At 62.3% G+C, this 169,035-nt stretch carries 170 protein-coding genes, 2 tRNA genes, 1 rRNA gene, 4 pseudogenes and 1 riboswitch; of the genes and pseudogenes, 67 read left to right on the forward strand and 110 right to left on the reverse strand.

Going from position 1 to position 169,035, the window contains the following annotated elements; translation table 11 throughout:
- From L6D80_RS13505 to L6D80_RS13620, 24 genes are all read right to left on the reverse strand, one after another.
- On the reverse strand, positions 1 to 3,840 hold a 3,840-nt coding region (locus L6D80_RS13505), incomplete at its 3' end, for a phage tail tip protein J-related protein (RefSeq protein WP_236183048.1).
- The gene (locus tag L6D80_RS13510; RefSeq protein ID WP_054902584.1) at positions 3,841 to 4,239 is read right to left on the reverse strand and encodes a DUF6950 family protein; all 399 of its coding nucleotides are present in this window, start codon (positions 4,237 to 4,239) and stop codon (positions 3,841 to 3,843) included. It abuts the gene before it with no gap.
- Positions 4,240 to 4,241: 2 nt separating this feature from the next.
- Positions 4,242 to 4,844 carry a hypothetical protein gene (locus tag L6D80_RS13515; protein ID WP_176516362.1) on the reverse strand — a complete coding sequence of 201 codons (603 nt, stop codon included), beginning with the start codon at positions 4,842 to 4,844 and terminating at the stop codon, positions 4,242 to 4,244.
- Positions 4,844 to 5,428, reverse strand: coding sequence for a hypothetical protein (locus L6D80_RS13520; RefSeq protein ID WP_176516364.1), 585 nt, complete (start codon positions 5,426 to 5,428; stop codon positions 4,844 to 4,846). Before L6D80_RS13520 ends, L6D80_RS13515 begins: the two co-directional genes overlap by 1 nt.
- A 55-nt stretch (positions 5,429 to 5,483) precedes the next feature.
- Positions 5,484 to 8,708: a phage tail tape measure protein gene (locus L6D80_RS13525; protein WP_176516366.1), complete on the reverse strand. Its 3,225-nt coding sequence runs from the start codon at positions 8,706 to 8,708 to the stop codon at positions 5,484 to 5,486.
- A 54-nt stretch (positions 8,709 to 8,762) separates the two neighbouring features.
- The gene (locus L6D80_RS13530) at positions 8,763 to 9,398 is read right to left on the reverse strand and encodes a hypothetical protein (RefSeq protein WP_176516368.1); all 636 of its coding nucleotides are present in this window, start codon (positions 9,396 to 9,398) and stop codon (positions 8,763 to 8,765) included.
- 49 nt (positions 9,399 to 9,447) lie between these two features.
- Positions 9,448 to 9,666 (reverse strand): hypothetical protein, encoded by a 219-nt coding sequence (locus tag L6D80_RS13535; protein WP_176516370.1) that lies wholly within the window; start codon positions 9,664 to 9,666, stop codon positions 9,448 to 9,450.
- A 23-nt stretch (positions 9,667 to 9,689) separates the two neighbouring features.
- Positions 9,690 to 10,028, reverse strand: a complete 339-nt coding sequence (locus L6D80_RS13540; RefSeq protein WP_176516372.1) for a hypothetical protein — start codon at positions 10,026 to 10,028, stop codon at positions 9,690 to 9,692.
- A 12-nt stretch (positions 10,029 to 10,040) separates the two neighbouring features.
- Positions 10,041 to 10,538, reverse strand: coding sequence for a hypothetical protein (locus L6D80_RS13545; RefSeq protein WP_176516374.1), 498 nt, complete (start codon positions 10,536 to 10,538; stop codon positions 10,041 to 10,043).
- Positions 10,539 to 10,592: 54 nt separating this feature from the next.
- Positions 10,593 to 10,979: a DUF3168 domain-containing protein gene (locus L6D80_RS13550; RefSeq protein ID WP_176516376.1), complete on the reverse strand. Its 387-nt coding sequence runs from the start codon at positions 10,977 to 10,979 to the stop codon at positions 10,593 to 10,595.
- Entirely contained in the window at positions 10,972 to 11,472 is a 501-nt protein-coding gene (locus L6D80_RS13555) for an HK97 gp10 family phage protein (RefSeq protein ID WP_029885587.1), read from the reverse strand. Before L6D80_RS13555 ends, L6D80_RS13550 begins: the two co-directional genes overlap by 8 nt.
- Before the next feature lie 3 nt (positions 11,473 to 11,475).
- Positions 11,476 to 11,646, reverse strand: coding sequence for a DUF7210 family protein (locus tag L6D80_RS13560; protein ID WP_009681825.1), 171 nt, complete (start codon positions 11,644 to 11,646; stop codon positions 11,476 to 11,478).
- 8 nt (positions 11,647 to 11,654) lie between these two features.
- The gene (locus tag L6D80_RS13565; RefSeq protein WP_029885586.1) at positions 11,655 to 11,981 is read right to left on the reverse strand and encodes a phage head closure protein; all 327 of its coding nucleotides are present in this window, start codon (positions 11,979 to 11,981) and stop codon (positions 11,655 to 11,657) included.
- Positions 11,981 to 12,277 (reverse strand): head-tail connector protein, encoded by a 297-nt coding sequence (locus L6D80_RS13570; RefSeq protein WP_029885585.1) that lies wholly within the window; start codon positions 12,275 to 12,277, stop codon positions 11,981 to 11,983. Before L6D80_RS13570 ends, L6D80_RS13565 begins: the two co-directional genes overlap by 1 nt.
- A complete protein-coding gene (locus L6D80_RS13575) occupies positions 12,278 to 12,529 on the reverse strand; it encodes a DUF7302 family protein (RefSeq protein WP_033744421.1) in 252 nt (83 codons plus the stop codon).
- A gap of 51 nt (positions 12,530 to 12,580) precedes the next feature.
- Positions 12,581 to 13,783 carry a phage major capsid protein gene (locus L6D80_RS13580; protein WP_029885583.1) on the reverse strand — a complete coding sequence of 401 codons (1,203 nt, stop codon included), beginning with the start codon at positions 13,781 to 13,783 and terminating at the stop codon, positions 12,581 to 12,583.
- Positions 13,780 to 14,421 carry an HK97 family phage prohead protease gene (locus tag L6D80_RS13585; protein WP_029885582.1) on the reverse strand — a complete coding sequence of 214 codons (642 nt, stop codon included), beginning with the start codon at positions 14,419 to 14,421 and terminating at the stop codon, positions 13,780 to 13,782. The genes L6D80_RS13580 and L6D80_RS13585 overlap by 4 nt, the downstream gene beginning before the upstream one ends.
- Positions 14,408 to 15,622 carry a phage portal protein gene (locus tag L6D80_RS13590; RefSeq protein WP_029885581.1) on the reverse strand — a complete coding sequence of 405 codons (1,215 nt, stop codon included), beginning with the start codon at positions 15,620 to 15,622 and terminating at the stop codon, positions 14,408 to 14,410. The genes L6D80_RS13585 and L6D80_RS13590 overlap by 14 nt, the downstream gene beginning before the upstream one ends.
- Before the next feature lie 2 nt (positions 15,623 to 15,624).
- The gene (locus L6D80_RS13595) at positions 15,625 to 17,310 is read right to left on the reverse strand and encodes a terminase large subunit (RefSeq protein WP_029885580.1); all 1,686 of its coding nucleotides are present in this window, start codon (positions 17,308 to 17,310) and stop codon (positions 15,625 to 15,627) included.
- Positions 17,310 to 17,855 carry a terminase small subunit gene (locus L6D80_RS13600; RefSeq protein ID WP_029885579.1) on the reverse strand — a complete coding sequence of 182 codons (546 nt, stop codon included), beginning with the start codon at positions 17,853 to 17,855 and terminating at the stop codon, positions 17,310 to 17,312. Before L6D80_RS13600 ends, L6D80_RS13595 begins: the two co-directional genes overlap by 1 nt.
- 147 nt (positions 17,856 to 18,002) lie before the next feature.
- Complete coding sequence (locus L6D80_RS13605; RefSeq protein WP_054913360.1) at positions 18,003 to 18,338, reverse strand: HNH endonuclease; 336 nt, start codon at positions 18,336 to 18,338, stop codon at positions 18,003 to 18,005.
- Positions 18,338 to 18,496 (reverse strand): hypothetical protein, encoded by a 159-nt coding sequence (locus L6D80_RS13610; RefSeq protein ID WP_176516378.1) that lies wholly within the window; start codon positions 18,494 to 18,496, stop codon positions 18,338 to 18,340. The genes L6D80_RS13605 and L6D80_RS13610 overlap by 1 nt, the downstream gene beginning before the upstream one ends.
- Before the next feature lie 49 nt (positions 18,497 to 18,545).
- Entirely contained in the window at positions 18,546 to 18,827 is a 282-nt protein-coding gene (locus L6D80_RS13615) for a phage holin family protein (RefSeq protein ID WP_176516380.1), read from the reverse strand.
- Positions 18,828 to 19,202 (reverse strand): putative holin, encoded by a 375-nt coding sequence (locus tag L6D80_RS13620; RefSeq protein ID WP_176516382.1) that lies wholly within the window; start codon positions 19,200 to 19,202, stop codon positions 18,828 to 18,830. It abuts the gene before it with no gap.
- Between the two features lie 101 nt (positions 19,203 to 19,303).
- On the opposite strand from L6D80_RS13620, the gene L6D80_RS13625 reads away from it, so the two are divergent.
- The gene (locus tag L6D80_RS13625; protein ID WP_176516384.1) at positions 19,304 to 19,501 is read left to right on the forward strand and encodes a hypothetical protein; all 198 of its coding nucleotides are present in this window, start codon (positions 19,304 to 19,306) and stop codon (positions 19,499 to 19,501) included.
- Here the strand turns inward: L6D80_RS13625 and L6D80_RS13630 are convergent.
- Positions 19,472 to 20,368 carry a hypothetical protein gene (locus tag L6D80_RS13630; RefSeq protein WP_176516386.1) on the reverse strand — a complete coding sequence of 299 codons (897 nt, stop codon included), beginning with the start codon at positions 20,366 to 20,368 and terminating at the stop codon, positions 19,472 to 19,474. The genes L6D80_RS13625 and L6D80_RS13630 overlap by 30 nt on opposite strands.
- Positions 20,369 to 20,654: 286 nt before the next feature.
- Here L6D80_RS13630 and L6D80_RS13635 point away from each other — a divergent pair, with 286 nt between their 5' ends.
- Positions 20,655 to 20,837, forward strand: coding sequence for a type II toxin-antitoxin system HicA family toxin (locus L6D80_RS13635; RefSeq protein WP_016715573.1), 183 nt, complete (start codon positions 20,655 to 20,657; stop codon positions 20,835 to 20,837).
- Positions 20,838 to 20,874: 37 nt separating this feature from the next.
- Complete coding sequence (locus L6D80_RS13640; protein ID WP_110676511.1) at positions 20,875 to 21,276, forward strand: type II toxin-antitoxin system HicB family antitoxin; 402 nt, start codon at positions 20,875 to 20,877, stop codon at positions 21,274 to 21,276.
- Positions 21,277 to 21,388: 112 nt separating this feature from the next.
- Here L6D80_RS13640 and L6D80_RS13645 read toward each other — a convergent pair whose 3' ends face one another.
- The 12 genes from L6D80_RS13645 to L6D80_RS13700 form a co-directional block, all read right to left on the reverse strand.
- Entirely contained in the window at positions 21,389 to 21,991 is a 603-nt protein-coding gene (locus L6D80_RS13645) for a hypothetical protein (protein ID WP_110676513.1), read from the reverse strand.
- The gene (locus L6D80_RS13650; RefSeq protein ID WP_110676515.1) at positions 21,988 to 22,494 is read right to left on the reverse strand and encodes a hypothetical protein; all 507 of its coding nucleotides are present in this window, start codon (positions 22,492 to 22,494) and stop codon (positions 21,988 to 21,990) included. The genes L6D80_RS13645 and L6D80_RS13650 overlap by 4 nt, the downstream gene beginning before the upstream one ends.
- Positions 22,481 to 23,893: a replicative DNA helicase gene (locus L6D80_RS13655; protein ID WP_176516388.1), complete on the reverse strand. Its 1,413-nt coding sequence runs from the start codon at positions 23,891 to 23,893 to the stop codon at positions 22,481 to 22,483. Before L6D80_RS13655 ends, L6D80_RS13650 begins: the two co-directional genes overlap by 14 nt.
- On the reverse strand, positions 23,890 to 24,663 hold the full coding sequence (locus tag L6D80_RS13660) for an ATP-binding protein (protein ID WP_176516390.1): 774 nt from the start codon (positions 24,661 to 24,663) through the stop codon (positions 23,890 to 23,892). The genes L6D80_RS13655 and L6D80_RS13660 overlap by 4 nt, the downstream gene beginning before the upstream one ends.
- On the reverse strand, positions 24,660 to 25,460 hold the full coding sequence (locus L6D80_RS13665) for a DNA-binding domain-containing protein (protein ID WP_176516392.1): 801 nt from the start codon (positions 25,458 to 25,460) through the stop codon (positions 24,660 to 24,662). Before L6D80_RS13665 ends, L6D80_RS13660 begins: the two co-directional genes overlap by 4 nt.
- Positions 25,457 to 25,687 carry a hypothetical protein gene (locus tag L6D80_RS13670; protein ID WP_176516394.1) on the reverse strand — a complete coding sequence of 77 codons (231 nt, stop codon included), beginning with the start codon at positions 25,685 to 25,687 and terminating at the stop codon, positions 25,457 to 25,459. The genes L6D80_RS13665 and L6D80_RS13670 overlap by 4 nt, the downstream gene beginning before the upstream one ends.
- Positions 25,684 to 26,247 (reverse strand): hypothetical protein, encoded by a 564-nt coding sequence (locus L6D80_RS13675; RefSeq protein WP_176516396.1) that lies wholly within the window; start codon positions 26,245 to 26,247, stop codon positions 25,684 to 25,686. The genes L6D80_RS13670 and L6D80_RS13675 overlap by 4 nt, the downstream gene beginning before the upstream one ends.
- The gene (locus tag L6D80_RS13680) at positions 26,244 to 27,065 is read right to left on the reverse strand and encodes a phage antirepressor KilAC domain-containing protein (protein ID WP_176516398.1); all 822 of its coding nucleotides are present in this window, start codon (positions 27,063 to 27,065) and stop codon (positions 26,244 to 26,246) included. Before L6D80_RS13680 ends, L6D80_RS13675 begins: the two co-directional genes overlap by 4 nt.
- Positions 27,062 to 27,505, reverse strand: a complete 444-nt coding sequence (locus tag L6D80_RS13685) for a hypothetical protein (protein WP_176516400.1) — start codon at positions 27,503 to 27,505, stop codon at positions 27,062 to 27,064. Before L6D80_RS13685 ends, L6D80_RS13680 begins: the two co-directional genes overlap by 4 nt.
- Positions 27,502 to 27,882, reverse strand: a complete 381-nt coding sequence (locus L6D80_RS13690) for a hypothetical protein (protein WP_176516402.1) — start codon at positions 27,880 to 27,882, stop codon at positions 27,502 to 27,504. Before L6D80_RS13690 ends, L6D80_RS13685 begins: the two co-directional genes overlap by 4 nt.
- Entirely contained in the window at positions 27,875 to 28,039 is a 165-nt protein-coding gene (locus tag L6D80_RS13695; RefSeq protein ID WP_236183049.1) for a hypothetical protein, read from the reverse strand. The genes L6D80_RS13690 and L6D80_RS13695 overlap by 8 nt, the downstream gene beginning before the upstream one ends.
- Before the next feature lie 304 nt (positions 28,040 to 28,343).
- Positions 28,344 to 28,640 carry a transcriptional regulator gene (locus L6D80_RS13700; RefSeq protein WP_176516404.1) on the reverse strand — a complete coding sequence of 99 codons (297 nt, stop codon included), beginning with the start codon at positions 28,638 to 28,640 and terminating at the stop codon, positions 28,344 to 28,346.
- Between the two features lie 104 nt (positions 28,641 to 28,744).
- Between L6D80_RS13700 and L6D80_RS13705 the strand changes: the two genes are divergently transcribed.
- From L6D80_RS13705 to L6D80_RS13765, 13 genes are all read left to right on the forward strand, one after another.
- Positions 28,745 to 29,512, forward strand: coding sequence for an XRE family transcriptional regulator (locus L6D80_RS13705; RefSeq protein ID WP_373876109.1), 768 nt, complete (start codon positions 28,745 to 28,747; stop codon positions 29,510 to 29,512).
- Positions 29,513 to 29,630: 118 nt separating this feature from the next.
- A complete protein-coding gene (locus L6D80_RS13710) occupies positions 29,631 to 30,020 on the forward strand; it encodes a response regulator transcription factor (RefSeq protein WP_176516406.1) in 390 nt (129 codons plus the stop codon).
- A gap of 91 nt (positions 30,021 to 30,111) precedes the next feature.
- Complete coding sequence (locus tag L6D80_RS13715; protein ID WP_236183051.1) at positions 30,112 to 30,696, forward strand: DUF1566 domain-containing protein; 585 nt, start codon at positions 30,112 to 30,114, stop codon at positions 30,694 to 30,696.
- 72 nt (positions 30,697 to 30,768) lie between these two features.
- A complete protein-coding gene (locus L6D80_RS13720) occupies positions 30,769 to 30,990 on the forward strand; it encodes an Arc family DNA-binding protein (RefSeq protein ID WP_176516408.1) in 222 nt (73 codons plus the stop codon).
- A complete protein-coding gene (locus L6D80_RS13725; protein WP_176516409.1) occupies positions 30,987 to 31,136 on the forward strand; it encodes a hypothetical protein in 150 nt (49 codons plus the stop codon). The genes L6D80_RS13720 and L6D80_RS13725 overlap by 4 nt, the downstream gene beginning before the upstream one ends.
- Positions 31,127 to 31,798, forward strand: a complete 672-nt coding sequence (locus L6D80_RS13730) for a hypothetical protein (RefSeq protein ID WP_176516411.1) — start codon at positions 31,127 to 31,129, stop codon at positions 31,796 to 31,798. Before L6D80_RS13725 ends, L6D80_RS13730 begins: the two co-directional genes overlap by 10 nt.
- A complete protein-coding gene (locus L6D80_RS13735; protein ID WP_176516413.1) occupies positions 31,795 to 32,538 on the forward strand; it encodes a hypothetical protein in 744 nt (247 codons plus the stop codon). The genes L6D80_RS13730 and L6D80_RS13735 overlap by 4 nt, the downstream gene beginning before the upstream one ends.
- Entirely contained in the window at positions 32,535 to 33,311 is a 777-nt protein-coding gene (locus L6D80_RS13740) for a metallophosphoesterase (RefSeq protein WP_176516416.1), read from the forward strand. Before L6D80_RS13735 ends, L6D80_RS13740 begins: the two co-directional genes overlap by 4 nt.
- Positions 33,312 to 33,498: 187 nt before the next feature.
- A complete protein-coding gene (locus L6D80_RS13745) occupies positions 33,499 to 34,689 on the forward strand; it encodes a site-specific integrase (protein ID WP_176516418.1) in 1,191 nt (396 codons plus the stop codon).
- A gap of 36 nt (positions 34,690 to 34,725) precedes the next feature.
- On the forward strand, positions 34,726 to 36,513 hold the full coding sequence (locus L6D80_RS13750) for an N-acetylglutaminylglutamine amidotransferase (RefSeq protein ID WP_176516420.1): 1,788 nt from the start codon (positions 34,726 to 34,728) through the stop codon (positions 36,511 to 36,513).
- 3 nt (positions 36,514 to 36,516) lie between these two features.
- Complete coding sequence (gene ngg, locus L6D80_RS13755; RefSeq protein ID WP_176516422.1) at positions 36,517 to 38,262, forward strand: N-acetylglutaminylglutamine synthetase; 1,746 nt, start codon at positions 36,517 to 36,519, stop codon at positions 38,260 to 38,262.
- Positions 38,263 to 38,394: 132 nt separating this feature from the next.
- Positions 38,395 to 39,579, forward strand: coding sequence for an osmoprotectant NAGGN system M42 family peptidase (locus L6D80_RS13760; RefSeq protein WP_054900488.1), 1,185 nt, complete (start codon positions 38,395 to 38,397; stop codon positions 39,577 to 39,579).
- A gap of 58 nt (positions 39,580 to 39,637) precedes the next feature.
- Positions 39,638 to 39,865: a YheU family protein gene (locus L6D80_RS13765; protein WP_054900489.1), complete on the forward strand. Its 228-nt coding sequence runs from the start codon at positions 39,638 to 39,640 to the stop codon at positions 39,863 to 39,865.
- A 99-nt stretch (positions 39,866 to 39,964) separates the two neighbouring features.
- On the opposite strand, the gene csrA is transcribed toward L6D80_RS13765, so the two are convergent.
- Together csrA and L6D80_RS13775 are read right to left on the reverse strand one after the other, a co-directional pair.
- Complete coding sequence (gene csrA, locus L6D80_RS13770) at positions 39,965 to 40,153, reverse strand: carbon storage regulator CsrA (RefSeq protein WP_054900490.1); 189 nt, start codon at positions 40,151 to 40,153, stop codon at positions 39,965 to 39,967.
- 127 nt (positions 40,154 to 40,280) lie between these two features.
- On the reverse strand, positions 40,281 to 41,090 hold the full coding sequence (locus L6D80_RS13775; RefSeq protein WP_054900491.1) for an SDR family oxidoreductase: 810 nt from the start codon (positions 41,088 to 41,090) through the stop codon (positions 40,281 to 40,283).
- Between the two features lie 206 nt (positions 41,091 to 41,296).
- Between L6D80_RS13775 and L6D80_RS13780 the strand changes: the two genes are divergently transcribed.
- Positions 41,297 to 41,449, forward strand: a complete 153-nt coding sequence (locus tag L6D80_RS13780) for a DUF3309 family protein (RefSeq protein WP_012271016.1) — start codon at positions 41,297 to 41,299, stop codon at positions 41,447 to 41,449.
- Positions 41,450 to 41,512: 63 nt separating this feature from the next.
- On the opposite strand, the gene L6D80_RS13785 is transcribed toward L6D80_RS13780, so the two are convergent.
- The 3 genes from L6D80_RS13785 to L6D80_RS13795 all read right to left on the reverse strand — a co-directional run bounded on the left by L6D80_RS13785 (position 41,513) and on the right by L6D80_RS13795 (position 44,529).
- Entirely contained in the window at positions 41,513 to 43,177 is a 1,665-nt protein-coding gene (locus L6D80_RS13785; RefSeq protein ID WP_054900492.1) for a cation acetate symporter, read from the reverse strand.
- Complete coding sequence (locus L6D80_RS13790; protein ID WP_054900493.1) at positions 43,174 to 43,485, reverse strand: DUF485 domain-containing protein; 312 nt, start codon at positions 43,483 to 43,485, stop codon at positions 43,174 to 43,176. The genes L6D80_RS13785 and L6D80_RS13790 overlap by 4 nt, the downstream gene beginning before the upstream one ends.
- A 183-nt stretch (positions 43,486 to 43,668) precedes the next feature.
- Entirely contained in the window at positions 43,669 to 44,529 is an 861-nt protein-coding gene (locus tag L6D80_RS13795; protein WP_176516424.1) for a glycine betaine ABC transporter substrate-binding protein, read from the reverse strand.
- Between the two features lie 197 nt (positions 44,530 to 44,726).
- Between L6D80_RS13795 and L6D80_RS13800 the strand changes: the two genes are divergently transcribed.
- Positions 44,727 to 46,289 (forward strand): glycoside hydrolase family 17 protein, encoded by a 1,563-nt coding sequence (locus tag L6D80_RS13800; protein WP_176516426.1) that lies wholly within the window; start codon positions 44,727 to 44,729, stop codon positions 46,287 to 46,289.
- On the opposite strand, the gene L6D80_RS13805 is transcribed toward L6D80_RS13800, so the two are convergent.
- Positions 46,286 to 46,657, reverse strand: coding sequence for a hypothetical protein (locus tag L6D80_RS13805; protein WP_054900495.1), 372 nt, complete (start codon positions 46,655 to 46,657; stop codon positions 46,286 to 46,288). The two genes, L6D80_RS13800 and L6D80_RS13805, sit on opposite strands and share 4 nt — an antisense overlap.
- 194 nt (positions 46,658 to 46,851) lie before the next feature.
- Here L6D80_RS13805 and L6D80_RS13810 point away from each other — a divergent pair, with 194 nt between their 5' ends.
- Entirely contained in the window at positions 46,852 to 48,150 is a 1,299-nt protein-coding gene (locus L6D80_RS13810; RefSeq protein ID WP_176516428.1) for a serine/threonine protein kinase, read from the forward strand.
- On the forward strand, positions 48,143 to 48,967 hold the full coding sequence (locus L6D80_RS13815) for an MlaA family lipoprotein (RefSeq protein WP_176516430.1): 825 nt from the start codon (positions 48,143 to 48,145) through the stop codon (positions 48,965 to 48,967). The genes L6D80_RS13810 and L6D80_RS13815 overlap by 8 nt, the downstream gene beginning before the upstream one ends.
- Before the next feature lie 45 nt (positions 48,968 to 49,012).
- Here L6D80_RS13815 and L6D80_RS13820 read toward each other — a convergent pair whose 3' ends face one another.
- Entirely contained in the window at positions 49,013 to 50,161 is a 1,149-nt protein-coding gene (locus tag L6D80_RS13820) for a patatin-like phospholipase family protein (RefSeq protein ID WP_054900497.1), read from the reverse strand.
- 63 nt (positions 50,162 to 50,224) lie between these two features.
- Positions 50,225 to 51,160: a lipid A biosynthesis lauroyl acyltransferase gene (locus tag L6D80_RS13825; RefSeq protein ID WP_054900498.1), complete on the reverse strand. Its 936-nt coding sequence runs from the start codon at positions 51,158 to 51,160 to the stop codon at positions 50,225 to 50,227.
- 111 nt (positions 51,161 to 51,271) lie between these two features.
- Between L6D80_RS13825 and minC the strand changes: the two genes are divergently transcribed.
- The 7 genes from minC (at position 51,272) to L6D80_RS13860 (ending at position 57,899) form a co-directional block, all read left to right on the forward strand.
- A complete protein-coding gene (gene minC, locus L6D80_RS13830; protein ID WP_054900499.1) occupies positions 51,272 to 52,036 on the forward strand; it encodes a septum site-determining protein MinC in 765 nt (254 codons plus the stop codon).
- 99 nt (positions 52,037 to 52,135) lie between these two features.
- Positions 52,136 to 52,948 carry a septum site-determining protein MinD gene (minD, locus tag L6D80_RS13835; protein ID WP_054893840.1) on the forward strand — a complete coding sequence of 271 codons (813 nt, stop codon included), beginning with the start codon at positions 52,136 to 52,138 and terminating at the stop codon, positions 52,946 to 52,948.
- A gap of 3 nt (positions 52,949 to 52,951) precedes the next feature.
- Positions 52,952 to 53,206: a cell division topological specificity factor MinE gene (gene minE / locus L6D80_RS13840; protein WP_003252572.1), complete on the forward strand. Its 255-nt coding sequence runs from the start codon at positions 52,952 to 52,954 to the stop codon at positions 53,204 to 53,206.
- A 151-nt stretch (positions 53,207 to 53,357) separates the two neighbouring features.
- On the forward strand, positions 53,358 to 53,993 hold the full coding sequence (locus L6D80_RS13845; protein ID WP_176512606.1) for an RluA family pseudouridine synthase: 636 nt from the start codon (positions 53,358 to 53,360) through the stop codon (positions 53,991 to 53,993).
- Between the two features lie 126 nt (positions 53,994 to 54,119).
- Positions 54,120 to 55,409: a M18 family aminopeptidase gene (locus L6D80_RS13850; RefSeq protein WP_054900501.1), complete on the forward strand. Its 1,290-nt coding sequence runs from the start codon at positions 54,120 to 54,122 to the stop codon at positions 55,407 to 55,409.
- Positions 55,410 to 55,530: 121 nt separating this feature from the next.
- A complete protein-coding gene (locus tag L6D80_RS13855; RefSeq protein WP_176512607.1) occupies positions 55,531 to 55,698 on the forward strand; it encodes a hypothetical protein in 168 nt (55 codons plus the stop codon).
- 44 nt (positions 55,699 to 55,742) lie between these two features.
- A complete protein-coding gene (locus tag L6D80_RS13860; protein ID WP_176512608.1) occupies positions 55,743 to 57,899 on the forward strand; it encodes a mechanosensitive ion channel family protein in 2,157 nt (718 codons plus the stop codon).
- Positions 57,900 to 57,959: 60 nt separating this feature from the next.
- On the opposite strand, the gene L6D80_RS13865 is transcribed toward L6D80_RS13860, so the two are convergent.
- On the reverse strand, positions 57,960 to 58,673 hold the full coding sequence (locus L6D80_RS13865; RefSeq protein WP_054900503.1) for a UTRA domain-containing protein: 714 nt from the start codon (positions 58,671 to 58,673) through the stop codon (positions 57,960 to 57,962).
- A gap of 340 nt (positions 58,674 to 59,013) precedes the next feature.
- On the opposite strand from L6D80_RS13865, the gene L6D80_RS13870 reads away from it, so the two are divergent.
- The 6 genes from L6D80_RS13870 (at position 59,014) to L6D80_RS13895 (ending at position 64,320) form a co-directional block, all read left to right on the forward strand.
- A complete protein-coding gene (locus tag L6D80_RS13870) occupies positions 59,014 to 60,078 on the forward strand; it encodes an ABC transporter substrate-binding protein (RefSeq protein ID WP_176512609.1) in 1,065 nt (354 codons plus the stop codon).
- A 145-nt stretch (positions 60,079 to 60,223) separates the two neighbouring features.
- Complete coding sequence (locus L6D80_RS13875) at positions 60,224 to 61,030, forward strand: alkaline phosphatase family protein (RefSeq protein WP_054900505.1); 807 nt, start codon at positions 60,224 to 60,226, stop codon at positions 61,028 to 61,030.
- Complete coding sequence (locus L6D80_RS13880; protein ID WP_054900506.1) at positions 61,027 to 61,866, forward strand: ABC transporter permease; 840 nt, start codon at positions 61,027 to 61,029, stop codon at positions 61,864 to 61,866. Before L6D80_RS13875 ends, L6D80_RS13880 begins: the two co-directional genes overlap by 4 nt.
- Positions 61,856 to 62,662: an ABC transporter permease gene (locus L6D80_RS13885; protein ID WP_054900507.1), complete on the forward strand. Its 807-nt coding sequence runs from the start codon at positions 61,856 to 61,858 to the stop codon at positions 62,660 to 62,662. The genes L6D80_RS13880 and L6D80_RS13885 overlap by 11 nt, the downstream gene beginning before the upstream one ends.
- A gap of 1 nt (position 62,663) precedes the next feature.
- Positions 62,664 to 63,653 (forward strand): ABC transporter ATP-binding protein, encoded by a 990-nt coding sequence (locus tag L6D80_RS13890; protein ID WP_176512610.1) that lies wholly within the window; start codon positions 62,664 to 62,666, stop codon positions 63,651 to 63,653.
- Between the two features lie 13 nt (positions 63,654 to 63,666).
- Positions 63,667 to 64,320 (forward strand): HAD family hydrolase, encoded by a 654-nt coding sequence (locus tag L6D80_RS13895; protein ID WP_054900509.1) that lies wholly within the window; start codon positions 63,667 to 63,669, stop codon positions 64,318 to 64,320.
- Between the two features lie 61 nt (positions 64,321 to 64,381).
- Here the strand turns inward: L6D80_RS13895 and L6D80_RS13900 are convergent, their stop codons facing one another.
- On the reverse strand, positions 64,382 to 65,344 hold the full coding sequence (locus L6D80_RS13900) for an NAD(P)H-quinone oxidoreductase (protein WP_054900510.1): 963 nt from the start codon (positions 65,342 to 65,344) through the stop codon (positions 64,382 to 64,384).
- Between the two features lie 140 nt (positions 65,345 to 65,484).
- Here L6D80_RS13900 and L6D80_RS13905 point away from each other — a divergent pair, with 140 nt between their 5' ends.
- Positions 65,485 to 67,566: a carboxy terminal-processing peptidase gene (locus L6D80_RS13905; RefSeq protein WP_176512611.1), complete on the forward strand. Its 2,082-nt coding sequence runs from the start codon at positions 65,485 to 65,487 to the stop codon at positions 67,564 to 67,566.
- Between the two features lie 78 nt (positions 67,567 to 67,644).
- On the opposite strand, the gene L6D80_RS13910 is transcribed toward L6D80_RS13905, so the two are convergent.
- The 5 genes from L6D80_RS13910 to pcaQ all read right to left on the reverse strand — a co-directional run bounded on the left by L6D80_RS13910 (position 67,645) and on the right by pcaQ (position 71,083).
- The gene (locus L6D80_RS13910; protein ID WP_054900512.1) at positions 67,645 to 68,013 is read right to left on the reverse strand and encodes a hypothetical protein; all 369 of its coding nucleotides are present in this window, start codon (positions 68,011 to 68,013) and stop codon (positions 67,645 to 67,647) included.
- Positions 68,010 to 68,348, reverse strand: a complete 339-nt coding sequence (locus L6D80_RS13915; protein WP_054900513.1) for a helix-turn-helix domain-containing protein — start codon at positions 68,346 to 68,348, stop codon at positions 68,010 to 68,012. Before L6D80_RS13915 ends, L6D80_RS13910 begins: the two co-directional genes overlap by 4 nt.
- A gap of 100 nt (positions 68,349 to 68,448) precedes the next feature.
- Positions 68,449 to 68,889: a YkvA family protein gene (locus tag L6D80_RS13920; protein ID WP_054900514.1), complete on the reverse strand. Its 441-nt coding sequence runs from the start codon at positions 68,887 to 68,889 to the stop codon at positions 68,449 to 68,451.
- A 279-nt stretch (positions 68,890 to 69,168) separates the two neighbouring features.
- Positions 69,169 to 69,921: a BamJ family beta-barrel-assembly machinery protein gene (locus L6D80_RS13925; protein ID WP_054900515.1), complete on the reverse strand. Its 753-nt coding sequence runs from the start codon at positions 69,919 to 69,921 to the stop codon at positions 69,169 to 69,171.
- 229 nt (positions 69,922 to 70,150) lie between these two features.
- Positions 70,151 to 71,083, reverse strand: a complete 933-nt coding sequence (gene pcaQ, locus L6D80_RS13930; protein ID WP_176512612.1) for a pca operon transcription factor PcaQ — start codon at positions 71,081 to 71,083, stop codon at positions 70,151 to 70,153.
- 174 nt (positions 71,084 to 71,257) lie between these two features.
- On the opposite strand from pcaQ, the gene L6D80_RS13935 reads away from it, so the two are divergent.
- A complete protein-coding gene (locus L6D80_RS13935; RefSeq protein ID WP_176512613.1) occupies positions 71,258 to 72,577 on the forward strand; it encodes a hypothetical protein in 1,320 nt (439 codons plus the stop codon).
- Between the two features lie 104 nt (positions 72,578 to 72,681).
- On the opposite strand, the gene nirD is transcribed toward L6D80_RS13935, so the two are convergent.
- The 3 genes from nirD to L6D80_RS13950 all read right to left on the reverse strand — a co-directional run bounded on the left by nirD (position 72,682) and on the right by L6D80_RS13950 (position 79,863).
- A complete protein-coding gene (gene nirD / locus L6D80_RS13940) occupies positions 72,682 to 73,044 on the reverse strand; it encodes a nitrite reductase small subunit NirD (RefSeq protein WP_176512614.1) in 363 nt (120 codons plus the stop codon).
- Entirely contained in the window at positions 73,044 to 75,596 is a 2,553-nt protein-coding gene (gene nirB / locus L6D80_RS13945; protein ID WP_176512615.1) for a nitrite reductase large subunit NirB, read from the reverse strand. Before nirB ends, nirD begins: the two co-directional genes overlap by 1 nt.
- Before the next feature lie 277 nt (positions 75,597 to 75,873).
- Positions 75,874 to 79,863: a bifunctional nitrate reductase/sulfite reductase flavoprotein subunit alpha gene (locus L6D80_RS13950; RefSeq protein WP_176512616.1), complete on the reverse strand. Its 3,990-nt coding sequence runs from the start codon at positions 79,861 to 79,863 to the stop codon at positions 75,874 to 75,876.
- A 309-nt stretch (positions 79,864 to 80,172) separates the two neighbouring features.
- Here L6D80_RS13950 and map point away from each other — a divergent pair, with 309 nt between their 5' ends.
- Positions 80,173 to 80,949 (forward strand): type I methionyl aminopeptidase, encoded by a 777-nt coding sequence (gene map, locus L6D80_RS13955; protein ID WP_054900521.1) that lies wholly within the window; start codon positions 80,173 to 80,175, stop codon positions 80,947 to 80,949.
- Between the two features lie 143 nt (positions 80,950 to 81,092).
- Here map and L6D80_RS13960 read toward each other — a convergent pair.
- Positions 81,093 to 81,169: transfer RNA gene (locus tag L6D80_RS13960), tRNA-Asp, on the reverse strand.
- Positions 81,170 to 81,182: 13 nt separating this feature from the next.
- Positions 81,183 to 81,258 (reverse strand) — tRNA-Val (locus tag L6D80_RS13965).
- Between the two features lie 216 nt (positions 81,259 to 81,474).
- Here L6D80_RS13965 and rdgC point away from each other — a divergent pair.
- The 3 genes from rdgC (at position 81,475) to sugE (ending at position 83,894) form a co-directional block, all read left to right on the forward strand.
- Positions 81,475 to 82,395, forward strand: coding sequence for a recombination-associated protein RdgC (rdgC, locus tag L6D80_RS13970; protein WP_054900522.1), 921 nt, complete (start codon positions 81,475 to 81,477; stop codon positions 82,393 to 82,395).
- Positions 82,396 to 82,490: 95 nt separating this feature from the next.
- The gene (locus L6D80_RS13975) at positions 82,491 to 83,456 is read left to right on the forward strand and encodes a bile acid:sodium symporter family protein (RefSeq protein ID WP_176512617.1); all 966 of its coding nucleotides are present in this window, start codon (positions 82,491 to 82,493) and stop codon (positions 83,454 to 83,456) included.
- A 120-nt stretch (positions 83,457 to 83,576) separates the two neighbouring features.
- Positions 83,577 to 83,894, forward strand: coding sequence for a quaternary ammonium compound efflux SMR transporter SugE (gene sugE, locus L6D80_RS13980; RefSeq protein WP_054900524.1), 318 nt, complete (start codon positions 83,577 to 83,579; stop codon positions 83,892 to 83,894).
- Between the two features lie 10 nt (positions 83,895 to 83,904).
- Here the strand turns inward: sugE and L6D80_RS13985 are convergent, their stop codons facing one another.
- Positions 83,905 to 85,779: a 1-acyl-sn-glycerol-3-phosphate acyltransferase gene (locus tag L6D80_RS13985; RefSeq protein WP_176512618.1), complete on the reverse strand. Its 1,875-nt coding sequence runs from the start codon at positions 85,777 to 85,779 to the stop codon at positions 83,905 to 83,907.
- Positions 85,780 to 86,038: 259 nt separating this feature from the next.
- On the opposite strand from L6D80_RS13985, the pseudogene L6D80_RS30320 reads away from it, so the two are divergent.
- Positions 86,039 to 87,103 (forward strand): annotated as a pseudogene (locus L6D80_RS30320) (methyl-accepting chemotaxis protein); the annotation flags it as partial.
- Positions 87,095 to 87,958 carry a methyl-accepting chemotaxis protein gene (locus L6D80_RS30325; RefSeq protein WP_371419532.1) on the forward strand — a complete coding sequence of 288 codons (864 nt, stop codon included), beginning with the start codon at positions 87,095 to 87,097 and terminating at the stop codon, positions 87,956 to 87,958. The pseudogene L6D80_RS30320 and the gene L6D80_RS30325, both read left to right, overlap by 9 nt.
- A gap of 86 nt (positions 87,959 to 88,044) precedes the next feature.
- Here the strand turns inward: L6D80_RS30325 and L6D80_RS13995 are convergent, their stop codons facing one another.
- The 3 genes from L6D80_RS13995 to L6D80_RS14005 all read right to left on the reverse strand — a co-directional run bounded on the left by L6D80_RS13995 (position 88,045) and on the right by L6D80_RS14005 (position 91,041).
- Entirely contained in the window at positions 88,045 to 88,878 is an 834-nt protein-coding gene (locus L6D80_RS13995; RefSeq protein ID WP_176512620.1) for an amidohydrolase family protein, read from the reverse strand.
- A gap of 24 nt (positions 88,879 to 88,902) precedes the next feature.
- Positions 88,903 to 90,177: an MFS transporter gene (locus L6D80_RS14000; RefSeq protein ID WP_176512621.1), complete on the reverse strand. Its 1,275-nt coding sequence runs from the start codon at positions 90,175 to 90,177 to the stop codon at positions 88,903 to 88,905.
- Positions 90,178 to 90,309: 132 nt separating this feature from the next.
- The gene (locus L6D80_RS14005; RefSeq protein WP_054900529.1) at positions 90,310 to 91,041 is read right to left on the reverse strand and encodes a GntR family transcriptional regulator; all 732 of its coding nucleotides are present in this window, start codon (positions 91,039 to 91,041) and stop codon (positions 90,310 to 90,312) included.
- 190 nt (positions 91,042 to 91,231) lie between these two features.
- Between L6D80_RS14005 and L6D80_RS14010 the strand changes: the two genes are divergently transcribed.
- On the forward strand, positions 91,232 to 92,410 hold the full coding sequence (locus L6D80_RS14010) for an MFS transporter (RefSeq protein WP_176512622.1): 1,179 nt from the start codon (positions 91,232 to 91,234) through the stop codon (positions 92,408 to 92,410).
- Positions 92,411 to 92,539: 129 nt separating this feature from the next.
- Positions 92,540 to 96,016, forward strand: a complete 3,477-nt coding sequence (locus tag L6D80_RS14015) for a hybrid sensor histidine kinase/response regulator (RefSeq protein ID WP_054900531.1) — start codon at positions 92,540 to 92,542, stop codon at positions 96,014 to 96,016.
- On the opposite strand, the gene L6D80_RS14020 is transcribed toward L6D80_RS14015, so the two are convergent.
- Both L6D80_RS14020 and L6D80_RS14025 read right to left on the reverse strand, forming a co-directional pair.
- The gene (locus tag L6D80_RS14020) at positions 95,988 to 97,361 is read right to left on the reverse strand and encodes a DNA recombination protein RmuC (protein WP_176512647.1); all 1,374 of its coding nucleotides are present in this window, start codon (positions 97,359 to 97,361) and stop codon (positions 95,988 to 95,990) included. The two genes, L6D80_RS14015 and L6D80_RS14020, sit on opposite strands and share 29 nt — an antisense overlap.
- 195 nt (positions 97,362 to 97,556) lie before the next feature.
- Positions 97,557 to 97,976 (reverse strand): tetratricopeptide repeat protein, encoded by a 420-nt coding sequence (locus tag L6D80_RS14025; RefSeq protein ID WP_054900533.1) that lies wholly within the window; start codon positions 97,974 to 97,976, stop codon positions 97,557 to 97,559.
- A 953-nt stretch (positions 97,977 to 98,929) separates the two neighbouring features.
- Between L6D80_RS14025 and L6D80_RS14030 the strand changes: the two genes are divergently transcribed.
- From L6D80_RS14030 to L6D80_RS14040, 3 genes are all read left to right on the forward strand, one after another.
- A complete protein-coding gene (locus L6D80_RS14030; protein WP_054900534.1) occupies positions 98,930 to 99,154 on the forward strand; it encodes a hypothetical protein in 225 nt (74 codons plus the stop codon).
- A gap of 248 nt (positions 99,155 to 99,402) precedes the next feature.
- A complete protein-coding gene (locus tag L6D80_RS14035) occupies positions 99,403 to 99,885 on the forward strand; it encodes a hypothetical protein (RefSeq protein ID WP_054900535.1) in 483 nt (160 codons plus the stop codon).
- Between the two features lie 146 nt (positions 99,886 to 100,031).
- Positions 100,032 to 101,297, forward strand: coding sequence for an OmpP1/FadL family transporter (locus tag L6D80_RS14040; protein WP_054900536.1), 1,266 nt, complete (start codon positions 100,032 to 100,034; stop codon positions 101,295 to 101,297).
- A 41-nt stretch (positions 101,298 to 101,338) separates the two neighbouring features.
- Here L6D80_RS14040 and L6D80_RS14045 read toward each other — a convergent pair whose 3' ends face one another.
- The gene (locus L6D80_RS14045) at positions 101,339 to 102,268 is read right to left on the reverse strand and encodes a LysR family transcriptional regulator (protein WP_176512623.1); all 930 of its coding nucleotides are present in this window, start codon (positions 102,266 to 102,268) and stop codon (positions 101,339 to 101,341) included.
- 114 nt (positions 102,269 to 102,382) lie between these two features.
- Between L6D80_RS14045 and L6D80_RS14050 the strand changes: the two genes are divergently transcribed.
- Positions 102,383 to 102,643 carry a DUF2798 domain-containing protein gene (locus tag L6D80_RS14050; RefSeq protein ID WP_054900538.1) on the forward strand — a complete coding sequence of 87 codons (261 nt, stop codon included), beginning with the start codon at positions 102,383 to 102,385 and terminating at the stop codon, positions 102,641 to 102,643.
- 177 nt (positions 102,644 to 102,820) lie between these two features.
- On the opposite strand, the gene L6D80_RS14055 is transcribed toward L6D80_RS14050, so the two are convergent.
- The 15 genes from L6D80_RS14055 to cobO all read right to left on the reverse strand — a co-directional run bounded on the left by L6D80_RS14055 (position 102,821) and on the right by cobO (position 115,293).
- Positions 102,821 to 103,372 (reverse strand): glutathione peroxidase, encoded by a 552-nt coding sequence (locus L6D80_RS14055; protein ID WP_054900539.1) that lies wholly within the window; start codon positions 103,370 to 103,372, stop codon positions 102,821 to 102,823.
- A gap of 46 nt (positions 103,373 to 103,418) precedes the next feature.
- A complete protein-coding gene (locus tag L6D80_RS30095) occupies positions 103,419 to 103,541 on the reverse strand; it encodes a hypothetical protein (RefSeq protein WP_259367988.1) in 123 nt (40 codons plus the stop codon).
- Positions 103,538 to 104,740 (reverse strand): MFS transporter, encoded by a 1,203-nt coding sequence (locus L6D80_RS14060; protein ID WP_220462565.1) that lies wholly within the window; start codon positions 104,738 to 104,740, stop codon positions 103,538 to 103,540. Before L6D80_RS14060 ends, L6D80_RS30095 begins: the two co-directional genes overlap by 4 nt.
- 63 nt (positions 104,741 to 104,803) lie before the next feature.
- Positions 104,804 to 105,208, reverse strand: a complete 405-nt coding sequence (locus L6D80_RS14065) for a MarR family winged helix-turn-helix transcriptional regulator (protein ID WP_054900541.1) — start codon at positions 105,206 to 105,208, stop codon at positions 104,804 to 104,806.
- Between the two features lie 42 nt (positions 105,209 to 105,250).
- Positions 105,251 to 106,429 carry a glycoside hydrolase family 5 protein gene (locus L6D80_RS14070; protein WP_176512624.1) on the reverse strand — a complete coding sequence of 393 codons (1,179 nt, stop codon included), beginning with the start codon at positions 106,427 to 106,429 and terminating at the stop codon, positions 105,251 to 105,253.
- 99 nt (positions 106,430 to 106,528) lie between these two features.
- Positions 106,529 to 107,263: an adenosylcobinamide-GDP ribazoletransferase gene (locus L6D80_RS14075; protein WP_176512625.1), complete on the reverse strand. Its 735-nt coding sequence runs from the start codon at positions 107,261 to 107,263 to the stop codon at positions 106,529 to 106,531.
- Positions 107,264 to 107,830 (reverse strand): histidine phosphatase family protein, encoded by a 567-nt coding sequence (locus L6D80_RS14080; protein WP_054900544.1) that lies wholly within the window; start codon positions 107,828 to 107,830, stop codon positions 107,264 to 107,266. It abuts the gene before it with no gap.
- On the reverse strand, positions 107,827 to 108,882 hold the full coding sequence (cobT, locus tag L6D80_RS14085; RefSeq protein ID WP_054900545.1) for a nicotinate-nucleotide--dimethylbenzimidazole phosphoribosyltransferase: 1,056 nt from the start codon (positions 108,880 to 108,882) through the stop codon (positions 107,827 to 107,829). The genes L6D80_RS14080 and cobT overlap by 4 nt, the downstream gene beginning before the upstream one ends.
- Complete coding sequence (gene cobU / locus L6D80_RS14090) at positions 108,879 to 109,400, reverse strand: bifunctional adenosylcobinamide kinase/adenosylcobinamide-phosphate guanylyltransferase (RefSeq protein WP_054900546.1); 522 nt, start codon at positions 109,398 to 109,400, stop codon at positions 108,879 to 108,881. The genes cobT and cobU overlap by 4 nt, the downstream gene beginning before the upstream one ends.
- A 1-nt stretch (position 109,401) precedes the next feature.
- Positions 109,402 to 110,856, reverse strand: a complete 1,455-nt coding sequence (locus L6D80_RS14095; RefSeq protein WP_054900547.1) for a cobyric acid synthase — start codon at positions 110,854 to 110,856, stop codon at positions 109,402 to 109,404.
- Complete coding sequence (gene cobD, locus L6D80_RS14100) at positions 110,853 to 111,845, reverse strand: threonine-phosphate decarboxylase CobD (protein ID WP_176512626.1); 993 nt, start codon at positions 111,843 to 111,845, stop codon at positions 110,853 to 110,855. Before cobD ends, L6D80_RS14095 begins: the two co-directional genes overlap by 4 nt.
- Positions 111,838 to 112,746 (reverse strand): adenosylcobinamide-phosphate synthase CbiB, encoded by a 909-nt coding sequence (cbiB, locus tag L6D80_RS14105; RefSeq protein ID WP_054900549.1) that lies wholly within the window; start codon positions 112,744 to 112,746, stop codon positions 111,838 to 111,840. The genes cobD and cbiB overlap by 8 nt, the downstream gene beginning before the upstream one ends.
- Positions 112,743 to 113,393, reverse strand: coding sequence for a 5,6-dimethylbenzimidazole synthase (gene bluB / locus L6D80_RS14110; protein ID WP_176512627.1), 651 nt, complete (start codon positions 113,391 to 113,393; stop codon positions 112,743 to 112,745). Before bluB ends, cbiB begins: the two co-directional genes overlap by 4 nt.
- Complete coding sequence (locus tag L6D80_RS14115) at positions 113,390 to 114,685, reverse strand: cobyrinic acid a,c-diamide synthase CobB (RefSeq protein ID WP_176512628.1); 1,296 nt, start codon at positions 114,683 to 114,685, stop codon at positions 113,390 to 113,392. Before L6D80_RS14115 ends, bluB begins: the two co-directional genes overlap by 4 nt.
- Positions 114,682 to 115,293 (reverse strand): cob(I)yrinic acid a,c-diamide adenosyltransferase, encoded by a 612-nt coding sequence (cobO, locus tag L6D80_RS14120; protein ID WP_054900552.1) that lies wholly within the window; start codon positions 115,291 to 115,293, stop codon positions 114,682 to 114,684. Before cobO ends, L6D80_RS14115 begins: the two co-directional genes overlap by 4 nt.
- Before the next feature lie 122 nt (positions 115,294 to 115,415).
- Positions 115,416 to 115,636: riboswitch (cobalamin riboswitch) on the reverse strand.
- A 154-nt stretch (positions 115,637 to 115,790) separates the two neighbouring features.
- Between cobO and L6D80_RS14125 the strand changes: the two genes are divergently transcribed.
- Positions 115,791 to 116,369: a hypothetical protein gene (locus tag L6D80_RS14125; protein ID WP_176512629.1), complete on the forward strand. Its 579-nt coding sequence runs from the start codon at positions 115,791 to 115,793 to the stop codon at positions 116,367 to 116,369.
- Positions 116,370 to 116,427: 58 nt separating this feature from the next.
- Entirely contained in the window at positions 116,428 to 117,744 is a 1,317-nt protein-coding gene (locus L6D80_RS14130; RefSeq protein ID WP_176512630.1) for a PQQ-dependent sugar dehydrogenase, read from the forward strand.
- A gap of 10 nt (positions 117,745 to 117,754) precedes the next feature.
- Here the strand turns inward: L6D80_RS14130 and L6D80_RS14135 are convergent, their stop codons facing one another.
- The 5 genes from L6D80_RS14135 to L6D80_RS14155 form a co-directional block, all read right to left on the reverse strand.
- The gene (locus L6D80_RS14135) at positions 117,755 to 118,288 is read right to left on the reverse strand and encodes a C40 family peptidase (protein ID WP_054900555.1); all 534 of its coding nucleotides are present in this window, start codon (positions 118,286 to 118,288) and stop codon (positions 117,755 to 117,757) included.
- A 139-nt stretch (positions 118,289 to 118,427) separates the two neighbouring features.
- Positions 118,428 to 119,069 carry a C40 family peptidase gene (locus tag L6D80_RS14140; protein ID WP_176512631.1) on the reverse strand — a complete coding sequence of 214 codons (642 nt, stop codon included), beginning with the start codon at positions 119,067 to 119,069 and terminating at the stop codon, positions 118,428 to 118,430.
- A gap of 126 nt (positions 119,070 to 119,195) precedes the next feature.
- Positions 119,196 to 119,903, reverse strand: a complete 708-nt coding sequence (gene hda / locus L6D80_RS14145; protein WP_008092169.1) for a DnaA regulatory inactivator Hda — start codon at positions 119,901 to 119,903, stop codon at positions 119,196 to 119,198.
- Between the two features lie 189 nt (positions 119,904 to 120,092).
- Positions 120,093 to 121,166 carry an AI-2E family transporter gene (locus L6D80_RS14150; RefSeq protein WP_054900557.1) on the reverse strand — a complete coding sequence of 358 codons (1,074 nt, stop codon included), beginning with the start codon at positions 121,164 to 121,166 and terminating at the stop codon, positions 120,093 to 120,095.
- A 12-nt stretch (positions 121,167 to 121,178) separates the two neighbouring features.
- On the reverse strand, positions 121,179 to 122,240 hold the full coding sequence (locus L6D80_RS14155; RefSeq protein WP_176512632.1) for a DUF2066 domain-containing protein: 1,062 nt from the start codon (positions 122,238 to 122,240) through the stop codon (positions 121,179 to 121,181).
- Between the two features lie 341 nt (positions 122,241 to 122,581).
- Here L6D80_RS14155 and purM point away from each other — a divergent pair, with 341 nt between their 5' ends.
- From purM to L6D80_RS14175, 4 genes are all read left to right on the forward strand, one after another.
- Entirely contained in the window at positions 122,582 to 123,640 is a 1,059-nt protein-coding gene (gene purM, locus L6D80_RS14160) for a phosphoribosylformylglycinamidine cyclo-ligase (protein WP_054900559.1), read from the forward strand.
- A complete protein-coding gene (gene purN, locus L6D80_RS14165) occupies positions 123,640 to 124,293 on the forward strand; it encodes a phosphoribosylglycinamide formyltransferase (RefSeq protein WP_054900560.1) in 654 nt (217 codons plus the stop codon). Before purM ends, purN begins: the two co-directional genes overlap by 1 nt.
- Before the next feature lie 8 nt (positions 124,294 to 124,301).
- On the forward strand, positions 124,302 to 125,012 hold the full coding sequence (locus L6D80_RS14170; protein ID WP_054900561.1) for a DUF3108 domain-containing protein: 711 nt from the start codon (positions 124,302 to 124,304) through the stop codon (positions 125,010 to 125,012).
- Between the two features lie 179 nt (positions 125,013 to 125,191).
- On the forward strand, positions 125,192 to 125,374 hold the full coding sequence (locus L6D80_RS14175; protein ID WP_054900562.1) for a hypothetical protein: 183 nt from the start codon (positions 125,192 to 125,194) through the stop codon (positions 125,372 to 125,374).
- Between the two features lie 46 nt (positions 125,375 to 125,420).
- Here L6D80_RS14175 and L6D80_RS14180 read toward each other — a convergent pair whose 3' ends face one another.
- From L6D80_RS14180 to L6D80_RS14210, 7 genes are all read right to left on the reverse strand, one after another.
- Positions 125,421 to 125,960: a DUF2058 domain-containing protein gene (locus L6D80_RS14180; protein ID WP_054900563.1), complete on the reverse strand. Its 540-nt coding sequence runs from the start codon at positions 125,958 to 125,960 to the stop codon at positions 125,421 to 125,423.
- Positions 125,961 to 125,986: 26 nt separating this feature from the next.
- Positions 125,987 to 126,820 (reverse strand): nucleoside triphosphate pyrophosphohydrolase, encoded by an 834-nt coding sequence (gene mazG / locus L6D80_RS14185; RefSeq protein ID WP_054900564.1) that lies wholly within the window; start codon positions 126,818 to 126,820, stop codon positions 125,987 to 125,989.
- Positions 126,821 to 126,936: 116 nt separating this feature from the next.
- Positions 126,937 to 129,177 (reverse strand): GTP diphosphokinase, encoded by a 2,241-nt coding sequence (relA, locus tag L6D80_RS14190; protein WP_054900565.1) that lies wholly within the window; start codon positions 129,175 to 129,177, stop codon positions 126,937 to 126,939.
- A gap of 96 nt (positions 129,178 to 129,273) precedes the next feature.
- A complete protein-coding gene (gene rlmD / locus L6D80_RS14195; protein ID WP_176512633.1) occupies positions 129,274 to 130,632 on the reverse strand; it encodes a 23S rRNA (uracil(1939)-C(5))-methyltransferase RlmD in 1,359 nt (452 codons plus the stop codon).
- A complete protein-coding gene (gene cysM / locus L6D80_RS14200; RefSeq protein WP_176512634.1) occupies positions 130,633 to 131,532 on the reverse strand; it encodes a cysteine synthase CysM in 900 nt (299 codons plus the stop codon).
- Positions 131,533 to 131,619: 87 nt separating this feature from the next.
- Positions 131,620 to 133,026, reverse strand: a complete 1,407-nt coding sequence (locus tag L6D80_RS14205) for a sensor histidine kinase (RefSeq protein WP_223849177.1) — start codon at positions 133,024 to 133,026, stop codon at positions 131,620 to 131,622.
- 3 nt (positions 133,027 to 133,029) lie between these two features.
- Positions 133,030 to 133,746 carry a response regulator transcription factor gene (locus L6D80_RS14210; RefSeq protein WP_054900569.1) on the reverse strand — a complete coding sequence of 239 codons (717 nt, stop codon included), beginning with the start codon at positions 133,744 to 133,746 and terminating at the stop codon, positions 133,030 to 133,032.
- A gap of 193 nt (positions 133,747 to 133,939) precedes the next feature.
- On the opposite strand from L6D80_RS14210, the pseudogene L6D80_RS14215 reads away from it, so the two are divergent.
- The 4 genes and pseudogenes from L6D80_RS14215 (at position 133,940) to L6D80_RS14230 (ending at position 138,667) form a co-directional block, all read left to right on the forward strand.
- Positions 133,940 to 136,700: pseudogene (locus tag L6D80_RS14215) on the forward strand (response regulator).
- Between the two features lie 107 nt (positions 136,701 to 136,807).
- Positions 136,808 to 137,797: a 2-hydroxyacid dehydrogenase gene (locus tag L6D80_RS14220; RefSeq protein WP_176512635.1), complete on the forward strand. Its 990-nt coding sequence runs from the start codon at positions 136,808 to 136,810 to the stop codon at positions 137,795 to 137,797.
- A gap of 31 nt (positions 137,798 to 137,828) precedes the next feature.
- Entirely contained in the window at positions 137,829 to 138,266 is a 438-nt protein-coding gene (locus L6D80_RS14225; RefSeq protein ID WP_054900572.1) for a hypothetical protein, read from the forward strand.
- Positions 138,263 to 138,667 (forward strand): META domain-containing protein, encoded by a 405-nt coding sequence (locus tag L6D80_RS14230; RefSeq protein WP_054900573.1) that lies wholly within the window; start codon positions 138,263 to 138,265, stop codon positions 138,665 to 138,667. The genes L6D80_RS14225 and L6D80_RS14230 overlap by 4 nt, the downstream gene beginning before the upstream one ends.
- Positions 138,668 to 138,748: 81 nt before the next feature.
- Here the strand turns inward: L6D80_RS14230 and L6D80_RS14235 are convergent, their stop codons facing one another.
- Complete coding sequence (locus L6D80_RS14235) at positions 138,749 to 139,213, reverse strand: TlpA disulfide reductase family protein (protein ID WP_054900574.1); 465 nt, start codon at positions 139,211 to 139,213, stop codon at positions 138,749 to 138,751.
- Between the two features lie 85 nt (positions 139,214 to 139,298).
- Between L6D80_RS14235 and arsC the strand changes: the two genes are divergently transcribed.
- Genes arsC through L6D80_RS14250 form a run of 3 tightly spaced genes read left to right on the forward strand, consistent with a single transcriptional unit; the run spans position 139,299 to position 140,660 of the window.
- Positions 139,299 to 139,652: an arsenate reductase (glutaredoxin) gene (gene arsC / locus L6D80_RS14240; protein ID WP_176512636.1), complete on the forward strand. Its 354-nt coding sequence runs from the start codon at positions 139,299 to 139,301 to the stop codon at positions 139,650 to 139,652.
- Positions 139,649 to 140,254 (forward strand): NAD(P)H:quinone oxidoreductase, encoded by a 606-nt coding sequence (gene wrbA, locus L6D80_RS14245; protein ID WP_054900576.1) that lies wholly within the window; start codon positions 139,649 to 139,651, stop codon positions 140,252 to 140,254. Before arsC ends, wrbA begins: the two co-directional genes overlap by 4 nt.
- Positions 140,247 to 140,660, forward strand: coding sequence for a DUF2069 domain-containing protein (locus tag L6D80_RS14250; RefSeq protein ID WP_176512637.1), 414 nt, complete (start codon positions 140,247 to 140,249; stop codon positions 140,658 to 140,660). Before wrbA ends, L6D80_RS14250 begins: the two co-directional genes overlap by 8 nt.
- A 36-nt stretch (positions 140,661 to 140,696) precedes the next feature.
- Here L6D80_RS14250 and L6D80_RS14255 read toward each other — a convergent pair whose 3' ends face one another.
- The gene (locus L6D80_RS14255; RefSeq protein ID WP_176512638.1) at positions 140,697 to 141,368 is read right to left on the reverse strand and encodes a DNA-3-methyladenine glycosylase I; all 672 of its coding nucleotides are present in this window, start codon (positions 141,366 to 141,368) and stop codon (positions 140,697 to 140,699) included.
- Between the two features lie 3 nt (positions 141,369 to 141,371).
- Complete coding sequence (gene ttcA, locus L6D80_RS14260) at positions 141,372 to 142,196, reverse strand: tRNA 2-thiocytidine(32) synthetase TtcA (protein ID WP_054900579.1); 825 nt, start codon at positions 142,194 to 142,196, stop codon at positions 141,372 to 141,374.
- Between the two features lie 283 nt (positions 142,197 to 142,479).
- On the opposite strand from ttcA, the gene L6D80_RS14265 reads away from it, so the two are divergent.
- The gene (locus L6D80_RS14265) at positions 142,480 to 143,079 is read left to right on the forward strand and encodes a Yip1 family protein (RefSeq protein ID WP_054900580.1); all 600 of its coding nucleotides are present in this window, start codon (positions 142,480 to 142,482) and stop codon (positions 143,077 to 143,079) included.
- 131 nt (positions 143,080 to 143,210) lie between these two features.
- Positions 143,211 to 143,705, forward strand: coding sequence for a SprT family zinc-dependent metalloprotease (locus L6D80_RS14270; RefSeq protein WP_054900581.1), 495 nt, complete (start codon positions 143,211 to 143,213; stop codon positions 143,703 to 143,705).
- 223 nt (positions 143,706 to 143,928) lie between these two features.
- Here the strand turns inward: L6D80_RS14270 and L6D80_RS14275 are convergent, their stop codons facing one another.
- The 4 genes from L6D80_RS14275 to L6D80_RS14290 all read right to left on the reverse strand — a co-directional run bounded on the left by L6D80_RS14275 (position 143,929) and on the right by L6D80_RS14290 (position 148,359).
- Positions 143,929 to 145,251 (reverse strand): dicarboxylate/amino acid:cation symporter, encoded by a 1,323-nt coding sequence (locus tag L6D80_RS14275; RefSeq protein WP_054900582.1) that lies wholly within the window; start codon positions 145,249 to 145,251, stop codon positions 143,929 to 143,931.
- Between the two features lie 365 nt (positions 145,252 to 145,616).
- Positions 145,617 to 146,963, reverse strand: a complete 1,347-nt coding sequence (locus tag L6D80_RS14280) for an ATP-binding protein (RefSeq protein WP_176512639.1) — start codon at positions 146,961 to 146,963, stop codon at positions 145,617 to 145,619.
- Positions 146,960 to 147,637, reverse strand: coding sequence for a response regulator (locus L6D80_RS14285; RefSeq protein WP_054900584.1), 678 nt, complete (start codon positions 147,635 to 147,637; stop codon positions 146,960 to 146,962). The genes L6D80_RS14280 and L6D80_RS14285 overlap by 4 nt, the downstream gene beginning before the upstream one ends.
- Positions 147,638 to 147,753: 116 nt before the next feature.
- Positions 147,754 to 148,359, reverse strand: a complete 606-nt coding sequence (locus L6D80_RS14290; protein WP_054900585.1) for an outer membrane beta-barrel protein — start codon at positions 148,357 to 148,359, stop codon at positions 147,754 to 147,756.
- A gap of 131 nt (positions 148,360 to 148,490) precedes the next feature.
- Between L6D80_RS14290 and L6D80_RS14295 the strand changes: the two genes are divergently transcribed.
- Positions 148,491 to 149,282 carry a dienelactone hydrolase family protein gene (locus L6D80_RS14295; RefSeq protein WP_054900586.1) on the forward strand — a complete coding sequence of 264 codons (792 nt, stop codon included), beginning with the start codon at positions 148,491 to 148,493 and terminating at the stop codon, positions 149,280 to 149,282.
- Between the two features lie 67 nt (positions 149,283 to 149,349).
- A complete protein-coding gene (locus L6D80_RS14300) occupies positions 149,350 to 150,051 on the forward strand; it encodes a 4'-phosphopantetheinyl transferase family protein (protein WP_054900587.1) in 702 nt (233 codons plus the stop codon).
- 3 nt (positions 150,052 to 150,054) lie between these two features.
- On the opposite strand, the gene L6D80_RS14305 is transcribed toward L6D80_RS14300, so the two are convergent.
- Together L6D80_RS14305 and L6D80_RS14310 are read right to left on the reverse strand one after the other, a co-directional pair.
- The gene (locus L6D80_RS14305; protein ID WP_054900588.1) at positions 150,055 to 151,662 is read right to left on the reverse strand and encodes an ATP-binding protein; all 1,608 of its coding nucleotides are present in this window, start codon (positions 151,660 to 151,662) and stop codon (positions 150,055 to 150,057) included.
- Positions 151,659 to 152,357: a response regulator gene (locus L6D80_RS14310; protein WP_054900589.1), complete on the reverse strand. Its 699-nt coding sequence runs from the start codon at positions 152,355 to 152,357 to the stop codon at positions 151,659 to 151,661. Before L6D80_RS14310 ends, L6D80_RS14305 begins: the two co-directional genes overlap by 4 nt.
- A 724-nt stretch (positions 152,358 to 153,081) precedes the next feature.
- Between L6D80_RS14310 and L6D80_RS14315 the strand changes: the two genes are divergently transcribed.
- A complete protein-coding gene (locus L6D80_RS14315) occupies positions 153,082 to 155,961 on the forward strand; it encodes a ribonucleoside-diphosphate reductase subunit alpha (protein WP_176512640.1) in 2,880 nt (959 codons plus the stop codon).
- Between the two features lie 779 nt (positions 155,962 to 156,740).
- Complete coding sequence (locus tag L6D80_RS14320) at positions 156,741 to 157,991, forward strand: ribonucleotide-diphosphate reductase subunit beta (protein WP_176512641.1); 1,251 nt, start codon at positions 156,741 to 156,743, stop codon at positions 157,989 to 157,991.
- Between the two features lie 95 nt (positions 157,992 to 158,086).
- On the opposite strand, the gene L6D80_RS14325 is transcribed toward L6D80_RS14320, so the two are convergent.
- The 8 genes and pseudogenes from L6D80_RS14325 to L6D80_RS14360 form a co-directional block, all read right to left on the reverse strand.
- A complete protein-coding gene (locus tag L6D80_RS14325; protein WP_054900592.1) occupies positions 158,087 to 158,986 on the reverse strand; it encodes a LysR family transcriptional regulator in 900 nt (299 codons plus the stop codon).
- 91 nt (positions 158,987 to 159,077) lie between these two features.
- Positions 159,078 to 161,108 carry a pyridoxamine 5'-phosphate oxidase family protein gene (locus L6D80_RS14330; RefSeq protein WP_176512642.1) on the reverse strand — a complete coding sequence of 677 codons (2,031 nt, stop codon included), beginning with the start codon at positions 161,106 to 161,108 and terminating at the stop codon, positions 159,078 to 159,080.
- Positions 161,109 to 161,135: 27 nt separating this feature from the next.
- The gene (locus L6D80_RS14335) at positions 161,136 to 161,759 is read right to left on the reverse strand and encodes a glutathione S-transferase family protein (protein WP_176512643.1); all 624 of its coding nucleotides are present in this window, start codon (positions 161,757 to 161,759) and stop codon (positions 161,136 to 161,138) included.
- 122 nt (positions 161,760 to 161,881) lie between these two features.
- Positions 161,882 to 162,433, reverse strand: a complete 552-nt coding sequence (locus tag L6D80_RS14340) for a UPF0149 family protein (RefSeq protein WP_054900595.1) — start codon at positions 162,431 to 162,433, stop codon at positions 161,882 to 161,884.
- A gap of 90 nt (positions 162,434 to 162,523) precedes the next feature.
- On the reverse strand, positions 162,524 to 163,513 hold the full coding sequence (locus tag L6D80_RS14345; RefSeq protein WP_176512644.1) for an asparaginase: 990 nt from the start codon (positions 163,511 to 163,513) through the stop codon (positions 162,524 to 162,526).
- Positions 163,510 to 164,655 carry a hypothetical protein gene (locus L6D80_RS14350; RefSeq protein WP_371419533.1) on the reverse strand — a complete coding sequence of 382 codons (1,146 nt, stop codon included), beginning with the start codon at positions 164,653 to 164,655 and terminating at the stop codon, positions 163,510 to 163,512. Before L6D80_RS14350 ends, L6D80_RS14345 begins: the two co-directional genes overlap by 4 nt.
- A gap of 19 nt (positions 164,656 to 164,674) precedes the next feature.
- A complete protein-coding gene (locus L6D80_RS14355) occupies positions 164,675 to 165,571 on the reverse strand; it encodes a nitrilase family protein (protein WP_176512646.1) in 897 nt (298 codons plus the stop codon).
- Positions 165,572 to 165,718: 147 nt separating this feature from the next.
- Positions 165,719 to 165,862 (reverse strand): annotated as a pseudogene (locus L6D80_RS14360) (FAD-dependent oxidoreductase); the annotation flags it as partial.
- Here L6D80_RS14360 and L6D80_RS14365 point away from each other — a divergent pair.
- Positions 165,862 to 166,817, forward strand: a pseudogene (locus L6D80_RS14365) (IS3 family transposase); the annotation flags it as partial. The pseudogenes L6D80_RS14360 and L6D80_RS14365 overlap by 1 nt on opposite strands.
- Before the next feature lie 113 nt (positions 166,818 to 166,930).
- Here L6D80_RS14365 and L6D80_RS14370 read toward each other — a convergent pair.
- Positions 166,931 to 168,574, reverse strand: coding sequence for an acetolactate synthase large subunit (locus L6D80_RS14370; RefSeq protein WP_054903782.1), 1,644 nt, complete (start codon positions 168,572 to 168,574; stop codon positions 166,931 to 166,933).
- Positions 168,575 to 168,850: 276 nt separating this feature from the next.
- Positions 168,851 to 168,966 (reverse strand): 5S ribosomal RNA (gene rrf / locus L6D80_RS14375).
- Between the last annotated feature and the right edge of the window lie 69 nt (positions 168,967 to 169,035).

Raw genomic sequence — 169,035 nt, forward strand, 5'->3', positions numbered from 1 at the left:
GCCGCCGATGTCGCCGATCGAGTTATCCAGTTGAGTCAGTTGACCACTGACAGACGTAAACCCTTCCTCTGTTCTAGATACCCTACCTGACACACTGGTGATCGCCGACGCGTTGGCCAGTGCTGCGCTCTCCGCGTTTTTGGCATTGTCTCGCCAGCCGGAAACTACCGGAGACAACTCAGCCTGGGCCCGGTCAACCTCGTAGTAGCCATCACTTACAACACCGCTCAGCGGCCCCCTAACTCGCAAAAGCAGATCTGCGCCGAGCGTCCCGGCAGGTGCAGGCGCACCGGTGAAGACTGTTCGCACCCAGGTATCGCTCAGAGTCGTACGCAGCGGGCCGTGGGTCCCGATAGTGGCGCCGCTACTGTTCTTGTACTGCAGGTACAACTCGCTCACCAGGTCTTGTGTGCCTCGAACATACGCCGATACGGTCAGCACTTGACCAGGCGCCATCGATACCAAACCGGGGTTAGGCAACGCGATATCCACGTAAGTCGAGCCAGACAAGCCCTTGGCGTCAACTCGCTGCGCCCGCCCCCGCGGATCGAGTGTCGACGGCACAAGTGATAGCAGCCGATTCGCTGTTGGAAGGGCAGAGCCCACACGCCAACCATCAGCAAGACCGGGAGTATTGCCCTCAATCTCGAAAGATGGGTTGGGCAGCAAGTTCTCCCCGCCCAGCTGGCTCAACGACGTGTTGATGCTGGTGATGGCCTGTCCGGCCGCCGTGATGTCCTGGCCATGCCGGGTAACCTCATTGGTCAGCGCCTGGACCGTCGATGCGTCCGCCTTCATTGCAACCTGGTTCAGAGCAGACTGAGCAGCTGCAGCGGCGTCCGTTGCCACCTTGTCCGTCACAGCCACCCAGGCGCTACCGTTCCAGCGCTTTGGCGTGTTGGCATTGCTGGTCGTGTCGATCCAAAGGTTCTGGTTCAACCGGTCAGCCACTGCCGGCGCGGTCGACTGGTACAGCACCTTGCCCTTGGCGCCGGCGGCGTCAGCAGCAGCCTGGGCCGCCTGCTGTGCTGCGGTGACGTTCTGATTGGTCGTGGTCAGGCTGCCCTGTAGGCCAGTGATGGACTGGCCCTGGCTGGTCAGTTTGCCCTCGGCATCCGTTACCCGGGTGGTCAGGCTCTGCACCGCAGTGGCATCTGCCTTACCCGCCAGTTGGGTCAGGGCCGACTGCGCAGCTGCCGCGGCATCGGTGGCCACCTTATCGGTCACCGCAACCCATGCCGAACCGTTCCAGCGCTTCGGTGTGTTCGCGTTGCCCGTGGTGTCGATCCAGAGGTTCTGCGCCAAGCGATCAGCGACCGCCGGCGCAGCCGACTGCACGATAACCTTACCCTTGCCGCCAGCCAGCGTTGCCGCGTCCTGGGCGGCCTGCTGCGCTGCAGCGACGTTGCCGTTGGTAGTAGTCAGGCTCGATTGCAGGCCCGTGATCTGCTGGGACTGCGCGCTGGTGGTGCCTTCCAAGGTCTGCACCTTGGTTTCCACGGTCTGCACGCGGGCGGCCATGCCATTTGCCGTTTGCACCGCCTGGCCGATGTCGGTCCAGTAGTTGTCGTTCGGCGGCGGATTGGCGGTGGGCACAGCGACCTTCGCCTGGTACAGCTTGCCGTTCTCGCCCAGCACGCTTTGACCAGCGGTGTAGGCCTGGTCTGGCTTGTAGGGCATCGAGTCGGCCAGGTCGGCGATGTTGTCGATCTGTTCCTGCAGATCGCTCTGCACCTGATTGACCGAGTTGTTGACCTCGACAATCTGCTCGTTCAGCTCGCTGCGCACCTCGCCCAGGCGCTCGTTCACCGAGCCAGGGCCGTTCATGTCGATCAGGTCGATACGGCTGGTCAGTTCCTTGCCCAACTCGCTCTCGGTGATCTTCCCCTTTATTCCTTCCAGGATAGCCCCTACGTCCATCGAGGTAGCCGCTACTACCTTGAGGAAGGCGCTCACGCCGTAGGCATTTTTCGATCGGATGAAATAGGCATAGCTCTTGGCGAACGACAGCCCGGTGTGGGTGATGGTCAGCCCACGCCCAAGGAACTCGCCCTGCGTAGCAGCTGGATCAGGCGACCAAAAATACTCGTAGGTACCGCCGTTGAGGCCGTGCAGCGTGTTCCCGGGAATCAACGTGATCGTGTCGATCGTAGCCTGTACAGCGCAAGTTTCCGGCATGGGCGGGCCATTGACATCAACGGTGATGGTTGCCTCGCCTGAACGGGCCAAAGGCCCCAGCGCAGCCACGCCCATGGTGTAGCTGCCAGAAGTCAGCCCGGAGACCGGAATACGAGTTGTCGTTTCTGGTACTTGCAGAGCCTGCACCGCAGTGCCTCCCTGCCTTACAGTCACAGCAAAGCCTGAGACGATGCCTGCGGGTCGGTCCCAGCTCAACACACCCTGACTGATCTCTGCCGTGTCCTCCACGTCCCAACGCAGGTTGGTCGGGCTCCCGAGCCCACCAGCGGGTAATTTGATGAAGCCGATGGGATTGTAGGGCTTGCCGACGGCGTCATCGAAGATGGCTGGCTCATAGGCCAGTAGTGACGCAGTGCAACCCTCACTGGTGCCCATGGACCAGTTGGTAACCATGAACTCCCCGAGGATATTCAACGATGGAAGGTTGACGCGCACAGCCCGACCTGGCCTGCAGTTATAGCCCAGCAAGTTGAGAGGAATGTTGAGCGCACCACCAGACCGGCGTCGGCGAAGCTCAATGTTCGCCAAGCGTTGAGCCTGGTATGGGTCGCTGACGTAGGGGAAGGTCAGTGTCTCTGCTGCCTCTCCTCCGTCTTCTGCAACCCATTCCGCAACCGAAACTTCCGGATAGTCGGTTTCGGTCCAAGACTGCAATGGATCAATGAAGGTGCCGCGAACGGTGTTGATCGCAGCGTCGTTGGTCGACTCGGTGTTGCCGGTGATGGTACCGATCACCATGTCTTCGGTGATTTCGAAGTCATAGGGCCCATAGTAGGCTCCGGCCTGAAACATCCAGCGACCGCCTACTCTGATCAACTTGCCGGCACACGCCGCCTCGAGCTTTTGCAGGACATTTGTGCGCTGCTCATCGGCGCCGATAACGCAGCCGCTCCGGTAACGAGGGCTGGAGGTTCCGTCGGGGTTGCGCACCGACTCGTTGCAGACGTTCGCCCCGCTGGCGAATGTCTCGAACACGATCTCATCATCAGGCACGCCGCACCGGACGCGAAGAAACCACAGCAAGTGCAGCGCAGTATTGTCAGTCCATCCGGATGTGCCAGTCCGAGGATCGTAGATGTCGTTGCGCCCACGCACGACGAAGCGGGCATCGGGTATGCCGGACGGGAATTTTTCCGCACTGTAACGCAGCGAAATCCGGACGTACGAAAGCCCCAACCCAATCTGTGTGTCTTTCCAGTCTGGGCAGTTTTCTTTAAGGAAGGCGTTTACCTGGGTCGGATTGACGACCAGTTCATACGAAGCATCTTCCCCATAGCTGCCAATGAGCTCCTCACCGAGAAAAATATACTCAAGCTCATCAATGGCGCCTTCGCAGAGTACATACACCAGGTGCAACCATTCGCCGGTCGTCTGTGAGCCTTGCTCTTCCTGCGCCCATACCAGCACGCCACCAGTGCTCACTCGACCCAAGATGAACCGTACCGGGGCCTTGGACGAACGAACGGTCTGTGCCGAGGGCTCATTGTCCCGCAGCGGCGACTTGGTATTGAGCTTTTCCTGCTGTTCAGCGGCATAGAATGCAAGGCCCGCACCGATCACAGCGCCTACCGGACCGCCCTGAACAAACCCAATTACGGCGCCGACGGCGACCTGGGCCAGTTTCTTTACGCCACCGCTCATCTATTCAACCCTCCAAACCGCTAGCGGCTCGCACACCACGCGGTGCACGCCGTCCTCAGTCGTTGCCCAGAACTCGTTTGCCCAGAAGACCGCCATGGACTTGCCACCCGGGGCTTGGTACATGGCAACATCGCCACGCTGTATAAATGCCGGGGTGACCCGTACAAAACAGGCGTCCCAGGCCGCCTCAAGGCTGCCGTGGATCTTCTTTAACGCTCGCTTAGCGCCTGCCTCAGTCTTGTAAGTGCCCCGATATGCTTGGGCTGGGTCTATGCCGCAAACCGCTACAGAGCAGTCAGCAGCGAACAGGCAGCAGTCAAATTCACCCCATGAAAAAGGCCGCTCTTTCGCGGCCTTGATCACTTCACTGAGACGTATCGTCCAATCTCTGTGGCGCATGGTTATTTCTCATAAGCAAAGGTCGGGGCGTCCTTGCTGGAGCCCCAGTAGATCGGCCACTCGGACAGTTGGGCGACCGCGTAGAAGAAGCGATCGCCCTGGTGCCGGGCTCGGTGGTTCTCGTCAGTGAAGCGCTCGGTGCCGGTGCGGCTCCACTCAGCCATACGATCGACGATCGGCACGGTGATCTTGTTGCCGTCTTCGCCATTGCCGGCGTAGGAAAAGGTGGCTGCGTCCATCCGGCCCGAAAAGAGGATGTCGACGGCATAGTTGCCGGCCTCGTCAAAGACTACGAAAAGCAGCTTGCCCGTGCGGCCGCGGCACCCCCGGATGTTGGTCTCGGTGATGATGTAAGCGTCGAGGCCGTTCAGGCTCAGCTCCACAGACATAGGCGAGTTGGAGTTGTCGCTCTCCTGCGACTGGCCGACCTCGCCGAACTGCCCGACACCCAGGTAGGTGATGCCGTCGATCACCAGGTCACCGGTGCCCGTATGGGCGTACACCGGACCATCCTCGAAGTCGAGCTGGCATGCGTACACCGTCATGAAGCGGCCTCGAGCGATGATATCCACCACGCTCTGGCTGAATGGGAAAGAACTGGGCATCAGAAGGCCTCCCGGAACTGGTAGCTGCCGCTGGAAACCACTGGTTGAACGCTCCACTCATTGGTGTCATCCACCCGGCGCATCTCGCAGTAGGGGTTTCGGTACTCGACGGCGGTACCGGCCGCAATGGCCTTGCGGACACGCTTATTGACCCGAATCGTCGCCACGCCTGCGCCATCAGAATCGACGTGCTCAACCACCTCGAACATCTCTCCGAGGATGGTGATGTGATCACCACGACTGAACACCCTGGCGCTCGGCGTCATGTTGCGGAGCTGAATCTGCGTGGACTGCGCAACTGCCGAGGCCACCACTGGAGTACCGATGTTGTCAGTCCTGATCCTGGTGATGGACGGAATGTTCACTGTCCCGAACATGCCCTGCAGACGACCCAGTAACGAAGTCAGCTCGCGCTCATCTTCCTCGTAGAGCACGCCGAAGTTGAGCGTGCAGGTCCAGTACGCGCCGGGGTGAGACATGATCTGCTGAGCGTTGCTAAGCGAGGAGGTGAAAGCCCGGTTGTTGTAGACCACACCCCAGGTCATGTCAGTGGGCTCCAAGTCTTCGGGCCATGCTTCCGCCATTTGGCAGCTCCAATAAAAAACCCGCCGTAGCGGGTTGTGTGCTGTGAGTACCGCCTTATCGCTTGCTCAGCAACTGCCGGCCGGCACCGTTCGTTTTGAAGTCTCGGAGCATCATGTCGTAACCGCGTTGGGCACCATCAAAGGCGGCTTTCTGAACATCCTCTTTGCTCGCCCCGCCAGCGCTGCCGTTGAAGTGGAAGTGCTGGGTGATGTTCCCCATGGTGATAGGGGCTTGATCACCGTCGCTGCTTCCGGTACCCATCGATACTACCCCAAGCGAGCCATCCGGTCCGCGCGCCAGCGGCATGATCGCCTCCGGCCCGGCCTCGGCGAAGATGCCCGCACCCTTGGCGAAAGCGAACATCTGCGGCGAGTCGTGCACCTGGTTCGAGAAGGAAGAAAGGCTCGGAGAGTCATAGACCCCGCCCTTGGCGTTGGCTACAAACGAGCCCTCGCTGAATCCGGTCATGGTGCCCCGCCCCAGCGCCGAGCCACCGCCACCCAGGAAACCGAAAGCCGTACTGAGGAACCCTGCAGCCGCCTGTCGCACCTGAATGCGGATCAAGTCCTCAATGATCGCGTCGGCGAAATCCTTGAACTGGAACTTGCCGGTCTTCACGAACTGGACAACCCCATCCTCCAGGTTGCCGAAAGCATTGGTGAACAACTCCTGCGTCTGGCCAGCCACATCAGAGGCGCTGTCGAGGTAGTTCTCGAAGGCAGCAGATGCGCCATTGCTCCAGTCAGATTGGGCAGCATCGATCTTGTTGAAAGTGTCCTCCTGGACCTGCACAAGCTTCGCGCCGTACTCCTGCCTCAGTGCGATCTGCTTTTCGAGCTCCTGGCGCTGCTTCTCGTTCGAAGCGGTGGCCAGCTCGTCGCGCAGGGCCAAGATCTTGTTGTTGTTCTCCTGCTCGAGCGCCAGGCGAGACTGAGCACGGCCTGCTCGTTTGTCGCCCATCCCGATCGCTGCCGCTGCGGCGTCTCCCTGCTGCTGGGCAATCGCCAACTGGCGCTCTAGGTCGGCCTGGTACTTCATGGCTCGAGTGAGCCCGGTGGAAGCCTGAACGGCCTGGTTGAATTGACCGGCCAGCGCTGCTATCGCACGACCGTACTCCTCGGTGGTGATCTTCTTCTGGGATAGCAGAAGATCCAGCCCTTTTACCTGTTTCTTGAACTCGTCTGCCGCTGCCCCAACAGGGTCGTAGACCTTCTTCAGCTGCTGGAAGGCAGTCTCGGCCTCTTTGAGCCGCTGGTTAAGCTTGGTCTGCTCCTTAGTGGCGTCCTTGGCTTCATCCTTGACCGCCTTGTTGGCTTTCTTGAGCACCTCAGCGGCATTGGCCGCAGACAGGATTGCAACGCGGTCTGTTTCAGTGAGCTCGGAGTGTTCGGCAATGTAGCGATTGGCGATCTTGATTTGGTCGCCATTATCTTGCAGCGTGGCCACCTGCTTCTGCAGCGTCTCAAGATAGGTTTTGCCGGCGGTGCTCATGCCCGACTTGACGGCGTTGTTTTGCCCGGTTGAGGCTGTATTCCGATCAGTTTCATCGGTCAGCTTGGCTATCTTGTCCGTCAGGTTTTGCAGCTCACCACTTAGGTCAGAGGCTTTGATCTGCCCCTTTTCGATAGCCTGGGCCATCGCTTCTGTGACGCCAGGAATGCCGCGCACCCGATCAGCGACAGATTTCCAATCAACAACCGCGCCGGTAGCAGCCTGATTCGCGGCCGACCGCACTAAGTCGAGCGCTTTCTGTGCTTCCTGGGGCATCGGCGCCAGCCCAGCGATGAAGCCGTCAACCCCTGCTGCACCCAGCCCGCGCAGGTCATTCTCGAACCTGTCGGCGATCGACCCTGATACCTGCTTCAGCTGGCCTTGCAGGTCCTCGACCTTACCCTGCAACTCCCTTAACGTCACCGCCTTAGTAGCGCTGTTCAGCTTGTTGAAGCGCTCCACGAGATTGTCGAGCGGGTCGTTGAGGTCGCCAAGCTTCTTCTCGAGTGAGTCGGAGTTGTCTCGCAACAGCAGGAAGCTGGCAGCCGCAGTGCCGGCCAGAATCGCCAACCCCATCGGGCCGCCCAGCGCCGTCAGGAGCCCGCCAGTTGCAGCGCGCGTAACGTTGGCCTGCGCCAGAGCGAGAGCCTCAGTCGAAGCTGTAAGCGCGGCCTGCTTGGGAATCAATTGGGTCTGGACCAGTGCCAGGCGCTGCAATCCCGTGGCGGAAGCAACCGAGGCCTCAGCTTGCTGAAGCTGGGCCTGGGCCAATAACCTTTGAGCATCCGCAGCGATCACTGCAGCTTCAGCACTTCTGACGGCGGCAGCCCGCTGGGCGAACAACGCCTTCACCGCGGCATATGCTTTCGCGGTGTAGATTGTGAGTGCGCCTGCGCCAGCAGCCCCCATCGCCGCAGCGACGAGATCGATGTGATCGGCCAGGACCAGCAACAACTTAGATAGCCCTGCTACAGCTCCAGTTTGTTCCTCTAGTCCCCCCAGGAAGGTGCCGACTGCATTACCGATGTTGTTCAGCGCGTCCTGGACGCTGGTGGACATATCGGCAGCAGCCTTGCGGTTGGCTTCAACCGTGCGCAGCAGGCCGGCGTTTAAGTCATCCAGAGAAAGCTTGCCCTGCACCCCAAGCTTGCGGATTTCATCAGCACTCTTTCCGGTACCGGAAGCGATGGCGTCCACGATGGTCGGCATTGCGCCTTGTATGGAGACCCACCCGTCAGCCTCGATTTTTCCTGTCTGCAGCGCCTTGGAGTAGGCGTCGAGCGCGGAGCCTGCCTTGTCGGCAGACGCAGCATTGGTAACAAGCAGAAAACTGAAGCTGTCGGTGATATCCAGGGTCTGCTGAGTGTTGAAGCCTAAGCTGCGCATCACGTCGGCCGTGCGGATGTACAGCTCCTGGGCTTCGGCCAAGGGGCGGTAGGTTTCCTGCGCAGTCTGAATAAGATGTTGCTGGACTTTCTGATATTCGTCCGCGCTACCAGCTGCCGCTTTAAGCCGGTCGGACATCTGCCCATAAGCATCAACTTGCTTGATTATGCTGCCGATCAATCCCGCACCAGCAACCGCAGCGAAAGCACCGCGAATCAAAGTTCCTGCCTGCTGGGCGGCCCCACCCGCTCTGTCGAAAGCCGAATCCACCGTCGCAAGATTGCGGTCAATCGCCTGCGAACTGCGCGCAACCATCTGATCTGCGCTCGCCAACTCGCGGCGCAGTTGGGAGGTGGTCGCCTCGATCTGAACAAGCATTCCCTGGATTTGTTGATCAGCCATAATCGCACCCAAAAAAAAGCCCGGCATCAAGCCGAGCTTAATAATCAATCTGTTTTAACTGGGGTTTATTGTCACATCCCCATTCCAGTCAGTGTCAAATGTACAAGCAGCGCGCCACCTAACACCTAGGCCATTTGGATTCTTTTCTTCGAACCCGAGAACCAGCCTAACATTACCATTCTGAGCCTTATGATAACTTGAGTCTGACAATGTATGGAAATCCAGACCACGTGAAGCCCCTAGTTTAGTGCTCACTAGATCCTTGCACTTTTCGATTGCGTCAGATCTTCCAATCGACCTGTCTGAGTTGGAGCGAATCGCCCCACTTCCAACTAGCTCTGAACTTTTTACCTCAAATCGCTCACCGTTCTGGCAATCCACCAAAAACTTCAAATTATCAAGAGAGCTTTCCCTGCGCATGAACAGAACACTCACCACGTGCTTACATTTCTTGGCCACCATGGTGGCTACTTCATTTTTTTCTCTATTAACGCGAGGAATATGATCTTTAAACTTGCCATAAGTCGGATCGGCCGGATCGCTGCCGATTACTATTGAATTGTCCTGATAGTCAGCAAGAATCCAGTCGTCGATGATCCCAGCGGCTTCGGCGGCACTCTTGGGCTCGGGATCTCCTGCTCCACAGCCCGCAAGTATCAACAGAGCCCCAGCACAAATCCATTCACGCATAACTTCCACCCCTTCAAAAATACGAAGGGTATCAAAATCAGCGCGCTAATCACTGCGCCTTTCTCCCAGTCAGCGCCGCCCTCAGCTTATCAGCAACGCTCGAAGCACCTGGCTTCTCCTTCGCCCCCTGCTTCTTCCCTGAGCCGAAGGGGTTGGTCATCCGCGCCCACTCCACCCGCGCATCCATGGCCAGGAACAGCTCAGGAAGCGGCGTGCTCCACGCCACATCCGGAGCCCAGCCAAGCCAGCCTACGGCGACCGAATACATCCGGTCGACGTAGCTGCCATCCTCTACGGCGCTGACTCCTTCGGCTCTTGCGGCTTTCCCGGCTCACCGCCCCGTGGGTTGTAGAGCGCTCCCAGGAACTTGGTGGCGGCAAGCGTGAGGTCAGAAACACCATGCTGCCAAACCTCTTCGGTCAGCAGATCGATATCCTCCCCCTCTATCCCCGCTCCCGCTGCGATCACGAGCGTCACTGCATCTACGCTGACCGCGTGCAGGCCATGCGAGGCCGCACGCAGGCCGCCGAAGCGGCTCTCGATGAAGCGTACGGCCTTGAGAGTTGGCTTCAGCACCAGGGTGCGCTCACCAACCTTGACCTCAACGGTACCGTGCAACGTCTTGCTCATGGCGATTCCCTATTAGGCTGCGGGCGCCGGCACCAGCTCCAGAATGTCGGAGTTGATGCCGATGGTGATGTTGCGGCGCACGACGTTGTCGGCAGCACCTGGTGCGACGGTGTTGTTCATCACCTTGCCGCGCATGTAGAAAGTGGTCGGATTGAGCGCAGGGGTAGCGCCAGGGTCACCATCGTTGAGGGTGATCTTGATGTTGTAGTCGCCCTTGCTACGGTCCTTGTGGGCAGTCTTCACCGCATTCTGGCCCGCATCGCCGTTGTCGAGACCCACGGTCAGGGTCAGGTCGCCAGCGTCGGCGGTGCCCTTGTACTTGCGCACGCGGCCATCCTTGAGCGACGTGAAGGTCACGCTGCTGAAGGTGTCGCCGAACTCGCCAAGGTCTTCGATCTCGCCGATCTCGACATAGGTGTCTGCCTTGTACTCGGTTTCGGTGTCGGCGCCAGTCTTGCCGCCAATGGAGAAGCGGCAGCCGGCGGCTGTGTTGAGGTTGTCTTCGGCCATGGGGGTTCCTCCAAAGGCACATTGGATAAAGCCGCAGCGCGGCCGGTGGTTGAATCAGTGGGTGGTGATGATGCGAACCGTGATCGAGCCCTGGTAGGTAACGCCGTCAGCATCCCGCTGGGAGTCCGACTGGATGACGCGTACCGATACAGCGCGGCCTACCTCCAGCGGCAGCGGGCGCTCGTCCAGGGCGGCGATCACCTCGCCGTTGATGCGCTTCACTTCGGCCTGGCCGACAGCATCAGACCATACGGACAGGTACAGCAGGCGCTGTTCGCGCTTGCGCCCGGAGATCGGGCTTTCGTTGACCGAGACCTCGCGGTCAATCGACACGTAGGGCATATCGGCGTTCATCGGCGCACCGTCGTAGATCGGGCAACTGACCTCGGCGAGGAGCCTGGCAAACAGCGCCTCTTGCAGGGCAACAGAGGGATCAGCCATTGCCTACCCCCTGGCTTGCCTTGCGGAGCGTTCGACGCACCGCCGTCTCGATATCAGCCATGACGTACTCGCGGTTTACGTCGATGGACGGGCGTAGCCAGGGATGCGCCGGCCTGGCCGGAATATCCGGGTATTTGCCGAAGAAGTGTTCGCCATCGCTCTTGTTGGTTGCGCGGCGGTTCCGGCTCCCTGCGCGCTTGCCGCCGATGTAGCCCTTGGTTCCGTACTCGATGAAGCGCAGGTAGAAGAACTTTCGATTGTCGCGCTTTCCTCGAATGCCGATCTGCGCATCCAGCCCGCTGGGCGCGACGTAGATCTTCAGCGCGGCGGCCGCTGCTCCCGTGTCCTTGGGCATCAGCTGTTGCTGGGTGGCCAGAACCCGCTCAGCGGCTTGGCGCATCGCCGGGGCCAACTCGTTGTCCATCGTCTTGTGGATGTTGCGCAGCGTCCGCCGGAGGCGGATGTCGCCGCGCATTTTCGAGCGGCGCGCCATGACCTACTCCTTGGCTGGTTCGGCCTTTGCTGGCTTGACGGCCTTGTCGACCACGGCCTCAGCGTAGCCTCGAGCAATCAGGCCTTCGCCCTGCTCCTTGGTCACCTCGAACTCTTCGCCCTTCTCGCGCTCACCAGATGCGCCCGTCAGCGGGCCCAGTGCACGAATTTTCATGGTTCACCTCATGGGTTGGGGACGCTGGAGCACAGCAGCCGCAGCATGTCCCGTTCGTTGTTGAGCAATGCGGCCTCGACCTTGTAGGTGATGCCGGTGCGCTTTTCGGTGACCCGCCAGCCGGCGGCGATATCCTTTCGCGGCCGGATGCGGATCTCGGCGGTGACAGTCGCCTGCAGCTGCTCCGCCACGGGCATGACCCGTCCGGTGGGCATCGTGACCTCGGCCCACACCTCAGCTGTCGCCGGCCAGGTCTCCTTGAAGCCGCCGGTGCTGTTCTGCTCACGCACGACCTGGGCCAGAATGCAGCGGTGCCTCATTGGTCCGGCTCTCATCAGAATCGCTTCCTGTACCAGAGCAGGCGGTCAACAGCGAGCGGCACGGAAGTGAGCCCGCCCGCGGCCACTGCCTCCCGGTTGGCGTACCAATGCCCCACCAGCAGCAAGATGGCCTGCTGCACGTCCCCGGTGAGCCCCATCTGCTCTGGCTCAATGGGTTCGCCCTCGACCAGCTTCCGGTCGCAGTGCTGCTCGACGTGCGCCTTGGCGGCTTCGATGTAGCCGCCAATCAACGGGTCTTCATCGTCACCGTCGACGCGCAGGTGCAGCTTCACGGTGGCTAGGTCGACCATTTACTTGGCCTCGTCAGCTGCTTTGTCAGCAGCGGCCTTGTCCTCCTTCGGCGCTGCGGGCTTGGTTTCTTTCGGCTTCGGCACGCGAGGCTTGCCATTGGCGTCGAGCTCCACCGCCAGGCCCTTGCCAATGAGGGTGTGTGCGTACTCGTCGTTCGCATCGTCGAACACCTGCCCCGCGACGACTTTGTTCGTGTCGGAGCCCAGCAGCGCGCCCTGGCCGACAAATCCCCACTCGATCTTGATTTTCATGATGCCTCCAAAAACAAAGAGGCCGGCGATCTGCCGGCCAGCGGGTGAGGATTACTTGGCAGCTGGGAAGCGGCCCTTGACCAGCGCTTCGCGGCGGCGAACACCGAGGCCCAGCCGCTCCTCGACCAGCAGCGCCCGCTCGTTGCGGATGAATTGATCGTTGATCAGGCCCATCTTGAACAGGAAGGTGAGGCGATCGAACAGGGTGACGGATCGGGCGAAGTTCGCGACCAGGAACTCACCGCCGGTGTCGGTGCCCCCTTCGTCCATGCTGTCGGAGGTGATCACTGGACGCCCCCACAGAACCGGGGTCACGAGACCCTGAAGGTTGGCGAACAGGTAGCGGTTCTCGCCGTCCTTCTGCAGCTCGATGTTCATCCAGTCCAGCTCGGTCATAACCGCGCCGTCTGCGGACATCTTCGACTGCTTGCGCACCTGATAGATGGCACGGCGCACCAGGTCGATCGACGTGTCGCCAGCCTTGTTCAAGGCTACGTCATAGCTGGTTGCCTGGGTCATCAGGCCGTTGAGGTTGTCGCCGGTGCCGTCGCCCTTGAGGATCTGCGTTTCTTCTTCCAGTTTCAGGTCGTAGCGCAGCAGCTGCTGGATGTAGGCGAGCATCTGCGGAACGTCATCGAGAGCTTCGTCGGTGACCGGCATCCATACCGCCAGTTTTTTCACGCGATCGGTGATGCGCTCGAAGGTCACGTTGCTGGTGGGCTTGAGACCGCCCTCCGCCACCGGCGCGGCGCCCTTGGTGTGCAACAGCTCACGGAAGTAGGTGTACTCCTGCGCCGACACAGGGATGACGGTCAGAAGGTCGCGGATGCGCAGTTCCTGACGAATACCTGGTTGGATCACAGGATCGTAGACAGGCGGCACGATGCCGGCGCTGGTAACCTTCATCTCCTTCATGCTGGCCATGTCGGACTTGGTCACTTCGAGCTGGGCCTGGGCGGCGTTCTTCTGGTTCAGGGCCTTGTAACCATCATCGCCCTTGATCATGTCGATGAAGCTTTTGCCCTCGCCGGGCTGGCCACGCAGCTTGACGCCCTTCTGCTCCAGGTCCACGACCTGGTCGATGACCTTCTGCAACTCGCCCTTCTGGTCTTCGATCTGCTTCTTCAGGTCGCCGGTAACCTTGTTGCCCTTCTCGACCTCCTCCATGGCCGCGTCGTACTTCTTCTGCAGGCCCTCGAAGCCGCTCTTCAGTTGCAGCTCGATGGTATCTTTCAGCTCTTTCACTTCGCTCATTGCGATGCTCCAAAATGGTGGGTGAACAGGGTGGAAATTTCTTTCAGCTCATCCACGATCGCCGTGGCCTCGCTTCCGCCATCACGGCGCAGCGCGGTGTAGCCGAGCGAAGCGACTGCCGCCGCTTCCTTCTGCGAGAGGCCCATGCGTTCGCGCAGCGCCTTCTCGAAAAGCCTGATGTCCGACTTGACGCTGAGCACCTGCGCCTCGGGGTTCATGCCGAACGGGACGAAGGAGGCCTCCCACAGTTCGGCCTCCTTGATGAGGCGTACACGCCGGCCGGCGCGCTCCTCGAAATCTGCCTTGATGGTGTTGAAGCCGATCGACATGCTGTCGAGGATGTCGGCCTTCATCAGCTCATAGGCATCGCGGGCATAGCTCACATTGAGATTGACCTGGCCCTTGAGCAGCAGCCCATGGTCGTCCTGGGCGTAATCGGCGGCGCCGACCAGGCGGGTCAGGTCGTGGTACAGGGCCAGCTTGAGCTTGCCTGCACGGGTCGCTTTCACACGGGTGAAGGCCCCAGGCAGGATCACGTCGTCGCCCAGATCCACGTTGTTGAACACGGCGGCGTAAGCTTCGAAGTTGCCCGCGTCGTCAACCGACTTGAGTTCGATTGGAACCTCAAGAGTCGCCATTTTTCTGAACCTCCCACCGGGTGACCCGGTTGTATTCGTCGCCTTCCAAGAGAGGCAGATTTTCCTTGGCGCGGGCTTCGTTGATGGTCATCCAGCCAGAGCCGCCTGAACCGCCGAGCGCTGCCCCCAGGTACGTGGCACGGCCTGCGCTATCAGCGCGCAGCAGCCCCTCGACCACGAACTCGACGAAGCGTGTGGTGCTGCCAAACAGCTTGCTGTTCAGCTCGTCTTCAATGGTGTCGATGTAGGGCTTGAGGCCGAAGGTGATGAACCCGATGAGCTGCTGCTCAAGGTTCGAGCCCATGATCGAGGTCTTGCCCGCACGGTTGGCCAGCCACAGCGGAACGCCGTAGATACCCGCCAGGGCTTCTTCCTGGAACTGCTGGGACTCGATGAACTGTGCGTCTTTCTGGCTGATCCCTGCCGGCACGATCTTCGGGCCGCCCTGCAGAATGGCCATCTTGCCGATGTCATCGGTGTCGGCCTTGCGTACGTCGGGGAATCGCTTGAGCACCTGCGCCTGCTGCTGGTCGGTCAGGAAGCCGTCGTAGATGACATAGCCGCCGGTGAAGCCGCCCTTCCTCATGAACCGCGCCGACCACTGCTGGCCGGCCTTGGCCAGGCCCATGGTTTCGGCCTGGTACTCCAAGGGCGAGAGGCCGACCACACCGTCAAGGCTGAACAGCTTGAAGTGCAGCATGTACTCCGGCGAGACGGGGAACGGGTCTCCTTCCGAAGGCGTCACGGTGTACAGCAGATCCTCCTCGGTATCGATCTGCACTGTCCGGCCATCGAGCGGAACCAGGCCGATGATGTCGCCCTTGCCGTTGCGCTCGATCAGGGCAAAGGCATTGCCGCGAAGGGCCATGTTCACGACCACGAACTTGAGGAAGTTCAGCATCGTCATGTACGGGTTGGGCTTGCGAAGCAGCTTGAGCATCCGGTCGCTGCCGCTGATCAACTCCCGCCCGCCACCCTTGTCGTCGTAGAGCTTGAGCGGCAGACCGCTCAGCGACTCGGAAAGGATCTTGACGCAGGACCAGACCATGCTGATCGAGAGCGCGTTCTTTGTCGTGATCCGAACGCCAGCCTTGGTCCGTTTGCCACCCACCTCGAGGTCGGCTTCCACGTAGTCCCCAGTAACGGGGTCGGTGTAACCGAAAAAGCCCCAGGTCGAGGGTTTGTACCATTTGAATCTCATGGTCAGCCTATGAGGTCGAAGAAGCCGTTGTTGAGGTAGTTGTCCATGCCGCCCTTCGCCTCAGGGTTGAGCGCCATCAGCGTCACAGCGTTGAACAGCGCCATCAGCGGGTCGATCTTTGCCGAGCCGCTGGCCTGCTTGGTGATCAGGATCGAGTTGCCCCGTGGCTCGACGCGGGCGTTGCCGCAGCACCAGGCCATGAGCGGCTGGCCACCGTGCAGCAGCGTCCCCTCGGCCAGCTTGCGCTCGGCAGTCTTGATCGCCCCGCCCAGGCGCCAGCCCTGTGAAACACCGTCGATCTTGTCGCGCGGTATGCCGACCGCCTCGAGTGCATCGAGAATGGCGCCGACGCCCGCCGGGTCTAGACCGACTTTGTCCAGCAGGCCGGCCTGCTCCACTCGCGCCACAAGCTGGGCCACGTCCTCGATGTCGTCACCGATACGCTGCACCAGGGTCAGGTGCCCGTCCTTGGCGAAGTCGCGGATCCGCGGCGCCTCGGACTTGCGCCGCTCCAGAACGGAGGGGTGAGCCCAGGCGTGGGTCCACGTCAGCCAGCGGCGCGTGCCAGTCTCCCGGCCGATGGCAGCCAGGCCCAGCAGGTCGTCAAGACCGCCGCCGTCGACGCCGATGTCGATCACCTCGCAGCGCTCGAGCAGATCGTCCAACGTACGGCAGAGCTCGGACGCTTGCTGCTCCCAGAAGTCCGCCCCGGCCCACCTGTCCGATAGCAGGGCCAGGCCGATCTCGACGTTGAGGTGCTTGGCCAGGAAGCCCCGGAACGACTCCTCTCCGTCGAGTTGAGCCTGCGCATAGCCGCGCTCGATGAACGGCTCGTCTACCGAAAGCCCCAGGTTCGGGTTGGTGATGTAGGCGTTGGAGAAATCCCGGTGGGCACCGGCATCGAGCATCGCCTTGGGGAACTCGTACAGCACGGGCAGAAACGACTTGTCGATGATCTCCCCATCCCGAACCTTCCGGGCGTACATCAGCTTCTGGCGGAACACGCCGGCCGGCGGCGCATCGGACTGGGTGGTGGCCCAGATGATGAATCCCTCTGGCCGAGAGGCCAGGCCACCAGTGGCCTCGCGTAGCATGGCCTCGGCGTTGGCCCGCTTGCCGAACACCCACAGCTCGTCAACGAACACGCCGATGGCTTTCTTGCCCGACACCGTCTCGCTGTCCGCCGCAACCACCTTGAGGGTGGCGTTAGTCTGACGGTGCGTCACGGTGCGCAGGTGATCCTGCACCTTGAGCAAGGCCTTGAGCTCTTCGTCAGCACCCACCATGTCCCGGATCGGGAGGTAGGAGTTATCCGCGATCTCCTTGGTCGGCGCCAAGATGATGAACTCACCCGACGCCCGCCAGTTAAGGATCAGTGCGGTGAGCATGATGCCGGCGGCGATGGTCGACTTGCCGTTCTTCTTGCTGATCAGCAGCATGAACTCGCTGACCAGGCGCCGGCCTGAATCCGGGTCATAGGCGCCGAAGATCGCAGCCACGAACTGGTTGACCCAGTCGCGCACGGTTTCGCACATCAACGGGCTGCCGGTGGCGTCCACCATGCGCAGCGCGCCGAACACGTCCAGGGCTTCCTCAGCCTCGGTCGGGAACAGCGGCTCGAACGGAATCAGGCTCCGGCGGGCAACTATGCGCTGCTCCCAGTCTGGGCAGGCGGTTGACCACTCCATCATTTCACCGACTGCAGCGGGCCGCGGCGGGTGCCGAACTTGCCGGTAGCTGCCTTATCGGCGTTGGCCTGGGCCTGATCCTTCTTGCCGCTCTCGCCTTTGCGCGGGTGAACGAAAGGCATCAGGGCCTTGGCGGCATCTACGCGAAGCTTCGCTTCCGTGCCCATGTCGTTCATCACCGAGAGGAGGAAGTCCTTCGGGTCACGGTGGAGCAGCGCCTGGGCCAGGTCGAAGCCGGCACGCTCCGGCTCTGCTTGCTCCTCGGATTCCGGTGCCCCTTCCGGGCCCGGCTCAGCCTCTTTGGCAGCCTTGGCGGCGGGCCTGGCTTTAACATCCGGTTTAACATCGCCTTTAACATCTGGAGGCATCAGCCCCAGGGCACGCAGCTTCATCAGTTCGGCAGCGACGTCCTTGTCCTTGACCAGCCGAGAGCCCGCCGCAGACGCTGTCTTCTCGGAATAGCCGGCCGCCACGGCAGCGTCTCGATTGGACGCACCTTCCCTCAGCGCAGCGATGAAAGCGCGCTTGCGGGATGTTAAAGCCATTTAACAAAAATCCTGTGGGGGAAAAAAATCTGTACGTGGGGTCGGTGGCGGTCTAGCTAAGTGAGAATAACTATATTTTGACCACCCCCGGGGTTTGTGGCACGTCACTGACGTGCATTTTGCAATGTCGCCCGCGCCGCCGCGGCCTCAGCCCAGCCCTGCAGCCTCCTCGGCCTGCTTGACCGAGTCGTGGCAGGGCTTGCACAGCGACTGCCAGTTGCTCTGGTCCCAGAACAGCGTCATGTCGCCGCGGTGCGGGGTGACGTGGTCCACCACGGTGGCTGCGGTGGTGCGACCGAGCCTGGCGCAGTAGACGCAAAGCGGGTGGTCGAGCAGGTGGCGCTCGCGGGCCTTCTGCCACTTGTAGTTGTACCCGCGCTGTGAGCTGGTCTTGCCGCAGCGCCAACTGCTGGGGTTCACGACCTTGACCCTGGAGCCTGTGCCATCCGCAAGTCGCGGCGTGATCGTCTTGAGCCTGGCCATCAGCGCACCTCGGTCACGATGCCGCGCTCGATCCAGCGCATGACGCGAGCCAAGTTCGGTTCGCGACCGGTGATGTGGGACATGGCCATGACGCCGGCCAGGTAGTACTTCAGCCACCAGCGATGGCGGCAGACGATCGTTGCTATCATGCGGGCCATTCAGCCTCCTCGCGCCACGAAATGGCGCATGTCGATTTCGTGGCGCGGATCATTCAACCCGCACAATCTTGGCGACGTTGCCCTTCGCCCGGCAGACCAGCATGGCGGCCAGCAGGTAGAACGCAGTGTTGAACCACGACACATCAGCGAACTCGTCATGGAGCACCATGCGGCCGATGAGGCTGACGCACTGCATGCCAGTGACCGCACATGCGGCCCAGGCCATCAGCGATACGCCCAGCTTGTACCGGGCATCGGGATATGGCCGGTAGCGCAGGCCGATCATCACGAAGATGACGGCGCACAGAGCGGCCTGGATAACGGCAACCATTCAACCCTCCTTCCTGGCTCGCAGGCGGAAGACCCATTGCAGCCAGCGAGGCATTTGGCCGGTCTGCATCCACTCCAACACGCCGGAGAACGTGACCACACAGAAGACACCGCAAACGAAGGCGCTGAGGCCTGCCGTTTGCGTCCAGGCCCGGGCCAGTAACTCAGCAGCACCAAGGTAGCCGCCAATCCAGCCAGTCAGCAGGTAGCCGATCCGGCGCAGCATGCCGATGTCTCGGGCGTAGACAACATAGAAGAAAGCCCCGCCGAACGCGCCCACCAGGGTGGCCAGGTCCAGCTGAGGAAAGAAGGCACCGAGGCCGACGCTGGCAAGTACGCCGGTCACTGCAAGGGTGCCGGTGCTTGGTTCGGCCATAGGGGTGCTCCAAAAATAAAAAAGCCCGCATAGAAGCAGGCGTGACTTAAAGCTACCATCGATGTTCCACCAACGAAGTAGCTCTAAAAAAGGAAGCTTTGATGAGCAGATACAAACTCAATAGCCTGAATCTCGCCAACCTTCATGCCGGCGAGCATTGGAACTTGATTGCAGATATTCAGCTGCCAGCAGGAAGCTCGACCACCTACTACCCGTCGACGCCAAAGAACGTCGATCAGATGACCATTGCCGAACTGAAGGCTTATGCACTAGCCGAGTTTGAGCGAGCCAACGACTGACTCAAGCGCCGCCAACCTCTGCTCAGTTGTGATCTTGGCGGCGTCTTCTCGGCCTTTCCGGGCCAATAGATCAAGCTCGATTTTTCCCAGCCTTTCGTTGATAGCCTTCTCGGCGCCGGCGCCAATCAGCTCTTCGCGAAACAGGCGGCGCACATCCTTTTCCAGGCTAGGGCCAAGCTTCAGCTCACTAGCCACATCGCTCAAACCAAGCCCGACGCCTGCCACGTAATACTGGCCTTGCTCGTTCACTGCCACCTTGACACTAATGCGAGCAGGGTCGATGGCGGAATCCTTGATCGTCGCGGCCGTGATGAATGCCTGTCCGTCAACGACAAAGAAGGGGCTGTCACCCTGGCTTTCGCGCTTCACCACCTCAAGCTGGCCCGCTCCAGCAGCGCGAAGGACTTCCTGCGCATCACGGATTGCACGGGCCGACTCACCGTAGAAGGTGACCGTGCCCATGCGCAGGGGCTCAATGGCCTTGCCTGGGTCAACCTCCAAAGTTGGCTCCTCAGCACTGGAGACTCGGGTAGCTAGAGCCGAGATCGCTCTTGCTGCGGCACGATTGTCCTGCAAGCCACAACTGAGCGCCCCGATATGAGTGCACAGAGCGTCGTCAGCATCTTCTCTGGCGCTGGCCTCGTGGGTGATCGTGTTGGTTAGGCCGGTGACGGTTTGGCCCTGCGCGGCGACCGGAGTGCCAAGCTCGGAAATCTTGCCTTCGCAGGCGGTGACACGGGAATCCAAGGCCGAGAAAGCTGTGGTATCAACCTTGGTACATACCTGAGCTTGTATCCCGGCCACTATGGCGCGAAGCACGTCGATGCTGGAGCGCAAAGAGGCGATGGCTTCGTTGGTTTCGGACATTTGCGATCTCCAGATACGAAAAAGCCCCGGCATGTACCGAGGCTCAGAATGGGTGCGGAGGGCCGGTGCTTCCCGGCTTCGTGGTCTGGATCGCTGGGTCACGTACCCCAGACTCTCATCGCGTAGCCGCCCATTGTCCGCACGGGATTAGACGACGCCACTACCGACTTAGCCCAGCTGCCTGGGCGTGTCATCCGCATAAAAATAACCCTAGGCGCATCTTTTCTCTTTACGAGTTATACGCCTAGAGGTACAATTTCAACATCAACCACACAAGGAGACGGAGGTGCAAAGCAGGCAGTTGATCAAGGAGCTTGAAGCAGCTGGATGGGTTCTAAAACGTGTCACTGGAAGCCACCACATCTTCAAACACCCCAACAACCCAAACTCGATACCAGTGCCACACCCCAAGAAGGATCTACCGATCGGCACGGTAAAGAGCATCAAGGAACGAGCCGGGTTGAAATAACCCGGCTTCACCCTTTGCACCTCTGTAGGAGACGAACATGCAATACCCAATCTGCATCGAGTGGGGCGACGAGAACACCGCCACCGGCATTCAGATCCCCGATATTCCAGGCGCTGTTACCGCGGGCGACACCTTCGAGGAGGCCTATACCTCTGCCGTCGAGGTCGCCCATATCATGCTGGAAGAGATCGCCAGTAACGGCCAGGCCATCCCGATGCCAACCAGCGCCGCGGCCCACCGGGACAATCCCGACTTCGCTGACATGGGCTGGGGCATGCTGGAGATCGACATTACGCCGTACCTGGGCAAGACCGAGAAGGTCAACGTTACCCTGCCGGGGTTCGTGATCCAGCAGATTGACCGATATGTGCGAGACCACAACGTGAAGAGTCGGTCGTCTTTCCTGGCTGACGCGGCCATGGAGAAACTGGGTCGCTGAAACGCAAAAGCCCCGGCTTAATGGCCAGGGCTTTGTGTCTCAATCCCGTTTATGCGCAGGGATCTGAGGATGGTGGGCAATTTCGCTCATTCGCTCACCATTGTCAAGAGACTCAATCAATTAGCTGCTCTCTCTCCAAGATCTCGGTTACATGGATGACAGCGCCCTCCTCCAGCTCCTCAAGGCATTTGTGAATACCCCGGCGCCATCGGGTGCGGGTTGAGTCTGGCCGCGCGTCCACATCCCAGGTGTTCATGTCGTAAAACTCATCAGGCAAAACCGCAACATCGGAGGAGCGCTTACCATGCTTGCCCTTCATCTTCGGGATGAACCACACGGTGGTGGCCTTGTAGATGAACAGGGCCGGTGCCGGCGAACTGATCCGGGGAATGCTGCGGGCGATCGCACTGACACGGTTGGCCTTGTGCGTCGAGAACTTGCCCACCAACACATCCCAGTGCTTAGGGCTGAGCTCTCGGTGCAGCAGGGCATGCAAGATGCAGTCATAGTCGAACTGATCGCGAGCCGACAGCAAGGCTCGAAACCCACCGGTTCGAGGACCAGAGTCAATCAACTTCTGCCAACTCTGCCGGGTCGCGTTGCTGGTGCTGTCTGCGGCCAGCACCCTGACGATCGCTGCCATTACACCCTGGTAAACCATCGGTTCGAAGTCAGCCAGCATTCGGCGCGGCAGCGCTGCAGTAACGTTGCTCATCGAGTGGCTCCTTGGGCCATGCGGGCCTCAGCAATTCGAACAAAGCCCAGGAATTGGTCAGCCGGCATTGCCTCCTTGATAACGTCGAGGATGACCCGATCCATGTGCTGCTGGGTGTGCGCCTTGGCCTCCTTGCGCAACTGGCCGCACCGGTACAGCAGGCGGGTGCGGTCATGGTTGATGTGCTTGAGCGCGGCCTTGGCCCGGTTGTACCAGCTGCGGTCGTATGGGCGCCCCTGAACAGCGCCCTCTTGTGCCTGGCTCAGCGCCAGCTCCAGGCGGATTGCGTCACTCACCAGCTGCTCGTGCAGGGCCTCGCAGGCCTCAAGGGTTTCCGGCAACTCGCGGGGCCCCACCAGGCGTGGGTGAGCTTCTGCGAGTTGCGGGGTATTGCCAGTGGCAACAGGCTGCTCAGCGCCAGCACGCTTGGTGACGGTTACCGAGAGGACCGGAGTTGCAGGTTTGCCAGCGCCAGCGCGCGGCCACAGATCAGAAAGTTTCACGATGCTTGCTCCCCTTGCGGTGTTTGGAGAAATTCAGAACGCGGGCCATCTCGACTTCATCGTCAGGTGGTAGTCGGTTGCCGGCAAAATTGACAAATCGGGCGTACTGCCCTTGGCGCTGTACCAGGCATGAGCCCTGCGGGGCCTGGCGCCCCTTGTCGAGGATCAGCTCGGTAACGCCCTGCTCGCCCGCTTCCGACTCCGGGTCGTGGTGGACCAGGATCACCGCATCGGCGTCCTGCTCGATCTGGCCGGAGTCGCGCAGGTCGCTGGCCTGGGGCTTCTTGCCTGGGCGACTCGCTGGGTTCCGGTTGAGCTGCGCCAGCACCAGCACCGGCACGCTCAACTCCTTGGCCAGGTTCTTCAGGGCAATCGAAATCTTGGCCACGGCATCGGTGCGGCTCTGGTTCTTGCCCTCCGCGCCCACCAGGCCCAGGTAGTCGATCATCAGGATGTCGAGGCCCTTTTCGCGCTGGAGTCTGCGAGCGTCCGAACGGATCGCGCTCATGGTCATGCCCGGGGTGTCGTTCAGGTACAGCTGGGCAGCCTCGATCTTGCTGCCGGCGGTCCCGATGCGCTGCCATTCGTCCTCGTCGAGGCTCTTGACCTCCTCCATGCGGCGCAGGTCTACGCCGCCCTGAGAGGCGATGGTGCGAACAGTGAGTTCCTTCTCGTCCATCTCCAGACTGAAGATCAGGCCCACTCCGGCGCCGCGGATGGCTACGTGGTTGACGATCTGGAGCCCCAGCATGGTCTTGCCGCTCCCTGGGCGCCCGGCAATCACCACCATGCTCTTGGGGCGCAGGAAGCCGATCAGCTTGTCCAGGTCAGTCAGGCCGGTCGACAGCTTCGGTGGTGCTCGGTCGTCCAGCACTTCCTGCATGCCGTCAAAGACCTTGGGCAGCACCTCGGCCATGCGCTTGTACCCGGCCTTCTCGGAGCCCTGAAGGTCGCGTAAGTCAGCGATGGACTGCTGGGCCTGGGCAATGATCTCGTCTGGCACCAGGCCACTTGCAACGGCAGCCTTCGCAGAATGGCCAAGGTCGACCACCTGGCGGATTACCGCCCACTGCTTGACCTGCTTTGCGTAGGCCATGACGTTCGCCACCGAGGGCACATTTCGGCACAAGTCCGCCGCGAAGCCCAGGGTGGCCTTGCCGCTTGGCAGGGCGCGCTGTGTATCCCCCACCGTTACAGGATCGACAGGTAGGCCACGCTCAAGGCAATCACGGATCACGTCGAACAGGGCCGCGTGGTCGTCGTAGAGGAAGTCGCCGCTGGTCATCTGCCCCATGATGTCATCCACCAGCGAGGCATTGCCGTCCAGCGACGCGAGCATGACTGCCCCCAGCACGCCGTGCTCGGCCTCTGGGTAGCCCATTACCAGTTCGTCAGTCATGCGTCACCTCGCGCCGAGGACCAGGTGAACAGGACGGCGCTCCCGCCAGCATCGGTCAGTCGATCAACAGCACGATCTCCCAGGCACTTGCGCAGGCCGGCCAGGGCCAGGTTGGAGATCACGATGGTCGGCATGAGATTCCGGTACCGCAAATCGATCACCTCAAACAGAACCTGCCGCTCGAAGTCGCTGCCGTGCTGAACGCCAACCTCGTCGATCACCAGCAAGTCTGGTTTCAGCAGTGCTGCGTAGACATCGCGCTCGGTCTGCTCAGACTTCTTGTCGAAGGTCATCTTGATGTCGCGGATGATATCGATCGCCATGGTGTATCGGGCTGTAGCCCCGAATTCTCGGATCACCTGCTGGGCGATGGAGCATCCCAGGTGTGTCTTCCCGGTGCCCACGTCCCCCAGCAGCATAATCGAACGGCCAACGTCCCAATTGGGCTCGAACTCGCGCACGTAATCACTGCACTCGGTCAGCGCCACGGCCTGCCCTGCGGTCTCGGTGCGGTAGGTGTCCAGGGTGGACGACCGGAAGCGAAGCGGGATGTCAGACGCCATCAGGGCGACGTTCAACGCCCGTTCATGCCGGGTAGCCTGTGCCGCCCTACGGACGGCCTCGTCAGCAGAATGCAGCGCGTCGAACTGGCAGCGCTTGCATCCCTGCCAGAAGTGTTCGCCCGAGAACGACTCAATCAGCTCATCAGTGAAGTCACCGTGCACACGGCACTGGCCAGGTTTGAATTCCAAAGTCTGTGGAGTGGTCATTTTCTTGCTACCCGGTAAGTCCCGTTGGGCTGGCGTACAAGCCCTTCGGTGTGGTCAATCTTGTCGAGGTCGGTGTGATGAGATTGGCGGCTGGCGCCGGCCCCTGGTAGAACCTTGTCCGGGAACAGGCCCCTCCAACCATTGCTGATGGACAGGTTGATCACCTTGTCGGGGTGTGGGTGCTTGGCTAGGTCTGCAGCCAGGCGCTTGCAACTGGTGGCCGTCAGCGGGTGCTTGATCTCGCGGCGGTGCTGACACCAGTCAGCCCACACCTGTTCGCTCACGTTGGCCGGCTTGGCAGTCATCGGGTCGAACTTCTGAGCCTTCGTCTTCGGTGCCGAGGGAGCGTTAGCTCCCATCATTGGTTCTTTCTCTATTGATTGAGTAATAGAATCCTTTATTAAGTAGCTGTCGGTTTGCCCACAGTTCGGTAAACCCACACTTCGGTTAACCGAATATTCGGAAACCTGTAGGTTCGGTTCGTAGTGGACGATCACACGACGGCCGAGCACCTTGCCGGTCCCCTCCTCGCGCACCACCTCATGGCTGACCAGGCCCAAATCCTTGAGGCACGCCATGGCCTTCGAATAGCGCTCACGACCGATTGCGAACCGGTCCTGCAGGTGCGAACCAATCACCTTCCAGTCGCTGGAACGGGTCTGCAGGTAGGTCCAGATCGCCAGGGCATCCGGGTTGATGATCATGGCCACCACGTCGTTGCTCAATGAGCTGTACGGCGCCTGCTTGGCGTGGAAGGTCGTGGGCGTTGCTTTCTCCACATTCACTGGCTTGCTCACAGCTGCAGCTCCTCTGTGACCCGGCGCACGAAGGCGTCGTAGGTTTCGGCCATCTGGAAGCCTTGAAGCTCCAGCGCCTCGCGATACGCCTTCGCGCTTCCGTAAAGCGTCAAGCGCTCGCGCTCTGGCAGATCTCGGAAGGCCGAATAGGTTGGCCAGGGGCCGGTGATGATCGCTGCGCCAGCGCGCTGCTGGAGCGCCTGGGCAGGGTTTGGGGTCGGGGTCATTGGAGAGTCTCCGATCCAGCGCCGGTGATCTTGGCGACGTGCTGCGCAAGATCGGTCAGCGAGCCACCAGAAAGCCGCAGAACGAGTGAGCGCAGCGCTGTCACCGCATCCAGCGAAGAAACCCGCGCCTCGGCCATTTCAAGCGCCTGGGGTGAGTGGTTGCTGATCGTCTCGAACACCTTGTCGGCATAGTTGAACGACGCGCTGGCGAGCTGCAGAGTGGTCAGATGGTCGAAAACCTCGGGCCGCAGTGGCTCGCGCAGAGTGTTGACGATCGGAATGCTGAAGGTTGGCGGCTCACCACCCTCCAGCAGATGCCGACGCTCCTGCGCGAGGTGCTCGCCCGACACGACCGAAGCATCACTGCCGGTCTGTCGTTCGAACAGCACACTCAGCGCCAGGCTGGCGCCAACCAGGCCGACATAGGTTTCGTCAAACTCGCGGATCTTGGCGCCATCGCTGACCACCTCGATTGCGTCCATGACGGCCTCGAAGGACAGCAACATCAGAGCCGAATTGGAGAAGCTCTCGAAATAGGCCTTGTTGATCACCTTGCTCATTGGGCATCCTCCAGCAGATCTGCATCACGGCTAGCCCACAATGCCTGGATTTTGGCGAATCCCTTGCCCGTTACGCGGCAGGTGAACTTCGTGCGCCGCTCGCCTGTGTCCGGGTCTTTGTAGGAGCTTGCAGAGGCAACCAAGTACCCCGCCTCGATCTTTGCTTGATAGGGCTGTCCATACCGATCGACCCAGCGCTTTTGTTTGAGGAAGTCGAACAGTCGGTTCTGACCAGTACCGATTGCTTGGGCCACTTCGCGCACGTACATGACGTTGTGCGAAACCACCACTTGATCGTGGAACTCCACCTTCGGGGAATCAGCCGCGACCTTCTGCTCCAGCAGCAGGTTTTCACTAGCCAGCTCCCTGTTATCGCCTTCCAGCGCCAGGCGTTTCTCGACGTTCTCCAGCAGCAACCCCTTGAGCACCGTCGGATCAGACAGCGCAGCCATTACGTCGGCTTGCGGCCTGGCCAACCGCTGTTCGAGCTCGGTCATGTAGTCGAACACTGCGGCCTGCAGCTCGTAGCTGTATGACATGGCGAGCAGGCACGACTCCCGCTTGGGAAGTGCGTAGCAGGGCCGCTCCTTGTTCTGAGTGTCTCGGTAGGTGCCCAGAAATTTCTGGGCACCTGTTTCACCCAGTACCTGCGGGACTTTCTCCAAAAAAGTGTAGTGCTCAAGCCTTGCGAAACCCTTGGATGGGAAAACCTGGCCAGCCAGGTCGGCCTGTCCCTTACGATGATTGTTGATGAAGTCGACCAACTCCAGGCTGGTCATGGTGACGGCATCGCCGCCTTGGAATTTGACGATGCTCATGCAGTTGCTCCTTCGAGTACCATCCAGCGCTCAAGAATGATTTGCTCACGGAATTCGCAGCCGGCGACCCAGGACAGCAGTCCCTGGACTTCACGCTGCGCTTCAGGGTTGGTGATATCGCCGCCCATTTCCTCTATGCGGATGGCGGACATGACACAGCGCCAGGCGGGATGGATGCTCAGGCCGGTGAGCGCCATCACCTGACGGTAAATCGCCAGCGAAATGTGCTCGAGGTCGATCAACTGCATCTGGTTAAGACGATGGCGGCGGGTGCGCGGCCCCTCCTCCGGCGCATCGATGATCCCGCTCACCTTCCAGTAGGCGCTGACCAGCGACGGCAGATCCCCGCCAGTCGCAGTGGGATCGGGAACGTCGATATGGCGGCGGACCATCGCTGCAAGGTCGAGGGAAAGCTTGGCGATAGCGGGTGAGTTCTTCATGCCGCACCTCCCGCGCCACGATTACGAGAGGAAGGTTTTTGTGGCGCGGAGCGTGGCAGGGTCTGGAGCTTGTAGTCTGCGCTCTCTTGTTCGTCGTGAAGGCGGCCGGCGGTGTCGGCAAGATGCTGAATCAACCAGCCAGTACTGGTTAGAGACTCAGCGCTCAGCTCGCCAGTAGTGCCAACCCAGGCCAAAAGCTCACCCATCGCGGCAATCCCGGAGGTCAGCAGCCCGGCAGTTTGCGAAGCTGCATCACTGATGCGCTTGAGTTGCTCGGCCTGCTCATCCGTGAGAAATGCGCCCTCCTCCCAGGCCGAAGGGAACTGCTGATCAACGCGCAGCAAAAGCTCGCTGAAGCAAGGTGGTGTCTTACTCATGGCCTGGCACCTCCACACTGGAAGCACCGCCCTTCTCCACCGACCAAACGAGCGTGCTTACCGTCTCGCTCAAGAACTTGAGGGTCGACATCGCATCGCAGTAGACGAGCTCGCCGTAGTTGAGCGAGTCGTGCATGTGCTGACAGATCTGGCCCATGCCAGATGCGAGGACCTTGGCGGTATGCAGCGCGTCCTCTGCATTGATGCCCCCCCTCCACCTTGAGCAGGTAAAGCCCGCGGTTGTCGATTGGGGTGTCGAGGAAAGAGCTCCCGACTGTCTTGATGGCTTGCGCCGGTGATGGCGCGGTGGTATTTTTTGGGTGCATGAATTCGTCTCCTTTCGACGAAGATTCAAAAAGTCCCTGCCAGGGGACTGGTTAGAGAAACCCGCTTCCTACGGCGGGTTTTTTGTTGCCTGGAGAAAAGTCAGCCAGACAACAAAAACTGGGATGCCCAGGCGCTCATGGGGAGGCCTGCGCGGTACTGGATGGATTAACAGCAGATTCAACGGACTGCTCGCACACGCAGTCGACAGGTAACCTTTCGTTCAAGGTTGGGGCAGGGTCTGGATACAGATCAGGCCGAAGCAGGCAGCGGGAAACGCCGGACTCAGCCTCAATTCGAAGAACGTGTTTGGCTGGCACATGGCCGGTGGCGCACATGCGCTGAACGTTCTGAGGCGTGCAGCCAAGTTTTTTCGCCAGGTTGGTCTGGCTTCCCAGAGCCTCCACGGCGCTGGACATTGCTTCGATACTCATGGGCGGTCTCAGCGGACGTATGACATTGCTGCAGAGACTACAGCCGAAAAACTGTAATTACAAATGACATTTGCAATGCTGACTACAAGGAACGCTTGTAATCTATGGACATGAACACACCGACCATTGCACAGGCCATCTCTGAAGCTCGCGAAAAGCTGGGTATCAATCAATCAGAATTGGCCCGGCGACTGGGCATCACCCCTCAATCAGTCCAAGCCTGGGAATCAGGGCGATCGTTCCCGCGCTCATCTAAGTTCAAGGAAATAGCCAACGTCTTAGGCATCAGGCCACAGGTACTTCTGGTGGCCAGCGGTATGATGAACGTGAAGACGCCGGCTGAGTTTCTCGAGGGCCTTGCTCGAAGTGATCTCAAGCAGACAGCTGACACTCAGCTACCTGAGATCAGGGTATGGGATGAATCCACCCCTCTTGATGATGACGAGGTCTACGTCCCGCTCCTTCGCGAGGTAGAGCTATCCGCAGGATCAGGAAGGTTTGCCATCGAAGAGGGCCCAGTCTCGAAGCTCCGGTTTTCAAAGCAAGATCTGCGAGAAAACGGCGTCCAGTTCTCAAACGCGAAGTGCGTAACGGTTAGCGGAAGCAGCATGCTGCCTGTCCTGAGGGACGGAGCGACGGTGGGCGTGAACATAGGTAAGAACCAGTTGACCGATGTGGTCGATGGCGAGATGTATGCGATCAGCCATAACGGCCAACTCCGCATCAAGCAGGTATTTCGCCTTCCCAGCGGCCTGAGGCTGCGCAGCTTCAACCGTGATGACCATCCAGACGAAGACTACTCCTTCCAACAGCTGCAAGATCAGCAGGTCACCATACTCGGCCACGTCTTCTGGTGGGGAATGTTCGCCTAACCACCGCATCAGTCCGCACGAGCGGCCTTTTTTGCAAGCCAAATTACAAATTTCGTTTGCAATTGAAAATTACAAGTTGTAACTTCCGCTCCATAGCAACCAGCATGGGGCAACGAAGATGCACACTGAGACGATCACTGCAAACGGGCTTGTCGGCTTCCTCGGTCGAGGAGCCGCGCCCCGCGAGCTGGAATGCCTCATGGCAGTCGCATCTGGCCTTACCTCCAAGGAAGCAGCCAAGAGCCTTGGCATATCAGCAGGATCGATCGACAAGCGCCTGCTCGCCCTGACCACAAAACTCGGCGTACAACGCCGCGCAGCTCTGGTGGCGGAAGCGTTCAAGCGGCAGATCATCAGTCCGGCCATCATCGCCCTCTGCGCCATCCTGGTCGGCCACTCCGTTACCAGCACCACCGAAGAATTCACCCGCGTCCGCCGACCAGGCGATCGCAGCATCGCCTCATCACGGATCTACCGGCGCGCCGAGTGCGCCTTGGCGGTGGCGTGACGCCTTCCGCCTGAACTGACCCATCACTGATTTTTGCGAAAGCCATCAACCGCGGCATGCCCTCGGCTTGCCTGGAAAAAGGAGATTCACCATGAAGCAAGCGCCATTGGTCCAGGCCAAGAACCTGCACCTGACCTTCAACTTGTTCTCACCAGAGTCACAGCCAACTGTCGCCCAGTTCCTGGAAAGCCTTTCCGAACCGGTCGCCGAGGCTGCGCTCACCCCTCCCGCCATCGGTGAGTACTGGCCTGGCCAAGGCGGCATCTACGGCGGTCTGCGTCTTTACCCTGAAGGCATGTGCCACCTCATCTTCGCCGCTCAGGACGTAGGCAAGCACGCCTATAGCGAGCACGGCACCAAGGTCGAAGCTACCAGCCAGATCGATGGTCGCGCCAACACCGCCATCCTGGTCAATCGCGACGGGTCGCACCCAGCAGCCGACGCTGCATACGCCTTTACCTGCGACGGTCACGCCGATTTCTACCTCCCAGCCTCCGGCGAGCTGCACCACGGCTACCTGTACCTGCCTGCGTCGTTCGAGAAGGCCTGGTACGTGTCGAGCTCGCAGCGCTCCGCCTACGGCGCCTACAACATGGACTTTGAGGTTGGCTGCCTCGGCGGCAACCGCAAGAACTACGAGTTTCTCGTCCGCCCCGTCCGCAGAATTCTTCAGTAATTCAGTTCTTCATTTCTTCCGCTGGGCGCACGCCCGGCGGCCAGAATCAGCCAATCTCGAAGGAGCCGCACCATGGCCTTTGATAGTCACAGCCTCGACAAATTTGTTGTCCGCCTGCCGGACGGGATGCGCGACCAGGTAGCAGCGGCAGCGGCTGCCGACGACCGCAGCATGAACAGCTTAATCGTGAAGGCTCTCCGCGAGTACCTGGACATGCAGCGGCGCCAGCAGGTGCTGATCGGAGCTCTTGTGCTGGCAAACCAGATTCAGGGACAGCAGGAGCAGCAGCCATGAAGCAAGTCGACCTGCTCCTGCTGCTGTGGGATGCCCTGCAGCAGCGCTCGACAACCTTTGGCCAGGTCGCCGCTTTGTCCGCCGCGTGCGGGCTCGACGGGCGCCGGGTGCTGGCTGATCACTTCCGGGGGCAATCATGCGCATGAAGCCCGAACACTTTGACCGCCTGGTCGAACTCAGCTGCCGTGAAGGCCTGTCGCTGCGCACCTACTTGATCATGATGCGCCGGGCGCTTCGCCACGTCATCGCTGAAGACGACCGGGAGCGCCTGGATGCTAGCAAAGGCATGCGTGCATTCAAGCGCAACTTGCCATGGAGCCAGTCCGTTATGGACAGGTACGCCGAGGCTTGCCGAGCACTGCAGCAGCACAACCGCGAACTGCTGGTCATGTACGGCTGCTACCTGCGCGACCACCATGTCGCGCTTGAAGCTGAGCTCGGCTGGGACGGTCTGTGCGATGTGCTGTGCGTAAACCCTGCGCACCGCGCCGAGGCATCGGAAGCCGACAAAGGTCTGTTCGGTATCACTTGGATCGGCGGCCAGTTCGAGGATAGCGCCACCTACTACGGCAGCGACGACACCGGCAAAGGGCCGATCACTCGAGCCATCAACGCGGCGATGACGGAATGGATGATCAACAACATGGACAAGCTGCCGGATCCATTCGCGCCCGATGGCCCCTTCTACGGCGTGCCGACTTACTACCAACAACCCGACGGTCGCATGGCTCGCCAGAGCGCCCCTCTGGTGGTGCATGACGAACAGGGCAGCCGGATCGTTACGCGCAAGATTGAGGTGAGCAAATGAAACGCCGATCCATCAACCCCGCCGCCCTCCCCGCTGTCGGCCAGCCCCTGGGCGGGGGATTCTTCGCCGGCCGGATCTTCTTCGACGGCGCCGAGCATGCGGTGATCGATGCCGGTCGAGACTTCGAAGTCGCCGCCCACTGGTGGCAGGAACAAGGCCCGCGCCCGCGCATCCGTGGGGCAACGTCACGCTTCAACGGGATGGCCAACACCCAGGCCATGGCCGCCGAGGGCAGCGAAATCGCCCGCAAGGTGCTGGGCATGAACATCCGTGGCACCTGGGGCTGGCACATCCCGTCAATCGAGGAACTGCAGGTGCTGCGCTGCAACCTTCTCCAGCTTGAAGGCTGGGGTCGCGCCGGGGCCATTCCAGACCACGACGCCGCGCAGGCATTTGGTTTGCGCGAGTACTGGACCAGCAGCCAGAAGTCGAACGCCGCCACAGCCTGGTGCCTGCACATGCTGCCCTGGTGCGTGCCCGATACGAACTGGGTGAGCAAGGTGAAGGGCATCAGGCCTGTGCGCACCCTGCTGATCAATCAGGAGGCATTTATCCATCCGGCCGCGACTGATGCGAAACGTCCGGAAAATTTTCCGGAAGTTGATCTGCGCGGCCTGGCCAACCAGCAGGCCGTGGCCACCGTGCTCGAGCGCTTCGTGAATGAGGATGCTGGGAAGTTTTACGGGCGCACTGAGGCGCTGGTGGCTGAACTGGCTGCATTGGCAGGAGGTCGAGCATGAGCATCCTGCAGCACTTCCCGATCAACACCGCCGGGCGAGATTTCGCTGTGGGCGACATTCACGGTCACTTCACCCGGCTGCAGCGCGCCCTGGACCTGGTTGGCTTCAATCCCGCAGTGGACCGGCTGTTCTCGGTAGGTGACTTGGTCGACCGCGGCCCGGAGTCTGACCAGGTGGACGCCTGGCTGGCCAAGCCATGGTTCCACGCTGTGCGCGGGAATCATGAGCAGATGGCAGTCGAGGCGTACCGGTTCGATCCATCCGGTCGCGTTGGCGATGTGCATCTGGCCAACGGTGGCGCCTGGCTGTATGCCAGATCGTCTGTCGAGCAGGCGTGCTACGTCGAGCTGCTGGCCGACCTCCCGCTGATCATCGAAGTCGAGACGCCGCAGGGGCTGATTGGCATTGTGCACGCAGACTGCCCTTACCACTTATGGAGCGAGTTCACCTGGGCGGCAAAGGACGGCTCACAGGCAGAGGCCGAGCACGTCTCAGCAATGGCGCAGTGGTCGCGCAGGCGCATTACTGCCGAGGACTGCTCCGGCGTCGACGGTGTGCGCGCAGTAGTGGTGGGCCATACCCCAGTTCGACGCCCGGCAGTGCTTGGCAACGTCTACCACATCGACACCGCCGGCTGGATGGACGGGCACTTCACGCTGCTGGACCTGCACACCCTGCAGGCTCACCCGCCGATTGATCCAAAGCTGAGCTGGGATTGGGATGACGTGACAGATCAGCGTGACAACCACAACCTGACGCGCCAGGAGGAATAGCGATGGCAGCAGCAGAGAATCTGCCCGAGGACCATGTGCACGACAAGGTCACCGAGAAACGGATGGGCGAGTTGGTGGGGTGTACAGCGAAGGCGCTTCAGCGCAAGCGTGAGAAAGGCATCATCCCCAACTGGGTGTGGATGAAGATCAACGGCAGGATCATGTACAGCAAAAGGAGATATGACGAATGGATCGAAAGCCTATGGACCTGCCGGCCGGAGTCGAGCTTGTCGGGCGCTCAATCCGAATTCGCTTCACCTGGAACAAGAAGCGGTGCTGCGAGACGCTCCCCTTCCCTCAGACCCCGAAAGGGATCGCAGCAGCAGCGAGTCTACGTGCTCAAGTAAAGGGGCTGGACAAGCTCGGCGCGCTGACGACAGAGAAGTACGCCGAGCTGTTTCCCAATACGCGCAGCGTGGTGGTGCAGGAGCAAACTACCCCGATCTTCTTTGACTACGCGCAGGACTGGCTCAACAGCTTGCAGATCGTGGAAGGTACTCGGAAGAACTACCGCTCTGCTCTGCAGGTGTATTGGGTTCCTTACCTGGCCGAGAAGCCGATCGACACCATCACGTCAGTGCTCCTGCGCAAGATCATGAACGATATCAAGTGGACTTCCCCGGTACGCCGCAAGGGCGTGGTCGGCCTACTGGCGTCGATCTTCCAGCAGGCGGTGACGGACGAGTTGATTGTTCGAAATCCGGCCCTGTCTATCCCAGGCGCCAAAGTGCCGAAGCGTGAGGTCGACCCTTTCACCAAAGAGGAAGCGGATTCGATCATTGCTCATCTTTACGAAACGACGAGCGGCATGACGGCAATTTACGCCGCCTATTTCGAGTTCTGTTTCTACACCGGCATGCGGCCGGGCGAGGTGATGGCTCTGCGCTGGAGCGAGATCGACAGGCGCGTAAAGACTGCCAACGTTTGCCGCATTCAGATCCGTGGAGTGATCCAGGATCGCACCAAAACGAAGCGTTCCCGAAAAGTTTTATTGAACGATCGCGCCCTGCATGCGCTCGAAAAAGCCAGACCGCTCACCGAGGCCCGTTCAGATTACGTGTTCGCGCCCAGTGGGACAGGTGACCGCTCGGAGATGTTCATTCGCTCCGAGACGAGTCAAAAACGCTACTGGCTGGCAGCCCTACGGAAGCTTGGTATCAGGCGTCGCAGGATGTACGACACGCGCCACACATACGCGACCATGTGCCTGATGGCCGGCATGAACCCGGCATTCATCGCCGCGCAACTCGGGCATAGCGTGCAGGTGCTGCTTTCGACATATGCGAAGTGGATCAACTCGCCGAATGACTGGGCTGAGCTTGATAAGCTGAAATCGCTGGAAAGTGGTACAAAAATGGTACGAGCTAAAAGCCAGTAACGCCAAGAGTGCCGAAACTCAAAGGGTTTACGTTACATGTGCGGATTAGCAGGAGAGTTACGTTTCACCCCCCTCGGCCAAGCCCCTCGCCCGGCGGACCTCGCCGCGGTAGAGCGCATGACCCATCATTTGGCGCCACGCGGTCCCGACGCCTGGGGCTTCCATAGCCTGGGGCCGATTGCCCTCGGCCACCGGCGCTTGAAGATCATGGACCTGTCCGATGGCTCGGCGCAGCCGATGGTCGATAACACCCTCGGCCTCTCGCTGGCCTTCAACGGGGCCATCTACAACTTCCCCGAACTGCGCCAGGAGCTCCAAGACCTGGGCTACACCTTCTGGTCCGACGGCGACACCGAAGTGTTGCTCAAGGGCTACCACGCCTGGGGTGCGGCCCTGCTGCCCAAGCTCAATGGCATGTTCGCCCTGGCCATCTGGGAGCGCGATAACCAGCGCCTGTTCCTGGCCCGCGACCGCCTGGGCGTCAAGCCGCTGTACCTTTCGCGCAACGGCGAGCGGTTGCGTTTCGCGTCGACCCTGCCAGCGCTGCTCAAAGGCGGCGACATCGACCCGATGATCGACCCGGTAGCGCTCAACCACTACCTCAACTTCCACGCCGTGGTGCCAGCGCCACGCACCCTGCTGGCCAACGTGCAAAAGCTCGAACCCGGCACCTGGATGCGCATCGATCGCCATGGTGAGGTGGAGCGCCAAACCTGGTGGCAGCTGCAGTTCGGCCCCAACCCGGATGAGCGCGAGCTCGACCTGGAAGGCTGGACTACCCGGGTACTCGACGCTACACGCGACGCCGTGGCAATTCGCCAACGCGCTGCCGTGGACGTCGGTGTACTGCTGTCTGGCGGTGTCGATTCCAGCCTGTTGGTCGGGCTGCTGCGCGAGGTGGGCGTCGACGACCTGTCGACCTTCTCCATCGGCTTCGAGGATGCCGGGGGCGAGCGCGGCGACGAGTTCCAGTACTCCGACCTGATCGCCAAACACTACGGCACCCGCCACCACAAGCTGCGCATCGCCGAACACGAAATCATCGAGCAGTTGCCGGCGGCCTTCCGCGCCATGAGCGAACCGATGGTCAGCCATGACTGCATTGCCTTCTACCTGCTCTCGCGGGAAGTGGCCAAACACTGCAAAGGTGTGCAGAGCGGCCAGGGCGCCGACGAATTGTTTGCCGGGTACCACTGGTACCCGCAGGTGGACGGCGCCGAAGATGCCTTCAGCGCTTACCGCAGTGCGTTCTTCGACCGTAGCCATGCCGAGTACCGCGACACCGTACAGGCCCCTTGGCAGCTGGACACAGACGTGGCGGGTGATTTTGTCCGCGAGCACTTCGCCCGCCCCGGCGCCCCCGATGCGGTAGACAAGGCACTGCGCCTGGACAGCACGGTGATGCTGGTCGACGACCCGGTCAAACGGGTCGACAACATGACCATGGCCTGGGGCCTGGAAGCACGTACGCCGTTCCTCGACTACCGCCTGGTCGAACTGTCGGCGCGCATTCCGGCGCGCTTCAAGCTGCCGGACGGCGGCAAGCAGGTGCTCAAGCAGGCCGCGCGACGCGTCATTCCCCAGGAAGTGATCGACCGCAAGAAAGGTTACTTCCCGGTGCCGGGCCTCAAGCACCTGCAGGGTGCGACGCTGGATTGGGTACGCGAACTGCTGACCGACCCGAGCCAGGACCGTGGCTTGTTCAACCCCTCCATGCTTGACCGCCTGCTGAGTAACCCCCACGGCCAGCTCACCCCGCTGCGCGGCTCCAAGCTATGGCAGTTGGCAGCCCTGAACCTGTGGCTCAGCGAACAAGGAATCTGACCGATGAAAGCCCATGAAATCGCTTACGGTCAGCGCCTGCTGCGTGGCCAGACGCCGTCTTACGAGCGCCTGCAGGCACGCCTGGCAGGTGATGGCAGCGAGCCCCACGACCAGCCGCGGGCTTTGCACTGCGGTTGGGGGCGGCTGCTGATCGGCCATACTTACCCGGACCCTGCCAGCCTGGCAGAGGCGCTGCAGGACGAACGTCCCGGTGAGCGCGACATCGCCCTGTATGTGGCCGCGCCTCAGCAGTTGCTGGCCCAGGCGCCGCAGCATTTGTTCCTCGACCCGTCCGACACCTTGCGGCTGTGGTTCACTGATTACCGCCAGGCGCAACGGGTCTTTCGTGGCTTTCGCATCCGCCGGGCGCAAAGCGATGCCGACTGGCAGGCGATCAACACCCTGTACCAGGCGCGCGGCATGCTGCCTGTGCAGCCGGACCGCCTCACGCCGCGCCATCAGGGCGGCCCGGTGTATTGGCTGGCCGAGGACGAAGACAGCGGCGCGGTAATTGGCAGCGTCATGGGCCTGAACCATAGCAAAGCCTTTGACGACCCCGAGCATGGCAGCAGCCTGTGGTGCCTGGCCGTGGACCCTCAGTGCACCCGGCCCGGGGTTGGCGAAGTGCTGGTGCGCCACTTGATCGAACACTTCATGAGCCGGGGCCTGGCCTACCTGGACCTGTCGGTGCTGCACGACAACCGTCAAGCCAAGCGGCTCTATGAAAAGCTGGGTTTTCGCAACCTGCCGACCTTCGCGGTCAAGCGCAAGAACGGCATCAATCAGCAACTGTTCCTTGGTCCCGGCCCCGAAGCCGGGCTCAACCCCTATGCGCGGATCATCGTCGATGAAGCCTATCGGCGAGGAATCGAGGTGCAGGTGGACGACGCCGAGGGCGGCCTGTTTACCCTGAGCCTCGGCGGGCGCCGGGTGCGGTGCCGCGAGTCGCTGAGCGACCTGACCAGCGCGGTGAGCATGACGCTGTGCCAGGACAAGCGCCTGACCCAGCAAGCGCTGCACGCGGCAGGCTTGCAGGTACCGATGCAGCAGCTGGCGGGCAACGCCGATGACAACCTGGCGTTTCTCGACGAACACGGCGCCGTGGTGGTCAAGCCGGTGGATGGCGAACAGGGCCAAGGGGTAGCGGTCAACCTGAGCACTTATGACGAGGTGAGCCAGGCCATCGAGCACGCGCGACGCTTCGACAGCCGCGTGCTGCTGGAAAGCTTCCACCCCGGCCAGGACCTGCGCATCGTGGTAATTGGCTACGAAGTGGTGGCAGCGGCGATACGCCACCCGGCGCACGTGGTGGGTGACGGCAAGCACAGCATCCGCCAGCTGATCGAAGCCCAGAGCCGCCGACGGCAGGCCGCCACGGGTGGCGAAAGCCGCATTGCGCTGGATGACGAAACCGAACGCACCCTGCGTGACGCCGGTCTGGACTACGTCAGTGTGCTGCCCGCCGGCCAGCGCCTGGCCGTGCGCCGGACTGCCAACCTGCATACAGGTGGCACCCTGGAAGACGTGACTGAGCGTTTGCACCCGGTGCTGGCCGACGCGGCCGTGCGGGCAGCACGGGCACTGGAGATTCCAGTGGTGGGCCTGGACCTGATGGTGCGCGATGCCGAACACCCGGATTACGTGATCATCGAGGCTAACGAGCGCGCCGGCTTGGCCAACCATGAACCGCAGCCAACGGCAGAGCGCTTCGTCGACTTGCTGTTCCCGCACAGCCGGGCGTTGGCGTGAATCAGTGACGGCCCTGTCGCCGGCACGCCGGCGCCCACACGTACTGCACCGCTCTCTAGCCGTGAATGGTCTGTGAGACCCGGCTTGCGGCGATAGGGCCTGCAACGGTACAGCATGACCCGAGGAGTACCCATGTCTGAACGACACCCCGAACCCGATCTCGACTACCTCAAGCGTGTCCTTCTGGAGATGCTGGCCATCCCCAGCCCGACCGGCTTCACCGACACCATCGTGCGTTATGTCGCTGAACGCCTCGACGAATTGGGCATCCCCTACGAACTGACCCGCCGCGGCACCATCCGCGCCACCCTCAAGGGCCGGCAAAGCTCACCCGACCGCGCTGTCTCGGCCCACCTCGACACCATCGGTGCCAGCGTGCGCCAGTTGCAGGACAATGGCCGCCTGGCCCTGGCGCCGGTGGGTTGCTGGTCGAGCCGTTTCGCCGAAGGCAGTCGCGTCAGTGTGTTCACCGACACCGGGGTATTGCGTGGCAGCGTACTGCCGCTGATGGCCAGCGGGCACGCGTTCAACACCGCCATCGACCAGATGCCGGTCAGTTGGGAGCACGTGGAAGTGCGCTTGGACGCTTACTGCACCACCCGAGCCGACTGCGAAGCCTTGGGTGTATCCATCGGCGACTTCGTCGCCTTCGACCCGTTGCCAGAGTTCACCGAAAGCGGCCACATCAGTGCGCGCCACCTGGACGACAAGGCCGGCGTAGCCGCCTTGCTGGCCGCGCTGAAGGCTGTAGTGGAAAGCGGCCGTCAGCCGCTGATCGACTGCCACCCTCTGTTCACCATCACCGAGGAAACCGGCTCTGGCGCTGCTGCGGCCCTGCCTTGGGATGTCAGCGAATTCGTCGGCATCGATATTGCCCCGGTCGCGCCCGGCCAGGCCTCCAGCGAACATGCCGTCAGCGTGGCGATGCAGGACTCTTCGGGGCCTTACGACTATCACCTGTCCCGCCACCTGCTGAATCTGGCCGGCGACCAGAACCTGCCGGTGCGCCGCGACGTATTTCGCTACTACTTCAGCGATGCCCACTCGGCGGTGACCGCTGGGCACGACATTCGCACAGCGCTGGTAGCGTTCGGCTGCGATGCCACCCATGGCTACGAGCGTACTCACATCGACAGCCTGGCCGCGCTCAGCCGTCTGCTGTCCGGCTACCTGCTCAGCCCACCGGTCTTTGCCAGCGACTCGCACCCGGCCAATGCCTCGCTGGAGCGCTTCAGCCATCAGCTTGAGCACGATGCCCAGATGGAGAGCGACACGCGGGTCCCGGCGGTGGACAGCCTGGTGGGCAACAAGGGGTGAGCACCCGGTGCCAGGTTTCGCGTAGCATTGGCGTCATTCATTACCGAAGCCGAACCCCATGCTGATCCCCTACGAGCAACTGCAAGCCGAAACCCTGACCCGCCTGATCGAGGACTTCGTGACCCGTGACGGCACCGACAACGGCGACGATACCCCGCTGGAAACCCGCGTACTGCGGGTGCGCCAGGCATTGGCCAAGGGCCAGGCGTTCATCCTGTTCGACCTGGAGAGCCAGCAATGCCAGTTGCTGGCCAAGCATGATGTGCCGCGGGAGCTGCTTGACTGAATCACAAGCCCTATCGTCGGCAGGAACACGCGCGGCCAGCACCGGTCACCAGGATTGATGTGGGAGCGGGCTTGCCGGCGATAGCGCCGGCAAGCCCGCTCAGACCGACTTCGACTTGCGTGCCTCCCCCGCCTTGATCCGCTTGTACACCTCTGCCCGGTGCACCGACACCTCCCGCGGGGCACTGATGCCAAAACGCACCATGCCGTCTCGTGCTTCCACCACCATGATCCGAATATCGTCACCTATGGTGATGACTTCGCCGACTTCACGTCCAATGACCAACATGTTCCAGTCCTCCGGCATCAGGGAAAACCGGAGATTGCATGGGGATATTCCGCTACTCAACGCCTTCACTGCAAATCAGAACAAGCCTACGCAGACGGGTAATTACCCTTACAGACAAACCCTAAAATCAGCGCACTTGGGCCTTGCCCCGCATCTTCACCGCCATTTCCGCCATCTCGTCGTACAGCCGCTCCGGTGTCTGGCGCTTGAGCTGCCAGGCCTGGCGCCCGGCCTCATGGGGCAGGATCAGAAACTCGCCGGCACCGACCTGCTGATGGATGTAGTCGGCGATGTCAGCCGCGCTGATCGGCGAGCCCTCCAGCAACTTGCCGACCTGGGCCTTCATCGCCGGATTGGGGCCACGGAACGAATCGAGCAGGTTGGTCTGGAAGAACGACGGGCAGACCACATGCACCGCCACCTCCAGCTGGCGCAACTCTACCAGCAGGCTCTCCGACAGTGCCAGCACACCGGCCTTGGCAACGTTGTAGTTGCTCATGCCCGGCCCCTGCATCAGCGCCGCCATGGACGCCACGTTGATGATGCGCCCCTTGCTGCGCTCGAGCAGCGGCAGGAAGGCCTTGCAGCCTTTGACCACGCCCATCAGGTTGACCGCGATCTGCCAGTCCCAGTCCTCTAGCGACAACTCGGCGAAAAAGCCACCCGAGGCGACCCCGGCATTATTGACGATCACATCGATGCCGCCGAACTTCTCCTGGCAGGCCTGGGCCAGGGCGGTGAGCTGGCTGTAGTCGCGTACGTCGCAGCGCTGGGTAAACCCATCGCCGCCGGCCGCACGCACCTGCTCGAGGGTTTCGCGCACGCCGGCTTCGTTGACATCGGCCAATGCCAGGCGCCAGCCCTCACGGGCCCAGCGCAGGGCGATTTCGCGGCCGAGGCCAGATCCGGCGCCGGTGATCATGATGCGGTTGTGCATGGTGGCAGGCCTTGTTCTGCTGGGTTGTCTGGCGAGTCTAATCAAGGCCTTGGCGCGAGGCAGGGTTCATCAGGCTAGTGAATGGGTTGGCATGACCGAGTGGTCAGTGCGCAGCAAATGGAATCTTTGCCAAGCGGCATCGGTCCGAATAAACAAGAGGCCAGCTGTACGAGGCCCTTGACCCTCAACCACGCAAGGACTCCGTCATGACCACGATCCTCATCATCATCCTGATCCTGCTGTTGATTGGTGGCTTACCGGTCTTCCCGCACTCGCGCAGCTGGGGCTATGGCCCTTCCGGCATTGTCGGCGTGGTGCTGGTGATTCTGTTGGTGCTGTTGTTACTCGGCATGATCTAGCACCCGAAACAAAAAAACCGCGCTACGGCAAATGCCGTAGCGCGGTTTTTCATTGCGCGTGAGTCAGTGGGAGACGGCGCCGGAAGCCCCCAGGCCCGTCTGCGAACGCACGAACTGTGGGAAGAACAGCGCACGTTCGTTTTCAGCGGCCTTGGACTTGTCAGTCACCGAGAAGAACCAGATACCGACGAAGGCAATCAGCATCGAGAACAGCGCTGGGTATTCGTACGGGTAGATCGGCTTCTCGTGACCGAGGATCTGCACCCAGATAGTCGGGCCAAGGATCATCAGGCCCACGGCACTGACCAAGCCCAACCAGCCGCCGATCATGGCGCCGCGGGTGGTGAGTTTCTTCCAGTACATCGAAAGCAGCAGCACCGGGAAGTTGCAGCTGGCCGCGATGGAGAATGCCAGGCCGACCATGAAGGCGATGTTCTGCTTCTCGAACAGAATACCCAGGCCGATCGCCAGCACGCCCAGGGCGATGGTGGTGATCTTCGATACGCGGATTTCATCCTTGTCGTTGGCCTTGCCTTTGCGCCAAACACTGGCGTACAGGTCATGGGACACTGCCGAGGCGCCGGCCAAGGTCAAGCCGGCCACCACTGCCAGGATGGTGGCGAACGCCACCGCCGAGATGAAGCCGAGGAACACGCTGCCACCCACGGCGTTGGCCAGGTGCACCGCCGCCATGTTGTTGCCACCGAGCAGGGCACCAGCGGCGTCCTTGAAGTCCGGGTTGGTGCTGACCAGCAGGATCGCGCCAAAGCCGATAATGAAGGTCAGGATGTAGAAGTAACCGATGAAGCCAGTCGCGTACAGCACGCTCTTGCGCGCTTCCTTGGCGTCGCTGACGGTGAAGAAGCGCATCAGGATGTGCGGCAGGCCAGCGGTACCGAACATCAGCGCCAGGCCCAGCGAGAAGGCTGAGATCGGGTCCTTGACCAGGCCGCCCGGGCTCATGATTGCCTCACCTTTGCTGTGCACCTTGATCGCTTCGGAGAACAGGGTGTTGAAGTCAAAGCCTACGTGCTTCATCACCATCAGCGCCATGAAGCTGGCACCGGACAGCAGCAGCACCGCCTTGATGATCTGTACCCAGGTGGTGGCCAGCATGCCGCCAAACAGCACGTACAGGCACATCAGGATCCCCACGAGGATCACCGCAACGTGGTAGTCGAGGCCGAACAGCAGCTCGATGAGCTTGCCGGCACCCACCATCTGCGCGATCAGGTAGAAGGCCACCACCACCAGCGAACCGGAGGCCGACAGGGTACGGATTTCCTTCTGCCCGAGGCGGTAGGAAGCCACATCGGCGAAGGTGTACTTACCCAGGTTGCGCAGGCGTTCGGCGATCAGGAAGAGGATGATCGGCCAGCCGACCAGGAAGCCGATCGAGTAGATCAGGCCATCGTAGCCAGAGGTGAACACCAGCGCGGAAATACCCAGGAAGGAGGCTGCCGACATGTAGTCGCCGGCAATCGCCAGGCCGTTCTGGAAGCCCGTGATGCGGCCACCGGCGGCGTAGTAGTCCGACGCCGACTTGTTGCGTTTGGAGGCCCAGTAGGTGATGCCGAGGGTGAAGGCAACGAAGGCCACGAACATGGCGATCGCCGAAACGTTCAGCGGCTGTTTGTGCACCTCACCGGTCAGGGCATCAGCGGCCCACACGGCAGGTGCAAAAACGCCGCAGGCCAGTACGGCCAGAGCTTTGGCGTGGCGAATCATTGTTGCGCCTCCTTGAGGATGGCCTTGTTCAGCTCATCGAACTCGCCGTTGGCGCGGCGTACGTAGATGGCGGTCAGGACGAATGCCGAAACGATCAGGCCGACGCCCAGGGGAATGCCCCAGGTAATCGACGACTCAGGGCTGAGCTTGGCGCCCAGAATCTGAGGACCGTAGGCGATCAGGAGGATGAAAGCGCAGTACAGGCCGAGCATGATCGCCGAGAGAATCCAGGCGAACCGTTCGCGTTTGGTAACCAGCTCCTTGAAGCGCGGGCTGTTTTGTATCGAGAGGTAAATGCTGTCGTTCATTGTTTTTGTCCTAGCAGCACAGATAGGGGTAAACCCACCTTCACTTTATGCTGCCTTTGAACGCCAACCAGACGACCTTAGTCTTAGATGCAATAGTGTTTTGCAGGATTGGTAACAACCCGATAGCCGTGTGCCCCCGTTGCCGGCAGGTCGGCGATTGGGGCACACGGGTGCTCAAATCAATTACTTACCGGTCCACTCCTTGACCCGATCCGGATGCTTGGCTACCCAGTCCTTCGCTGCGGCCTCAGGCTTGGCGCCCTCCTGGATCGCCAACATGACCTCGCCGATCTCATCCTTGGACTGCCAGCTGAACTTCTTGAGGAATTCGGCCACTTCCGGCGCCTTGGTCGCCAGTTCCTTGCTACCGATACTGTTGACGGTTTCAGCTGCGCCGTAGACCCCTTTCGGGTCTTCAAGGAACTTCAGCTTCCACTTGGCGAACATCCAATGCGGCACCCAACCGGTCACGGCAATCGATTGCTGCTTGGCATAAGCACGGCCAAGTTCGGCCGTCATCGCCGCACCGGAACTGGCCTGCAGCTTGTAGCCATTCAGGTCATAGTCCTTGATCGCCTGGTCAGTCTTGATCATCACCCCTGAGCCTGCGTCGATACCGACGATCTTCTGCTTGAAGCTGGTATCGGTCTTGAGGTCGGCGATGCTCGCCGCCTTGACGTACTCAGGGACGATCAGGCCAATTTTGGCATCCTTGAAGTTGGCGCCATAATCGACCACGTTGTCCTTGTTCTTGGCCCAGTACTCGCCATGAGTCACCGGTAGCCAGGCCGACAGCATGGCGTCGAGCTTACCCGTGGCGACCCCCTGCCACATGATGCCCGTGGCCACGGCCTGCAGCTTGACGTCATAGCCGAGCTTCTGCTTGATCACTTCGGCGGCCACGTTGGTGGTCGCCACGCTGTCGGCCCACCCATCCACGTAACCAATGCTTACTTCTTTGGCCATTGCCTGCGCAGCGCTCATGGCCAATACCAGGGCGCTGCCCACACCCAGGAAACGTCGCATTCTTTTCAAAGTCGCCATCAAAGCATCCCCTCGTCAGGTCTCGGAGATTGCATCATCTTCCTGCAACAAAGCATGACCTGCTCCAGCTGCGACCTTTACCCGAACCCTTTGCGACAGCACTATGCCATTAGCGCCATCGGCGTACGCTGCCCAGCGCGATCCTTGCATGCCAAAGGATTGGCGCCGGGCTACTATCTAACGTTTTGCGCCTGACGATGGACCGCCTGATGCCCACCTCTGCCCGCCTGCTCCCTGTCTACCTGTTCGCCTGCCTGCTGGCCCTGCTTGGCCTGGGCGCGCTGTGGTACGACCTGGGCAAGCCCATACAGCTGCCGGACGCGGCCAGCCCCACGCACAAATTGCAGTGCGCCTCCTATACCCCGTTCGACAAGGATCAGTCGCCGTTCGACCAGCCTTTTCGCCTGCGCCCGGCACGCATGGATGCCGACCTGGCGCTGTTGGCCGAGCGATTTCAGTGCATCCGCACGTATTCCATGACCGGTCTGGAAGCAATTCCTGCGCTGGCGCGCAAGCATGGGCTCAAGGTGATGCTCGGCGCCTGGGTCAATGCCAACCCGGTCGATACAGACAAAGAAGTGCAATTGCTGATCGCCGCCGCCAATGCCAACCCCGACGTGGTCAGCGCGGTGATCGTCGGCAACGAGGCGCTGCTGCGCAAGGAAGTCACCGGCGAGCGACTGGCTGCGCTGATTGGCGAAGTGAAACGCCAAGTCAAGGTGCCGGTGACCTATGCCGATGTGTGGGAGTTCTGGCTGCAACATCCGCAGGTGGCACCTGCGGTGGACTTCCTGACCATTCACCTGCTGCCCTACTGGGAAGACGACCCCCGCGGCATTGACGATGCCCTGGCGCATGTCGCTGATGTGCGTCGGGTGTTCGGCACGCGCTTCGCGCCCAAGGACATCCTCATCGGCGAGACCGGTTGGCCCAGCGAAGGCCGCCAGCGCGAAACCGCCGTGCCCAGCCGGGCCAACGAGGCGCGTTTCATCCGCGGCTTCGTCGCCCTGGCCGAGGCCAACGGCTGGCACTACAACCTGATCGAAGCGTTCGACCAACCCTGGAAGCGTGCCAGCGAAGGAGCGGTAGGCGGCTACTGGGGCCTGTATGACGCCGACCGGCAAGACAAAGGCGTACTGGAGGGGCCGGTAAGCAACTTGCAGCACTGGCCGCAATGGTTACTGGCAAGTGCCGTGCTGATGGCAGCCATGCTGATGCTCGCCGGGTGCCCGGCAACAACGCTTGGCGCCTTGCTGTTGCCGCTGTTGGCGGCGTTTGGCGCGGCCTGCCTGGGGCTGTGGGGCGAGTTGATGCGTACCCATGCGCGGTTCGCCGGCGAATGGGTGTGGGCGGTGCTGCTGGCAGGGCTGAACCTGCTGGTGCTGGCCCATGCCGTGCTCGCGCTGGCGCGGCGGGCAGGCTGGCGTGAACGCTTGTTTGCCTGGCTGGAGGTGCGCGCTGGGTGGTGGCTGCTGGCGGCCGGTTTTGCGGCGGCGGTGAGCATGCTGGCGATGGTGTTCGACCCGCGTTATCGCAGCTTTCCTACGCCGGCATTGGCGTTGCCCGCGCTGGTTTACCTGCTGCGACCGGTAGCGGCGGCGCGGGCGGAGGTGGCGCTGCTGGCCTTTATCGTCGGCGCTGGGGTGTTGCCGCAACTGTACCGGGAAGGGCTGCAGAATCAGCAGGCCTGGGGCTGGGCGGTGGTCAGTGTGGTGATGACGGCGGCGTTGTGGCGCAGCTTGCGCAGGCGCAAGGTTTAGCGACCGCAGCGCCCTTGCCGCACCAACCGCAACCCCGCCAGCACCACGGCAAACACCGCAATGCTGGCGGTATACAGCACCAGCGCCGGTACGCCGAACACGAGCGCCAATACCGCCAGCCACCAGCCGCCTCGCCCCGGCACCACCTGCCCCAGCAGCGCCAGGCCCAACCCGGCCCAGGCCATCACCTGAAAATGAATGCCCAAGCCCAACAGCGCGCGCGCCTGGCATTGCCAGTACTCACCGGGTGTCGTGCACAAGCCAACCCACTGCGCATCCTCCATCAAGCCGTAGCGCACGCCATAGCTGGCAGCCAGCCACAGCGCGAGCCACAGCAGCAACAGTGCAACCGGCCAGGTACGTGACATCCCGTTCTCCAAAAGCGGTAATGGAAGCCCTGCATGATCACCCAAGGCCAGTTGTAAGGCAAAATGACCGTCGTGCAGCTATGTTGCAGATACCAAGCACACCAAAGGCCGCTGCACCTGGCAACTTTGCCCAGGTAGTCGCGGTCCTAGCCTGCACAGCGCACTACCTTGCCTGCGTTCTTTTGGGGGATTACATGCTTCGATCTTGGCGCCTAGCCGCCCTTCTTGGCGGCCTGCTCATGGCTGCGGCCGCTTCGGCGCGAGACATCGACGCCGCAACCTATGGCTACCCCTTGACCAACCCGTTCGAGGCGACCATCGCCACCACGCCGCCGGATCAGCGCCCCACGCTGCCCAGCGACGATGAAATCGACCAGGCCGACTACAGCCTCAACCTACGGCCAGAACGTGAGTTCACCTTGCCCGACAACTTCTGGGCAGTGAAAAAACTCAAGTATCGCCTGGCCCGCCAGGACCACGAGGCGCCGCTGATCTTCATCATCGCCGGCACCGGTGCGCCCTATTCGAGCAGCATCAACGAATACCTGAAAAAACTGTACTACCAGGCCGGTTTCCATGTGGTGCAACTGTCTTCACCCACCAGTTACGACTTCATGAGCGCCGCCTCGCGCTTCGCCACCCCCGGTGTCAGCCAGGAAGATGCCGAAGACCTCTACAGGGTCATGCAAGCGGTGCGGGCCCAGCACCCACGCCTGCCGACCAGCGAGTACTACCTCACCGGCTACAGCCTCGGCGCGCTGGACGCCGCATTCGTCAGCCGCCTGGACGAAACCCGGCGCAGCTTCAATTTCAAGCGTGTGCTGCTGCTCAACCCGCCGGTCAACCTGTACACCTCGATCAACAACCTGGACAAACTGGTGCAAACCCAGGTCAAGGGTATCGACCGCAGCACCACGTTCTACGAACTGATGCTCGAAAAGCTGACCCGGTACTTCCAGGACAAAGGCTACATCGACCTCAACGACGCGCTGCTGTATGACTTCCAGCAATCGCGCCAGCACCTGTCGAATGAACAGATGGCCATGCTCATCGGTACCTCGTTCCGCTTCTCGGCCGCCGACATTGCCTTCACTTCCGATTTGATCAACCGCCGCGGCCTGATCATTCCACCGAAATTCCCGATCACCGAGGGCAGCAGCCTTACGCCGTTCTTCAAGCGGGCATTGCAGTGCGATTTCGACTGCTACATGACCGAACAGGTGATCCCGATGTGGCGCGCCCGTACCGACGGCAACAGCATCCTGCAACTGGTCAACCAGGTCAGCCTGTACGCCCTGGAAGATTACCTGCACAACAGCCCGAAGATTGCCGTGATGCACAATGCCGATGACGTCATCCTGGGCCCCGGCGATATCGGCTTTCTGCGCAAGGTGTTCGGCGACCGCCTGACCCTTTACCCCCACGGCGGCCACTGCGGCAACCTTAATTACCGCGTCAACAGCGACGCCATGCTGGAGTTTTTCCGTGGCTAACAAATTCCTCCTTGCCACCGCCCTGCTGGTTGCCGGCAATGCCCTGGCCGCGGAAACCGCGCCACGTGCCAGCGTAATCGAGGCCGACCCCCAGGTGACCGCCCAGCCACTGGCGCCTGAAGCCGACGGCTTCATCGACCCGCTGCGCGAACTGAAATTCAACCCCGGCCTCGACCAGCGCGAATTCGAGCGCTCGACCCTGGCGGCATTGAACGTGTACGACCCGCTGGAATCGATGAACCGGCGCATCTACCACTTCAACTATCGCCTGGACCAATGGGTGCTGCTGCCGCTGGTCGATGGCTATCAGTACGTCACGCCGCGTTTCGTGCGCAGTGGGGTGAGCAACTTCTTCAACAACCTCGGCGACGTGCCGAACCTGCTCAACAGCGTGCTGCAATTCAAGGCCAAGCGCTCGGCAGAGATCACCGCAAGGCTGATGTTCAACACCCTGATTGGGGTGGGTGGGCTGTGGGATCCGGCGACCAAGATGGGCTTGCCGCGCCAGAGCGAGGACTTCGGCCAGACCCTGGGCTTCTATGGCGTACCTGAAGGGCCATATATCGTGCTGCCGGTGCTGGGGCCGTCGAACCTGCGCGACACCACGGGCGTGGTGGTGGACTATGCCGGCGAACAGGCGATCAACTTCCTGGACGTGGCCCAGGCCAGTACCGATCACCCGGAGATCTTCCTGCTGCGGGCGGTGGACAAGCGCTACACCACCAAATTCCGCTATGGCCAGCTCAACTCGCCATTCGAGTATGAGAAGGTGCGGTATGTGTACACCCAGGCGCGCAAACTGCAGATCGCTGAGTGATGGCTATCGGCCCTATCGCTGTCGATAGGGCCTGTTAAACCAGCTTCAAATCCCCAGAAACTGCTCAAGTTCGCGTCGCTTGGCCAACGCATCCCGCCGCCCCAGCTCGATCAGTTCGCTGCAATAACTGGCCTCGAACAGCAGGTAACTCAACACCCCTGCGCCACTGGTGCGGGTCGCGCCCGGCCCACGCAGGAAAACCCGCAACGCCGCTGGCAGTTCCCGCCTGTGCCGTGCGGCAATCTCGTCCAGCGGCTGGCTGGGCGCCACCACCAACACATCGATTGGCGCCAGGCCAAGGCGCCGCGCATCCAGGTGCGCGGGCAGCAGGCGGCTGAGGTGGTTGAGCCGCTGCAGCAGTTCGATGTCGTCCTCCAGGCTGTCGATGAAGGTGCTGTTGAGCATATGCCCGCCAATCTGCGCCAGGCTTGGCTGCCGGCCACTGAACACACGCTGAGGCGGCAGCGGCGGCGCTGGCCGCTGCGGATTACCGCTGACCCCGACCACCAGGACGCGGCTGGCGCCCAGGTGCAGCGCCGGGCTGATCGGCGCCGACTGGCGCACTGCGCCGTCACCGTAGTACTCCTCACCCAGCCGCACTGGGGCGAACAACAGCGGAATGGCGGAACTGGCCAGCAGATGATCGATGGTCAATGGCGTGGGCATGCCGATACGGCGATGGCGTAGCCAGGCGTCGATGCTGCCGCGGGCCTGGTAGAAGGTCACCGCCTGACCGGATTCGTAGGCGAAGGCGGTCACCGCCACCGCGCGCAGTTGCTCGCTGGCCAGGGCCTGGTCAATCCCGCCCAGGTCAAGGTGCGTTTGCAGCAAGCTGCGCAATGGGCTGCTGTCGAGCAATGCCACCGGCCCCTGGCCCCCCAGGCCCAACAGGCTGTGGCCAACGAAGTGGCTGGCCTGGCGGATAACCCCGGGCCAGTCGCTGCGGATTACCAGGTGGCTGCGAAAGTTCTGCCAGAACGTGGTAAGGCGTTGCACCGCGTCGCTGAAACGAGCGGCCCCGCTGGCCAGGGTCACGGCGTTGATGGCGCCGGCCGAGGTGCCGACGATCACCGGGAACGGGTTGGCCGCACCGGGTGGCAGCAGTTCGGCAATGCCGGCCAGGACACCGACCTGATAGGCGGCGCGGGCACCACCGCCAGAGAGGATCAGGCCGGTGATTGGGGGTGGGGCCATGTATTGCTCCCTGGAGCTGTGACGGTCAGGCCGGCGATCGGCGCGGGCCTGCCAAGAGACAAATCAGCGTTTTTTCTTGTCGTACAGCCGCGGCGCACCCTCGGGTCGCGACTTGAAGCGCCGGTGCGCCCACAAATACTGTTCAGGGCATTCGCGCAACACACCTTCTACCCACTGGTTGATGCGCAGGCAATCGGCCTCTTCGCTTTCCCCGGGGAAGCCCTCCAGCGGCGGGTGAACCACCAGGCGGTAGCCGCTGCCGTCCTCCAGGCGCTTCTGGGTGAAGGGGATGACCTGTGCCTTGCCCAGGCGGGCAAATTTTGTGGTGGCAGTGACCGTCGCCGCCGGGATACCGAACAGCGGCACGAACAGGCTCTGCTTGGCGCCATAGTCCTGGTCCGGGGCGTACCAGATCGCACGGCCCGCGCGCAGCAGTTTGAGCATGCCGCGCACGTCTTCGCGCTCCACCGCCAGCGAATCGAGGTTATGCCGCTCGCGGCCGCTGCGCTGGATGAAGTCGAACAGCGGGTTACCGTGCTCGCGGTACATGCCGTCAATGGTATGGGCCTGGCCCAGCAAGGCAGCACCGATTTCCAAGGTGGTGAAGTGCACAGCCATGAGGATGGCACCCTGCCCTGCCTGTTGGGCAGCCTGCAGGTGCTCGAGGCCTTCGATATGAGCCAGGCGCGCCAGCCTGGCCTTGGGCCACCACCAACTCATGGCCATTTCGAAGAACGCGATGCCGGTGGAGGCGAAATTCGCCTTCAACAAACGGCGCCGTTCGTCGACGGACATTTCCGGGAAGCACAGCTCAAGGTTGCGCGCAGCAATGCGCCGGCGCTCGCCGGCCACCCGGTACATCAGCGCCCCCAGGGCACTGCCGAGCCACAGCAGGGCACGGTATGGCAACTGCACCACCAGCCACAGCAGGCCCAGGCCAAGCCACAGGCCCCAGAAACGCGGGTGCAAGAAATAGGGACGAAAACGCGGACGTTCCATTGAAGCTTCCGGTAAGACAAAGGCCGAGCATTCTACATCGGTTCGGCGCCGGTTGCGGCCAACCGGTCTTATCGTTATAAGTCAGGGCACTTTTTTCGTAACAAGCCGTCTATGCAGACCATGAGCCCAAACCACACACCCGACACCGCCTCCGTGTTCCAGCTCAAGGGCAGCATGCTCGCCATCACTGTGCTGGAACTGGGGCGTAACGACCTGGAAGCCCTCGACCGCCAACTGGCGGCGAAAGTGGCCCAGGCGCCCAATTTCTTCAGCAACACGCCGCTGGTGCTGGCCCTGGACAAGCTGCCTGCCGACGAAGGGGCGATCGACCTGCCCGGGCTAATGCGCATCTGCCGCCACCACGGCCTGCGGACCTTGGCCATCCGGGCCAACCGCATCGAGGACATCGCCGCGGCGATTGCCATTGACCTGCCTGTACTGCCCCCTTCCGGTGCCCGGGAACGGCCGCTGGAGCCCGAACCGGAAGTGAAGAAGCCTGAGCCGGCACCGCCACCTGCACCGGTGGCCGCGCCAGAGCCGGAAATCCGCCCGACCCGGATCATCACCTCGCCGGTACGTGGTGGCCAGCAGATCTATGCGCAGGGTGGCGACCTGGTGGTGACCGGTTCGGTCAGCCCAGGCGCGGAACTTCTCGCCGATGGCAACATCCATGTGTACGGCGCCATGCGCGGCCGTGCCCTGGCCGGTATCAAAGGCAATACCAAGGCACGTATCTTCTGCCAGCAGATGACCGCGGAAATGGTGTCGATCGCTGGCCAGTACAAGGTTTGCGAGGACCTGCGCCGCGACCCGTTGTGGGGCTCCGGCGTGCAGGTCAGCCTGTCCGGTGACGTGTTGAACATCACCCGTCTTTAACGGATACTTGCCTACATTTTTAGAGCAACTTTTTCACTCGTTGCCGTTTTTGCATTTTGCTGGGACACAGGTCCCGTCTTATTTTAGGGGTGAAACACCTTGGCCAAGATTCTCGTCGTTACTTCCGGCAAGGGGGGTGTGGGCAAGACCACCACCAGCGCCGCCATCGGCACCGGCCTCGCACTGCGCGGCCACAAGACAGTCATCGTCGACTTCGACGTGGGCCTGCGTAACCTCGACCTGATCATGGGCTGCGAACGCCGCGTGGTCTACGATTTCGTCAACGTCGTCAATGGCGAAGCCAATCTGCAGCAGGCCCTGATCAAGGACAAGCGCCTCGAGAACCTGTTCGTGTTGGCCGCCAGCCAGACCCGGGACAAGGACGCACTGACCCAGGAAGGCGTGGAAAAGGTGCTGATGGAGCTGAAAGAACAGTTCGATTACGTCATCTGCGACTCCCCGGCCGGTATCGAGAAAGGCGCACACCTGGCGATGTACTTCGCCGACGAAGCCATTGTCGTGACCAACCCAGAGGTTTCCTCGGTACGTGACTCCGACCGTATGCTGGGCATCCTGTCGAGCAAGTCGCGCCGCTCCGAAAACGGCGAGGAGCCGATCAAGGAGCACCTGCTGATCACCCGCTATCACCCCGAGCGTGTCGAAAAAGGCGAAATGCTCAGCATCGCCGACGTCGAAGAGATCCTGGCGATCAAGCTCAAGGGTGTGATCCCCGAGTCCCAGGCAGTGCTCAAGGCTTCCAACCAAGGTATCCCGGTCATCCTTGACGACCAGAGCGATGCTGGCCAGGCCTACAGCGATACCGTCGACCGCCTCCTGGGCAAAGAGAAACCCCTGCGTTTCATCGAAGTGCCGAAGCAAGGATTCTTCGCGCGCCTGTTTGGAGGCAAGTAAACCATGAACCTTTTTGACTTCTTTCGTGGCAGACAGAAACAGACCAGCGCGTCGGTAGCGAAAGAGCGTCTACAGATCATCGTGGCGCATGAGCGCGGCCAGCGCAGCGAGCCGGACTACCTGCCGGCGCTGCAGAAAGAACTGCTGGAAGTGATCCGCAAGTATGTGAACATTGGCAACGATGACGTGCATATCGAGTTGGAAAACCAAGGCAGTTGCTCGATTCTTGAGCTGAACATCACCTTGCCTGATCGCTGATCGGCCAAGCTGGCACTTTGGGGCTGCCTTGCAGCCCATCGCAGGCAAGCCAGCTCCTACAGGGTCGCGCTGTACCTGTAGGAGCTGGCTTGCCTGCGATGGGCCGCAAGGCGGCCCCAATGGTTTTCCCCGATTTAACCGAGATCACGCAATGCCGCTGTCCAACATTCAGATCCTGCACGAAGACGCCGCCATCCTGGTGATCAACAAACCGACCCTGCTGCTGTCGGTACCAGGCCGTGCCGACGACAACAAGGACTGCCTGATTACCCGCCTGCAGGAAAACGGCTACCCGGATGCGTTGATCGTACACCGCCTGGACTGGGAAACCTCCGGCATCATCCTGCTGGCACGGGATGCCGACAGCCACCGCGAGCTGTCGCGCCAGTTCCACGACCGCGAAACCGAAAAAGCCTACACCGCACTGTGCTGGGGCCAGCCGACGCTGGACAGCGGCAGCATCGACCTGCCACTGCGCTACGACCCACCCACCAAGCCGCGCCACGTGGTGGACCATGAACAGGGTAAGCATGCCCTGACCTTCTGGCGCATCATCGAGCGTTGCGGCGACTACTGCCGGGTCGAGCTGACCCCCATCACCGGCCGTTCCCACCAGTTGCGCGTGCACATGCTGTCGATCGGGCACCCGCTGCTAGGTGACCGGCTGTATGCCAACCCTGAGGCCTTGGCGGCGCATGAGCGGTTGTGCCTGCATGCGGCAATGCTGAGTTTCACCCACCCGACTACCGGGGAGCGGTTGAAATTCGAGTGCCCCGCACCTTTTTAAGCTGCACGCCTCAAGCTACACGGCTGCAAGAAAAAGCCAGGGCAGATCGCGTTGGAGCTTGCTCCGCGAGCTGCTCTTGCTTGAAGCTTGCAGCTTGCAGCTTGAAGCTCGAATCTGGAGTGAGTTATGCGCGAAGCACTGAATACCGGCCTGATCGATTTCCTCAAGGCTTCCCCCACGCCCTTCCACGCCACCGCCAGCCTGGCCCAGCGCCTGGAGGCTGCCGGCTACCAGCGCCTGGACGAGCGTGACAGCTGGGCCACAGTGCCTGGCGGCCGCTACTACGTCACCCGCAACGACTCTTCGATCATCGCCATCAAGCTGGGCAAGCAAGCGCCGCTGCTGGGCGGTATCCGCATGGTCGGGGCGCACACCGACAGCCCGTGCCTGCGGGTCAAGCCGCAGCCAGAGCTGCAACGCCAGGGCTTCTTGCAACTGGGCGTGGAAGTGTACGGCGGCGCCCTGCTGGCGCCGTGGTTCGACCGTGACCTGTCACTGGCGGGCCGGGTTACCTTCCGCCGCGACGGCAAGGTCGAAAGCCAGCTGATCGACTTCAAGTTGCCGATCGCGATCATCCCTAACCTGGCGATCCACCTCAACCGCACCGCCAACGAAGGCTGGCAGATCAACCCGCAGAACGAACTGCCGCCGATCCTGGCCCAGGTCGCGGGTGACGAGCGTATCGACTTCCGTGCCCTGCTCACCGAGCAGTTGGCTCGCGAACATGAACTGAACGCCGACGTGGTGCTGGATTACGAACTGAGCTTCTACGACACCCAGGATGCCGCACTGATCGGCCTGAACGGCGACTTCATCGCTGGCGCTCGCCTGGATAACCTGCTGTCGTGCTACGCCGGCCTGCAGGCCCTGCTGGCGGCCGACAGCGATGAAACCTGCGTGCTGGTATGCAACGACCACGAAGAGGTCGGCAGCTGCTCGGCCTGCGGCGCCGACGGCCCGATGCTGGAGCAAACCCTGCAGCGCCTGCTGCCGGACGGCGACGCCTATGTACGTACCGTTCAGCGCTCGCTGATGGTTTCGGCCGACAACGCCCATGGCGTGCACCCCAACTACGCCGACCGGCACGACGGCAACCACGGGCCCAAGCTCAATGCCGGGCCTGTGATCAAGGTCAACAACAACCAGCGCTACGCCACCAACAGCGAAACGGCTGGTTTCTTCCGCCACCTGTGCATGGCCGAAGAAGTGCCGGTGCAAAGCTTCGTGGTGCGCAGCGACATGGGTTGCGGCTCGACCATCGGCCCAATCACCGCCAGCCACCTCGGTGTACGCACGGTCGACATTGGCCTGCCGACCTTTGCCATGCACTCGATCCGCGAGCTGTGCGGCAGCCATGACCTGGCACACCTGGTGAAGGTGTTGACGGCGTTCTACCGCAGCCGCGAACTGCCCTGATCGACAGCAATGCCCGCCCCATCCGTGGAGCGGGCATTGCTGTGATGCATGTCATCCCGCTTCGCCAGCTAACCACTATGCTTAAAGCATCCACCTTCACCGTGCACAAGGATCGCTCACCATGTCCCCCTTCATCTCGCTGTTTATCCCGGTATTCCTGTTCCTGATGCTGCTGACGATCGGCTTCAGCATGCGCGAGCGCAATGTCGGCGTGCTGATGATGTGGATCGGCACCTTGGGCATATTCGGCCTCACCTGCTGGAAGATCCTGGAGAAACTCCCCACATAAACCTCTACACTCGGTCAATCGTTTGACCTGAGGTAGATTTCCCGGTGCCAGCCTTTCTGCGTTGCCTGATCCTGCTGCTTTTTCTGTTCATCGCCCCGGTACAGGCCGCAGGCCTGCCCGGCCTGCTTGGCTCCAGCACACCCGCACAGCCAGAAGCCACCGAGCCTTTGGGCAAGTCGCTGGACGAGGTGATCAAGAACCTGGAAAACGACCAGCAACGCGCCAAGCTGCTGGCCGACCTGAAGAAGCTGCGCGACGCCACAAAACAATCTCAACCGACCGTGGAACAAGGCGTGCTGGGCCTGATCGGCGGCGCGCTGCATGACTTTGAACAGCAGTTCAGCGGCGATGCCAGCCCGTTTCATCGCTGGTCGCTGGAGATCGACCAGGCGCAGGCGGAGTTGGCTGAGCTGGTGGTACCGGTGCACCAGTGGCCGGCAATCCTCTTCGGTTTTGCCGCGATCATCGCGGTCTGGAGCCTGCTGGCCTATGCCTTCAACTGGATCGGCCACCGCGTCCGGGTCCGCTTTGGCCTGACCGAGGAACTGCCGCAGCACCCCCGTACCTGGGACTTGGTGCGCTTCGCCTTGCGCAAGCTGGGGCCCTGGCTGGTAGCGCTGGTGTTCACGGTGTACCTGAGCTTTGCCCTGCCCTCCTCGCTCGGCAAGTCGATGGCCATGGTGCTGGCCTATGCGCTGGTGGTAGGCACCTGCTTCTCGGCCATCTGCGTGATCGCCTTCTCGCTGCTCGACGGCCCGCACCGCCACCGCGCCTTGCACATCCTGCGTCACCAAGCCTTCCGCCCCCTGTGGCTGATCGGCAGCTTCGCGGCCTTTGGCGAAGCGATGAGCGACCCACGCCTGACGGTCGCCCTAGGCACCCACCTCGCGCACGCCCTGGCCACCTTGGCCAATGTCGTCGCCGCGCTGTGCACCGGGTTGTTCATCCTGCGTTTCCGCCGCCCGATCGCCCACCTGATCCGCAACCAGCCGCTGTCTCGGCGCCTGACGCGGCGTACCCTGAGCGATACCATCGAGATTCTTGGCAGCTTCTGGTTCATTCCGGCGCTGATTCTGGTAGCGATCTCGCTGTTCGCCACCTTCGTTTCGGCCGGTGACACCAGTACCGCATTGCGCCAGTCGCTGATGTGCACGGTGCTGGTGGTGGTGTGCATGGTGCTCAATGGCCTGGTGCGCCGCCACGCCGCCAACCCCAAGCGCGCCAACAAGCGCCAGGCGGTGTACACCGAGCGCCTGCGCAACTTCGCTTACGTGCTGTTGCACCTGTTCATCTGGCTGGTGTTCATCGAGCTGGGCCTGCGCGTGTGGGGCCTGTCGATGATCAGCTTCGCCGAGGGTGACGGCCATGAAGTCAGCCTGCGCTTGCTGGGCCTGGCCGGCACGCTGATTGTCGCCTGGCTGGTGTGGATCCTGGCCGACACTGCCGTGCACCACGCGCTGGTGCGTTCGCGCCGAGGCCTGGCCAATGCCCGGGCGCAAACCATGATGCCGCTGATCCGCAACGTGATGTTCGTGGTGATCTTCATCATCGCGGTGATTGTCGCCCTGGCCAACATGGGCATGAACGTCACCCCGCTGCTGGCCGGTGCCGGTGTGATCGGCCTGGCCATCGGCTTTGGCGCCCAATCGCTGGTGGCCGACCTGATCACCGGTCTGTTCATCATCATCGAAGACTCGCTGGCCATCGACGACTATGTCGACGTCGGCGGCCACCTGGGCACCGTAGAGGGCCTGACCATCCGCACCGTGCGCCTGCGCGACATCGACGGCATCGTGCACACCATCCCGTTCAGCGAGATCAAAAGCATCAAGAACTACTCCCGCGAATTTGGTTATGCGATCTTCCGCGTGGCGATTCCACACAGCATGAACATCGACCAGGCCATCACACTGATCCGCGAAGTGGGGCAGAAGATGCGCAACGACCCGCTGATGCGCCGCAATATCTGGTCGCCGCTGGAGCTGCAGGGGGTGGAAAGCTTCGAGTCGGGCTCGGCAGTGCTGCGGGCGCGCTTCAAGACCGCACCGATCAAGCAGTGGGAGGTGTCGCGGGCATTCAACCTGGCGTTGAAACGCCAGCTGGATGAGGCAGGGTTGGACCTGGCGACACCACGCCTGTCGGTGCAGGTGGTGACGGCAGGCGGGGGTGGCCTCTCAGACACTGCGGGCGCTTCCAGCTAGGGACCGCTTTTAGTCCAAGTGATTTGCAGGGCAAGTCGCTCCTGGAGCGATTGCCCAGCCCTACCCTGCCTGTGCGCGGATGCGAATCGCATCATGGCGCCAATACTCCAGGTCACAGTCGATCAGGTGCCCATGCTGGTCACTGTTGACCCGGGTGATATGCAACCCCGGGCTGCCCGTGGACACCTTCAGTGCCGCTGCCGCCTCCACCGGCAATGCCGTCGGCAGGATCTCGAAACGCACCTGCCCATAGCGGATGCCATACACCCGCCCGTAAATCTCCGTGAGCGATTGCGCCAGGTTCTGCTCGAGGATGGCAGGGAAGTACGTCGGGTTGAGGTAGTGCTCGGCGTACAGCACCGCACGCCCATCGATACGCCGCAACCGACAGATCCGCACCACACTGGACAGCGCTGGCAAGCGCAGGCGCGCACAGATGGCCGCCGAAGCCGGTTGCAGCCGGGCCGACAGCAGCTCGGTGCTTGCCTCCCGCCCCTGGTCCCGCACCATTGCATGAAAATGGCTACGCTCGATCAGGTCGTAGGTCAGCCGCTCTGGCGCAACGAACCAGCCGCGCCGCTCTTCACGGTAGATCAACCCGTGTGCCTCCAGTTGCGCCAGCGCCTCACGCAGGGTAATGCGGGTGGTGTCGAACACTTCGCTGAGCTTGCGTTCGGCCGGCAGCTTGCCGCCCGGCGCCAGCAGGCCGTGCTCGATCTGCTCCTGCAAGGCATGGCAGATGGCTGTTACCGCACGCGGTGGCGTTGACTGCATCAAAGGTTACCTATCTGGACTAGTCCAGCCCCAAAACAGGGCAGTTGGAGAATAGTGCAAGCCTAGGCAGGGCTTATGAACATCCTGTGACAAAGGCTGCGCCCCCCATTGCCCGAGCATTGCGAGATTCGGGCCAAGCCCTGTAAATCGCGGGCTGCGATCTGGGCTACGCTGTATTTTCAGCAAACCTTGCCACCTGTTTGAGGGCATCCCGTACATCAAATTGTCACGCAAGCGGCCTACCTTGGCTCAAGGTTTGCTGACCTAGACCAAAGGGTTCACAAGCAAAGGTTTCATTCATAACAACGATCGCTAAAGGCACCCACCCAAGGAGCTTCGGATGAAAAAGTTCTTCATGGCCTCACTGCTCGGCTCGGCCATCGCATTGTGTAGCTCGGCCATGGCGGCCGGCACCGACCTCAAGGCCCTGGAAGACGCCGCCCGCAAGGAAGGTACCGTCAACAGCGTGGGCATGCCCGATGCCTGGGCCAACTGGAAAGGCACCTGGGAAGACCTGGCCAACAAGTACGGCCTCAAGCACAGCGACACCGACATGAGCTCGGCCCAGGAAATCGCCAAGTTCGACGCCGAGAAGGACAATGCCAGCGCCGACATCGGCGACGTGGGCGCAGCCTTCGGCCCGATTGCCGTGGCCAAGGACGTGAGCCAGCCATACAAGCCCAGCACTTGGGACCAGGTGCCCGACTGGGCAAAGGACAAGGACGGCCACTGGGCACTGGCCTATACCGGCACCATCGCCTTCATCATCAACAAGGACCTGGTGAAGGAAGAGGAACGCCCTAAAACCTGGCACGACCTGGAAAAAGGCAAGTACAAGGTCGCCATCGGTGACGTCGGCACCGCCGCCCAAGCTGCCAACGGCGTACTGGCTGCGGCCATCGCCTACAAGGGTGACGAGAGCAACGTCGCGCCGGGCCTGCAGCTGTTCACCAAGCTGGCCCAGCAAAAACGCCTGTCGCTGGCCAACCCGACCATCCAGACCCTGGAAAAAGGCGAAGTGGAAGTCGGCGTGGTGTGGGACTTCAATGGCCTGAGCTACCGTGATCAGATCGACCCCAAGCGCTTCGAAGTGCTGATCCCTTCGGACGGATCGATCACCTCGGGCTACACCACCATCATCAACAAATACGCCAAGCACCCGAACGCGGCCAAGCTGGCACGTGAATACATCTTCAGCGACGCCGGGCAGATTAACCTGGCCAAGGGGCATGCCCGGCCGATCCGCGCCGAGCACCTGAAACTGCCGGCCGACGTGCAGGCCAAGCTGCTGCCCAACGCGCAATACGGTGCTGCGCAGCCGATCAAGAATGCCGAAGTGTGGGAAGCGACCTCGAAGAAGCTGCCGCAGATGTGGCAGGAGCAAGTGATCATCGAGATGGAGTGACAGCGAGGGCAAGCCCTCGTTCGCGGGGCAAGCCCGCTCCCACAGGTACAGCACAGGATGCAAGAGCTGTGGAGAACCAATGGGAGCGGGCTTGACCCGCGAACGGCCGCACAGCGGCCGATCTTGAAAACCTGCGGAGCTTCGAATGAACCACAATGTCATCCTGGTCCTGCTCGACGGCCTCAACTACCAGGTGGCCCACCACGCCATGGGTCACCTGCACGCCTACGTCGAAGCCGACCGCGCCGCGCTGTACCGCGTGGAATGCGAGTTACCTTCCCTGTCGCGCCCGTTGTACGAGTGCATCCTGACCGGCGTACCGCCGATCGACAGCGGCATCGTGCACAACAACGTCAACCGCCTGTCCAACCAGCGCAGCGTGTTCCACTACGCCCGCGAAGCCAACCTGGGCACAGCTGCGGCGGCCTATCACTGGGTAAGCGAACTGTACAACCGCTCACCCTTCGACCCGCTGCGTGACCGCCATACCCACGCACCGAAGCTGCCAATCCAGCACGGCCTGTTCTACTGGGCTGACCATTACCCCGACTCGCACCTGCTGGCTGATGCCGAATACCTGCGCCGGCGCCATGCCCCGAACTTCCTGCTGGTGCACCCGATGAACATCGACGACGCCGGCCACCGTCATGGCCTGGACAGCAGCCAGTACCGCAACGCCGCACGCAGCGCCGACATTCTTCTGGCCGACTATCTGCCACGCTGGCTCGAAGAGGGCTACCAGGTGCTGGTCACCGCCGACCACGGTATGAACAACGACCGTTCGCACAATGGCCTGCTGGCCGAAGAACGCGAGGTGCCGTTGTTCGTGTTCGGCGATGCTTTCAGCCTCGACCCGGCGGCCAAGCCGTTGCAGACCGAACTGTGCGGCACCCTCTGCGAGCTGTTGGGCGCTCCCCATGACAAGACCGTCTGCCGGGAGCTGCTCAAGTGAAGTCCAGCTCCCGTGGCCGTTACCTCGCCCTGCTCTGCCTGCTGCCGTTCACCGTGTTCTTCATCATTTTCCAGATCGCCCCGCTGGCCTGGGTGGCGATCAACAGTGTGCAATCAGAGGCTGGCTGGGGTGTTGAAAACTTCAGTAAGGTGTTTGCCTCCAAGTTCTACCTGCAGGCGCTGCAACGCAGCCTGGAGATCAGCTTCTGGTCGAGCCTGTTCGGCATCGTCATCGCCACGCTGGGTGCCTATTCGCTGCGCCAGGTCGATTCACGGTTGCGCGACTTCGTCAGCGCCTTCGCCAACATGACCAGTAATTTCACCGGTGTGCCGCTGGCCTTCGCCTTCATCATCCTGCTCGGTTTCAATGGGGCACTGACCCTGCTGCTCAAACAGATCGGCCTGCTGGAAGACTTCAGCATCTATTCCAAGCCCGGCTTGATCCTGGTCTACACCTACTTCCAGATCCCCCTGGGCGTACTGCTGCTTTACCCGGCATTCGACGCCTTGCGCGAAGACTGGCGTGAATCGGCCGCGCTGCTGGGCGCCAGCCACTGGCAGTACTGGCGGCACATTGGCCTGCCGGTATTGACCCCCGCGCTGCTGGGCACGTTCGTGATCCTGCTGGCCAACGCCCTGGGCGCCTACGCCACGGTGTATGCGCTGACCACCGGCAACTTCAACGTGTTGACGATCCGCATCGCTGGCCTGGTGGCCGGGGACATCAGCCTCGACCCGAACCTGGCCAGCGCCCTGGCCATGGTGCTGGTGGGGTTGATGACGCTGGTCACAGTGGCCCATCAATGGCTGCTGAAAAGGAGCTACCATGCCCGCTAAGCCCTTGACCAAGCCGAACCCCAGCAGCCTGTATCACCGGCTGGTGGTGTACTTGCTGTTCCTGATCCTGCTGCTGCCGCTGGCGGGCACCCTGCTCTACTCGCTGGCCACCAATTGGTCCGCCAGCCTGCTGCCCAGTGGGCTGACCCTGAAATGGTACGTGGCATTGTGGAGTGAACCGCGCTTCCTCGCCGCCTTCGGCCAATCGCTGCTGGTGTGCGTGGGTGCGCTGATGCTGTCGGTGGTGCTGATCCTGCCGCTGCTGTTCGTGGTGCACTACCACTTTCCCAAGCTCGACGCCTTGATGAATGTCCTCATCCTGCTGCCGTTCGCGGTGCCGCCGGTGGTGTCCTCGGTAGGTCTGTTGCAGCTGTACGGCAGTGGTCCGATGGCCATGGTCGGCACTCCGTGGATCCTGATCGGCTGCTACTTCACCATCGCCTTGCCCTTCATGTACCGGGCGATCACCAACAACCTGCAGGCCATCAACCTGCGCGATCTGATGGACGCTGCCCAGTTGCTTGGTGCCAGCACCTGGCAAGCCGCGTTCCTGGTCGTGCTGCCTAACCTGCGCAAAGGCCTGATGGTAGCGCTGCTGCTGTCGTTCTCGTTCCTGTTCGGTGAGTTCGTGTTTGCCAACCTGCTGGTCGGCACTCGCTACGAGACCCTGCAGGTGTACCTGAACAACATGCGCAACAGCAGCGGCCACTTCAACAGCGCGCTGGTGATCTCGTACTTCGCCTTCGTGCTGGTGCTGACCTGGGTTGCCAACCGCCTGAACAAGGATAAAACCTGACATGAGCTTCGTCAGCGTACAGAAACTGCACAAAAGCTATGCCGGCACCCCGGTGTTCGAAAACATCGATTGCCAGATCGAACGCGGCGAGTTCGTCACCCTGCTTGGGCCCTCCGGCTGCGGCAAGTCCACCCTGCTGCGTTGCATCGCCGGCCTGACGCCAGTGGACGGCGGGCAGATCCTGCTCGACGGCCACGACATCGTCCCGCTGAGCCCGCAAAAGCGTGGCATCGGCATGGTGTTCCAGAGCTACGCGCTGTTCCCCAACATGACCGTGGAGCAGAACGTCGCCTTCGGCCTGCGCATGCAGAAGATCAAGGTCGACGAGAGCCAGGTGCGGGTGCGCGAAGCCCTGGACCTGGTGGAACTGGGCAGCTTTGCCGGGCGCTACCCGCACCAGTTGTCGGGGGGCCAATGCCAGCGTGTGGCCTTGGCCCGCTCGCTGGTCACCCGCCCACGCCTGCTGCTGCTCGACGAGCCGCTGTCGGCACTGGATGCGCGTATCCGCAAGCACCTGCGCGAGCAGATTCGCGCCATCCAGCGTGAGCTGGGGCTGACCACGATCTTCGTCACCCACGACCAGGAAGAAGCGCTGACCATGTCAGACCGCATCTTCCTGATGAACCAGGGGCGCATCGTCCAAAGTGGCGATGCCGAGACCCTCTACACCGCGCCCGTCGACCTGTTCGCCGCAGGCTTCATCGGCAACTACAACGTGCTCGATGCAGACAGCGCCAGCCGCTTGCTGCAGCGCCCGGTCGCCAGCCGGCTGGCCATCCGTCCTGAGTCGATCACCCTGGGCCTGAACGGTGAACTGGAGGGTGAGGTACGCAGTCACAGCCTGCTCGGCAACGTGATCCGCTACCGGGTGCGGGTGCGAGAGGTAGAGCTGGTGGTCGATGTGCTCAACCGCTCACCGGCCGACCTGCACCCCGACGGGCAGCGGGTATCCTTGTCGATCGACCCCACGGCGCTACGGGAAGTGGCCTAAGGAGATTCAATACATGGCACTGGCAATATTCGATCTGGATGAAACCTTGATCCACGGTGACTGCGCGTCGCTGTGGAGCGAGCAGATGGCACGGCTGGGCTGGGTCGACGGCAAGGAGTTCCTGCGCCGTGACCATGAACTGATGGAGGCCTACGGCAAGGGCCACCTGCAGATGGAGGACTACATGGCCTTCAGCCTGGAGCCGATTGCCGGCCGCACTCTGGAAGAGGTCGAGCACCTGGTGGAGCCCTGGGTCGAGGAAGTGATCGAGCCGATCATCTACGGCGATGCCTGCCGCTGCATCGCTGAACACCGCCAGCGTGGCGACCGCATTCTGATCATCTCAGCCTCGGGTACGCACCTGGTTGGGCCAATTGCCGCACGGCTGGGCGTGGACGAGTACCTGGCGATCGAGCTGGAAGCGGTGAATGGGGTATATACGGGCAAGACCCATGGCGTGCTGACTTACCGTGAGGGCAAGATTACCCGGCTGCTGGAATGGTTGGACCAGGAGCAGGAAAACCTGGAAGGGGCCAGTTTCTATTCCGACTCGAGGAATGACCTGCCGTTGTTGTTGAAAGTGGATTACCCCCATGTGGTGAACCCGGATGCTGTGCTGCGCGAACACGCCCAGACCAATGGCTGGCCGATTCTGAGCTGGTCCTAGCCTTTGCCAGGGTTTTCGTTCCGGCCGCTTCGCAGGTTGACTGCGAAGCGGTCGGCCCTGATTACACCAGGCTCGGATCTATCACCATCACCAGCTTGCCAGACACCTGGTTGCTCTCAAGCTCGGCATACGCCGCCTGGGCAAACTCTACCGGGTAGGTATCCACCAGCTGTGGCGACAAGCGCCCTTCGGTAAACAACGGCCACACCTGCTGCTGCAGCTCGCGCAGCAGTTCGGCCTTGAACCCATCGTCGCGGTTGCGCAATGTGGAGCCGGTGATGCCCAGGCGCTTGCCCAGTACCTGAGCCAGGTCCAGCTCGACCTGGCGCCCGCCCATCAGGCCAATGATCACCCAACGCCCATCGCGTGCCAGCAGCTTGAGGTTCAATTGCCCGTAACTCGCCCCCACTGGATCGAGAATCACGTCGAACGGCCCGTGCCCCTCGAGATCATCGAGGTTCTCGTTACGCACCACACCCCCGGCCGCACCCAGGGCCTGGCAGTATGCAAGGCGGTCCTGAGAGCCAACGCTCACGTACACCGGGCTGCCAAACGCCTTGCACAGCTGGATCGCCGCCGAGCCCACGCCGCTGGCCCCCGCGTGCACCAGCACTTTCTCGCCCGCCTTGACTGCGCCCAACTGGAAAATGTTCAACCACGCCGTGGCGTACACCTCGGGCAGCGCTGCCGCCTCGTGCAGGCTCAAGCCTTCTGGCACCGGCAGTACATGGCGGGCGTCCACCACCACTTCTTCGGCCATGGCGCCGCTGGCCAGCAGCGCGCATACCCGATCGCCTACCCGCCAGTCAGCGCCCGCCCCCACTTCTTCGATCACCCCAGCGCATTCCAGGCCCATGTATGGGCTGGCCCCTGGCGGTGGCGGGTACAGGCCCTTCATCTGCAACAAGTCAGCGCGGTTCAGCCCGGCAGCCGCCACGCGAATACGTACTTGGCCGGCGTCACAGGCCGGGCGTTCGGCCTCGACCCACTCCACATGTCCGTCAACGCCTTGCAATGCCTTCACAGTGCCTCCATAGTTGAATCATGACTGAGCCTGGGGAACGCTTACCCCAGGCTTTTTGCAGTATTTGTCCGGCTCAATGGAACCGGCAACGGAAAAGACGGCCTACTATGCGTGATCAATTGCCTCCACGTCGAATCAGCATGAAGCATTTCCTACCAAGCACCGCCCTGGCCCTGATGATTGGCCTGGGCAGCCTCACGCTCGGCGGCAATGCGGCGGCCGCCAACAAGTGGGACAGCCTGCAGCCGGACCGTGACGAAATCGTCGCCAGCCTCAACGTGGTGGAGCTATTAAAGCGCCACCACTACAGTAAACCGCCGCTCGATGACGCCCGCTCGGTCATCATCTACGACAGCTACATCAAGTTGCTGGATCCGGCGCGCAGCTATTTCACCGCCGCCGATATCGCCGAATTCGACAAGTGGAAGACGCAGTTCGACGACTTCCTCAAAAGCGGTAACCTGGACCCCGGCTTCACCATCTACAAGCGCTACCTCGACCGCGTCAAGCAACGCCTGGACTTCGCCCTGGCCGAGCTGAACAAGGGCGTGGACAAGATGGACTTCACCACCAAGGAAACCTTGCTGATCGACCGCAAGGATGCCCCATGGATGAAGAACCAGGCCGAGCTGGACGACCTGTGGCGCAAGCGCGTCAAGGACGAAGTACTGCGCCAGAAGATCGCCGGCAAAGAGCCCAAGCAGATCCAGGAAACCCTGACCAAGCGCTACAAGAATCAACTGGCGCGCCTGGACCAGACCCGTGCCGAGGACATCTTCCAGGCCTACATCAACACCTTTGCCCAGTCCTACGACCCGCACACCAACTACCTGTCGCCGGACAATGCCGAGAACTTCGACATCAACATGAGCCTGTCGCTCGAAGGCATCGGCGCTGTGCTGCAAAGCGACAACGACCAGGTCAAGATCGTGCGCCTGGTGCCTGCCGGGCCTGCGGCCAAGACCAAACAGGTCGCACCGGCCGACAAGATCATCGGCGTTGCCCAGGGCAACAAGGAAATGGTCGACGTGGTCGGCTGGCGCCTGGACGAAGTGGTCAAACTGATCCGCGGCCCGAAAGGCTCGGTGGTGCGCCTTGAAGTCATCCCGGCCAGCAATGCGCCGAGCGACCAGACCAGCAAGATCGTGTCGATTACCCGTGAAGCGGTGAAACTTGAAGAGCAGGCAGCGAAGAAGTCGGTGCTCAAGCTCAAGCAGGATGGCCGTGATTACAAGCTGGGCATCATCGAAATCCCGGCCTTCTACCTGGACTTCAAGGCCTACCGTGCCGGGGATCCGGATTACAAGAGCACCACGCGCGACGTCAAGAAGCTGCTGACTGAGCTGCAAAAGGAAAAAGTCGACGGCGTGGTCATCGACCTGCGCAACAACGGCGGCGGCTCCTTGCAGGAAGCCACCGAGCTGACCAGCCTGTTCATCGAGAAAGGCCCGACCGTACTGGTACGCAACAGCGACGGCCGCGTGGATGTGCTGGAAGACGAAAACCCTGGCGCCTTCTACAAAGGCCCGCTGGCACTGCTGGTCAACCGCCTCTCGGCTTCGGCCTCGGAGATCTTCGCCGGCGCCATGCAGGACTACCACCGCGCGCTGATCATCGGTGGCCAGACCTTCGGCAAAGGCACCGTGCAGACCATCCAACCGCTTAACCATGGTGAGCTGAAGCTGACCCTGGCCAAGTTCTACCGGGTTTCCGGCCAAAGCACTCAACACCAAGGCGTGTTGCCGGATATCGACTACCCGTCGATCATCGACACCAAGGAAATCGGCGAGAGTGCCCTGCCCGAGGCCATGCCATGGGACACCATCCGCCCGGCGATCAAACCGGCAAGCGACCCGTTCAAGCCGTTCCTGGCCCAGCTCAAGGCACAGCATGAAGCGCGCAGCGACAAGGATGCGGAATTCACCTACATCCGCGACCGCCTCGCCCTGACCCAGAAGCTCATGAACGAGAAAACTGTCAGCCTCAACGAGCAGGACCGTCGTGCGCGCCACGATGAAATCGAGGCCAAGCAGCTGGCGCTGGAAAACACCCGCCGCAAGGCCAAGGGTGAAGAGCCGCTCAAAGAGCTGAAGAAAGAGGATGAGGACGCGCTGCCGGCCGAGGACGAAAACACCAAGCCGGAGGACGACGCCTACCTCTCCGAAACCGGTCGCATCCTGATCGACTACCTGAGTGCCAGCACCAAGGTAGCCAAGCAGTAACCGCGTCACGGACGTGAAGCAAAAGGGCCGGGCATCTCAATGCCCGGCCCTTTCGTTTTCAAGCCCGCTGAGAACCGATCAGGCGATCTCGGGATAGCTGTATTCGAACACCCGCACCACCTCCGAGGCATGCCATGAGGCTGCTTCCATGCCATCGGCCGGCCCTGTAAAGCGCCCCAGGCGCTCTACACACTCGAAAAAGCCGGTGCGCGGCAGGCGGCTGGCGCCTTGGCTGATCACCAACGAGCTACGCAGGGGCTGCTCGGCACGGGCATCCAGTACTGCCAGGTACTCCAGAGCGGCAGTGAGTGTCTGCATTGCTGGACAGGGCAATTGCAAGCGCTCGATCAGCGCGCGGTAAGTCAGCAAGTGCCGTTGACGGCGGGCCAGATCAAGCTCGTCCAGCAGGCTTTGCCAATGCTGACGACTGATCCTGACCTGGCTCATGACGGCTCGCTCCAACCCGCGACGCCCAGGTGCCAGGCCAGGGCACGGCGGATTGCCGCATCCGGCTGGCGCTCACCTGACTCGATCATGCTCAGGTACGCCGGGCTTACGCCGACATTACGCGCCAGCTGCTCTGGAGCGATACCTTTGGCCTGACGCAACTGCGACACCTGGCTGAAGGCCGGCAAAGGTGCACTTGACGCATTGCCCTCGCTGGTTTCGGCAAGCACCTCGGCAGGGGCTTGCCCTGCGGCCCTAAGCAGCGCTTGGTATTGCTCCCAGGGAACGACGGCGTACTCGGGCTGACCGTCCCGGCTAATGACCTGAATACCCATTACAACCCCCTTACGTAGGATTACGGCATGTAATCCGTAGGCATAATCCTTATGCCAATTATATTACCAAGTGCGGGAGTGTGTGGGGACCTGCTTGCCTTCAGTGCGATTTACGCTCCAGGCGCAGCGCTTCAGGGGTATCGGGCAGGCGTTCTACCACACGCAGGCGCTCGGGTGTCTGGCTGTCGCGCCAAGCCTTGAAGCGCGCCAATTCATCGGCGACGGTCTTGAGCACCCAGCCCAGCACGGCGATGTCATCAAGGAAGCCGACGCCGAGGATCCAGTCGGGTATGGCGTCGATGGGGCTGACGAAGTACAGCAGACCGGCGACGATCGTTACCAGGGCCTTGGGGCTGATCGCTCGGTACTCGCCACGCCACCAGGCCAGGCACAACGACTGCATCAGCTTGACGTCTTCGCGCAATTGGCCAAGGCGCGGGCCCTTGCGCGCCACGGCAAACAGCAAGGCCGGCAACCGGCCGCGGCTGAGCAGGCGCTCAGCCAAAGGCAGGAAGCGTGCGAAATTCCAAGGTGCGCTCATGGACCCTCCAGCAGGGAATAGGTTATCCACATTTATTGTGGATAACCTTGTGAACAGGGTGAAGTTTCTGACGGCAGGCGCCCACAAGGCAAGGGCCCCGGTCAGATCGGGCGTTTTTTACACAGTCGTTGCAGTTGCGCAAACAATTAGCGTCACACCCACTGTGCTTCTTCACGCTGCCTCTTCTCGGACAGTGACCAGGCTGCGAGGTTCGCCCAGCGTGGTCCAGATATGACAACGCCCCGACGAGGCGGGGCGTTGTACGCGGTGCAGCCAGTATTACTTGGCGGGTGCTTCAGCCGGAGCTTCGCCTTCCGGTGCATCACCCTGCAGTTGGGCCGGGTCCTTGATGGCGATCAGTTCCAGATCGAACACCAGGACCGAGTTGGCCGGAATGAGCGGGCTCGGGCTTTGCGCACCGTAAGCCAGCTCAGCTGGGATGAACAGCTTGTACTTCTCGCCAACGTGCATCAGTTGCAGGCCTTCGACCCAACCTGGGATCACACCGCTGACTGGCAGGTCGATCGGGCTGCCGCGTTCGACGGAGCTGTCGAACACCTTGCCATCGATCAGCTTGCCTTCGTAGTGAACAGTGACCACGTCGGTCGGCTTGGGCTGCGGGCCGTCGGCCTTCTTGACCACTTCGTACTGCAGGCCCGAAGCGGTGGTGACAACGCCTGGCTTCTTGGCGTTTTCTTCAAGGAATTTCTTGCCGGCGGAGGCGGCTTCTTCGCTGGCCTTGGCCAGGCGCTCCTCGGCACGTTTTTGCAACGAGGTGAAAGCTTCTACCAGCTCTTCGTCCTTGATGCGCTGCTCTTTCTTGCCGACGGCATCTTCGATGCCCAGGGCCACGGCCTTGGAATCAAGGTCTTCCATGCCTTCCTGAGCCAGGCTCTTGCCCATGTTCAGGCCGATACCGTAGGAGGCTTTCTGTGCCGGAGTCTTCAGCTCGGGGGTGCTGGCTTGTTGGTCGCAGCCAGCCAATACCAGGCCTACCAGGGCAACCGCAGCCGCCAGACGATGCTGTTTCATGCTATTTCCTTGTTCATGCGCCATAAGGGCAATCAGGGTAAAGCCGCGAGCTTAGCAGGCGGCCATGACCAATGGCTACCGGCATAGGAGCGGGTTTTAGTAAGGAAGTTCAGTAGTTAAACGCTTATTCATCCAAGCGTTTGCAGCCAGTGGCCAGTATTGACCTGTTGTGCCGTTTTTGCCCGGTTACTGCGGGGGTTTATTTCACCGGGTGTTGAAATACCTGCGCTCAGGGGTACTTGCCCTCGCGGTACTCCCCTGCCACCTCGCGCAGCACTTCGCACACCCACTGCCCCGGCAGGCTCTGCGGCAAGGCGGCATTGCGGCATATGCCAACCGAGCCGCCCGGCTCGCGCATGCCCAGGTCAAGCTCCACCAGCTCGCCACGGCGCAGGTCGAGCAGCACCGCATCGCGCGGCGCCACCCACAGTGCATCGCTGCCCAGCAGGTAGCGCCGGCTCAGGGCCAGCGACAGCGTCTCCAGGCGCTGCGCCGGCATCTGGATGGCGCATTGCACAAACAGGCTGTCGGCATGCTGGCGGATGGTGGTGCCTGCGGGCGGCAACACCAACGGGTAACGCCCCACCAAGGCGCGCTCGACCGGCGTGGCGGCCAGCAGCGGGTGACCCGGGCGCACTACCAGGCTCATCGACTCGCTGTACAGGTGCTCGAACGAAAGGCCCTGGATCTGCGGGCTGTCGGTCATGCGCCCGACCACCAGTTCCAGTTCGCCCAGGCGTAGCTGGCCGAGCAGCTGCGCGCTGACCCCGGTGGCCACACTGAGCACCAGCGCTTCATGGCGCTGGTGCAGGCGGCACAGTACCTCGGGCATGAGCAGGCCCTCGACCGTCGACAACACGCCGATACGCACCTGTGACGGCGCCCGCGCTTCGCCGCGCAAGCTGCTGACGCCGTCGCGCAGGGCCTGCACGCTGGGCCCGGCGTAACGCATGAAGCGCGTCCCGGCCGGGGTCAGCTCGACGCCCTGGCGGCTGCGCGCGAACAGGCGTGCTTCCAGCAGGTCTTCGAGTTCCTTGAGGGTCTTGGAAATGGCCGGCTGGCTGATGGCGAGCATGTCGGCAGCCCTGGCCAGGCTGCCCTGCCGGGCGATCTCCAGGAAGCACAGCAGGTGACGGTACTTGATGCGGGTGTCGAGATTCATGCCGCAAGCTTACCGCATCGCCGCCTGCGGCGTATCCGGGTCATGCCGCCACAGTTTCACTCGTCAACCCATGATTTGAACACTCACGCACCTGTCATTTCTGTCAGTAGCAGATCCTGGCAGCATGGGGCTGAATAGGCCTTCCGATCTCTACCACACCGGGAGCTCAAAGCCATGACCCGACTCAGGAAGCCTGTACGCTCGCCCCACCCCGTCCGCCCTTTCTGCGAGGCCGCTGCGCAACAGCCCGTGGCCCCCATCGACTTCAGCTATGGCCAGAAAGGCCATGGCCACTTCACAGACAACCGCGAGGGTAACCTGGGGTCTGCGACCAGCGTGCTCAAAAGCAAAGTACGGCCGGGGCGATTCTACGTAACTGGCTATCAGGCCGATTCCGATGGTCAACACCAGGTCTTCATTGCCTGCCTGGACGAGAATGGCAAGCCAGACACCACGTTCAACGGCAGTGGTATGGTCGATTTCACCAAGCTGTCCACGGGGAACTATTTGAACGCCGATGCGGTAGCAGAGGACGAGTCGGGCAATCTGCTGGTGAGCGTGTCGGTTATCCAAGAATCAACCACCCATCTATGGAAGCTGGGTGCCAAAGGCGAAGTCGATCCGAATTTCGGCCAAGGTAGGGGTTATGTCGACACGCGTGATTTGTTCGGTGTGGATCTTGTATTGGAGAAACTGGCCTGTCATCGAGAAGGGGCCGTTGCAACGGCTCTGCGCCGCGAAGAAGGTGTATTCAAGGCAGTGGTTGTGGCCCTGAAGGCCGATGGTGGCAGGGACAGCGGCTTCGGTGAAGAGGGGTTGCTAGCCATGAGTAACCTGATTCCCGAAAGTCCGGTGCACATCCTTGACGGCATTGCCGTCATCGCCTCAAAAACCGGAGTACAGCGAATAGTCATCTCCACTTATGTGAATCTCAATGGGGACGATCATGCCGTAACCAGTAGCCTGTCACTGCGAGGAAGTCTCGACGAGACATTCGGCGATAAAGGCCATCACTGGTCGGAGGTAGGCATTATCAACAATGGTTTTACGGTAGAAGATAGCAGCGAGCGCATCACTTTATACGGCCAGCACTACTCGATTGACGACGACAACAGCCCACCGACCCTCTACCGGCTGGATTATCAAGGCAAACCTGCACCCGAGTTCAACAACGGCCAGGTGGTACGTTTCGACATTGATGGCGCGTGGGACCATATCGCAGAAGCCGACGGTAGCCTGATCGGATACGGTTCGTTCTATGACTTCGCCATGGCAGTGCGCTACACCTCGAGCGGCCAACTCGACACCCGCTTTGTCCCCCCCCATGGCTACGGTCAGTTTGGCGCGATCGTGCCGCAGCATGGGTTCTATTCCTATACCTACTCGATGATCATCGATACCGAAAAACAGCGCATGCTGGTGAGCGGAGAAGACGTGCAACAGAGCTATCGGCTCCCCTGCCTGATCGCCGTCTCCTTGAAACAGGCCCGGTAGTACGCCGCTGCAGCAGAGGCAAGCTCAAAGGCTCTTTGCGGGTAATCCCGCTCCTGCAAGAGCGGGTTTACCCGCAAAGAGCCGGCACTGGCAACACGGGAAAATCAGGCTATAGCCAACTCGACAGCACCATCGTTCAACCGCACCGGCCACACCCGCAACCTCTGCCCGCCATCCTCCAGGCACTCCCCGGTCTGCAGGCTGAAATGCTGCTTGTACAACGGCGCCGCCACCACCAGTTCGCCCTGCACACTGCCCACCAGCCCGCGGCCGATGATGTTGGCACCGGAACGCGGGTCACGGTTGTCCACCGCGTACAGCGGCTGCGCCTGCCCCGGCAGGTAGAACAACGCCACCTGCGCCCCATCGAGCCATACCACCACCCCAGAATCGGCGACCAGGTCGTCGGCCTGGCAGACCGCCTGCCAGTTCACCTGCGTTGTCACAGCAGCATTGAGCAGAGCCATCAGACAGCCTCCTCGACGGTTGGAATAAGGTGCAGGGGTGCAGCGGGGCGACGCTGCTCGCGCTCACGGATGAAATGCACATCCGGGTCGGCCCGCTGGTCGTTGACGAAGGTACGGAAGCGCTTGAGCTTTTCCGGGTCGCTGAGGGCGTTGGCCCACTCGCATTCATACTGATCGACCACGTGCTGCATTTGCGCCTCCAGCTCGGCGGCCAGGCCCAGGCTGTCGTCGAGGATCACCTGTTTGAGGTAGTCCAGGCCGCCTTCCAGGCTTTCACGCCACACCGAGGTACGTTGCAACTTGTCGGCGGTGCGGATGTAGAACATCAGCACGCGGTCGATCAGGCGCACCAGGTTTTCATCGTCCAGGTCGGTGGCAAACAGCTCGGCATGCCGTGGGCGCATGCCGCCGTTGCCGCACACGTACAGGTTCCAGCCCTTGTCGGTGGCGATCACGCCGATGTCCTTGCTCTGCGCCTCGGCGCATTCGCGGGTACAACCAGACACCGCGAACTTGAGCTTGTGCGGGCTGCGCAGGCCCTTGTAGCGGTCCTCCAGGCGCAGCGCCATGGCGACGCTGTCCTGTACGCCATACCGGCACCAGGTGCTGCCCACGCACGATTTCACCGTGCGGGTGGACTTGCCATAGGCATGGCCAGTCTCGAAGCCTGCCTCGATCAACTCGCCCCAGATCAGCGGCAGCTCATGCAACTGGGCGCCGAACAGGTCAATGCGCTGGCCGCCGGTGATCTTGGTATAGAGGTCGTATTTTTTCGCCACCTGGCCGATCACGATCAGTTTGTCAGGGGTGATTTCCCCACCGGGGATGCGTGGTACCACCGAGTACGTGCCGTTCTTCTGCATGTTGGCCATGAAGGTATCGTTGGTGTCCTGCAGCGGCACCAGGGCGGGGTCCATGATCGGCTGGTTCCAGCATGAGGCGAGGATATTGCCCACCGCTGGCTTGCAGATATCGCAACCGACATGCCCCTGGCCATGGCGCGCAAGCAGGTCGCTGAAGGTACGGATGCCTCCGACCCTTACCAGCCCGTAGAGCTCTTGACGGGTATAGGCGAAGTGTTCGCACAGGCGCTTGTCCACGGTCACGCCTCGGGCGGTAAGCTCATGCTCGAAGACCTGCTTGAGCAGCGCCGCACAGCCGCCGCAACCGGTCGCCGCCCTGGTGCAGCCTTTGAGCGCGGCCAGATCGCTGCAGCCACTGTCGATTGCCGCGCACACAGCACCTTTGCTGACGTTGTGGCACGAGCAAAGGGTCGCGCTGTCAGGCAATGCATCGGCGCCCAGGGTTGGCGCACCGCCGCTTTGCGGCAGGATCAGCGCGGCCGGGTCGGCCGGTGGTGCGATGCCATTCTGGACGTATTGCAGCAGGGTGTCGTAATAGCTGTTATCGCCCACCAACACGGCACCCAGCACCTGCTTGCCACTGGCATCCACTACCAGCCGGCGGTAGGCGGCGTTGGCTTCGTCGATGAAGCGGTAGCTGCGCGAGCCTGGGGTGGCCCCGTGGGCATCGCCGATGGAGCCAACATCCACGCCCAGCAGCTTGAGCTTGGTCGACAGGTCGGCACCGGTGAATTCCCCTGCCTGCGCGCCCAGCAGCAGCGCCGCCAGGTTGCGCGCCATGTGGTAGCCGGGGGCGACCAGGCCGAACACGCTGCCATTCCACGAAGCGCATTCACCGATGGCGAAGATGCAGGGGTCGCTGGTGCGGCAATGATTGTCGATCACCACCCCGCCGCGCGGGGCAATCGCCAGGCCGCAGGCACGGCCCAGGGCATCCTGCGGACGGATGCCGGCGGAGAACACGACCAAGTCGGTTTCCAGGTGTTCGCCGCCGTCAAAGTTCATGCGGTAACGGTAGGCCTGGCCGGGGCTGATCGACTGGGTCGCACACGACAGGTGCACACCTACGCCCAGCGCTTCGATCTGCGCCTTGAGTGCCGCGCCGCCTTCGTTATCCAACTGGACCGGCATCAACCGGGGGGCAAACTCCACCACGTGGGCTTCCAGGCCGAGGGATTTGAGTGCATTGGCGGCCTCAAGGCCCAGCAGGCCGCCACCCACTACCACACCACGGCGGGCACCGCTGGCTGCGGCGCGGATCGCGTCGAGGTCGTCAAGGGTGCGGTACACCAGGCAGGCATTGGCGCTGGAGCCCTCGATCGACGGCACGAACGGGTAGGAGCCGGTGGCCAGGACCAACCGATCGTAGCCGTAGCGGCCTTGGGCCGTAACCACTTCGCGGCGCGCGCGGTCAATCTCGAGCACTGCTTCACCCAGGTGCAGGTGCACGCCGCTGGCGTCATAGAAGCCCGGCTCACAGAGGGCAAGGGTTTCGGCGCAGCTGCCGGCGAAGTACTCCGACAGGTGCACACGGTCGTAGGCGCGCTGGCGCTCCTGGCCGAACACCCGCAGCTCGAAGCGCGCCAGCGCGCCGCGCTCGACCAGGTGCTCGACGCAGTGATGACCGACCATACCGTTGCCGACGATGACCAGCCGCTCTCGTTGCCCACTGCTCGCTGTTGCCTTCATAAGCCGATCCTCGATCAAAAAAAAAGCGCCTGGAGCCGAAGCCCCAGGCGCCTTTGCCTGTATTCATCACGGAGTGCCCAGGTGTGATCGCCATTGATCAGTGGGCGTTGTTGTAGCTGAGCTGAAGCAGGGACTGTGCCAACCCTGACTCCTGTGCTGGCCTCTACCCGGGCAAGCCCGCGCCTAGGGAATTGGTTTGCCGCGACCCCCTGCCTGGTGAAGAACCCGCCGCTGACGATGCACTTTCCCGGTGCAGCGCTCCCCAACCTGGGGCACCTCAATACACATCGCGCCGATACCGCTTGGCTTTGCTCAGCGCCTCGACATACGCATCGGCATCCGCACCACCGTGCGCCGCAATCACCTCGCGCAGTGCCGCATCCACATCCTTGGCCATGCGCCGGGCATCTCCACAGACATAGACATACGCCCCCGCTTCCAGCCACTGCCACACCTGTGCCCCCTGCTCTCGCAGGCGCTGCTGCACATAGATCTTTTCGGCCTGATCACGGGAAAACGCCGTGTCCAGCCGCAGGTGGCCACTCGCCTGCCAGGCCTGCAATTGCGCCTGGTAATAAAAGTCGGTGGCAGCGCACTGCTCGCCAAAAAACAGCCAGTTGCCGCCTTTGGCACCCCGTGCCTCACGCTCCTCAAGGAAGGCACGGAACGGCGCAATCCCGGTGCCAGGGCCGATCATGATCACCGGCACGTTGTCATCCTCGGGCAGGCGAAAGTGCTTCGACACCTGCGGGAAGATCGCCACCTTCGCTGCCTGCCCGCGGTCGGCGAGAAAGCTTGAGCACACCCCCTTGCGCGCACCATAACGCACGGTGGAAACGGTCAAGTGCACCTGGCGCGGATGGGCCAACGGGCTGGAGCTGATCGAGTACAGCCGTGGCTGCAGAGGTTTGAGCAACGCGAGCCAAGTGGCCAGCGGCAGGTTCTGCGGGAACGCGCGCAACACATCGGCCAACTGCCGGCCCCACAGCCAGTCCTGCAACTGTGCCTTGCAGTCGGGCTGCAGCAAGCGCTGCAGGTCGGCGGCCTGCTGGCTGAAGACCTGCAGTTGCTGCAGGGTGACGTTGGCAATTTCCAGGTGCGATGCCAGGGCCTCGGCCAGCGGCATCGGCGCATGGCCTTTGAGCTCCACCTGGGCCTGGCCATCGAGCTGCATGAGGGCCAGCAATTCCTCGACCAGCGCCGGGCAATTGTGCGGCCATACGCCCAGGGCATCGCCAGCCGCGTAGGTGAAACCGCTGTCGGCCAGGTCGAATACCAGTTGGCGGGTTTCCTTGCCGGCGCCCGGGCCGCTAAGCAAGCGGTTTTCCAGCAAGGTCGCCGCGCAGGGGTGATGTTTGCTGTAGCTGGCAACGGCGGCAGGCTCACTGATTGGCAGTTGCGGCGCTTCGCCCCCCAGTTTGGGCAACAACGCATCAAGCCAGTTAGCGAAGGCGTCCTCGTAGTCCGGCTCACAATCAACCCGTGGCAGCAAACGGCGCCCACCCAGCTCGGCCAGGCGCAGATCGAGCTTGCGGCCAAACCCGCAGAACTGGTCATAACTGGAATCTCCCAGCGCCAGCACGGCATAGGGCAGCGCCGCGCAATGGGCGCCACCCTCGGCTTGCAGCGCCTGCCAAAAGGCCCTGGCGCTGTCGGGCGGATCGCCATCGCCGAAGGTGCTGGCGATCAGCACGACACTGGCCGCGCCCTGCAACTGGCCGAGGTTGACCGCGTCCAGGCAAGAGAGCTGCACCTGCAACCCCGCCCCACGCAAACCTTCGGCACAGCGTTCGGCCAACGCTTCGCCGTTGCCGGTTTGCGAGGCCCACAGCACTAGATGGCAAGGCGATGTGGCAACCGGCGCAGCCACTGGCGCCGGCTGAGCGAACAGCCCCGCCAGCAACCCGTCGACGAACAACCGGCGGGCAGCGGCCAGTGGCGCGTTGGCCGGCAAGCTGGGCACGCCCTGGGCGCGCGCCTGGTCAAGACCGAGCAGAAAGCCCTGTAGGTAATGGCGCTCATCGTCTGCCAGAACGGGCGTTTGCAGGGTGTCCAGACCCAGCAGGCGTGCAAGGGTCGCGGTTGGCATGGGGGCAGGCTCCGGTGCAAAGGTTGCGGTGCTGAGGTCGAGGGCGTCGATGCGTTCGCCAGCGATCCGCTGCAGGGTCACCGCACAGTGCTTGAACGCTGGCTGCAGCGACACAGGGTCGACGGCATCACAGGTGACGGCATTGATCGCCAGTTGCTCACCGATCACATCGTTCCAATGAAAGGGCGCAAAGCAGTTGCCCGGCATGACCCGGTCACAGACCCGCGCCGGCAGCACGGCCTGGCCACGGCGTGAACGAATCGCCACCTGGTCCTTGTCCTGGATACCCAGCCGCGCCGCATCGTCGGGGTGGATTTCGACGAAGGGGCCTGGCTCCAGCTTGTTCAGCGCAGGTACTTTGCCGGTCTTGGTCAGGGTGTGCCAGTGGTGTTGCACGCGCCCGGTATTGAGCACCAGCGGGTACTCAGCGTCCGGCAACTCGGGCGCGGGCAACCAGGGCCGGGCAAAAAAGCGTGCCTTGCCGCTGGGCGTAGGAAACAACAGAGCGCTCGGGTCGCCCTCACGGAGGTAACGCAGGGGGCTGCGGTCGTCCGTACGACCCGGTGCGCAGGGCCACTGGCGCGGCCTGTCGCGCAATTGCGGGTAGCCAATACCCCGCAGATCGTAGCCGGTGGCCGGGTTGTGAAAACGGCGAATCTCGTTGTACACCGCCTCGGCATCGGGGTAGTCGAACGCCTCGCCGTAGCCCATGGCGCAGGCCACTTTGGCGATGAGCTGCCAGTCAGGCAGGCTTTGCCCCGGTGCCTCCACCGCTCGGGGCATCAACGTCAGGTTGCGCTCGCTGTTGATCATCACACCCTCGCCTTCGGCCCACAGGGCGGCGGGCAACAGAATGTCGGCGTAACAGTTGGTTTCGGTATCGAGGAAGGCATCCTGGGTGATCACCAGTTCAGCCTGGCGCAGCCCTTCGATCACCTGCTGGCGGTTGGCGACGCTCGCCACTGGGTTGCTGCAGATAATCCAGCAAGCCTTCACCTCACCGGCCTGCATCTGCTCGAACAAGGCAACGGTGCCCTCCCCCCCTTCTGCACGTACGCTGCCGGAGGGTAGCCCCCACTGCGCCTCGACAAAGCGGCGGTCCGCCTCCACCAGTGCCGAGCGCTGGCCCGGCAGGCCTGGCCCCATATAGCCCATTTCGCGCCCACCCATGGCATTGGGCTGGCCCGTCAGCGAGAACGGCCCGCTGCCAGGCCGGCCGATGGCGCCGGTGGCCAGGTGCAGATTGCAGAGCGCATTGGTGTGCCAGGTGCCATGAATGCTCTGGTTAAGGCCCATGGTCCAGCAGCTCATCCACTCGCGGGCGCCGCCGATCAATGCCGCTGCCTGGTGGATAGCGGCTTCGCTCAAGCCAGTGATGGCGGCTACCCGCTCAGGGGTGTAGTCATCGAGAAACGCTGGCAGCTCAGCCCAGCCTTCGGTGTGCCGGGCGATGAAATCGGGCTGGGTCTGGCCGTTGCGGTGCAGCAGGTGCAGCAGGCCGTTTAGCAGGGCCAGATCGCTGCCGGGGCGCAGTTGCAGGAACAGGTCGGCCTTCTCGGCGGTGGCGGTGCGCCGCGGGTCTACCACGATCAGCTTGGCCCCGGCTTTTACCCGGTCGAGCAACCGCAGGAAAAGAATCGGGTGGCAGTCGGCCATGTTCGCACCGATCACCAGAAACACATCGGCCCGGTCGAAATCCTGATAACTACCAGGCGGCCCATCAGCGCCGAGTGACTGTTTGTAGCCACTGCCCGCGCTGGCCATGCACAGGCGCGAGTTGGACTCGATATGGCGGGTGCGAATGAACCCTTTGGCCAACTTGTTGGCCAGGTACTGGGCCTCCAGCGACATCTGCCCCGACACATACAGCGCTACGGCGTCCGGCCCATGCTGGTCGATGATGCCACGCAGACGCAGGGCGGCTTGGTTGACGGCCTGGTCCAGGCTGCAGCGGGCCGGTTCATGGTCACGTTGATAGCGCACGAAGGCACTTTCCATTCGCCCGGCGGCGGTCAGCGGCACGTGCGCGGTGAGGCCTTTGGTGCAAAGGCGGCCGAAATTGCTCGGGTGCTGCTTGTCACCACTGATCTTGCTGACCTTACCGTCGGCCACACTCATGACGATGCCACAGCCGACGCCGCAATAGGGGCACACACTGCGTACTTCGGTGCTGGCCATGGGGGCTCCTGATGGAAACGCAAAAGGCGCCGGCTGCCCGGGCTTGCTTGGCAAGCGGGGGCAACACGGCGCCTTTGTCGTGAAGGTTGCAAGGCGGTCGACGTTGACGGCCCTGGGTGGAGGGCTTTCAGCAATTCCTGGGCCAGTTATGCTGGCCCCTGCCCGGGGCAAGCGCGCTCATACCGTGACGGCGATGCTTGTTGGATCAAGGCCCCGCGCGAGCCGCTTCACTGCACCATGCGGTAGCACCGCAAAGGCCCATGGCGCTATGCTGGGGCAATTTCCAGCCAGAGTTACTACCCCTCCCCCATGTCCCAAGTGATCCTCAAGACCCCTGTCCAACTCGACCTGATGCGCAATGCCGGCCATTTGCTGGCCCAGGTTTTCGCCGACCTCGACGCCTTCATTCGCCCCGGCGTGACCACGATGCAGATCAACGACCGCGCCGAGGCGTTCATCGTCAACACCCTCAGGGCACGCCCGGCGAGCAAGGGGCAGTACGGTTTTCCCTACGCGCTCAATACCTCGGTGGACCACGTAGTCTGCCACGGCATGCCCAAGGCCGATGAAGTACTGAACGAAGGATCGATCATCAACGTCGACATCACCTTGGAACAGGGCGGCTACATCGCCGACTCATCGAAAATGTACTGCCTCGGCGAAATCAGCGAAGCGGCGCGGCGCTTGGTCGACACCACCTACGAGGCACTATGGAAAGGCATCAGCCAGGTTCGCCCCGGGGCAACGCTCGGCGACATCGGCCACGCCATCCAGGTGCATGCCGAGGCGGCCGGCTACAGCGTGGTACGCGAATACTGCGGGCATGGCATTGGCCAGCAGATGCATGAGGGGCCCGAGGTGCTGCATTTCGGCCAGCGCGGCATGGGCATGAAGCTCAAGCCGGGGATGGTGTTTACCATCGAGCCGATGATCAACCAGGGCGGGCGTGGTACACGAACCCTGAAAGACGGCTGGACGGTAATTACCCGCGACCACCTGTTGTCGGCGCAGTGGGAGCATACCGTGGCGGTAACAGAAGATGGCGTAGAGGTGCTGACGTTGCGCGAAGAAGAGCGCAACCGCTGACAGAAGCCCCGTGGGTGCTGCCGTGGCTTGACCAGCATCCGCGGGAACCTGAGCAGCCATTGAATCAGGCACAAAAAAAAAGCGACCCTAAGGTCGCTTTTTCTGTAACTTCCGGGTGTTCAGTGGGCCCTGGAAGTTGAATATGGCGCAGCGGACGGGACTCGAACCCGCGACCCCCGGCGTGACAGGCCGGTATTCTAACCGACTGAACTACCGCTGCGCTATACATCGAGTGGTGGGTGATGACGGGATCGAACCGCCGACCCTCTGCTTGTAAGGCAGATGCTCTCCCGGCTGAGCTAATCACCCTTCGTCTCGGTGTGGCGCGCATTCTACGGAGGGCATGCCACCCTGGCAAGCACTTTTTTCAACTTTTTTAAAAAAAATTCTCAGGCCTTTCAAAGACCTAGCCGCACTGGCGTTTTCCTTCCTTATAAGCAGCTGCTGGCCCTATGACAGGGCTGGCCTGGAACCGCCGCTCGGAGAATAATGCCCGCCTTATGCATTAAGGAGAGATTGCCCCCCATGTGGTTCAAGAACCTGCTGACCTACCGCCTGACCCAGGATGTCCCGTTCGAGCCTGAAGCGCTGGAAGCCGCCCTGGCCAGCAAGCCGGCCCGCCCCTGCGCCAGCCAGGAGCTGACCACCTACGGATTCGTCGCGCCGTTCGGCAAAGGCGAAGATGCTCCCCTGGTGCACGTCAGCGGCGAGTTCCTGCTGATTGCCGCGCGCAAGGAAGAGCGCATCCTGCCAAGCAGCGTGGTCAACGACGCGGTCAAAGAAAAGGTCGAAGAGATCGAGACCGAGCAGATGCGCAAGGTCTACAAGAAGGAGCGCGACCAGATCAAGGACGAGATCATCCAGGCGTTCCTGCCGCGCGCCTTCATCCGTCGCTCGATGATCTTCGCGGCCATTGCCCCGCGCCTTGGCATGATTCTGGTCAACTCGGCCAGTGCCAAGCGCGCCGAAGACCTGCTGTCGACCCTGCGTGAAGTCATGGGCTCGCTGCCGGTACGCCCGGCCACCGTGAAAATTGCCCCCAGCGCGACCATGACCGACTGGGTCAAGTCACAACACGCCGCCGAAGGCTTCTATGTACTGGATGAATGCGAGCTGCGCGATACCGCCGAAGATGGCGGCATCGTGCGTTGCAAGCGCCAGGACCTGACCGGCGAGGAAATCCAGCTGCACCTGAGCACCGGCAAGGTCGTCACGCAACTGGCCCTGGCCTGGCAGGACAAACTGTCGTTCGTGCTCGACGATAAAATGGTGATCAAACGCCTGAAGTTCGAGGAGCTGCTGCAGGAACAGGCCGAACAGGATGGCGGCGATGAAGCCCAGCAACAGTTCGATGCCAGCTTCCTGCTGATGATGATGACCTTCAGCGAGTTCCTTCCGGTGCTGTTCGAGGCGCTGGGTGGGGAAGAGATTCCGCAAGGGGTCTGACACCAGGCTGCAAGCGCAACGCGACAAGAACAATCAGAAGCGCCAGTGCGGTGCCCCCCGTGGCACCGCTTGAAGCTCGAACCGGAGGTTTTCAAATGCGTGCCCTCGCCGCCTTCAGCCGCTTCGTCGGCAACACCTTCGCCCTCTGGGTGCTGGTGTTCGCCTGCCTGGCCTTCCTGCAACCACAATGGTTCATCGCCCTCAAGGTCGCCATCGTGCCGCTGCTGGGCCTGGTGATGTTCGGCATGGGCCTGACCCTCAAGCTCGACGACTTCGCCGCTCTCGCCCGGCAACCCTGGCGCGTGGCCCTCGGCGTGGTCGCCCATTTCGTGATCATGCCGGGCATGGCGTGGTTGCTGTGCCAGCTGTTTCACTTGCCGGCGGAAATCGCCGTGGGCGTGATCCTGGTCGGCTGCTGCCCAAGTGGCACGGCGTCCAACGTAATGGTCTGGCTGTCCAAGGGTGACCTGGCACTGGCGGTGGCAATCGCTGCAGTCACCACCCTGCTTGCCCCGCTGCTGACTCCGGCGCTGATCTGGTTCCTCGCCTCGGCCTGGTTGCCGGTGTCCTTCATGGACATGTTCTGGTCGATCCTGCAGTTGGTGATGCTACCGATCGTGCTCGGCGTGCTGGCCCAGCGCCTGCTGGGCGCGCGGGTGCAGGTGGCGGTGCAGGTGCTACCGCTGGTTTCGGTGGTGAGCATCGTCATGATCGTCTGTGCGGTGGTGGCGGCCAGCCAGGCAAAAATCGCCGAATCGGGGCTGCTGATCATGGCAGTGGTGGTGCTGCACAACAGCTTTGGCTACCTGCTCGGCTACCTCACCGGCAAGTGCTGCAAACTGCCGCTGGCGCAGCGTAAATCGCTGGCGCTGGAAGTGGGGATGCAGAATTCGGGGCTGGGGGCTGCGTTGGCGGCGGCGCATTTCTCACCATTGGCGGCCGTACCCAGTGCGCTGTTCAGCGTTTGGCACAATATTTCCGGGGCACTGCTTTCGACCTGGTTCCGGCGGATGGAAGCGCCTTCATCGGCAGTGGAGCGTGCAGAACCTGCCAGGGATTGATACTGGCTTGCCGAGCCATCAACAGATGTGCACTATAGTGCCCACTGTGAGGACGGCCTCACGACGCAACGCGTGACCATTCCGGGGACGGCCCCATCATTCAAACGATGGAGACTCACTATGTCCTGGATCATCCTGTTCTTCGCCGGCCTGTTCGAAGTCGGCTGGGCTGTCGGGCTCAAGTACACCGACGGCTTTACCCGCCCACTTCCCACGGTGCTCACGGTCGGCGCCATGGTCATCAGCCTGGGCCTGCTGGGCCTGGCCATGAAAGAGCTGCCGCTAGGCACCGCTTATGCCATCTGGACCGGGGTGGGCGCAGTGGGTACGGTGATCGCCGGCATCATCCTGTTTGGCGAATCCATGGCGCTGGTGCGGTTGGTCAGCGTGGCACTGATTGTCTGCGGCCTGATCGGCCTCAAAGTCAGCGCCAGCTGAAAACCTGTCCTTAACGCAGGTCGCCGCGCAAGCGGCTGACCTGCTCACGCAGGGCATCCGGCTGCGCTGCCTCCACCGGGATGGCGGCACCCGCCACGATGGTCACCCGCGACCACAAGCGCTTGAAGAACCCCTTGGCCGGATCACGGCTGAAGAAGCTGCCCCACAGCCCTTGCAGTGCCAACGGAATCACCGGCACCGGGGTTTCCTCCAGGATACGGCTGATGCCGCCCCTGAACACATCGATCTCACCATCGCCAGTCAACTTGCCTTCCGGGAAGATGCATACCACCTCCCCCGCCGCGAGGTACTGGGCGATGCGGGCGAAGGCGCGTTCGTAAATGGCCGAGTCCTCGTTGCGCCCGGCAATCGGGATGGCCCCTGCGGTACGGAAGACGAAATTGAGCACCGGCAGGTTGTAGATCTTGTAGTACATGACGAACCGGATCGGCCGACGGATCGCCCCGCCCAGCAGCAGCGCATCGACGAACGACACATGGTTGCACACCAGCAGGGCTGCGCCCTCGTCCGGGATGCGCTCAAGGTCACGGTGCTGCACGCGGTACATCGAATGGCTGAGCAGCCAGATCAGGAAGCGCATGGTGAATTCAGGCACGATCCTGAAGATGTAGGCATTGACCAGAATGTTGAGCAGCGACACCACCAGGAACAGCTGCGGGATGGTCAGGTCGGCCAGGCCCAGCAACACCATGGTGAGGATGGCCGAGACCACCATGAACAGGGCATTGAGTATGTTGTTGGCAGCGATCACCCGGGCGCGCTGGTCCTGGGCAGTACGCGCCTGGATCAACGCATACAGCGGCACGATGTAGAAGCCGCCGAACACACCAAGGCCCACGATCGACAGCAGGATCCACCACGCCTGGTGCATGCCCAGCAACGCCAGCCAGTCGTGTGGCGCTGCGCCAACCGGCACGTCGCCGGAATGCCACCACCAGAGCAGGCCGAACACGGTCAGGCCGAACGAGCCGAACGGCACCAGGCCGATCTCCACCTTGCGCCCGCTCAGCCGCTCGCACAGCAGTGAACCCAGGGCAATGCCCACGGAGAACAAGGTCAGCACCAGCGTTACCACGGTGCCGTCGCCGTGTAGCCAGTCCTTGGCGTAGGCCGGGATCTGGGTCAGGTAGATGGCACCGACGAACCAGAACCACGAGTTGCCTACGATCGAGCGCGACACCGCCGGGGTTTGCCCCAGGCCCATGCGCAGGATCGCCCAGGACTGCTTGAAGATGTTCCAGTCCAGTTGCATCTGCGGCGACACAGCCGCTGCACGCGGGATCCAGCGGCTGGCCAGGTAGCCCAGCACGGCAGTACCCACCACGCCGCCTGCCACCACGGTGGCGTAGCTGTCGCTGGCCATCATCATCCCAGCACCGATCGTGCCGGCGAGGATCGCCAGGAAGGTGCCCATTTCCACCAGGCCGTTGCCGCCCACCAGCTCTTCTTCACGCAGGGCCTGGGGCAGGATCGAGTACTTCACCGGGCCGAACAGCGCTGAGTGTGTACCCATGCCGAACAGCGCCACCAGCATCAGCGCCAGGTGATTGCTGACAAAGCCGAGCGCGCCGATGGCCATGATGACGATCTCGGCCAGCTTGATGGCCCGTATCAGCGCGTCCTTGGCGAACTTCTCGCCAAACTGCCCGCCCAGCGCCGAGAACAGGAAGAACGGCAGGATGAACAGCAGCGCACACAGGTTGACCCAAATCGAGCGGTCGCCGTCGCCCAGGCTGAGTTTGAACAGGATGGCCAGGATCAGCGACTGCTTGAACAGGTTGTCGTTGAAGGCACCCAGCGACTGGGTGATGAAAAACGGCAGGAAGCGCCGCTTGCCGAGCAAGGTGAATTGCGAGTGACTCATCGTCCTTGTTCCTGGAGAGGCTTTGTCATTGGAGGTACGCAGGGCGCAATAAGCCACAAATCTGCACAGGAAAGCCCTGGCCTGGCAAGTGACGCCTAGGCCAACTGCAACAGACCGATAGCACAATAGTGGCTATTTCTTTGCTGTAACCGTTCAGATTTTGTTACATCTGCCGACAATTCATATAGATAACTATATCTGACATAAGGAACAGACCTCCGGTCTCCTCCAACGCATAAGAAAAGGAGCTCAGCAGCATATGTTTACCTGGTTCGGTGATCTCAAGATCGCCAATAAGCTTTTTCTCGGATTCGGTCTGGTGCTGTGCCTGACGCTGATCCAGTCACTGATCGGCTGGAACGGTCTGGGCAGCCTGGTGCGCCGCAGCGAAGTGGTCAGCGACGTTTCCGGGCTCAATGATGCCCTGGGCGATCTGCGGGTGGCGCGCTTGCGCCACGCCATGGCCAATGGCGAGGAGAGCGAGGGCAAGGCATTGCAGGCGGCACTGGATGCATTCGAGCAACCTCTGATCAAACTGCGCGGACTGTTGGTAAAGCCGGACAACCTGGCCATCCTCAGTCAAGCCGAGCAGGCCCTGAATACCTATGCCGGCAACCAGGCGCTGAGCTTCCAGGCCTACCAGAAGATGCGCGCCGCCCAGCAACAGATGGGCGCACTGGCGACCCAGTCCTTTGCCAGCATCGAGCAGATCCGCAACCAGGTACGCGCCCTGCCCGACGCCGAACAACGCTTCGTGCGGAGCGAGGCGATCAACCAGATTCGCGAAAACCTGATCCTGTTGCGTTACCACGTGCGTGGCTACACCGGTAATACCAACGCCGAAACCGAAAAGCTGATGAACACCCAGATCGCGACCACGGTGAATGAGCTGTCGGGCCTGGTGTCACGGTTCAACGGCAGCTTTGCCGACGAATTTGCGCAGCTCGAGCAGCAGGTACGGGCCTATACCGATGCCGTGGAGGCCTTTCGCGGTGAAGTGAGCAAGCTGGTGCAATACCGCACCGCCATGGCTGATGATATCGAGCAGCTGAACACCCTGATTGGCAAGCTGCTCGATGCACAGGCCGTGGCAGTGGTCCAAGACAGCCAGTTCGCCAAAGCCCTGCAGATAGTCACCACGCTCCTCGCCCTGCTGATGGGCGCGTTGGCCGCCGTGCTGATTGCCCGGCAGATCAGCCAGCCGCTACGCCACTTGCTCAAGGCCATGGAACAGGTGGCCGCAGGTGACCTCGGCGAGCAACCGGCCAGCCACCGGCGTGACGAAGTCGGCCAACTGCAGAATGCCCTGCAGGGCATGACCCGTAACCTGCGCGAACTGATCGCCCAGGTGCGCGACGGTATCTCGCAGATCGCCAGCGCCACTGAAGAACTTTCGGCGATCACCGAGCAGACCAGCGCCGGTGCCAACAACCAGAAAGTGGAAACTGACCAGGTTGCCACTGCCATGCAGGAAATGGCGGCCACCGTACACGAAGTGGCGCGCAACGCGGGTCAAGCCTCCCAGGCCGCCAGTGCCACCGACGACGAAGCACGCGAAGGCGACAGCGTGGTCAACCGCGCCGTGGCGCAGATTGGGCGCCTGGCCAGCCAGGTGGATGCCACAAGCGAGGCCATGGACGCCCTGCGCAGCGAAAGCCAGCGCATCGGCAAGGTCATGGATGTGATCAAGGCCGTGGCCGAACAGACCAACCTGTTGGCACTCAACGCCGCGATCGAGGCAGCCCGGGCAGGCGAAGCGGGCCGAGGCTTTGCCGTGGTCGCCGATGAGGTGCGTAGCCTGGCCCAACGTACGCAGGCATCGACCCAGGAGATCGAGTCGGCCATCGCCAGCCTGGAAGACGGCACCCGCTCGGTGAGCGAGTTGATGGAGCAAAGCCAGAACCTGACCGAAAGCACTGTGGCACTGGTGCGTGAGGCGGGTATGGCGCTGGGAGGGATTACCCAGCGGGTGTCAGGCATACAGCTGATGAATCAGCAGATTGCCGCAGCGTCGGAACAACAGAGCGCAGTGGCCGAGGAAATCAGCCGCAGCGTGGTGACCGTGAGGGATATTTCCGAACAGACGGCTGAGGCCAGCCTGCAGACTTCGGCCTCCAGCGTGGAATTGGCGCGGTTGGGTGGGCAGCTGCAACAAATGATCAGCCGGTTCCGGTTCTAAGCGTAAGCAAGCCGCCTGCAGGCGAGCTCAGCCTGCTGCGCCCCTATCGCCGACAAGCCGGCGACAGGGGCGCAGCTACCGCTGTATCACTCGAAACCAAACAAGTCCCGCGCCGTATCCACCAACAGTGCCCGACGCAGCTCAGCCGAACAGCCCAAGGCCTCGAACTGCTCCACCACTGTGGCAAAGCTCACCGCCGCCTCATGCTGGGTATGCGGCCAATCGCTCCCCCACATCAGCCGCTCGGCACCATAATGCGCCTCAAGCGCACCCAGGGCCTGGCGCGCGAACGTCAGGTTCTGCTCCGGCGTGCCTTCCAGGCGGTAGACCCCAGACACCTTCACCCACACCTTGCCCTTGCCGCCGAGTGTCAGCAGCTCGGCAAAGCCCGGCTGCCCCAGCCCCAGACGGGCGTCGGGCCGGCCGAAATGATCGACGACGATGTTCAGGCCGTAGGGCTCGAGCGCTCGCACCAGCGCCGGGATGTCGGCCACGTGACGGTGCAGCTCCAGGTGCCAGCCTTGTTCGGCAATGCGTTCCAGCAACGGGCGCCACGCACGGTCGCGCAGGTCGGGCAGGGCCTGGCCCATGAGGTTCAGGCGCACGCCCCTGACGCCAAGGCGGGCCATTTCATCCAAGGCTGCACGCTCAACGTCCGGCTCCAGCATCACCACCCCGCGTAACTGCCCCGGCACGGTTTGCAGCGCGCTGAGCAGGTAGCGGTTGTCGGTGCCCAGAAAACTGGGCTGAACCAGTACGCCATGGCTGAAACCATGGCGTTGCAGCTGGCCCAGGTAATCGCCCAGCAGTGCGTCGTAACTCGGCGCGTAGCGGCGCTCGCTGGCCAGGTTCAGCCCACGGGTAAAGACGTGGGCATGGCTATCGATAGCCGTTGGAGAGGAAGCAGGAACGTCGGGCATGGTGGTCTTCAGGACTTGATCAGGTTACTTGGCGCCAGCCGTCGCCATGGCTGGCGCTGGGGTGGCTTCGAGCGTGCGCCCACGGGTTTCCGGCAGGCACAGTGCGGCAATCATGGCGACGCCGTAGGCAATGCCGGCATCGATGCCGATCGCGCTGCCCAGCGACATGGACTCGCTCATGTGGCCGACCAGGAACGGGAACACTGCCGACAGCACACGGCCGAAGTTGTAGCAGAAGCCAACCCCAGCGCCGCGCACGTCGGCCGGGTACAGCTCGTTGAAGAACGAGCCCAGGCTGGCCGGAATGCCGGCGGCGAAGAAGCCCAGCGGGAAGCCGAGGAACAGCATCTGGGTATTGGTCAGCGGGAAGAATACATAGGCCTGCACGGTCAGCACGCAGCACAGGGCAAACAGCAGAATGTTCTTGCGTCGGCCAATGCGGTCGATCAGCAGGCCGCTGATCACGCAGCCGCACCAGAAGGCGAAGATGATGACGGCCAGGTAGCCGCCGGAGTTCAGCACCGAAAGGTTGCGCTCGGTCTTGAGGAAGGTCGGCAGCCAGGTCATCACCGCATGGTAGCCACCATGGGCACCCAGGCCCAGCAGGCCGCCAAGCAGGGTCACGCGCAACAGTTCGGGGCGGAAGATCCCGGCCATGGATTTGAAGAAGCTGCCCGGGATGGCCTTCTCTTTCTGCAGGCGCTGGAAGCTGTCCGGCTCTGGCACATTACGGCGTACCCAGATAATCAGGAGCGACGGCAGCAGCCCGACGAAGAACATCACCCGCCAGGCGAACTCTTGCGGTACCAGCGAATAGATCAGCGCGAACAGCCCGACCGCCAGGCCCCACCCTACGGCCCAGGCACTCTGCACGGTGCCCATGACCTTGCCGCGGTATTTCGGATTGATGGTCTCAGCCATCAGCACCGCGCCGGCCGCCCATTCACCACCGATGCCAAAGCCTTGCATGGCCTTGACGAACAACAGCGGGTAAAAACCGGTGACGAACGCGGAAAGGAAGGTGAAGAAGGAGAACCAGAGGATCATCCACTGCAGCGTGCGCACGCGCCCGTAACGGTCCGACAAGGTACCGCCGAGCCAGCCGCCGATGGCGGAGGTAACCAGCGTCAGGCCGCTGATCAGGCCTGCGTCACTCTTGGTCAGGGAGAACGCGGCAATCAGCGCGGGAATGGCCAGGCCGAACATCTGCACTTCCAGCGCATCGAGCGACCAGCCACCGAAACAGGCCCAGAACGTCTTGCGTTCCCGTGAAGTGATCTGGCGATACCAACTGAACATGGTTTTTATCCTTCTAGTCGTGTGTGTTACGGCCGGGCGTGCCGAAGCTCTTGGCGCGCGGGCGACCGGGCAGGCGAAGCCACTGCGCCGAGGCAGACCGGCGCAGACGGGTAACGGGGTGAAACAGCCGGGTCAGCGAATGTCGATGCGGTAGCGGAAGTGCTGCGCATGGCCGCGCGAGCGGCGCCATTCCAACGGTTTGCCGGCGTAATCACGGGCCAGACGCTCGATCACCACCACCGGGCTGTTGGCCGGCAGTTGCAACAAGCGGCCATGCGCCGCATCGACCGCTTCGGCGGTCAGGGTCTCTTCGGCGTAGGCGACCACCTGGCCGCACAGTTGCTCGTAGATCGGGTAGAGCAATGGGCCTTTGCTCTGCAACTCGACCTCGAGCAGGGGCTGGAAGGTCTGCCGTGGCAGCCAGATTTCCTCAGCAAGCACCGGTTGGGCGCCGAGTAGACGGGTACGGACAATACGAATCACCTCGGCTTCGGCCTGCAGCCCCAACGCTTCGGCCACCGCAGACGGTGCAGGCACGGGCGCGATGGAGAGGATGCGGCTTTCCGGCATCAGCCGTTCGCCGCTGGCAGACTCGAAACGGAAGAAGCGGAACAACGAGGACTGGAACTGCGGGCGGCGGATGAAGGTGCCGCGGCCTTGCTGGCGCTCCAGCACACCTTCGGCCACCAGCACGTCGACAGCCTTGCGCACGGTCCCGACGGACATGTCGAATTCGGTGGCCAGGGCCGCTTCGGTCGGAATCGCCTCGCCCGGGCGCCAGCGATTGTTGGCAATCTGCTCGACCAGATGGTCACGCAGTTGTTGGTAGCGGGGCAGTCGAGCATCACCGGACAGTGGGTGCATGGGTCGCTCTCTCGTCTTGTTATATAAACATATATATGAATTTTTCCGAGAGTATTCCCGCAGTACCGCAGCGTGTCAATCCTCCGCTGGTCGCCTGCGCAAACCGGCGACGAGGCCAGCACAGGCGACACGCAACCTCAGCCTCCCTTATGCTGAAGCATCGGCACCCCACCACAACAAGGAAGTGGCAATGCTCGCCGCCCTCAAGCACTACCCTGCTGCCGTACGCCTGCTGTTGGTCACCACCTTCACCCTGACCGTGGCCCGTGCCCTCACCCTGCCCTACCTGGTGGTCTACCTGGCCGACAACTTCCAGCTTTCGGTCAGCCAGATCGGCCTGCTGATCGGCGGCGCGTTGATCGCAGCCTCGTTACTGAGCCTGTATGGCGGGCACTTGGTGGATACGTTGCGCAATCACACGTTGGTCAGCGCTAGCACACTGGTGTTCGCCCTGGCCTTCGTGGCGGCCATCTCCAGCCGCTCGGCAGTGCTGTTCTTCCTGTGCCTGGTGCTGATCAACCTGGCCCTGGCAGTGGTCGACATTGCCGCCAAGGCCGGCTTTTGCGCCTTGCTGCCCGTGGAGCGACGGGCCGAAGTGTTCGCCATCAAGTACACCCTGAGCAATGTGGGTTACGCCATCGGTCCGATGCTGGGCGTGGCGATGCTGGAGCTGGACGATCATTTGCCCTTCTTCGCTTCTGCGCTGATTGGCATGGGCATGTGCCTGGCGTACTGGCGCCTGGGCGAGCGCACGCTCAAGGCCAGCGCACCGGCGCAGCCCGGTGCGGGCTTCGCCCAGGTGGCGCTGGGCCTGGCGCGCGACCGCCGGCTGGTCTGCTTCACCCTCGGCGGTGTACTCAGCGCCGTGGTATTCGGCCAGTTCACTGCGTACCTGTCGCAGTATCTGGTGGTGACCACCAGCGCCAGCGAAGCGGCGCGGCTGGTGGGCTACCTGGTAACCACCAACGCCGTGACGGTGATTGCCCTGCAGTACCTGGTCGGCCGACGCATCAGCCGCCAGCAGTTGATGCCCTGGCTGCTGGCGGGCATGGCCCTGTTCATTGCCGGCCTGCTGGGCTTCTCCCTGGCCGGATCGGTGCTGGCCTGGTGCCTGGCCATGCTGGTGTTCACCCTGGGCGAGATCATCGTCATCCCGGCCGAGTACATGTTCATCGACCTGATTGCGCCAGAGCATTTGCGCGGGGTGTATTACGGCGCGCAGAACCTGTCCAACCTGGGAGCGGCGCTAGGGCCGGTGATGGTCGGACTGGTCCTGGGACACTGGTGGCCGGGGCTGATCTTCTACCTGCTGGTGTTGTCGGTGATACTGGCAGGGGTGTTCTACTGGAGGGGAACTCGGCAGGCATGAGGCACTACAGGTATACGCCCAACCCTGCGACGACGCGCCACTGCGACCATCGTCGGCGCTGACGAACCCTCGTCTGCGTGCCAGACTGATTGATCGGGACCGCGTTATCTTTTTTGCTCCGGAGTTTTCATGTCGTTGTCCAGCGGGCTGATCGCCGTGGTCGCCCTGGCCTATATGGCCATCATGTTCGCCATCGCCTTCTACGGCGACCGCCGCAGCACACCGTTGCCGCCGCGGCTGCGTGCCTGGGTGTACAGCCTGTCATTGGCCGTGTACTGCACCAGCTGGACCTTCTTCGGCGCGGTCGGCCAAGCCGCCGAACAGCTCTGGGCTTTCCTTCCCATCTACCTGGGGCCGATCCTGCTGCTGATCTTCGCACCCTGGGTGCTGCAGAAAATGGTGCTGATCAGCAAACAGCAGAACATCACCTCGATCGCCGACTTCATCGCCGCACGCTACGGCAAGTCGCAAACCCTGGCGGTGGTCGTTGCGCTGATCTGCCTGGTCGGCGTGCTGCCCTATATCGCCTTGCAGCTCAAAGGCATCGTGCTTGGCGTCAACCTGCTGATCGGGGCCAATGCCGATGCCACCGGCACTCGCGTGCAGGACACTGCCCTGGTGGTGTCGCTGGTGCTGGCATTGTTCGCCATCGTTTTCGGTACGCGCAGCCTGGATGTCACCGAGCACCACCGCGGCATGGTCCTGGCCATTGCCTTCGAATCGCTGATCAAGCTGCTGGCCTTCCTGGCCGTGGGCGTGTTCGTGGTCTTCAACCTGTACGACGGCTTCGACGACCTGTTCACCCAAGCACGCCAGTCGGTGCAACTGGACAGCTATTGGCAGGAAACCATCAACTGGCCGTCGATGGTGGTGCAGACCGCCGTGGCAATGATGGCGATCATCTGCCTGCCGCGGCAGTTCCACGTGACCGTGGTGGAGAACATCGAGCCCCAGGACATGCGCCTGGCACGCTGGGTGTTCCCGATGTACCTGGCACTGGCGGCGCTGTTCGTGGTGCCGATCGCCCTGGCCGGGCAGATGCTGTTGCCCGGCACGGTGATTTCCGACTCGTTCGTGATCAGCCTGCCATTGGCCGAAGCGCACCCGAGCCTGGCGCTGCTGGCCTTCATCGGCGGCGCCTCGGCCGCTACCGGCATGGTCATCGTCGAGGCGGTGGCGCTGTCGACCATGGTCTCCAACGACATGCTGCTGCCCTGGTTGCTGCGCCGCAACAATGCCGAACGGCCTTTTGAAGCCTTCCGGCACTGGATGCTCTCGGTGCGCCGGGTGACCATCGTGGTCATCCTGCTGCTGGCCTATGTCAGCTATCGCCTGCTCGGCTCCACGGCAAGCCTGGCCACCATCGGCCAGATCGCCTTCGCGGCCGTGACCCAACTGACCCCGGCCATGCTGGGCGCGTTGTACTGGAAGCAGGCCAACCGCCGCGGCGTGTTCGCAGGCCTGGCAGCGGGCATCTTCCTGTGGTTCTACACCCTGGTGCTGCCCATTACCGCCCATAGCCTGGGCTGGTCACTGCAACTGTTCCCGGGCCTGGCGTGGCTGCACGGCAACCCGCTGAACCTGCCGATCACGCCTCTTACCCAGGGCGTCGTGCTGTCACTGGCCGGCAACTTCACGTTGTTCGCCTGGGTTTCGATGCTTTCACGTACCCGCGTGTCGGAACACTGGCAGGCCGGGCGCTTCATCGGCCAGCAGACCAGCGCTCGCCCCAGCAGCAAACCGTTGCTGGCCGTGCAGATCGACGACCTGCTGACCCTCGCCTCGCGTTTTGTCGGTGAAGAGCGTGCACGGCAAAGCTTCATCCGCTTTGCCTATCGCCAGGGCAAAGGCTTCAATCCCAACCAGAACGCCGACGGCGACTGGATCGAGCACACCGAGCGCCTGCTCGCTGGCGTGCTCGGCAGCTCCTCGACCCGCGCTGTCGTCAAGGCGGCCATCGAAGGCCGGGACATGCAGCTTGAGGACGTGGTGCGCATCGCCGATGAAGCCAGCGAGGTGCTGCAGTTCAACCGCGCCTTGCTGCAAGGTGCCATCGAGAACATCAACCAGGGCATCAGCGTGGTCGACCAGAACCTGCACCTGGTGGCCTGGAACCGCCGCTACCTGGAACTGTTCAACTACCCCGACGGGCTGATCAGCGTTGGCAGGCCGATCGCCGACATCATTCGCTACAACGCCGAACGCGGCCTGTGCGGCCCAGGCGAAGCGCAGGTCCATGTGGCGCGGCGCCTGCACTGGATGCGCCAAGGGCGTGCACACTCCTCCGAACGGCTGTTCCCCAACGGCCGGGTGATCGAGCTGATCGGCAACCCGATGCCCGGTGGTGGCTTTGTGATGAGCTTCACCGACATCACCCCGTTCCGCGAAGCCGAGCAGGCCTTGCGTGATGCCAACGAAGGCCTGGAGCAGCGGGTAGCCGAACGCACCCATGAACTGTCCCAGCTCAACCAGGCGCTGTCGGAGGCCAAGAGCCAGGCCGAAGCGGTGAGCAAGTCCAAAACGCGCTTCCTGGCAGCGGTCAGCCACGACCTGATGCAACCGCTCAATGCCGCCCGGCTGTTCTCCGCCGCCTTGTCGCAGCAGGCCGAAGGCATGAACGAAGAAGCCCAGCAGCTGGTTCAGCACATGGACAGCTCGCTGCGCTCGGCCGAAGAACTGATCAGCGACCTGCTGGACATCTCGCGCCTGGAAAACGGCAAGATCACCCCAGATGCCAAGCCGTTCGCACTCAACGACCTGTTCGACACGCTGGGGGCGGAGTTCAAGCTGCTGGCCGCCGAGAAGGGCTTGGAATTCCGCCTGCGTGGCAGCCGCCTGCGGGTCGACAGCGACATGAAACTGCTGCGCCGGGTATTGCAGAACTTCCTCACCAACGCCCTGCGTTACGGCAAGAGTCCTATCCTGCTGGGTGTACGCCGCCAGGGCGAGCACCTGTGGCTGGAAGTGTGGGACCGTGGCCCGGGCATTGCCGACGACAAGCTGCAGGTGATCTTCCAGGAATTCAAGCGCCTGGACAGCCACCAGACCCGCGCCGAGAAAGGCCTGGGGCTGGGTCTGGCGATTGCCGACGGCCTGTGCCGAGTGCTTGGCCATAAGCTGGAAGTGCGCTCATGGCCCGGCAAAGGCACCGTGTTCCGGGTCAACGTGCCGATCGCCCGCCAAGCTGTGGCAGCACCGAGCGCACCTGTGGAGCAGGCGAGCCAGCCGCTGGCCGGCCTTCACGTGCTGTGCGTCGACAATGAAGACAGCATTCTGATCGGCATGAACAGCCTGCTCAGCCGTTGGGGCTGCCAGGTATGGACTGCGCGCAACCGCGCCGAATGCGAGGCACTGCTGGCCAAGGGCATGCGCCCGCACCTCGCACTGGTGGACTACCACCTGGATGACGGCGATACCGGTACGGGCCTGATGGGCTGGCTACGAGCCCGCCTGGGCGAACCGGTCCCCGGTGTAGTGATCAGTGCCGACGGCAGCAAGGAAACCCTTGCCACGGTGCATGCCGCAGGCCTGGACTACCTGGCCAAGCCGGTCAAGCCGGCGGCCTTGCGCGCCCTGCTCAATCGCCATCTGAGCCTGGTGCAGTAACCGCCTCGTCCGGCAGCGCTTCGCCGGACAATGCCCGCTCCAGCAAGTCGGCCGGCAGGCTCTTGCTGGCACGGGCACCGAGCAGTTTGAGCTGTTCGCTGCGGCTGATCAGGTTGCCGCGCCCTTCGCAGAGCTTGTTGCGCGCAGCAGCATAGGCTTTGTCGACCTGCTGCAAGCGGTTGCCCAGTTCATCCAGGTCCTGAATGAACAGCACGAACTTGTCGTACAGCCAGCCCGCACGCTCGGCGATCTCACGGGCATTCTGGCCTTGGCGTTCCTGCTTCCACAGGCTGTCGATGACCCGTAGGGTAGCCAGCAAGGTGGTTGGGCTGACGATCACGATCTGCCGGTCGAATGCCTCCTGAAACAGGTTGGGCTCAGCCTGCAGGGCAGCCGAGAAGGCCGCTTCAATGGGCACGAACAGCAACACGAAATCCAGGCTGTGCAAGCCTTCGAGACGGCTGTAGTCCTTGCTGGACAAACCTTTGACATGGCTGCGCAGCGACTGTACGTGCTGTTTGAGCGCGCCTTCATCGTTACTGCTGACGAACTGCTGATAGGCCGTAAGGCTGACCTTGGCATCGACCACTACCTGCTTGTCGCCAGGCAGCATGATCAGGACATCGGGCTGATAGCGCTCACCTTCGGCGCTCTTGAGGCTGACCTGGGTCTGGTACTCGCGGCCCTTCTCCAGGCCGGCATGCTCCAGCACGCGCTCGAGGATCAACTCGCCCCAGTTGCCTTGGGTCTTCTGGCCCTTGAGTGCCTGAGTAAGGTTGGTAGCTTCATCGGACAGGCGCAGGTTGAGCTGTTGCAAGCGCTCCAGTTCCTTGCCCAGGGAGAAACGCTCACGGGCTTCCTGCTGGTAGCTTTCTTCCACGCGTTTCTCGAAGGCCTGGATCCGTTCCTTGAGCGGGTCGAGCAACTGGCCCAGGTGCTGCTGGCTGGTCTGGGCGAAGCGTTGCTCGCGCTCATCGAAGATTTTCGTGGCCAGGTCGGCGAACTGCGCACGCAGGGTATCGCGGGCTTGCTGCAGGTCTTCCAGACGCTGCTGATGGCTTTCCTGCTGTTCGCGCAGCTCGGCTTCCAGGCGTGCAGCCTGCGCCTCCAGCCGACGCAGCTCGGCTTCACGGTTGGCCCGCTCGAGGTGCCAGGCGTGGGCGGCATCGCGGGCATTGTCACGATCAATCTGCAACAACTCCAGCTCGCGGCCCTGCGCAGCCAGTTGGGCCTGTTTGACGCTGTTGGCTTCGCTGAGGTCGCTGACCTCATCACGGCTGGCGTCCAATTGCGCCTGCAAGCTGGCCTGAGCCAGCAGCGCGCTGTTCAGGCGCTCTTCGAGCAAGGCGTGCTCGCCTTGCCGGGCACTTTCGCGGCGCTGTAGGTACATGACCCATCCCAGGCCAGGCAAGGCGCCTGCCACCAAGCCCAACAGAATGCTGGTCAGATCCACTGCCATGCTTACCCCAATCGAACGGTTGCGAAGTGAGTGCAGCTTATCAGCCTGGTTGAGCGCACGCCTGCACAGACTCAGCGCTCTTCAGCCTGGAAACCACTGCCGGAGCAGCCGCAGAGCTTCCTGCGAGCCCTGCCCCGCTGCCAGCTCAAGCCAGTAACGCGCCTGCTCCGGCTCAGCGGCCTGACACAGCCGCGCATACTCCAGTTGCGCCCGCCGATCGCCCGCGCGGGCCGCCTGGCGTAGCAAATCATGGCCGATACGCCGATCACGGGCATTGCCACAATCCCGGCACAGCATCTGCCCCAGCCGGCTCTGGGCCACCACCACGCCCTGGCGGGCCGGTTGCTTGAGCAGACGCCCCGCCAAATGCTTGACCTGCGGTTTGTCACCCAGGCGCGGGCTGTCGAGCAACCAGAGGGCCACTTTCAAAGAAAAGCGTTTGGACGCAGGGGCTGACGACGAAACAGCAGGGCTGGCGAGGGGTTTACCGCGAAGCTTCATGACAAACAGGGAAGGCAGCTCGAAAGGCGCGCCACTCTACTCCTTTTTTTGGCCCATGGCCCATCCATTTCCGGAGGATGGAAAAAAAATTTCACTGATCTTTTCTTGACGTTTCCAAGTCAGTGACCAGGCAGTCGTCAACTGCCGGATGATTGTCGGACAGTTCTGTAATTTGCTGGCACGCCCGTGCTAGAGCAAGTGCTTTGGACAATCCACAGTTCCTGTGGATAACTCGGTGGACAACCCCCTTAATGACCCCGCAAACCCCTATGAATTAAGGCTTCCAGTCAAACTGACGATTTTTTCACCAGCTAAAATTAGTGTTTTTTTTCATTGACTTAAGGTATCAGTCAAGGCATTGGCGAGCGTTGGCGGGCCTGTTGCAAGGCTGTTACAAGTCGCGCCTCAAATGTGAACAAGTGCACCAGAAACCCGCATTTGAATGCACGAAATCGGGACATTCGACCAAATGCGGGTTATTCACCCCCCTTCCCACAACGTGAAAGACGCGCCATACTGCGCGGCTCGCCTGAAGAAACATGGCAAAGCTTGCAAAGCCCGCCAGGTTCCGGTAAGGTGCGCCTCGTTAGTACCAAGCTGAAAGTCAATTCTGGCCAGAAGCGTCCTTGCAGAACAGCTCCCCCCAAGAGCATCACTGCTGAAACCAGGACCGGCCCTTTCGATGATTCACTCGCCAGCCTTGCGCTGCCCAAGCACGAATCACGTGACAGATTGATCAGGATTCCATTCCGACGGCCTAGAACCTTGGCCCCGGCATGCTGCCTGCCCTCTGAAGTACCTACCAGTCAGCCCAAGCGCCCACATTTGATTGCGCCCCCTCTGGCTGCCCTGTTCCAGTCAGGTTCGTTCGTCCCTTAATAAAGGCGTCACTGGAACGTTTCTATCATGCACGGATCATATCCACCGTGTTTAAAGCAGGAACATCCAACAATATGCAAACTCATCATCAAATTCAGGCTGCCATTGGCACCCTCTCCCAGGCCTTCTCGCCGTTGAAGTGCCTTATCACTGCCCCACGCAAGGGCAACTTCAGCTTCACGCTGGTGGACGAGCACGGCGTCGCCTGCCACACCGAACGCCTGTACCCTGAACAGTACAGCCGCTCTGGGCCGCTGCAGGCAGTCATTGATCGCACGCGCCAATCGCTCACTGCGTGAGCGGCGAATACCGTGGCATTCAGTGGCTGAATTCTATCGACAGTACCCTGCCTGAACGTTCTTGGCGTAATTGCCTCAGGGCATATAGCGCCCTACGTCAGGCAGCAATCGATTTAAAAACAGCTCTTTACACCACGATTATCACACTACACTTCAACTCGAGCGGTCCTAACCGCTTCCGGCGGGCCTGAACATTCACCAGCTGCCAAGCTCCAGCGCCCGTCGGCCCCTTACTGCTCGAGGGCATCATGGGTATTGCGGCGAATGAATTGTGTCAGTATGTGATCCGACCGACCCTGGTCTACCTGAATCGTCATTGCGCCAGTGCCGAAGCCCTGCTGTTGGGCATCGCGGCCAGCCAGTCGGCGCTTGGTTCAGCCTTGCATGACCGCCGTGGCCACGGCCTCTACCGCATCGGTGAAAACCGGCACCAGGCGGTGTGGGACGACTTTCTCGCCCGCGACCCGGAGCTGGCCAGCCTCGTGCGCGGCCTGGCAAGCCAGCACGCCTTTCTTGGCGGCCCGCACCTGGAACTCACGGTAAACCTGCGCTACTCCACCGCCATTGCCTGGATGCTCATCGAAGAGCAGGCCACGCGCTTGCCTGCCGCGGACGATCTGCTGGGGCAAGCGCGCATCTGGCGGCAGATTTTCCATCCCCAAGGCCGCCTGCGGGACTTCACCCAGGCCTGGCATCACTGCGTTGATCAGAAATTACCTCAAGCATCTTAGGAAGCGTCCTACATCATTACCGGAAAAAATGGAATTTTAGTCGGATTGTCCTACAAAACCGCTCTATCTCCAGTGATTGAGGCTATAGCGCGGCGCGTGATTTGTTGGTAGCTTTTCGCCCCGGAGATCCCAAGGAGTTTCTAATAATGAAAAAAGCAATGCTCAAAACCTCCCTCGGCGTAGCCGTTGCTCTCGCTTCCAGTCAATTGTTCGCTGCCGGCTTTGCCCTCAACGAACAAAGCGTCAGCGGCATGGGGACAGGTTTCGCGGGTCGTTCTTCCGCTGCCGATGATGCCAGCACGGTGTATGGCAACCCTGCCGGTATGTCTCGCCTGAAGCGCCAGCAAGTCACCGTGGGCGGCGCAGCCGTCATCGCCAAAACGGACATTTCGGGTGCGGGCAGCAGCCCACTGCCAGGGGAAACCGATGGTGACATGGTGCCTGTGGTTGGCGTACCAATGGGTTACTACGTCAAACCGATCGACGATCACTGGAGCGTCGGCTTCGGCGTTTACGTGCCGTTCGGCCTGGTAACCGACTACGGCAGCGGTGACGCCGCACGCTACTGGGGCAAAAAGAGCCACGTCGAGGTCATCACTTTCCAGCCTACTGTCAGCTATGCCTTCAACGACAAGGTTTCGATTGGCTTCGGTCCGACCATCAACCGCATCAAGGGTGAGCTGGGTTCCAACACCCTCAACCCGCGCTCGCCCGGCTTCAATGACGGCGAAGTGAAGATCAAAGGTGACGATACCGCTGTCGGCTACAACGTCGGTATCCTGGTGCAAGCCACCGACCGCACCCGCGTCGGCCTGACCTACCATTCGATGGTCGACTACAAGCTCGAGGGCGACACCAAGGTCAACAACGCCTTGATCGGCCCGTTCAGCGGCAGCAAGTTCGATGCCACGCTGAAGATCAAGACTCCAGAGTCGGTCGACTTCTCGGTCACCCACGAACTGGACGACCAGTGGACCCTGTACGCAGGTAGCACCTGGACGCGCTGGAGCCGCCTGAAAGACATCACCGTCAACAACGAAGTACCCGCACCGCTGGCTGCTCAGTTCGGCACCATTACCGAGGAGCAGAACTGGCACGACACCTGGGCGCACGCCATTGGCGCATCGTACAAGGTGAACAAGGAATGGGTACTGCGTACCGGCTTCTCCGTCGACCAGTCGCCAACCAACAACCACGACCGTTCGCCGCGCATCCCTACGGGTGATCGCAAGGCAGTCAGTTTTGGTGCCGGTTGGAGCCCGAACGACGACATGACCATCGACGTGGCCTACTCCTACCTGTGGGAAGAGGACACCAAGGTCAACCTGGCCAGCCCTACCAAGGGTCGCTACCAGGCCAAGTACGAGAACAGCGCTCACGGTATCGGTGCTTCCCTCACCTACCGCTTCTGATTCGTACCGCTGCATGGAAAACCGCCCTCGTGGCGGTTTTTTTACGCCTGAACCTGCCAGTTGTCGCCCAGCGCATCGCGCAGGTAGTCCATGAACACGCGCACCTTGGCGGTCATGGCGAAACGGTCAGCCAGGCACAGGTAGATATCCATCGGCTCGGTCTGGGCATAGGCCTGACCGTGGTCGCTGTATTCAAACAGCGGCACCAGCGCACCGCTGGCTAGATGCGGCCGGACAATGAACTCGGCGAGCCGGGTGATGCCACCGTCGTTGAGCGCCATCTGGGTCAGGGCATCGATGTCGTCACTGATCAGCACGGTGCCGAATTCCGCTTCAAAACGCAGCCCGTCGCGCATGAACCCCCAACGCAGGAAGCGGCCATCCACGGGGTAGCGAAACACCAGGCACCGATGCTCACGCAATGCTTGGGGCGTGGTGGGCAACCCAGCGTTTGCCAGGTAGCCAGGCGAGGCACAGCAGATGAACGGTATGCGAGCGATGTGCCGTGCCAGCAGGTGATCCTCCAACTGCGGGGTGATGCGCAGGCTGACATCGACATCCTCACGGGCATGGTTGACACGTCGATCAGTCGTTATCAACTCTATCGAAAGCAGCGGGTAGCGGGCGCTGAATGCCGGGATCAGCGGCGCCAGGACATGGCGCCCGAACGCTGAGGTAGAGGCAATGCACAGTCGCCCCTGGGGTTCGCTGTCAGGGGTGGTGACAGCCTGCTCGGCCAGGGCCAGATCGCGCTCGATGTGCCTGACGCGGTCATAGTAGAGCGCGCCGGCTGGGGTCAACACCATGCTGCGGGTGGTGCGGCTGATCAGGCGTACCTGCAGGTGCCCTTCGAGGCGTGCGAGGTTCTGGCTGACCGCTGCGGGGGTGAGGCCAAGGTTGCGTGCGCCAGCGGCGATGCTGCCAGCTTCCACGACCTTGATGAAACAGCGGATAGCGTTGAGGAGATCCATGGGGGAACGCTTTTATTCGTAAGAATCTCTTTATAAAGAACTCAGTATTACCGGTCTACAGTTGTTACCTGTTGCATTGCTAACCTGCGGCTCCAACCCCATCAAGGAAATCGCATGAGCAACCTGCCCCAGCCGCGCAGCCTGCGCAAATTGCGCCCAGGTGCAACCCCTTACGTATTCGCGTTCTACATGTCATCCATCATGGCGCTGTTGATGTGCTTCGTCATCACCGCCGCCAACGCGGGAGTGAACCCACAGTACCTGAGCAATGTGCTCAAGGCCTACCAGTTGGCAATGCCAGTGGCATTTGTCTGTGTGCTGATGGTCAGGCCGTTGGTCGTGCGTTTGGTTGCGCTGACGGTGCACCCACATTGACCCAAGTTGCTCTGGCTTGTGCCGTTGCTTCTGCTTCAGGAGACCGAACGCAGGTCTTGCTCAGGGAGGTGACGCCATGGATGTAGGCCAAGCGCTGCGGCCCAGGAGGGCCCGGTCAGCGCGGTACTTCCAGGCACAAGACCGGAGCAAGAGAACCCCAAGCGCGGGAGCCGGCCTTCAAGGTTGCGAGGCAATCGCCTTGTCAATTGCCGCCCTGAACGCAGGATCATCAGGCTTGGTCAGGCTGGAAAAATTGGCAATCACCTTACCCTTGCGGTCCACCACATACTTGTAGAAATTCCACTTCGGCGCACTGCTCTGCTTGGCCAGCTCCACAAACAGTGGAATCGCATCCTTGCCACGCACCGCCTGGGCCTTGGTCATGGTGAAGGTCACACCGTAATTGGCGTAACACACCTTGGCAGTCTTCTCGCTGTCCGCATCTTCCTGCTTGAAATCGTTGGAAGGCACACCCAGCATCTCCAGGCCCTTCCCGTGATAAGCCTTGTAAGTGGCCTCCAGCCCCTCGAACTGCGGAGCAAAGCCGCAATAGCTGGCCGTATTGACCACTACCAACGGTTTGCCGACAAAACGCTGGCACAAGTCGACCTGCCCCTTGCCCCGCAATTCCGGCAGGCTCCCCTGCAACAACGCCGGGCAATCTCCCGCCCAGGCAGAACCCGCCGCCACCAAAGCCAGCAACGGCATTGTCAACCAATGTGCACGCATCGTTGGGTACTCCTGCAAGACAGTCCAAGAACTTGCAGGGTAGCGCTTAACAAACGCCCATGCCCAGTTGCATCAACGCCATGCCACCCCGATGCCAGCCCCACCACACCAGCGCCAGCAACAGCACGCCAGCGACAGCCAGCAAGCCACAGGCCCAGTAGCGGTTCATGCCGCCTTGGCCTGCAGCCGAGCGACCGGGCGCTCGCTCACGGGCCAGTTGAGCGCTGCAGCCAGCAAGCTGAGCAGGATCGAAATCTGCCATACCAGGTCGTAGTTGCCCGTGCGGTCATACACCACACCGCCCAACCAGCCCCCCAGAAACGCGCCTAATTGGTGGAACAGGAAAACGATCCCACCAAGCATGGACAGGTTACGTACACCAAACAGGGTAGCCACCGTGCCGTTGGTCAACGGCACAGTAGAAAGCCACAACAAGCCCATGGCGATACCAAACAGATAGGCGCTGAATTCGGTCACCGGCGCCCACAGGAACAGTACGATCACCACTGCGCGTAGCAGGTAGAGCCAGGTGAGCAGGCGCGGCTTGGACATGCGCCCGCCGAGCCAGCCCGCGGTATAGGTACCCACAATGTTGAACAGCCCGACCAGCGCCAGCACGGTGGTGCCGGTGGTGGCCGCCAGATGCTGATCGACCAGATAGGCCGGCAGGTGCACGCCGATGAACACCACCTGAAAACCGCAGACGAAAAAGCCCAGGGCCAGCAGCCAGAACCCGGAATGCGAGCACGCCTCGCGAAGCGCCTGCCCCAGCGTCTGCTCCACACCATGGCTGGGCAGTGGGCGGTCGCGCAGCATCCCGACGAAGGGCACGATCAGGGCCACCAACAGGCCCAGCACCAGCAAGGCAGCCGACCAGCCCAGCCATTCGATCAGGCCAAGGGTACCCGGCAACATGGCGAACTGACCGAACGAACCGGCAGCGCTGGCAATGCCCATGGCCATGCTGCGTTTCTCCGCCGGGACAGCGCGGCCGACCACGCCCAGAATCACCGAGAACGAGGTGCCGGAGAGGCCAATACCAATCAGCAAGCCGGCACTGAGTGACAGGGACCAGGCCGAATCAGCGGTGCTCATCAGCAACAGGCCTGCGGTATAGAGAATGCCACCGATGATGACGACCCGTGCTGCGCCGAGGCGATCGGCCAGCGCACCGGCAAACGGCTGAGCCAGCCCCCAGATGAGGTTCTGCAGCGCAATGGCGAAGGCAAACACCTCGCGCCCCCAACCAAAATCGGCGCTCATCGGCGCCAGGAACAGCCCGAACCCATGCCGCACGCCAAGCGACAACGCCAAGATCAACGCTGCCCCCACAAGCACCCAACCGCTGGTTCGCCACACCGAAGTCATTGTTGTTATCTCCAGCACATCGCAAGGTTATGCGGGTATATACCCGCGTTTGGTCGTAGTCGATCAGGCCAGCCGTTCCAGCAAACGCACCAGTTCATCGCGCGGCCCTTCACCCAGGTGCTCCACCAACCTCTGCTGCGCAACCTCCCACGCCGGGTAGGCGACCCGCAGGCGCGCTGCGCCTGCCTCGGTCAGCAGCACCACACGGTTGCGCTGGTCGTCACCGTCAGTCAAGGCCACCAAGCCCTCCGCCTCCAGGACCCGCAGGTTGCGCCCCAAGGTACTGCGCTCCAGGCCCATGGCCTCGGCCAGGGTGGTGATACTGGGTCGGTCAAGCCGCTGCAGGTGGCGCAGCAGGGAAAACTGGGCGACATTGATACCGAAACCGGCAAGGGCCTCGTCGTAATGTCGGCTTACTCCGCGCGCGGCACGACGCAGATGGGTGCAGATACATTCACTGGTCAACATGGGTACGTGTATATACCCGCAACCTGGACGTTGCAAGCAGTTTCACGGCGCCAACCGCCGGCGGATAGGCTCGAACACCTCCGTGGCGCGCCGCGGGAGGCTGTCCGGGGTACCCTGTTCGATGGCCTGCCAATAGCGCCATGGCACCTTTGCCACGCCCAGTTCGTAATCCATGCCATCCCAACTGTCTTCACGAAAGCTATAAAACGCCCAGTGCAGCTGATTACGCTCCAGCACCGTGAGCACGTCTTCCAGGTATTGCCGACAGCCTGGCAGGCGCCGCATGCAGCCAAATTCGCCGACAACCAGCCGTGAACGCGGCACCTTCATCGCATCCACCCACCCCAAGGCTTGAGCGAGGTACTGTTCGACACGCTCACCGTCCCAGTATTGGCGTGCGCCCGCGAACGGCACCGGGCCTGGATAGGCGAAAGGCCGCTTACGCGACAAGTTAGGCGCGCTGGTGGCGGCATAGGGCTCGTACATGTGCACGCTGTAGAGCACGCGCTCATCCTGCAGCGGTTCGGGCCAGTAGCTGAACGCATCGGCGCCGGCATACCAGCCAGCATCCACCATGATGGGGGTATGTGTGTCCACCTCGCGAATAGCCGCCAGCAGTTGGCCATACAGCGCTGGCAAGTCTCGCGCACTGCCCCTGGCCTGCCCGTACCAGCGCTGCATCTGCTGTGCAGGGGCATGCTCGGCGAGGCCGCCATGCTTCTCCGGGGCCGGTTCGTTGATCAGGTTATAGGCGGCGACGGCCGGGTGATCCTTCAGTTCACGGGCCAGGTCGCGCCAGAACGTGGCCGCCTGTGACCAGAAGCGTTTGTCCTGCCACAAACGGTCGTCGAACTGGCCCTGGTTGTTCTGCGACCATCGCATGCCCGGCAATGACAGCGGTGCGATGACCACCTTGAGCCCGGCCTGATGAGCACGGTCAAGGGTGTCGCGCAAGCGTTTCAGGTCCGCGGCGGGCAGGCCCTGGTAGTGGTCGGCATCGCCCAGCAGAACGTCACGCTGCGCGGGCTGCCATTTATCGTAGGACAGCCGTACCCAGGTGGCGCCATAGGCGCGCAAGGCCTCGAAGTAGGTCTGGTCGGGCGGCAGACGGTTGAAGCTGTTGCCACCATGGCGGGGGGTGTTCCAGAAGTCGATGAGGTCTGCGGCGCTGGCCAGAGGCGACAACATCGCCAGCAGACTGGCAAGAATCCAGTGATGCATGCGGCCTCCCGGCCAATCGAACAGACAGCCGAGGATAACCCCGCAGGGTCAGGGAAATGGGCACCAATGCATTGCTGAAAATGACTGTACGCGGTCAACTCAACGGGTGAGCGCCAGCCCCAGCAGTACCGTGAGCTCGAGCAACTCCAACAGCGCACCGGCCGTGTCCCCGGTAGTGCCGCCCAGGCGTTGGCACATCAACCGCCGCAACCAGCAGAACACCCCGAGCGCCGCCAGCATTGCCCAGGCCGCCCCCAGCCCGCCAAGCACCAGGCACACCAGCAGGCTGGCCAACAACACCCAGGTTGCCGCAGGGCGCGGCAGGTGCTCGGCCAAAGCCTGCCCCAGGCCGCCTTTGCGCACGTAGGGCGTGCCGAGGAACAATCCAAGCACCGCCGTTCGCCCCAACACTGGCGCCAGCACCAGCAGCGCGCCCGCACCGCGCTCGACCAATACCCACAACGCACAGAACTTCAGCAGCAACACCAGTACCAGGGTCACCACGGCAATCGGCCCGCTGCGCGGATCCTTCATGATCGTCAATGTGCGTTCGCGGTCGCCGAACCCACCCAGCCAGGCATCGGCGCTATCGGCCAAGCCATCCAGGTGCAACGCGCCACTGAGCAGCACCCACAGCGTCAATAACAGCGCCGCGTGCAGAGGCGCTGGCGTCCCTTGCAGCAGGTGGCTCGCCAGCCACAACAGCAGGCCGAAAAGCAGGCCTACCAGCGGGTAGAAAAGCAGCGAGCGACCCATTTCACGAGGCGCGGGCATGCCTGGCAAACGCACCGGCAGGCTGCTGAGAAACTGCAAGGCAATCCAGAACGCCAGCACTCAGCACACCTCCTGCAGCAGGTCGCCGTTCACATCCAATCGCACCAACGCACCATGGCCAACCTCAACCTGCAACAGGTGCGCCCGAGGCAAGCCACGGGCTCGTGCCAGCAGCAGACGCATGACGCCACCGTGGGTGACCAGCAACACGCGCTTGCCCGCATGTTGCTGCCCCAGGCGCTCGATGCCCGCGAGGACGCGGTCGGCGAATGCGCTAACCGGCTCGCCTGCAGGCGGCGTATAACCATAGGGGTCGGCCCAGAAACGCCCCAACTCATCCGCATGGGTTTGCATGAGCTGCAGAGCGCTGCGCCCTTCCCAATCGCCAAAATGCAGCTCTTGCAGGTCGGCCTCCCGCTGCACCGGCAGGCCCAGGCGCGCCCCCAGTTCGTCGGCAAACCGTGCGCAACGCTGCAGCGGCGAGCTGACCAGCACCTGCCAAGGCCCACCGGCGGCCACGGCCTCTCGCATCTGCGCCCAGCCTTTTTCGGTCAAGGCATCGTCGAGGCTGCCACGCAGGCCGCCGCCGTACTCGGTTTCACCGTGGCGCAGCAGGTCGAGGATCATGCCGGCCGATCCGCCACCGCCGCTTCGGCAAACGTCGCCATCTGGCCATGCAGGGCGCAGGCCAGGCGTAACAGCGGCACCGCCAGGGCCGCACCACTGCCCTCGCCCAGACGCAGGCCCAGAGCCAACAGCGGTTCGGCATCCAGGGCAGCGAGCAAGGCCTTGTGCCCTGGCTCGGCGCCCTGGTGGGCGAACAGCAGCCAAGCGCGGCACTGCGGGTTGATACGTACCGCCACCAAAGCGGCAACGCTGCAGATGAAACCATCCACCAGCACCGCGATGCCTTGCTGGGCGCACGCCAGGTAGGCACCTGCCAGGGCTGCGATCTCAAAGCCGCCAACGCAGGCCAGTGCGTGCAGCGGCTCATCGGCACGCAGGCCATGCAGCACCAGGGCGCGCTCGATGACTTCAGCCTTGTGACGCACACCGGCAGGGTCCAGGCCAGTGCCTGGGCCGCTCAGTTCAGTGGCCGGACACGCCAGCAGTGTGCTGGCAAGGGCCGCGGCGGCCGTAGTGTTACCAATCCCCATTTCGCCACCGATGAACAACTGCGCACCGCTATCGGCAGCGCGCCGAGCACTGTCCCGGCCCGCCTGCAGGGCCGCGTGCAATTGCGCCTCAGTCATCGCTGGCTGGTGCGCGAAATTGGCAGTGCCCGCTCCAAGCCGCACGTGGTGCACACCCGGCAGTTCCAGGTGCGGATCGACAGTACCCAGGTCAACCACCTCGAGGCTGGCTTGCAGTTGACGCGCCAGCACGCTGATTGCTGCACCGCCGCCGACGAAATTACGCAGCATTTGCCCGGTGACCGCTTGCGGGTAGGCCGAAATGCCCTCCTGCACCACCCCGTGGTCACCCGCGAACAGTGCGATGGCGACATGCTCCAGGGTCGGCCGTGCACAGCCCTGCAGGCCGGCCAGTTGCACCGCCAGGCCTTCCAGCTGGCCAAGCGACCCGGCAGGTTTCGTCAGCTGCTGCTGACGGGCCTGGGCCAGGTCCATGGCAGCGTTATCGAGGGGTTGGCAGGCGTCACGCCACCAGGGTTGATTCATAGTGCGGGTCCTTTAAGCATAAGAGGCAGGCCGGCCACGGTCAGTACCACGCGCTCGCAGCGCCCGGCAACGGCCTGGTGCAAGCTGCCGGCCTGGTCGACATAGCGCCGTGTCAACTCGCCCATGGGGACGACGCCCAGGCCGGTTTCGTTACTGACCAGGATCACCGTACCGGGCAAGTGCGTCAGGCATTCGAGCACAGCATCGCGCTCCTGGGCCAGGCGCTGGTCGTTTTCAAGCATCAGCAGGTTGGTAAGCCACAGGGTCAGGCAGTCCACCAGCAGGCAGCGCCCTTCGGCGGCCTGGGCGCGCAACACGGCGGCCAGCGCCAGTGGCTCTTCGATCAGCCCCCAGTCAGCCGGCCGACGCGCGCGGTGCAGGCGCACACGCTCGTTCATTTCACCATCGAGCGGCTCGCTGGTGGCGATATAGGTCACGGGCAGGCCGCTGTCGATCGCCAACTGTTCGGCCAGGCGGCTCTTGCCGGAGCGGGCACCGCCAAGGATAAGGTTGCGCATGTCAGGCGACTCCACACAATTGCCGCAGGTGCGCGGTGTCCAGGTGCTTGTCCACCAGGTCCGCGAGGCGTTCTATGTCCCGCTCACGCAGGGCTTGGTAATCGACCGTCTGCACCTGTTCAAGGCCCGCCCAGCGTAACAGCGCAGCGCACGACTGGCTGCCTTCGAACAGGCCATGCAGGTACGTGGCGAGCACTTGCCCGTCAGCACTGATGGCCCCATCGGCACGGCCACCGGCCAACTGCACGGCAGGGTGCGCCAAGGCAGGGCCTGTGGTGACGCCGGCATGGATTTCATAACCGGCCACTGGCGATTGCTCAAGGCTCAACGTACCGGCCACGTTGCGCAGTTGCTTTTCGGCCTCGAGCACGGTGGCATAGTCAAACAGGCCAAGCCCTGGGCTTGATCCGGCAGGCCCTTCCAGACCAAGCGGGTCGTGCACCTCAAGGCCAAGCATCTGCAGGCCACCGCAGATCCCGATCAGCTTGCCGCCATAGCGCAGGTGCCGCGCGATGGCCTTGTCCCACCCGCGCTCGCGCAGTTGTGCCAGGTCGCCACGCACGCTTTTGGAGCCGGGCAGGATGATCAGGTCGGCGGCCGGAATCGGTTGCCCTGGGCCGATGAACTGCAGGTCTACCTGTGGGTGCAGGCGCAGCGGATCGAAATCGGTGTGGTTGCTGATGCGCGGCAGCACCGGGACGATCACCTTGAGCACGCGCTCATCCTTGGTGCCCTGACGCATATCGATACCGTCCTCGGCCTCCAGGTGCAGGTCGCTGACATAGGGCAACACACCCAGAACCGGTTTGCCGGTGCGCTGCTCCAGCCAGTCCAAGCCCGGCTGCAGCAGCGCGATGTCGCCACGGAAACGGTTGATGACAAACCCTTTCACCCGCGCCTGCTCACTTGGCGACAACAACTCAAGGGTGCCGACCAGGTGGGCAAAAACCCCACCGCGGTTGATGTCGGCGACCAGGATTACCGGGCAGTCGACCGCCTCGGCAAATCCCATGTTGGCGATGTCGCCGGCGCGCAGGTTGATCTCCGCCGGGGAGCCAGCGCCTTCTACCATCACCACGGGGTAGGCATCACTGAGGCGCTGGTGGGAGGCCAGCACCGCCTGCATGGCGATAGCCTTGTAGTCGTGATAGGCCACCGCGTTCATGCTGGTGACCGCCCGGCCATGGATGATCACTTGAGCGCCGGTGTCGCTGTTGGGCTTGAGCAGTACCGGGTTCATGTCGGTGTGCGGGGCCAGCCGACAGGCCTGGGCCTGCACCGCCTGGGCCCGGCCGATCTCACCGCCGTCGGCCGTCACGGCGCTGTTGAGTGCCATGTTCTGCGGCTTGAACGGCACCACGGCAACGCCCTGGCGCAGCAGCCAGCGGCACAGGGCAGTGACCAGCGTGCTCTTGCCAGCATCGGAGGTGGTGCCTTGCACCATGAGGGTGGTCATGCCATTTCCTTCTGATAAGCGAGCAGCGCCTGGGCCAGGCGCTGCTCATCCGCCGAGCACGCGGGCAGGCCCAGGCGGACGGCAAGTGGCTGCTCGAACAAGCGCACCAGGATGCCGCGACGGGCGAGAAACGCATGCAACGCCGCGGCATGCTCGCTGCGCACGTACTGGAACAGGTCGCAACCGCCGCTGGGGGCCAGGCCTGCGCGCTGCAACAACGTGGCCAGCCGCTGGCTGGCCTGCGCGCATCGGCTTATCTGGGCCTGGTGTGCGGCCCGATCGGCGAAACAGCGCTGAGCCAGCACCCGGGTGGGGCCACTGACTGTCCAGGGTCCAAGAGCATCGGCCAACCGATGCAGCAAGGGCAGCTCAGCAACAACACAACCCAGGCGCACACCGGCCAGGCCAAAGAATTTGCCGAACGAGCGCAGCACGATCAGGCCCGGCCGCTCAGCGCAGTCGACCACGCTGTACTCGGGGGTGTTGTCCATGAATGCTTCGTCCACCAACAGCCAGCCGCCACGCGCAGCCAGGCGAGCATGCCAGGCGAGCAGGCGTTCACGAGAGATGCGGCAACCGGTGGGGTTGTTCGGGTTGACCAGCACCAGCACGTCGAGCTCGTCGAGGCAGGCTTCGATTTGGGTTTCATCCAGCTCGACCAGGGTGTGCCCTGCCCGCCGCCAGGCATGTGGATGCTCGGCATAACAAGGCGACATCACGCCTACGCGGCTGCTCGGGCGCAACAGCGGCAATGCCTGAATCGCCGCCTGGGAACCGGCGACCGGGAGCAGTTGGCGGGCCCCGTAATAGCGGCGCGCCGCGTCTTCGAGGCCATCTTCCACCTCTGGCAAGCGAGCCCAGGCGTCCACGGGGATCGGTGGAATCGGGAAGGGCCACGGCGCGATGCCGCTGGACAGGTCGAGCCAGGCTTCACGGGCAATCCCGTACCGTTGGACAGCGCGCAGCAAACGGCCTCCGTGTTCAAGCATTGAGGTACGCTCCCAGGCAGATCACGAGCAGCCACAGCCACACGCTGCGCTGCACCAGGCTCCAGCCACGCTCGATGGCATCGGCATCAGCCATGGGGCCCTCCCCCAGGCGAGGGCGCTCATGCAGTTCACCGTGGTATACCGCCGGCCCGCCGAGCTCGACCCCCAGCGCTCCAGCGCCTGCCGCCATCACCGGCCCGGCGTTGGGGCTGTCCCACAAGGGCCCCTGCTTGCGCCAGCAGGCCAGCGCCAGGCGAGTCTTGCCCAGCAGCGCATAGGTCAGCGCCACCAGCCTGGCGGGAATATAGTTGAGCACATCGTCGATGCGCGCCGCGCACCAGCCGAAACGCTCGAAGCGTTCGTTGCGGTAGCCCCACATGGCATCCAACGTATTGCTCAGGCGATACAGCACCACGCCGGGCGCCCCCGCCACGATGAACCAGAATAACGCGGCGAACACTGCATCGCTGCCGTTCTCCAGTACCGACTCAGTCGCAGCCCTGGCCACGGCAGGCTCATCCAGCTCGCGGGTTTCACGGCTGACCAGAAAGCCGACGCGGCGGCGCGCCTCCTCCAGGTCGCCCTGGCGCAGGGCGCTGGCAACCGGCACCACGTGTTCACCCAGGCTGCGCAAACCCACGGCGCAATACAGCGCCAGCACGTCCACCAGCCAACCAATGTAGGGCAGCCAGGACAGAATCAGCGCCAGCAAGGTCAGGGGCACCACGGCCAGGAACCACGCGCTGACGCCGTGGCTGCGCCAGCCGCGCCCGCCCGCGTTCAAGCGCCGCTCCAGGCTCGACGCCAGGTTGCCAAAGGCCACCAAGGGATGGCGCCGTTGCGGCTCACCGAACAACGCATCCAAGGCCACCCCGGCCACGGTCAGCAACGCCACGCTCATGGGTGCTCTCCCCAGTGGTTTTCATAGAGCAGGTCGCTCAATGGCCGTTCCTCGGCCCAGTGTTCCATGACCAGCATCGGTGCTGGATAGAATGCAGTCACAGGCCCCAGGCACAGTATCGCCACCGGTTTGGCCCCCGCAGGCATACCCAGCAGCTCGGCCAGCGCCTGCGGATCGAACAGGGACACCCAGCCCAGACCCAACCCTTCGGCACGGGCCGCCAGCCACAGGTTTTGTATGGCGCAGGCCAGCGAGGCAAGGTCCATTTCCGGCAGGGTCCGGCGGCCAAAAATGTGTGGCTCGCGGTTGTCCATCAGCGCCGCCACCAACAGTTCGGCACAGTCGTTGATGCCTTCGACCTTGAGCGTCATGAACGCATCGCTGCGCTCGCCCAGGGCGTGTGCCGTGCGTACGCGCTCCTGCTCGACCAATGCCTGAATGCGCCCGCGCAGGTCGCGCTGGGTAATGCGAATGAAACGCCAGGGCTGCATCAGGCCAACGCTGGGGGCCTGATGGGCTGCGCCGAGCAGGCGGCCCAGCAGGTCAGGGGCAACGGCACCACCGGCGAAGTGGCGCATGTCACGGCGTTCACCAATGGCTCGGTAGACGGCGGCGCGCTCGGCGTCACTGAAGGCATGTTCGCTCATGGTCGCAACAACGCCGCCGCCGCATCAGGGTTGGAAGGGAAATAAAAATGCACATACGAGGCTGTCAGGCGACCCCGGCGGTACACCGCTTCGTTGCCACGCCCACCATTGGGGCTCAGGCCGCGGGCGATGGGTTCGAGGGCGGTGCTGGTCAGCGAATGATGGTAGGTGTGCCCGCGCAGGGTGCCCTCCGGTAGCTCCACCGCTTGCAGTGCAAGGGCCGCCAGGCGCTTCTGCATAACGGCTTCGCCCGGCAGCAGGCCGAGCAGCTCGGCACGCTCACCGGCAACGTCGGTCAGGGCATCGAGCAGGTACAACATGCCGCCACATTCGGCCAGCAGAGGTTTGCCTGCGCCGTGGTGGGCGCGGATCGCCTGGCACATCGGCGTATTGGCCGCCAGTGCGTGGTGGTGCAGTTCAGGGTAACCGCCGGGCAGGTACAGGCTATCCACTGCTGGCAGCTCACGGTCGTGCAACGGTGAGAAGAATGCCAGTTGCGCGCCCAGGTTGCGCAGCAGGTCAAGGTTGGCGCCGTAGGTGAAGGCAAACGCCTCATCCTTCGCCACGCCAATGCGCACCCCGGCCAGCGGCGTGGCACACGGCTGCGGCTCGGCTTCGGCGAAGGCCACAGGGGGTGGCAAAGCTGCGTCGCAACTGTCCCCCAGCGCCTGCGCGGCGGCATCCAGGCGTGCATCCAGGTCGTTCAGCTCACTGGCCTGTACCAGCCCCAGGTGGCGGCTGGGCAGCTCGATCCCACGCTCGCGCGACAGCCCGCCATACCAGCGCAAGCCTTCGGTCAGGCTACCCTCAAGCAGTTGCGCATGGCGCAGGCTACCCACCCGGTTGGCCAGTACACCGGCGAACGGCAGGTCAGGCTGGTAGCGCGCCAGCCCCAGGGCCAACGCGCCGAACGTCTGGGCCATGGCGGTGCCATCGATCACTGCCAGCACCGGCACGCCGAAGTGGCGGGCCAGATCAGCGCTCGAGGGCGTGCCGTCGAACAAACCCATCACCCCCTCGATGAGGATCAGATCGGCCTCGCCCGCCGCTTCCCACAACAGGCGACGGCTTTCCTGCGCGCCAATCATCCACAGGTCGAGTTGATAAACCGGCGCCCCACTCGCCCGCTCCAGGATCATTGGGTCGAGAAAGTCCGGCCCGCACTTGAACACCCGTACCTTGCGCCCCAGGTTGCGGTGCAGACGTGCCAGGGCCGCGGTAACGGTGGTCTTGCCCTGGCCGGAAGCCGGCGCGGCAATCAGTACGGCCGGACAATGTCGCGCGTGGCTCACAGTTCGACGCCCTTCTGCGCGCGGATGCCCGCCTGAAAGGCATGCTTGAGCATGCCCATCTCGGTGACAGTATCCGCCAGTTCGATCATTTCGGCCTTGGCCGCACGCCCCGTGACGATGACATGCTGCATGGGCGGACGCGCCTGGATATCCGAAAGTACCTGATCGAGGTCGAGGTAGCCGTGCTTCAGCGCAATGTTCAACTCATCGAGCACCACGAACTGTACGCTTGGGTCTTGCAGCAACTGCCGCGAAACCACCCAGGCCGCTTCGGCGGCGGCGATGTCACGCTGGCGGTCCTGGGTTTCCCAGGTGAAGCCCTCGCCCATCACGTGGTAACGCACCTGTTCGGGGAAGCGGCGGAAGAACAGCTCTTCGCCGGTACTGTTGCGCCCCTTGATGAACTGCACCACGCCGCACTGCATGCCGTGGCCCAAGGCGCGGGCCAGCATGCCGAACGCCGAACTGCTTTTGCCTTTGCCGTTGCCGGTCAGGACCAGCAGCAGCCCGCATTCGTTAGGGGAATTGGCGATACGCTCGTCGATGATCGCCTTCTTGCGCTGCATGCGCGCCAGGTGGCGTTCGTCGCGTTCGGTGGGTTCGCTCATGAAGGTTCTCCGCAGGCTGACGCCACGCGAAGAAGCGGCGACAGGTCGATAGACAGGCAGACGGGGAACGCGCAGGGGCCGTGGCCGGGATGCCACGGTGCACCGCGCATCACCCTCCGTGATGCCGTTGGCAGTGACAGGCCGGTCTCCGGGCTCGTGAGCGGGCCTTTGGCCCAAGCCTGCGCGCCTTCCCGGGTGCGTGCACCCAGTGGCCCTGCGCGGCCTTCGACTCACCTACCGTTGCGGGGGCAGCGCCGGGATCGCACCTTGTGGCGCCCACCGGCTTCCCAGTTTCACCCTGCCCAGACGGGGCTGGCAGGGCACCTGAAACACGCCGCGAAGGTTAGAGGGTTGCACCGGGAGCGTCAATCGAACAGGGCCGAATTAGCCCGTATCAATGGCCGATCCGTCAGCTTGTGCCACACTGACAGCAAGTGATATCACATGGCTATCACCGTAGCGCTGAACGCGATCATAACGATAAAGGAGAGCGCAGCATGCAAGGCCAACTCATCAACAACCCGCGCCTGGAGTTCCTCAGACCGGTACTGGAGCGCTGGGTCGATTGCATCGACCGCTTCAACCAGTACGCCGGTGATGCCGACGCCGCTTACTGGCATGGCGCCGCCGCCAACGCTGGCGTGCTCGCAGCGGCAGCGTGGCAGGCCGAACTGGCGGCGCTGCAGCAGTTTCCAAGCAAGAAACAACGGGACGAGGGCGAGCGCGAAGGGCGTTGCGACCTGGCAATCGTCAGCGCCGACGAGGCACTTTACCTGAGCATCGGCCAGCGCTGGCCAAAGCTTGCCCGACTGGACGCGGCCACCGCCCTGCTAGAAACCGCCGCTCAGGCACGCCAGGTGGCCTACTCCAGCCAGCTGAAAGCCGGCGCGCTGTTCGTCAGCCCATGGAAGGCTGGCCAGCATGCCAGCCCAGAAGAACTGCAGGACTGGGTCGATGACTTACAGAAGCACTCCGCCTGCGCCATTGCCTGGTACTTCCCCTACGCGTACCGCAAGCTGCACAACGAATTGGGACACTATTTCCCCGGGGTGGCACTGCTGCTCAAGCAGGCCTGAACCACCGCCGTCAAACCACGCTCTGATCATTAAAGCGTAACGTTTGAGGGCGGCGAACATGAAACGCATCGGCATCGTCTTACCGTGGCTGTTCGGCGCCTGTCTGACAGGGTGTGGCGACACTGCCTTGCTGAGTGTGGATGACGGCAGCGGCACCTCGCCACAACTGCCCGCCCCCCACAAGACCTTGCTCCCGACGGTCAATATCGCGCCCGCCGTCGGCTGGCCGGGCGGTGCCAAGCCGAAAGCCGCCACCGGCCTGCAGGTGGTGGCCTTTGCCGACAAACTCGACCATCCGCGCTGGCTCTACGTGCTGCCGAACGGTGACGTTCTGGTGGCTGAAACCAACGCCCCACCCAAACCCGATGACGGCAAGGGCATACGTGGGTGGATCATGGGCAAGGCAATGCAGCGGGCCGGAGCAGGCGTGCCCAGCGCAAATCGCATTACCTTGCTGCGTGACGCCGACCATGATGGCGTTGCTGAAATACGCACCACGTTCCTCGACGGACTCAACTCACCGTTCGGCATGGCCTTGGTCGGCAATGAGTTCTATGTTGCCGACACCGACAAGCTGCTGCGCTTTCACTATCCGCCAGGCGCCACCCAACTTCGCGAGCACGGAACGCAGGTCGTCGCGTTGCCTGGGGGCCCCCTGAACCATCACTGGACCAAAAATGTGATTGCCAGTGCCGATGGCAAGCACCTGTATGTGACGGTGGGTTCCAACAGTAACGTAGGGGAAAACGGCCTCGACCAGGAACAGGGCCGTGCAGCGATCTGGGACGTCGATGCCGCCACTGGCGCACATCGGCTCTATGCATCAGGCCTGCGCAACCCCAATGGGTTGGCCTGGGAGCCACGCACCGGCCGGCTGTGGACGGCAGTCAACGAGCGGGACGAGATTGGCAGTGACCTGGTGCCTGATTACATCACCTCGGTCAAAGAGGGCGGTTTCTATGGCTGGCCGTACAGCTACTACGGCCCACACGTCGATGAGCGCGTACAGCCGCAAGATCCGCAAAAGGTCGCACGGGCATTGGTCCCGGACTATGCGGTAGGCCCGCATACCGCCTCATTGGGCTTGGCATTCGCCCAGCCGCAGACGTTGCCAGCGCCCTTCGACCGCGGTGCATTCGTGGGCCAGCACGGCTCGTGGAACCGAAAGCCACACAGCGGCTACAAGGTCATTTTCGTGCCGTTTGACAGCACAGGGAAACCGGTCGGCAAACCACTCGATCTGCTCACCGGTTTTCTGGACAGTAATGGCAAGGCAATGGGCAGGCCGGTTGGGGTAGCCACTGACCCACGCGGCGGCCTCCTGGTGGCCGATGACGTCGGCAACGTCGTGTGGCGGGTGAGCAAGGCGCCGTAGCGCCTGATGCTCAGGGGTTCTGCGCCAGGTGCCCCTGGGGGATAACCCTTTTGGCCTGCAGGTAGGCCTTGGACCAGTAGCTGTTGGACAGGTAATCCAGGCGCACCGTACCCCCTGTGGAGGGCGCATGCACGAAGCGCCCTTCACCTACGTAGATCCCGGCGTGGCTGACCTGCGAGCCGCCACTGGTGGCAAAGAACACCAAGTCGCCGGACTGCAGCGCGTTGATGTTCACCGTCGGCGCCCGCATCACGATCATTTCGCGGGTCGAGCGCGGCAAGCTGATACCTGCAGCATCGCGGTAGACATAGCCAATCAAGCCGCTGCAATCAAAACCAGAGTCGGGGGTATTGCCACCCCATCGGTACGGCGTACCCACCAGCCCGATGGCGCGAATAAGCACGTCGTCGGCAACCGGGGAAACACTCGGTTGGCTATAGGTAACCTGAGGCTGCACCACAGGCGCCGGCGCAGGAGCACGGCTGGAGCAGGCAGCAAGTGATGCCACCAGGGAAAGAAATACGAAGCGCGCCATCATCGTCATGGCCAGAACTTCCTGTCTGAGACCGCACGACCGCAGCCGAAAAGAGTTGAGAATTTAGATTAGACGCTTTCTGTAAATGCGCACGGCGGCGAGCTTTTTTTCAAGCATCGCCGCCGCGGCAGGGTACATCATTTGGCCATCAGTTGCGCGCGATATTGGTAGTCGGCGCCATCGCCAAGGCACGCTTGGCTTCGATGAAGGTCTTGCTCCAGTAGCGATCACCGAGGTTGTCGATGCGTACGCCACCGCTGCGGCGGCTGCTGGAGTGGATGAACTGGTTGTCACCCAGGTAGATACCGGCGTGGCTGACCCGGCCACGGCCATTGGTGCTGAAGAACAGCAAGTCGCCTGGCTTGAGCTTGTTGCGGGCGACCTTGGGCGCATCGACGTTGATCATCTCGCGGGTCGAACGCGGCAGGTTCATGCCGGCCTCTTCGCGGAACAGATAACCGATGAAACCACTGCAGTCGAAGCCGGACGCTTCCGAGGTACCACCGAAGCGGTAGCGGGTGCCGATCAACGACATGCCGCGCTCGAGGATACTGTCCGCCAGCACAGGCAGCTGGTAGGGCTTGCTGCTGGAGAATGCCTCCAGGTCATCTTCAGTGGCCAGCTCTTCCTGTTCGCCGAATACCGACGAAGCCGAGGCTTTGGCCTTGGTCACCGACTGGGTGGCGACCGGGGTGTGCTCCTGAGTCTGGGAAACCGGGCCTTGAGCCGCGCAGCCAAACAGCAGGGTCACGAGTGCGAGTGGCACGAGGGGTGCGAAGCGCTTTAGCATGGGCACGACCGTGTCTGTAATCCTTTAGAAGGGGGAAACTATGCCTTCTATCGGGACCATTTGCAAATTTTATCGAAAAAGATGTGACTTTTTTGTTTTACCGCTCAAAGCCCCGTATTTACGGGCCTACCAGCCGAGCGTTTCCTTCAGGAATGGGATGGTCAGCTTGCGTTGCGCCTGCAACGAAGCCTGATCGAGGCGCTCGAGCAGGTCGAACAGCGCGCTCATGCTGCGCGTGCCACGGGTGAGGATGAAATGCCCGACTTCGTCTGTCAGGTGCAGCCCGCGGCGCGAGGCGCGCAGTTGCAGGGCGCGCAGTTTGTCTTCGTCGGACAGCCCGCGCATCTGAAACACCAACGCCAGGGTCAGGCGGGACTTGAGGTCGGGCAGCTTGATCGGCAGTTCACGGGGCGAGGCCGAAGCCGCCAGCAGCAGTCGCCGGCCACTGTCACGCAGGCGGTTGAACAGGTGGAACATGGCCTCCTCCCAATCAGCCTTGCCAGCGATGACATGCAGATCGTCGATGCACACCAGCTCGTACTGGGCCAGGTAGTCGAGCAGTTCCACGCCGCGGTCGAGCAACTGGGCCAGCGGCAGGTAGACGGCAGGCTCGCCGCGCTGCTGGAAACGGTGCGTAGCTGCTTGCAGCAGGTGGCTGCGACCGACACCCTGCTTGCCCCACAGGTAGATGAGGCTCTCGGTCCAGCCGGCGTCGGCTTCGCATAGCCGCTCGACGTAACCCAATGCCGCAGCATTGGCGCCCGGATAGTAGTTGATGAAGGTGGCGTCATCGCGCAGGCGCACACCCAGGGGCAACTGGATCGGTGGTTTCATGCTCGCGGGCGGTCGGGAGACCACAGGGGGCCTTTGGTGAACGGTGCGCAAAGTCTATACCTGCAACGCCGGAGGCACAATCGCACAGGCGCAGAGCACAAGCAAAATCAACGAGTTGCGCCGTATAAGGCGCTGCCTCGCCACCCTCGCGCCGTGGTGCCGTCGCAAGGGAGACGCAGCGGCCAAGGCTTACAACTCAGGGTCGACGTCCCCTGCATACATGTCGGATTCCTTGTACAAATCATGCACATGCCGCAGCAGCACCATGATCACCGCAGCCACAGGCAAGGCCAGGAGCACACCGGTGAAACCGAACAGCTCGCCGCCGGCGAGGATGGCAAAAATCACGGCCACCGGGTGCAGGCCGATTCGGTCACCCACCAGCAGCGGCGTCAGCACCATGCCTTCCAGCGCCTGGCCGACCATGAACACCGCCACGATGCCGAGCATGGGGTACAGGTCACCGCCAAACTGGAACAGCCCCGCCACCAAGGCCGCACCAATGCCGATGATAAAGCCCATGTACGGCACGATGGCGGCCAAGCCTGCAAGCATGCCAATCAGCAGCCCCAGCTCCAGCCCTACCAGCATCAAGCCAGCAGAATAAATGACACCGAGCGCCAGCATCACCAGCAACTGGCCACGCACGAATGCCCCCAGCACTTCATGGCACTCGCCCGCCAGCTCTACCACCTGCGGCTCACGTTGACGCGGCAGCAAGCTGCGTAGCTTGGCCATCATCACGTCCCAGTCACGCAGTAGGTAGAAACCCACCACCGGAATAAGCACAAAGTTGGCCAGCCAGGCGATCAGCGCCAGGCTCGAGGCTGTGGCCTGGGACAGCACCACGCCGACGATGTCTGTGGTCTGACCCATGTGTTCGCCAATGGCGGCCTTGATCTTGTCGAACTTCCAGAAGCCATCGGCCAGGCCCAGACGGTGCTGCACCCACGGCAGCGCCACATGCTGCAGCCAGTCGAGCATCTGCGGCGCCAGTTCGTACAGGCGCACCAACTGCTTGGCCAGCATGGGGACCAGTACCAGCAGCAAGGCGAGCAAGATCAAGGTGAACAGGGCGAAAACCACCACCACACCCCAGGTACGCGACAACCCCAGGCGCTCGAGGCGGTCGACCAACGGGTCAGCCAGGTAGGCCAGGAGAATGCCGACCAGGAACGGTGTGAGAATGTTGTGCAGGCTATACAGCAGTACAGCCAGCAGAAGGGCTGCCCCCAGCCAGATCCAGCGACGGGTATCGATCATGGTTACCACTCCTTACCAGCGAAAACGCAGACCGTCGAACGGCTTGGCTGCAGGTTGGGCGGTTGCAGGTTGCTCCTGCGATGGCCCTGGCGCAGGGGCTGCAGGCGCGGCCGGTGCCGGTTCGTCCGGCAACTCCTGCAACTTGGCCAGGCCAAGCTGGGCGCGCAACTGATCGCGGTTGGCGGTCACGCCATAGGTCAGCGTGTTGCCCTCGGCCATCTGCAGGCGCGGCCCGAACGGCTCGAGCACGCGACTGAGCTCGGCATAGCGCTGCAGGTTCATGCCCTGCACCTGCACCTGCAACTGGCTGCTGGCGCCCGGCCGGGTCACGTAGCGCGGCGCCATGCGGTTGCTCACCGCCAGCATCACCGCGTCGGCCAGGGCGGCCTGGTCGGCACCTTCAGCAGTCCCTTGCTCGCGCTGGTCGCCTTGCCACAACTGCCATTTGCCTTGCCATTTGCCGTCGGCGTCCTGTGCATGCACCGCCAGCAGCGCATCGGCGCCGTAGCGCTCGGCCGCTTCGCGCAGTGGCCCAGGGTCGTTGCCTTCGAGCTGCTTGGCGTTGGCCACCAGTTGCTCCTGCAGGTCGGCCAACGGCAAGCGCAGCGGCAGGCCACGGTGCTGGGCAGCGAGGCGCAGGGGCTGGGCACTGGCCTGGCCATCACCGACCAGATTGCTGCCTTCGACACTGTCGTTGAGCCACCAACCCAGAATGGACGGCCGGTTGCTCCCCCACAGCGCCAGCCCGGCCTTGCGCAACGCCCGTTCGGTGCTGCCCGGGTCGAACTCGACCAGTACCGACTCCGGCGGGCCGGCCTCGGTGCCGACCTGGTTGATGATCTGTTGTGGGTCCTTGCGCAGTTCGCCCAGCGCTGGGTTTTGTACCGCCTTGGGGTCGCCGGTCAGGCGCAGCACCAGGGTATCGAATGCCTTCACGGTGGCTGCAGTACGGGCTTCGGCGCCCTGCCCCGCGACCGGTTCGCGCACCTGATAAAGGCCAGAAACGTTTTCGGCCTGGGCGGCCAGCGTGACCAGGGCCAGGCAACTGCCTGCCAGGATGTTGAAAAAGCGCATGGAGGATTCCTGTCCAGAAAACAAGGAGCAACGGGCTGCTACGTGCTGGCTGTGTGACCGCCACGGGGCAACGATTGCTCCCTCGCACGGCGCATTTTGCGCCATCGCCTTTCCTATACCTTATACAGCCACCTGCACGGCAACCAGTCGAAGCCCGTGAAAGGATGTTTTTTAATGCTTTAGTGCCCTGCCCGTCGGCCTGAGGATGGCCGCTGCACGGCAACCCTGATAAAATCGCGCGCCTTCACAGACTCTGACGTTTCAGGCAGCCGCCGCTTCCCAGCCGGCCTTGGCCGTCACGGTCGTTTTTACGAATCCCTCCCTCTTAAAGGCCTGGATCAATGAGCAAGCAACCCTCCCTGAGCTACAAGGACGCCGGTGTAGACATCGACGCCGGCGAAGCACTGGTCGAACGCATCAAGGGCGTGGCAAAGCGCACCGCACGCCCTGAAGTCATGGGTGGCCTGGGCGGCTTCGGCGCCCTCTGCGAGATCCCGGCCGGCTACAAACAGCCTGTACTGGTCTCTGGCACCGACGGCGTCGGTACCAAACTGCGCCTGGCGCTGAACCTGAACAAGCACGACAGCATCGGCCAGGACCTGGTCGCCATGTGCGTCAACGACCTGGTGGTCTGTGGTGCCGAGCCGCTGTTCTTCCTCGACTACTACGCCACCGGCAAGCTCAACGTCGACGTGGCCGCCACCGTGGTCACCGGCATCGGCGCCGGCTGTGAACTGGCAGGTTGCTCGCTGGTGGGCGGCGAAACCGCCGAAATGCCTGGCATGTACGAAGGTGAAGACTACGACCTGGCCGGTTTCTGCGTGGGCGTGGTGGAAAAAGCCGAAATCATCGACGGCTCCAAGGTTGCCACCGGCGACGCGCTGATCGCCCTGCCCTCGTCCGGCCCGCATTCGAATGGCTACTCGCTGATCCGCAAGATCCTCGAAGTGTCCGCGACCGACATCGAAAACACCCAGCTCGACGGCAAGCCGCTGACCGACCTGCTGATGGCGCCGACCCGCATCTACGTCAAGCCACTGCTCAAACTGATCAAGGACACCGGCGCCGTCAAGGCCATGGCCCACATCACCGGCGGCGGCCTGCTGGACAACATCCCGCGCGTTCTGCCAGACAACGCTCAGGCGGTGATCGACGTGGCCAGCTGGCAGCGCCCGGTGGTGTTCGACTTCCTGCAGGAAAAAGGCAATGTCGATGAGCACGAAATGCACCGTGTGCTGAACTGCGGCGTGGGCATGGTCATTTGCGTGGCCCAGGACCAGGTCGAAACCGCCCTGAACGTACTGCGCGCAGAAGGCGAGCAACCTTGGGTCATCGGCCGCATCGAACAGGCCGCCGAAGGCGCTGCCCAGGTCGAGCTGCAGAACCTCAAGGCACACTGATGCCGAGCAAGCCCTGCAATGTCGTGGTACTGCTGTCGGGCTCCGGCAGCAACCTGCAAGCCTTGATCGACAGCAGTTGTGGCGCGGACAGCCCGGTGCGCATCGCTGCGGTGATTGCCAACCGCGCCGATGCCTACGGCCTGCAACGGGCCGCAGCGGCCGGTATCGCCACCGAGGTGCTCGAGCACACCGGTTTCGACGGCCGTGAAGCCTTCGATGCGGCGCTGATGGCACGCATCGACGGCTTTGCGCCAGACCTGGTGGTGCTGGCCGGCTTCATGCGTATCCTCAGTGGCGGCTTCGTGCGCCACTATCAGGGCCGCCTGCTCAACATCCACCCGTCGCTGCTACCCAAATACAAGGGCCTGCATACCCACCGCCGGGCACTGGAGGCAGGCGACGCCGAGCATGGCTGCAGCGTACACTTCGTCACCGAGGAACTCGATGGCGGCCCCCTGGTCGTACAGGCAGTGGTGCCGGTGGCGCCAGGCGACACCGTTGAAAGCCTGGCCCAGCGGGTACACCATCTGGAACACCAGATCTACCCATTGGCAGTGCACTGGTTTGCCGAAGGCCGCTTGCGCCTGGGCGAACAGGGTGCGTTACTGGATGGCCAGCCATTGCCGGCCAGTGGTCACTTGATCCGACCCTAGGAGAATATATGCGTCGCGCCCTGCTCTTGGCTCTCGCCGTGCTCGCCCTGCCCCTTCAGGCAGCTGACCTCAAGCCTTTCTCGGCCAGCTACACCGCCGACTGGAAGCAACTGCCCATGAGCGGTACTGCCGAGCGTAGCCTGGTCAAGAATGCCAACGGTACCTGGGACCTTAATTTCAAGGCTTCCATGATGATTGCCAGCCTGACCGAACAAAGCTCCCTGCGCCTGGACAACGATACCCTGCTGCCGCAGAAGTACCACTTCGAGCGCGGCGGCCTGGGCAAGGCCAAGAAAGTCGACCTCACGTTCGACTGGAACAGCAAGAAAGTCACCGGCACTGACCGTGGCGATGCCATCAACCTGCCGCTTAACCGCGGCGTGCTGGACAAGTCTTCCTACCAGCTGGCACTGCAGCATGATGTGGCCGCCGGCAAAAAGAGCATGACCTACCAAGTGGTGGACGGTGACGAGATCGACACCTACGACTTCCGCGTGCTCGGCACCGAGAAGGTCACCACCAAGACTGGCCAGGTCGATGCCGTGAAGGTCGAGCGTGTTCGCGACCCAAGCCAGAGCAAGCGCATCACCGAGCTGTGGTTTGCCAAGGACTGGGACTACCTGCTGGTGCAGTTGCGTCAGGTCGAGACCGACGGCAAGGAGTATGTGATCGTGCTGCAGGATGGCACGGTCGATGGCAAGTCGGTAAAGGGTAACTGAACCGCCACAGCCCGCAGCATCCAAAGCCCCGCCTTGTGCGGGGCTTTTTTGCACCTGAAGCGCGGCGCCGCTTCATGAAACTTGTTTCATCGCTGTTTTATTTACTTAGCCTGCTAACAAACTCTATAAAGAAGGTGTGCGACACAGTGTCGCAACCAACTGGAAAGTGGAGTTTAACGATGACAGTCCAAGTAACCGAACGCGACGAATCGAAAATGTCCCACGAAGGCCTGGCCGCTGGCGTGCGGATCTGGGATGTGCACCAGCAGGGCCAATTGGTCGGGATGTTCCACAATGAACATGAAGCCCACCAGTACCGGGTTGAGCTTGAAGTCCTGGAAAACCAGCGCACCACGCAATGACACAGACTTCTCAAAGAAAACCCCGCCTAGGCGGGGTTTTTCGTGTTTACCACATCAGATCGTCAGGGATCTTGTAGGCTGCGTACGGATCATCTTCGTCCGCTTCCTCGACATGGGTGTTGAGCAGCAGGATACGATGAGGGTCGCGCTCCTGGATCTTCACCGCCGCCTCGCGGGGGATCACCTCGTAGCCGCCGCCATGGGACACGATCGCCAGCGCACCGTTGCTCAGCTTGCTGCGCATCAAGGCATTGACAGCAATGCGCTTGACCTTCTTGTCGTCGACGAAGTTGTAGTAGTCCTCGGTGTTGAGCTTGGGCAGGCGGGTCGCTTCGATCAACTGCTTGACCTGCGCGGCACGGGCTTTCTGCTCGGCCTTTTCCTGCTGCTGACGGTTGAGTTCCTGGTCACGCTTGGCCTTTTCGGCCATCGCTTCCTTGGCCAGACGCTGCTGGCTGTCGTCAACTTCGACCTGGCCTTTGTGTTCCAGGCGTTTCTGTTTCTTCTCGGCCTTATTGGCCTGGGAGACCTGTTTCTGGTTGACCAGACCGGCCTTGAGCAATTGATCGCGAAGGGAAAGACTCATGAATGTTCACTCACTTATGCAGCCACTCAGCCGCAGCTGGGCAGGTTCTTTTCCTGACGTTTGGCTTCTCCCCAAAGGGCGTCCAGCTCGTCAAGGTTACAATCTTCAATCGGTCGGCCACTGTCGCGCAATGCCTGCTCGATAAAGCAAAAACGCCGCTCGAACTTGCGATTGGCGCGGCGCAGGGCGTTTTCCGGGTCTTGCTTGAGGTGTCGAGCCAGGTTCACGGCGGCGAACAACAGGTCGCCAACTTCATCTTCAAGGGCCTGGTCATCGTCATCGGCCATGGCCTGCAACACTTCGTCGAGTTCCTCGCGAACCTTGTCCAGCACCGGCAACGCCGAAGGCCAGTCGAAACCGACCGTGGCCGCGCGCTTCTGCAGTTTGGCCGCCCGCGACAGGGCCGGCAAGGCCGCAGGCACGTCATCGAGCAACGACAGTTGTTCAGGCCCACTCTTTTCGGCGCGCTCTTCGGCCTTGATCGCGTCCCAGCGCGACTTCACCTGCTCCTCACTGAGGCTGGGCGTGTCCAGGGGCGCATAGAGCTCACCGGTAGGGAACACATGGGGGTGGCGGCGGATCAGTTTGCGGGTAATGGCATCGACCACTCCGTCGAACTGGAAACGCCCTTCTTCGCGGGCCAGTTGGCTGTAGTAGACCACCTGAAACAGCAAGTCACCAAGCTCACCCTGCAGGTGCTCGAAATCTCCGCGCTCGATGGTGTCGGCGACCTCGTAGGCTTCCTCGATGGTGTGCGGCACGATGCTGGCGTAATTCTGCTTGAGGTCCCATGGGCAGCCGTATTGCGGGTCACGCAGGCGGGCCATGAGGTGCAGCAGGTCTTCGAGGGTGTAGGTCATTGGCTTCTATTCCCAGGCGAGGGCTTCGCCCCGATCGCCGGCAAGCCTGCCCTCACACGGTATCTGTGGGCGCCGGCTTGCCGGTGATCGGCCGCACAGCGGCCCAATGCAGTTGTTCAAGGGGTGCGATTGCGCCGCGTCTCGATGATGTTAGGCAACTGCGAGATCCTGCCCAGCAAGCGGCCCAGCGCATCCAGGCCAGGAATCTCGATGGTCAGCGACATCAGCGCGGTGTTGTCTTCCTTGTTCGAGCGGGTGTTCACCGCCAGCACGTTGATCTTTTCGTTGAGCAGCACCTGCGACACATCACGCAGCAACCCCGGGCGGTCGTAGGCACGAATGACGATGTCGACCGGGTAGGTCTGCACCGGTATCGGCCCCCAGCTGACCTGGATCATCCGCTCCGGCTCACGCCCGGCCAACTGCAGCACCGAGGCGCAATCCTGGCGGTGAATGCTCACGCCGCGGCCCTGGGTGATATAGCCGACGATGGCATCGCCGGGCAGCGGCTGGCAGCAGCCAGCCATCTGCGTGAGCAGGTTGCCGACGCCCTGGATCTGGATGTCGCCCCGTTTGCCGGTACGCGTGCCGGTGGGCTTGCGCGGCACCAGTTCGATCTGCTCGATACGCTCGGGTTCGAGCAGTTGCTGGGCAGCGTTGACCAGGTGCGCCAGGCGCAGGTCCCCGGCACCGAGCGAAGCGAACATGTCCTCGGCGGTCTTGACGTTAGTCTTCTCGGCCAGGCGCTCGAAGTCCACTTGCGGCAGGCCCAGGCGGCTGAGCTCACGTTCGAGCAAGGTTTTGCCGGCAGCCACGTTCTGGTCACGCGCCTGCAGCTTGAACCAGTGAACGATCTTGGCCCGGGCCCGCGAGGTGGTGACGTAACCCAGGTTGGAGTTGAGCCAGTCACGGCTCGGGTTGCCGTGCTTGCTGGTGATGATCTCCACCTGCTCGCCGGTCTGCAGGCTGTAGTTGAGCGGTACGATGCGCCCGTTGATCTTGGCACCACGGCAGTTGTGGCCGATCTCGGTGTGCACGCGGTAGGCGAAATCCAGCGGTGTGGCGCCCTTGGGCAGGTCGATGGCGTGGCCGTCGGGGGTAAACACATAGACCCTGTCAGGTTCGATATCCACCCGCAACTGCTCGGCCAGGCCTCCGATGTCGCCCAGCTCTTCGTGCCACTCGAGCACCTGGCGCAACCAGGAAATCTTTTCCTCATAATGGTTGGAGCTGGGTTTGACGTCGGTGCCCTTGTAACGCCAGTGGGCGCAGACACCGAGTTCGGCTTCCTCGTGCATGCCGTGGGTACGGATCTGCACTTCCAGCACCTTGCCCTCGGGGCCGATCACCGCGGTGTGCAGCGAGCGGTAGCCGTTTTCCTTGGGGTTGGCGATGTAGTCGTCGAACTCCTTGGGAATGTGCCGCCACAAGGTATGGACGATACCGAGCGCGGTATAGCAGTCACGGACCTCAGGCACCAGAACACGCACCGCGCGCACGTCGTAGATCTGGCTGAATTCCAGGCCTTTGCGCTGCATCTTGCGCCAGATCGAATAGATGTGTTTTGCCCGGCCGCTGATATCGGCATTGACCCCGGTGGCCAGCAGCTCATTCTGCAACTGGTTCATCACATCGCTGATGAAGCGCTCGCGGTCCAGCCGGCGCTCGTGCAAAAGCTTGGCGATCTGCTTGTACTGATCCGGTTCGAGGTAGCGGAACGAAAGGTCTTCAAGCTCCCACTTGATGTGGCCAATACCCAAGCGATGGGCCAGCGGCGCATAGATGTCGAACACCTCGCGCGCTACGCGCAGGCGTTTTTCGTCATCGGCGGACTTCACCGCCCGGATCGCACACGTCCGCTCGGCCAGCTTGATCAGGGCCACGCGAACATCGTCGACCATGGCCACCAGCATCTTGCGCAGGTTTTCGACCTGCGCCTGGGACCCTAACACCAGCGACTGGCGCGGGCTCAGGCTGGCACTGATGGCCGCCATGCGCAGCACGCCGTCGATCAGCTTGGACACCACCGGGCCGAACCGCTGGCCGACCTCGGCCAGGGTCACCTTGCCTTCGCGCACCGAGCGATAGATTACCGCCGCCACCAGGGAATCCTGGTCGAGCTTGAGGTCGGCAAGAATTTCGGCGATCTCAAGGCCAGCCTGGAAGCTGGACGTACCATCGGCCCAAGAATGCTTGGCCGGGTTGCCCTTCTTCTCGACTTCCTGGGCGAACTCGCAGGCCTCCTTGAGTGCGACGCGATCCAATGCCGAATCGACGCTCACTACATGATCCAGCCATGCTTCGAGATTGATACTGCCGTCCGTGTTGACCGGCTGGTGCACTCTCACCTGTACCATCTTTGTTTTACCTTTCCATACAGCACACCCCGCGGGTGCACTGGCTATCACCGTGTGGCCTCCCATCCGTGGAAGCCGCACCAAGGGGCCAGCCTGCTAGCCCACTTCGAATAACGCCATGGCCTCGACATGCGCCGTCTGAGGAAACATGTCGAGAATCCCGGCCCTTTTTAACCGGTACCCCTGGCCAACCAGCACCTGGGCGTCTCGCGCCAGCGTGGCCGGGTTGCACGATACATACACCAGCCGCCTGGCCTTGAGGCGGGCGATGTCTTGCACCACCTCGAAAGCACCGTCACGCGGTGGGTCCAAGAGTACCGCAGAAAAGCCCTCGGCGGCCCATACGGCACCGGCCAAAGGCTGCGATAAATCGGCCTGAAAAAACTGTGCGTTATGCACATTGTTGTTTCGGGCATTGGCAGCAGCCCGATCGACCATGGCCTGCACACCCTCTACTGCGACCACTTCACGGGCGTACCGGGCTAACGGCAAAGCAAAATTGCCCAGCCCGCAGAACAGATCGAGCACACGCTCGTCGGCTTGCGGTGCCAGCCAGGCCAGGGCCTGCTCGATCATTGCGCTGTTGACCTGGGCGTTGACCTGGACGAAATCGCCCGGGCGCCAGGCCAGCTCAAGTTGCCAGGGCGCCAGGGCAAAGCCGAGCGTGGCCTGCGCCTGCACAGGCGCCGGCTCACCCTCACCCTGCAGCCACAACTGCGCCTGAGCTTCAGTGCAGAATGCCTGCAGGCGCGCCAGGTCATCAGTTGGCAACGGTGCCACATGGCGGACCAGCACAGCCTCGGCGGTGCCGCTGAACAGTTCCACATGGCCAATGGCCTGGGGCTTGCCCAGCGAACGCAGCACAGTCGGCAGATGACGCAAAATAGACTGCAAGGGCTGTACCAGCACCGGGCAATCGTCGATGGCAACGATGTCCTGGCTGGCTTCGGCGCGCAAGCCCACGTCCAGTTGGCGCGCTTTCACGTCCCAGCGCACCGCTACCCGCGCCCGGCGCCGGTAACCGAATTCCGGCCCGCTCAATGGCGCGGCCCATTCTTCAGGTTGTACCCCGGCCACCCGCTGCAGCTGTTCGGCCAGGGTACGCTGCTTGAGCGCCAGTTGACTGGCGTGCGGCAGGTGCTGCAGGTTGCAGCCACCGCAGCGCTGATAATGACGGCACGGCGCCTCACGGCGTTCGGCGCTGGCCTGCAGCACCCGTTCCAGACGCGCCTCTACCACCTTGCCGCGGGCATTGAGCACCCGTGCCTCGACTGTTTCACCGGCCAGCGCACCGCTGACGAACCAGGTGCGCCCGTCATGGAAGGCGATGCCACGGCCGTCACCGGCCAGGCGCTCGATATCCAGGCGCTGCTTTTTGCCCACAGGTACCTGGGGGGTGCGGTTGCCACCGGCCGGTTGGAAGCGCAGGCCGCTGTTGCTTTTCTTTCTGGACATTTAGCTCGGGTCGAACAGGCCGGTGGACAGGTAACGGTCGCCGCGGTCACAGATGATCGCGACCATCACAGCGTTTTCTACTTCGCGGGACAGACGCAACATGGCTGCGACCGCACCACCGGAAGACACGCCACAGAAAATGCCCTCTTCGCGGGCAAGGCGGCGAGTGGTGTCTTCGGCTTCCTGCTGCGACATGTCGACCACCCGGTCGACGCGGGTAGCGTCGAAGATCTTCGGCAGGTACTCCTGCGGCCAGCGACGGATGCCGGGAATGGCCGAGCCTTCCATCGGCTGCAGGCCGACGACCTGTACCGCCGGGTTCTGCTCCTTGAGGTACTGCGAGCAGCCCATGATGGTGCCGGTGGTACCCATGGAGCTGACGAAATGGGTGATGGTGCCTTGGGTCTGCTGCCAGATCTCCGGGCCGGTGCTGGTGTAGTGGGCGATCGGATTGTCGCCGTTGGCGAACTGGTCCAGCACCAGGCCGCGGCCTTCGGCCTGCAGCTTCTCGGCCAGGTCGCGAGCACCTTCCATGCCCTCTTCCTTGGTCACCAGGATCAACTCGGCACCATAGGCAGTCATCGCTGCCTTGCGTTCAGCGGTGGAGTTGTCCGGCATGATCAGGATCATCTTGTAGCCCTTGATCGCCGCCGCCATGGCCAGGGCGATGCCGGTGTTGCCGGAGGTCGCTTCGATCAGGGTGTCACCGGGTTTGATCTGGCCACGCAGTTCGGCGCGGGTGATCATCGACAGTGCCGGGCGATCCTTCACCGAGCCCGCTGGATTGTTACCCTCGAGCTTGAGCAGGAGAATATTGCTGGTTTCGCCACCGATGCGCTGCAGGCGAACCAGAGGCGTATTGCCGACGCAATCGGCGATGGTTGGGTACTGCAAGGTCATGGCGTATTTCACAATCCGAACGGCAGGGGCGCCTATCATACCGGCAAACCCTTCCCGGCCATATCACGCAATCTGTAGTCGCTATAGCTACACGTTATAAGCCCCTGTGATGGGCTGTAGCTGGGCAAGCGCAGTGCCCCGCGAAGTAGGCACTGCATGCGCGGGCAGGCGCATGCACAAGCGCAGCCCACGCTTGCCGTTCTCCGCCCACAAGGTGCCGCCTTGGCGCTGAATGGCACTGCGGGCAATGCTCAGCCCCAGGCCGAACCCACCGTCCCCGGGGCGCGAGCCATCGAGCCGGGAAAAGGGTGCAAAGATCCGCTCGAGGTCCTCCTGGGCCACTCCGCTGCCTTCATCTTCCAGCCACAGGTGCCAGTACCCACCCTCACGCTGCCCGCCCAGCCTTACCAGGCCTTGGTCCGGAGAGTGGCGAATGGCATTGCGCAGCATGTTCTCCAAGGCCTGGGCCAGGTAATTGAGGTTGCCTTGCACCCAGCATTCAGCCGGTAGCTCGCAGCGCAGTCGCGTGGGCGACCAACCGCTTTCGTAACTGGCGTCCTCAACCAGCAAATCCCATAGCGCCTGCACCTGGATCGGCTCAAGGTTCATCGGCGCGCGCTCGGCGTCCTGCCAGGCAAGCTGCAAGGTGTTCTCGACCAGTTGCTGCATGCAGTCCACCTCACGACCCAGGCGCTCGCGCAGGCGCTGCAGGTCGGTTTCGCCATCACAGGCCACCCGCAGGCGGCTCAACGGTGTACGCATCTCGTGGGACAAGTCGCGCAGCAACTGTTGCTGCATGGCCACGGTACCCTGCAGCCGCTCGGCCATCTGGTCGAAGGCGCGGGCCAGTTCGCCCAGTTCGTCATGGCGGGCGATGGTGCGTGAGTCCAGGCGGGCTGAGAGCTGGTCGGCGCGCCAGGCATTGGCCTGCTCGCGCAGTTGATTGAGCGGCACGATCAGCATGCGGTACAACCCCACGCACAGCAGCAAGGTGAACAGGCCAGGGATGATGCCGTTGGTCACCACGCGCCACAGCACGCGGTATTGACCAGGGTTGAAACGTTCTGGCAGCTCGATCACCAGCATGCCCTGCTCCGGTGCACCCGGGAACGGTATGCGTACCCAGGGTTGGTCGATACTGCGCCGGCTCATGGGCCAGTCGACCCCGCGCAGGCGGGTGAGCCGTTGCATGATCTGTGGGCCAAGCGTGGCGCTGTCGAGCGGCCGCAGGTTGATGTCGAGCACCCCGATCCAGCCACGCTCACGCTGGTGCATGGCCGCCACCCAGCGGTCCAGCCCAGCTCGCCCGCCGCTGCGCCAGGCCTGCTCGGCCTCACCGGCGTAGCCGCGCAGCGCCTGGCGGGCGGGCTCACTGAGAAAGGCATTCTGGGTTTCCATATGACGGCCCCAGGTGTAGCTCAGGCCGATCATCAACAGGCAGAAGCCAATCAACAGGATGGCCAGCTTCCAGAACAGCGAATGGCGGTCGAGCATGATCTACTCCGCCTCGCCGACGCTGAGCACGTAGCCTTTGCCCCACACGGTGCGGATCTGCCGCTCCTGATAACCCATACCCTTGAGCTTGCGGCGGATCTGGCTGATGTGCATGTCCAGGCTGCGGTCATGCCGCGAGTAACCACGCTGCAGCACCTGCTGATACAGGAAAGGCTTGCTCAGCACCTCGTCGACATTGCGATTGAGGATGTCGAACAGCCGATACTCACTGGGGGTCAGCCCAGCCGGGCGCCCTTGCAGGCTCACATCGCACAGCACCTCGTCGAACACCAGTTCGCCGGAGGCGGCCTCCTGCAAAGGCAGGTGGCGACGCTCAAGGGCGACGCGGCGCAGGATCGCTTCGATGCGTACACGCAGTTCGGCCATGCTGAAGGGCTTGGGCAGGTAGTCGTCAGCCCCGCGCTGAAAGCCGCTGATGCGATCGGCCTCGGCCCCCAGCGCCGACATCAGGATCACTGGCGTTGCGCTGCGCCGGCGCAACTGGGCCAGCGCATCCAGGCCATTGAGCCCTGGCAGCAGGATGTCCATCAGCACCACGTCGAAGGCTTGCCGGCCGGCGGTTTCCAAACCCTCCAGGCCATTACGGCACCAGGTGACCTGGAAGCCGCCACGCTCCAGCTCTTCGTGCAGGTAGGCCCCCAGGATCGGGTCATCCTCGATGGCGAGGATGTTCGATGTATGAATAGCTACGGGATTCATTGGCAACTGCCATCCATTCTCAGTTGCGCAATTATTGGGCATGCACTCAGTCTAGGCAACCGCCTGGCGACCAATACCTCGACACACCCGTGAAAACACCGACAAAGGGTGCATTAGTGCGGCAGGCGGAGTAACTTTCCGCTTTGGTCCGTCGCCTCGCCGACGGCGTCCAGGCACATCACAGGAGGCGAGTGTGCTCGATCGTTTGGGAATCAGAAGCCGGGTTTTGCTGCTGGCGCTCTTGCCTGCCAGCCTGATGGCACTGGTACTGGGCAGCTATTTCACCTGGCTGCAGCAAAACCAGTTGCGCACCCAGTTGCTGCAGCGCGGCAAGATGATCGCCGAGCAGCTGGCGCCGCTGGCCGCCCCCGCACTGGCCCGGCAGACACCCGCGCAACTGGAACGGATCGCCGCCCAGACCCTGGAGCAGGCCGACGTTCGCGCAGTGGCCTTCCTTGCCCCGGACCGTGCACGCCTGGCCCATGCCGGCCCGAGCATGATCAACCAGCCGCCCAGCGGCGGTACCGGCACCCAGTTGCTTGAGCGCAGCGGCAACGACGCCACCCGCTACCTGATGCCGGTGTTCGGCCACCACCGCGACCTGGCCACCGACGCCGTGCCGGCCGAAGCCGAGCGCCTGCTGGGCTGGGTCGAGATCGAACTGTCACACGACGGCACCCTGCTGCGTGGTTACCGCAACCTGTTCACCAGCGTGCTGCTGATCTTCGCCTGCCTGGTGCTCAGCGGCCTGCTGGCGATGCGCATGAGCCGCACCATCAACGACCCGATCGCACGCATCAAGCATGCGGTCAACCAATTGAAGGACGGCCACCTCGAGGAACGCCTGCCGACCATGGGCAGCCATGAGCTGGACGAACTGGCCCGCGGCATCAACCGCATGGCCGAAACCCTGCACAGCGCCCACGAAGAGCTGCAGCACAGCATCGATCAGGCGACCGAGGACGTGCGCCAGAACCTGGAAACCATCGAAATCCAGAACATCGAGCTGGACATGGCGCGCAAGGAGGCGCTGGAAGCCAGCCGCATCAAGTCGGAGTTCCTGGCCAACATGAGCCATGAAATCCGCACACCGCTCAACGGCATTCTGGGCTTTACTCACCTGCTGCAGAAAAGCGAGCTGACCCCGCGCCAGCTGGATTACCTGAGCACCATTGAAAAGTCCGCTGACAACCTGCTGGGCATCATCAACGAGATCCTCGACTTCTCGAAGATCGAGGCCGGCAAGCTGGTCCTCGACAGCATCCCGTTCAACCTGCGTGACCTGGTGCAGGACACCCTTACCATCCTTGCCCCCGCCGCCCATGCCAAACAGCTCGAACTGCTCAGCCTGATCTACCGCGATACCCCGTCCTCGCTGGTCGGCGACCCACTGCGGCTCAAGCAGATCCTCACCAACCTGGTGAGCAACGCCATCAAGTTCACCCGCGAAGGCACCATCGTCGTGCGCGCCATGCTCGAGGACGAACACGAAGACAGCGCGCAACTGCGCATCAGTGTGCAGGACACCGGCATCGGCCTGTCTCCGCAGGATGTGCGCACGCTGTTCCAGGCCTTCAGCCAGGCCGACAACTCGCTGGCGCGGCAGCCCGGAGGTACCGGTCTTGGCTTGGTGATCTCCAAGCGCCTGATCGAGCAAATGGGGGGGCGAGATTGGCGTCGACAGTACACCGGGCGAAGGCTCGCAGTTCTGGATCAGCCTGAACCTGCCCAAGGCCCACGACGACGTCGAAGAGCAGCCCTTGCAACCGCTGCTGGGCCGCCGCGCCGCCATCGTCGACGGCCATGAGCTGGCACGCCAGGCCCTGGAACATCAACTGGAAGACTGTGGCCTGAGCGTCAGCCTTTTCGGCTCCTACGAGCAACTGCTGCACGGGGTGCAGGCTGGCTTCCAGGCCGGGCTGCCGTTCGAATTTGCAGTGCTCGGCGCCAACCTGGGCAACCTCTCGCCCGAACAGCTTGGCCAGTACCATCAGGAGCTGGAACGCTATCACTGTCAGTGTGTGGTGCTATGCCCAACCACCGAGCAGGCGCTGTACCACCCTTACCTGCCCAATGGCCACGGCCAACTGCTGTCCAAACCGACCTGCACGCGCAAGCTGCGCCGCCTGTTGCTGGAGCTGTTGCAACCGCGCCGCCCACTGGGTGAGCCGGCCCCGGGTAACAGCGGCCAGCGCCGGCCGAAAATTCTTTGTGTCGACGACAATGCTGCCAACCTGTTGCTGGTGCAGACACTGCTCGAAGACCTGGGCGCCGAAGTGCTGGCGGTGGACAACGGCTATGCCGCCGTGCAAGCCGTGCAGAACGAACCCTTCGACCTGGTACTGATGGACGTGCAGATGCCAGGCATGGACGGCCGGGCCTGCACGGAACAGATCCGCCTGTGGGAGAACACCCAGAGCGGCAGCCCGCTGCCGATCGTTGCCCTGACTGCCCACGCCATGGCCAACGAAAAACGTGCCCTGCTGCACAGCGGCATGGATGATTATCTGACCAAACCGATCAGCGAACGCCAACTGGCCCAGGTCGTGATGAAGTGGACCGGCCTGAGCCTGGGTGCCGCCCCGCTGGAGCGCCAGGAACAACAACTGGCCGAAGGCTCTGAGCTGGCGATCCTCGACCCGGAGGAAGGTTTGCGCCTGGCGGCCGGCAAGCCGGACCTGGCCGCAGACATGCTGGCGATGCTGCTGGCTTCGCTGGACAGTGACCGCGAGGCGATCCGTGCCGCGCGCGAGGCGCAGGACCGCACAGGACTGATCGAGCAAGTGCATCGGCTCAACGGTGCCTCGCGCTACTGCGGTGTGCCACAGCTGCGCGCGGCGTGCCAACGCAGCGAGACGTTGCTCAAGCAGGACCACCCCCAGGCGCAACAAGCGCTGGATGAACTGGACGGAGCGATCTGCCGGCTGGCGGCGCAGGCGCGTCTGAGCGCCTGAGCTCACCGCCTTCATTGCCGGTTTGCCGGCAATGAAGGCGGTGCAGATCAACATCCCTCTCCAGCCAGGTGGCTACAATCGCCCAACCCCCGCCAAGGAGCCCGACCATGCGCGCCCTGTTGTTCAGCAGCCAGCACTATGACCAGGAAAGCTTCACCCAGGCCAGCCGCGACCAGGCCCTGGACCTGCATTTTCAGCCCGCCCGCCTGACCCTCGACACCGCCGCCCTGGCCCACGGCTTCGAGGTGGTCTGCGCCTTCATCAATGACGAACTCGACGCCCAGGTACTGCAATGCCTGGCCAACGGCGGCACGCGCCTGATCGCCCTGCGTTCGGCGGGCTACAACCATGTCGACCTGGCTGCCGCCAAACAGCTGGGCCTGGCGGTGGTGCGTGTACCAGCCTATTCGCCGCATGCCGTAGCCGAACATGCCGTGGCGCTTATCCTGGCACTCAATCGACGCCTGCACCGGGCTTACAACCGCACCCGCGAGGGCGACTTTACCTTGCATGGCCTGACCGGTTTCGACCTGCATGGCAAGACTGTCGGCGTGGTCGGCACCGGCCAGATCGGCGAGGCCTTTGCCCGGATCATGGCGGGCTTCGGCTGCCAGTTGCTGGCTTACGACCCCTATCCCAACCCGCAGTTGCTGGCATTGGGCGCACGCTACCTGGAGCTGCCCGAGCTGCTGCGCGAGGCACGGATCATCAGCCTGCACTGCCCGTTGACCGAACACACCAAGCACCTGATCAACGCGCAAAGCCTGGCCCTGTTGCAGCCCGGTGCCATGTTGATCAACACCGGCCGCGGTGCGCTGGTCGACACCCCGGCGCTGATCGATGCCCTCAAGAGCGGCCAACTCGGTTACCTGGGCCTGGACGTATACGAGGAAGAAGCTCAACTGTTCTTCGAGGACCGCTCCGACCTGCCGCTGCAGGATGATGTACTGGCGCGGCTGCTGACCTTCCCGAATGTGATCGTCACTGCACACCAGGCCTTTCTGACCCACGAAGCACTGGCTGCGATTGCCACGACCACACTGGACAACATCAGCCGCTGGGCGGCAGGCAATCCGCAGAATCTGGTCACAGGTTGATGCTAGGATACGCGGCATTTCTGGAGGACCCATGGTCGAGCACGATTTCCGCTACACCCTTTTCAATCCGCAACACACCCTGATCGAGTGCCGCGCCCTGGTGCCGGGGCGCTACCAAGTGACCGGCAACGGCGGCTCGATGCACAAAGGCGATACCTTGCTGGTAACCCTCAAGGGCAGCAAGGACCTGGCCATGCGCCTGAGCGTCGAAAGCGTGCGCCACCTGATCAACCCGCGCGGCCAGTGGGTCGCTGTGGCCAGCGGCCCGGTGTTCAACGAGCTGGAAATCCTCAACTGGCAGGCCGAATGCGACAGCTGCGACGCGGTGCTGGACTTCGAGTTCGCAGTCGATGCCAAGCTGGGCAAGAAGGCCCGCCAACCTGCGGCCAGTGCGCGCATCGCTGAACTGGGCTGGGCCAGCCGCGGTGACAAGCACCTGTGCCCCCGTTGCCAGGAGCGCGCCGAGTGAAGAACGTGTTGACCGGCGTGCTGGTTGCCACCGGCCTGCTCGGCTGCGCCGCCGAACCGTCGAAGCTGCAGCAGGAGCGCAGTTATGTGCTTGAGTGGATCGGCGAACGCCCGTTGATGGACTACAGCCACCTGACCCTGACCTTGGCCAGCGATGGCCGCGCCTATGGCAATGCCGGCTGCAACCACTGGTTTGCGCCCTATACCTTGGATGGCGAGCGTTTGAGCTTCGGCAAGGTCGGCAAGACCCGCAAGCTATGTGCGCCAGCGCTGATGGAGCAGGAAAAACGCTTCTTGCAGGCGCTGGAAACCGTACAGCGCTGGGATGTATCGCCCATCGAGCAAGTGCGCTTCTGGCCGGCCGAAGGCAAGCCGCTACGCTTTTGGCCTGAGGAAGGCTAAACGCTCAACTGCAAGCTGCAAGGAAAAGCAGACCGAGCACCGTTCTGTCTTTACCTGCAGCTTGTAGGTTACCGTTTCCTGTCAAGCGCCCTTGAGGGCTTTGATCTTGGCCTGCAGCCCTTCCAGGGTCTGCTCGCCCAGCAACTGCTCGCGCACCTTGCCCTTGTCATCGATGATGTAGGTCACCGGCAGCGCCTCGCTGCGGGGCAGGTCGTAGCGTTCGGCCGGGTCCTGGGCCAGCACGGTGAAACCAATGCCCAAGGTATCGGCAGCCTGCTTAAGGTCCTGCCCCTGCAAGCCGTCGAAGTTCACGCCGACCACCCTGATACCATCGGCCGCCCACTGCTTGGCCGCTGTGTTCAATTCCGGGATTTCAGTACGGCACGGGCCGCACCACTCGGCCCAGTAGTTGAGCACCAACCAGTGCCCGTCGATCTGCTCGGCCTTAACCGTATTACCGTGTTGGTCCACGCCATAATCGGCACCGCAACCACCGAGCAACAGGCTCGCGGTGATGGCCAGTACTGCTGCCAAACGCCTTGCCATGGGTCAATCCTTCTCGAAGTTTCAAGCAAATGGGTCAGTCGCTGCGGTTAGAATAGCCGTCACAACCCGCTGGATGCGACCCGACATGACTGACCTGACGCTCTATCATAACCCGCGCTGCTCGAAATCCCGCAGCGCGCTGGAACTGCTCGAAAGCCGCGGCCTGGCGCCGACCGTCGTGCGTTACCTCGAAACCCCGCCAGACGCCAACACCCTCAACGCCCTGCTCGACAAGCTGGGCATTGCCCCGCGCCAGTTGCTACGCACCGGCGAGGACGAGTACAAGGCACTGGACCTGGCCAACCCGGCCCTGACCGATGCGCAACTGATCGATGCCATGGCGCAGCACCCCAAGCTGATCGAACGGCCAATCCTGGTGGCCGGCGACAAGGCGGTGATCGGCCGACCGCCGGAGAAGGTGCTGGAGATTCTGCCGTGAGCCAACCCTATATCCTTGTGCTGTATTACAGCCGTCACGGTTCCACCAGCGAGATGGCCCGGCACATTGCCCGCGGCATCGAACTGGCCGGTATGGAAGCGCGTCTGCGGACGGTACCGGCGATTTCCACCGAGTGCGAAGCCGTGGCCCCGGACATCCCGGCCACCGGTGCGCTGTATGCCACCCTCGATGACCTGCGCCACTGCGCTGGCCTGGTATTGGGCAGCCCGACCCGCTTCGGCAACATGGCCGCGCCGCTCAAGTACTTCCTCGACGGTACCAGCAGCCTGTGGCTGGGCGGTGAACTGGTCGGCAAGCCAGCCGCGGTGTTCACCTCCACCGCCAGCCTGCATGGCGGCCAGGAGACAACCCTGCTGTCGATGATGTTGCCGCTGATGCACCACGGCATGCTGGTGATGGGGCTGCCCTACAGCGAGTCGGCATTGCTCGAAACCCGGGGCGGCGGCACCCCTTACGGGGCCAGCCACCATGCCGGTGCGGACGGCAAGCGTGAGCTCGACCAACACGAAATCACTCTGTGTCGTGCCCTTGGCCAACGCCTGGCAACCACTGCCCTGGCCTTGGAGTCCGCGCGTGGCTAAAAAGCCCAAGGTGTTACCGTCACTGCACTGGCTGGCACCGCGCCTGCGCCTGACTCGGGCCTTGAGCCTGGCGTTCTTCTTCGGCCTGATCGCGCTGCTGGTGGTGAACAACCTGTGGTTCGCCAACCTGCATGGCGCACGGGTCCAGGTGATCCTGGCGATCGAGCTGGTACCCCTGCTGTTGCTGCTGCCGGGCATGTGGCTGGGCAGCGCCCGCGCGCACGCCTGGACATGCTTTGTGGTGAATATCTATTTCATCAAAGGGGTGCTGGCAGCGTTTGACCCGGCGCGGGCGTTTTTCGGCTGGGTTGAGGTGGTGGTGAGCCTGGGGTTGTTCGTCAGTGGGCTGTTGTTTGTGCGCTGGAAGTTCCAGCATGAGCGACGCCTGGCCGGCGAAGGGCGCTGAGTTCTTCGCGGGTAAACCCGCGAAGGCGGCCTGGGGTCAATGATTGACGGTGTGCGCCAGCATCACCGACAACTGGCACAGCGGGCGCCCGCTTTCTTCATGCCACTGGTTGAACGCCTGCTGCACCAACGCCAGGTCGCGCTGGCTGGTCGGCTGCTTGTCGATCACCTTCTGGGCAATCAACGCGGCGGCCATGTCGTCGGTAGGGATGAACGTGTCCTTGCCGACCATCCGCAGAAAGCGCGGCGCTGACAACCCACCCAGCTGGTTGCCATGCTTGGCCAGGTACTTCCACAACCCGACGATATCGGTCACAGGCCAGTCGGCGATGAATGCACCAAAACTGCCCCGCTCCTTCGCCACATCGAGGATCATCTGTGCATTGCGCGGCACGCTCTTGAGCTTGCCCAGGTGGCGGATGATGCGCTCATCCTGCATCAGCCGCTCCAGATGCTCGGCGCCCATCAGCACTACCTTTTCCGGGTCGAAACCAAAGAACACCTGCTCGAAGGCCGGCCATTTGGCGTCTACCAGGCTGTGCTTGAGCCCAGCGCGGAATACGCGCAGGGCCAAGGTGGACAGGTAGCGATCATTGCTGATGTCGCGCAACTGAGCCGACGTACGCGGCTGCGGCAGGAAGGCTTCCAGGGCCTGGGCCGAGCCGAAGCGGTTCAGGCAGTACTCATGCAGCCATTGGTAATCACGCATGGGTCAGATGTTCAGCACATCAAGAAAACGCGGCGTAGCGCTCTGGTCGATCTTCAGGCTGGTGAAGTCGAACAGGTTGCGGTCGGCCAACTGCGACGGCGCCACGTTCTGCAGGGCACGGAAGATGCTCTCGGTACGGCCTGGGTGCTTGCGCTCCCACTCCACCAGCATGTCCTTGACCACCTGACGCTGCAGGTTCTCCTGCGAACCGCAGAGGTTGCACGGGATGATCGGGAATTCCTTCATGTCCGAGTAGGCCTGGATGTCCTTCTCGCTGCAGTACGCCAGCGGGCGGATCACCACGTTGCGGCCATCGTCGGCACGCAGCTTGGGTGGCATGCCCTTGAGCGAGCCATTGAAGAACATATTGAGGAAGAAGGTTTCGACGATGTCGTCGCGGTGGTGCCCCAGGGCCATCTTGGTCGCACCGATTTCATCGGCGAAGGTGTACAGCGTGCCACGGCGCAGGCGCGAGCACAGCGAACAAGTGGTCTTGCCCTCGGGGACCAGCTCCTTGACCACCGAATAGGTGTCCTTCTCGACGATGTGGTACTCGACGCCCAGTTCCTTGAGGTAGGCCGGCAGCACATGCTCGGGGAAGCCCGGTTGCTTCTGGTCCATGTTCACCGCGACGATCTCGAACTTGATCGGTGCCACCTTCTGCAGGTGCAACAGAACGTCGAGCATGGTGTAGCTGTCCTTGCCGCCGGACAGGCAGACCATGACCTTGTCGCCATCCTCGATCATGTTGTAGTCGGTGATGGCTTCGCCGGCGAGACGACGCAGGCGTTTTTGCAGTTTGTTCTGGTTGACCGAAAGGGTGCCCATAGCGCTTGGATCCGCGAGGTGTGACAAAAGGCGGCTATTTTACGCACAAACCGCTCGCCGCTGTAGGGCTTGGCCGATATTAGGGGCCATATCCGATAAAGACTTCAAGGTAATCAGTAGCGCTGGCGACAGCGCAATTTGCTCTAAAAAGCCGGGTTTGTGCGGGGAACCGCTTCCTATACTGCGACATAAGGCCACATTGCCGCTTGTATCGGTGTCCTGGCCTCGGGCCGCTGGCGCTCCATCTGGGGGGCGTTTGGCAACGACGATAGGAGTGACCGGCATGATTCATCACGTTGTGGGGCTGTTTACCCATCCCGACCAGGAATGGCGAGAGATTCGGGGCGAAGAAGAAAGCATCAGCCACATGTACCTCACGCATACTCTGATCCTGGCGGCGATCCCTGCCATTTCCGCGTTTATCGGCACGACCCAGGTGGGCTGGGTGATCGGCGGGCGGCCGGCAGTGATGCTGACCATGGAAAGCGCGTTATGGATGAGCATCATGTCTTACCTGGCGATGCTGGCCGGGGTGGCGGTGATGGGGGCGTTCATCCACTGGATGGCCCGCACCTACGACGCCAACCCGTCCATGGCGCAATGCATAGCCTTTGCCACCTATACCGCCACGCCGCTGTTCCTTGGCGGCCTGGCGGCACTCTACCCACACCTCTGGCTTGGCATGCTGGTAGGTACGGCTGCCATTTGCTACACCGTCTACTTGCTGTATGTCGGATTACCGACGTTCATGAATATCCCTTCGGATGAAGGTTTCCTGTTCTCCAGCTCAGTGCTGGCAGTAGGCCTGGTGGTACTGGTAGCGATCATGGCTGCCACCGTGATCATCTGGGGATTGGGCGTGGGGCCCATCTATACCAATTGAGACACTGTTACCAACACTGGGGCATCAAACCAGAGGCCGCCGCAAGGCGGCTTCTGACTCTGTGCTGACCGGTGGCTCCGCAACCGGCCATTGCTTGCGGCATAATGCCCGGTCAGGAGAATTACCACGCCATGCCCGAGCTGCTCAAACAACGCGTCGAAACCTGTTACCAGCAAGCCGAAGTCTTTTTCAAACGCCCCTTCCCCCGCCCGGACGTCAGTTTCAAGTTGCGCGGTCAGAAGGCGGGCGTCGCCCACCTGCACGAGAACCTGCTGCGCTTCAACCTGCAGCTGTACCGCGAAAACCAGGAAGACTTCCTGCGCCAGACGGTGGCCCACGAGGTGGCCCACTTGGTTGCCCACCAAGTGTTCGGCGACCGAATCCAGGCCCATGGCGAGGAATGGCAGTTGATCATGCGCGGGGTCTACGAGTTGCCACCCAAGCGTTGCCACAACTATGAAGTGCAGCGACGGGTGGTGACCCGGTATATCTACCGCTGCCCGTGCCCGGAGAGTGATTTCCCGTTCACTGCACAGCGGCACAGGTTGGTGCACCAGGGGCGGCGGTATCTGTGTCGGCGGTGCCGGGAGATATTGGTGTACAGCGGCGAGACGCGGGTTGAGTGATCGGCCCCGTCGGCGGCACGCCTGGATGACGACCCGCGCCGCCCGAAACAGCGATCAAGCAGCAAGCCAGTACTGAACGATGAGCGAACTGCCAGAGTGATCCAAGCGGGCTTGCCCCGCGAACAGGCAATGCGGTGGCTGGTACCGGCTTCGCCGGCGACAGGGCCATACAGGCACAAAAAAGGCGACTCGAGGGTCGCCTTCTTCATTTATTGCATCAGCCTCAACGAGCCGGGCCTTCAGCAACGCCCAGGTCGTCAGTCGGACGGGTATCAACCAGTGGCGCACCACCGGAAGCCAGTTCCGACGCCAGCTTGTCGTTGTCCATTTCCTTGACCCACTTGGCCACCACCACGGTGGCCACGGCGTTACCGACCAGGTTGGTCAGGGCGCGGGCTTCGGACATGAAGCGGTCAATACCCAGGATCAGCGCCAGGCCGGCCACCGGCAGGTGGCCGACCGCCGAGAGCGTGGCAGCCAGGACGATGAAGCCCGAACCGGTTACACCGGCAGCACCCTTGGAGGCCACCAGCAGTACCAGCAGCAGGGTAATCTGGTGAGTGATATCCATGGTGGTGTCGGTGGCCTGGGCGATGAACACCGCAGCCATGGTCAGGTAGATCGAGGTACCGTCCAGGTTGAAGGAATAACCCGTCGGGATCACCAGGCCAACTACCGACTTCTTGGCGCCCAGGCGCTCCATCTTGGCCAGCATGCGTGGCAGGGCCGACTCCGAGGAGGAAGTGCCCAGCACGATCAGCAGCTCCTCACGGATGTAGCGGATCAGCTTGAGGACGCTGAAGCCGTGGGCACGGCAGATGCCGCCCAGCACCACCAGCACGAACAGCAGGCAGGTGATGTAGAAGCAGGCCATCAGGTAACCCAGCTGTACCAGCGAACCAACGCCGTACTGGCCAATGGTGAAGGCCATGGCACCGAAGGCACCGATCGGCGCCAGCTTCATGATCATGTTGATGATGTTGAACATCACATGGGCGAAGCGATCGATCAGGTCCAGTACCGGCTTGCCGTAGCTGCCCAGGCGGTGCAGGGCGAAGCCGAACAGCACCGAGAACATCAGCACTTGCAGGATGTCGCCGTTGGCGAAGGCGCCGACCACGGTGTTGGGGATGACATTGAGCAGGAAGCCGACAGTGGTCTGCTGCGCGCCGGCGGCGGCGTAGGCGGCCACGCTGCTGGCGTTCAGGGTGCTGACGTCGATATGCATGCCAGCGCCCGGCTTGACCACGTTGACGACCACGAGGCCAATGATCAGGGCGATGGTGGAAACGATTTCGAAGTACAGAAGCGCGTAGCCGCCGGTCTTGCCGACCGACTTCATGTTCTGCATACCGGCGATGCCGCTGACCACGGTGCAGAAGATGATGGGCGCGATGACCATCTTGATCAGTTTGACGAAACCATCACCCAACGGTTTGAGGGCGACGCCCGTTTCTGGATAGAAGTGGCCAAGCAGAATGCCGATGGTGATGGCGACCAACACCTGGACATACAGGGATTTGTACAGCGGCTGACGTGTCGTCATGGCTAATTTTCCTCAAGTGTGCCGGCTTCACCCTTCCCAGGGTGTCGGGGCACCTGAATCGCTAACCCTCCTGCACCCGGAGGGATTTGTCGTTGTGTTCGAGCTGCCTGGGCAGGCCTCTGCCAGTGAGATAGCAAGGGCAATGCCAAAATGCCCATGAAGGGTGCAAAAGCAGTAACCACTAGGGCTTGATGCCCAACGACGGGGCGATTTTGTGCAGAGGAGATGGCGGGTTTCCGCCCGGTGGCGGATTTTGAACAGGGTGCATGGCGGGAATCCGCCCGATGTGCAGGGGCCCCCGTCCTAGGGCAGGCCCGCTTCGAGAGAGGTAGCAGTGGCTCAAGGAAGCCACTACCGCCTAGCTGTCATTCAAGGTGAAAGCTGATCTTGAACGCCGCACCGCCCAATGGAGAATCATCGAGGCTCAACTCGGCGTCGTAGCTGTCGACGATATCCTTGACCACCGCAAGGCCAATCCCCTGCCCTGGGTGCTGGCGGTCGAGCCGCTCACCGCGTTCCAGAATCCGCTCACGCTGATCGGCCGGCACACCGGGCCCGTCATCTTCGACGCACAAGGTCAACGCACCGGGGGCTTCGAGCAGGCTGACACGCACTTGCCCCAGGCTCAGCCGATAGGCGTTTTCCAGCAGGTTGCCGAGCAGCTCCAGCAATGCCCCCTGCTCCATGGGTACCTGGGCCTGCTCAGGCACCTCCAGCAGCACCTCGACACGCTTTTCGCGGTAGACCTTGGCCAGGGTGCTGCACAAGCTCTCAAGCACGGGCCGCAGTTGCACGCTGTGGCGCACCAGGCCGCTCTTGCGCAGGCTGGCACGTTGCAACTGGTAGTCGATCTGCTGGCTCATGCGCTCGATCTGGCTCTGCAGCACGCGCGCCTGCTCACGCTCAGTGGCGCGCTGCTGCATGCTTTCACCCACCCCCTGCAGCACCGCCAACGGGGTCTTCAGGCTGTGCGCCAGGTCGCCCAGTGAGTCGCGGTAACGCTGGCGCTGTTCACGCTCGCTACGCAGCAGACGGTTGAGCGAGCCGGTCAATCGCAGCAATTCACGCGGGTGCTCCGCGCTCAACCCGTCCCGCGCGCCGGCCTCCACCTCATCCAGCTCGTGGCTCAGCCGCCGCAGTGAGCGTAGCCCCCAGGTCAGGCCAGCCCAGAGCAACACCAACAAGGCCAACAAGGCCGCGCCAAACCCCAGGTAGAGTTTTTCACGCAGCCCATCGAGGGTTTGCCTGTACTCACGCACCGGCTGCAGGGCAACGATGCTATAGGCAGCGCTTTGACCGCCGAGCAGCTTGATCTCGACGTCATAGACGAAGAATTCTTCACCGTCGGCCTGGTGGATACGGGCGAATTCGTTGCCGCGCCCGTCATAACGCGGCTGGTAATTGATGTTCTGGTCGGTCGTGGCCCGCGACCGCCAGACCAGCTTGCCCTCGCGGTCGAAGATATAGCCGAGCAAACCGGTATAGGGCAGGTTGTAGCGCTCGTCCGGCAACAACGCGGGCATCTGCAACTGGCCATGCTCGATACGCGCCGCGGAAATCAGTGTGGTCACATCCGAGGCCAGCCGTTGCTCGATCGATTCCTGCAGGGCCAGGCTGAAAGCCTTCTGCAATGCGGGCAGCAGCGCCAACATGAACAGCACCGCCAGCACCGCCGCCGCGAGCATCAGGCGCACCCGCAGCGAACGGATCATCGGCAGCGCTCGGTGAACAGGTAGCCAAGCCCGCGCACCGTGTCGATCGGTTTGAAGGCATGTTCGCCCTCGAGCTTGCGCCGCAGGCGACCGACCAGCACTTCGATGACGTTGGGGTCGCGCTCCTCGTCGCCGGGGTAGAGCTGCTCCATCAGGCGGTCTTTGGCCACGACCTGCTGGTGATGGCGCATGAGGTATTCGAGGATGCGGTACTCGTAGGCCGTCAGTGCCAGCGGCTGCTCATCCAGGGTCGCCTGCTTGCGGTTGAGGTCCAGTACCAGGGGGCCTGCGGCGATGGTCGACTGGGTGAAGCCGCTGGAGCGGCGCAGCAGCGCATTGAGGCGTGCTTCGAGCTCTTCGAACTGGAAGGGTTTGACCAGGTAGTCGTCGGCACCGGCGGCCAGGCCTTCGACCTTGTCCTGCCAGTTGCCGCGAGCGGTGAGGATAAGAATGGGAAAGGTCTTGCCCTGGCTGCGCAGGCGGCCGATCAGTTCCAGGCCGCTGATACCCGGCAGGCCCAGGTCGATCACAGCCAGGTCGAAGTGGAATTGCTCAGCTTGGTACAGCGCTTCCTCGGCATCGGCCACAGCTTCGATCACATGGCCGCTTTCGCCCAGGCGCGTGTAGAGGTGGTGCCTTAGCAGGGCTTCGTCCTCGACCACCAGCAGTTTCATTCGGTTCTCCTTAGTTGTGATACCTGTGCCGGCCTCCTCTGCGGCACGCCGGCGCCCACAGGGAGTGATGGGAGCGGTTTAGCCGCGAAGAGGCTGGCACAGAATACCGCGTGTCCTCAGAACTTGTAGTTCGCCGAAAGGTAAGTCTGTGCACTGCTGGTCAGGCGCAGGGTGCCATCTTTCGGCCCACCGCTTTCACCCACTTCGGTGGCAGCATTGGTGCGCAGGTAACGGTAGCCCAACTCCACCGAGGCCTTGTCGGTAATTTCCTGGATCACACCGGCCTGCAGGCCCACGGCGTAACCATAATCGGTATCGCGGCTGGCGCCCGGCGAATCCTGGGTCAGCTTGGTCATGCCCAGGCTGCCACCGCCGAACAGTTTGGTGGTATCCCCTACGGGCAGGAACAGGTCATAGCTGCCCAGCAGGTTCTCCTGGCGCAGCTTGAGGCCGCTGTGGTCGCCGGAGACGTTATCGTAGGTCATGTAGTAGCGGCCCTGGTCGTTGATCTTACCCAGGCGCACGCCCCAGGTATTGTCCTTGCCAATGATGCCGTCGGCGTTCAGGTTGTCGGTATTGCGCTGCAGCAGGCCGGACTTGCGCACCTTGTCGCTGGTCTGGCCGTAGGTGAGGCTGGCAAAGTTGTCGTCAGCGGCCTGGGCAGTGGTAATGCCAGCGGCACAGACGGCCATGGCGGCAAGCAGGGTATTGAAGGTTTTCATGGCTTGGTCACTCCTGTTGAATGCGCTGTTTCTGTCTGGAAGCTAGAGTAAGCAGGGTGCCCTGAACCGCGCCTGAACCCGGCCTGAACCTCGGCTGAACGATTCGTTTGCCAAAACAAGGAGTAGTGAACATGCGTGCCCTGCTGGCTCTGACCCTGATGTGCAGCGCCGCTCTTGCCCAGGCGGCAGTAGTGACCCGCGATATCCCCTACCAGGATGCCGACGGCAAACGCTTTGTCGGCTACTACGCCTATGACGATGCGCTGGAGGGCAAACGCCCGGGCATTGTCGTGGTGCATGAATGGTGGGGGCTGAACGACTATGCCAAGCGTCGCGCCCGCGACCTCGCGGCCCTGGGCTACAAGGCGCTGGCCATCGACATGTACGGCGACGGCAAGCACACCGAGCATCCGCAGGATGCCCAGGCATTCATGGCCGAAGCGATGAAGGACCCGGCTGGCGCGGCCAAGCGGTTCGACGCAGGCCTGGACCTGCTGAAAAAACAGCCGAACGTCAATAAGCACCAACTGGGCGCCGTCGGTTACTGCTTCGGCGGCAAGGTGGTGCTCGATGCAGCCCGGCGTGGTGAGAAGCTGGACGGCGTGGTGAGCTTCCATGGTGCGTTGGCGACCCAGACACCAGCCAAGCCTGGCGTGGTTCGGGCCGACATACTGGTCGAGCACGGCGCCGCTGACAGCATGGTCACCCCAGAACAGGTGGCAGCGTTCAAGGCGGAAATGGACGCGGCCAAGGTCAACTACCAGTTCATCAGCATTGCCGGGGCCAAGCATGGCTTTACCAACCCGGACGCCGACCGTTTGAGCCACGGCGAGCACGGCGGCCCGGACATCGGTTATAACAAGGCGGCAGATGAAAGCTCGTGGGCGGACATGCAGGCGTTCTTCAAGAAAGTGTTCAAGTAGAACGTTGTGGGGCCACGCCGCGGCCCCACCTCCCACACAGCCACATTTGGCTGGCACAATAGCCGCCATGAACAGATTGCCTTCCTGCTGCGCCCCGCTCAAGCATCACTGGCCGCTGCCCCGCCCCCTCCCCGGCGCGGTACTGGTCAGTTGCGCCTTCGACCCGGCCCTGCTGGCTGCCGACGATTTCCAGCGTGCCGGCATCGTGCCCAGTGCCAGCCTGCAGCGTTCGGTAGCCAAACGCCAAGCCGAGTACCTGGCGGGGCGTATCTGCGCCCGTGCAGCCCTGCAACGCCTGGATGGCCGCGACTATGTACCCGGCACTCACGATGATCGCTCCCCCATCTGGCCCGCAGGCATTCGCGGTTCCATCACCCACGGCAAAGGCTGGGCGGCGGCCGTGGTTGCGACCGAAGGCGACTGCCCTGGCCTGGGCCTGGATCAGGAAGCGCTGCTTACGGACGAGCGCGCTGAGCGCCTGATGGGCGAAATTCTCACACCGCCGGAGCTTGAGCGCCTGGACCGCGGCCAGCCAGGCCTGGGAGTCACCCTGGCCTTCTCGCTGAAAGAAAGCCTGTTCAAGACGCTCTACCCCCTGACCCACCAGCGCTTCTATTTCGAGCACGCCGAGGTGCTGCAGTGGTCGGCCGATGGCCTGGCACGCCTACGCCTGCTCATCGACCTTTCGCCCGAGTGGCGCCACGGTGCCGAACTGCAAGGCCAATTCTGCGTGCAAGACGGTCAACTGCTCAGCCTGGTCAGCGCCTGAGCCTTACAGGGGCGCCTGCTCGCGGGGCCAGCTCAGGCTGAAACAAGCACCGCCCAGCGTTTCGCTGCGGCCCACCATGGCCCGGCCGGCATGCCAGTAGATGATCCTGCGCACGATCGACAGGCCCAGGCCATGCCCGCCAGACGCGCGGGTGCGACTGTCGTCCAGGCGGGTGAAAGGCGTAAAGATACGGTCCCAGTAGCCTTCGGGAATACCCGGCCCGTCGTCCTCGACATCGATGCGACAGCGCTGCTGGCCAAGCTGGTAGCTCAGACGCACCTCGGACACGGCATGACGCAAGGCATTGCTGACCAGGTTCTGCAAGGCCCGGTGCAGGTAACGTGGCTCGGCTTCTACCCAGGCGCCGTCGGCGTCCTGCACCTGGCAATCGCCGCGCACCAGCCTGACCTGGGTATTGAGCGGCGCCAGCTCTGCGATCACCCGGGCCAGCAGGGCATCCAGGTCGACCCGCTGAAACTGCAGCGCAGGCGCGCCTTGCTCCAGCCGGGCATAGGTCAGCATCTCGTCCACCAGCTTGTCCAAGTCCTGGATATCACCGTCCATGCCCGCCAGGTGCTTGGCGCGGGCCTGCTCGGTCGGCGCGCTTTCGATCATTTCCAGGCCAAAGCGCAACCGTGCCACCGGGGTACGCAGTTCGTGGGACACCGCTCTAACCAGTTCGCGCTGCATGCTGAGCGAGCGCTGCAGGTGCTCGGCCATGCCATTGAACGCCGCCGCCAGGCGCCCCACCGAGTCGGCGTCGCCTGCCGGCACACGGGTTTCCAGGCTGCCCTGAGCAATACGCGTGGCGGCGATTTCCAGGCCCGACACACGCCGCTCCAACTGACGCACCAGCAGGTAGACCACCAGGCCGATCAGGCACAGGCCAAGGAACGCGATGAGTATCAGCAACTGCGGTGGGTAGGGGTTGAGCTGATGCAGCGGGCCGATCTCCAGCACCCAAGGTGAGCCCGGCAAGCCGGCGAACACGCGGATCGAATCGCCGTCCTTGCCCAGCGCCATGACGGTGTCACCCTCCTCTACCCGCCGCCGCTGGTCATCGTCCAGGCTGACCCGCTCCAGGCGTTGCAGTGCGACGCCAAAACCGAACCCCTTGCTTTGCTTCAATTGCGCCAGGCGCTGCTGCTGGTCGGCCACCGGGTAGCGCACCAGTTCGTCGATCAGTAAATAAAGGGTGGCCCGAGCCAGTTGTTCGCTGACTTGTTTGACCTCGGCGACCAGCAACAGGTCTTGCTGGCCGACCTTGCGCAACACCTGGGCGGCATGTGGCCCGGTTTTCTCCACCACTACCAGGCCTCGGTACAAACGTGCCCGCTGGCCGCCGTCAAGGGTGCGCGCCGACATGGGTTGCAAGCCCAGCGGTACACCTAGCAGGCGCTCCCACATCACCAGGGAGCGCTTGCGTTCGGTGTCGTTCTGTTGGGCCAGGTTGTCGGCCATCAGGCTGAACGTGCCTTGGGCCAGGCGCTCGCGGTGCTGGGCGGCGCGCACCTGGTTGGTCAGGTGCAGGCTGAGCACCCCCAGCAGGGCCACCAGCACCAGCACAGCGAGCATACCGCCGTAAATGCGCAGAAAGATCGAGTTGTTCATGGCGCGTCGCCGACGAACAGGTAACCCTTGCTGCGCAGGGTCTTTATCAGCCGTGGGTGGACGGGATCATCGCCGATCTTGGGGCGGATCCTGGAGATACGCACATCGATGGAGCGGTCCTGGCCGTCGTAACCGACCCCGCGCAGGGCGGTGAAGATCTGCTCGCGTGACAGCACCCGCCCGGCGTTGCTGGCCAGCAGCCAAAGCAGGTCGAACTCGGCACCGGTCAGCTCGATCGGCTGTTCGCCGAGCCAGGCTTCGCGCAGGCGGTTGTCGATGCGCAGCGCGCCGAACACCAGGTCGCTGCGCTTGCCTTCTGCCGGCTCGCTACGCCTCAGCAGGGCCTGGATACGCGCCAACAACAGGCGCGGCCGCACCGGCTTGCACACATAGTCGTCAGCGCCCAGGTCCAGGCCCTGAACCTGGTCAAGTTCATCGCTGCGGGCGGTCAGCATGAGGATCGGGCCAGCATATTGGCCGCGCACGCGACGGCAAATGCTCAGGCCATCTTCGCCGGGCAGCATGAGGTCGAGGATCACCATGTCTGGCTGGCTGTCGACGATACGCCGTGCGGCGCGGCCACCATCGCCCTCGACCGACACTTCGAAACCGTTGGCCTGCAGGTATTCGGCCGTGAGCTCGGCCAGGCGCTGGTCGTCCTCGACAATCAGGATGCGGGGTAAGGGTTGGTCCATGGCGTTGCCTTTGATTGTAGTTTTTGCTTTGCCCGTAACGTTTGCCCTTCACCAAAAGGCAACATTGCCCCCGGATACTACGTCCCGCACCGGACGCTGCCAACCTGACCCGAAAAGGCCCTGGACTGAACCGTTTTTTGTGCTAGGGTTCGCGCCCTGAAAAATCTGCCGTGGGGCAGCGAGCAGCCGAAAAATACTGCAAACCACTTGGCACAAGGCCTACAGCGAATACCCACTCTTCACACACAAAGTACGCACAACTTATCCACAGGCGCTCGCCTTGCAAAGCCCCCAATACCGCATTATCTTGTATCCCCATCGCAGCGAACCACTAGATATTGGGTTTCGCGCAAAATCACAATCACAAGTCAGCAGTCAAATTCAAGCGATTTTTCTGGCTGAACTTCCGGTGATTTCAGCAGCCAAACCGCTCCTGCGGAGGCGACCGAGGCAAGCCCTCCTGGGCATTGTTCGGGTATGAGTGTTGCAGGCATTGCCAGGCACTCATCAGCAACAGTTTTTGGGCGTAAGCCCAGAATCTTTGACTTCGGCCAGGGAGCGGCAGGTTATTGCCCTTATTCCTGAGTCTGTCCCGAAGTCGGTACGCCCGAGCGGGCGGATGCGCACGCATGACGCATCCCCGCCCGGGCCAATCGAGCAAGTGGACGGAACGGTGGGCGCCCAAAAGGCGCCTGAACAATAGAAACAGTGGAGACACCCACCCATGCAAACCGACACAACTCGCGAGAACCCGCAGGCGTTGGCGCCGCAGGCCGCCGATTCCAACCAGGATCTGGCAGCCACCGCCCCAGGCCAACTGCGCGTGATCAAGCGTAACGGCACTGTCGTCCCCTACACCGACGACAAGATCACCGTGGCCATCACCAAGGCGTTCCTCGCAGTTGAAGGTGGCACCGCCGCCGCCTCGTCGCGCATCCACGACACCGTCGCGCGCCTGACCGAGCAGGTCACCGCCACGTTCAAGCGTCGCATGCCATCGGGTGGCACCATCCACATCGAAGAAATCCAGGACCAGGTCGAACTGGCCCTGATGCGTGCCGGCGAGCAGAAAGTCGCCCGCGACTATGTGATCTACCGCGACCAGCGCGCAAAAGAGCGCGCCACCCGTGCCAACTCCGATGCCGTGGTCGAGCCGCACCCAAGCATCCGCATCACCCTGGTCGACGGCAGCCTGGCGCCGCTGGACATGGCCCGCTTGAACACCATCATCAGCGAGGCCTGCGAAGGCCTGGCCGAAGTCGACGGCGACCTGATCCAGCGCGAAACCCTCAAAAACCTGTACGACGGCGTGGCCATCAAGGACGTCAATACCGCCCTGGTGATGACCGCCCGTACCCTGGTCGAGCGTGAGCCGAACTACTCGTTCGTCACCGCCCGCCTGCTGATGGACACCCTGCGCGCCGAAGGCCTGGGCTTCCTGAACGTTGCCGACAGCGCCACCCACCACGAGATGGCCGACCTGTACGCCAAGGCCCTGCCGGCCTATGTCGCCAAGGGCGTCGAGTTCGAATTGCTGAACCCAGCCCTGGCCGACTTCGACCTGGAGAAGCTGGGCAAGGCGATCGACCACGAGCGCGACCAGCAATTCACCTACCTGGGCCTGCAAACCCTGTACGACCGTTACTTTATCCACAAGGATGGCGTGCGCTTCGAGCTGCCGCAGGTGTTCTTCATGCGTGTGGCCATGGGCCTGGCGCTGGAAGAGAAAGACAAGGAAGCCCGTGCGATCGAGTTCTACAACCTGTTGTCGTCCTTCGACTACATGGCCTCGACCCCGACCCTGTTCAACGCCGGCACCCTGCGCCCGCAGCTGTCGAGCTGCTACCTGACTACCGTGCCGGACGATCTGTCGGGTATCTACCACGCGATCCACGATAACGCCATGTTGTCGAAATTCGCCGGTGGCCTGGGCAACGACTGGACCCCGGTGCGTGCATTGGGCTCGTACATCAAAGGCACCAACGGTAAATCCCAGGGCGTCGTGCCGTTCCTGAAAGTGGTCAACGACACCGCCGTCGCCGTCAACCAGGGTGGCAAGCGCAAAGGTGCTGTCTGCGCCTACCTGGAAACCTGGCACCTGGACATCGAAGAATTCATCGAGCTGCGCAAGAACACCGGTGATGACCGCCGTCGTACCCACGACATGAACACCGCCAACTGGATCCCTGACCTGTTCATGAAGCGCGTCTTCGATGACGGCAAGTGGACCCTGTTCTCGCCGTCGGAAGTGCCGGACCTGCACGACCTGACCGGCAAGGCCTTCGAAGAGCGCTACGAGTACTACGAAGCCCTGACCGAGTACAACAAGATCAAGGTGTTCAAGACCATCCAGGCCAAAGACCTGTGGCGCAAGATGCTGTCGATGCTGTTCGAGACCGGCCACCCATGGCTGACCTTCAAGGACCCGTGCAACCTGCGTTCGCCGCAGCAGCACGTGGGCGTGGTCCACAGCTCCAACCTGTGCACCGAGATCACCCTGAACACCAACAAGGACGAGATCGCGGTCTGCAACCTGGGCTCGATCAACCTGCCGAACCACATCGTCGATGGCAAGCTGGACACCGCCAAGCTGCAACGCACCGTGAACACCGCCGTGCGCATGCTCGACAACGTGATCGACATCAACTACTACTCGGTGCCGCAAGCCCGTAACTCGAACTTCAAGCACCGCCCGGTCGGGCTGGGCATCATGGGCTTCCAGGATGCGCTGTACCTTCAGCACATCCCGTATGGCTCCGATGCGGCCGTCGAGTTCGCCGACAAGTCCATGGAAGCCGTCAGCTACTTCGCTATCCAGGCGTCCTGCGACCTGGCCGACGAACGTGGCGCCTACGAGACCTTCCAGGGTTCGCTGTGGTCCAAGGGCATCCTGCCGCTGGATTCGCAACAGATCCTGATCGAAGCCCGTGGCCAGAAGTACATCGACGTCAACCTGGAAGAAACCCTGGACTGGGCGCCGGTGCGGGCTCGCGTACAAAAAGGTATTCGTAACTCGAACATCATGGCCATCGCGCCAACCGCGACCATCGCCAACATCACCGGCGTGTCGCAGTCCATCGAGCCGACCTACCAGAACCTGTACGTGAAATCGAACCTGTCGGGCGAGTTCACCGTGATCAACCCGTACCTGGTCCGTGACCTGAAGGCCCGCGGCCTGTGGGACTCGGTGATGATCAACGACCTGAAGTACTACGACGGTTCGGTACAGCAGATCGAGCGTATCCCGCAAGAGCTGAAAGACCTGTACGCCACCGCGTTCGAAGTCGAGACCAAGTGGATCGTCGATGCCGCCTCCCGTCGCCAGAAGTGGATCGACCAGGCCCAGTCGCTGAACCTGTACATCGCCGGCGCGTCGGGCAAGAAATTGGACGTGACCTACCGCATGGCCTGGTACCGTGGCCTGAAAACCACCTACTACCTCCGTGCCCTGGCCGCGACCAGCACCGAGAAGTCGACCATCAACACCGGCAAGCTCAACGCCGTGTCCAGCGGTGGCGACAGCGCCCCGGTCCAGGCCGCTGGCCCGGCGCCAGTGCCGAAAGCCTGCGCGATCGACGAGCCTGACTGCGAAGCCTGCCAGTAAGGCCTGAATGCCGCACGGGGTGCCTATGGGTGCCCCGTGCGGCTTTTTTGTATCCGCGCCTTAGAGAAACCTTGCCCTTTGCCCACCGCTCACACGGCTCGGTAAAAGAACAGGACCTCTCAAAAAAGGACGCAAGCCCATGGCGCGGAAAAAAGTGGCAACTCGCAAGATTGGCCGCAATGCTGAAACCGGCCGTTTCACCTCGGTTGAACAGGCACGCAAACACCCTAAGACACACATTGTCGAAACGCTGCATGCCCCTCACAGACACTGCTTGCCTGACCGGGCCTGATCATCCGCAAGCCGGCCCCACAGGTACTGGACCGCCCTCCAGCCAAGCGCGATACCTGTGGGCACTGGCTTGCTGGCAAGGAGCCCGGCACCGCTAGCATGCAACCTTCAAAAACACCATATGATGTGCCTTGAAATTTAAACTGGCACAACATATAGGTTGGCGCTACACTCTTCCCCCATACAGGACGACACCCGATTCGTGAACGGACGCACGCAAAACCGGTCGAAAAAGTTACCCTCGCCGGCACGACATGCGCCCCGATCGAAGGTGAATTCCGGTATACTTTGCGCCCTCTGAAAAGCGCACCATTCAATTGTCCTGGCCCCTCTCAGAGGCCTGGCCAGGTACAAGCCAGAACACATTCAGATGTAAACGAGAGTCAGCCTCTCGCGCTGTCCATTCGCCGTTACGGCCTTGCGTCAGGCATCACATTCTTAACATCCAACCGGTTGCCCCAGGGCGACCCTCAAGCAGGAGCCAAACCATGCTGAGCTGGGACGAATTCGACAAGGAAGACGGCGAAGTAGCCGCCAAAGGCAACACCCCTGCGCAGGCCACCGCCGCCGCCACCCTCGACAAGCTCGACAGCGCTGGCGGTGCCGCCGCCCTGGAAGCCCGTGCCGCCACCGCGTCCGACTCCGACGCCGTGAAGCGCGCCAAGGCTGCGCTCGACGCCCTCGACATCGCTGAAGGCCTGGCTGAACTGGAAGGCTCTTCGGCCCGCGTCGCGGTGGACGAAAAGCGCATGATCAACTGCCGCGCCGACCTCAACCAGCTGGTACCGTTCAAGTACGACTGGGCCTGGCAAAAGTACCTCGACGGCTGCGCCAACCACTGGATGCCGCAAGAGGTCAACATGACCGCCGACATCGCCCTGTGGAAGAGCCAGGACGGCCTGACCGAAGACGAGCGCCGTATCGTGATGCGCAACCTCGGCTTCTTCTCCACTGCCGACTCGCTGGTAGCCAACAACCTGGCCCTGGCCGTGTACCGCCTGATCACCAACCCCGAGTGCCGCCAGTACATCCTGCGCCAGGCGTTCGAAGAGGCGATCCACACCCACGCCTACCAGTACTGCATCGAGTCGCTGGGCATGGATGAAGGCGAGATCTTCAACATGTACCACGAGATCCCGTCGGTCGCGAAGAAAGCCGCCTGGGGCCTGAAGTACACCCGCGCCATCTCCGACCCGGAGTTCAACACTGGCACGGTCGAAACCGACAAAGAGCTGCTGCGCAACCTGATTGCCTACTACTGCGTACTCGAAGGCATCTTCTTCTACTGCGGCTTCACCCAGATCCTGTCCATGGGCCGCCGCAACAAGATGACCGGCGTTGCCGAGCAGTTCCAGTACATCCTGCGTGACGAGTCGATGCACCTGAACTTCGGTATCGACGTGATCAACCAGATCAAGATCGAGAACCCACACCTGTGGGATGCCGCGATGAAGGAAGAAGCGACCCAGATGATCCTGCAAGGGACCCAGCTGGAGATCGAATACGCCCGTGACACCATGCCACGCGGGGTGCTGGGCATGAACGCGGCGATGATGGAGGACTACCTCAAGTTCATCGCCAACCGCCGCCTGACCCAGATCGGCCTGAAGGAAGAGTACCCAGGGACCACCAACCCGTTCCCGTGGATGAGCGAGATCATGGACTTGAAGAAGGAGAAGAACTTCTTTGAGACGCGAGTGATCGAGTATCAGACAGGTGGGGCACTGAGCTGGGATTGAGGCGGAGCAAACTTCTAGCGCCTAAATAGCCCCGTGCAATGCGGGGCTACTGACACTTCGCGGATAAATCCACTCCTACAGATTCAGCTCAACACTCAGGCCAAGTGCGCCTGCCCCCGCAAATGCTCAGCCAGCATGTCAACGAATGCGCGCACCTTGGCCGAGCCGTACTTGCTCTCGCGGTGCAACACATGAATCGGCCAGGGCGCTTCCTCATATTCGGCGAGGATCACCTGCAGTTGCCCGCTGGCGATCTCATCAACCACCTGGTACGACAACAGCCGGGCGATTCCGAGGCCACCTACTGCCGCGGCGATCGCGCCGTCGTTACTGGTCACAGTCAGCCTGGGCTGCATGCGCACCATCGTCGGCTGGTCGGTCACACCGAAGCGCCAGCCGGCACGAGGCGACAGGTTGGTGGTGGCGATCACTGCATGATCGGGCAAGTCCGCGGGGTGCTGCGGCACGCCGTGGCGCGCCAGGTACTGCGGCGAAGCGCAGAGCATGCGCCGCACCTTGCCCACGCGCAGGGCCTTGAGGCCGGAATCGGGCAACGGGCCGATGCGCACGGCCACGTCCATGCCCTCTTCCACCATGTTGACGATACGGTCCAGGAAGTAGGCCGACACGTCCACCTCGGGGTACTGCTGCAGGTACCGCACGATGCAGGGCATGACGAACTTTTTGCCGAACAGGATGGGCGCGGTCACCGCCAACTCCCCCTTGGGCGTGGCGTTGATGCCGGCGGCGGCTTCGTTGGCCTCGCTGATGCTGGCAAGGATGTGTCGGGAGTCTTCCAGATAGCGGCTGCCGGCCTCGGTCACGCGTACACTGCGGGTGGTGCGCAGCAGCAGCTTGACCCCGAGCTGGTCTTCGAGAGCGCTGACGGCACGGGTGACGGCGGCCGGCGAGATGTCCAGGCGGCGGGCGGCGGCAGCGAAGCTTTCCAGCTCGCCAACGGCGACAAATACCTTCATCAGGTGAATCTGGTCCATGCCGGCTCCTGGGCCTCGAGGATGGCGGGATTATCTGCTATCTGCATAGTTTGCGCTGCCTGGGCCGCATCTATCGACGGCACAGACAGCTTCAGAGCGCCAGCACCAGTGCCTGCGCCCCCTCCTCTAGCCTGGCAGGCACAGCGCAGCAAATCAGTACCGTCCCGTTCTCCGGCAGCTCGGCAGGCGGATTTGGGTAATGCACCTGCCCGCTCACCAGCCTGGTCTTGCAGGTGCCGCATGACCCTCCGCGACAACTGAAATCCGGCGAGAGCCCACGCGCCTCAGCCAGTTCCAGCAGGGTGCCGCTGGCGGGCGCCCACCGGGCCTCTTTGGCTGAACTGGCGAAGTATACCGGTACCGGCTCGCTGGCCGCCGGCGGCTGCTGCAGCACCGGCTGGTTGTCGTTGCCATGGCGCCGGAGCGTCGAAGGGCCGAACGCTTCGGCATGGATGCGCCCATCCGGCACGTGTACGGCGCGCAAGCCTTCGTAAAGGTCTTGGGTGAAGCTGGCCGGGCCACACAGGTAGAAATCGTAATCGTCCAGCGGCAGCGCTGCCTTGACCTGCTCAATGCCGAGGCGACCGGCATGCTCATAGTCGCGCCCTGGCAACGCTTCGGGCTCCGGCTGGCTCAACGCGCGATGCACGCTCAACAGGGCTCCGGCCTGCCACTGCAATTGGGCAAGCTCCCGCTGGAATGGCAGTTCGGCAAGGCTACGAGCGCCTTGGAACACGTGAATACGCCGCCCCGTCCGCATCGCCAACTGTTCACGGAGCATGGCCATCAGCGGGGTAATGCCCACGCCTGCGCCAATCAGCACCAGGGGCCGATCGCTGTCGCCCTGCAAGGTGAAGCTGCCCATCGGCAGGCGCACCTGCAACGTGTCGCCGACGGCAATCTGTTCATGCAGGTAACGCGATGCCGGGCCCTGCGCCTTGACGCTGATGCGCAGATGGCCATCGGACGGCGCGCTGGACAGGCTGTAGGTTCGAATCAATGGAGCAGCGCCCGCCTGGGGAATACGCACGGGAATATGCTGACCGGGAGCAAAGGGAACCGGTCCATCGGCCGCCAGGTAGAACGAACGGATATCGCGGCTTTCCTGCTCTACCCGCAGCACGCCCCACGTCAGCCACTGGCGTTGCCGCTCACGCTGCTGCAGGCGCTGTTCGGCTTCTGCCCAGGTGCCGGTCATCAGGCTGGTCGGCGAGTATTCCTGAAAGGCCCAGCGCAAGGAAATAGCCGCGCGGCGCAGCACTACCTGTTCGACCATCAGCGTCCAAAGCCGCTCGGCGCCTTCGAAAGCCTTGATCAACGGGCTGTCGAGGATCACTTCGGTGCGACCAGTCACCTGTAGCACGTTGCCGTTGCTGAAATCGACGAACAACAAGCCCGCCTGGGGGTTTTCCAGCAGGTTGCCAAGGGTGTTGAAATGCAGGTTGCCGGCATAGTCGGGAATGGTCAGGCGGTTGCTTTCAACCTTGACGAAACCGGGGCGCCCACCTCGATGGGAAACGTCCACCGCGCGATGCCCTTGCGGCAGGTCGACGTAACTGGCGACAAAAAAGGTGTCGGCATTCTCGATCATCTGCACCGCGTGGCTATCCAGCGCTGTCGAGTCCAGCCGCCCTTGCGCGGGCTCATCAACACGGCGGTAGACGCGTTGCTGGATGTACTGCGGGCAATTGCCGAACGACTGCTCCACCTCGACCTCGAGCGAACCGCCGAACGACTGCCGGATCAGCCCATTGATACGGTTGCGTCGACGGGTATGCAACTCGATGCCGAGCAAGCCAATGGCCCCGCCAACCACCATCCCTGGCGTAGCCGGGTCATCGCCAGGGCGGCCGGTTTCGATCAGCAGGCGCTTTGGATCGGGCGAACTGGCGAAGCCCTCCGGGCCTTCGAGCACCGTCGCCCAAGGCTTGCCATGCGCGTCCACGGTGCCTGCCACCAGGAACGGCAACTGGTGATAGAACGCGCGGTGCTGATCAGGCATGTGGTCACGGATGACCTTCTGCCCGAACGCCTCCATGCGCTCTGCCACCCCCACCTGTTCCTGCAGGCGTTTCTCGCCAGCGTGCCAAGGCGAAGTTCGAGGAGCTGGTTGTCGCGCCATGGCGGCATACCTCGTGTTGATGATCGCTCAGACGCTGGTCTGCAGGCCCACAGCGGTACGTGGCATGGCAACGAAACCGGGCAACGCCTCAATGCGCGCCAACCAGGCGCGCACATTCGGGTACGGCTCCAGCGAAACGTTGCCCTCTGGGGCGTGGGCAATATAGGAGTAGTTGGCAACATCGGCGATGGTCGGCTCGTTGCCGGCCAGGAACGGTGTCTTGGCCAGCTCGCCGTCTATCACATTGAGCAGGGTGTGAGCACGGCCAATGACTTCATCCGTGTTGAACGAAGCACCAAATACCGTGACCAGACGCGCGGCGGCGGGGCCGAAGGCCAGCGGCCCAGCGGCGACCGACAACCAGCGTTGCACCCGAGCCGCGCCCACCGGGTCTTGAGGCAACCATTGGCCACCCTTGTCGTAAGTGCTGGCCAAATAAATGAGGATGGCGTTGGAATCGGCAATGACAGTGCCATTGTCGTCGATCACCGGCACCTGGCCAAAAGGATTGAGGGCAAGAAACGCTGGCTGCTTGTGCGCGCCCTTGGCCAGGTCGACAAACACCAGCTCGGTAGGCAGGTTCAGCAGCGACAGCATCAACTCGATGCGGTGGGCGTGGCCGGATTTGGGGAAATTGTAGAGTTTGATCATGCTCTGCGCTCCAGGGTAGGCACCGGTTGGTGCGTGTGGAGCACATGCTGCGCTGATTCGGCTGGCAGCGGAATCAGCGTGGCGGGGAAACCATAATTTCGCTTGGCGAAATAATTGGGTCGTTATTTTTCCGAGCGCTGATAACGATACAGGCTTCGCGCAGCCTCGATTACCTGCGGCACACAGGCTTGAATGTCTTCCTCGGTCATCTGATCGAGCAACTCGAAATTATCCTCAAGGCCATGCAACGAAATAGCATTGAGCAGTTGTGCCTGCTCTGGCGGCAACTCGCCCCAACCGGCAACCTGGGTGCCGCGCATGTAGCCAAAGCACCATTCCTCCATGATGACCACTGCCCCTTCCTCGGCGTCGCTTTCCTCGAACAGCGGCTCGAAGCGGTCCAGGTCATCCGCCAGGGCTTCGGCTACCTGATTGGCATAACGCAGCATCAGTGCGGTATAGGCTTCTTCGTGAGCAGGCTTCTTGAACTTCGGCACCTTGCCCCCGGCGACGGTGGGCAGCCATTGCTCAGGGTTCACGCGGGTCGGGGAGCTGGCCAGGGCGGTGAAGAAGCCATTGAGCTCCGCCAGGTTGAGCACCGAATAATCGTTGCCGTAAGTGATCAACAGGTCTTCGAGGCGGTCGAGTTCTTTTTCGCTGAGAGCGGGGAGCATGAAGGATTTCCTGAAAAGCAAACGTGCACGCACCCTAGCACAGCACGCACCAGAAGGCTGCCCGCAGCCGAGCGGCTACGGGCAGTTTCCCTAGCGGGGTAACCAGGTATGCAGGCGCGATTGCGTGCCTGTGCCGATCAGTAGCCATAGAAGGATTCGACACTTGCGTGGGCACAGCTGCCCAGCCATGTGTACGCCTTTTTTCTGCAGGTCGATCTCGCCCCCGGCAAACCCATAGCTCGACCTCGCCGTTGGACCACTCCCAGTGCGGGTAGCTACGATTACAGGCATCTGGAGTACCAGTTGGTCCAACATCTCGGACCAGGTATCGGAAACGTGCCCCGCGCCGAAACCGGCGATGACCAGGCCTTCGTAGCCTAGCGACGGTATCGATTTCAACAGGGCAGTGTCCGCATCCAGGCAGGCCTCTAGCAGCGCAACCTGATGGTCGAGACGATGGGGAGTCGGCAGCACTGAACGTGGTGAGGGCGGGTGATAATAGGCCGCGACACCCTCCACGACTTCGCCCAGGGCGCCGCCTCCGGGTGACTCGAAAGCAGCCATCGCAAAGCTGTCGGTCTTGCGCACCCTTGCGGCACAGTGGATCTGGTCGTTGATAACAACCAGCACGCCACGCCCATGGCTGGGCTGAGCTAATGCCACTTGCGCTGCCGCCAGCAGATTGGCCGGCCCGTCACTTCCCGGTCGGTTGGCCGAGCGCATTGCACCGGTTAGCACCAAGGGCGTGTCAAAGGGCCAGAGCAGATCGAAGAAGTAAGCCGTTTCCTCCAGCGTATCCGTCCCTTGAGTCAGCATGACTGCCTGCGCGCCCCGCTCAACCTGCTCACATGCCCAGGCCAATACGTCGAGCAGCGCCTGAAAGGCGAGCGAGGCACTGGGCACCATGCCCAGCGTCGCCAGTTCGAGTTGCGCCATCTCGCGCAGCTCTGGCAGCAACGCCACCTGCTGCTCACAACCCAACGCGGGGATTACACCGCTCTGAAGCGTGCCGGCCTGCATACTGACCGTTCCACCCAGGCTGCCGATCGCAAGCCGAGGCAGTGCCGTAGTCGCTGTCATACATCACCTCCTGCCATCAGCCCTACCAGCGGTACTATCGCCAGCGTACTGATGGCCATGGACAACACATTGCCGATATAACCATGCATATGGCTCGGCAACCGATCGCTGATAGCCACAGCCAGCGGCGGTGCGACCAAAGCCCCCAGTACAGCGCTGATGATCACAACCTGCCAGTGGCCACCGTGAGTCAGGACGGCAGCAGGAACGACCGACACAATAGGAATGTACGTGGGATACCAGCTACGCACCTGCCATTGACGACGCCACACCAGCACGCCCACCAAAGACGCCATAAACTGCCCTGTCACCATCTGCAGTACCAGTTGCGAGCCATAGGCCGGCCCAGCAGGGGCCACTAGGTAGGCCAACAGCAAGCCTAGAAGCAGTCCCAGACTGGCAAGCTCATTGCCAAAGAATGGTGCCTCGCTGAAGTCGGCCAATACGCGGCGCAGGGTCCAGACCACGCCGTAATTCGGCTCGCCGCTGACTGGCTGCAACGCGATGTGCTTTCGACCCTGCCCCACCCATGACGGAAAACGTCTGCACATCATAAACGCGACAGCGCTTGCCACGGCCATGCCGCTCACGTTGCCAATCACTACCGGCAGTTGCAGAGGAATACACAGGTAGTTGACGAAGAACAGGCTGGCAGGCGTTACCAACAGTGCACCCAGCACTGCACCGCTGATCGTTACCTGCCAGCCGCCACCCAACAGGAGCACCATTGCAGCCGGCAACGACACGAAGGCGACGAAGGTCGGTTGCCACACGCCAGCGGCCAAGGTCCATCCCCATAAGCCGTGGCTCAGCAACAGACCCAACAGTGAACTGCCGACAACCCAAGGCCATAGACCACTGCCATAGCAAATGGCAAAGCCTTGCCAGCGGTAGCCACGGACCGATGCCCAATGCGCCAGACAGGCACCCAGCAGCAAGCCTAACGCGGGCAACTCATGCTTGTAGAAAGCGACCTCACTGATATCACCCACTATCCAACGCAAACGGCTCAGGGGCTGATCAATCGTTGCAATGGTGTGTCCATAGTCCGGCCATTGACCAACAACCAGGCTGCTGATCAGCAGTCCGAGCATGCAGGTGAACACCACCAGTAATGGCCATTGCCGCGTCGGGACGTTCATCTCTTTCATGTCCGACTCCTCAGCGCGGCATCGGGGCATGCAGCCGATAACCGAGGGTATGGTCATAGAGATCTGTGCGCCGGTCCCGTGGCAGGTCGTTGAGGCTGTTCCAGATCGGCGCAGAACGTGCAGCACTGAGGTCTACATCGGCATAGAGGATATGTTCTTCCTCTGCACTGGCTACCTCACCGATCGGCCAGCCGTTGGTTCCTGCAATCAGCGAGCAGCCCAGGAAACGCCCGCCACGCTCGCTACCTATACGATTGGCCGCCGCAATGTAGACGTTGTTGACGTGTGCTGCAGTCATGGTCAAGTAAGAGGCCATGCAGCGCCCGGCTTCATCGAAAAGAGGCGGTGGCGTCCATACCCAGTTGTTCAGGCTGCAGAGGATGTCGGCACCTTGCGCCGCCATCACGCGAGGGACTTCGGGAAACCAGATATCCCAGCAAATGAGCAAGCCGATACGCCCAATGGGCGTCTCGAATACGGGGAAACCTAAGTCACCAGGGGTGAACCATAGCTTTTCCTGGTTCCATAAATGTGCTTTGCGGTAGTGCCCAAGCAAACCCTCCGGCCCGAAGAGTACTGCACTGTCATACAGCTTCAGGCCATCTCGCTCGGCAAAACCCGCCGCCAGATAAACGTGATTGTCCCTTGCGAAGTCGGCCCACGCCTGCACACAGCTGCCGTCTTGCAAGGTTTGGGCATGGGCGTAAGCTTCGGCCCGTGAGGTGAACGTATAGCCGGTGTTGGCAAGTTCCGGCAGCACAATCAGGTTGGCACCATCGTTCACAGCGCGCCGGGCCAATGCCAGCCCTTTGCCAAGATTGCTGTCACAGTAGTCGATCCCCACCTGAGGGCCATATTGGATGACTGCGATTCGCACGGGACTGACGGGAGTGCAGTGCTCAGACATGGCGGCTTCCTTTTATCGTTGTTGTGGAAGGCGCTAGTAGAGTGGCGATGAGTCGGGGAGCGATAGTCAGCTCACTCCCACAAACTAGTAGGAAAACGGAATGTGTATAGAAGGAAGACTCTTACATACTCACTGCCAAAACCCTGCCTACCGTACTTGGTAATGCGGATAGTGGTCTAAGGTGAAGCCACCATTGAACGTTGCTGAAGTCCGATCGCAAAGGTTTATCACGGTGTCGATTGCCGTGCGCAGGCAAGGTTCTGTCCAGCCCGCATCTACAGAGAAGGACTCTCTGTAGTGTGGAACGGGAGAAATCGATTTTAAAAAAGGCTACCGCGCTTTTGATGGCCGAGGAACACGAGCGCTCGCGTTGATTGATCAGCTCCGCCGCGAGGAGCCTGTCGAATTACTCTGCTCGGTGTTTGAAGTCACTCGCTCGTGTTACTACGCGCATTGCCATAAACGGCGATCTCCGGACGTTGCGCGACTGGCACTGCGCGTTCGGGTTAACGAGCTATTTACACAGAGCCGTAATGCCGCAGGTAGTCGAACCATCATGTGCATGATGCGCGAAGAAGGCATTCAGATCGGCCGCTTCAAGGTGCGCAAGTTGATGCGCGAAATGAAGCTGATCAGTAATCAACCGGATTCACATGCCTACAAGAAAGCCACAGTGGAGCGCCCTGACATCCCGAATGTGCTGGAGCGCGCATTCGATGTCACGGCACCGAATCAAGTATGCTGCGGCGACATCACGTACGTGTGGGCTCAAGGTCAGTGGCACTATGTGGCGGCAGTTATCGACCTGTTTGCACGGCGCATGGTGGGATGGGCGTTTTCACCTAAACCGGACAGTGAGTTGGTCATCAAAGCGCTGGACATGGCGTACGAGCACCGTGGGCGGCCGCAGAATGTGCTGTTTCATAGTGACCAGGGTAGCCAGTATGGCAGCCGAGTTTTTCGACAGCGGTTGTGGCGTTACCGCTTCAGGCAGAGCATGAGCCGCAGAGGTAATTGCCTGGACAATGCGCCCATGGAACGTTTGTTCCGCAACCTGAAAACAGAGTGGGTGCCGAGTGTGGGCTACATGAGTGCTGCGCAGGCACAGCAGGACATCGGCAGTTTTCTGATGCAACGCTACAACTGGGAGCGACCGCATCAGTTCAACGGTGGATTACCGCCAGCGATTGCCGAGGAAAAACTTAATCCGGTGTCCGGGATTAGTAGACCACTACAAGGCAACTGAGGTGCCGCTGCAGGCCTCATCACCAGCACGCTAGCCTCCACAGGTTCAGCGCCGTCCTTGAGAACAGCACGCTCCCTGTGGAAGCCAGCTTGCTGGCGAGGGGTCCTTAAGCCTTATACCGCCAGCGCACGCTCACGCAGTTCGCTGTTGAGGATGCGGTCGTTCTCGCTGTAGTCGACCGGGCAGTCGATCACGTGCACGCCCGGGGTCTTGATGCAGTGCTCGAGCAGCGGCAGCAAACCTTCGGCGCTTTCCACACGGTGGCCATTGGCACCGTAGGCTTCGGCGTATTTGACGAAGTCCGGGTTGCCGTAGTCCAGGCCGAAATCGGTGAAGCCCATGTTGGCTTGCTTCCAGCGGATCATCCCATAGCCATCGTCACGCAGAATGACCACAGTGATGTGCATGCCCAGGCGTACCGCGGTTTCCAGCTCCTGGCTGTTCATCATGAAGCCGCCATCGCCGCATACCGAGATCACCGGGCGGTCCGGGTATACCAGGTGCGCTGCCATGGCCGATGGCAAGCCGGCGCCCATGGTCGCCAGGGCATTGTCCAGCAGTACGGTATTGGGCTTGTGCGCCTTGTAGTTACGGGCGAACCAGATCTTGTAGATACCGTTGTCGAGGGCGACGATACCTTCGGATGGCAGGGCACGACGCACGTCGGCTACCAGACGCTGCGGATAGACCGGGAAGCGGTCGTCGTCCTTGCCTTCGGCGATCTGCGCTTCGTTCGCTTCGCGGATGGCCATCAGGCGGGTGAAGTCCCAATGCGAGGTGTCGCCCAGGCCTTCGCCGATCTGCCACACGGCGTTGGCGATGTCGCCGATCACTTCGACTTGGGGGAAGTACACGGCATCGACTTCAGCAGAGCGGAAGTTGATGTGAATGACCTCGGTGCCGCCACGAACCATGAAGAACGGCGGCTTCTCGATCACGTCGTGGCCGATGTTGACGATCAGGTCTGCAGCTTCGACGGCCCGGTGCACGAAGTCACCGGAGGACAGTGCAGCGTTACCCAGGAAGCGCGGGTTGCGCTCATCCACCACACCTTTGCCAAGCTGAGTGGTGACAAACGGGATACCCGTCTGGTCTATCAACTGCTTGAGGACCTTGGCAGTCATCTTGCGGTTGGCGCCGGCGCCGATCACCAAGATAGGGCTGCGCGCATTGCGCATTTTCTCGATGGCAGCATCGATGGCCACGTGCTCGGCCAGCGGGCGACGGTGCAGGCTCGGCGGAATCGGCATGGCGTCGGTCTGCTCGGCAGCGATGTCTTCCGGCAGCTCCAGGTGTACCGCGCCCGGTTTCTCTTCTTCGGCGAGACGGAAGGCCTCACGCATACGCGACGGAATGTTGTCGGCCGAGGCGAACTGATGGGTGTACTTGGTGATGGGGTCCATCATGCCGCACACGTCGATGATCTGGAAGCGCCCCTGTTTGGACTTCTTGATCGGCTTCTGGCCGGTGATCATCATCATCGGCATGCCGCCAAGGTAGGCGTACGCACTGGCGGTCACCAGGTTGGTCGCGCCTGGGCCGAGGGTCGACAGGCTGACGCCGGTCTTGCCGGTCAGACGGCCATAAGTCGCAGCCATGAAGCCTGCAGACTGCTCGTGGCGGGTCAGTACCAGCTTGATCTTCGATTTGCGCAGGGATTCCAGCAGGTCGAGGTTCTCCTCGCCGGGAATGCCGAATACATACTCGACACCTTCGTTTTCCAGGCATTGCACAACGACATCGGCGGCCTTGGCCATCTTGCTTCTTACCTCAGTTGTATAGGACGGTGGAGGTCCAGAAATGCGCAGCACGGTACGCTGGCATCGCTATGTCCGGGCGCGCGGATGCCCCGAACCTAAGCCTTGACGCAGACCAGGCAGGGGAAAGTCACGTTTACGAACAGGATTAATTGTCGCACCGTTTCGGACACCTGCGTAGGTATAGGGCGGACAAAACAGCTTTGCCTGAGCATACAAAGCCAGAAAAGACAAAACCCCTACCTGCTCGCGCAGATAGGGGTTTTGCGAAATGAATCTTGACGATGACCTACTCTCACATGGGGAAACCCCACACTACCATCGGCGATGCATTGTTTCACTACTGAGTTCGGGATGGGATCAGGTGGTTCCAATGCTCTATGGTCGTCAAGAAATTCTGTTGCCAGAATGTCCAGCTGGACAGCCTAGCGAATTCGGATATGCGATATGTGTGATGTTGC

The sequence above is a fragment of the Pseudomonas ceruminis genome (assembly GCF_021602025.1).
In the GTDB taxonomy this organism is placed as follows: domain Bacteria; phylum Pseudomonadota; class Gammaproteobacteria; order Pseudomonadales; family Pseudomonadaceae; genus Aquipseudomonas; species Aquipseudomonas ceruminis.

Bases quoted from the DNA above. Each gene is read 5' to 3' on its own strand.
- L6D80_RS13510 (WP_054902584.1), bottom strand. From the start codon at position 4,239: ATGCGCCACAGAGATTGGACGATACGTCTCAGTGAAGTGATCAAGGCC.
- L6D80_RS13515 (WP_176516362.1), bottom strand. From the start codon at position 4,844: ATGCCCAGTTCTTTCCCATTCAGCCAGAGCGTGGTGGATATCATCGCT.
- L6D80_RS13520 (WP_176516364.1), bottom strand. From the start codon at position 5,428: ATGGCGGAAGCATGGCCCGAAGACTTGGAGCCCACTGACATGACCTGG.
- L6D80_RS13525 (WP_176516366.1), bottom strand. From the start codon at position 8,708: ATGGCTGATCAACAAATCCAGGGAATGCTTGTTCAGATCGAGGCGACC.
- L6D80_RS13530 (WP_176516368.1), bottom strand. From the start codon at position 9,398: ATGCGTGAATGGATTTGTGCTGGGGCTCTGTTGATACTTGCGGGCTGT.
- L6D80_RS13535 (WP_176516370.1), bottom strand. From the start codon at position 9,666: ATGTATTCGGTCGCCGTAGGCTGGCTTGGCTGGGCTCCGGATGTGGCG.
- L6D80_RS13540 (WP_176516372.1), bottom strand. From the start codon at position 10,028: ATGAGCAAGACGTTGCACGGTACCGTTGAGGTCAAGGTTGGTGAGCGC.
- L6D80_RS13545 (WP_176516374.1), bottom strand. From the start codon at position 10,538: ATGGCCGAAGACAACCTCAACACAGCCGCCGGCTGCCGCTTCTCCATT.
- L6D80_RS13550 (WP_176516376.1), bottom strand. From the start codon at position 10,979: ATGGCTGATCCCTCTGTTGCCCTGCAAGAGGCGCTGTTTGCCAGGCTC.
- L6D80_RS13555 (WP_029885587.1), bottom strand. From the start codon at position 11,472: ATGGCGCGCCGCTCGAAAATGCGCGGCGACATCCGCCTCCGGCGGACG.
- L6D80_RS13560 (WP_009681825.1), bottom strand. From the start codon at position 11,646: ATGAAAATTCGTGCACTGGGCCCGCTGACGGGCGCATCTGGTGAGCGC.
- L6D80_RS13565 (WP_029885586.1), bottom strand. From the start codon at position 11,981: ATGAGAGCCGGACCAATGAGGCACCGCTGCATTCTGGCCCAGGTCGTG.
- L6D80_RS13570 (WP_029885585.1), bottom strand. From the start codon at position 12,277: ATGGTCGACCTAGCCACCGTGAAGCTGCACCTGCGCGTCGACGGTGAC.
- L6D80_RS13575 (WP_033744421.1), bottom strand. From the start codon at position 12,529: ATGAAAATCAAGATCGAGTGGGGATTTGTCGGCCAGGGCGCGCTGCTG.
- L6D80_RS13580 (WP_029885583.1), bottom strand. From the start codon at position 13,783: ATGAGCGAAGTGAAAGAGCTGAAAGATACCATCGAGCTGCAACTGAAG.
- L6D80_RS13585 (WP_029885582.1), bottom strand. From the start codon at position 14,421: ATGGCGACTCTTGAGGTTCCAATCGAACTCAAGTCGGTTGACGACGCG.
- L6D80_RS13590 (WP_029885581.1), bottom strand. From the start codon at position 15,622: ATGAGATTCAAATGGTACAAACCCTCGACCTGGGGCTTTTTCGGTTAC.
- L6D80_RS13595 (WP_029885580.1), bottom strand. From the start codon at position 17,310: ATGGAGTGGTCAACCGCCTGCCCAGACTGGGAGCAGCGCATAGTTGCC.
- L6D80_RS13600 (WP_029885579.1), bottom strand. From the start codon at position 17,855: ATGGCTTTAACATCCCGCAAGCGCGCTTTCATCGCTGCGCTGAGGGAA.
- L6D80_RS13605 (WP_054913360.1), bottom strand. From the start codon at position 18,338: ATGGCCAGGCTCAAGACGATCACGCCGCGACTTGCGGATGGCACAGGC.
- L6D80_RS13610 (WP_176516378.1), bottom strand. From the start codon at position 18,496: ATGGCCCGCATGATAGCAACGATCGTCTGCCGCCATCGCTGGTGGCTG.
- L6D80_RS13615 (WP_176516380.1), bottom strand. From the start codon at position 18,827: ATGGTTGCCGTTATCCAGGCCGCTCTGTGCGCCGTCATCTTCGTGATG.
- L6D80_RS13620 (WP_176516382.1), bottom strand. From the start codon at position 19,202: ATGGCCGAACCAAGCACCGGCACCCTTGCAGTGACCGGCGTACTTGCC.
- L6D80_RS13625 (WP_176516384.1), top strand. From the start codon at position 19,304: ATGAGCAGATACAAACTCAATAGCCTGAATCTCGCCAACCTTCATGCC.
- L6D80_RS13630 (WP_176516386.1), bottom strand. From the start codon at position 20,368: ATGTCCGAAACCAACGAAGCCATCGCCTCTTTGCGCTCCAGCATCGAC.
- L6D80_RS13640 (WP_110676511.1), top strand. From the start codon at position 20,875: ATGCAATACCCAATCTGCATCGAGTGGGGCGACGAGAACACCGCCACC.
- L6D80_RS13645 (WP_110676513.1), bottom strand. From the start codon at position 21,991: ATGAGCAACGTTACTGCAGCGCTGCCGCGCCGAATGCTGGCTGACTTC.
- L6D80_RS13655 (WP_176516388.1), bottom strand. From the start codon at position 23,893: ATGACTGACGAACTGGTAATGGGCTACCCAGAGGCCGAGCACGGCGTG.
- L6D80_RS13660 (WP_176516390.1), bottom strand. From the start codon at position 24,663: ATGACCACTCCACAGACTTTGGAATTCAAACCTGGCCAGTGCCGTGTG.
- L6D80_RS13670 (WP_176516394.1), bottom strand. From the start codon at position 25,687: ATGACCCCGACCCCAAACCCTGCCCAGGCGCTCCAGCAGCGCGCTGGC.
- L6D80_RS13675 (WP_176516396.1), bottom strand. From the start codon at position 26,247: ATGAGCAAGGTGATCAACAAGGCCTATTTCGAGAGCTTCTCCAATTCG.
- L6D80_RS13680 (WP_176516398.1), bottom strand. From the start codon at position 27,065: ATGAGCATCGTCAAATTCCAAGGCGGCGATGCCGTCACCATGACCAGC.
- L6D80_RS13685 (WP_176516400.1), bottom strand. From the start codon at position 27,505: ATGAAGAACTCACCCGCTATCGCCAAGCTTTCCCTCGACCTTGCAGCG.
- L6D80_RS13690 (WP_176516402.1), bottom strand. From the start codon at position 27,882: ATGAGTAAGACACCACCTTGCTTCAGCGAGCTTTTGCTGCGCGTTGAT.
- L6D80_RS13695 (WP_236183049.1), bottom strand. From the start codon at position 28,039: ATGGGCCAGATCTGTCAGCACATGCACGACTCGCTCAACTACGGCGAG.
- L6D80_RS13700 (WP_176516404.1), bottom strand. From the start codon at position 28,640: ATGAGTATCGAAGCAATGTCCAGCGCCGTGGAGGCTCTGGGAAGCCAG.
- L6D80_RS13705 (WP_373876109.1), top strand. From the start codon at position 28,745: ATGGACATGAACACACCGACCATTGCACAGGCCATCTCTGAAGCTCGC.
- L6D80_RS13710 (WP_176516406.1), top strand. From the start codon at position 29,631: ATGCACACTGAGACGATCACTGCAAACGGGCTTGTCGGCTTCCTCGGT.
- L6D80_RS13715 (WP_236183051.1), top strand. From the start codon at position 30,112: ATGAAGCAAGCGCCATTGGTCCAGGCCAAGAACCTGCACCTGACCTTC.
- L6D80_RS13720 (WP_176516408.1), top strand. From the start codon at position 30,769: ATGGCCTTTGATAGTCACAGCCTCGACAAATTTGTTGTCCGCCTGCCG.
- L6D80_RS13725 (WP_176516409.1), top strand. From the start codon at position 30,987: ATGAAGCAAGTCGACCTGCTCCTGCTGCTGTGGGATGCCCTGCAGCAG.
- L6D80_RS13730 (WP_176516411.1), top strand. From the start codon at position 31,127: ATGCGCATGAAGCCCGAACACTTTGACCGCCTGGTCGAACTCAGCTGC.
- L6D80_RS13735 (WP_176516413.1), top strand. From the start codon at position 31,795: ATGAAACGCCGATCCATCAACCCCGCCGCCCTCCCCGCTGTCGGCCAG.
- L6D80_RS13740 (WP_176516416.1), top strand. From the start codon at position 32,535: ATGAGCATCCTGCAGCACTTCCCGATCAACACCGCCGGGCGAGATTTC.
- L6D80_RS13745 (WP_176516418.1), top strand. From the start codon at position 33,499: ATGGATCGAAAGCCTATGGACCTGCCGGCCGGAGTCGAGCTTGTCGGG.
- L6D80_RS13750 (WP_176516420.1), top strand. From the start codon at position 34,726: ATGTGCGGATTAGCAGGAGAGTTACGTTTCACCCCCCTCGGCCAAGCC.
- ngg (WP_176516422.1), top strand. From the start codon at position 36,517: ATGAAAGCCCATGAAATCGCTTACGGTCAGCGCCTGCTGCGTGGCCAG.
- L6D80_RS13760 (WP_054900488.1), top strand. From the start codon at position 38,395: ATGTCTGAACGACACCCCGAACCCGATCTCGACTACCTCAAGCGTGTC.
- L6D80_RS13765 (WP_054900489.1), top strand. From the start codon at position 39,638: ATGCTGATCCCCTACGAGCAACTGCAAGCCGAAACCCTGACCCGCCTG.
- csrA (WP_054900490.1), bottom strand. From the start codon at position 40,153: ATGTTGGTCATTGGACGTGAAGTCGGCGAAGTCATCACCATAGGTGAC.
- L6D80_RS13775 (WP_054900491.1), bottom strand. From the start codon at position 41,090: ATGCACAACCGCATCATGATCACCGGCGCCGGATCTGGCCTCGGCCGC.
- L6D80_RS13780 (WP_012271016.1), top strand. From the start codon at position 41,297: ATGACCACGATCCTCATCATCATCCTGATCCTGCTGTTGATTGGTGGC.
- L6D80_RS13785 (WP_054900492.1), bottom strand. From the start codon at position 43,177: ATGATTCGCCACGCCAAAGCTCTGGCCGTACTGGCCTGCGGCGTTTTT.
- L6D80_RS13790 (WP_054900493.1), bottom strand. From the start codon at position 43,485: ATGAACGACAGCATTTACCTCTCGATACAAAACAGCCCGCGCTTCAAG.
- L6D80_RS13795 (WP_176516424.1), bottom strand. From the start codon at position 44,529: ATGGCGACTTTGAAAAGAATGCGACGTTTCCTGGGTGTGGGCAGCGCC.
- L6D80_RS13800 (WP_176516426.1), top strand. From the start codon at position 44,727: ATGGACCGCCTGATGCCCACCTCTGCCCGCCTGCTCCCTGTCTACCTG.
- L6D80_RS13805 (WP_054900495.1), bottom strand. From the start codon at position 46,657: ATGTCACGTACCTGGCCGGTTGCACTGTTGCTGCTGTGGCTCGCGCTG.
- L6D80_RS13810 (WP_176516428.1), top strand. From the start codon at position 46,852: ATGCTTCGATCTTGGCGCCTAGCCGCCCTTCTTGGCGGCCTGCTCATG.
- L6D80_RS13820 (WP_054900497.1), bottom strand. From the start codon at position 50,161: ATGGCCCCACCCCCAATCACCGGCCTGATCCTCTCTGGCGGTGGTGCC.
- L6D80_RS13825 (WP_054900498.1), bottom strand. From the start codon at position 51,160: ATGGAACGTCCGCGTTTTCGTCCCTATTTCTTGCACCCGCGTTTCTGG.
- minC (WP_054900499.1), top strand. From the start codon at position 51,272: ATGCAGACCATGAGCCCAAACCACACACCCGACACCGCCTCCGTGTTC.
- minE (WP_003252572.1), top strand. From the start codon at position 52,952: ATGAACCTTTTTGACTTCTTTCGTGGCAGACAGAAACAGACCAGCGCG.
- L6D80_RS13845 (WP_176512606.1), top strand. From the start codon at position 53,358: ATGCCGCTGTCCAACATTCAGATCCTGCACGAAGACGCCGCCATCCTG.
- L6D80_RS13850 (WP_054900501.1), top strand. From the start codon at position 54,120: ATGCGCGAAGCACTGAATACCGGCCTGATCGATTTCCTCAAGGCTTCC.
- L6D80_RS13855 (WP_176512607.1), top strand. From the start codon at position 55,531: ATGTCCCCCTTCATCTCGCTGTTTATCCCGGTATTCCTGTTCCTGATG.
- L6D80_RS13865 (WP_054900503.1), bottom strand. From the start codon at position 58,673: ATGCAGTCAACGCCACCGCGTGCGGTAACAGCCATCTGCCATGCCTTG.
- L6D80_RS13870 (WP_176512609.1), top strand. From the start codon at position 59,014: ATGAAAAAGTTCTTCATGGCCTCACTGCTCGGCTCGGCCATCGCATTG.
- L6D80_RS13875 (WP_054900505.1), top strand. From the start codon at position 60,224: ATGAACCACAATGTCATCCTGGTCCTGCTCGACGGCCTCAACTACCAG.
- L6D80_RS13885 (WP_054900507.1), top strand. From the start codon at position 61,856: ATGCCCGCTAAGCCCTTGACCAAGCCGAACCCCAGCAGCCTGTATCAC.
- L6D80_RS13890 (WP_176512610.1), top strand. From the start codon at position 62,664: ATGAGCTTCGTCAGCGTACAGAAACTGCACAAAAGCTATGCCGGCACC.
- L6D80_RS13895 (WP_054900509.1), top strand. From the start codon at position 63,667: ATGGCACTGGCAATATTCGATCTGGATGAAACCTTGATCCACGGTGAC.
- L6D80_RS13905 (WP_176512611.1), top strand. From the start codon at position 65,485: ATGAAGCATTTCCTACCAAGCACCGCCCTGGCCCTGATGATTGGCCTG.
- L6D80_RS13910 (WP_054900512.1), bottom strand. From the start codon at position 68,013: ATGAGCCAGGTCAGGATCAGTCGTCAGCATTGGCAAAGCCTGCTGGAC.
- L6D80_RS13915 (WP_054900513.1), bottom strand. From the start codon at position 68,348: ATGGGTATTCAGGTCATTAGCCGGGACGGTCAGCCCGAGTACGCCGTC.
- L6D80_RS13920 (WP_054900514.1), bottom strand. From the start codon at position 68,889: ATGAGCGCACCTTGGAATTTCGCACGCTTCCTGCCTTTGGCTGAGCGC.
- L6D80_RS13925 (WP_054900515.1), bottom strand. From the start codon at position 69,921: ATGAAACAGCATCGTCTGGCGGCTGCGGTTGCCCTGGTAGGCCTGGTA.
- pcaQ (WP_176512612.1), bottom strand. From the start codon at position 71,083: ATGAATCTCGACACCCGCATCAAGTACCGTCACCTGCTGTGCTTCCTG.
- L6D80_RS13935 (WP_176512613.1), top strand. From the start codon at position 71,258: ATGACCCGACTCAGGAAGCCTGTACGCTCGCCCCACCCCGTCCGCCCT.
- nirD (WP_176512614.1), bottom strand. From the start codon at position 73,044: ATGGCTCTGCTCAATGCTGCTGTGACAACGCAGGTGAACTGGCAGGCG.
- nirB (WP_176512615.1), bottom strand. From the start codon at position 75,596: ATGAAGGCAACAGCGAGCAGTGGGCAACGAGAGCGGCTGGTCATCGTC.
- L6D80_RS13950 (WP_176512616.1), bottom strand. From the start codon at position 79,863: ATGGCCAGCACCGAAGTACGCAGTGTGTGCCCCTATTGCGGCGTCGGC.
- map (WP_054900521.1), top strand. From the start codon at position 80,173: ATGTCCCAAGTGATCCTCAAGACCCCTGTCCAACTCGACCTGATGCGC.
- rdgC (WP_054900522.1), top strand. From the start codon at position 81,475: ATGTGGTTCAAGAACCTGCTGACCTACCGCCTGACCCAGGATGTCCCG.
- L6D80_RS13975 (WP_176512617.1), top strand. From the start codon at position 82,491: ATGCGTGCCCTCGCCGCCTTCAGCCGCTTCGTCGGCAACACCTTCGCC.
- sugE (WP_054900524.1), top strand. From the start codon at position 83,577: ATGTCCTGGATCATCCTGTTCTTCGCCGGCCTGTTCGAAGTCGGCTGG.
- L6D80_RS13985 (WP_176512618.1), bottom strand. From the start codon at position 85,779: ATGAGTCACTCGCAATTCACCTTGCTCGGCAAGCGGCGCTTCCTGCCG.
- L6D80_RS30325 (WP_371419532.1), top strand. From the start codon at position 87,095: ATGACCCGTAACCTGCGCGAACTGATCGCCCAGGTGCGCGACGGTATC.
- L6D80_RS13995 (WP_176512620.1), bottom strand. From the start codon at position 88,878: ATGCCCGACGTTCCTGCTTCCTCTCCAACGGCTATCGATAGCCATGCC.
- L6D80_RS14000 (WP_176512621.1), bottom strand. From the start codon at position 90,177: ATGTTCAGTTGGTATCGCCAGATCACTTCACGGGAACGCAAGACGTTC.
- L6D80_RS14005 (WP_054900529.1), bottom strand. From the start codon at position 91,041: ATGCACCCACTGTCCGGTGATGCTCGACTGCCCCGCTACCAACAACTG.
- L6D80_RS14010 (WP_176512622.1), top strand. From the start codon at position 91,232: ATGCTCGCCGCCCTCAAGCACTACCCTGCTGCCGTACGCCTGCTGTTG.
- L6D80_RS14015 (WP_054900531.1), top strand. From the start codon at position 92,540: ATGTCGTTGTCCAGCGGGCTGATCGCCGTGGTCGCCCTGGCCTATATG.
- L6D80_RS14025 (WP_054900533.1), bottom strand. From the start codon at position 97,976: ATGAAGCTTCGCGGTAAACCCCTCGCCAGCCCTGCTGTTTCGTCGTCA.
- L6D80_RS14030 (WP_054900534.1), top strand. From the start codon at position 98,930: ATGCAAACTCATCATCAAATTCAGGCTGCCATTGGCACCCTCTCCCAG.
- L6D80_RS14035 (WP_054900535.1), top strand. From the start codon at position 99,403: ATGGGTATTGCGGCGAATGAATTGTGTCAGTATGTGATCCGACCGACC.
- L6D80_RS14040 (WP_054900536.1), top strand. From the start codon at position 100,032: ATGAAAAAAGCAATGCTCAAAACCTCCCTCGGCGTAGCCGTTGCTCTC.
- L6D80_RS14045 (WP_176512623.1), bottom strand. From the start codon at position 102,268: ATGGATCTCCTCAACGCTATCCGCTGTTTCATCAAGGTCGTGGAAGCT.
- L6D80_RS14050 (WP_054900538.1), top strand. From the start codon at position 102,383: ATGAGCAACCTGCCCCAGCCGCGCAGCCTGCGCAAATTGCGCCCAGGT.
- L6D80_RS14055 (WP_054900539.1), bottom strand. From the start codon at position 103,372: ATGCGTGCACATTGGTTGACAATGCCGTTGCTGGCTTTGGTGGCGGCG.
- L6D80_RS30095 (WP_259367988.1), bottom strand. From the start codon at position 103,541: ATGAACCGCTACTGGGCCTGTGGCTTGCTGGCTGTCGCTGGCGTGCTG.
- L6D80_RS14060 (WP_220462565.1), bottom strand. From the start codon at position 104,740: ATGACTTCGGTGTGGCGAACCAGCGGTTGGGTGCTTGTGGGGGCAGCG.
- L6D80_RS14065 (WP_054900541.1), bottom strand. From the start codon at position 105,208: ATGTTGACCAGTGAATGTATCTGCACCCATCTGCGTCGTGCCGCGCGC.
- L6D80_RS14070 (WP_176512624.1), bottom strand. From the start codon at position 106,429: ATGCATCACTGGATTCTTGCCAGTCTGCTGGCGATGTTGTCGCCTCTG.
- L6D80_RS14080 (WP_054900544.1), bottom strand. From the start codon at position 107,830: ATGATCCTCGACCTGCTGCGCCACGGTGAAACCGAGTACGGCGGCGGC.
- cobT (WP_054900545.1), bottom strand. From the start codon at position 108,882: ATGAATCAACCCTGGTGGCGTGACGCCTGCCAACCCCTCGATAACGCT.
- cobU (WP_054900546.1), bottom strand. From the start codon at position 109,400: ATGCGCAACCTTATCCTTGGCGGTGCCCGCTCCGGCAAGAGCCGCCTG.
- L6D80_RS14095 (WP_054900547.1), bottom strand. From the start codon at position 110,856: ATGACCACCCTCATGGTGCAAGGCACCACCTCCGATGCTGGCAAGAGC.
- cobD (WP_176512626.1), bottom strand. From the start codon at position 111,845: ATGCTTGAACACGGAGGCCGTTTGCTGCGCGCTGTCCAACGGTACGGG.
- cbiB (WP_054900549.1), bottom strand. From the start codon at position 112,746: ATGAGCGTGGCGTTGCTGACCGTGGCCGGGGTGGCCTTGGATGCGTTG.
- bluB (WP_176512627.1), bottom strand. From the start codon at position 113,393: ATGAGCGAACATGCCTTCAGTGACGCCGAGCGCGCCGCCGTCTACCGA.
- cobO (WP_054900552.1), bottom strand. From the start codon at position 115,293: ATGAGCGAACCCACCGAACGCGACGAACGCCACCTGGCGCGCATGCAG.
- L6D80_RS14125 (WP_176512629.1), top strand. From the start codon at position 115,791: ATGCAAGGCCAACTCATCAACAACCCGCGCCTGGAGTTCCTCAGACCG.
- L6D80_RS14130 (WP_176512630.1), top strand. From the start codon at position 116,428: ATGAAACGCATCGGCATCGTCTTACCGTGGCTGTTCGGCGCCTGTCTG.
- L6D80_RS14135 (WP_054900555.1), bottom strand. From the start codon at position 118,288: ATGACGATGATGGCGCGCTTCGTATTTCTTTCCCTGGTGGCATCACTT.
- L6D80_RS14140 (WP_176512631.1), bottom strand. From the start codon at position 119,069: ATGCTAAAGCGCTTCGCACCCCTCGTGCCACTCGCACTCGTGACCCTG.
- hda (WP_008092169.1), bottom strand. From the start codon at position 119,903: ATGAAACCACCGATCCAGTTGCCCCTGGGTGTGCGCCTGCGCGATGAC.
- L6D80_RS14150 (WP_054900557.1), bottom strand. From the start codon at position 121,166: ATGATCGATACCCGTCGCTGGATCTGGCTGGGGGCAGCCCTTCTGCTG.
- L6D80_RS14155 (WP_176512632.1), bottom strand. From the start codon at position 122,240: ATGCGCTTTTTCAACATCCTGGCAGGCAGTTGCCTGGCCCTGGTCACG.
- purM (WP_054900559.1), top strand. From the start codon at position 122,582: ATGAGCAAGCAACCCTCCCTGAGCTACAAGGACGCCGGTGTAGACATC.
- purN (WP_054900560.1), top strand. From the start codon at position 123,640: ATGCCGAGCAAGCCCTGCAATGTCGTGGTACTGCTGTCGGGCTCCGGC.
- L6D80_RS14170 (WP_054900561.1), top strand. From the start codon at position 124,302: ATGCGTCGCGCCCTGCTCTTGGCTCTCGCCGTGCTCGCCCTGCCCCTT.
- L6D80_RS14175 (WP_054900562.1), top strand. From the start codon at position 125,192: ATGACAGTCCAAGTAACCGAACGCGACGAATCGAAAATGTCCCACGAA.
- L6D80_RS14180 (WP_054900563.1), bottom strand. From the start codon at position 125,960: ATGAGTCTTTCCCTTCGCGATCAATTGCTCAAGGCCGGTCTGGTCAAC.
- mazG (WP_054900564.1), bottom strand. From the start codon at position 126,820: ATGACCTACACCCTCGAAGACCTGCTGCACCTCATGGCCCGCCTGCGT.
- relA (WP_054900565.1), bottom strand. From the start codon at position 129,177: ATGGTACAGGTGAGAGTGCACCAGCCGGTCAACACGGACGGCAGTATC.
- rlmD (WP_176512633.1), bottom strand. From the start codon at position 130,632: ATGTCCAGAAAGAAAAGCAACAGCGGCCTGCGCTTCCAACCGGCCGGT.
- cysM (WP_176512634.1), bottom strand. From the start codon at position 131,532: ATGACCTTGCAGTACCCAACCATCGCCGATTGCGTCGGCAATACGCCT.
- L6D80_RS14205 (WP_223849177.1), bottom strand. From the start codon at position 133,026: ATGCTCGACCGCCATTCGCTGTTCTGGAAGCTGGCCATCCTGTTGATT.
- L6D80_RS14210 (WP_054900569.1), bottom strand. From the start codon at position 133,746: ATGAATCCCGTAGCTATTCATACATCGAACATCCTCGCCATCGAGGAT.
- L6D80_RS14220 (WP_176512635.1), top strand. From the start codon at position 136,808: ATGCGCGCCCTGTTGTTCAGCAGCCAGCACTATGACCAGGAAAGCTTC.
- L6D80_RS14225 (WP_054900572.1), top strand. From the start codon at position 137,829: ATGGTCGAGCACGATTTCCGCTACACCCTTTTCAATCCGCAACACACC.
- L6D80_RS14235 (WP_054900574.1), bottom strand. From the start codon at position 139,213: ATGGCAAGGCGTTTGGCAGCAGTACTGGCCATCACCGCGAGCCTGTTG.
- arsC (WP_176512636.1), top strand. From the start codon at position 139,299: ATGACTGACCTGACGCTCTATCATAACCCGCGCTGCTCGAAATCCCGC.
- L6D80_RS14255 (WP_176512638.1), bottom strand. From the start codon at position 141,368: ATGCGTGATTACCAATGGCTGCATGAGTACTGCCTGAACCGCTTCGGC.
- ttcA (WP_054900579.1), bottom strand. From the start codon at position 142,196: ATGGGCACCCTTTCGGTCAACCAGAACAAACTGCAAAAACGCCTGCGT.
- L6D80_RS14265 (WP_054900580.1), top strand. From the start codon at position 142,480: ATGATTCATCACGTTGTGGGGCTGTTTACCCATCCCGACCAGGAATGG.
- L6D80_RS14270 (WP_054900581.1), top strand. From the start codon at position 143,211: ATGCCCGAGCTGCTCAAACAACGCGTCGAAACCTGTTACCAGCAAGCC.
- L6D80_RS14275 (WP_054900582.1), bottom strand. From the start codon at position 145,251: ATGACGACACGTCAGCCGCTGTACAAATCCCTGTATGTCCAGGTGTTG.
- L6D80_RS14280 (WP_176512639.1), bottom strand. From the start codon at position 146,963: ATGATCCGTTCGCTGCGGGTGCGCCTGATGCTCGCGGCGGCGGTGCTG.
- L6D80_RS14285 (WP_054900584.1), bottom strand. From the start codon at position 147,637: ATGAAACTGCTGGTGGTCGAGGACGAAGCCCTGCTAAGGCACCACCTC.
- L6D80_RS14290 (WP_054900585.1), bottom strand. From the start codon at position 148,359: ATGAAAACCTTCAATACCCTGCTTGCCGCCATGGCCGTCTGTGCCGCT.
- L6D80_RS14295 (WP_054900586.1), top strand. From the start codon at position 148,491: ATGCGTGCCCTGCTGGCTCTGACCCTGATGTGCAGCGCCGCTCTTGCC.
- L6D80_RS14300 (WP_054900587.1), top strand. From the start codon at position 149,350: ATGAACAGATTGCCTTCCTGCTGCGCCCCGCTCAAGCATCACTGGCCG.
- L6D80_RS14305 (WP_054900588.1), bottom strand. From the start codon at position 151,662: ATGAACAACTCGATCTTTCTGCGCATTTACGGCGGTATGCTCGCTGTG.
- L6D80_RS14310 (WP_054900589.1), bottom strand. From the start codon at position 152,357: ATGGACCAACCCTTACCCCGCATCCTGATTGTCGAGGACGACCAGCGC.
- L6D80_RS14315 (WP_176512640.1), top strand. From the start codon at position 153,082: ATGCAAACCGACACAACTCGCGAGAACCCGCAGGCGTTGGCGCCGCAG.
- L6D80_RS14320 (WP_176512641.1), top strand. From the start codon at position 156,741: ATGCTGAGCTGGGACGAATTCGACAAGGAAGACGGCGAAGTAGCCGCC.
- L6D80_RS14325 (WP_054900592.1), bottom strand. From the start codon at position 158,986: ATGGACCAGATTCACCTGATGAAGGTATTTGTCGCCGTTGGCGAGCTG.
- L6D80_RS14330 (WP_176512642.1), bottom strand. From the start codon at position 161,108: ATGGCGCGACAACCAGCTCCTCGAACTTCGCCTTGGCACGCTGGCGAG.
- L6D80_RS14335 (WP_176512643.1), bottom strand. From the start codon at position 161,759: ATGATCAAACTCTACAATTTCCCCAAATCCGGCCACGCCCACCGCATC.
- L6D80_RS14340 (WP_054900595.1), bottom strand. From the start codon at position 162,433: ATGCTCCCCGCTCTCAGCGAAAAAGAACTCGACCGCCTCGAAGACCTG.
- L6D80_RS14345 (WP_176512644.1), bottom strand. From the start codon at position 163,513: ATGACAGCGACTACGGCACTGCCTCGGCTTGCGATCGGCAGCCTGGGT.
- L6D80_RS14350 (WP_371419533.1), bottom strand. From the start codon at position 164,655: ATGAACGTCCCGACGCGGCAATGGCCATTACTGGTGGTGTTCACCTGC.
- L6D80_RS14355 (WP_176512646.1), bottom strand. From the start codon at position 165,571: ATGTCTGAGCACTGCACTCCCGTCAGTCCCGTGCGAATCGCAGTCATC.
- L6D80_RS14370 (WP_054903782.1), bottom strand. From the start codon at position 168,574: ATGGCCAAGGCCGCCGATGTCGTTGTGCAATGCCTGGAAAACGAAGGT.